Source organism: Rhodoferax sp. (assembly GCF_012927445.1).
In the GTDB taxonomy this organism is placed as follows: domain Bacteria; phylum Pseudomonadota; class Gammaproteobacteria; order Burkholderiales; family Burkholderiaceae_C; genus Rhodoferax.
The window spans coordinates 796214-1022865 of sequence record NZ_JABBPD010000004.1; the positions used below are offsets into that span (position 1 = coordinate 796214).

General features: G+C 59.0%; 220 protein-coding genes, 1 other RNA gene and 8 pseudogenes (2 of these 229 running past the window's edge). 79 read left to right on the forward strand and 150 right to left on the reverse strand.

Annotated features, from left to right (window positions below):
* Together HHJ17_RS09365 and HHJ17_RS09370 are read left to right on the forward strand one after the other, a co-directional pair.
* Positions 1–255: the 3' portion of a M90 family metallopeptidase gene (locus HHJ17_RS09365; protein ID WP_296505600.1), read on the forward strand. It extends 564 nt beyond the left edge of the window; only the last 255 of its 819 coding nucleotides appear in the window; its start codon lies off the left edge, out of view; its stop codon occupies positions 253–255.
* Positions 256–282: 27 nt separating this feature from the next.
* Complete coding sequence (locus HHJ17_RS09370; protein WP_296505601.1) at positions 283–1071, forward strand: RNA pseudouridine synthase; 789 nt, start codon at positions 283–285, stop codon at positions 1069–1071.
* Here the strand turns inward: HHJ17_RS09370 and nhaR are convergent.
* On the reverse strand, positions 1013–1996 hold the full coding sequence (nhaR, locus tag HHJ17_RS09375) for a transcriptional activator NhaR (RefSeq protein WP_296505602.1): 984 nt from the start codon (positions 1994–1996) through the stop codon (positions 1013–1015). The two genes, HHJ17_RS09370 and nhaR, sit on opposite strands and share 59 nt — an antisense overlap.
* A 139-nt stretch (positions 1997–2135) precedes the next feature.
* Between nhaR and HHJ17_RS09380 the strand changes: the two genes are divergently transcribed.
* On the forward strand, positions 2136–2684 hold the full coding sequence (locus tag HHJ17_RS09380; protein WP_296505603.1) for an Rrf2 family transcriptional regulator: 549 nt from the start codon (positions 2136–2138) through the stop codon (positions 2682–2684).
* A gap of 18 nt (positions 2685–2702) precedes the next feature.
* Here HHJ17_RS09380 and rnpB read toward each other — a convergent pair.
* An RNA gene (gene rnpB / locus HHJ17_RS09385) (RNase P RNA component class A) lies at positions 2703–3092 on the reverse strand.
* A gap of 110 nt (positions 3093–3202) precedes the next feature.
* Here rnpB and cysK point away from each other — a divergent pair.
* Entirely contained in the window at positions 3203–4120 is a 918-nt protein-coding gene (cysK, locus tag HHJ17_RS09390) for a cysteine synthase A (protein ID WP_296505604.1), read from the forward strand.
* Here the strand turns inward: cysK and HHJ17_RS09395 are convergent.
* Positions 4109–6433 (reverse strand): GGDEF domain-containing phosphodiesterase, encoded by a 2325-nt coding sequence (locus tag HHJ17_RS09395; protein WP_296505605.1) that lies wholly within the window; start codon positions 6431–6433, stop codon positions 4109–4111. The genes cysK and HHJ17_RS09395 overlap by 12 nt on opposite strands.
* Positions 6434–6559: 126 nt before the next feature.
* On the opposite strand from HHJ17_RS09395, the gene HHJ17_RS09400 reads away from it, so the two are divergent.
* On the forward strand, positions 6560–8272 hold the full coding sequence (locus HHJ17_RS09400) for an NAD(P)/FAD-dependent oxidoreductase (RefSeq protein ID WP_296500994.1): 1713 nt from the start codon (positions 6560–6562) through the stop codon (positions 8270–8272).
* Here the strand turns inward: HHJ17_RS09400 and HHJ17_RS09405 are convergent.
* Entirely contained in the window at positions 8256–8885 is a 630-nt protein-coding gene (locus HHJ17_RS09405; protein WP_296500993.1) for a LysE family transporter, read from the reverse strand. The two genes, HHJ17_RS09400 and HHJ17_RS09405, sit on opposite strands and share 17 nt — an antisense overlap.
* Before the next feature lie 201 nt (positions 8886–9086).
* On the opposite strand from HHJ17_RS09405, the gene HHJ17_RS09410 reads away from it, so the two are divergent.
* On the forward strand, positions 9087–9497 hold the full coding sequence (locus HHJ17_RS09410) for a hemerythrin domain-containing protein (protein WP_296500990.1): 411 nt from the start codon (positions 9087–9089) through the stop codon (positions 9495–9497).
* Between the two features lie 27 nt (positions 9498–9524).
* On the opposite strand, the gene htpX is transcribed toward HHJ17_RS09410, so the two are convergent.
* From htpX to HHJ17_RS09435, 5 genes are all read right to left on the reverse strand, one after another.
* Positions 9525–10400 (reverse strand): protease HtpX, encoded by an 876-nt coding sequence (gene htpX / locus HHJ17_RS09415; protein ID WP_296500987.1) that lies wholly within the window; start codon positions 10398–10400, stop codon positions 9525–9527.
* A gap of 121 nt (positions 10401–10521) precedes the next feature.
* A complete protein-coding gene (locus tag HHJ17_RS09420; protein ID WP_296500984.1) occupies positions 10522–11301 on the reverse strand; it encodes a DUF3025 domain-containing protein in 780 nt (259 codons plus the stop codon).
* The gene (locus tag HHJ17_RS09425) at positions 11298–12200 is read right to left on the reverse strand and encodes an NYN domain-containing protein (RefSeq protein WP_296500980.1); all 903 of its coding nucleotides are present in this window, start codon (positions 12198–12200) and stop codon (positions 11298–11300) included. The genes HHJ17_RS09420 and HHJ17_RS09425 overlap by 4 nt, the downstream gene beginning before the upstream one ends.
* 46 nt (positions 12201–12246) lie before the next feature.
* Positions 12247–13281 carry a dihydroorotase gene (gene pyrC / locus HHJ17_RS09430; RefSeq protein WP_296500979.1) on the reverse strand — a complete coding sequence of 345 codons (1035 nt, stop codon included), beginning with the start codon at positions 13279–13281 and terminating at the stop codon, positions 12247–12249.
* Between the two features lie 40 nt (positions 13282–13321).
* Positions 13322–14296, reverse strand: a complete 975-nt coding sequence (locus HHJ17_RS09435) for a LysR substrate-binding domain-containing protein (protein ID WP_296505606.1) — start codon at positions 14294–14296, stop codon at positions 13322–13324.
* Positions 14297–14417: 121 nt separating this feature from the next.
* Here HHJ17_RS09435 and HHJ17_RS09440 point away from each other — a divergent pair, with 121 nt between their 5' ends.
* The gene (locus HHJ17_RS09440) at positions 14418–16679 is read left to right on the forward strand and encodes a penicillin-binding protein 1A (protein WP_296500974.1); all 2262 of its coding nucleotides are present in this window, start codon (positions 14418–14420) and stop codon (positions 16677–16679) included.
* Positions 16680–16788: 109 nt separating this feature from the next.
* Here the strand turns inward: HHJ17_RS09440 and HHJ17_RS09445 are convergent, their stop codons facing one another.
* Positions 16789–19194, reverse strand: coding sequence for a diguanylate cyclase (locus tag HHJ17_RS09445; protein WP_296500973.1), 2406 nt, complete (start codon positions 19192–19194; stop codon positions 16789–16791).
* A 422-nt stretch (positions 19195–19616) separates the two neighbouring features.
* Here HHJ17_RS09445 and HHJ17_RS09450 point away from each other — a divergent pair, with 422 nt between their 5' ends.
* Positions 19617–20429, forward strand: coding sequence for a 5'-3' exonuclease H3TH domain-containing protein (locus HHJ17_RS09450; RefSeq protein ID WP_296500971.1), 813 nt, complete (start codon positions 19617–19619; stop codon positions 20427–20429).
* Positions 20426–21226, forward strand: a complete 801-nt coding sequence (locus HHJ17_RS09455) for a hypothetical protein (protein ID WP_296500969.1) — start codon at positions 20426–20428, stop codon at positions 21224–21226. Before HHJ17_RS09450 ends, HHJ17_RS09455 begins: the two co-directional genes overlap by 4 nt.
* A 310-nt stretch (positions 21227–21536) precedes the next feature.
* On the opposite strand, the gene HHJ17_RS09460 is transcribed toward HHJ17_RS09455, so the two are convergent.
* The gene (locus HHJ17_RS09460) at positions 21537–21944 is read right to left on the reverse strand and encodes a RidA family protein (protein WP_296500966.1); all 408 of its coding nucleotides are present in this window, start codon (positions 21942–21944) and stop codon (positions 21537–21539) included.
* A 69-nt stretch (positions 21945–22013) separates the two neighbouring features.
* Between HHJ17_RS09460 and HHJ17_RS09465 the strand changes: the two genes are divergently transcribed.
* On the forward strand, positions 22014–22586 hold the full coding sequence (locus HHJ17_RS09465; RefSeq protein ID WP_296500964.1) for a TetR family transcriptional regulator: 573 nt from the start codon (positions 22014–22016) through the stop codon (positions 22584–22586).
* Between the two features lie 232 nt (positions 22587–22818).
* Here the strand turns inward: HHJ17_RS09465 and HHJ17_RS09470 are convergent, their stop codons facing one another.
* A complete protein-coding gene (locus HHJ17_RS09470; RefSeq protein WP_296505607.1) occupies positions 22819–24633 on the reverse strand; it encodes an ABC transporter ATP-binding protein/permease in 1815 nt (604 codons plus the stop codon).
* 40 nt (positions 24634–24673) lie between these two features.
* Here HHJ17_RS09470 and HHJ17_RS09475 point away from each other — a divergent pair, with 40 nt between their 5' ends.
* Complete coding sequence (locus HHJ17_RS09475) at positions 24674–25114, forward strand: acyl-CoA thioesterase (RefSeq protein WP_296500960.1); 441 nt, start codon at positions 24674–24676, stop codon at positions 25112–25114.
* 350 nt (positions 25115–25464) lie between these two features.
* Positions 25465–25821, forward strand: a pseudogene (locus HHJ17_RS09480) (acyloxyacyl hydrolase); the annotation flags it as partial.
* 70 nt (positions 25822–25891) lie between these two features.
* Here the strand turns inward: HHJ17_RS09480 and HHJ17_RS09485 are convergent.
* The 5 genes from HHJ17_RS09485 to HHJ17_RS09505 form a co-directional block, all read right to left on the reverse strand.
* Positions 25892–26380, reverse strand: coding sequence for a thioesterase family protein (locus HHJ17_RS09485; protein ID WP_296505608.1), 489 nt, complete (start codon positions 26378–26380; stop codon positions 25892–25894).
* A complete protein-coding gene (locus HHJ17_RS09490) occupies positions 26380–27084 on the reverse strand; it encodes a TetR/AcrR family transcriptional regulator (RefSeq protein ID WP_296505609.1) in 705 nt (234 codons plus the stop codon). The genes HHJ17_RS09485 and HHJ17_RS09490 overlap by 1 nt, the downstream gene beginning before the upstream one ends.
* 98 nt (positions 27085–27182) lie before the next feature.
* Positions 27183–27734, reverse strand: coding sequence for a DedA family protein (locus HHJ17_RS09495; protein WP_296500949.1), 552 nt, complete (start codon positions 27732–27734; stop codon positions 27183–27185).
* Positions 27735–27803: 69 nt separating this feature from the next.
* Positions 27804–28994, reverse strand: coding sequence for a PQQ-binding-like beta-propeller repeat protein (locus tag HHJ17_RS09500; RefSeq protein ID WP_296500946.1), 1191 nt, complete (start codon positions 28992–28994; stop codon positions 27804–27806).
* 137 nt (positions 28995–29131) lie between these two features.
* A complete protein-coding gene (locus HHJ17_RS09505) occupies positions 29132–29794 on the reverse strand; it encodes a carbonic anhydrase (RefSeq protein WP_296500943.1) in 663 nt (220 codons plus the stop codon).
* Between the two features lie 278 nt (positions 29795–30072).
* Here HHJ17_RS09505 and HHJ17_RS09510 point away from each other — a divergent pair.
* Together HHJ17_RS09510 and HHJ17_RS09515 are read left to right on the forward strand one after the other, a co-directional pair.
* Positions 30073–30156 (forward strand): annotated as a pseudogene (locus tag HHJ17_RS09510) (CDP-diacylglycerol--serine O-phosphatidyltransferase); the annotation flags it as partial.
* Positions 30157–30423: 267 nt separating this feature from the next.
* On the forward strand, positions 30424–30711 hold the full coding sequence (locus HHJ17_RS09515) for a ferritin-like domain-containing protein (protein ID WP_296500940.1): 288 nt from the start codon (positions 30424–30426) through the stop codon (positions 30709–30711).
* A gap of 101 nt (positions 30712–30812) precedes the next feature.
* Here HHJ17_RS09515 and HHJ17_RS09520 read toward each other — a convergent pair whose 3' ends face one another.
* The 12 genes from HHJ17_RS09520 to HHJ17_RS09575 form a co-directional block, all read right to left on the reverse strand.
* A complete protein-coding gene (locus HHJ17_RS09520; RefSeq protein WP_296500936.1) occupies positions 30813–31577 on the reverse strand; it encodes an enoyl-CoA hydratase in 765 nt (254 codons plus the stop codon).
* Between the two features lie 29 nt (positions 31578–31606).
* Positions 31607–32803 carry an acetyl-CoA C-acyltransferase gene (locus HHJ17_RS09525; RefSeq protein ID WP_296505610.1) on the reverse strand — a complete coding sequence of 399 codons (1197 nt, stop codon included), beginning with the start codon at positions 32801–32803 and terminating at the stop codon, positions 31607–31609.
* Between the two features lie 13 nt (positions 32804–32816).
* Entirely contained in the window at positions 32817–35228 is a 2412-nt protein-coding gene (locus HHJ17_RS09530) for a 3-hydroxyacyl-CoA dehydrogenase/enoyl-CoA hydratase family protein (protein ID WP_296505611.1), read from the reverse strand.
* Between the two features lie 79 nt (positions 35229–35307).
* Positions 35308–35739 (reverse strand): DUF2147 domain-containing protein, encoded by a 432-nt coding sequence (locus HHJ17_RS09535; RefSeq protein ID WP_296505612.1) that lies wholly within the window; start codon positions 35737–35739, stop codon positions 35308–35310.
* 49 nt (positions 35740–35788) lie between these two features.
* Complete coding sequence (locus tag HHJ17_RS09540) at positions 35789–37585, reverse strand: acyl-CoA dehydrogenase C-terminal domain-containing protein (protein WP_296505613.1); 1797 nt, start codon at positions 37583–37585, stop codon at positions 35789–35791.
* 2 nt (positions 37586–37587) lie between these two features.
* On the reverse strand, positions 37588–38304 hold the full coding sequence (locus HHJ17_RS09545; RefSeq protein WP_296505614.1) for a TetR/AcrR family transcriptional regulator: 717 nt from the start codon (positions 38302–38304) through the stop codon (positions 37588–37590).
* A 169-nt stretch (positions 38305–38473) separates the two neighbouring features.
* Entirely contained in the window at positions 38474–39121 is a 648-nt protein-coding gene (slmA, locus tag HHJ17_RS09550; protein ID WP_296505615.1) for a nucleoid occlusion factor SlmA, read from the reverse strand.
* A gap of 10 nt (positions 39122–39131) precedes the next feature.
* Positions 39132–40022, reverse strand: coding sequence for an acetylglutamate kinase (gene argB, locus HHJ17_RS09555; RefSeq protein WP_296505616.1), 891 nt, complete (start codon positions 40020–40022; stop codon positions 39132–39134).
* 65 nt (positions 40023–40087) lie between these two features.
* A complete protein-coding gene (locus HHJ17_RS09560) occupies positions 40088–41953 on the reverse strand; it encodes a nucleoside-diphosphate sugar epimerase/dehydratase (protein WP_296505617.1) in 1866 nt (621 codons plus the stop codon).
* Positions 41954–42062: 109 nt separating this feature from the next.
* On the reverse strand, positions 42063–42545 hold the full coding sequence (locus tag HHJ17_RS09565) for a GNAT family N-acetyltransferase (RefSeq protein ID WP_296500908.1): 483 nt from the start codon (positions 42543–42545) through the stop codon (positions 42063–42065).
* Positions 42538–42807, reverse strand: coding sequence for a DUF1778 domain-containing protein (locus HHJ17_RS09570; protein WP_296500905.1), 270 nt, complete (start codon positions 42805–42807; stop codon positions 42538–42540). Before HHJ17_RS09570 ends, HHJ17_RS09565 begins: the two co-directional genes overlap by 8 nt.
* A 90-nt stretch (positions 42808–42897) precedes the next feature.
* Entirely contained in the window at positions 42898–43212 is a 315-nt protein-coding gene (locus HHJ17_RS09575) for an H-NS histone family protein (protein ID WP_296505618.1), read from the reverse strand.
* 224 nt (positions 43213–43436) lie between these two features.
* On the opposite strand from HHJ17_RS09575, the gene HHJ17_RS09580 reads away from it, so the two are divergent.
* Entirely contained in the window at positions 43437–44444 is a 1008-nt protein-coding gene (locus HHJ17_RS09580; RefSeq protein WP_296505619.1) for an adenosine kinase, read from the forward strand.
* On the opposite strand, the gene HHJ17_RS09585 is transcribed toward HHJ17_RS09580, so the two are convergent.
* From HHJ17_RS09585 to HHJ17_RS09790, 42 genes and pseudogenes are all read right to left on the reverse strand, one after another.
* The gene (locus tag HHJ17_RS09585; RefSeq protein WP_296505620.1) at positions 44441–45001 is read right to left on the reverse strand and encodes a sugar transferase; all 561 of its coding nucleotides are present in this window, start codon (positions 44999–45001) and stop codon (positions 44441–44443) included. The genes HHJ17_RS09580 and HHJ17_RS09585 overlap by 4 nt on opposite strands.
* Positions 45002–45232: 231 nt before the next feature.
* On the reverse strand, positions 45233–45307 hold the full coding sequence (locus HHJ17_RS09590) for a hypothetical protein (RefSeq protein WP_296505766.1): 75 nt from the start codon (positions 45305–45307) through the stop codon (positions 45233–45235).
* 83 nt (positions 45308–45390) lie between these two features.
* Positions 45391–45525: pseudogene (locus HHJ17_RS09595) on the reverse strand (stability determinant); the annotation flags it as partial.
* Positions 45526–45586: 61 nt separating this feature from the next.
* Positions 45587–45942, reverse strand: a pseudogene (locus HHJ17_RS09600) (sugar transferase); the annotation flags it as partial.
* Positions 45942–46127, reverse strand: coding sequence for a hypothetical protein (locus tag HHJ17_RS09605; RefSeq protein ID WP_296505621.1), 186 nt, complete (start codon positions 46125–46127; stop codon positions 45942–45944). The pseudogene HHJ17_RS09600 and the gene HHJ17_RS09605, both read right to left, overlap by 1 nt.
* A 131-nt stretch (positions 46128–46258) precedes the next feature.
* A complete protein-coding gene (locus tag HHJ17_RS09610) occupies positions 46259–46447 on the reverse strand; it encodes a type II toxin-antitoxin system HicA family toxin (protein ID WP_296505622.1) in 189 nt (62 codons plus the stop codon).
* Positions 46444–46746, reverse strand: coding sequence for a DUF1902 domain-containing protein (locus HHJ17_RS09615; RefSeq protein ID WP_296505623.1), 303 nt, complete (start codon positions 46744–46746; stop codon positions 46444–46446). Before HHJ17_RS09615 ends, HHJ17_RS09610 begins: the two co-directional genes overlap by 4 nt.
* Before the next feature lie 141 nt (positions 46747–46887).
* Positions 46888–47025 (reverse strand): annotated as a pseudogene (locus tag HHJ17_RS09620) (sugar transferase); the annotation flags it as partial.
* A 199-nt stretch (positions 47026–47224) separates the two neighbouring features.
* Positions 47225–47545, reverse strand: coding sequence for a transcriptional regulator (locus tag HHJ17_RS09625; protein WP_296505624.1), 321 nt, complete (start codon positions 47543–47545; stop codon positions 47225–47227).
* Between the two features lie 12 nt (positions 47546–47557).
* On the reverse strand, positions 47558–47767 hold the full coding sequence (locus HHJ17_RS09630; protein ID WP_296505625.1) for a hypothetical protein: 210 nt from the start codon (positions 47765–47767) through the stop codon (positions 47558–47560).
* 31 nt (positions 47768–47798) lie between these two features.
* Positions 47799–48113 (reverse strand): annotated as a pseudogene (locus HHJ17_RS09635) (sugar transferase); the annotation flags it as partial.
* On the reverse strand, positions 48097–49086 hold the full coding sequence (locus tag HHJ17_RS09640; RefSeq protein ID WP_296505626.1) for an SDR family oxidoreductase: 990 nt from the start codon (positions 49084–49086) through the stop codon (positions 48097–48099). The gene HHJ17_RS09640 and the pseudogene HHJ17_RS09635, both read right to left, overlap by 17 nt.
* Entirely contained in the window at positions 49086–50216 is a 1131-nt protein-coding gene (gene wecB / locus HHJ17_RS09645) for a UDP-N-acetylglucosamine 2-epimerase (non-hydrolyzing) (RefSeq protein ID WP_296505627.1), read from the reverse strand. The genes HHJ17_RS09640 and wecB overlap by 1 nt, the downstream gene beginning before the upstream one ends.
* On the reverse strand, positions 50209–51219 hold the full coding sequence (locus HHJ17_RS09650) for a polysaccharide biosynthesis protein (protein WP_296505628.1): 1011 nt from the start codon (positions 51217–51219) through the stop codon (positions 50209–50211). Before HHJ17_RS09650 ends, wecB begins: the two co-directional genes overlap by 8 nt.
* A gap of 25 nt (positions 51220–51244) precedes the next feature.
* A complete protein-coding gene (locus HHJ17_RS09655; protein WP_296505629.1) occupies positions 51245–52135 on the reverse strand; it encodes an SDR family oxidoreductase in 891 nt (296 codons plus the stop codon).
* The gene (locus HHJ17_RS09660) at positions 52132–53376 is read right to left on the reverse strand and encodes a glycosyltransferase family 4 protein (RefSeq protein WP_296505630.1); all 1245 of its coding nucleotides are present in this window, start codon (positions 53374–53376) and stop codon (positions 52132–52134) included. The genes HHJ17_RS09655 and HHJ17_RS09660 overlap by 4 nt, the downstream gene beginning before the upstream one ends.
* 8 nt (positions 53377–53384) lie before the next feature.
* Entirely contained in the window at positions 53385–54518 is a 1134-nt protein-coding gene (locus HHJ17_RS09665) for a glycosyltransferase (protein WP_296505631.1), read from the reverse strand.
* A complete protein-coding gene (locus tag HHJ17_RS09670) occupies positions 54518–55489 on the reverse strand; it encodes an NAD(P)-dependent oxidoreductase (RefSeq protein ID WP_296505632.1) in 972 nt (323 codons plus the stop codon). The genes HHJ17_RS09665 and HHJ17_RS09670 overlap by 1 nt, the downstream gene beginning before the upstream one ends.
* A gap of 51 nt (positions 55490–55540) precedes the next feature.
* Positions 55541–56578, reverse strand: coding sequence for an EpsG family protein (locus HHJ17_RS09675; RefSeq protein ID WP_296505633.1), 1038 nt, complete (start codon positions 56576–56578; stop codon positions 55541–55543).
* Positions 56575–57669 (reverse strand): glycoside hydrolase family 99-like domain-containing protein, encoded by a 1095-nt coding sequence (locus tag HHJ17_RS09680; protein ID WP_296505634.1) that lies wholly within the window; start codon positions 57667–57669, stop codon positions 56575–56577. The genes HHJ17_RS09675 and HHJ17_RS09680 overlap by 4 nt, the downstream gene beginning before the upstream one ends.
* Positions 57654–58322, reverse strand: coding sequence for a DapH/DapD/GlmU-related protein (locus HHJ17_RS09685; RefSeq protein WP_296505635.1), 669 nt, complete (start codon positions 58320–58322; stop codon positions 57654–57656). Before HHJ17_RS09685 ends, HHJ17_RS09680 begins: the two co-directional genes overlap by 16 nt.
* A 66-nt stretch (positions 58323–58388) precedes the next feature.
* A complete protein-coding gene (locus HHJ17_RS09690) occupies positions 58389–59363 on the reverse strand; it encodes a glycosyltransferase (protein WP_296505636.1) in 975 nt (324 codons plus the stop codon).
* Positions 59363–60715, reverse strand: a complete 1353-nt coding sequence (locus HHJ17_RS09695) for a hypothetical protein (protein ID WP_296505637.1) — start codon at positions 60713–60715, stop codon at positions 59363–59365. The genes HHJ17_RS09690 and HHJ17_RS09695 overlap by 1 nt, the downstream gene beginning before the upstream one ends.
* Before the next feature lie 24 nt (positions 60716–60739).
* Positions 60740–61816 (reverse strand): NAD-dependent epimerase/dehydratase family protein, encoded by a 1077-nt coding sequence (locus tag HHJ17_RS09700; protein WP_296505638.1) that lies wholly within the window; start codon positions 61814–61816, stop codon positions 60740–60742.
* Between the two features lie 70 nt (positions 61817–61886).
* Positions 61887–62939, reverse strand: a complete 1053-nt coding sequence (locus HHJ17_RS09705; protein ID WP_296505639.1) for an NAD(P)-dependent oxidoreductase — start codon at positions 62937–62939, stop codon at positions 61887–61889.
* Positions 62940–62942: 3 nt separating this feature from the next.
* Entirely contained in the window at positions 62943–63965 is a 1023-nt protein-coding gene (dmpG, locus tag HHJ17_RS09710) for a 4-hydroxy-2-oxovalerate aldolase (RefSeq protein ID WP_296505640.1), read from the reverse strand.
* Positions 63962–64861, reverse strand: a complete 900-nt coding sequence (locus tag HHJ17_RS09715) for an acetaldehyde dehydrogenase (acetylating) (protein WP_296505641.1) — start codon at positions 64859–64861, stop codon at positions 63962–63964. Before HHJ17_RS09715 ends, dmpG begins: the two co-directional genes overlap by 4 nt.
* A gap of 13 nt (positions 64862–64874) precedes the next feature.
* A complete protein-coding gene (locus HHJ17_RS09720; RefSeq protein ID WP_296505642.1) occupies positions 64875–66701 on the reverse strand; it encodes a thiamine pyrophosphate-binding protein in 1827 nt (608 codons plus the stop codon).
* 168 nt (positions 66702–66869) lie between these two features.
* Positions 66870–67382, reverse strand: a complete 513-nt coding sequence (locus HHJ17_RS09725; RefSeq protein WP_296505643.1) for a hypothetical protein — start codon at positions 67380–67382, stop codon at positions 66870–66872.
* Positions 67379–67678, reverse strand: a complete 300-nt coding sequence (locus HHJ17_RS09730) for a nucleotidyltransferase domain-containing protein (RefSeq protein ID WP_296505644.1) — start codon at positions 67676–67678, stop codon at positions 67379–67381. Before HHJ17_RS09730 ends, HHJ17_RS09725 begins: the two co-directional genes overlap by 4 nt.
* A 101-nt stretch (positions 67679–67779) precedes the next feature.
* Positions 67780–68598 (reverse strand): KilA-N domain-containing protein, encoded by an 819-nt coding sequence (locus tag HHJ17_RS09735; RefSeq protein WP_296505645.1) that lies wholly within the window; start codon positions 68596–68598, stop codon positions 67780–67782.
* A gap of 68 nt (positions 68599–68666) precedes the next feature.
* Positions 68667–69989, reverse strand: coding sequence for a lipopolysaccharide biosynthesis protein RfbH (gene rfbH, locus HHJ17_RS09740; protein ID WP_296505646.1), 1323 nt, complete (start codon positions 69987–69989; stop codon positions 68667–68669).
* A gap of 48 nt (positions 69990–70037) precedes the next feature.
* Positions 70038–70544, reverse strand: a complete 507-nt coding sequence (locus HHJ17_RS09745; protein WP_296505647.1) for a hypothetical protein — start codon at positions 70542–70544, stop codon at positions 70038–70040.
* A 2-nt stretch (positions 70545–70546) separates the two neighbouring features.
* Positions 70547–71668: an AAA family ATPase gene (locus HHJ17_RS09750; RefSeq protein WP_296505648.1), complete on the reverse strand. Its 1122-nt coding sequence runs from the start codon at positions 71666–71668 to the stop codon at positions 70547–70549.
* On the reverse strand, positions 71596–72654 hold the full coding sequence (gene rfbG, locus HHJ17_RS09755) for a CDP-glucose 4,6-dehydratase (RefSeq protein WP_296505649.1): 1059 nt from the start codon (positions 72652–72654) through the stop codon (positions 71596–71598). Before rfbG ends, HHJ17_RS09750 begins: the two co-directional genes overlap by 73 nt.
* Positions 72651–73424 (reverse strand): glucose-1-phosphate cytidylyltransferase, encoded by a 774-nt coding sequence (gene rfbF, locus HHJ17_RS09760; RefSeq protein WP_296505650.1) that lies wholly within the window; start codon positions 73422–73424, stop codon positions 72651–72653. Before rfbF ends, rfbG begins: the two co-directional genes overlap by 4 nt.
* 70 nt (positions 73425–73494) lie before the next feature.
* Positions 73495–74934 carry an ATP-binding protein gene (locus tag HHJ17_RS09765; RefSeq protein WP_296505651.1) on the reverse strand — a complete coding sequence of 480 codons (1440 nt, stop codon included), beginning with the start codon at positions 74932–74934 and terminating at the stop codon, positions 73495–73497.
* A gap of 62 nt (positions 74935–74996) precedes the next feature.
* Entirely contained in the window at positions 74997–76106 is a 1110-nt protein-coding gene (gene gmd / locus HHJ17_RS09770) for a GDP-mannose 4,6-dehydratase (RefSeq protein WP_296505652.1), read from the reverse strand.
* Entirely contained in the window at positions 76103–77086 is a 984-nt protein-coding gene (locus HHJ17_RS09775; RefSeq protein ID WP_296505653.1) for a GDP-L-fucose synthase, read from the reverse strand. Before HHJ17_RS09775 ends, gmd begins: the two co-directional genes overlap by 4 nt.
* Entirely contained in the window at positions 77083–77484 is a 402-nt protein-coding gene (locus tag HHJ17_RS09780) for a MarR family EPS-associated transcriptional regulator (protein ID WP_296505654.1), read from the reverse strand. The genes HHJ17_RS09775 and HHJ17_RS09780 overlap by 4 nt, the downstream gene beginning before the upstream one ends.
* 23 nt (positions 77485–77507) lie before the next feature.
* Positions 77508–78398, reverse strand: a complete 891-nt coding sequence (locus HHJ17_RS09785; protein ID WP_296505655.1) for a Wzz/FepE/Etk N-terminal domain-containing protein — start codon at positions 78396–78398, stop codon at positions 77508–77510.
* A gap of 41 nt (positions 78399–78439) precedes the next feature.
* Positions 78440–80437, reverse strand: a complete 1998-nt coding sequence (locus tag HHJ17_RS09790) for an SDR family oxidoreductase (RefSeq protein ID WP_296505656.1) — start codon at positions 80435–80437, stop codon at positions 78440–78442.
* A gap of 150 nt (positions 80438–80587) precedes the next feature.
* On the opposite strand from HHJ17_RS09790, the gene HHJ17_RS09795 reads away from it, so the two are divergent.
* From HHJ17_RS09795 to HHJ17_RS09810, 4 genes are all read left to right on the forward strand, one after another.
* On the forward strand, positions 80588–81214 hold the full coding sequence (locus tag HHJ17_RS09795) for a phasin family protein (protein ID WP_296505657.1): 627 nt from the start codon (positions 80588–80590) through the stop codon (positions 81212–81214).
* Positions 81215–81287: 73 nt separating this feature from the next.
* Positions 81288–82541 (forward strand): patatin-like phospholipase family protein, encoded by a 1254-nt coding sequence (locus HHJ17_RS09800; RefSeq protein ID WP_296505658.1) that lies wholly within the window; start codon positions 81288–81290, stop codon positions 82539–82541.
* The gene (locus HHJ17_RS09805; RefSeq protein WP_296505659.1) at positions 82535–83197 is read left to right on the forward strand and encodes a TetR/AcrR family transcriptional regulator; all 663 of its coding nucleotides are present in this window, start codon (positions 82535–82537) and stop codon (positions 83195–83197) included. The genes HHJ17_RS09800 and HHJ17_RS09805 overlap by 7 nt, the downstream gene beginning before the upstream one ends.
* Positions 83198–83220: 23 nt before the next feature.
* Positions 83221–83994, forward strand: coding sequence for a hypothetical protein (locus HHJ17_RS09810; protein ID WP_296505660.1), 774 nt, complete (start codon positions 83221–83223; stop codon positions 83992–83994).
* A 4-nt stretch (positions 83995–83998) separates the two neighbouring features.
* On the opposite strand, the gene HHJ17_RS09815 is transcribed toward HHJ17_RS09810, so the two are convergent.
* Positions 83999–85537, reverse strand: a complete 1539-nt coding sequence (locus tag HHJ17_RS09815) for a wax ester/triacylglycerol synthase family O-acyltransferase (protein ID WP_296505661.1) — start codon at positions 85535–85537, stop codon at positions 83999–84001.
* A 138-nt stretch (positions 85538–85675) separates the two neighbouring features.
* Here HHJ17_RS09815 and HHJ17_RS09820 point away from each other — a divergent pair, with 138 nt between their 5' ends.
* Entirely contained in the window at positions 85676–85930 is a 255-nt protein-coding gene (locus tag HHJ17_RS09820) for an acyl-CoA-binding protein (protein WP_296500832.1), read from the forward strand.
* Position 85931: 1 nt separating this feature from the next.
* Here the strand turns inward: HHJ17_RS09820 and HHJ17_RS09825 are convergent, their stop codons facing one another.
* Both HHJ17_RS09825 and HHJ17_RS09830 read right to left on the reverse strand, forming a co-directional pair.
* Complete coding sequence (locus HHJ17_RS09825; RefSeq protein ID WP_296505662.1) at positions 85932–86234, reverse strand: polyhydroxyalkanoic acid system family protein; 303 nt, start codon at positions 86232–86234, stop codon at positions 85932–85934.
* Positions 86227–87309, reverse strand: coding sequence for an aminopeptidase (locus HHJ17_RS09830; RefSeq protein ID WP_296505663.1), 1083 nt, complete (start codon positions 87307–87309; stop codon positions 86227–86229). Before HHJ17_RS09830 ends, HHJ17_RS09825 begins: the two co-directional genes overlap by 8 nt.
* Before the next feature lie 26 nt (positions 87310–87335).
* Here HHJ17_RS09830 and HHJ17_RS09835 point away from each other — a divergent pair, with 26 nt between their 5' ends.
* On the forward strand, positions 87336–87662 hold the full coding sequence (locus HHJ17_RS09835) for a DUF1840 domain-containing protein (protein WP_296505664.1): 327 nt from the start codon (positions 87336–87338) through the stop codon (positions 87660–87662).
* Here the strand turns inward: HHJ17_RS09835 and HHJ17_RS09840 are convergent, their stop codons facing one another.
* The 8 genes from HHJ17_RS09840 to HHJ17_RS09875 form a co-directional block, all read right to left on the reverse strand.
* Positions 87663–88646 carry a tripartite tricarboxylate transporter substrate-binding protein gene (locus HHJ17_RS09840; protein WP_296505665.1) on the reverse strand — a complete coding sequence of 328 codons (984 nt, stop codon included), beginning with the start codon at positions 88644–88646 and terminating at the stop codon, positions 87663–87665.
* 39 nt (positions 88647–88685) lie between these two features.
* Positions 88686–89942 carry an AMP-binding protein gene (locus HHJ17_RS09845; protein WP_296505666.1) on the reverse strand — a complete coding sequence of 419 codons (1257 nt, stop codon included), beginning with the start codon at positions 89940–89942 and terminating at the stop codon, positions 88686–88688.
* A 55-nt stretch (positions 89943–89997) separates the two neighbouring features.
* The gene (locus HHJ17_RS09850) at positions 89998–90807 is read right to left on the reverse strand and encodes an ABC transporter ATP-binding protein (RefSeq protein ID WP_296500819.1); all 810 of its coding nucleotides are present in this window, start codon (positions 90805–90807) and stop codon (positions 89998–90000) included.
* Positions 90808–90896: 89 nt separating this feature from the next.
* Positions 90897–92228, reverse strand: coding sequence for an ABC transporter substrate-binding protein (locus HHJ17_RS09855; protein WP_296500817.1), 1332 nt, complete (start codon positions 92226–92228; stop codon positions 90897–90899).
* A 71-nt stretch (positions 92229–92299) separates the two neighbouring features.
* Positions 92300–93376: a branched-chain amino acid ABC transporter permease gene (locus HHJ17_RS09860; RefSeq protein ID WP_296500816.1), complete on the reverse strand. Its 1077-nt coding sequence runs from the start codon at positions 93374–93376 to the stop codon at positions 92300–92302.
* A gap of 9 nt (positions 93377–93385) precedes the next feature.
* Positions 93386–94315 carry a branched-chain amino acid ABC transporter permease gene (locus HHJ17_RS09865; protein WP_296500815.1) on the reverse strand — a complete coding sequence of 310 codons (930 nt, stop codon included), beginning with the start codon at positions 94313–94315 and terminating at the stop codon, positions 93386–93388.
* 20 nt (positions 94316–94335) lie between these two features.
* Complete coding sequence (locus HHJ17_RS09870; RefSeq protein WP_296500813.1) at positions 94336–95118, reverse strand: ABC transporter ATP-binding protein; 783 nt, start codon at positions 95116–95118, stop codon at positions 94336–94338.
* Positions 95115–97061: an AMP-binding protein gene (locus HHJ17_RS09875; RefSeq protein ID WP_296500811.1), complete on the reverse strand. Its 1947-nt coding sequence runs from the start codon at positions 97059–97061 to the stop codon at positions 95115–95117. Before HHJ17_RS09875 ends, HHJ17_RS09870 begins: the two co-directional genes overlap by 4 nt.
* 184 nt (positions 97062–97245) lie before the next feature.
* Here HHJ17_RS09875 and HHJ17_RS09880 point away from each other — a divergent pair, with 184 nt between their 5' ends.
* Both HHJ17_RS09880 and HHJ17_RS09885 read left to right on the forward strand, forming a co-directional pair.
* A complete protein-coding gene (locus HHJ17_RS09880; protein WP_296500808.1) occupies positions 97246–97956 on the forward strand; it encodes a Crp/Fnr family transcriptional regulator in 711 nt (236 codons plus the stop codon).
* Positions 97957–98014: 58 nt separating this feature from the next.
* Entirely contained in the window at positions 98015–98917 is a 903-nt protein-coding gene (locus HHJ17_RS09885; protein ID WP_296500807.1) for a pseudouridine synthase, read from the forward strand.
* A gap of 1 nt (position 98918) precedes the next feature.
* Here the strand turns inward: HHJ17_RS09885 and HHJ17_RS09890 are convergent, their stop codons facing one another.
* On the reverse strand, positions 98919–100955 hold the full coding sequence (locus HHJ17_RS09890) for a hypothetical protein (RefSeq protein ID WP_296505667.1): 2037 nt from the start codon (positions 100953–100955) through the stop codon (positions 98919–98921).
* Positions 100956–101469: 514 nt separating this feature from the next.
* On the opposite strand from HHJ17_RS09890, the gene HHJ17_RS09895 reads away from it, so the two are divergent.
* From HHJ17_RS09895 to HHJ17_RS09925, 7 genes are all read left to right on the forward strand, one after another.
* Positions 101470–102777: an alpha/beta hydrolase gene (locus HHJ17_RS09895; protein WP_296505668.1), complete on the forward strand. Its 1308-nt coding sequence runs from the start codon at positions 101470–101472 to the stop codon at positions 102775–102777.
* Positions 102778–102973: 196 nt separating this feature from the next.
* Positions 102974–103108, forward strand: a complete 135-nt coding sequence (gene rpmH, locus HHJ17_RS09900; RefSeq protein WP_066096666.1) for a 50S ribosomal protein L34 — start codon at positions 102974–102976, stop codon at positions 103106–103108.
* 54 nt (positions 103109–103162) lie between these two features.
* Positions 103163–103609 (forward strand): ribonuclease P protein component, encoded by a 447-nt coding sequence (locus HHJ17_RS09905; protein WP_296501187.1) that lies wholly within the window; start codon positions 103163–103165, stop codon positions 103607–103609.
* Positions 103606–103878, forward strand: coding sequence for a membrane protein insertion efficiency factor YidD (yidD, locus tag HHJ17_RS09910; protein WP_296500801.1), 273 nt, complete (start codon positions 103606–103608; stop codon positions 103876–103878). The genes HHJ17_RS09905 and yidD overlap by 4 nt, the downstream gene beginning before the upstream one ends.
* A complete protein-coding gene (yidC, locus tag HHJ17_RS09915) occupies positions 103875–105590 on the forward strand; it encodes a membrane protein insertase YidC (protein WP_296500799.1) in 1716 nt (571 codons plus the stop codon). Before yidD ends, yidC begins: the two co-directional genes overlap by 4 nt.
* 85 nt (positions 105591–105675) lie before the next feature.
* Positions 105676–107091 (forward strand): tRNA uridine-5-carboxymethylaminomethyl(34) synthesis GTPase MnmE, encoded by a 1416-nt coding sequence (gene mnmE / locus HHJ17_RS09920; RefSeq protein ID WP_296500797.1) that lies wholly within the window; start codon positions 105676–105678, stop codon positions 107089–107091.
* A 206-nt stretch (positions 107092–107297) separates the two neighbouring features.
* Positions 107298–107960 (forward strand): hypothetical protein, encoded by a 663-nt coding sequence (locus HHJ17_RS09925; protein ID WP_296500794.1) that lies wholly within the window; start codon positions 107298–107300, stop codon positions 107958–107960.
* A 15-nt stretch (positions 107961–107975) separates the two neighbouring features.
* Here HHJ17_RS09925 and HHJ17_RS09930 read toward each other — a convergent pair whose 3' ends face one another.
* The gene (locus HHJ17_RS09930) at positions 107976–108530 is read right to left on the reverse strand and encodes an adenine phosphoribosyltransferase (protein ID WP_296500792.1); all 555 of its coding nucleotides are present in this window, start codon (positions 108528–108530) and stop codon (positions 107976–107978) included.
* A gap of 67 nt (positions 108531–108597) precedes the next feature.
* Positions 108598–110583, reverse strand: coding sequence for a monovalent cation:proton antiporter family protein (locus HHJ17_RS09935; protein WP_296505669.1), 1986 nt, complete (start codon positions 110581–110583; stop codon positions 108598–108600).
* 44 nt (positions 110584–110627) lie between these two features.
* On the opposite strand from HHJ17_RS09935, the gene HHJ17_RS09940 reads away from it, so the two are divergent.
* Genes HHJ17_RS09940 through HHJ17_RS09955 form a run of 4 tightly spaced genes read left to right on the forward strand, consistent with a single transcriptional unit; the run spans position 110628 to position 113587 of the window.
* Entirely contained in the window at positions 110628–111629 is a 1002-nt protein-coding gene (locus HHJ17_RS09940; protein WP_296505670.1) for a KpsF/GutQ family sugar-phosphate isomerase, read from the forward strand.
* Positions 111629–112177, forward strand: coding sequence for an HAD hydrolase family protein (locus HHJ17_RS09945; protein ID WP_296505671.1), 549 nt, complete (start codon positions 111629–111631; stop codon positions 112175–112177). The genes HHJ17_RS09940 and HHJ17_RS09945 overlap by 1 nt, the downstream gene beginning before the upstream one ends.
* Positions 112174–112791, forward strand: a complete 618-nt coding sequence (gene lptC, locus HHJ17_RS09950; RefSeq protein WP_296505672.1) for an LPS export ABC transporter periplasmic protein LptC — start codon at positions 112174–112176, stop codon at positions 112789–112791. The genes HHJ17_RS09945 and lptC overlap by 4 nt, the downstream gene beginning before the upstream one ends.
* 19 nt (positions 112792–112810) lie before the next feature.
* Positions 112811–113587 (forward strand): SDR family oxidoreductase, encoded by a 777-nt coding sequence (locus HHJ17_RS09955; RefSeq protein WP_296500780.1) that lies wholly within the window; start codon positions 112811–112813, stop codon positions 113585–113587.
* 103 nt (positions 113588–113690) lie between these two features.
* On the opposite strand, the gene HHJ17_RS09960 is transcribed toward HHJ17_RS09955, so the two are convergent.
* The 3 genes from HHJ17_RS09960 to HHJ17_RS09970 all read right to left on the reverse strand — a co-directional run bounded on the left by HHJ17_RS09960 (position 113691) and on the right by HHJ17_RS09970 (position 116852).
* Positions 113691–114122 carry an RNA-binding protein gene (locus tag HHJ17_RS09960; protein ID WP_296500779.1) on the reverse strand — a complete coding sequence of 144 codons (432 nt, stop codon included), beginning with the start codon at positions 114120–114122 and terminating at the stop codon, positions 113691–113693.
* Between the two features lie 476 nt (positions 114123–114598).
* A complete protein-coding gene (locus tag HHJ17_RS09965; protein WP_296505673.1) occupies positions 114599–115801 on the reverse strand; it encodes an ammonium transporter in 1203 nt (400 codons plus the stop codon).
* Between the two features lie 181 nt (positions 115802–115982).
* Positions 115983–116852 carry a formate/nitrite transporter family protein gene (locus HHJ17_RS09970; RefSeq protein ID WP_296505674.1) on the reverse strand — a complete coding sequence of 290 codons (870 nt, stop codon included), beginning with the start codon at positions 116850–116852 and terminating at the stop codon, positions 115983–115985.
* A gap of 230 nt (positions 116853–117082) precedes the next feature.
* Here HHJ17_RS09970 and HHJ17_RS09975 point away from each other — a divergent pair, with 230 nt between their 5' ends.
* The 13 genes from HHJ17_RS09975 (at position 117083) to ubiD (ending at position 129337) form a co-directional block, all read left to right on the forward strand.
* Positions 117083–118303 carry a homoserine O-acetyltransferase gene (locus HHJ17_RS09975; RefSeq protein WP_296505675.1) on the forward strand — a complete coding sequence of 407 codons (1221 nt, stop codon included), beginning with the start codon at positions 117083–117085 and terminating at the stop codon, positions 118301–118303.
* On the forward strand, positions 118300–118881 hold the full coding sequence (metW, locus tag HHJ17_RS09980; RefSeq protein ID WP_296500771.1) for a methionine biosynthesis protein MetW: 582 nt from the start codon (positions 118300–118302) through the stop codon (positions 118879–118881). The genes HHJ17_RS09975 and metW overlap by 4 nt, the downstream gene beginning before the upstream one ends.
* Positions 118882–118922: 41 nt before the next feature.
* Positions 118923–120332: a chromate efflux transporter gene (chrA, locus tag HHJ17_RS09985; protein WP_296500770.1), complete on the forward strand. Its 1410-nt coding sequence runs from the start codon at positions 118923–118925 to the stop codon at positions 120330–120332.
* A gap of 117 nt (positions 120333–120449) precedes the next feature.
* Entirely contained in the window at positions 120450–121247 is a 798-nt protein-coding gene (gene otnI, locus HHJ17_RS09990) for a 2-oxo-tetronate isomerase (protein ID WP_296500767.1), read from the forward strand.
* 48 nt (positions 121248–121295) lie between these two features.
* On the forward strand, positions 121296–122783 hold the full coding sequence (locus HHJ17_RS09995; RefSeq protein WP_296505676.1) for a M20 family metallopeptidase: 1488 nt from the start codon (positions 121296–121298) through the stop codon (positions 122781–122783).
* Positions 122784–122807: 24 nt separating this feature from the next.
* Positions 122808–123644: an alpha/beta hydrolase gene (locus HHJ17_RS10000; RefSeq protein ID WP_296500763.1), complete on the forward strand. Its 837-nt coding sequence runs from the start codon at positions 122808–122810 to the stop codon at positions 123642–123644.
* A gap of 149 nt (positions 123645–123793) precedes the next feature.
* Positions 123794–124087, forward strand: a complete 294-nt coding sequence (locus HHJ17_RS10005) for a DUF2249 domain-containing protein (protein WP_296500761.1) — start codon at positions 123794–123796, stop codon at positions 124085–124087.
* 156 nt (positions 124088–124243) lie between these two features.
* On the forward strand, positions 124244–125302 hold the full coding sequence (locus tag HHJ17_RS10010) for a peptidase U32 family protein (protein WP_296500758.1): 1059 nt from the start codon (positions 124244–124246) through the stop codon (positions 125300–125302).
* 2 nt (positions 125303–125304) lie between these two features.
* Complete coding sequence (locus HHJ17_RS10015; protein ID WP_296500755.1) at positions 125305–126210, forward strand: U32 family peptidase; 906 nt, start codon at positions 125305–125307, stop codon at positions 126208–126210.
* A gap of 18 nt (positions 126211–126228) precedes the next feature.
* Positions 126229–126702, forward strand: a complete 474-nt coding sequence (locus HHJ17_RS10020) for an SCP2 sterol-binding domain-containing protein (RefSeq protein WP_296500753.1) — start codon at positions 126229–126231, stop codon at positions 126700–126702.
* Between the two features lie 18 nt (positions 126703–126720).
* Positions 126721–127191, forward strand: a complete 471-nt coding sequence (locus HHJ17_RS10025; protein WP_296500751.1) for a putative zinc-binding protein — start codon at positions 126721–126723, stop codon at positions 127189–127191.
* On the forward strand, positions 127188–127781 hold the full coding sequence (locus HHJ17_RS10030) for a UbiX family flavin prenyltransferase (protein ID WP_296500749.1): 594 nt from the start codon (positions 127188–127190) through the stop codon (positions 127779–127781). Before HHJ17_RS10025 ends, HHJ17_RS10030 begins: the two co-directional genes overlap by 4 nt.
* 71 nt (positions 127782–127852) lie before the next feature.
* The gene (gene ubiD / locus HHJ17_RS10035) at positions 127853–129337 is read left to right on the forward strand and encodes a 4-hydroxy-3-polyprenylbenzoate decarboxylase (protein WP_296500747.1); all 1485 of its coding nucleotides are present in this window, start codon (positions 127853–127855) and stop codon (positions 129335–129337) included.
* A gap of 26 nt (positions 129338–129363) precedes the next feature.
* On the opposite strand, the gene HHJ17_RS10040 is transcribed toward ubiD, so the two are convergent.
* From HHJ17_RS10040 to HHJ17_RS10055, 4 genes are all read right to left on the reverse strand, one after another.
* Positions 129364–130368 (reverse strand): alpha/beta fold hydrolase, encoded by a 1005-nt coding sequence (locus HHJ17_RS10040; protein ID WP_296500744.1) that lies wholly within the window; start codon positions 130366–130368, stop codon positions 129364–129366.
* Positions 130369–130526: 158 nt separating this feature from the next.
* Positions 130527–132272 carry a diguanylate cyclase gene (locus HHJ17_RS10045; RefSeq protein ID WP_296500742.1) on the reverse strand — a complete coding sequence of 582 codons (1746 nt, stop codon included), beginning with the start codon at positions 132270–132272 and terminating at the stop codon, positions 130527–130529.
* Between the two features lie 300 nt (positions 132273–132572).
* The gene (locus HHJ17_RS10050) at positions 132573–133331 is read right to left on the reverse strand and encodes a 16S rRNA (uracil(1498)-N(3))-methyltransferase (RefSeq protein WP_296500741.1); all 759 of its coding nucleotides are present in this window, start codon (positions 133329–133331) and stop codon (positions 132573–132575) included.
* 68 nt (positions 133332–133399) lie between these two features.
* Entirely contained in the window at positions 133400–134473 is a 1074-nt protein-coding gene (locus HHJ17_RS10055) for a phosphotransferase (RefSeq protein ID WP_296505677.1), read from the reverse strand.
* Between the two features lie 90 nt (positions 134474–134563).
* On the opposite strand from HHJ17_RS10055, the gene HHJ17_RS10060 reads away from it, so the two are divergent.
* The 3 genes from HHJ17_RS10060 to rsmA all read left to right on the forward strand — a co-directional run bounded on the left by HHJ17_RS10060 (position 134564) and on the right by rsmA (position 139217).
* Positions 134564–136972, forward strand: coding sequence for an LPS-assembly protein LptD (locus tag HHJ17_RS10060; protein WP_296500739.1), 2409 nt, complete (start codon positions 134564–134566; stop codon positions 136970–136972).
* A 7-nt stretch (positions 136973–136979) separates the two neighbouring features.
* The gene (locus HHJ17_RS10065) at positions 136980–138335 is read left to right on the forward strand and encodes a peptidylprolyl isomerase (RefSeq protein ID WP_296500737.1); all 1356 of its coding nucleotides are present in this window, start codon (positions 136980–136982) and stop codon (positions 138333–138335) included.
* A gap of 108 nt (positions 138336–138443) precedes the next feature.
* Positions 138444–139217, forward strand: a complete 774-nt coding sequence (rsmA, locus tag HHJ17_RS10070; RefSeq protein WP_296500735.1) for a 16S rRNA (adenine(1518)-N(6)/adenine(1519)-N(6))-dimethyltransferase RsmA — start codon at positions 138444–138446, stop codon at positions 139215–139217.
* Positions 139218–139325: 108 nt separating this feature from the next.
* Here rsmA and HHJ17_RS10075 read toward each other — a convergent pair whose 3' ends face one another.
* The 4 genes from HHJ17_RS10075 to HHJ17_RS10090 form a co-directional block, all read right to left on the reverse strand.
* Entirely contained in the window at positions 139326–139547 is a 222-nt protein-coding gene (locus tag HHJ17_RS10075; RefSeq protein ID WP_296500734.1) for a hypothetical protein, read from the reverse strand.
* Complete coding sequence (locus tag HHJ17_RS10080; RefSeq protein ID WP_296500732.1) at positions 139526–139969, reverse strand: barstar family protein; 444 nt, start codon at positions 139967–139969, stop codon at positions 139526–139528. Before HHJ17_RS10080 ends, HHJ17_RS10075 begins: the two co-directional genes overlap by 22 nt.
* 41 nt (positions 139970–140010) lie before the next feature.
* Complete coding sequence (locus tag HHJ17_RS10085) at positions 140011–140403, reverse strand: ribonuclease (protein WP_296500731.1); 393 nt, start codon at positions 140401–140403, stop codon at positions 140011–140013.
* A 156-nt stretch (positions 140404–140559) separates the two neighbouring features.
* Complete coding sequence (locus HHJ17_RS10090; RefSeq protein WP_296500729.1) at positions 140560–142869, reverse strand: NADP-dependent malic enzyme; 2310 nt, start codon at positions 142867–142869, stop codon at positions 140560–140562.
* Positions 142870–143297: 428 nt separating this feature from the next.
* On the opposite strand from HHJ17_RS10090, the gene HHJ17_RS10095 reads away from it, so the two are divergent.
* The 3 genes from HHJ17_RS10095 to HHJ17_RS10105 are packed head-to-tail and all read left to right on the forward strand — an operon-like array spanning position 143298 to position 146885.
* Positions 143298–144569, forward strand: coding sequence for a 3-methyl-2-oxobutanoate dehydrogenase (2-methylpropanoyl-transferring) subunit alpha (locus tag HHJ17_RS10095; RefSeq protein ID WP_296500727.1), 1272 nt, complete (start codon positions 143298–143300; stop codon positions 144567–144569).
* Between the two features lie 2 nt (positions 144570–144571).
* A complete protein-coding gene (locus HHJ17_RS10100) occupies positions 144572–145582 on the forward strand; it encodes an alpha-ketoacid dehydrogenase subunit beta (RefSeq protein ID WP_296500726.1) in 1011 nt (336 codons plus the stop codon).
* Between the two features lies 1 nt (position 145583).
* Positions 145584–146885, forward strand: a complete 1302-nt coding sequence (locus tag HHJ17_RS10105) for a dihydrolipoamide acetyltransferase family protein (protein WP_296500724.1) — start codon at positions 145584–145586, stop codon at positions 146883–146885.
* A 129-nt stretch (positions 146886–147014) separates the two neighbouring features.
* On the opposite strand, the gene HHJ17_RS10110 is transcribed toward HHJ17_RS10105, so the two are convergent.
* Positions 147015–149879, reverse strand: coding sequence for an aconitate hydratase (locus HHJ17_RS10110; protein ID WP_296500722.1), 2865 nt, complete (start codon positions 149877–149879; stop codon positions 147015–147017).
* Between the two features lie 162 nt (positions 149880–150041).
* On the opposite strand from HHJ17_RS10110, the gene fumC reads away from it, so the two are divergent.
* Complete coding sequence (gene fumC, locus HHJ17_RS10115; protein WP_296505678.1) at positions 150042–151466, forward strand: class II fumarate hydratase; 1425 nt, start codon at positions 150042–150044, stop codon at positions 151464–151466.
* A 33-nt stretch (positions 151467–151499) separates the two neighbouring features.
* On the opposite strand, the gene HHJ17_RS10120 is transcribed toward fumC, so the two are convergent.
* The 3 genes from HHJ17_RS10120 to HHJ17_RS10130 all read right to left on the reverse strand — a co-directional run bounded on the left by HHJ17_RS10120 (position 151500) and on the right by HHJ17_RS10130 (position 153527).
* The gene (locus tag HHJ17_RS10120; protein WP_296505679.1) at positions 151500–152741 is read right to left on the reverse strand and encodes an FAD-dependent oxidoreductase; all 1242 of its coding nucleotides are present in this window, start codon (positions 152739–152741) and stop codon (positions 151500–151502) included.
* Between the two features lie 27 nt (positions 152742–152768).
* A complete protein-coding gene (locus HHJ17_RS10125) occupies positions 152769–152933 on the reverse strand; it encodes a rubredoxin (protein WP_296505680.1) in 165 nt (54 codons plus the stop codon).
* Positions 152934–153032: 99 nt separating this feature from the next.
* Positions 153033–153527: a rubrerythrin family protein gene (locus HHJ17_RS10130; RefSeq protein ID WP_296500713.1), complete on the reverse strand. Its 495-nt coding sequence runs from the start codon at positions 153525–153527 to the stop codon at positions 153033–153035.
* Between the two features lie 226 nt (positions 153528–153753).
* Between HHJ17_RS10130 and pip the strand changes: the two genes are divergently transcribed.
* Entirely contained in the window at positions 153754–154719 is a 966-nt protein-coding gene (gene pip / locus HHJ17_RS10135; RefSeq protein WP_296505681.1) for a prolyl aminopeptidase, read from the forward strand.
* Here the strand turns inward: pip and HHJ17_RS10140 are convergent.
* Genes HHJ17_RS10140 through HHJ17_RS10150 form a run of 3 tightly spaced genes read right to left on the reverse strand, consistent with a single transcriptional unit; the run spans position 154700 to position 157245 of the window.
* Positions 154700–154981 carry a VF530 family protein gene (locus HHJ17_RS10140; RefSeq protein WP_296505682.1) on the reverse strand — a complete coding sequence of 94 codons (282 nt, stop codon included), beginning with the start codon at positions 154979–154981 and terminating at the stop codon, positions 154700–154702. The genes pip and HHJ17_RS10140 overlap by 20 nt on opposite strands.
* A 15-nt stretch (positions 154982–154996) precedes the next feature.
* Complete coding sequence (locus HHJ17_RS10145) at positions 154997–156394, reverse strand: aminopeptidase P N-terminal domain-containing protein (RefSeq protein ID WP_296500709.1); 1398 nt, start codon at positions 156392–156394, stop codon at positions 154997–154999.
* Between the two features lie 47 nt (positions 156395–156441).
* On the reverse strand, positions 156442–157245 hold the full coding sequence (locus HHJ17_RS10150; protein WP_296501185.1) for a nucleotidyltransferase family protein: 804 nt from the start codon (positions 157243–157245) through the stop codon (positions 156442–156444).
* A gap of 305 nt (positions 157246–157550) precedes the next feature.
* On the opposite strand from HHJ17_RS10150, the gene tkt reads away from it, so the two are divergent.
* The 5 genes from tkt to HHJ17_RS10175 all read left to right on the forward strand — a co-directional run bounded on the left by tkt (position 157551) and on the right by HHJ17_RS10175 (position 163732).
* Positions 157551–159548: a transketolase gene (gene tkt / locus HHJ17_RS10155; RefSeq protein ID WP_296501183.1), complete on the forward strand. Its 1998-nt coding sequence runs from the start codon at positions 157551–157553 to the stop codon at positions 159546–159548.
* Between the two features lie 33 nt (positions 159549–159581).
* The gene (gap, locus tag HHJ17_RS10160) at positions 159582–160580 is read left to right on the forward strand and encodes a type I glyceraldehyde-3-phosphate dehydrogenase (RefSeq protein WP_296505683.1); all 999 of its coding nucleotides are present in this window, start codon (positions 159582–159584) and stop codon (positions 160578–160580) included.
* Between the two features lie 340 nt (positions 160581–160920).
* On the forward strand, positions 160921–161463 hold the full coding sequence (locus HHJ17_RS10165; protein ID WP_296505684.1) for a hypothetical protein: 543 nt from the start codon (positions 160921–160923) through the stop codon (positions 161461–161463).
* A 31-nt stretch (positions 161464–161494) separates the two neighbouring features.
* Entirely contained in the window at positions 161495–163288 is a 1794-nt protein-coding gene (locus tag HHJ17_RS10170; protein WP_296505685.1) for a restriction endonuclease, read from the forward strand.
* 54 nt (positions 163289–163342) lie between these two features.
* On the forward strand, positions 163343–163732 hold the full coding sequence (locus HHJ17_RS10175; RefSeq protein ID WP_296505686.1) for a helix-turn-helix transcriptional regulator: 390 nt from the start codon (positions 163343–163345) through the stop codon (positions 163730–163732).
* A gap of 276 nt (positions 163733–164008) precedes the next feature.
* On the opposite strand, the gene HHJ17_RS10180 is transcribed toward HHJ17_RS10175, so the two are convergent.
* Together HHJ17_RS10180 and HHJ17_RS10185 are read right to left on the reverse strand one after the other, a co-directional pair.
* The gene (locus HHJ17_RS10180) at positions 164009–165325 is read right to left on the reverse strand and encodes a hypothetical protein (protein ID WP_296505687.1); all 1317 of its coding nucleotides are present in this window, start codon (positions 165323–165325) and stop codon (positions 164009–164011) included.
* 92 nt (positions 165326–165417) lie between these two features.
* Positions 165418–165663: a hypothetical protein gene (locus tag HHJ17_RS10185; RefSeq protein ID WP_296505688.1), complete on the reverse strand. Its 246-nt coding sequence runs from the start codon at positions 165661–165663 to the stop codon at positions 165418–165420.
* Here HHJ17_RS10185 and HHJ17_RS10190 point away from each other — a divergent pair.
* The 8 genes and pseudogenes from HHJ17_RS10190 to HHJ17_RS10225 all read left to right on the forward strand — a co-directional run bounded on the left by HHJ17_RS10190 (position 165654) and on the right by HHJ17_RS10225 (position 174357).
* Positions 165654–165848: a hypothetical protein gene (locus HHJ17_RS10190; RefSeq protein ID WP_296505689.1), complete on the forward strand. Its 195-nt coding sequence runs from the start codon at positions 165654–165656 to the stop codon at positions 165846–165848. The two genes, HHJ17_RS10185 and HHJ17_RS10190, sit on opposite strands and share 10 nt — an antisense overlap.
* A gap of 22 nt (positions 165849–165870) precedes the next feature.
* Positions 165871–167706: a dihydroxy-acid dehydratase gene (ilvD, locus tag HHJ17_RS10195; protein ID WP_296505690.1), complete on the forward strand. Its 1836-nt coding sequence runs from the start codon at positions 165871–165873 to the stop codon at positions 167704–167706.
* Positions 167707–167736: 30 nt separating this feature from the next.
* Entirely contained in the window at positions 167737–168882 is a 1146-nt protein-coding gene (locus HHJ17_RS10200; protein ID WP_296505691.1) for a cupin domain-containing protein, read from the forward strand.
* 134 nt (positions 168883–169016) lie between these two features.
* The gene (locus HHJ17_RS10205; protein ID WP_296505692.1) at positions 169017–169622 is read left to right on the forward strand and encodes a phosphatase PAP2 family protein; all 606 of its coding nucleotides are present in this window, start codon (positions 169017–169019) and stop codon (positions 169620–169622) included.
* 46 nt (positions 169623–169668) lie between these two features.
* A complete protein-coding gene (locus HHJ17_RS10210) occupies positions 169669–171078 on the forward strand; it encodes a bifunctional DedA family/phosphatase PAP2 family protein (RefSeq protein WP_296505693.1) in 1410 nt (469 codons plus the stop codon).
* A 94-nt stretch (positions 171079–171172) separates the two neighbouring features.
* On the forward strand, positions 171173–171514 hold the full coding sequence (locus tag HHJ17_RS10215; protein ID WP_296505694.1) for a J domain-containing protein: 342 nt from the start codon (positions 171173–171175) through the stop codon (positions 171512–171514).
* Positions 171515–171601: 87 nt separating this feature from the next.
* Positions 171602–171888, forward strand: a pseudogene (locus HHJ17_RS10220) (hypothetical protein); the annotation flags it as partial.
* A gap of 87 nt (positions 171889–171975) precedes the next feature.
* The gene (locus HHJ17_RS10225) at positions 171976–174357 is read left to right on the forward strand and encodes a transglycosylase domain-containing protein (RefSeq protein ID WP_296505695.1); all 2382 of its coding nucleotides are present in this window, start codon (positions 171976–171978) and stop codon (positions 174355–174357) included.
* Here HHJ17_RS10225 and HHJ17_RS10230 read toward each other — a convergent pair.
* Together HHJ17_RS10230 and HHJ17_RS10235 are read right to left on the reverse strand one after the other, a co-directional pair.
* The gene (locus tag HHJ17_RS10230; RefSeq protein WP_296501739.1) at positions 174354–174773 is read right to left on the reverse strand and encodes a VOC family protein; all 420 of its coding nucleotides are present in this window, start codon (positions 174771–174773) and stop codon (positions 174354–174356) included. The two genes, HHJ17_RS10225 and HHJ17_RS10230, sit on opposite strands and share 4 nt — an antisense overlap.
* A gap of 116 nt (positions 174774–174889) precedes the next feature.
* Positions 174890–175462 (reverse strand): DUF1439 domain-containing protein, encoded by a 573-nt coding sequence (locus HHJ17_RS10235; protein ID WP_296501740.1) that lies wholly within the window; start codon positions 175460–175462, stop codon positions 174890–174892.
* Between the two features lie 265 nt (positions 175463–175727).
* Here HHJ17_RS10235 and HHJ17_RS10240 point away from each other — a divergent pair, with 265 nt between their 5' ends.
* Positions 175728–176669: a GSU2403 family nucleotidyltransferase fold protein gene (locus HHJ17_RS10240; protein WP_296501741.1), complete on the forward strand. Its 942-nt coding sequence runs from the start codon at positions 175728–175730 to the stop codon at positions 176667–176669.
* Positions 176670–176726: 57 nt separating this feature from the next.
* Here HHJ17_RS10240 and HHJ17_RS10245 read toward each other — a convergent pair whose 3' ends face one another.
* From HHJ17_RS10245 to HHJ17_RS10255, 3 genes are all read right to left on the reverse strand, one after another.
* Positions 176727–177431 carry a glutathione S-transferase N-terminal domain-containing protein gene (locus tag HHJ17_RS10245; protein WP_296501742.1) on the reverse strand — a complete coding sequence of 235 codons (705 nt, stop codon included), beginning with the start codon at positions 177429–177431 and terminating at the stop codon, positions 176727–176729.
* Positions 177432–177459: 28 nt separating this feature from the next.
* The gene (locus tag HHJ17_RS10250) at positions 177460–177711 is read right to left on the reverse strand and encodes a hypothetical protein (protein WP_296501743.1); all 252 of its coding nucleotides are present in this window, start codon (positions 177709–177711) and stop codon (positions 177460–177462) included.
* Between the two features lie 182 nt (positions 177712–177893).
* Positions 177894–178340: an SRPBCC family protein gene (locus HHJ17_RS10255; protein ID WP_296501744.1), complete on the reverse strand. Its 447-nt coding sequence runs from the start codon at positions 178338–178340 to the stop codon at positions 177894–177896.
* Between the two features lie 159 nt (positions 178341–178499).
* On the opposite strand from HHJ17_RS10255, the gene alkB reads away from it, so the two are divergent.
* Complete coding sequence (gene alkB, locus HHJ17_RS10260) at positions 178500–179144, forward strand: DNA oxidative demethylase AlkB (RefSeq protein WP_296501745.1); 645 nt, start codon at positions 178500–178502, stop codon at positions 179142–179144.
* Between the two features lie 90 nt (positions 179145–179234).
* On the opposite strand, the gene HHJ17_RS10265 is transcribed toward alkB, so the two are convergent.
* The 7 genes and pseudogenes from HHJ17_RS10265 to HHJ17_RS10295 form a co-directional block, all read right to left on the reverse strand.
* Positions 179235–180422, reverse strand: a complete 1188-nt coding sequence (locus HHJ17_RS10265) for a Fic family protein (protein WP_296501746.1) — start codon at positions 180420–180422, stop codon at positions 179235–179237.
* 157 nt (positions 180423–180579) lie between these two features.
* Positions 180580–180855 carry a hypothetical protein gene (locus HHJ17_RS10270; RefSeq protein ID WP_296501747.1) on the reverse strand — a complete coding sequence of 92 codons (276 nt, stop codon included), beginning with the start codon at positions 180853–180855 and terminating at the stop codon, positions 180580–180582.
* A gap of 10 nt (positions 180856–180865) precedes the next feature.
* Positions 180866–181120 carry a hypothetical protein gene (locus tag HHJ17_RS10275; protein WP_296501748.1) on the reverse strand — a complete coding sequence of 85 codons (255 nt, stop codon included), beginning with the start codon at positions 181118–181120 and terminating at the stop codon, positions 180866–180868.
* A gap of 206 nt (positions 181121–181326) precedes the next feature.
* Positions 181327–181707, reverse strand: coding sequence for a VOC family protein (locus tag HHJ17_RS10280; protein WP_296501749.1), 381 nt, complete (start codon positions 181705–181707; stop codon positions 181327–181329).
* Positions 181708–181933: 226 nt separating this feature from the next.
* Positions 181934–182185 (reverse strand): hypothetical protein, encoded by a 252-nt coding sequence (locus HHJ17_RS10285; protein WP_296501750.1) that lies wholly within the window; start codon positions 182183–182185, stop codon positions 181934–181936.
* Positions 182186–182218: 33 nt separating this feature from the next.
* Positions 182219–185251: an RNA-directed DNA polymerase gene (locus HHJ17_RS10290; protein WP_296505696.1), complete on the reverse strand. Its 3033-nt coding sequence runs from the start codon at positions 185249–185251 to the stop codon at positions 182219–182221.
* Positions 185252–185341: 90 nt separating this feature from the next.
* Positions 185342–185551 (reverse strand): annotated as a pseudogene (locus HHJ17_RS10295) (NERD domain-containing protein); the annotation flags it as partial.
* 261 nt (positions 185552–185812) lie between these two features.
* Here HHJ17_RS10295 and HHJ17_RS10300 point away from each other — a divergent pair.
* The gene (locus HHJ17_RS10300) at positions 185813–187546 is read left to right on the forward strand and encodes a diguanylate cyclase (protein WP_296497766.1); all 1734 of its coding nucleotides are present in this window, start codon (positions 185813–185815) and stop codon (positions 187544–187546) included.
* Positions 187547–187660: 114 nt separating this feature from the next.
* Positions 187661–188491 (forward strand): class II glutamine amidotransferase, encoded by an 831-nt coding sequence (locus tag HHJ17_RS10305; RefSeq protein WP_296497768.1) that lies wholly within the window; start codon positions 187661–187663, stop codon positions 188489–188491.
* On the opposite strand, the gene gshB is transcribed toward HHJ17_RS10305, so the two are convergent.
* The 13 genes from gshB to HHJ17_RS10370 all read right to left on the reverse strand — a co-directional run bounded on the left by gshB (position 188481) and on the right by HHJ17_RS10370 (position 202473).
* A complete protein-coding gene (gshB, locus tag HHJ17_RS10310) occupies positions 188481–189428 on the reverse strand; it encodes a glutathione synthase (protein WP_296497769.1) in 948 nt (315 codons plus the stop codon). The two genes, HHJ17_RS10305 and gshB, sit on opposite strands and share 11 nt — an antisense overlap.
* Before the next feature lie 64 nt (positions 189429–189492).
* Complete coding sequence (locus HHJ17_RS10315; protein WP_296497771.1) at positions 189493–191361, reverse strand: potassium transporter Kup; 1869 nt, start codon at positions 191359–191361, stop codon at positions 189493–189495.
* A gap of 167 nt (positions 191362–191528) precedes the next feature.
* The gene (gshA, locus tag HHJ17_RS10320) at positions 191529–192824 is read right to left on the reverse strand and encodes a glutamate--cysteine ligase (protein ID WP_296497773.1); all 1296 of its coding nucleotides are present in this window, start codon (positions 192822–192824) and stop codon (positions 191529–191531) included.
* 109 nt (positions 192825–192933) lie between these two features.
* Complete coding sequence (locus HHJ17_RS10325) at positions 192934–193959, reverse strand: DUF6352 family protein (protein WP_296497776.1); 1026 nt, start codon at positions 193957–193959, stop codon at positions 192934–192936.
* A gap of 1 nt (position 193960) precedes the next feature.
* Positions 193961–194290: a c-type cytochrome gene (locus HHJ17_RS10330; RefSeq protein WP_296497777.1), complete on the reverse strand. Its 330-nt coding sequence runs from the start codon at positions 194288–194290 to the stop codon at positions 193961–193963.
* Positions 194287–195621, reverse strand: coding sequence for a glutamate-5-semialdehyde dehydrogenase (locus tag HHJ17_RS10335; protein WP_296497780.1), 1335 nt, complete (start codon positions 195619–195621; stop codon positions 194287–194289). The genes HHJ17_RS10330 and HHJ17_RS10335 overlap by 4 nt, the downstream gene beginning before the upstream one ends.
* Before the next feature lie 28 nt (positions 195622–195649).
* A complete protein-coding gene (gene holA, locus HHJ17_RS10340; protein WP_296497782.1) occupies positions 195650–196723 on the reverse strand; it encodes a DNA polymerase III subunit delta in 1074 nt (357 codons plus the stop codon).
* On the reverse strand, positions 196695–197225 hold the full coding sequence (gene lptE, locus HHJ17_RS10345; protein ID WP_296505697.1) for an LPS assembly lipoprotein LptE: 531 nt from the start codon (positions 197223–197225) through the stop codon (positions 196695–196697). Before lptE ends, holA begins: the two co-directional genes overlap by 29 nt.
* Before the next feature lie 12 nt (positions 197226–197237).
* Complete coding sequence (gene leuS, locus HHJ17_RS10350; protein ID WP_296505698.1) at positions 197238–199934, reverse strand: leucine--tRNA ligase; 2697 nt, start codon at positions 199932–199934, stop codon at positions 197238–197240.
* Between the two features lie 43 nt (positions 199935–199977).
* Positions 199978–200430: a biopolymer transporter ExbD gene (locus tag HHJ17_RS10355; protein ID WP_296505699.1), complete on the reverse strand. Its 453-nt coding sequence runs from the start codon at positions 200428–200430 to the stop codon at positions 199978–199980.
* A gap of 17 nt (positions 200431–200447) precedes the next feature.
* Complete coding sequence (locus HHJ17_RS10360) at positions 200448–201101, reverse strand: MotA/TolQ/ExbB proton channel family protein (RefSeq protein ID WP_296505700.1); 654 nt, start codon at positions 201099–201101, stop codon at positions 200448–200450.
* A complete protein-coding gene (gene dapB / locus HHJ17_RS10365; protein ID WP_296497798.1) occupies positions 201098–201913 on the reverse strand; it encodes a 4-hydroxy-tetrahydrodipicolinate reductase in 816 nt (271 codons plus the stop codon). The genes HHJ17_RS10360 and dapB overlap by 4 nt, the downstream gene beginning before the upstream one ends.
* 17 nt (positions 201914–201930) lie before the next feature.
* A complete protein-coding gene (locus HHJ17_RS10370) occupies positions 201931–202473 on the reverse strand; it encodes an outer membrane protein assembly factor BamE (RefSeq protein WP_296497801.1) in 543 nt (180 codons plus the stop codon).
* Between the two features lie 83 nt (positions 202474–202556).
* Here HHJ17_RS10370 and fur point away from each other — a divergent pair, with 83 nt between their 5' ends.
* Positions 202557–203048 (forward strand): ferric iron uptake transcriptional regulator, encoded by a 492-nt coding sequence (gene fur, locus HHJ17_RS10375; protein ID WP_296497804.1) that lies wholly within the window; start codon positions 202557–202559, stop codon positions 203046–203048.
* Between the two features lie 3 nt (positions 203049–203051).
* On the opposite strand, the gene hprK is transcribed toward fur, so the two are convergent.
* From hprK to raiA, 3 genes are all read right to left on the reverse strand, one after another.
* Positions 203052–204002: an HPr(Ser) kinase/phosphatase gene (hprK, locus tag HHJ17_RS10380; protein ID WP_296505701.1), complete on the reverse strand. Its 951-nt coding sequence runs from the start codon at positions 204000–204002 to the stop codon at positions 203052–203054.
* Between the two features lie 39 nt (positions 204003–204041).
* Positions 204042–204509, reverse strand: a complete 468-nt coding sequence (locus HHJ17_RS10385; RefSeq protein WP_296505702.1) for a PTS sugar transporter subunit IIA — start codon at positions 204507–204509, stop codon at positions 204042–204044.
* 92 nt (positions 204510–204601) lie between these two features.
* A complete protein-coding gene (gene raiA / locus HHJ17_RS10390; protein WP_296497813.1) occupies positions 204602–204931 on the reverse strand; it encodes a ribosome-associated translation inhibitor RaiA in 330 nt (109 codons plus the stop codon).
* A 421-nt stretch (positions 204932–205352) separates the two neighbouring features.
* On the opposite strand from raiA, the gene HHJ17_RS10395 reads away from it, so the two are divergent.
* Positions 205353–206342 (forward strand): magnesium and cobalt transport protein CorA, encoded by a 990-nt coding sequence (locus tag HHJ17_RS10395; protein ID WP_296497816.1) that lies wholly within the window; start codon positions 205353–205355, stop codon positions 206340–206342.
* Between the two features lie 37 nt (positions 206343–206379).
* Here HHJ17_RS10395 and HHJ17_RS10400 read toward each other — a convergent pair whose 3' ends face one another.
* The 5 genes from HHJ17_RS10400 to HHJ17_RS10420 form a co-directional block, all read right to left on the reverse strand.
* A complete protein-coding gene (locus tag HHJ17_RS10400; protein ID WP_296497818.1) occupies positions 206380–207141 on the reverse strand; it encodes a 5'-methylthioadenosine/adenosylhomocysteine nucleosidase in 762 nt (253 codons plus the stop codon).
* The gene (locus HHJ17_RS10405) at positions 207142–208815 is read right to left on the reverse strand and encodes a long-chain-fatty-acid--CoA ligase (RefSeq protein WP_296505703.1); all 1674 of its coding nucleotides are present in this window, start codon (positions 208813–208815) and stop codon (positions 207142–207144) included.
* Between the two features lie 101 nt (positions 208816–208916).
* Entirely contained in the window at positions 208917–210353 is a 1437-nt protein-coding gene (locus HHJ17_RS10410; protein ID WP_296505704.1) for an NAD(P)(+) transhydrogenase (Re/Si-specific) subunit beta, read from the reverse strand.
* Complete coding sequence (locus tag HHJ17_RS10415) at positions 210350–210670, reverse strand: NAD(P) transhydrogenase subunit alpha (protein WP_114969385.1); 321 nt, start codon at positions 210668–210670, stop codon at positions 210350–210352. Before HHJ17_RS10415 ends, HHJ17_RS10410 begins: the two co-directional genes overlap by 4 nt.
* Before the next feature lie 65 nt (positions 210671–210735).
* Complete coding sequence (locus HHJ17_RS10420) at positions 210736–211863, reverse strand: Re/Si-specific NAD(P)(+) transhydrogenase subunit alpha (RefSeq protein WP_296505705.1); 1128 nt, start codon at positions 211861–211863, stop codon at positions 210736–210738.
* 137 nt (positions 211864–212000) lie between these two features.
* Here HHJ17_RS10420 and HHJ17_RS10425 point away from each other — a divergent pair, with 137 nt between their 5' ends.
* Together HHJ17_RS10425 and mnmA are read left to right on the forward strand one after the other, a co-directional pair.
* Positions 212001–212510, forward strand: a complete 510-nt coding sequence (locus HHJ17_RS10425) for an NUDIX hydrolase (protein WP_296505706.1) — start codon at positions 212001–212003, stop codon at positions 212508–212510.
* Positions 212511–212520: 10 nt separating this feature from the next.
* A complete protein-coding gene (mnmA, locus tag HHJ17_RS10430) occupies positions 212521–213636 on the forward strand; it encodes a tRNA 2-thiouridine(34) synthase MnmA (protein ID WP_296505707.1) in 1116 nt (371 codons plus the stop codon).
* A 70-nt stretch (positions 213637–213706) separates the two neighbouring features.
* Here mnmA and HHJ17_RS10435 read toward each other — a convergent pair whose 3' ends face one another.
* From HHJ17_RS10435 to HHJ17_RS10470, 8 genes are all read right to left on the reverse strand, one after another.
* Positions 213707–213997 carry a metal-sensing transcriptional repressor gene (locus tag HHJ17_RS10435; RefSeq protein ID WP_296497833.1) on the reverse strand — a complete coding sequence of 97 codons (291 nt, stop codon included), beginning with the start codon at positions 213995–213997 and terminating at the stop codon, positions 213707–213709.
* A complete protein-coding gene (locus tag HHJ17_RS10440) occupies positions 213994–215148 on the reverse strand; it encodes an FAD-dependent oxidoreductase (RefSeq protein WP_296505708.1) in 1155 nt (384 codons plus the stop codon). Before HHJ17_RS10440 ends, HHJ17_RS10435 begins: the two co-directional genes overlap by 4 nt.
* A gap of 20 nt (positions 215149–215168) precedes the next feature.
* The gene (locus tag HHJ17_RS10445) at positions 215169–215615 is read right to left on the reverse strand and encodes an OsmC family protein (protein WP_296505709.1); all 447 of its coding nucleotides are present in this window, start codon (positions 215613–215615) and stop codon (positions 215169–215171) included.
* 45 nt (positions 215616–215660) lie between these two features.
* Entirely contained in the window at positions 215661–215885 is a 225-nt protein-coding gene (locus HHJ17_RS10450; RefSeq protein ID WP_296497841.1) for a DUF2892 domain-containing protein, read from the reverse strand.
* A 40-nt stretch (positions 215886–215925) separates the two neighbouring features.
* Positions 215926–217224 carry an FAD/NAD(P)-binding oxidoreductase gene (locus HHJ17_RS10455; RefSeq protein ID WP_296505710.1) on the reverse strand — a complete coding sequence of 433 codons (1299 nt, stop codon included), beginning with the start codon at positions 217222–217224 and terminating at the stop codon, positions 215926–215928.
* A 27-nt stretch (positions 217225–217251) separates the two neighbouring features.
* Positions 217252–220545, reverse strand: a complete 3294-nt coding sequence (locus tag HHJ17_RS10460; protein ID WP_296505711.1) for an efflux RND transporter permease subunit — start codon at positions 220543–220545, stop codon at positions 217252–217254.
* Complete coding sequence (locus HHJ17_RS10465; RefSeq protein ID WP_296505712.1) at positions 220545–221651, reverse strand: efflux RND transporter periplasmic adaptor subunit; 1107 nt, start codon at positions 221649–221651, stop codon at positions 220545–220547. The genes HHJ17_RS10460 and HHJ17_RS10465 overlap by 1 nt, the downstream gene beginning before the upstream one ends.
* A 95-nt stretch (positions 221652–221746) precedes the next feature.
* Positions 221747–222028, reverse strand: a complete 282-nt coding sequence (locus HHJ17_RS10470) for a transposase (RefSeq protein WP_296497851.1) — start codon at positions 222026–222028, stop codon at positions 221747–221749.
* A gap of 130 nt (positions 222029–222158) precedes the next feature.
* Here HHJ17_RS10470 and HHJ17_RS10475 point away from each other — a divergent pair, with 130 nt between their 5' ends.
* Positions 222159–222419, forward strand: a complete 261-nt coding sequence (locus HHJ17_RS10475) for a transposase (protein WP_366557532.1) — start codon at positions 222159–222161, stop codon at positions 222417–222419.
* Between the two features lie 175 nt (positions 222420–222594).
* Here HHJ17_RS10475 and HHJ17_RS10480 read toward each other — a convergent pair whose 3' ends face one another.
* Genes HHJ17_RS10480 through HHJ17_RS10490 form a run of 3 tightly spaced genes read right to left on the reverse strand, consistent with a single transcriptional unit; the run spans position 222595 to position 225134 of the window.
* Positions 222595–222792: a hypothetical protein gene (locus HHJ17_RS10480; RefSeq protein ID WP_296505713.1), complete on the reverse strand. Its 198-nt coding sequence runs from the start codon at positions 222790–222792 to the stop codon at positions 222595–222597.
* Positions 222793–222819: 27 nt separating this feature from the next.
* Positions 222820–224577, reverse strand: coding sequence for a methyl-accepting chemotaxis protein (locus HHJ17_RS10485; RefSeq protein WP_296505714.1), 1758 nt, complete (start codon positions 224575–224577; stop codon positions 222820–222822).
* A gap of 32 nt (positions 224578–224609) precedes the next feature.
* Complete coding sequence (locus HHJ17_RS10490) at positions 224610–225134, reverse strand: chemotaxis protein CheW (protein ID WP_296505715.1); 525 nt, start codon at positions 225132–225134, stop codon at positions 224610–224612.
* Positions 225135–225503: 369 nt separating this feature from the next.
* On the opposite strand from HHJ17_RS10490, the gene HHJ17_RS10495 reads away from it, so the two are divergent.
* Together HHJ17_RS10495 and HHJ17_RS10500 are read left to right on the forward strand one after the other, a co-directional pair.
* The gene (locus HHJ17_RS10495; RefSeq protein WP_296499407.1) at positions 225504–225875 is read left to right on the forward strand and encodes a helix-turn-helix transcriptional regulator; all 372 of its coding nucleotides are present in this window, start codon (positions 225504–225506) and stop codon (positions 225873–225875) included.
* 341 nt (positions 225876–226216) lie between these two features.
* The gene (locus tag HHJ17_RS10500; RefSeq protein ID WP_296499404.1) at positions 226217–226441 is read left to right on the forward strand and encodes a hypothetical protein; all 225 of its coding nucleotides are present in this window, start codon (positions 226217–226219) and stop codon (positions 226439–226441) included.
* Positions 226442–226519: 78 nt separating this feature from the next.
* Here the strand turns inward: HHJ17_RS10500 and ssb are convergent, their stop codons facing one another.
* A protein-coding gene (gene ssb, locus HHJ17_RS10505) for a single-stranded DNA-binding protein (RefSeq protein ID WP_296499403.1) crosses the window boundary here: on the reverse strand, positions 226520–226652 show its final stretch. 365 nt of this gene lie beyond the right edge of the window; 133 of the gene's 498 nt are visible here — the last part of the coding sequence; the start codon falls outside the window, past its right edge; it ends in the stop codon at positions 226520–226522.

Consider the following 226652-nt stretch of genomic DNA (forward strand, 5'->3'; position numbering starts at 1 on the left):
GCCCCGGTGCTGGCACGGCGCGACCAATACGCCCGCTGGTCGCAGGTGCTCGGAGCCGAGTTTGCGCAACTGCAGGCGCGCAGCGCGCACCGCCAAACCTCCTTGTTCAGCGACTACGGCGCCACCGACCCGGCTGAATTTTTCGCCGTCATCTCCGAAGTCTTCTTTGAGCAACCGCAACGCATGGCCGCCGAGCACCCGGCGCTCTACCGCGAACTCGCCCTGCTGTACCGCCTCGATCCGCTGAGTTGGTAAAGCGCCGGCACGGTTAACATCCAGCCAATGATTCCGAATAAAAAACCTGCCCCCCAAGGACCCCGCACCGACGAACGCCTGGCCAAACGCGTCGCTGAAATGGTGCCTTGCTCGCGCCGCGAAGCCGAGCAGTACATTGAAGGCGGTTGGGTCAGCGTCAACGGGCAAGTGGTTGAGGAACCGATGTTTCGGGTGTCGACCCAAAAAGTGGCGATTGACCGCGACGCCAGCCTGATGGAGCTCGTGGACGTGACCTTGCTGCTGCACAAGCCGCCAGGCTTTGATGCCATGGCGGAGCTAGGCGATGCGAACAAAAAAATCAAACCGGCACAGCAATTACTGAGCGCCGCCACCCACGCCGCCGATGACGCGTCGGGCATCCGCCTGCTCAAGCGCCACTTTGCCAACCTCACGGCCGCGGTGCCGCTGGAAACCGGCGCCAGCGGTCTGGTGGTGTTCACCCAAGACTGGCGCGTGCTGCGCAAGCTGGACGAAGACGCCGGCGTGATTGAGCAGGAAATTATTGTGGAGGTCGCCGGTGAAGTGGCTCAAAGTATTCTGAATCGCCTCAACCACGGGCTGGCCTCCGACGGCTATCCGCTGCCACCGGTCAAAGTCAGCCTCAACAGCGCAAGCGACACCGCGTCCAAACTGCGTTTTGCCATCAAAGGCTCATACCAGGGTCTGATTGCCTACCTGTGTGAACGCGTCGGACTGGAAATTATGGGCATGAAGCGCATTCGCGTGGGGCGGGTGTCTATGACCCAGCTTCAACCGGGACAATGGCGCTACCTGCAGGCGCACGAGCGGTTTTAAGACCGGCCTCGGTGACCGGCCGGGCCATCCGGACGCTGAACAACTGCTTGCGCGCCGCCTCCGTAATAGCCACGACGCAAGGGTGCGTGATGCGTCGCTCCACCGACACGGCAAAAAACTCTTCCACCAGTTCACGCGTGCGACCGATCACCTCCACGCCAAACTGCGTCACCGTTTCGGCTTCCAGCACGGTGGGGGCCATGAAAATACCTTTCCCCTCCCGGCCAAAGGCCTTCATCAAGGCAACATCATCAAATTCCCCGATCACCCGGGGCTGAATGTGCTGGCGGGCCAGCCAACTTTCCAGCGAGTGCCGGACCGACGCAGCAGCCCCTGGAATCAGCATCGGCATGTCGTTCAGACATTGTGGAAAGCTCCCTTGCAGCCTGCTTTTTAGCCCCGGCGTACAGAAAAAACTCATCGTGGTACTGCCCAGCGGGTGGTTGAACGCCTTGACGCTGACGCGCCGGGACATCGGCTCATCCGCAATCACCAAGTCAAGCCGGTGCAGGGCCAACTGCGCCAGCAGATCGGTGAACTTGCCTTCACTGCAAATCAGGCGCACCGGCTCGTCCACCGACAAGGCCGGCTCCAGCAAACGGTAGACCACCGACTTGGCCACGGAATCGGCCACGCCGACCCGGAAGTTCAGCACGCGCGGTCCGCCACGCGCCTGACGCACGGCCGCTTCCAGTTCGGCACCCAGCGTGAAGATCTGATCGGCATAACCCAGCGCCAGCCGGCCGTCTTCGGTCAGCTCCAGCTGGCGGCCATTTTTGCGAAACAGCTTGCGGCCGAGCCAGTCTTCCAGCAGCTTGATCTGGCCGGACAGGGTTTGCGGCGTGGTGTGCAACTGCTCGCCGGCACGCATCACGCCGCCGGCTTTGGCCGTCACCCAAAAGTAGTGCAGATGCTTGAAATTCATGAGTAACCTCCAAAGTACAGGCCTCTATTATTCGTATTTTTCGAAGTTTAATTGTAAAAAAAACGAATTTACACGAAGTGAAGGGTTATTTATAGTTCATTACTTCACACCCCTTGTGACACTGACAGGAGCTAAAAATATGAGATTAAGTACCAAAGGCCGATTTGCTGTTACCGCGATGATCGACGTTGCGCTGCGCGAAAGTTTGGGGCCCGTCCCGCTGTCCGATATTGCGGTGCGTCACAAAATCTCGCTCTCTTACTTGGAACAAATGTTCAGCAAACTGCGACAGCACGGTCTGGTGGAAAGCACCCGCGGTCCGGGCGGCGGCTACACGCTGGGTCAGCGTTCCGACAGCATCACGGTTGCGGACATCATTGGTGCCGTTGATGGTCGCGCGGAACCGCTGGGCTTGGGCGCAGAGCGGACGGGTGAAGCCATGGTGCCGGGCATGCCGCAGGACATCACCCAAGACTTGTGGGACTCCCTGAATTCAAAAATGGTGGACTATATGCAGTCCATCAGCCTGCGCACCTTGACCACCGAGCAACGCAGCAAGGGGTTTCGTGTCGATGACCGGAAAACAGCCAACCGCGGCGTTTTCAAGAAGCCCAAACAGGAGCCCGTGAGGGCCAGCACGCCCAATTCCGTCTTTGCACTCGGAAAATCGCTGCTAGCCCGAGGCTAGGCCGGTTGCCATAAAAAAGTGTGAAGCCCGCCGATAAGCCGGATTCTGTGCATGGGGTAAGACCTTGCGATCTTTCTCCATGTGACTGCCATTAATCTGGGCTATTGGTCGCCCAATAGCTCATGCTACCTACCCGCACACTCCGGGGGCCCCGTCAACGTGTGCCTACTTGGTATTGCTGCGCGTAGAGATTGCCCGTTTCACCCGCACCAGGTTGCCCCGCTGCGACTCGTCTCTGTTGCTCTAATCCTCACCTTATACCGCTCACTTGCATGAGCGGCTTTCAGTGGACAGCCGTTAGCTGCTACGCTGCCCTGTGCAGTCCGGACGTTCCTCCAATGCGGTGTTTCCACCCGACGCCGAAGCGTCGTCCTTGCGGCTTGCACCAGCGACAGTCTGGCAGGCTTCACCCCCTCATTATCGCGGCTATCCATATCGATATATCAAATTATGTTGATGAAGTCGTAGAGAATGATGTGGAGATCAGCCAGCCACACCACCCCAACAAGGAGCCGCACATGAAAGCCGACAACATCCTGCAAACCATTGGCAACACGCCTCACGTCCGCATCAACCGCCTGTTTGGCCCGGGCCACAACGTGTGGATCAAGTCCGAGCGCAGCAATCCTGGCGGCTCTATCAAAGACCGTATTGCCTTGGCCATGGTCGAAGCGGCGGAGCAAAGCGGCGAACTCAAACCCGGCGCCACCATCATTGAGCCGACTTCCGGCAACACCGGCGTCGGCCTGGCCATGGTGGCGGCCGTCAAAGGCTACAAACTGATTCTGGTCATGCCCGACAGCATGTCGGTGGAACGTCGCCGCCTGATGCTGGCCTATGGCGCCAGCTTTGATTTGACGCCGCGTGAAAAAGGCATGAAAGGCTCGATTGCCCGCGCCATGGAGTTGGTGGCGGCCACGCCCAACGCCTGGATGCCCCAGCAGTTTGAAAACCCCGCCAACATTGACGCCCACGCGCGCACCACGGCGCTGGAGATTCTGGCGGACTTCCCCGATGGCGTCGATGCGCTGATCACCGGCGTCGGCACCGGCGGTCACCTGACAGGCTGTGCCCAGGTCCTCAAAGCCCAATGGCCCCAGCTGAAGGTGTACGCGGTTGAGCCCACCGGTTCTCCCGTTATTTCAGGCGGCACGCCTGCGCCGCATCCGATTCAGGGCATTGGCGCCGGCTTTATCCCCAAAAATCTGAACATGGCCTTGCTCGATGGCGTCATTCTGGTCGATGCCGAACCAGCGCGGGAGATGGCGCGGCGCTGTGCCCGCGAAGAAGGCATTCTGGTGGGCATCTCCAGTGGCGCCACCCTGGCCGCCATTGCGCAAAAACTGCCTGACCTGCCCGCTGGTGCCACCGTGCTGGGCTTCAACTACGACACCGGTGAGCGTTACCTGTCGATCGAAGGTTTTTTACCGGCCTAAAACCGGCGTCAAGCCCGCCTGCTCGCGCGCCAGCAGGAGCGCGAACTCATGCGCGGGCACCGGTTTGCTGTAGAGATACCCCTGTATTTCATCGCACTGGTGTGTCCGTAAAAAGTCGAGTTGCGCCTGGGTTTCCACACCCTCCGCAATGGTCCGGAACCCCAGCCCCTTGGCCAAACCGATGATGGCGGTGACGATGGCGGCGTCATCCGGATCGGAACGGAGATCGCGGATGAACGACTGGTCGATCTTGAGCTTGTCGATTTTGAATCGTTTCAAATAACTGAGCGAAGAATAGCCAGTGCCAAAATCATCGATGGACAGCCCGATGCCCAACGAATGCAAGCGCGCCACCATGTCGATGGTGAAAGAGGAATCGTCCATGGCAATGCTTTCCGTGAGCTCCAGCTCAACCATGGACGGATCGAGTCCGCTCACGCGCATCGCATCAATGACGGAATCGCACAGGGACGCATTCTTGAATTGCACCACGGACAGATTGATGGCCACCGGCACAATGGGCAAGCCGGCGGCTTGCCAGTCCGCATTCTGCTGCACGGCGGTATACAAAACCCAGGTGCCGATGTCCCGAATCTGGCCACTTTCTTCGGCCACGGGAATGAACCGCGCCGGCGACACAAGGCCCCACTCCGGATGCTGCCAACGCACCAGCGCTTCCACACCCACAATTTTCAAACTGCGGGCATCCACTTGTGCCTGGTAATAAAGCAGCAACTCCTTATTTTCGAGGGCACGGCGCAAATCATTCTCGATGCGCAAGACCTCGTTCGCCCGTTCATGCATCTGCTGCTCAAAAAACTGAAAGTTGCTGCGGCCATTCTGCTTGGCCCGGAACAGCGCCGCGTCCGCGCACTGTGACAACCGGGCCAAGTCGCGGCCATTGTCCGGAAACAGGGCGATTCCGATGCTGGCGGTCAGGCTCAAGCGCTGACCATCGATCACAAAAGGCTCGGCAATGGTGGCCAGCGTCCTTTGCGCCACGTGGGCCGCGCCCTGGTAGTCGGTGTTGGGCAGCAAGAGAATGAACTCGTCCCCGCCCGGACGGCAAATGGTGTCATCCGGGTGCAGGTGCGTGGTGAAACGCGTGGCAAGCTCCTGCAGTAGGCGGTCGCCAACCGCGTGGCCCAATGAGTCGTTGATGTTTTTGAAGCGATCCAGATCGACATACATCAAGGCCACCGTGGCATGCGCCCGCTGCGCCGCCGCCAGCGCCACCCGAGCCCGATCGTGCAGCAAGATGCGGTTGGGCAGCTGGGTCAGCGCGTCGTAATTGGACAAAAAACGGATTTTCTCTTCCGCATCCTTGCGACTGGAGAGGTCCGTCAGGATGCCAATGTGTTGTGTGATCTGCCCCGCCGGATTGCGGATCGCACTGATGGACAGCCACTCCGGGTAAATATCCCCATTCTTGCGGCGATTCCAGACTTCGCCCTGCCAGTGGCCCTCCGATTGAAGGGTGCGCCACATCACCTCATAAAAAGCCTTGTCTTGTCGCCCGGAGGCGAGCAGACGTGGATTACGCCCCAGGACCTCGTCCTTGGTGTAACCGGTGACTTCCGTGAAAGCCCGATTGACCGACAGCAGATGGTTGTCGGCATCCGTGATAACGATGCCTTCCTGGCTTGATTCAAACACCTGGGCATTCAACCGCAACTGCTCCTCCGCCTGCTTGCGGTCCGTGACATCCAGCCAGGCGCCCACAGCGCCGGTAACGAGACCGGACTGATTGTGGGTAAGCACCAGTTGGTCATAAATCCAGCGATAGGCGCCATCCGCATGCAAAAACCGGTATTCATGCTGCAGCGCACCAGCATCGTGCAAATTCTGCTGGGCTTGCATGACCGTCAGCCGATCATCCGGGTGCACCCGCTCGAGCCACAGGCCGGGGGAGGCCAGCCACTGCGCGGGCGTGTAACCGGTGGTTTGCGCCACATTGGAACTGGCAAAGTCCACGACAAACCCGCCTTTTGCCTGCGGGTCGGCCGCCAATGAATAAATCACCGCCGGATTGACCGCCAGGATGTGCGCCAGGCGCTCGGCCTCCTGTTTGATCTTGGCGGTCAGGTTACCGCGCGCCATCGCATCGCGTCGGATCAAGAAGTACAGCGCCACGGACGTGACGAGAACAAAAAAGCTGCCCTTGGTCGATTGGAGCCAGCTCATTCTTTCGGGCGACTGGAAAAGACCTGCCAGGACGCGATCAGAGAGCCATATCCAGGCGCTGGCAAAGATGGCGTACAGCAGGCTGATGCGCAGCGCGGCGTTGGGGCTGGACCATTGAGGAAGGCTCATGAAAGTCATTCTCAAAAAACGTATTAAAAAATTACAGTCATTCCGGGATGTTTGACACAAAGGGCTGGACAAAGGTCACCGCGTATCATAGTAGCCCTCTGCTTGATCAACACAAGCCACACTGACATGATCCGCCTGACCGAACTCAAACTACCCCTGGAACACGCGGCCACCGCCCTGCCCGCGCTGATTGCAAAGACACTGGGCGTGATGCCTGATGACCTGCGCGAATTCACCATTTTCAAACGCAGCTTTGATGCGCGCAAAGCCGAGCTAATGCAGGTCTACATCGTGGATGTCGAGATCGACTCCACGCTGGAAGCCGCCTTGCTGGCCAGGTTTGTGGACCACTTGCACATCTTTGCCACACCCGACATGCGCTACCAGCCGGTTGGGCAAGCCCCGGCCGACTTGCCACTGCGTCCGGTGGTGGTGGGCTTTGGTCCGTGTGGCATTTTTGCCGCGCTGGTGCTGGCGCAAATGGGCTTCAAACCGATCGTGCTGGAGCGCGGCAAAAAAGTACGCGAACGCACGCAGGACACCTGGGGCCTGTGGCGCAAGCATGTGCTCAACCCCGAGTCCAATGTGCAGTTTGGCGAAGGCGGCGCCGGCACGTTCTCGGACGGCAAGCTCTACAGCCAGATCAAGGACCCGCGCTTTCTCGGCCGCAAGGTCATGGACGAGTTCGTCAAAGCCGGTGCACCACCGGAGATTCTGGTCGACGCCCACCCGCATATCGGCACCTTCAAGCTGGTGAAAGTGGTGGAGAACCTGCGCGAACAGATCATCGCGCTGGGCGGTGAAATCCGCTTTCAGCAGCGCGTCACCGATGTACTGATTGAAGGCAAGTCGGATGAACGGCAAGTGCGCGGCCTGACCGTGCTGGACCAAGCCGGCGGCCAATCCTACGAACTGGAATGCAACCAGGTGGTGCTGGCGCTCGGCCACAGTTCACGCGACACCTGCACCATGCTGTACCAGCGCGGCGTGGCCATGGAAGCCAAGCCGTTCGCCATCGGATTTCGCATCGAGCACCCGCAAAGCGTGATTGACCGCGCCCGCTGGGGCCGCCATGCCGGCCATCCGAGTCTCGGCGCCGCCGACTACAAACTGGTGCACCACGCCAACAACGGCCGCTCGGTCTACAGCTTTTGCATGTGCCCCGGCGGCACCGTGGTGGCCGCCACCTCGGAGCCCGGTCGCGTGGTGACCAATGGCATGAGCCAGTACTCGCGCAACGAGCGCAATGCCAATGCGGGCATCGTGGTCGGCATTGACCCGAGCGATTACCCGACTGACGAAGCGGCTTTCCATGCCACCCTGGGCGAGCATGTACAGGCGCAACCGGCACCGGGGACCGCGCACCATCCGCTGGCCGGTATCGTGCTGCAACGCCAGCTGGAATCGAATGCCTATGTCATGGGTGGCTCCGACTACAACGCCCCCGGGCAACTGGTCGGCGACTTCGTGACGGGCAAGGCCTCGACCCAACTCGGTGGCGTGGAGCCGTCCTACAAACCCGGCGTCACGCTGGGCAACTTGCACACGGCCCTGCCCACCTACGCCATTGAAGCCATCCGCGAAGCGCTGCCCGCCTTTGCCCGCAAGATCAAGGGCTTTGACATGCCGGACGCGGTATTGACCGGGGTGGAAACCCGCACTTCATCGCCTTTGAAAATCCCGCGCGGTGACGATTTTCAGAGCATCAACACCAAGGGCGTCTACCCCGCTGGTGAGGGCGCCAGCTACGCCGGGGGCATTTTGTCGGCCGGGGTCGATGGCATCAAGGTCGCGGAGGCGGTGGCGCGGCGCTTGTTGGGATTCAGTCCGCGCGCTTGAACAGGGCGAGCAGTGAACCGGCCACCACAAAAAGTCCGCCAAAGGTGCGGTTCATGGCGCGGATATGGGCGGGCGATTTCAACGTTCCCAGCACCCGCGCGGCCAACACGGTATAGCCGGCCATCACCACCAGGTCGGTGAAACCCAACGTGGCGGCAATGATCAGGTACTGCGGCAGCAGCGGCTGCGCCAGGTTCATGAACTGGGGCACCACCGCCAGCAAAAACACAGTGCCTTTCGGGTTGACGGCATTGATCATCACGGCCCGCAGCACCATCGAGCGGCGGGTGACGAGCGCGCCCTCATCGGTCTTGGTCACCATCGGCGTAGCAGGTGCGCGCCATTGCGCAATGCCCAGCCACACCAGATAGGCCACCCCCAGCCATTTGACGACCAAAAAAGCCGTACTGGAAGTGGCCACCAGCGCCCCCAGCCCCAAGCTGACCACAATCACCTGCAGCCAGATGCCCAGAATCAAACCGAAGGTCGTGAAGTAGCCGCGCCGAAAACCGTGATTCAACCCGGCACTCATGGCCGCCACCGCACCGGCGCCCGGCGAAATGCTGATCGCCCAGGAGGCGGCAAAAAAGGCGAGCCAGGTCGAAAGTTCCATGATGAATACCGGTTGCGGAGAATCTGCGGTTTTAACACAGCCAGCGCGCCGGCCAGATGAGAACACACAGGCACAACAAGCCTCAAATAAACATGCATTTAATTTACATGTTTTAATGGCGCCTTATCAAACAACGCTTTAAATCAACCGCCAGTCATGCTGGTTTTGATCTCCCACCGCTCCACTTCGAAAGGATTTTCCATGAACATCGATAAATTCAAAAACCAGCACGTTGACATCATCGAATGCATTGCGGCACTGAGAAAATCTGCCAAAGACGGAATCAGCAGCAATGCAGCAGAGATTGCCAGACTCATTGTGTCAATGAGTTCGACCATCAAATTGCACTTGGCCGTGGAGGATCAAGTCCTGTACCCCGCGCTGCGCAGCGGGAGCAACACCACCCTGGCAACGATGGGCAAGAAATTTCAAGAGGAGATGGATGCCATTGCGGCCGCATACATGGTGTTTGCGGGCCGCTGGAACCATGCGACCAAGGTCGCGAACGATCCCGAAGGATTCCGGTCAGACGCCAACACGGTGCTCAAAATATTGCATGCACGGATGCAGCAAGAAAACACCGTTTTTTATCCGGCGATTGAAGCGCTGTAAAGCCACTCTCACAAGATGATCTAGACCTCAGACCTGCGCGTTTTGCAGCGCGGCAATGCGCTCTTCAATCGGGGGGTGCGTGGAAAACAGCTGACCAATGCCACCCGCAATGCCAAACGCCGCCACACTCTTGGGCAGTTCACCGGAGTGCATGCCACCCAGGCGCGCCAAGGCGTTGATCATGGGTTGTTTGCGGCCCAGCAACTGGGCCGAGCCCGCATCGGCGCGGAATTCACGGTGGCGGGAGAACCACGCCACCACGATGGCGGCGGCAAAACCCAGCACGATGTCCAGCACGAATGTCGTGATCATGTAGCCAATGCCGGGGCCGCTGGAACGCTCGTCGCCTTTGCGCAAGAAGCTGTCAATGGCGTAGCCAATGACGCGGCTCAGGAACACGACAAAAGTGTTCATCACGCCCTGAATCAGGGTCATGGTGACCATGTCGCCATTGGCGACGTGGGCGATTTCGTGGCCGATGACGGCCTCGATCTCGTCATGCGTCATGCCCTGCAGCAAACCGGTGGAGACCGCCACCAATGCTGAATTTTTGAAGGCACCGGTGGCAAAGGCGTTCGGGTCGCCTTCAAAAATACCGACCTCGGGCATGCCGATGCCGGCTTTTTCAGACAGCTTGCGCACCGTCTCCACAATCCAGGCCTCGTCGGCGTTTTGCGGCTGGTTGATGATGCGCACGCCCGCGGTCCACTTGGCCATCGGTTTGCTGATCAGCAGCGAGATGATGGCGCCGCCAAATCCCATGATCAAAGCAAAGCCCAGCAACGAGCCCAGATCAAGGCCATTTGGGGTCAGGTACCGGTTCACGCCCAGCAAGCTGGCCACAATGCCGAGCACCGCCACCACCATCACGTTGGTCAGGACAAACAAAATAATGCGTTTCATGATTTCCTTCAAATACGGTTCAAATCAGCGAACCATTGACACGGATGTTAGGGGCGTGCGGTCCAAATACAAGGCCACAGGCCTCAAATGCCCACCGAGTTTACGGGCATTGCCCGGTCTGTCAGCCAGTGGCGGCGCCACCAGCTTTGGGCAAGCGAAACACACTGGCGTCGGCATAAAACGCCGCCTCTTCATTCGCGGCCCACCAGCCGGGCACGCCCAGCACCGGCAAGTGGGCAAACGGTTTGGCGGCCAGCTTTTCAGCACTCAGATCCGCCGCCACCCAGGCGTCCAAAATTGCTATTGAATTAATAGCACACTGCGCACGATAGACGTGGGCTGTGATCTGTTTTCTTGGGTAAACCAGCTTCTCCAGCAAAGCGTGACCGAACAGCAGCAAATGGGCCTCGCGCCACAGCGGGCGCAGCTCCACAAACAAGCGCTGCCAGTCTTTCGCCACCAAGGCGTCCCACAGTGCGTCCGGTGCTTGCAGGAAGGCGGAATTTTCGTCAAACACGGTCAAGCCGTCGCGCGCCGGACCCCGCACCGGCTGGATACCGGTTTCGGCAATTTGGGCGACGTGCAGCTGGTTCAAGCGCCGCTTGGTCAGGGGGAACTGCAGCCACGCCACGCCATTGAAAAAGTCGTGTAAGCCCTCGCGGGTCGGGCAGCAGTTGCTATCAAAAATATAGCTCTCATAAGCCTGGCCCGGTGGCAGGTCACTTTGCGGCACAAAACGCACCGGGCTGGCCAGGGGCGCCAGCGCCGCATTCAGGGCGCCCGCGCTGGAAACCCCCGCCGCGACCGCCGTCGCCACGCCCTGCCCGATTTGGGCATAAGGCGCCAGCCAGGGCGCGGCCCAGTCAATGGCGGCCAGATCGCTCGCAGCAGGCGGGCTCAAGCGAGGTCCTGCGGCGGGGTATAGGTCACCGTTCTGGGTTTTTCAGGCGGCAGCAGCGCAAAGTGCTGCGGAAATTTCTTGAGCACCTTGGTTGAGGTCAGGTTTTTGCCCCGCAGTTTGGCGTCCAGCAGCGCTTTGGCAACAACAGCCAGGGGCTGTGGCTGCCCGGACTGCAAGGCGGGCACGGCCTGCAAAATGGCCGCCACATCGACGGTGTGCGACGGGTTCGCCGCGCCGTCGGCCGTGACCGTTGCAGGCGCGTTCTCATTCGCCACCGTTTTGCGGACAGGCGTTTTTTTAACCGTTGGCGTTCTGGTCACCACTTTTTTAGCGACGACCTTTTTGACCGGCGTTTTAGCCGCCGGGGCTTTGACCGCAGGGACCTTTTTCGCCGCTGTTTTCCGGGCCACGCCACGCCGCCCCACGGGCGCCTCCAGCACGGGCGCAAGAGGCGTACCGGCCAACTGGGCTTCATGCAGCGCCTGCTCCGGCCCGACCAGGATCACGCGGTCATAGGCGGAAACGGCTTCGCGGCCCATCTTGCCGCGCTCCGACACGCACACCATGCGGATGCCGCGTTCACGCAGCCGCACCACCAACGGCACGAAGTCGGCGTCGCCCGAGCCAATGACCACCAGCTTGGGCGCCGGGGTTTGGCACGCAAACTCCATCGCATCCACGGCCAGGGCAATGTCGGTGGTGTTTTTTGTCAAGGAGAGGTTGACGAACGGGCGCACCGCCCACACCCGCAGCACGTCGGCCAAGCCCTTCAGGTTTTCGGCACTGCCGTAAGCCCGCCGCACCGGCATGACGCCTTCCGACTCTTCCAGCACGCGAAATGCTTCGTCGACCCAGGCGCTGGCGCTCAAGTTATCGGCATCGATCAAAAAGACGTTCATTTCAACTCCTTGTTGGCGTGCCACGCGGTAGGCGGACGGCTGGCTTTCAGCGAATCAATTTCCACGGCAGGGCTTCCCCCGAACGCAGGGGTTTCAGCGTCGCTTCGCCGAAGGCAAAGCTCTCCGGTGGCGTCCAGGCTTCGCGCTTCAGGGTGATGGTGCCGGTGTTGCGCGGCAGGCCATAAAAATCAGCGCCGTGGAAACTGGCAAAACCTTCCAGCTGGTCCAGCGCCCCCACCGCGTCAAAGGCTTCGGCGTACATCTCGATGGCGGCATGCGCGGTGTAGCAGCCGGCGCAACCGCTGGCATGCTCCTTGAGATGGGCCGGGTGCGGCGCGCTGTCGGTGCCGAGAAAGAACTTGCTGGAGCCGCTGGTGGCCGCGGCCACCAGCGCCAGGCGATGGGTCTCGCGCTTCAACACCGGCAAGCAGTAGTAATGCGGCCGGATACCGCCGGTGAAGATGGCATTGCGGTTGAACAGCAGATGGTGTGCGGTCAAAGTGGCGGCGGTGAAGCGGTCGGCCTCCTGCACATACTGCGCCGCCTCCCGGGTGGTGATGTGCTCAAACACAATTTTCAGTTCGGGGAAATCACGGCGCAACGGGATCAGCTGGGTGTCGATGAACACCGCCTCCCGGTCAAACAGGTCAATCTCCGGCGATGTCACCTCGCCATGCACCAGCAGCGGCATCCCAGCGCGCTGCATCGCTTCCAGCGTGGCGTAGGTCTTGCGCAGATCGGTGACACCGGCATCGCTGTTGGTGGTGGCGCCGGCTGGGTAGAGCTTGACGGCAACGATGCCGACGTCGCGGGCGCGCTGGATTTCATCGGCCGGCAACTTGTCGGTCAGGTAAAGCGTCATCAGCGGCTCAAACGCCACGCCTTCGGGCACGGCCGCCTGGATGCGCGCCTTGTACGCCAGCGCGGCCTCGGTCGTGGTGACGGGCGGGCGCAGGTTGGGCATGATGATGGCACGGCCAAACTGGGCGGCGGTGTGCGGCACCACCACGCGCAGCGCCTCGCCATCGCGCACATGCAAATGCCAGTCGTCGGGTTGGGTCAGTTGAATAGTTTGTGTCATGGCTGTATTGTCCCAAATGCTGTTTAATAGCGCCCCCGGCCTACAACACGGCCGACTGGGTCGCCAGATAATCCCACAGCGCCTGCGCGTTGCGCTTGGGCGCTGGCCCGGCGCTGCGGTTGGTGTGAATGCCTGTTTTGCCCGCTTCTTTGATGGAGGGCCGCTCCCGGTACGCCCGCACGTCCATGGTGATCTGCAGACCTTTCATTTCCGGCGGCAAGGCGCTCACCAGTTTTTTGGCGCGCAAATCCTTTTTGACGGCGCTGAAAGGCAAAAAGGCGATGCCATGCCCTTCCAGCGCCATTGCCTTCAGGCCTTCGGCCATGTCCGTTTCATACACGCGGTCAAAGTGGATGGCGGCGTCTGATTGTTTCAGGATCAACTCCACCATCTGCCCCAGATAGGCGCCGGGCGCGTAGCCGAGGTACGGCAGGGGATGACCGGCGCGCCCCGGCAGTTGAAACAGGGGCTTGCCATCGGCATCGGGCTTGACATAAGGCGCCATGACCTCTTCTCCCAGACTGACCATCTCGTAACGATCGGCATCCAGCTGGTAGGGCTGCGAGGGGTGGTGGTAGGCGATCAACAGATCGCAACTGCCCTCCACCAGCCGCATGACGGCATCGTGCACATTGAGCGCAATCAGGCGGCTTTTGATAGGGCCGAATTTTTCGCGCAGGGCCGAGACCCAGGCCGGAAAAAACGTGAATGCCAGCGTGTGCGGCACCGCAAACTCGATCACATCCTGCCCGGCGGCGGTGTGCCCGCGCAGCATGGCCCGCGTGCTTTGCAGCGCTTGCAACACCTCCAGCGACTGGGAATAAAGCGTCTCCCCGGCGGGCGTCAGCCGCGTCGGGTAGCTGCTGCGGTCCACCAGGTCGGTGCCGGCCCACGCCTCCAGCGACTGGATGCGCCGCGAGAACGCGGGCTGGGTGACGTGGCGCAACTGGGCCGAGCGGCTGAAACTGCGGGTTTCAGCGAGGGAGACAAAGTCTTCAAGCCATTTGGTTTCCATGGGCCGGAATTATGCGCGGATTGCATGAAAGACAGCGTTGATTGTGGTGAAGCGCTGGCGTGCGCGGGCATAAACGCCACAACGGTTAGAGTCGTGTTTTGAATTTGCTGGGCAAAACACAATGAAATGGATCCTTGGCCTCCTGGCCATGCTTGCTTTGGCCTGTGGCGTGGTACTCGCCTACGCTTTGTTCGTACTGGCGCCCGGTCTGCCCGCGCTGGATGCGGTGACCGACTACCAGCCCAAGATTCCGTTGCGCATCTACACCGCCGACAACGTCTTGATCGGTGAATTCGGCAAGGAGCGCCGGGACTTTGTTTCCATCCAGGAAACGCCCGCGCTCATGAAGAATGCCTTGTTATCAATTGAAGACTCGCGCTTTTACAGCCACGGCGGCGTGGACTTCATTGGGGTGACGCGGGCTGTCCTGTCGGACCTGACCGGCGGCGTGAACCAAGGGGCCTCCACCATCACGATGCAGGTGGCCCGGAACTTCTTTCTCACCCAGGAGCGCACGCTCTCGCGCAAGCTGAAAGAGGCCATGCTGGCCTACCGCATCGAATCGGCCTTGAGCAAGGACCAGATTCTGGAGCTGTACATGAACCAGATTTACCTGGGCCAACGCAGCTACGGTTTCTCCAGCGCCGCACGCAGCTATTTTGGCAAGTCGCTTCAAGACCTCAGCCTGGCCGAGGCGGCGATGCTGGCCGGTTTGCCGCAAAACCCGTCCCGACACAATCCCGTCGTCAATCCACAGCGGGCCAAGCAACGTCAACTGCTGGTGCTGAAAAGCATGCTCCGACTGGGCTACATCACGGAGACGCAATTGGCACAGGCCAGCAGTGAGCCACTGCGTGTTGGCGCCAGTCCAGCGCTTGAATCGCATGCGGCCTATGCCGCCGAGATGGTGCGGCAAAGCATCTTTGCGCAATACCAGGAAGCCGCTTACACCATGGGGCTGAAAGTGGTCACCACCATCACGCAGGCCGAGCAGGAAGCCGCCTACCAATCGGTGCGGCGCAACGTCATGGCCTACGACCAGCGCCATGGCTACCGTGGCCCCGAGGCGTTCATCGAATTACCCACGGACGATGATGCGCGGGAGAATGCGATGGATGACTTGCTGCAGCAACACCCGGCCAGCGACAACTTGCTGCCGGCCGTCCTCACCAGCGTTTCGGCCAAATTAGTCAAAGCCGAGTTGAGCAGCGGAGAGTCCATCCAGATCATGGGGGAAGGCTTGCGTTTCGCCGCACCCGCCCTACAAGCCAACGCCAACCGTGCTTTGAAGCTGCGCCCCGGCGCGCTGATCCGGGTCCTGCAAGGCAGCAAGAAAGACTGGTTCATCACGCAGTTGCCCGAGGTGGATGCGGCCTATGTGGCACTCGATGCGCAAACCGGGGCCTACCGCGCCTTGGTTGGCGGCTTTGATTTCACGCGCAAAAACTTCAACCATGTCACCAGCGCCTGGCGCCAACCCGGCTCGTCGATCAAGCCGTTTATTTACTCGGCGGCGCTGGAAAAAGGCTTTGCACCGGCCACCCTGATTAATGATGCGCTGCTACCCGCCAGCGACGACACGCAGCAATGGACCCCACACAATGATGACGACAAGTACGACGGTCCGATCACCATGCAGACCGCTTTGGCGCAATCCAAGAATGTGGTGTCGGTTCGGATTTTGCAAGCCATTGGTGCCAGCTATGGGCGTGATTTTTTACCCAAGTTTGGTTTTGACGGCAGCAAGCATCCGGTCAATCTCACGCTGGCCTTGGGCACCGGCTCGGTCACGCCGCTGCAGTTGGCCGCTGCCTATGGCGTGTTTGCTAACGGCGGTTACCAAGTCAACCCGTGGCTCATCCAACGCATCACCGATGCCCGTGGCCAGCTCCTGTTTGAAGCCAACAAACCGGCCCAGCCGCCCGAAGACTCGCGCGTGCTGGACAGCCGTAATGCCTTTGTCATGGACAGCATGCTGCGCGAAGTCACGCGCTCGGGCACCGGCGCCATGGCGACGCAAAAACTCGGCCGCCGCGACCTGGCGGGCAAGACCGGCACCACCAACGATGCCGTTGATGGCTGGTTTGCCGGTTATGCCAACAACATGGTGTCGGTCGCCTGGATGGGCTTTGACGAGCCCAAATCCCTGGGCAACCGCGAGTTTGGGGCCACCCTGGCCTTGCCGATCTGGATCGACAGCATGCGCCAGGCCTTGTCCGGCAAGGCAGAAGTGACGCGCAGCGTGCCAGAGAATGTGGTCAACGTGGACGGCACCTGGCGCTATGCCGAATTTGGCAACGGGGCCGGCGTGCAAACCCTGGGCCTGGACGAACAGCCGGTGAATGTACCGCCCATCGGGAACCCTGCGGGCCAGGGATATTGAGCGGACTCAGCACGTCAGTGCCGCGCCATATTGACATTTCGCAACGGAGCTCGTCGGGTATCCGGCATGCTGGATCAGTAATATCGTCCCAGGCAAGCCAGAGAAACCCCTACACGGTCAGGCAAACAGTCGAATCGTAAAACCGCACCAGATTGCGCCCGGCTTCTTTGGCTTGGTACATGGCCGTGTCTGCCCATTTGAGGATGTCGTCCGGGCTCATTTCAGAATTGATGAACAAGACCACACCGATGCTGGCCGTACATTGATGCTCGACCACGACCTCTCTCATAGCTTCATTGCGGATGGTCAGCCGGTAGGGGGCAGACAAGCTGCTGCGAATTTTCTCGGCGATGCTGGCGGCTTGTGACGTCGATTCCGTTTTATCCGAACTCAAATTGCTCAGCATCACCACAAACTCATCGCCACCGAAGCGCGCCACGGTGTCCATTTCGCGCACACAACTGCTCAACCGCCGCGCCGCCTCGATCAACAGCATATCGCCCGCCAGGTGGCCATGCGTGTCATTGAGCGACTTGAAGTTGTCCAGATCAAGCACCATCAAGGCGCCATAACAGGCACTGCGTTTGCTGGTCGCCATGGACTGTCGCAAGCGGTCGTTGAGCAGGCGCCGGTTTGGCAGTCTGGTGAGCGGGTCATAAAACGCCAGTTGCCGCACCTTGTCTTCCATCTGCTTGCGCTCGGTGATGTCAGAGAACAAGGCCACGTACTGCCGGACATGGCCCTGCTCATCGCGCACGGCGCTGATGGTTTGCATCTCGGCATACACCTCGCCCGTCTTGCGGCGGTTCCAGATTTCGCCGTACCAGTGACTTTTGTCGAGCAGCCCGGCCCACATCGCGGCGTAATACTCTTTATCCTGACGGCCCGAGCTCAAGATGCGTGGGTTGCGGCCCAGGACGTCGTCACGGCTGTAGCCGGTAATGCGACTGAAGGCCTCGTTGACATCAATGATGCTGCCGTCAGCGCTGGTGATCATGATGCCCTCGTGGGCATGGGTGAACACGCTGGCGTCGAGATTGAGTTTTTCTGCGGCTACTCGGCTCTCGGTGATGTCCGCAATCACGCCGATGAGGCCGCGCTCCTCCCCGTTGGCATCGTAGAAACGCTTGCCCGTCAGATGCCCCCAGAACTGGGTCTGGTCGGGGCGCCAATACATTCGATCCACATCCACCGAAGTGACTGAGCCATCCAGCAAGGCATGCATATTCTGGCGTCCACTCTCACGCTCGGCAGGCGGCAGCAAGGCAATGTAGTCACTCCCCTGCAAGGTGTCCAGAGAACATTGAAACAGGTCCGCCATACGCTTGTTGGCTTGCGTGATGCAGCCCGTCATATCAACCAAAAAAATGCCCACGCTGGACGTGTCCAGAATCTGCTTGAGCAAGGCCTCGCGCTGATTGAGCGTATTCAGCACCCGATTGAAGCCGCCGATCAGCTCGCCAATTTCATCTTGACTGGCGACCGGCAAAGGCTGCGCCGGCTGATTGGTTTCTGACAGGGTGGTCAGCGTTCTGGCGGCCGCCAGCATGGGGGAAAGTTGGCGTCGCAACATCCACGAGATCAACCACCAGGTCAGCCCTCCCGCCAGCACGCTCAGGAAAAGTGTGGCCAGCAGCATGCGTTGCTGCATGTCGCGAACCGGGGCAAAGACTTCTGCGGCATGCTGCACAAGCCCCATCGACCAGCCCGCCACCGGAATGCCTTTGACGGCCGTAAGTTCTTCAATGCCGCGGGAGCTGACGGAAACACCGTAGCCCTCATAACCCTGCATATAACGGTCCAACAAGGGATTCACGCCGGGCTCGGGGGTCGGTTGCATGTTGCGGCTCTTGTCGGTGGCCGTCACAAACAGCTTTTGCCGCGGCGCGATCAGGAGATAGCCGCCGGTCTTGCCGTAGCGACTGGCCATAATTTTGTCGAGGAAATTGGGTTTGGCCAGGTTGATCACGCCAAACAGGGCGCCGATCACCTGGCCCTGCGCATCGCGAATGGGTGCCGCCATGGCAAAAATCGGCGTCTGCAGCGTCTTGCCGATGACAACCCGACCGATGGTCGACTTACCGTCCTTGAGCGCGCCGACCAAGTAATCCCGGTCCAGATAATTGATGCCGATCCGGCCGAGCGAACGTGGCATATCGGCAATCACGGTGCCCTCGGTGCCGACGACGCTGATGCCACCGTTGAACAGCCCTTGAGAAATCAGGCGGGGTTCCAGGTGGGCTTGCAGGGCCGCCACATGACCCAGCAGGGCCGGGGTAATTTCTTCCGCAATCACTTCCAGCGCCCTGAGTCGTTCGTCCAATTCGGTGTTGACCTGCTCGGAGGCCAAAGAAACCGTCGAGAACTGCTGCTCGCCTAACAAGCGCTCCATATCCTGACGCAACATCCGGCTGGCATAGAACGACAGCGACCAGATGCCAATCAGGAAAACAACCAGTGTTAGAAGAGTTACCCGGGTCTTGAGCGACCGCCAGTTAAAGAAGTTGAAACGCATGCCAATCCAAACGCAATCGATGATTTTTATTTTTGCATCCGGGATGCTTTATTGACCCTTCGCGGACCCAGGTTGCAGTCTGTTAAAGATGGACTTTGGGAGCCCGCAATCGGCCTGAATTAACTCTACCACTTTCAGCGTTAAGCGCCAGACGGCGGCAGAAATAAACACCCCAAAAATCACGCCAAACGCTGCTGCAGCGCCCACATTGATGCATAGCACCCATTGGCCGCCAGCAGTTCGGACTGGATGGCGCGCTCGTTGACGAAATCGAGCGCCGAGATGATTTCGTCGAAGTTCAGAAACGGCGGGGTTTAGGCATGATGTCAATGGCTTACGATGGCCGCTGACGCCCCTGCGCGGAATGAGCAACGGGATAATCCACGTCTCTATGGGAAATTTCAAACAGCCGTGATCACAAAATGTCTCTCCTAATTATTGATGCGCTGAACATCATCAGGCGTATTCACGAAGCCATTCCCGAGCCCGACAGCGAGGAGAAGGTAGCGGACACCATCAAATCAAGCCTGAGCTCGTTCAAGCGCGCACTCAAAACCCACAGGCCGACCCACGCGGTTGCGGTTTTTGACCATGGGGGTCGCACCTGGAAACATGAGCTCTATGAAGCCTATCAAGCCCACCGCAAGCCCATGCCGCAACCCTTGCGAGCTGGCCTGCTGACCCTCAAGCATGAATTGCAAGGTATGGGCTTGCCCTGGATTTCAATTGAGGGCATCGAAGCGGACGATGCCATCGCCGCGCTGGTCGAAAAATGGTGCATCACCAGGTCGGAGCGCGCCATTATTTTGTCGACCGACAAGGACTTTTTGCAGTTGCTCAATGACCAGGTCTGTATTTACGACCACTTCAAAGACGTTTGGCGCGACGCCGCTTATGTGCAGGAAAAATTTGGTGTCACGCCATCGCAGATGGGCGATCTGCTGGCCCTCATGGGCGATGCGGTGGATGGCGTCCCCGGTGTGGACAAGATCGGCTGCAAAACTGCCGCCATGCTGCTGCGAATCAATGGCAATCTTGACCGACTGATCTCCAACGCCGACAAGGTCGCGGGCCAGGTTGGCGTGAATTTGCGCAAGGGCATTGATATCGCCCGGCTGTCCAGAGAACTGGTTTCATTCAAGACTGACAGGCCGCTGGGGCTGACCTGGAAGATGCTGGTGCAGGCTCAAGTACCCCCACTTCCTACTCACACCCTGACCGAGACTTTGCCATGAGCACACTGCCAGCGGAGTTGGACCGCCTCTATCTTGCTCACGAGCCAAACCTCCAAACCCCACCCGGTACCGAGCCCAGCCTGATGGCGCCCGATGGGAGCGTACGCGCCCTGGTGCTGGAACTGGCCCGACCCGCCGACTGGACCCTGCTGTCGACTATTTGGCGCGGGGTGCAGACGGATCTGGAGCTGCCCGCGCCGGCAATCGCCGTCTCTGGCAATGACGCTTACCAACTGTGGTTTTCACTCGCAGAGCCCGCCTCCGTCGCGCAAGCGAGGGCATTTCTTGAATTTTTACGTTTGCGCTATTTGAGCGGGGTGGCACCCAACCGCCTTGTGCTGCGGCCTGCTGCTGACGCGGCCAGCCCCGGCGAAATCCAGCACGCCCGGTTGGTGCCCGCCCTGCAACCCGCCACGGGCCAATGGTCCGCGTTTGTGACGCCGGACCTGGCCGCCATCTTTGCGGAAGAACCCTGGCTCGACCTGCCCCCCAACCCCGATGCGCAGGCGAACGTCCTGGCGCGCCTTGAATCCATCAAGCCCGCTGTTTTTCAGGCCATCCTGAAACGGCTGAGCCCCGTGGTCAGGATGGAGACCTCGCCCATGAATGCCGTGGCTGACGAGACGCAGGGCCGCCATGCCCATCAGGAAGCCCAAGCATCCGCATCACCGGGGAACAGTCGCGACCCCAAAGGCTTTTTGCTCGGCGTGATGAACGACCCGACGATTGACCTTCTTCTGCGGATCGAGGCGGCGAAAGCACTTTTGCCTTATTTCGAGGGGCGGGTCGACAGCTGAGCGGGCTGAAGTTCGGCAGTTCATCTAATTGATTCCTTGCAGACTATGGCTGTCTATCTCAGCCGATCGACATGGTGTTGAAGACGATTACCGGCTTGAGATCCAAAGCGGCTGTACAGCTTTCCAATCTATTCGCTCCAAAGCCGCCATTCAGTTAGGGTTAGGCCACTGATATGCAGCAACGTGGCGTCGATTCCGCGAATCAACGTACTCGTCATAGAACATGAGCAGACGTTGGCTCGAACCTTGATCACCTACCCAACAGCAGGCCTTGCCGCGCACAGGCGAGGCAGCCGACCACTCGCGGGGACTAACCCGGCAGGCGGACTGTCAGCTCCAGCTCCACTTGCAGCTCAGGCGCAGCCAATGCTGCGACGCCCACACCGGTAATGCAGGGCTGTGCACCATTGAACATCTCCAGCAAGGGCGGAAAGATCTGGTCCAGTCTGGCGGGCGTCAAATCGGTCATGAAGCAACGTGCAATGACGATGTCCTCGGGGCTTGCGCCTAGGGCACCCAGAGCGGCCTTTGCATTGGTGACCACGATCTTCATTTGCGCAACCAGATCGGCGGGCACGGGTTCGCCGTTAGGTCGCCAGGCCACTTGTCCGGAGATATAAGCCATGCGGCCCGGTTCGACGATGGATATTTGCGAGTACCCCATCTCTGCGGCATTGGGCAAAGTGGAAGGATTCATGCGAACGATGGCTTGTGTCATAGATAATCCTAAGAAAGTTGTGGAAAATAATTTAAGTGAAGTGCATAACTCTACATATGAAGAGAAAAGATGTCAACAAACAAAGCTGATCGAAGGGAAACCATCCTTGGGGGGGTGATTGAGCTGCTCGCCACACGCGGTATGGAAGGCGTGACGCACCGTGCGGTCGATGAGCTTGTGGGTCTGCCGCAGGGTTCAACGACTTACTACTTTCCCAAAAAGACATCGCTCCTTGTTGCCGCGTCGCAGTACCTCGCAGCGCTGCTGGAAAGGGAGTGTGATGAACTGCAGGTGGGCTTTGCGGACAAGGCGGCAACACAGGGGTTGGAGGCCGCCATTGCTTACGTGGCCGATGAGCTGGTGGCCTATGCGGACGACGAAAGACATCTGTTTCTTGCGCGGGTGGAGCTGACCTTGGCATCTGCCCGCCGCGAGGACCTGGCAGGCGTGGGTGAACAATTGACCTCTGCCGCGCGCCGGCCAATCGAGTTCTTCGTCAAGCTGATCTCCAACGGACAGGCCAACGTACCGATCGAAACCTGTGCCGGTTTGATTGATGGCATTACTTTGATGTACGCCACCGGCCAGGCCCCCAAGCCAACGACCGATCAAGTATCTGCCGTACTACGAGCCATTCTGTGAGTACAGGTCGTACGTTTGGCTATACGTCCGCCATGGGCACGTTGCCGCACGCAACGAACTGCCCCTGACAGGAGACGGACTGGACAACCGGAAAGGTGCCTGTCGCGAACATCTCTTTACGCTGCAAACCCGACCATCACGGGGATGGAAATCCTCACTCCCAATCCACTATCATTTAAATAGCTGCTTACGCATACTGCACGAGGGCTACAGCCAAAAAACACCAAAAAGCCTACTCAGCCGTCGACTGCTGCAGCGCCCACATCGATGCATAGCGCCCATTGGCCGCCAGCAACTCCGCATGGGTGCCGCGCTCCAGAATGCGCCCGGCGTCCATCACCAGAATCTCATGCGCATCGACCACGGTCGATAAACGGTGCGCAATCACCAACGTCGTCTTGTTCTGCGCCACGCTTTGCAGCTCAGCCTGAATCGCACGTTCGTTGGCGGAGTCCAGCGCCGAGGTGGCTTCATCAAAGATCAGGATCGGCGGGTTTTTCAGCAGGGTGCGGGCAATCGCCACGCGCTGCTTTTCGCCACCCGACAGTTTGAGGCCACGCTCGCCGACCATGGTGTCGTAGCCTTTGGGCGTGGCGCTGATGAAGTTGTGAATGTGGGCCGAGCGCGCGGCCTCCTCTACCTCGGCGCGCGTGGCGCCGGGTTTGCCGTAGGCGATGTTGTATTCCACCGTGTCGTTGAACAGCACGGTGTCTTGCGGCACGATGCCGATCGCCTGCCGCACACTGGCCTGCGTGACCTGCTTGATGTCCTGCCCGGCAATCAAAATCTGGCCGCTCTGCACGTCGTAGAAGCGAAACAGCAGCCGCGCCAGCGTCGACTTGCCCGAGCCCGAGGGACCGACCACCGCCACGGTTTTGCCGGCCGGTATTTCGAAGCTGATGTCATGCAGGATCGGCCGCGCCGGATCGTAGGCAAAGTTGACGTGGCTGAAGGTGACGTTGGCGCCGTCCACCTTGAGCGGCTGCGCGCCCGGCACATCGGCAATTTCGCGCTCGCGCTCCATCAGGGTGAACATCTTGTCCAGGTCGGTCAGGCTTTGCTTGATCTCGCGGTACAGCACGCCCAGAAAGCCGAGCGGAATGTAGAGCTGGATCATGAAGGCATTCACCATCACCAGGTCGCCCAGCGTCATGCGGCCATCGACCACGCCTTGTGTGGCGCGCCACAGCATGGCGATCAGGCCGGTAGCGATGATCAGTTGCTGGCCGGTGTTGAGCAAGCTCAGGGTGCGCTGACTCTTGAGCGCGGCCTTGCGGTAACGCTCCAGGTTTTCGTCGTAGCGGTGCGCCTCAAACTCTTCGTTGTTGAAGTACTTGACGGTTTCGTAATTGAGCAGCGAATCGATGGCGCGGCTGTGCGCCTTTGAATCGAGTTCGTTCATGACCTTGCGAAACTCGGTGCGCCACTCGGTCACCATCACGGTAAAGCTGATGTAGAACACCAGCGCAATGAGGGTGATCCAGGCAAACCAGGCGTCAAACTTGACCGCCAGCAGCGTGAGCACCATGGCCACTTCAATCAGCGTGGGAATGATGCTGTACAGCGAGTACGAGATCAATGAATTGACGGCCCGCGTGCCGCGCTCGATGTCGCGCGTCATGCCGCCGGTCTGGCGCTCCAGGTGAAAACGCAGGCTCAAAGCGTGCAAATGGCGGAACACCTGCAACGAGATGCTGCGCGAGGCGCCTTCGGTGGCCTTGGCAAAAATGAGTTCGCGCAATTCGGCAAACAAGGTAGTGGACAGGCGCAGCAGCCCATAAGCAAACAGCAGCGCCACCGGCACCACCAACAAAGCGCTGGCGTCGATGCCGCCTTTCGGGTTCATGGTGTCAATGAGCTGCTTGAGCAACAAGGGCACGCTGACGTTGGCGGTTTTGGCGCCGACCATGAAGGCCAGCGCCGCCATCACGCGGTACTTGTACTCCCACAAATACGGAAACAGGCGGCGCAAGGTGGCCCAGTCGGAGCGGGGAGAAGGGGTGGTGGACGCCGAGGCGACTTCGTGGTGAGAGCCAGAGCGGCGCATGGGGGACAATCGATTAGCTTAAACAACCTTGATTGTGCCCATGTCTGCAAACCCTAGCCCGAACCCCGCTGCCAAGAGCCACTCGACCGGCGTGACATTGCCGACCGACCAGGAGCTGGTGCTCAAGGTCATTCCCATGCCCGGCGACTGCAACGCCAATGGCGACATTTTTGGCGGCTGGGTGATGGCCCAAGTGGACCTGGCGGGCGCTGTCGTGCCGGCACGCTATGTGAAGGGGCGCATGGTCACGGTGGCGGTGAATGAATTTGTGTTCAAGCATCCGGTGCGGGTGGGCGATATTCTGTCGTTTTTCGCCAAGCTGACCCGCATCGGCCGCACCTCGATCACGGTCAAGATTGAGGTCTTTGCCGAACGTTTTGGCTCGGAAAACGAATACACCAAGGTAACGGAAGCATCGCTCACCTATGTGGCGATTGACGAGCACGGCCAGCCGCGCGAAGTGCCGCAAAAGCTGATTTGAGTTTGCTACTTTATTTATAGCTACCTGCGCATACAGGACGGCGGCTAGCGGTAAATTTCATCATTATTTTTTGAAGACGGCCGTGAACACCGCGGCCCTCCCCGCCGCCAGCAGCGGGGGACAAAGTGTGGCGACCCTTGATTTTTATCTATGGCACGCGAATTTGCCTAACGACACGCCCGCTGTTTTGTGTTCGACTCCTTCATCCAACTTCATCTTCGTGGAAATAAATGATGCGATTTATGCACTGGAACCACCTTCTCGCCTACCTCGCCTTGACTGCTGCGCATGGCGCGGCGCAGGCGCTGGATGCCACCTCCCTCGAACTGGCGGTTGGCGAAAAAGTGCAGATGGTCCGTTTGGGGGCGCAATGGGACTGGGAACGCCGCTGGTTTCAATCCAATGGCACCCACATTGGCGGCTACTGGGATTTGTCGTTGGCGCAATGGCGCGGCACGCACTACCAGAACATCGAAGGACAAACCCAAAACATCACCAGCATCGGTCTGACGCCGGTCTTGCGCTTCCAGCAGGAAAGTAAAAAAGGCTTTTACGCGGAAGCAGGGATCGGCATCCATCTGCTGTCCGAGCTTTACGACAATGACAACAACCACCTCTCAACCCATTTCCAGTTTGGTGACGAAGTAGGGGTCGGCTATGTTTTCAACAACAAGCTGGACATGGGGTTAAAGCTGCAGCATTTTTCGAATGGCGGCATCAAGAAACCCAATGACGGCATTGATTTCACCTCCATCCGCGTCCGCTACATTTTTTATGTCAGGACACGATATAGGCCGCCGAGCCGGTCGACAGCAGCTTGCCGTCCGCCCCCAGAAACTCCATGCGGGTGGAGGCCACGCGCGAGCCCAGACGCATCACCTCGGCACGCAATTCAAAATAGTCGCCAATGCCGGGACGCAGGTAGTCGATGCGCAAATCAATGGTGCCGAGTTTGCTGAACCTGTGCAGGCGCTGCATGGGCGTCTCGTCCATGTGGCGCGCGCCAATGGCGGCCATCACCGCCAGGCCCCCCATGGCGTCCAGACCGGCGCTGATGACACCCCCGTGGAGCCGGTTGTAACTGAAGTGGCCAATCAAATCGCGCTTCATGTCGATACGGGCCCGGACCTGGGTCGATTTGAGGGAGGTGATCTTCAGACCCAGCACCTGGTTGAACACAATCATTTCCTCAAAGACTTGGGGCAGTCCGGCAACAAACTCTTCTTCAAATTCAATTTCGGCCGGGACGGCGAGGTGTTGGGTCATCAAGATTCCTTAAAAAACAAAGCGAGTGCGGCATCGGTCAATTCGTCCAGCGACGCCTCCTTTTGGGAGTCAAACCACTGCACCGACCAGTTCAACGCGCCCAGTATCAGCAGCCGCGACAGCTTGACTGGCGCGTGTAAGCGGCCACTCGCGTGCAGGGCTTCCAGCACCGGCGTCCAGGCCGATTCGTAGTCCACTTGCAGCTGGGCCAGCGACGCTCGTTGCGCGGGATTCAGGGAGCGACGTTCGTAAAGCATCACGGGAACAAAGTCGTTGCCCGGCCCCAGCAAGGTGCCAAAGTGGGCGCGGATCAGTCGCCGGAGGTGCATCAAGGGCGCCTCGGCTGCGGGCACCGTGCCGGCGTCCACTGATTCCAGCTCAGTACCCAGCAGGGCTCGGGCTTGCCGTGCGATGGCCGCGTGCATGCCCTCCTCCATCACAGCGTAGAGCAGCGCGTCCTTGCTTTTAAAGTGATAAAACGGCGAGCCACTGTGCATGCCGACGGCTGCCGCGATGTCACGCGTGCTGGTGGCGTCAAAACCCTGGTCGCGAAACAAGCGGGCGGCCGCGGTGATCAATTCATGCCGGCGGTTGCCGTCGTCGCGCTCTTCTTCGGTCTTGCGTGGCCGGCCGCGCGAGCGCTTGGGCGACGGGTCAGGCGGCGACTTGGCAGACAAATGGAGGGACGGAACGGGAGCAGTCATTGCGCCGAAGCATACCCAGATTGTTTATTTTTAGCAAGCAAATGCTTTGTGAAATAAAGCGGCAAAACCTTGTGCGTTTTCGCGCTAGTCCGTCGGGGTCAGTGCGGGCGGCTATTTCTGATCCACCAGATGATCATGCCCACGGCTGCCAAACTGAGCAGGAGCCACATTTCAAGATGCCGGATGTCGCCCAAGGCGGCTTCAGCGGCTCGACCAAACACCCAGCCGATACCCGCAACCAGACCCGCCCAGAGCACTGCGCCCAGCGCGTTGAGCAGACCAAAGCGCACCCTTGATATCGGCGACATGCCCAGCAGCACCGGCCCGGCGATGCGCAATCCGTAGGCAAAGCGTATGCCGATGATCACGGCCGTGTGATAGCGGTCAATCAGACGCCGGAGCCGATCAGTCTGTCGTGCCACCGATGGCCAGCGGGCCAGAACGGCGGGGCCATGCCGGCGCCCGAGACAAAAATAGAACTGGTCACCCAAAAATCCGGCCGTTGACGCAATACCGATCACCGCCAAAGGGTTGAGGTAGCCCCGGTGCGCGGCGAAGCCGGCCAGCACCAGAACCGTTTCACCTTCCAGCAGACAGCCAATTGCCAGCACCCAATAGCCATGCGTTTCAATCAATGCGCCCAAAGTCATAAGGCTCTCCTGTGCTGCATAGATGTCCTTGTATCTTGGGGATGACAGCGCACCGGGGCGCCGTTGGCCTTATTTGCGCCTGGCGGTTTTCCAGTCGCGAAACACGTCAATGTCAAAGCCGTCGGGGTAATTCAGCAAGCCGGGGGTGTGGCCCTTTTTACCTTTTTCACCGTACTGCCAGATGATTTCCTTGGTCTTGCGGTCGATCACCATGACGCGGTCGTTCAAATCGTCCACAACCAGAATGTCGCCGGTATCGGGCAGTTCGCGGGCAATGGAGGAATGGTCGAGCGCCTTGTCGCCGTCCTTGACGAAGTATTCCCAGCTGACTTTGCGCGTCAGGGGATCGAAGATCACCACGCGGCCGGGCTTCCAAAAGTCGGCCACGATGATTTGCTTGCCGTCCACGGTGGGAAAGGCATCCGACGGGTAGTGCATGTTGGGCGCCTTGACGCTCCACAGCACCTTGCCTTCACGCGTGATGCGCGAGATCCAGGCGTCGGTGATTTCGGTCACCAAAATGTCGCCGTTGGCCAGCGGTGTTGCACCATTGGCATGGGCCAGTTCATGCGGCGGGTTGTGCCGGCACTTGCCCGGCGTGCCCCATTGGGTGACGATCTTGTTGTCTTTCGGGTCGATGATGACGACACGGCAGTTGCGGATGTCGGCGGTGATGAACTTGCCGTCGGCCAGCAGGTGCGCGTCGTCCGGGTAATTCAACAGGTTCGGGCCGCTGCCGCGGGTGTCGGGCGTGCCGTAGGTCCAGGTCAGGGCGCGCTTTTCATAGTCCACGATATGCACGTCGAAGTTGTCTTCTTCGCTCACGGCCAACTGCTTCCCGTCCATCGAAAAGTTGACGTCTTCGTTGCCGCGGTAGACCTTCAGGCTGGGCGAGGGAAATTCCCACACGATGCTTTTGTCCGGCGCGATTTCTATCAGCCGGTTGTTGCGCCGGTCGGCGATGACGATCGGGTATGGCAGGGGCTTGCCCCAGGACGCCACCGGATTGGTGCGGTTGCCCGTCACCGGCGGAATAGGGGGGAGCGTGACACCGCTGGAGACCATGCCGGCGCCGGTCATCTCGGGCGTGACCTTGACTTCGATCCCGGCTGATTTGGCGGCTTTCTCCGCGGGAGGCGCGACGGGTGTGGCAACTGCTCCGGTAGCGGCCAAAACAGGCAGGGCCAGCGTGAAAGCGGCCAGGCCAGCGCACACGGCGCGCAGCGGGGCCTTGCGGCGTAAAGGGGGTTGCGGATGCATGCGGATTCCTTGGGTAGCGATGACAATAACAATCTGCCAGCGAGGGCAAAGGCGGCATTATTCAGCAGCTGTGCCCGACCGACCTTGACCTGCGGCAAGGGAGCGCAGTTCAGCGCGCCGAAACGGTGCGCTACGGGCTAAAGACTTTCCAGCACCGCGCGCTGGTGCAGCGGCTGCACCGCCCGGGCGTTGTCGGCAAAGCGTTTGCGGTAGCGCGCCAGCTGCGCGGCCGAGAGTTGCAGCGGCTGTTTCATGACGATCCAATCGACGCCCTCGGTGCAGGGCGGCGCGGTCACCGAGCCTGGGTAGCGGTAGTAGCCATGACTGGCCGGCAGCAGAGCGCGGGCATCCACGGTTTTGCCGGGCAGCGTGTGGGCACCGTCCGCACGGGCGGGAATCAGCGGCAGCAGCGCTTCGAGCAGCGGGTTTTCGGCACCGACGCGAAACAGCACCACCAGCGCCAGCAACTGCCCGGATTGACTCTTGTGCAGCAGGTGTGCCGCCATCGGGAAATTCTCACCGGCAATGCGGTCGCCACCCGGGGTGTGGAAGTGGAACTGCTGCAGCGTGTAGCGCTGGGGGCCAATGTGCAACTGGCTGCCGTTGGCAAAGCGCACGCGCACCGTGTGGCCATCATCAGCCAGCTTGAGCGGTGCCGCCCGGTAGTCAAAGCTCAGGTCCGGCAGCGGTTGGCGCGTGGTGCTGGTGATGTCAATCGGCGACTGGCGCAGCCCACTGTCGCAGGTGGAAGCAAGGGCGGTGGCGGCAGAGAGCAACAGGGGCAAGAGGAGAAGCTTCATGCGCTGAGCATAGCGCCAATCATGCTATATAAATAGTAGCTGCCTGCGCTTATGGGACGGGGGCTAGAGGTTAATTCGACCTGATCAGACACCTGCCTCAGACAGACTTTATTTTTAGACTGGTCCTCATATATTGCTTTTACACACAGCTTTGTGAGGTGGTAGGCCATGGCAAGGAATCGAATCCAGTTCCAGGCAGGTTGATCAATGCGAGACTCAAAGTCAATATGGCAGCGAGGAACAGTGCGAAAGCGCATTATTTACCTCCTGGATTTACTGGTTTCACATTGCACCCACTTGTATTGGGGTTCACACTCTCTGGCTCATTGATGGTCAGTCGCCTCAAGCGCCCCAAGCTCTAAACGGCCTAGTCCCTTGCGGCCCATGCAAGTCGGCTTTAAGTAGAGGCCGGACTAGCGAGAGAGACCCTCCGAGGACAGTCAGCAGAGCCAGTTCGGTGGACCCTTCTGCCCGAACAAGTGATGACGTGACGTCCTTGCGATTTCGCAAGAAAGGGCTTAACGTTTTCGCATACGCTTATCTGAAGGCTGTAAAAGTGTTGAAAAGCCTGAAGAAAATTGTTTTTTGCGCGCCTTTGCGCAATCCTGGTCCATCAAAAGGAGACAGAAATGTCCAGTATCGGTTATCACGAGCCCATCGAGGAACTGTCCGAAGGAACGCGCGACATGCACAGGGCCGTTGTTTCCCTGATGGAAGAACTAGAGGCAATTGATTGGTATAACCAACGCGTGGATGTCTGCAAAGACGTTGAACTCAAGGCAATTCTTCAACACAATCGAGACGAGGAGAAAGAGCACGCGGCCATGCTGTTGGAGTGGATTCGGCGCAGAGACCCCAAGTTGTCTGGCGAATTGAAAGACTACTTGTTCACCGAAAAGCCGATTACGGAACGGTGACGCGGCCCCTGACCCTTGGGAACGAATTGCTTATAGCAGTACGCGAACCACGGGTAGAAATCAATCCACCCTTATTGGGCAGCGGCAAAAAACCTAATTGCTTAAACCTTGGAGAAATCCGGCTTGCGCTTCTCCATGAAGGCCGTGAACGCTTCGCGTGCGGCGGGTTCGCGCAACATGCGGCCAAAGCTGCGACCCTCCTCCACCATGCGTTCAGCCACGATGCTGGCCTGGCCTTTGCGCATCAGGCGCTTGGTCTCGATCAGCGAGGCCATCGGTTTGGTCGCCAGCTTTTGTGCCTGGCGCTGGGCCAGTGCCGCCGCTTCGGCGGGTGGCACGATGCGGCTGATGAGCCCCATCTCCAGCGCCGCCTCGGCCAGAAACGGCTCACCCAGCAGCAGCGCCTCGGCCGCCCGGCCGTAGCCCATCAATTGCGGTGCCAGGTAGCTCGACGCCGCTTCCGGGCACAAACCGAGGTTGACAAAGGGCATGGAAAACGCCGCGTTGTCACCCGCATAAACCAAATCGCAATGAAACAGCATGGTGGTACCAATGCCGACCGCCGGGCCACACACCGCCGCCAGCACGGGCTTGGTGAAGGTGCTGATGCCGCGCAAAAAGCGAAACACCGGCGCATCCAGCGTGTCGGGCGGCGCACCGAGAAAGTCCGCAATGTCGTTCCCGGCGCTGAAAATGGTCTCGTGCCCCTGGAACACCACCACACGCACCGCGTCATCGGCCTGCGCCAACGCAAGGGCGTCCGCCAGGGCGGTGTACATCGCACCGGTGAGTGAGTTCTTTTTGTCCACGCGGTTCAGGGTGAGGGTCATCACGCTGGCACTGGTGTCGATCAATATATCGGTCATGCTGTTCTTTCGTTTGTCAGGAGGCCTGCTTACACCCGCTCAAAAATTCCGGCCGCGCCCTGTCCCATGCCGACGCACATGGAGACCATGCTGTACTTGAGATGGTTGCGGTGCAGCGCGTGGATGGCGGTGGCGGAACGGATAGCCCCGGTGGCGCCCAGCGGGTGACCGAGTGCAATGGCGCCGCCCATCGGGTTGACCTTGGCCGGGTCCAGCCCCAGCGTGTTGATGACTGCCAGCGACTGCGCGGCAAACGCCTCGTTCAACTCAATCCAGTCGATGTCGTCCTGCTTCAGGCCGGCGTAACGCAGTGCCGCCGGAATGGCTTCAATCGGACCAATGCCCATGATGTGCGGTGGCACGCCTTTGGCGGCAAAACTGACGAAACGCGCCAGCGGTTTCAGGCCAAATTGCTTGACCGCTTTTTCGCTGGCCAAGATCAGGGCACCGGCACCGTCCGAGGTTTGCGAACTGTTGCCAGCCGTCACCGAGCCGCGGGCGGCAAACGGTGTTTTCAGCTTGATCAGGCCTTCCATTGAGGTATCAAAGCGCGCGCCTTCGTCCAGGCTGACCAGCCGTTTTTTCTCGATGACTTCACCGGTCGCCAGATTGGGGGAACGGTCAATCACTTCCACCGGCGTCATTTCATCGGCGAAGTGACCGGCTTCCATGGCCGCCAGCGCCCGTTTATGGGACTCCACGGCGAACGCGTCCTGCGCTTCGCGGCTGATTTTCCACTGCGTTGCCACCTTCTCGGCGGTCAGGCCCATGCCGTAGGCAATGCCGATGTTTTCGTCGTTGTTGAACATGGCGGGCGACAGCGACGGCGTGTTGCCCATCATCGGCACCATGCTCATGCTCTCCACGCCGGCGGCAATCATCACATCGGCTTCACCGACGCGAATACGGTCAGCCGCCATTTGCAGCGCGCTCAAGCCCGAGGCGCAAAAGCGGTTGACGGTGATGCCGCCGACGCTGGTCGGCAAGCCGGCCAGCACCGCACCAATGCGCGCAATGTTCAGACCCTGCGGCCCTTCGGGAATGGCACAGCCGCAAATCAGGTCTTCGATCATGGTCGGATCGAGCGAGGGCACTTGCGCCAGCGCCGCATGCAGCGCCTTGACCAGCAGGTCGTCCGGGCGGGTGTTGCGGAAAAATCCACGGTGCGAACGGCCAATGGGCGTGCGCGTGGCGGCAACGATATAGGCTTCTTGAATTTGTTTCATGGTCTTCTCTTGATCAGTTGCGAACCGGCTTGCCGGTGGACATCATGCCCATGATGCGTTCCTGCGTTTTGGGGTGAACCAGCAGTTCACAGAACGCGCGGCGCTCCAGCGTCATCAGGTACTCTTCATCCACCAAACTGCCGGCATCGATATCGCCGCCGCACACCACGTTGGCGATCAGGCTGGCGATATGGAAGTCGTGCGCGCTGATGAAACCACCGTCGCGCATGTTGACCAGTGAGCCCTTGATGGTGGCAACACCGCTGCGCCCAGCGACCGCGAACAGGCGCTTGTGCGGTGCGCGGTAGCCGCCGGCAAACAGGGCCTTGGCCTCGTTGATGGCGACAAACAGCAACTCGTCCTTGTGCGGCACGATGACATCGCTCTCCAGCAGGAAACCGAGCTTGCGCGACTCCAGCGCGCTCGTTCCCACCTTGGCCATGGCGGCAGCAGTGAAGCCTTCGGTCAAGAACGGCAGTAAATCCTTGCCGGTCGAGGTTGCGGCATTCTCCGCCGCACGCCGTGCAATGTAGGTCAGACCACCGGCACCGGGCACCAGACCCACGCCGACTTCGACCAGGCCGATATAGCTCTCCATGGCGACCACGCGCCGGGCCGAGTACACCGCCAGTTCACAGCCGCCGCCCAGCGCCAGACCGCGCACGGCCGACACGACCGGCACGTTGGCGTAGCGCAGTTTGAGCATGGCCTGCTGCATCTCGGCCTCGGCGCCGTCAATGGCCGACACGCCCGCGGCGGCGAAGCCCATCAGCACGGACTGCAGGTCGGCACCGGCGGAGAACAAGTCGTCCGGCGACCAGATCACCAGGCCCTTGAAGTCGGCCTCGGCCAGCGCCAAGCCTTGCATCAGGCCTTCGACTACGGCGGGGCTGATGGCATGCATCTTGGTTTTGATGCTGGCAATCAGCACCTCGCTGTCCTCATCGCCCGGCAGCGTCCACAGGCGAATCGCTTCGTCCTCAAACAGTGTCTTGCCGGCGGTTTCAGCCTTCGGCGTATGGGCCCCCAGCACACTCTCGGGAAAGTGCTGCCGGGCATAGACGGGCAGACTGCGCGGTTGCACAAATTGTTGGGTGGTCGGATTCCAAGACCCTTGCGCGGTGTGCACGCCACCGGCCTCGGCGACCGGGCCGTTAAAGACCCAGTCCGGCAACGGTGCGTTGCACAGCGCCTTGCCGGCGTCGATGTCTTCCTTGACCATGTTGGCCACCGCGCGCCAACCGGCTTCTTGCCACAGCTCAAACGGGCCCTGCTTCATGCCAAAACCCCAGCGCATGCAGAAGTCGACGTCACGCGCGTTGTCGGCAATCGAGGCCAGATGGACGGCGGCGTAGTGGAAGCTGTTGCGCAGAATGGCCCACAAAAACTGGCCCTGGGCGCCTTCGCTGTTGCGCAACAAGGTTAGGCGTTCGGCGGCCGGCTTTTTCAGCATGCGGCCATAAACCTCGTCACCCTTTTGACCGCCCGGCACATACTCTTTGGTTTCAAGGTCAAAACGCAAAATATCGCGACCTTGCTTCTTGAAAAAACCGGCCTTGGCCTTCTGGCCGAGACTGCCCATCTCCAGCAAAGTCTTGAGCACGTCGGGCGTGGCAAAGCTCTCGTAAAACGGATCGCTCTCCAGGCTCAAAGTGTCCTGCAGCGTCTTGATCACATGCGCCATGGTGTCCAGCCCCACCACGTCGGCGGTGCGGAAGGTGCCGGAACTGGCGCGACCCAGCTTTTTGCCGGTGAGATCATCCACCACGTCGTAGGTCAGGCCAAAATTCTGCACCTCTTTCATGGTCGCCAGCATGCCGGCAATGCCGACGCGGTTGGCGATGAAGTTGGGGGAATCTTTGGCCCGTACCACGCCTTTGCCCAGGGTGCTGGTGACAAACGCTTCCAGGTCATCCAAAATTTGCGGCTGGGTGGTGGGCGTGTTGATCAGCTCCACCAGCATCATGTAGCGTGGTGGGTTGAAGAAGTGAATGCCGCAAAAGTTCGGCTTGATTTCCTGCGGCAATGCTTCACTCAGCTTGGTGATCGACAGGCCCGAGGTGTTGGAGGCGATGATGGCGTGCGGCGCCAAAAAGGGCGCGATCTTTTTGTACAGATCAAGCTTCCAGTCCATGCGCTCGGCAATGGCTTCAATCACCAGGTCACAGTCCTTGAGCAACTCCAGGTGCTCTTCGTAGTTGGCCTGCTGGATGAGACCGGCGTCTTCCGCCACGCCCAGCGGCGCGGGCTTGAGCTTTTTCAGGCCGTCAATGGCCCGGGTCACGATGCCGTTCTTCGGCCCCTCTTTGGCGGGCAGGTCAAACAGAATGACCGGTACTTTGACATTGACCAGATGGGCCGCAATTTGCGCCCCCATCACGCCGGCACCTAGCACGGCGACTTTTTTAACTTGAAAGCGGGACATGGTTGTTCCTGAAAATTAAATGGAAGACCTTTGCGGGACAGACCGCAGCCGCGTAGCGACAAGCTCTGTCCTCAACGGCTTAAGGGATGCGAATCCAGGTTTGGTTTCGAAAGAAGAAGGCGATGTAGCCCCGGACTTCGAGCTTTTTGCCGTCCTCGATCGGGGTCAAGCGCAAGGTGTATTCCTTGCCGTTGTCCGGGTCCAGAATCTTGCCGCCCTCCCAGACCTCTTTGCCCTCGGCTTTTTTGGCGCCGCGGATGATCTCCATCCCGAGCTTGGGCTTGCCCTTGCGATCGTCGGCGCACAGGTCGCAGTTAGGCTCGGCACTGGGCTTCAGCGCTTTTTCGACCACCCCGGTAAGCACGCCGCCGGCGTCCGCACTGATGCGAATCTCGGCCTTGGGCTGCCCCGTCTTGTCGTCAATGCTGCGCCACACCCCAACGGGCGTCATTTGCGCCAGCACGGGGAATGTCAGCGCTCCTAAAACAATAGCTATCAATGACCTGTACATAAGGGCTCCTTGGCTAAAAGACTAAAACTCCGGGGACCGGGGGCTGCACTCAGGCCAATGCGGCGTCAGTGTCCATCAACACCTTGCTGCCAGCGCGGGCCGTGCGCATCAGCGTGGCGGTTTCCGGGAACAGCTTGGCAAAGTAAAAACGGGCTGTTTGCAGCTTGGCCAGATAGAACTGGTCGGTGTTGCCCGCGGCGATCTCCCGCAGCGCCACTTGGGCCATGCGGGCCCAGAAGTAGCCAAACACCAGGTGCCCGGCCACGCGCAGATAGTCCACGGCCGCAGCGCCCACTTCGTCGGGATTCTGGAAGCCCTTGAAGCCGATTTCGGTGGTGAACTTGGTCATCTGGTCGCCCAGAATGGCAATCGGCGTGATGAACTCGGACATCTTCTCGTTGACGCCTTCCTCATTCACCAGTTGGCTAATGAGCTTGCCAAACTTCTTGAGCGTGGCTCCGTTGTTGCCCAGGATCTTGCGACCCAGCAAATCCAGCGACTGGATGGTGTTGGTGCCCTCATAGATCATGTTGATGCGGTTATCGCGCACAAACTGCTCCATGCCCCATTCCTTGATAAAGCCATGGCCGCCGAACACCTGCATGCAGGCATTGGTGGAGATGTGGCCGTTGTCGGTGATGAAGGCCTTGACGATCGGCGTCAGCATGGCCAGCATTTCGCCGGCGTCTTTGCGCACTTTCTCGTCCGGATGGTTGTGCTCTTTTTCCAGCAGCATCGAGCTGTAGCACATCAGGGCGCGGCCGCCTTCGGCATAGGCTTTGGCGGTGAGCAGCATCTTGCGCACATCGGGGTGCACGATGATCGGATCCGCCGGCTTGTCCTTGGCCTTGGTGCCGGACAACGAACGCATCTGGATGCGGTCTTTGGCATACGCCAGCGCGTTTTGATACGCCACCTCGGTCAGCCCGAGCGACTGGTTGCCCACGCCCAGACGCGCCGCATTCATCATCACAAACATGGCGTTCATGCCCTTGTTGGGCAGGCCCACCATCGTGCCGACCGCGCCGTCGAGCACGATCTGCGCGGTGGCGTTGCCGTGGATGCCCATCTTGTGCTCCAGGCCACCGCAGTAAATGCCGTTGCGCGCACCCAGCGTGCCGTCCTGATTCACCAGCACCTTGGGCACGATGAACAGGCTGACGCCCTTGATGCCGACCGGCGCATCGGGCAGACGGGCCAGCACCAGATGAATGATGTTGTCCGCCATATCGTGTTCACCGGCACTGATGAAAATCTTGTTGCCGGTGAGCTTGTAGGTGCCGTCGGCTTGCGGCTCGGCCTTGGTGCGCATCAGGCCCAGGTCGGTCCCGCAATGCGGTTCGGTCAGACACATGGAGCCGGTCCACTCGCCGCTGGTCATCTTGTGCAGGTAGGTCTGCTTTTGCTCTTCGGTGCCGTGGGCATGCAGCGCAGCGTAGGCGCCGTGCGTCAAACCCGGGTACATGGTCCAGGCCTGGTTGGCGCTGTTGAGCATCTCGTAAAACATCTGGTTCACCACCAGTGGCAAGCCCTGGCCGCCAAAGGCGGGGTCGCAACCCAGCGCGGCCCAGCCGCCTTCGATGTATTTGGCGTAGGCTTCCTTGAAGCCCTTGGGCGTGGTGACGGCATGGGTGGCCTGGTCGATGCTGCACCCTTCGGTGTCTCCGCTGATGTTCAGCGGGAAGGCCACATCAACGGCAAATTTGCCGCCTTCTTCCAGCACGGCATTGATGGTGTCAACATCCAGGTCCGCGTGCTGCGGCATGGTCTTGAAATCGGCGACGACGTTGAGCACTTCGTGCATCAAAAATTGCATGTCGCGCAGGGGTGGGGTGTAGGTAGGCATGCTTACTTCTCCTTGAGGGCGGGGTTTGATTTGATGGGAGGTGTTGATGCGGCAACAGCAGACTTGCCATAGCGCGCGAGAATGTTTTCGAAGCCTTTGTTGGCGCGCTCGGTCGACACCGGGTTTTGCAAAAAGCGGGCTTCGTAATGCAGGGCCAGAATGAGGCCGTGAATCTCAAAAGCCATTTGTTCTTCGTCGGCATCTTCATTCAGGTGGCCCGCCTCTTTGGCCTGCACCACGGCGCGGTACAGCGCCGCCAGCCAGGTCTTGACCGAGCTGGCCAGCGCGTCACGCACCGGCCCCGGCCGGTCGTCAAACTCAACGGCACCGCTGATGAAGATACAACCGGACTGGAGTTCGACTGCCACGCGTTTCATCCAGTTGTCAAACAGTGCCCGCACACGGGGCAAGCCACGGGCTTCATCCATGGCCGGAGAAAAAACCTCGTCGGCAAAACGGGCGTAATACTCGCGAATAACGGAAATCTGCAGCTCTTCGCGCGACCCAAAGTGGGCAAAGACCCCGGATTTACTCATCTGGGTCACTTCGGCCAAGGCGCCGATACTCAGGCCTTCCAGCCCGATCTGCGCGGCCAGTCCCAAGGCGGCATCAATAATCGCCTGCTTGGTTTGTTGCCCTTTTTGCAAGGCACGCCCGCCGCGCGAGCTTGGGCGCTGGCTGGAGCGAATGGGTTTAACGGATGAATCAGAAATAGACATAAGGCACGAAAAAGAACGATCGTGCTATTTTGCCGTATTTTTCTCTGATCACGGCGCACCGCGGCCAATTTTTAGAGAGATTTTTCTAGAGGTCACAAGGGTTTACCCGATGACATCCGTGTTTAACCAGCGCGCTATTAGCGTTATTCCCTATTGAATATCGCTTTTTTTAAAGCATCAGTGCCAGGCTGGCTTCGAGATGTTCCGAGGGCAGACGCTTGAAGCCCGAACGCGCAAAGCGCTGCAGACGTCCCACCAAAAAAGCGGTCAACACGGACGCCTGCACCTGCGTGTCCACGGTGGGCGTGGCCGAACCACTCACCTCGGCCGCACTGCGCAGGCTTTGCTTGAGGCTGGACTCGATCTTGTCAAAAAACTGGTTCATGCGTTGCTGCAGGCGTTCGTTTTCAAATACCAGCGCATCGCCCACCATGACGCGCGTCATGCCGGGATTTTTCTCGGCGAACTGCATCAACATGGCCACCACTTTGCCCGCCTGGCGCGGGCCTGCGGCGTCGCCCTCCCGGTTGGCGATCTGGTTGATCAGCAAAAACACTGTCTGTTCAATGAAGTCAATCAAGCCCTCAAACATCTGGGCCTTGCTGGCAAAGTGACGGTACAGCGCGGCCTCGCTCACTTCCAGGTGCGCCGCCAGTGAGGCGGTGGTGACGCGCTCGGCACCGGGCTGCTCCAGCATGGTCGCCAGCGCCTGCAAAATCTGCACCCGGCGCTCGCCCGGTTTCGGGCGCTTGCGGACCGGAGGGGTGATCTCAAGGCCGGATGCGGGTTGAAAAGAGGAAGACTCGACGTCAGACATGGTGCGGCGCTCAGTGCGAACGAATCATCGTGCCGAAAGCCTGGTCGGTGAGGATTTCAAGCAACAACACGTGCGGCACCCGGCCATCAATGATGTGCACCGAATTCACGCCGCTTTTGGCGGCGTCCAGCGCGCCACTGATCTTGGGCAGCATGCCACCACTGATGGTGCCGTCGGCAAACAACTCATCAATCTGGCGCGCACTGAGGTTGGTGAGCAACTTGCCCTGCTTGTCGAGCACGCCACTGATGTTGGTCAGCATCATCAGTTTTTCTGCCTTCAATACCGTGGCCAGTTTGGCCGCGACGACGTCGGCGTTGATGTTGTAGCTCTCGTTGTTTTCGCCAAAGCCGATCGGGCTGATGACAGGTATGAAGGCATCGTCCTGCAGCGCCTTGACCACGCTGGGGTCGATGCTGACGATATCGCCGACCTGGCCCACGTCATGCTCTTTGCTGGGGTCCTGGGTGTCCAGCAGCTTGAGCTTTTGGGCCCGGATCATGCCGCCATCGCGCCCGGTCAGGCCCACCGCCTTGCCGCCCGCCTGGTTGATCAGGCCGACAATGTCCTGCTGCACTTCGCCCGCCAGCACCCACTCCACCACTTCCATGGTTTCGGCGTCGGTCACGCGCATGCCCTGGATGAACTCACCCTTTTTACCCAGTCGCTTGAGCGCCGTTTCAATCTGCGGGCCGCCGCCGTGCACCACCACCGGGTTGATGCCGACCAGCTTGAGCAGCACCACATCTTCCGCAAAGTCAGCCTGCAAGGCCGGATCGGTCATGGCGTTGCCACCGTATTTGATGACCATGGTCTTGCCATGAAACTTGCGGATATAGGGCAGCGCCTGCGCCAGTATTTCGGCCTTGTCGCGCGGGGGAATCTTGGAAACGTCGGTCATGGGGTCTTGCTCATAGCGTGAGAAATATCAATGGGCAAATTGTGCCCCATGTTAGAGCGTCATCGTCATTGCGGCGCATCCCCATATCCATGCACACAAATCTGCAGCACCGCCTTGATGGCGGCATCATCATTGTCGTCAGCGCCTTGGCGTAGCGTCTGCAGATGCAACGCCAGATCCGACCAGGTTAAGCAGTCCTCGTGCGCTTTCATGATGCGGGGGTGCGCCGTGCGCTCGGGGTTGTCGCCAATCAACAATTCTTCGTACAGCTTTTCACCCGGGCGCAGACCGGTAATTTCAATGTCAATGTCGCCACTGGGCCGGTGCTCATCCCGCACGGTCAGGCCGCTGAGCTGCACCATGCGCCGCGCCAGATCCATGATCTTTACCGGCTCGCCCATGTCCAGCACAAACACGTCGCCCCCCGCGGCCATGGCCCCCGCCTGCAGCACCAACTGCGCCGCCTCAGGAATCGTCATGAAATAGCGGGTGACGTCGACGTGCGTGACGGTGAGCGGGCCGCCTGCGGCGAGTTGCCGGCGAAACAGCGGCACCACACTGCCACTCGAATCCAGCACGTTGCCAAAACGCACCATCGTGAAGCAGGTTGGCGAGTCTTCTGCGGCCAGCGCCTGCAGCACCAACTCGGCCATGCGCTTGGTGGCGCCCATCACGTTGGTGGGCCGCACCGCCTTGTCGGTGGACACCAATACAAAGCGTTTGACACCACTGGTCTGCGCCGCACGGGCCATGTTCAGCGTGCCAAACACATTGTTGGCCACACCTTCACCCGCGTTGTCCTCGACCATGGGCACATGTTTATAAGCGGCGGCATGGTAGACCGTGGCCGGGTGGTACATGGCGCACACCGAGAGCAGGCGCGCATAGTTGGCCACACTGCCGAGCAGCGGCACCAACTCGACGGCCAAGCCACTGGCGGCACAGAGGCCCTGCAACTCCTGGTGAATGCTGTACAGACCAAACTCATTGTGGTCCAGCAGCAGCAGCTGGCGCGGCTGTTGCAGCACAATTTGCCGTGTCAACTCACCACCAATGCTGCCACCGGCCCCGGTCACCAGCACCACCTGGCCCGCCAGGTCGCGCGCGATCAGCTCGGCATTCGGCGGCACCGGGTCGCGGCCCAGCAGATCTTCAACATCCAGCTCACGAAAATCCTGTACCGTGACGCGGCCACTGGCCAAATCCGCCAACGCCGGCAGCGTTCGAATATGCACCGGTAGCTCGCGCAAACTGTCAATGATGCTTTTGCGGCGATCTCTTGACACACTGGGTAGCGCCAGCAGAATGTCCGTCACCCCTTGCTGAGTCACCACACCCGGGACTTCTGACGGCGCAAAAACCGGAATACCGTTAATGCTGCGGCCGACTTTGGTCGGATCGTCATCCACAAAACCGAGTAGCGCAAACTGCCTTGAGACGCGCAAGGCAGTGGCTGTTTGCACGCCTGAAGTGCCCGCACCGAAGATCAACAAGCGTCCTTCGTCCTTGGCCGAGGCATTACCCAGATCAGCCAACCAGAACCGGGCAACGGCCCGGCTACCCCCCACCAAAAACAAAAACACCAAGGGCTGCAGCACGCCCAAGGTCCGAGGCACACCAGGCCACTGCCGCCATAACAGGATGCCCAGCAAAAGCATGCCGTACACCAACACGGCCTGACCCGTCGCCTGCAATGCCGCCTGCCCGGTGTATCTGAAAATCGCCCGATACAAACCAAACTTGACAAATATGGGTACGGCCAAAACCGGCGCTAGCCCATACACCCACCATTGCGCGCCCTCTGGCCAATGCGGCGTATCCAGCCGGAGCGTGAAAGCGATCCAGGTAGCCACCAATGCCAAGACGACATCAAGCGCCACCACAACCAAACGCTTTACGGCACGCGGCCAACCCAAAACCCTGCTTTGCATTTAATACCCTTGATTTAGTTCAGCTCTTGGTGGTGAATTTTTCTTTGGATTATCCTTGAGCCACCCATCCCGTCGGCCAACGCGGCATCGGCCCACAACCATTCCTCAGTCAAACCAGCGGCAAGTAAAGCGTCATCGGCGAATCCGTGCAGGGCGTGAACCCGTAGTGCTCGTAAAAAGTCTTTGCCTGAACATGCTTGGCATCAACGATTAACGCGAATGCTGCCACTTGCTTGCGGGCCTGCAGGCAGCGATCGACGGCGCATCCCACCAACAACTTACCCAAGCCCTGGCCTCGCTGGTCGACGCGACAGGCCAGCCGCCCCATCCGAAAACACGGAATTGGGTAGCGCGGCAGCTTCTTTCGGTCCACATCACTGAGTTGCAGCACATCAACCTGAGCCGCACTGAGTGTGTAGTAGCCAAGGATCAGACTGGGGCGGCCCGCGTCCACCAACACATGGACCGTGCTCACACCCTTTCGGCTGTGCTGCACCGCGAAGCGGTGAAGGTAATCATCCAGCGCCGGCATGCCACAGGTAAAGCCAACGCGGTCATGAAGCGATGGATCCAGCGCATGCTCTTCAAGCACGCTTGACCTTGGCAGCCGCAGTCAATGCGCCTTTGAGGGCTGCGTTGGGGGTGAACGCGCTGTTGAGTGCTGCGGTAAAGGCGGCAAAATCGCGCTGAGACAGCGTGATTCGCGATTCGCGGTCCAGCAAGGTCTGCGCCTTCTCTTTGGCAGCAGCACGGACGAAACCAGCCATCGTCGTACCCATCAGGGTTGCAGCGCGGGAAACGATATCCTTGTCTGCGGCATCCATCTTCAGATCAAAACGGGCGGTTGCGGTCATGGTAGTTTCTGCTTTAAATATGAATACGGCATTTTACCGTATTCATTCCAGTGCAAAGCTTTGCTCTGCATTTAGCCCGCTTGATTCACATCAGCTCTTGATTGCGAACTCTTCTTTGGTTTTGCCTTGCGCTACCAGCGCCGCCAGCCAACGCGGCATCAGACCCCGACCACTCCAGGTTTCGCCGTTGGGACCCCGAAATTTGGCAGCCGCCGGCTTGGTGGCGGGCGAAGCCGCCTTGCGAACGCGCCCTTTGACAGCTTCCAAGTCTTTCAGGGTGATGCCAAAAGCGGTCATTTTGACCAGTATTTCTTGCACCGTTTTATCAAACTCCTGCGCCCTGATTTCATTCGCCTGCTTTTGCAGTTTTTCTATCTGATTTTGAATCTCGATTAAATTATTCATGACAAATACCTTGCTATTTAAATTTAAAAATCCCTGAATAGACTAACTTCTACTATTTTTAATAAATCACATTATCTCTTCACAAAACATTCAAAACCGAGAGGAATATGTTTTATACAAATTATTCTTTGCAAGTATTTCAATATCGCGCATCAACCGCCAGCCGATACACTTCAAGCCTTCGGCGAGACTCGGCACTTTTGCCAAATCAAAAACAATTAACCATGAAAACCTACGACCTTTACGCCATCGGCAACGCGCTGGTGGACTCTGAATACGAAGTGTCTGACAGCCAACTCCAAGCCATGGGCGTGGACAAGCGGCACATGACCTTGATCGACTCCGCGCGACGTTCTGAATTGCTGGGCCACCTGCAAGCCAGCACCTCGCGGCGCACCGGCGGCGGCTCGGCGGGCAATACCGTGGTGGCGCTGGCGCAACTGGGTGGCAAGGCGTTTTACTCTTGCCGCGTGGCGGATGATGAACTGGGCGCGTTTTACACCCAGGACTTGATCGCTAACGGCGTGGCGACCAACCTTACCCACACCCCCCCCGCACCGGGCCAGACCGGCAGCTGCATGGTCATGGTGACGCCCGATGCTGAGCGCAGCATGAGTACTTTTCTGGGTGCAACCGCCGACTTGGACCATACCGCCCTGCACGAACAAGACATTGTCAGCGCCAAGATCTATTACATGGAAGGCTACCTTGCTGCCTCGCCCACCGGGCTGCAGGCGGCGCTGCAGGGCCGTCAAATCGCCCACGATGCGGGCGTTGCGCTGGCCACCACCTTGAGCGATGTGAGCATGATCAACTTTTGCCGACCGGGCCTGGACGCCATCATCGGCCAAGGACTGGACTACTTATTCTGCAACGAGGAAGAAGCCCAAGTCTGGTGTGGCTCGCAAGACCTGCAACTGATCTGCCAGCAAATCAGCCAACTGGCCCGCACCGTCTGCCTGACACGCGGCCCCTTGGGTTGCGTGTTGCTGGAGGGCGCACAACAAACCACGGTGCCCGCCGCCCCTGTCAAAGCGCTCGATACCAACGGTGCCGGCGACATGTTTGCCGGGGCGTTTTTGTACGCCGTCACGCACGGCCACAGTCACGCCCAAGCCGCCTGGCTGGCGAATCAGGCTGCCGGGCAGGTCGTCAGCCAATACGGCAACCGGCTCACACGGGAGACCATGGGCAGCATCAAAACCCGCTTTGGGGCGCATGTAGCCGGTTAATGCGACACCCCGTCGCGGCGTAGCACCTTCACAAAAGTGAGCCACAAGATGCGAATGTCAAACCACAGCGACTGCCGGTGCAAATACTCCACATCGAGCTTGACCTTGTCCGGGATTGGCAGCTCATCGCGTCCATTCACCTGCGCCCAGCCGGTCAGGCCGGGCATCAGCGCCTGCACGCCTTGTCGGGTGCGCAACTCAATCAAATCGTGCTGATTAAACAGGGCGGGGCGCGGCCCCACAAAACTCATGTCACCCACCAGAATGCTCCACAGCTGCGGCAACTCGTCCAAGCTGCTCTTGCGCAAGAAGCTGCCGATGGGCGTCAAGTAGGCATCCGGGTTGTTTAGCAAATGCGTCGCCACCGCAGGGGTGCCGATCTGCATGCTGCGGAACTTGGGCATTTTGAAAATGGTGTTGTTGCGCCCCACCCGGTCAGACCAATACAGGGCTGGCCCTTTTGAAGTCAGGCGCACCGCCAAGGCGACGAGAGCAATCGGCAGCAACAAGACCAGCCCAGCGCAAGCGCCTGCGAGCAGATCAAACAGTCTTTTCATTACGATGCATCGTCATTGCGAGGAGCGTAGCGACGCGGCAATCCATATTCGTCATGTCCCACCATTGTCTGCTGCAACCCTTCATCGATTAAGAGCGGCGGGACACAGCCCAACGGCTGCCTAATGTTTGTGTCTTCCAATGGGAAACTTCTGAACATTTGCGCCATACGCTTCAAAAAGAATAGCTGCTCACGCATACAAGACGATGGCTGCAGCCATAAACGTTAGAAATCAAGTTGGGTACTGCTGGCGTGCGTGCAAAACGCGTAGTACATCGATAACGTCCCGCTCAACGCGATAGACCACGATGTAGTTGGGATGGGTGCGCAAGTAATGGGCCTATGACTCGCCTCTATTTCGTCTATGAGGGCGTCCATTTCCGCCATGACTTGATCATGAGGAATGCTTGGCCTTGGGTCGTCTATCGCTTCCTTCACTTTGGCACAAAACCATTGATCGTAGCTGGCTGCCTCTTCTTCGCTCGCAAATTCAAAAATCCGCGGGTCAAGGGTTGCGGTGTTCATGCGTTCTCCAGATCGGGTTGTCGTGTTGGAATATCAACACTAAGCAATTGTGCATCGATTTTCCTGGCACCAACGCATGCACACCTTGCCGGGTACGCAATTCAATCAAATCGTGCTGATTGAACAGGGCTGGGCGCGGCCCGACAAAACTCATGTCGCCCGCCAGAATGCTCCACAACTGCGGCAGCTCGTCCAGGCTGCTCTTGCGCAAGAAGCTGCCGATGGGCGTCAAGTAAGCATCCGGGTTGCTCAGCAAATGCGTCGCCACCGCAGGGGAGGTGTTGCGCCCACCCGGTCAGACCAATATAGCGCCGGGCCTTTTGAAGTCAAGCGCACCGCCAAGGCCACCAGCACAATCGGCAACAACAAGACAAGGCCAGCGCACCCGCCTGCGATCAGATCAAATAGTCTTTTCATTACGTTACATCGTCATAGCGAGCGAGCGTGTCGTCATTGCGAGGAGCGCAGCGACGTGGCAATCCATGAACCCCATCCCCCACCGCCCGCCGCAGTCCCCCGTCCACCGACATCGGCGGCAGCCAGCCCAACAGGCTGCGCGCTTTGGAAATATCGACCTGCAAATTACCGCATAGGCGCTGCATCGCATCGCAATACTATTCAAAAACAATAGCTGCTCACGCAGTGTTGACGGGGGCTACAGCCCTGAAAGCTATAAATTAATTGGAAGCTGACCCCAATTGCATCCTTACTTTTTCAATTAATCACATCGGATCTAAAACTTATGATCAATACCGGCTTGCTTCATGATGCCGTTGGCTGTGTGCCGCGATTCACAATTTGTAGAAACAGTCTGATTGCGCACGCCATTGCTCCAAATTTGGTGCGATGTGCCGTTTTGTCTGATGATTTTGTAACCATGCAGGCGCAGTATCTCAGCCACCTGTTTGTAAAAACCATTCATGCTGCATGAGGTAGCTCTGAGCTAAGCCTGAAGTCGGCGCGTGCCAGAGGCTTCGGTTGATGCAGCGCTAGCTCAAGCAAGCTAGATGCCGCCAATAGGGCTTCATTTTTCAAATCTTCAAGGGTACGCCCCTCGACGATAAGACCATCCAAATCCGGGCTTTGAGCAATATAGACATTGGCTTCCGGATCATGCGATATATCAACACGCAAGCGCACAGGCAGACCCATGCGGGCCAACACCTTCCAAAACGGAAAACCAACTCTGTACATCTTTATTCCCTTTGTAAACCAATCCATTTGATGACAAACTCTATCACGAATACCTTGAATACCTTCGCGGCTGGGGAGCAGCTACAACATACCAACCCCCTGCAGGAGCGGCGCCCTCGCCGCGGTTGACTTCAAACCCCATCGGCCCGAGGCGGGCCACCTACAAAGACCATTCACCTGCGCCCAGCCGGTCAGGCCGGGTACCAGTGCATGGACACCTTGCTGGGTGCGCAATTCAATCAAATCGTGTTGATTAAACAGCGCATGGCGCGGCCCCACAAAACTCATGTCACCCACCAGAATGCTCCCGTCCGCTGGCACCACCGGCACCCAGCCCGGCAACTGCCGCGCGTTCGCGATATCCACCTGCAAATTGCCGCACAAGCGCTGCATCGCATCGCCATACTATTCAAAAACAATAGCTGCTCACGCAGTGTTGACGGGGGCTACAGCCCTAAAAGCTATAAATTAATTGGAATCTAACCCCAATTACCGACTCCGAAAGTCAGGCCATGACCACGGTTGTGCGAATTTCCACCTGGAGTGAGCGCTTGATGGCGGCAAAAATTGCCGAGATATTGCTCATCGTGGGATTGCCTGACTTCGACAGCATCCGGTGCAGGCTCTTGGCTGGTTTGTGAATGTCTTGCGCCAAAGACTCGAAGCCTACAGTGGCATTCACCAAATCGCGCAGGATCAATTTGGCGGTATCGGGTTCGCCATCAAAAAATAGTGTTACAGCTTCATCCAGCATTGCCTGCGCAAAAGCCGGATCGTTTTGCACACGAGCAACAACGGTATCCTTGAAATCCCGGGTCAGTGCCATATCACATTCCTTTCAGTATTTGAGCCTTGCGCCGCTTGTAGTCCAATCGATTTTGTATTCACCAATGCCACGGAACCACTCCACGTTGGAAAGATTACCCTGCTCCATTCGCGCCGCGGCCACGCTGACCTTGGCAGCGACCATCGCATCCAGTGTGCCAAACCAGTCGGCGTAGGGGCTTTTGCCGTCCGACAGCAGCAGTTCTTTGACGTGGTAAGTCATAAGGCAAATAGTAACATATATGTTTCTACAAAATCAAGTCGTGCTGATTAGACAGCGCCGGGCGCGGTCCGACAAAACTCATGTCACCCACCAGAATGCTCCACAGCTGAGGCAACTCGTCCAGGCTGCTTTTGCGCAAGAAGCTGCCGATGGGCGTCAAATACGCATCCGGGTCGCTCAGCAAATGAGTCGCCACCGCAGGGGAGGTGTTGCGCCCCACCCGGTCGGACCAATACAAGGCTGGCCCTTTTGAAGTCAGGCGCACCGCCAAGGCGACCAACACAATCGGCAACATCAAGACAAGCCCAGCGCAAGCGCCTGCGACCAGATCAAATAGTCTTTTCATGCAACGCACCCCCCACCGCCCGCCGCAGCCCCTCGGCCATAGACACCGGTGGCACCCAGCCCAGCAACTGCCGAGCTTTGGAAATATCCACCTGCAAATTGCCACACAGGCGCTGCACCGCGTCGCCCTTGCCTAGCAGGGTCGCCCCCGCCTGCAAGGCCCACACCGGCACTGGCAGCAAACGTGCGGGCACTCCGGCAGCGCGCGCCATGCCACGCACCAGCTCGGTGGTGGAAAGGTCTTGCCCATCACTCACCAAAAAAGTCTGGTTGGCCGCTTGGGGGTGAGAGATACAGGTGACGATGAAATCCACCAGATTGCTAAGGGCCACCAGGCTGCGCTGGTTATGCACCGCGCCTAAAGGCAAGGGCCAGCCGCGCTGCACGGCGCGCATGAGGGCTGCAAAGTTGGCCTTGACACCGGGTCCATAAACAAGCGGCGGGCGGATGATGACCATCTCCATGCTGGTGTCTGCAGCCAGCTGGCGCAAGCCCTGCTCAGCCTCGTGCTTGCTCAGGCCGTAGGCATCTTGTGGGTCGGGCCCGTCCGCTTCAGTAAACGCTCGCCCGGGCAGCGTACTCTCGCCATTGACCTTAACCGAGCTGATAAACACAAACCGCTTGACCCCTGCCGCTGCAGCTTGGCGGGCCAGGTTCAAAGTGCCTTGCACGTTGACGGCGCGAAAAGCCGTTAGCGGGTCGGCCTCGGTGTCGTGCATGACGTGGACGCGGGCGGCGAGGTGGACGATCACTTCGACTCCCGCCAATGCATGACTCCAATTGACATCAGCGGTTAACTCACCCACATTTACAGTGCTCACGCCATCTGGTGTCGATGCTTCGTCGCGACGAACACAGGCGCGCGTTTCAATTCCTTCACGGACCAGTCTTGCCACCAGAGACGAGCCAACAAACCCAGTTGCACCCGTGACAAGAATCAGGCCATCCTGATTGACCGCAGTCTTGGGAGACATCACGACTTGCGCCAGACCTTCCTGTTCACAAAGTCCGTGTAGCTCAGAATAATGCGCAGCACCTTGTCTGAAACATTCGTGGCTTCGTAGTCCTTTACCAGCGCAAGCGTACGGTTAGCACCGCGTGACTGGGTTTCAAGCACCTCCAGTGCCTGTAGCACGCGATCCACATCAAGGCCCACAAACATCACTGCGGCCTCTTCAAAGCCTTCTGGCCGTTCATGAACCTCGCGCAAATTCAGCGCGGGGAAGTTCAGAATCGATGACTCTTCGGTAATAGTGCCGCTGTCTGACAGCACAGCCCGCGCCGAAGTTTGCAAACGAACGTAGTCCAAGAACCCAAAAGGTTTGTGGAACTGCACTAGCGGATGCGCGACCAACGCCATGGCATCCATGCGCTTGCGAGTTCGGGGATGGGTAGAAACGATGACCGGCAGTCCAAAGCGCTCAGCCACAGCATTCATAACACTGAACAAGCGTTGCAAATTTTCAGGCGAATCGACATTTTCTTCGCGGTGCGAACTCACCACAAAATAAGCTTGCTCACCCAAACCCAGTCGATTTAGCACCGTAGAGGCATCCACCCCCTCACGGTAATACTCAATCACCTCGCGCATCGGACTGCCGGTTTTGATGACTTGGTCCGGCGGCAATCCTTCACGTAGCAAATACTCGCGGGCAATCTCGCTATACGTCAGATTAATGTCTGAGGTGTGGTCAACAATGCGCCGGTTGATTTCTTCGGGCACCCGGAAATCAAAACAACGGTTACCCGCCTCCATATGAAAAATTGGAATTTTTCGACGTTTGGCCGCAATGGCAGCCAGGCTGCTGTTAGTGTCCCCCAGCAACAGCAAGGCTTCGGGTTGGTATTGTTCCATTGCCTTGTCTGCGGACATGATGACCTGCCCGATAGTCTCGGCTGCCGTTGCACCCGCAGCCTCCAGAAAAACATCTGGCTTACGAATACCGAGGTCACTGAAAAAAACCTCATTGAGCTCGTAGTCGTAGTTTTGTCCGGTATGCACCAGCACATGCTCGCAATGCTGGTCCAGTTTGGGAATCACTCGCGACAGACGAATGATCTCGGGCCGGGTGCCCACAATGGTCATAACCTTGAGCTTACGCATGCACGGCCTCCCGAATCATGTCGAGTTTCATCAGGGTATCTTTAACCTGCGAGATATTTAACCGATGGGTGTTGTGTGACGTGTAGTCTTCAATTTCAGATATTTTCGTCTCCCCTTCAACAAAATACTTGTCGTAATTCAAGTCACGCGAGTCTGCAGGTATGCGGTAATAGCCCCCCAAATCCTCGGCACGCGCCATTTCCTCGCGGGAGACCAAGGATTCGTAAAGCTTCTCACCATGACGCGTGCCAATGATCTTGATGTCGCTGGCGGCGCGCAAGAGCTCTTTCATGGCTTGCGCCAAATCACCCACCGTTGACGCCGGGGCCTTTTGCACAAAAATATCGCCGGGGCGGGCGTGCTCAAACGCGTACAAAACCAAATCTACTGACTCAGCCAGAGACATGAGAAAACGTGTCATGTTCGGATCAGTGATCGTCAATGGTTTACCCGCCTGCAACTGACCAAGAAACAGCGGAATTACCGAACCACGCGAGGCCATGACGTTGCCATAGCGAGTAGCGGACAACACCGTTTTACCCGGATCACAGAGGCGCGACTTGGCCACCATCACCTTCTCCATCATGGCCTTGGAGATGCCCATGGCGTTGATGGGATACACGGCCTTGTCTGTGCTTAGCACCACGCATCGCTTTACTTCATTGGCTATCGCCGCACGCATCACATTTTCGGCACCTTGCACATTGGTGCGCAGGGCCTCCATTGGGTAAAACTCGCATGACGGCACCTGCTTCAAAGCTGCAGCGTGAAACACATAGTCCACACCGCGTAGCGCGTCATGCACACTGTCGTACTGCCGAACATCACCAATATAGAACTTGACCTTGTCGCTATTGAGTGCAATGCGCATGTCTTCCTGCTTCTTTTCGTCGCGACTAAAAATACGAATTTCGGCCAAATCTGAATGCAAAAATCGGCTCAGCACCGCGTTACCAAAGGAGCCAGTGCCCCCCGTAATAAGTAATACCTTGTCCTTGAACATATTTTCCCTTTGCAATTAATTTTGATTAAGAAAACTCGCGCATCCGGTGCACCAACTCTGGCCATGCTTGCGGCTGGTAACCAGTGGCTTGCCGGAATCGGGATGAATCGAGTGAACGGTTAATCGCAAGGCTTTCATCCGGCGCAATGTCAATCGTTTTACCGTATGCCTTGGCAATTAAGTTGAGTAAATCAAACTTGTTGATTGGCTCCGCAGACACGTGATAAACACCATGCAACTCAGGATGTGGCACCACAAAATCCCGAATCACCCGCGCCAACTCCACGGTGGGTAAACCGGAAAAAATAGCACGCGTAAACCCTTTAACACTACCCTGCTGCGCCAAAAACCACCCCACCAAACTGTGCGCACCACTCAACTCATGACCGATGATGGATGTGCGCAACGTAATGGCGTGCGGATAATCCACTTCGCCAAGAAATTTGCTACGCCCGTACAAGTCTTTTGCATCAGACACATCGGCTTCGGCATACATACCCTTGGCACCAGAAAAAATACAGTCCGTGCTCATGTGTATCAGCCGGGCGCCCGTCAAACCACAAAGCCGGGCGAGCCGGTGCGGCAGCAATGCATTAATGGGAATGGCCGCCAAGGGGTCATCAGCCTCCGCGAGCTGCTTAACCAAACCAATGCAGTTGATTACCACATCAGGCCGCGCCTTGGTAAACAAGCTGATCAAGCTGTCCATGTTTTCCACATCCACACCGCAGATCACGCGATCAGACAGATCCGCAGGCAATAAGCGAAGTGCGCCTGCTGACCGGGCCGACCCAACGGCCTCATATCCAGCACTCTGCGCAAAAAAACGCAATACCGCATTGCCCAGCATGCCTGTAGCGCCAAGCACCAATACTTTGGTTTTCTTATCAATCATCGTTTGCAGTATTTCAGTCATTTATTAATATCGGTAATGGCAGGCAGGTCACCACGCACCACGTTGGAAAGAATCTGAGCCAGTCGCTTGGCAAGTAAGGCTGGTTCAAAATGCTGCGCGTAATACATAAGGCCGCGCTGCGCCATTTGTTGCAGTTCTTCTGGCAATGCATCACGTAGTCGAATCACCGCATCGGCCAATGCTTGTGCATCTTCCGCTGGGCATGCAACGCCAGCACCTGCGGCCATCACTACGCGTGCACCTTCGCCGTCCAGTGACGCAATGATCGGCTTACCCGCAGCCAAATAAGCTTGCACCTTGCTGGGCACCGTTTGGCTGATGATGGGGTCTTTAACCAAACTAACTAAAACAGCCGAAGCTTGGGCCAAAATACCCGGCATATCCGACGGAGAGAAGCGGCCGGGCAGATTCACGTTATCCAAGCCAAGACGATCTACCTCGCGGTGAAGCCATTCACTGCGGCTACCACTCCCTACCAATACAAAGCGCACATCTTGCTCATCGCGCAATAACTGTGCGGCTGCCAGAATGGTATCAAGCGCCTGCACAGTGCCCAGGTTGCCCGCAAAAACAATATTAAAACCAGGCTTAAGTTGTAGCGGTGATACCTGCCCGGTATCCGGTGTCGAAAAAGCAAGTTCACCCGGATTAGGGTGGTACACCACTGGCGTGTTGTCGGCCATCTTTAAAACCGGCTCGACGAAAGCCTGCGACTGCACTAACAACAAATCGTTTTTACGATAGATCCAGCGCACAACGGCGGCCACAGCAATCAGTATTTTTTGATTGTGAACAAAGCCAGTTGCACTCAAACTCTCAGGCCAGAGGTCCTGCACCCAAGTAACCAACTTGATATTTTTGAGCCAGGCCAGCCATACCGCCGGAATAGCCTGCAGGATCGGTGAGGGCGCATAAACGAGTATCACGTCGAAGCGCTGCCCACGCAATAGCCAAGAGCCAAACACGACACCCGACACGATGAAAGACAGGTAGTTGAGTACCAGGCGAAGTGCTGAACTACGGCCGCGTGGAACCAGAGGCACACGGTAGATCGTCAGACCATCGTGGATTTGTGTGCACAGCGACGCTGCCGAATAACCACTATGAACCAAGCCATCAGGGTAGTTCGGCTGACCAGTCAGCACAGAGACTTCACAGCCTGTATCGCGTAGCGACTGCACGACCTCTGTAATCCGAAACGTCTCCGGCCAGAAATATTGCGTAATGACTAGTACATTCACTGGCGTACTTACTTTGCCAGAATCTTCTGGTACAGCTTAATGTAGTTGGGTGCGATGACATCCCAGGTGTAGTGCTGCGAGACAAATCGTTTCCAGATTGGCGCGATCTGTGCAAGGACGCCTGGGTCTGTCAGAAGTTGGACTAGGCCATCGGCAATCGCAGCAGCATTCGCTGCCACTTCAAGTCGGGGGTCTACCGATCTGACATCGCTGAAACCACATTGATCAGTGAGCAGCACGGCGGTCCCGCAGATGCCGGCTTCCAGCGCGACGATGGACATGGCCTCTTGCCTAGATGAGACAACCAGCAATGCGGCATGTCGATACAACATAGCCTTGCCCTCACCCTCCACATGCCCAAGAAAATGAACACGTTCGCCCAAACCATGCATTTGCACAGATGCTTGAAGGGTCGACAGCATGCCTCCATCCGGCCCCGCAAACACAAGTTGGTGCCCTGGCAACTGTGCGCAGACGCTGATGAATGCGTCAAGCAACAGATCAGGGCCCTTTATCAGATTGAGGCGTCCCATGAATAATATGATTGGGTCCTCGGCCAAGCCATATCTCTCAGACAGACTCTGCTCATTCGTGACCGCAAAATCATCTTCGCACACACCGTTTGGAATAACAGTGACCTGTGACGCAGACACGCCGTAGTCTTGGAACTGAGGTAACTCTCCCTCGGTCACGGCAATCCAGGCCGATGCATTTCGAATTATCGACTGCCCTACCAACAGGTTATACAGGCGCTTGAGCCATGCAGAACGCCCGAACATAGGCAAAGCGCCTGCAGGACAAACGACATAGGGCCGACCCTTGGAACGGAGAACAAAGTAGATCATTGCATTGAGCAAACTCCAATGCCCCATCAGGTGGACTACATCGGCCTCGCTCACCAAGCGACGAATAGCGCTCCATTTAAATGCGGGAACATAAAACCGAGGCCAAATACAAGGCAAGGCAACCAACCTGGCGGGAAACAGTGCTGCCACACGTGCAGTATCCAGCCCCATATCAAGCGTGAGGACAGTACAACGCGCATCGAGTCTACTAATGAACCGACTCATCTGAAAAGTTCTTTCAGCTGTTCCGCCGCCGCTTTTCAGATCAAGGGTTGAATTGACATTGAGTACTCGCATTACGAATCAACCTTTCCTGGAGACTTCAGACAAGCAGAACGATACCAGGCAATATAACTAGACAAACTTTCATCAAATGACATTGGGCCTCTAAAGCCAAGAAAACGTAATTTTCCAGAGTCGTAACGACAAAGTGGATTGACATTATTTTTCATTAGCAAGCGAAGCATCAGCGAAAGCAACCATGTTGGGAAAAAAATATGTGGCCAGCTTATGTCGCGGATCCCAAACCCATTTATCAGAGCCAGTCTCACACTAAAAAAATTATTAGCGGAGGCGTCGTCGTCAGAGACGATAAACACTTCTCCATCAAAAGCACTAATGTCATCAATCAAAAAAATAAGTGCAGCGACCACATTATCTACGTGGATCAAGTTCATGCTACGGAACCCAAAAACCAAGGATTTAAGTTTATTAAATAAGCGAACGCCGTGAACAAGGTCTTGAGCAAGCTTCTTCAAATTTTGACCACCTGGCCCGAAGACTGCCGTTGGGCGCAATATCGCAACATCGAAGCAATCATGACCACTTGCGAGAATTACCGCCTCCAACTTCAGTTTAGTCATGGCATAGGCAGTGAAGGGACGACAAGGGCTTGACTCCATCACCCGTTGATCGGGAGTCCGCCCTGCCACATCGGCTGTACTGCAATGAATAAACCGAGCTATTCGCGCCGACTTACACGCGACAAGCAGGTTGTTGATGGCGGCAACATTTATGGAATCGTCTTCATCAACGAGATACGCCAAATTTATTAGCGTACACCCCGGCTCGAGAAAGCCATCCAGTGAAGCCAAATTCGTAATATCACCCACGACTATTTCGACCTCCGGCGGAAATGCATCGCGTGTCGAATCAATGTTTAACGACCTGGTAAGAATCTTTATTCGATTACCACCCGCAGCCAACAACGCACGCACCAAATGGACACCAATAAAACCGGAAGCACCCGTGATAGCCAGCGTCTTCATAACCAGTTATCTTCAATATGAAATGGCATAGCACTCATTAAAATTTAATAATTACGAAAACAATGAATTTATAGATGAAATGTTATTATTAAATCCATCCCCATACTCAATAATACAATAAATAAATAAAAATGACTTGAATGCAAAATAAATTACAGTTCCAATGACACCAAAATTTAAACCATTATTATTTTTCAAACCATAATACAAAAAAATGAAGTAAGCCATCATATTAATACGATCAGACCCCACAAAAAAAACAGCCAATATAACGGGAATAAATACAAAAATAGACTGAATTTTACTCTTTGCGTACCAAAAAGAAAGAATGGCTAAAACACTGACCACAAACAAATCAGCCAAATTTTTCTGTGCAGCAATATCATAGTAATATTCATATTTTGAATACATATGATCACCCAAAAATAAAAACAACAACAAAGACAGCAGCAACAAAAAAACCAGGGAAAAAATATCAATAAAAACCACATTAAAAGCTTTATAAAATTTCAATAAACTAGAGCCAATGCGAATGAAAAACATTGAAACATAAATTAATAAAACTTGAACATGCGAAAGCACTGCCAAAACTGCAGATAGAAGAAATAATTTTTTATTGTTTTTAACCAACAAAGAAATAAACAAGAAAATAAATCCAAACTTCAATCTTTCAGCAGCAAAGTACAGAACAAAGTAATAAAAATTTGAACTAGTTATCACTGAAGCAACAAAAACAGATACCTTTAATTTCTCAAAAAACTTCATTGATAAATATGCAAGCAACGAATTAGACATCGCCATGATTAGATCTTTATCAAAACCTGCCCCACTAGCGAGCCAAGTGATAAAGTAATGTACTAACTCTTGACTCCCAAGATTAGAATTATAAAAATAAAACCCTTCCAATAAACTTAAATTTGATATTCCATCATAAGTATTTTTGTAAGAATTTTGATCTCCGTAAATGTAATAAGGCGAAATCAATAATGACAATAAAAAAACAAAGACACAAACGGATAGCGTTGCAATTTCATACTTACCAAATGATCTATTTTTTAATACCGTTGCGTTAAAAATATTTCCATTCATCCAATCACCCGCTTAAGTGCTTGCAAATATTTCATACCCCATTTGGTGTCCGGCTCTAAATGATTCCCTTCTGCCCATTCATTCCATGATTTCACAAATATAATTTTGTGTTCATCCGTGCGATCACCCAATGCATGTACTGCGTTTCTTAAATGCTCTTCAAAAAGTGCAGGTGTTGAATTCGCAAGTACCAGGCCCTTACGCCCCTTGCGTGGCGTGTTATCCCAGTTCGGATAAACGCATGGATAAGCCTCGCAATCGAACTGATTGAGATCGGGCACCAGATGTTTAATCGCCTCGCTATAGTCAACAATGCGTGGGCCGCCCATACCTAACCGTCTTCTAATACCCCACACGATTCTTGCAGCTTCATTAAGAACAGGATTTGCTGTGTTTGTCACCGCTAACGTAGAAAGGGTAATTGCATCTAGTCCAAGTGCAGCCGCATCTTTAAAGTCAAGCATATTTATACCGATGATGTGCAAGCCCTTTAGTCCTGCCTTCAATGCTAATTCACGCCAAAGATCAAATCTTATTTTTGCATCTGGCATATCCGTAGGTTTAAATATTACTAATATAGGCTTTCCATCCACAGTCATATAACGGTGATCACGGAAAGCATTTAACAAATAATCAAAGTGTGCTCTATCATCGGCATCCCCTGGGTATGTCTGATCAATAAGCCTACGGTGCGGTTCATCTTTCCAAATTCCATTCCATGAGTGATTTGCCCAACCCAAGCAAAATGGAAAATCTGGTGAACCGGACTTAAGAACCTCATTAAATGGACGCTCCAACATTCTGCGACCGTCAAACCAATAATGCCAATAACAGAAACCAGCAACACCATTGTCTGCAGCCATTTCAGCCTGTGCAACGCGTGTTTCAGGCAACCTCAGATCATAAAAACCCAAGTCAGCGGGAATGACAGGTTGCTCATGCCCCTTATACAAAGATTTAGCACTAGCAACATTTGTCCACTCTGAAAAGCCATTACCCCACCATTGATTATTTTCAAGTGTCGGGTGAAATTGCGGCAAATAAAAAGCGATGATGCGTGCAGCCTTTTTACTCTTTAGTTCTTCGGACATGATTCCCATTTCTTATTTAAAAAATTAAATCTTTTTATTATTTTTGCAGGTATCCCACCAATAATTACATTATTGGGTACATCGCTTGTCACGATTGAATTAGCTCCAATAATTACCCCACTCCCAATCTGAACAGAGCCTATGATTGCGACGTTATCACCAATCCAAACATTGCAGCCAATTCGCACAGGGCCATGTGATGACAAACGGCGTAAAACAGGCGGTTCACACGGGTGACTTTGCACATCACCTTTATATGAGCCATGATTATGATCACTGATATATACCCCACTTCCAAATAAGCAATCATCGCCTATTTCAATTCTATTTATGGCTGAAATATGTAAATGCTCAGAAGCATAAAATCCACGACCGATGCTTATGACTGGATATACCTTACTATCAAAAGGATTAACTATTACTTCTATCCAGGCATGACGACCTATTGAAACTGATTCTGTTAAAACGATAAATCTCGTACCAATTACTCGCGAGCCCTTTCCAAGATATGAGTTTTTCCATCCAATACAAAAAGCAGCAAACTTACCTTCTAATATATAAAATATAAAGCTGATTATGCGAAACAAAGCAACACGCGGCTTCTCATTAGAGATAACACTGGAAATAGTCGAAATATGCTTTTTAAAATACATAACTAATTTATAAAGACGGATAACAAAATAGCACACCATGCTTAGCCAAGAAAAATACGAATAATATTATTTAAATAGCTTAAAATACATTCTAGAAAAAAATAAAACACATCTAGTTAGAAATTTTGGCAATAAAATTACCGGGAATAATATTAGCCAATATGAAATATAGCCTCTAAATGGAGCTACTGATTTTATTAAATTCTCCGACATAAATATGCCGCCTTCGCCGAAACGACTTATCCATATGAGGCCAGGCAAATAACTAAATATCAAATGCTTTTCAATCTGTTTAGTTACAGCTGAATTTTTCCCACATACAGAATGTAAGATGACAGGAAAATTACCTCCAAATGTTGTGACCAACTTGTAGCCACCAGTATTACCAGACGTAGCAAGAATGCAGCGCTGTTCAATAATTTTAAAATGACTGCCAGTCATTAAAAGTGGCAGTATCCAGCCAAGTTGCACGAGGCTAGTCCCGGTAAATCGACGGGTGCTGAGTCCAGAGTTCAGTTCATATAGCCGCTCTAGATTGACCACCATACCAGATATAAATGTGACCCATACATTAACTTGCTGCGCGAAATCTTCACGTGAAAGCACTATGGTCGCTAGTGTAGTAATGGGTTCTCCATCATCCGAACTAGTAATATGTGGCATCCATTCACTGCTCAGGTAAAGAATGTCTGTGTCTTCGCATTCCAATAAATTAACTATTTGGCGTAATGCACCTGATTTAGGAAGGTCGTCATCACCAATCATCCAAAAAAACCGGGTTTTAACTTGATCTATACATCTACAAAAATTTTCGTCAGGCCCAAGGTTTTCAGAATTATGCAATATCTGAGCATTGGGACATAACTTAAGAAAAGCCTCGATCACTATAGGCGTGTGGTCAGTTGATGCGTTGTTTCCAACAATCAATTCAACTTTGTCTTCAAGACCGCGCAATTCCAACGCCAACGTTGTTAATAGCAGGGATAGACACTCGGCCCGGTTATAGGTCGGGATAACTATTGTGAGTAAGGGACTAGACATTAATTAGTTCTTTTTAAATATCGATAAAACAACCATATCGTCCAAGGCAGAGAAACAAAAACACATATAGCCATATACAAAAGCATCATGGTGAGAATGCCATATATTGACCCCATATAAACAACGGAGGCAATCATTACACCAACAACAATAGACTGCGTCAACATGGGCTCCTCACGATGTGCACGCATGTAAATGGCCATGGCGAACACCATTGAATTGACTGTTGTAACTATTGCCAAAACAGCCAATACGTTTGGGGATGCAATGCGCAGCATCAGTGGCAGCCCTATCTGGGTTAAATACCAGGCAACGAATACGAAACCTGTTGACGTTAATGCGATGGCTACAGTTGAGCGGATAAACAAGGCTTTGAATAAACTATTCAATTCACGTCGCTCGCCACGGGCAATGTGCATTGTGAAATTCGGTGCCTTGGCATTAACCCAGCTCATGCCGATAGTTGATATGGCAGAGAACACCGTTAGCGCCATTCCAAGTCGACCCGCTTCGACAGCACCATGATGTGAAAAAACCATGGGTGTGAACAGATTAAATATAAGGTAACCACTGGCCCAGCTTAATGCGATGCGCCATTGCAATGGCAGTACATCTTTGCGCCAGTTCAACTGGTTTTTTATATCCACCGCTTGGCTGGACAGCCAGTGCAACATATTGCCATGCGCTTTTAGCCAGTAGCCCGTGCATAAGGCGCTGACGACGGGCATGACAGTTGCGGCCCACAAGCCGCCGCCCGATAGTAGCGTTGCCCAAAGAATGGCGTACCCCAGCACCGACTGCACCAGGCGCAGGCGTGCAACCTGCCCAACTTTGCCACAGCCTTCCATTACCGCAAGCCCAGGGCTTAGCCATAGGTTGACTGCGGTAGCACCAACCAACACAACCCATGCACCCAGCCAAACGGACACAGGTTCAGTTCCTTTTTGGCTAAAGAAGACGGCACCGGCAATGCCCCCTATGATCGCGAACAGCATGGCCGAAACACCATACCAACGGCGTATCAGCCGCGCCAGTGAACTGAGCCGACCCAGATGCGATTCTTTGCCAGTCAGCCGTCCGTCGGACGTTTCGGTCAAGTGAGCCACTTCATGACTGACAAGCTGCATGACGATCTGATTCAACCCCAACTCAAAGAAAACCTGAAGCGCAAGCACGCTTGCGAAGGTGAAGTAATAACCCTGCTCGGTAGGACTTAGCCAAAGCGGCAACAGGAATACTGTGGCCCCACCAGCCAAGATTCCCCACCCGCGAAATAGCAGCGTGACCAGCACATGAAAGTCCAAACCAGCAATAGCTCTAAAGCGGGAAATTTTCAGTTGAAGAACACTCATTAAATAAATTGCCAGGTTGCATATTCAAAGAAACGATTGAATAGTTCTGCGAAAACCATCCTGTACGGTAACAATGGGCGACCACCCCAAAGATTTAATCTTTTCGATTGAAGGACAAGAGCGAGTTATAGGGCTTTTTAGATATGCACTGCTTCTGACTGGTACATCAAACTGCGTGCCAATCCCACGCTCGGGGAAGAGCCCTGCAACTACCGTTGCCAAGTCTCTAATTGATATTTCGGCTTCTGGATTACCCACGTTATAAGCCTCTGCTTTGCCACCGGACAGGAGTACAGTCAAGAAGCCGATGGTGGCATCAGCGATGTAGCAGAACGGACGCAGGGCCAATCCGTCGCTTTTGAGAATAATGTTCCTTTTCGCAACGACATCAGCCACAAAGTCAGCAAATACGCGACCGTCGTCCAACGCCATACCTGGTCCGTAAGTATGGAATGGGCGCACGACAGTGGTGTGCAACCCGTATTGCTGCCTCCAAGCAGCACACATGGTCTCGCCAATCCGTTTGCTCTCTGCGTAGCACGAGCGCACATTCATTGGGTCGATGTAACCGTAATCCTGTTCTCCAACCAACTGATTCGAGTCAATGGGTACGCCGTAAACCTCACCGCTACTGAAGAACAGAAACTTCTCAGCTTGGCTTTTTACCGCATGCTCCAGCAGGTACATAGTGCCGGCCGAATTTGCAAGCAAGGTACCGACCGGGTCGACCCCATAGTATTTTGGGCTGGCTTGGCTTGCGCTATGAATGATGAAGTCAGCGCGCGGGAAATCACCCGGCAGCGGTTGTGATACGTCGTGCTGCACAACGAATAAATCTGGGGCGCCTAAGTATGCTGAAAGTCGAGCTTCGACGCTCCGAGTGCTTCTGGCGACACAGATTACTTTGATATTCAGTTTATTCAACCCTCCAACTGCCAGCAAAGACTTAACCAAATAGGCTGCTAAAAACCCGCCGCCGCCTGTAACTAATACAGTTTTGTCTCGCAGGTCTTCCCAAGGAAGCGTAGCTGAAGCGATGCGCTTTAAATCTTCCCGAATTACTGGGTTGGATTCTGATATTAATTGTTGTGATTCAATCATTGGATAAAAATAGCAGCTTCTGATCTGTAGCAATCTGGCTGGTGGCGCCTAGGATGGCTATGCGCATGGCTTAACGCTCTGCTGAGAACCAGCGCCATGTCTTGTTAACGGTCTGCTCCAACGAACACGTCTGAGTCACACCCAGGGCTTTCTGGGTGGTGGTGGTGTTCGGGTACAAATCGTCTTGCTGCCCCTGCTTCGAAGGCACGGTATTGAGCACCACGCGCGGCTTGGGTGAAATATGTTCTCCAATGAGTTTGACCAGCTCCAGATGGGTCACGGCAGTTGAACTGCCCACGTTGTAGGTTGCGCCATCGGCGCCATTGACCAGTGCAGCCAGCGTCCACCAGGCGGCGTCGCTGCCATACATATAGCTGCGGCGTGCAGTGCCGTCGCCATGAATGCGAATATCGCTGCCAGTAAGCACGTCACGCAGAAAGCTGTTCAGCGCCCAAGGGCGGTCTAACTCTTGGTAAGGTCCGGCGAAGGTGAACGGGCGGATGGTACTGATGGGCATGCGGAACTGACTACGATAAATCGCCGCCAGGTTTTCTGCCGCACGTTTGGCTTCCACGTAAACCGTGTGTAACTGTCCGCATGGAATAGGAAAATAGTCGGTTTCAGTCAGCGCGCCCGGGCGGTTCGGTGAGCCACTAACCAGGCAAGAACTGACGTTCAAAAACCGCGACAGGTTATCAAGTTGGGTTGCGGCGTCAAGGGCGTTGTTCAATCCCAGTAGGGTGGTTTGCTGCACGCGCAGCGGGTCAGATGAATGCACCCGGTTGTTAGGAATGCCGGCTGCATGCACCACAAAGTTGGTGTTGCGGGCAAATTCAAACGGTGAGCGCACATCTTGCGCCTTCAAATGGATATCGCTCCGCGCGGATAGGTGCGGATACTTCAGTGCCCAATCATTGACACTACGCGCATACAGATCGAGCGTGATGCCAAGGCGGTGCTCATCGTTGAGCGCTGCTACTGTCTCTGCGATCCAGGTACCCAAAAAACCAGTACCACCAGTCACTGCAATGTGTTGCAGGCCGAGCTTGGAGCGAATCTGAGGTTGCGAAGCACAGGCAAGCAAACAATCTTGACGGACTTCCAAAAAACGATCTATTGGCATGGATTAAGTTCTCAATGAGGTGTTTTGGGCTGCCAATTCTCTGGCAACTTCAAAGATCAGACTTTCTTGCCCAGCCACGGCATTACGCTTACCAAGACCGAAGAAGATGTCGCGTCCATCAACCTTGTATTCTTTAGCGGCTTGCGCAACGGGTTTGGCAAAGCCAGAGAAAACGCCAGACAAACCACTCACAATGGACATGGGTGAAATACTGGCAGCTACTGGGTTGAATTCTTTCTCGGCGACATCGGCAGCATCCAGAATCTTGTACAGGTCAATACCCGTCTCAAACCCTAGTCGATCAAACACAGCCACCAATACTTCAAGCTGGGTGTTACCGGCCCCAGCGCCAAAGCCGCGAATGGTTCCATCAATAATGGTGGCACCGGCATTGACGGCAGCTACAGAATTTATAACGGCCATTCCCAGATTATTGTGGCCATGAAAGCCTACGGGAATTGACAAACCATCTACCAGCGTTGAAATGCGTTCGGTGACATTTTCAGGGAAATAAGCCCCTGCTGAGTCCATGATGATGACGGCTTCAGCACCATAGGACTCCATCTTTTTGGCTTCTTCCAGCAAAATGGCGGGCGTTGCCATGTGGCTCATCATCAGCACGCCAAATGCCTCCTTGCCAACGTTGCGGATGTAGCCGATATGGCGGTCGGTGATGTCGGCCTCGGTGCAGTGTGAAGCAATGCGAAATACATCTACGCCAGCATCCACTGCTTTGGCCAAATCGGTCTTGATGGTTGCAAAGCCTGGTATCACATGGATGCCGAGGCGTGACTTAACCAGGTTGGTGCGCGATAGCATCAAGATGTCGTCGTCGCTCAGCAGGCACTCACCCACCAGCATGGACGATGCACCCAAACCATTGCCATGCCCAACTTCAACGATAGGCACACCGGCAGCTTCTGCCGCCTTGCAATAAGCAACGAAGCTCTCGCGACTAAGTTGATGGCGTACCGCATGATTGCCGTCGCGCAGAGTGGGGTCACTGATAAGGATTTTTTTGGTCATGTCGATGACTCCCGAAAGGATGCAGATTTCGCGATGAGTTCAGCCATGGCAATCGCTGCACAGTTAATGATGTCCAAGTTACCTGCATATTGCGGGAGGTAATCACCGGCGCCAACAACTTTAACTGTAACAACGATTTTGTTGTCTTGTATGGTCGGTGGCAAGATCAGTTTGTAGCCCGGTACATATTGCTTTATTTTTTCAACCATCGCATTTACCGCTGCTTGAATAGCAGGCAGGTCTGGATTGGCGATCTTGGCGTAGATCGTGGTTTGCATATCGATAGGCGGCATGGCCGGATTCAAGATCAGGATCGCTTTGGTGTGCTTTGCACCTGTTAGCGCCATGAGTGCGTCTTGGGTGGTTTCGATATATTCATCAAGATTTTGTCGGGTGGCGGGGCCAGCGCTTCTGGACGCGATGCTGGAGGCCACCTCGATGTACTCAATGTGGCTATGCACTTGCGAGATGGCATAGGCGATGGGGATAGAGGCCTGCCCACCACAGGTCACCATATTGACGTTTCTTGCCCCGGTGGCTACACATTCTTCAGCATTCAGGGCTGGCACACAAAGTTCACCCAACTTGGCCGGGGTCATGTCGATGACGGTCTTGCCAAGTTTGTCCAAAATGGGCCAGTGTTCCATGTGGGCGTTCGCCGAGGTGCAGTCAAAGACGACATCGCAAATTGCAGGGTTGTTGACGATGGCTTCAATGCCACGGTCGGAAATCGGCACGCCCAATGCATTGGCGCGCTTCATGCCCGTTGAATTGAAATTGCGACCCGCAAACAACGTGCAGGTCATACCCTGGGTGCGCATGACTTTAATCATCAAGTCAGTGCCGATGTTGCCAGTGCCGATGATGGCAATTTTGAGTTTGTGGGGGGATGTCATTTGGGCCTTTAGCTTAAAGCGACTTGGATTTTTCGTGTACGCCGATCAGCATGGCACGCTCTAGCACGTCACGGGGTACTAGCGGTGACAAATCTTCGAGTGGCGGCGAGACCAGCGTGCCGTCTTCCTTGGATACCAGTGAAAGCTTAGGGGTGAAGAGTTGCTCCGGATGCATGAACACTTCACAGATAACCGGGCCAGTGGCGGCTTGCACCTTGGCGAGCGTTTCATCGCACTCATCCCAGTTGTGTATCTGGTAAGCGGGCATATCAAATGCAGCAGCAATCTTGGCAAAGTCAGGACAAGATACACCAGAGGCTTTGTCGGTGCCAACGTAGCCGGTTTTGAATAAAGCATTTTGCGTATGCTTGATCATCAGGTAGCCGTCATTGTTAAAGATGAATAGTTTGATGGGCAGCTTGTGGTGAGCAATCGTTTGCATCTCTTGCAAATTAAGCATCATGCCGCCATCGCAATTGAGGCACATCACCTCTCCATGATTAAGTGCGAACGACGCACCTATGGCGGCAGGTAGGCCATAGCCCATTTCGCCCAGACCCGTTGAGGTCATTAACCGCTGACCGTCCGCAATGTGCAGGGCTTGATGGGCGCACAACAAAGCCGTGCCCATATCGGTGACAACGATCTGGTCTTTCTTGAAGAAGGTGTTTAGACGTTCCATGAAACGGTACGAGTTAATGAAGCCACCCTTGTCGTCGTGCTCTGGCCCGACCCAGGGAAACTGATCTTGGTACGCATTGCATCTTGCAAGCCAGTCAGTCTTGCGAGTAATGACCAATTGCTGCAGCCGCTCTGTCAGCGCGCTCATGAATACAGCGGCATCACACTCAATCATTTCCTGGGTACGTGTCTGATGTTTGGATGCTTCTTGTGGATCGATGTCAACCACGTCAATCCGCGCGCCGCGCGCCAGTTCTGATAAGTCGTAGCCAATTTGCGGAATCGCCAAGCGGGTGCCAATGGTCAGCAGGTAATCACAATTTTGCAAAATGAAGTTGGCGGCGCGTTGACCATACACGCCTGCGCGACCAAACACGAGGGGATGCTTTGAGTCGATCATGTCAATTCCGGCCCATGACACCAGCGCTGGGACGCCTAGCAAGTCAAGCAGGGGCTCAATCTTCTTTTCTGCACCGGCAAGGCGTATGCCATTGCCGAGCCAGAGTAACGGACGCTGCGCCGTAAGCAAGGCGCTCACAACGCTGTCAACCTGCACTGCCATTTGTGGAGTCAAATGATTTACCGAGGTTGGTGCCAAAAACTGAGCGGAGGTTGCTGGATCAATTCGGTTTGACTGGATGTCCATAGGGATTTCGATCCAGCACGGGCCGGGACGCTGATTGAGCGCAACATGTGCTGCTTTCTGAATCTCGTAGACCGCCTGCTCTGGCGAAGTTACGCGATGAGCATATTTGGTGACCTTGCGAACCATATCGACTGAGTCGTAGCCCTGCACGCCCCACATGCGGTGCGTATTCTCAACCTTGGTGAATTTGGAGTTTTCGTTACCGGCAATAACGATGCACGGGATCGAATCAGCCCATGCAGACACCACGCCTGTGACCCCGTTGGTCGAGCCTGCGCCGGTGGTTAGCAGAGCTGCCGACAACTTGCCGCAGGTGCGGTAATAGGTTTGCATCGCCATACAAGCTGCTTGCTCGTGGTGGACGCAGATGATCTCCGTGAAGCCGCGGCGAGAAATGGCCTCGTACAAATGCACGTTGCCTGCGCCAATGATGCCAAAAACATGTTCAATTCCCAAGTCTTCAAGAGCTTGAGCAATCAACTCGCTTACCTTTACTTTTTCCATAACCTGCATCGTGTTCATTTAATAAATAATCCCAAATAAATATTCGTTTTAATGTTGTTCACAACAGAATTATTTCTTTTAAAAAGTTAAAGCCCGATCCGCTTGCATCTTGGCGGCTTTGAGGGGTCTGGGCTTGCATTCGGTTATTGCTCTGTTTTCAATAGCTTCTTACGCTTGCTACACGGGGGCTAGAGGCTGATTAGCTTTTAAAATACCCACCGCAACGGCTTCAGCTTCGATCGCGGTAACTGCATCAAAAAGCATTTTTGCCGCTTCACGGGCGGTTAGCAGGGCTTGCAGAAAAAGCTCGGCGTCCGACATGTACTCATGCACCAACAGGTTGCGCAGCTTTCTGGCGCCAATAAAAATCTCGGCATTTTCAATCCATTGCATTTTTTCAGCGAAGGCGAGCACGTCCAACATGGATTTGGGTGACTCGCCCAACAAGGCAGCAAAGCGGGGAATCAACTTTTCGCCAAGGTGATCTTGCAATCGACCAAAGCGGCTGACAAAAGCATCGACTTTTTCGGCCAAATCGTCGCGGGAGTTGAGTTGCTTCACCCAGTCTGCGTCCATCGGCTGTGCAAATAGCGTGCGGTGGGTATAACGAAGATGCGTGGTCTCTTTACGGGCTAACTCAAGCGCCAGCAATGCGTGCTCGGCATGCTCCGGCAGGTAGCGCAGGCTCATAATAAAACTCCGGTTCGTTTGGCAATTTCAAAAACGGGGGCCGACGGGGTGTTAGCGTCTTTGAGTATGACGTCGATCTTGCGGTCACCCAGTGCGAGCGTCAAGGCGCCGTGCAGTTGGCAAAGCACTTGGGCACGGTTGGCAAACCGGGCATCGGTCTCAAAAAACAAATCTATATCGCCGCCCCTGCGGTCGTCCAGCGCCATGGATCCAAACACGCTAACTTGCGCGCCCACCCCCAGCACCCGCTGGGCGGTGTGGCGAATGGCTTGTACTTGGTCTGGGGTTAGGCGCATGGCGATAGGTTCACTTTTTATGCGGGAATTCTGCTATATTTTTAGTAGCTTCTTACGCATACTGGACGGGGGCTAGAGGGTGATTTCATAAACGCTACGCACTACTTTAATTTCTTAACTGCGGGGCTAGCTAGCAACGATCGCATCTGATAAATAGCGGTGGCATTTAATGTCTTCAGCCGCCCTACCTGCGCCACACCTTGCCGGATTAACTCGGCGTTGATGCTTTCAAGGTTAGATAGCACGACCAGTTGCTCGACAGTGGCGCAGTCGCGGATGTTGCCCTTGCTGTTTGGATTTTGTTCACGCCACTGCTTGGCTGTCATGCCAAACAAGGCTGCATTTAGCACGTCAGCTTCTGAAGCATAGATCAAACCTGTTTGCAGGGGTGTGATACTCGCGGGGATTAAAGTTTGTGCAATGGCATCGGTATGGATGCGGTAATTGATTTTGCTTAACGAACGCGTTAGGTTCCATTCAAGCGTTTTGGACTGTATCTCGTCATCTTTTAAACGCTGAAACTCTTTGATCAGGTAGAGCTTGAACTTGGGGCTGATCCAACTGGCAAACTCAAATGCAATGTCCTTGTGAGCGTAGGTGCCACCGTAGCGCCCTGCTTTGGCCATCACGCCTGTCGCATGGGTTCGGGTAATCCATTGCTTGACCGACATCGTGAAGCGGTTAAGTCCCGCGTCCTTTTTAATCTCCTCGAATTCGAGGGAATTAAAACCCGGGTTGTAAATCTCTTCCCATACAGATAAAAACTCAAGCGTATTTTTGTTGCGCAACCAGTTGTCGATGACCACAGAGCCACTTTCGCTTTGGCGCACCATGTCGGTTAGCGAGATGTAATCGGTCTCTGACTGCTCAATGATGGTGACAGGCACGCTTTGCACGAGCAGGATTTTATTTTTTGACATCGCTTATTTGCTCTGTTTCTAATAGCTGCTTACGCTTTTTTTATATGAGCTAGAGGGCGTTTTAACTATTAAAAGTTAACACCAAGGTAGGACTCGATCTTGGCTGCCGCAAACTCCAGCATCTCCCGGGTCAGCGCCGGTTGCACCCCAATCCAGAAGGTGTTGTTCATCACGTTGTCGGTATTGGTCAGGTCGCCGCTGATGCGGTAGTTGGCCCCGGCCATGTAGGGTTGGCGCGTCAGGTTGCCGGCAAACAGCAGGCGCGTGCCGACTTTGTTCTGGTCCAGGTAGGTCAGCAGGTCCAGCCGCGTCACCGGGCAGTTTTCTTTCAGGGTGATCGGGAAGCCGAACCACGAGGGATCGGAGTGCTCGGTGGGCTCGGGCAGGCTGACGAATTCTTCGCAGTCTTTCAGGCGCTCTTTCAGGAAGGCAAAGTTGTCTTTGCGGGCCTGGATGAATTGCGGGGCTTTCTCCAATTGGGCCAAACCGCAGGCAGCTTGCATGTCGGTGATTTTGAGGTTGTAGCCCAGGTGGCTGTAGGTGTATTTGTGGTCGTAGCCGTAAGGCAAGTCACCCAATTGCTGGCAAAAGCGTTTGCCACAGGTGTTGTCTTTGCCGGGCTGGCAATAACAATCGCGGCCCCAGTCGCGAAAGCTCTCGGCAATGGTTTTAAGCTCATCGTGCTTGGTAAACACCGCGCCGCCTTCACCCATGGTGATGTGGTGCGCCGGGTAAAAGCTGAGCGTGCCAATGTCGCCAAAGGTGCCGACCATCTGGCCACGGTAGGTGGTGCCCAGCGCGTCGCAACAGTCTTCTACCAGCCACAAGTTGTGCTTTTTGCACAGGGCGGTGACCACGTCCAGGTTAAAGGTGTTGCCCAGGCTGTGCGCCAGCATGATGGCTTTGGTTTTGGGGCTGATGGCGGCTTCGATCTTGCTGGCATCAATGTTGTGGGTGAGGCGGTCCACATCCACAAACACCGGCACCGCGCCAAATTGCAGGATGGGGTTGACGGTGGTGGGGAAGCCCGCCGCCACGCCAATGACTTCATCGCCTTTTTTGATGGCACGCTCGCCCAGCTTGGGGGATGTGAGGGTGCTGAACGCGACCAGGTTGGCGGACGAGCCGGAGTTGACGGTGATCAGGTGCTTGATGCCGATGAAGGCGGCAAGCTTTTTCTCAAATTCGGCGTTGAAGCGGCCTGTGGTTAGCCAGCCGTCCAGGCTGGCTTCAACCATGTTTTTGAGTTCTTCTGCGCCTATGACTTTGCCGGAGGGGGGGACGACCGATAGACCCGGGAGGAAGGGTTGCGGTGCCAGGGCGATAGCGGCGTACTCATCCACCAGTTTGGCAATCTGCTCGCGGAGGGCTTGGGTTTTGGCGTTTTGCATGTTTTGAGTCAGATGATAAGTTTTGAAAATATGAAACTGGGGTGCTGATTAGTTCACGCACCATTCAAGCGCACCCAAGTTTGCTTTGCTGACGACGAGTGGATGTGCATCAACAGGCTTGAGTAGCTGGCGGATTTTTTGCTTTACATCAGCGGGACTGATGGCGATGGGGCGTAGTTTTGAGTGTTTGGCGGGCTGCTCAAGATGCAGAACCACCCGCAGACTGCGCGCGAGGGTGACTGCACGGGCAATTTGTTTTTCGCCTGCGTCGTTGGCGCAGTTTTTAGCGGGGATTAACGCCGCCAGTGTGTCAAACACCTTGTGTGCCACTTCATCGCCCAGTTCGGAGGGCTTGGTGCGCTGCTGTTGACGGTAGTCTTTTACCTCGATGAGCCATGCTGTTTTGTTGGGGGCCACGGCCAGAAGGTCTAATGCTTTGATGCCGTTCCACATCCGCGACACTTGGTTCCGGTAAAACGACCAAACGTCATATTGACTGACTTGCCAGTTGTCAGAGAAGTCAAAGCTCAAGCCATCCACGTTGTAGCGCTGCATGCTTAGATGTCCTCGGCCAAAAAACGGTCGGATTGCGCTAGCTCTTCATCGAGTGCGGCAATGTCGCCCAGATCATCGGGGCTGTCGCCCTGCTGGATTTCAATGCCGTCGTCTTTGCGATGTAGCCCGAAGAACCTCGCCTTGATATTTTTATTGGCTTTGTTGGCGAGTAATATTTCGATCTCACGCAGTAGAAAAAGGCTGTGCGTGGCAATGAAGACCTGGATGCCTGCGCCAGACAGGTCAAGGATGCTTTTGGCAACCGATTTAATGAGCCTTGGGTTGAGGTTGGCTTCGGGTTCGTCCCAGAATAAATACCCCTTGTCGAGCAACGCGCCGGTGCTGATTAACCGCGACAGCATGCCCAGCTTGCGCAGGCCTTCCGCCACCAGCGGCATTTCCACACGACCGTCAGCACTGCGCAAATAGAAGCGGCCGTTTTTATCAAGCTCTATGGCACCGCCCATAGCGGCTTCTAGTGGGGCCAACAGTTCTCGCACACGCTTTTCTTTGGGGCCTTTTTGCATGGGCGCGCCAAGCAGCAGGCAAGTGTCGCGCCAGATTTCTTCAAATTCGAGATAGTGTCCTTCGTACACAGAAACAAAGTTGGGGAAGATGGTGAGCAATTCCCGGGTTGGCAAATAGGTTGCGGGTACATCCATCCAGGCTTTAGGCAGCTTGTCGATGCTGACTTCACTTTTGCTGTTGGTGGCAAAGCTAAATGAGGTGTCCCAGTCAGCGGACTCGAACATCAGACTGATGTCGCAGCGCTCGCGCCCTTGTTTTCGCCGTGCCAGGCGGCCCAGCGATTCGGGCCTGAAGACGTTAATCAATTTGTCAGCGTAACGTGTCTGTAGCGCTGATTTGGTTGGAAGTGGTGCATTGGGCTTGCGGCCTTCTTCTGCACTGACAGCCAAAACTGAATAAACCATCTTGAGCAAGTGCGTTTTGCCCGCACCGTTTTCTCCAACGATCACATTCAGGTTGTCTCCAAACTCAAGGCTGGCTTGAGGAAAAACTGTCAGATTGCTGATCGTCATGCGCTTAAGCATCAGAGCACCTTTGGTTGGTATTGGTTGATCTGGCCAAGAGTAACCGCCTGCATGTTCGCGCCAGCCAACCACTGTTGGTGCCAGTCAACAGAGGCTTGCAGTGCCGCCTGTAACGTCCAGCGCGGTTGCCAGCCCAGGCGAGCTTTGGCTTTGGAGATGTCTAGCTTGAGGTAGTTGGCTTCATGCGGGTGAACACCGCCGTCTTGTTGCCAGCTTGCACCGTTGCCCCAACTGCTCACCATGTGCTCAACAATCCATTGCACGGGTTGAGCATCGTCGTCTGTGGGGCCAAAGTTCCAGCCCTCGGCAAATGTTTGGCCGTCGGTGTAGAGCCGTTCTGCCAACGCCAAATAACCGCTGAGCGGCTCCAGCACATGCTGCCAGGGGCGGGTGGCGTGGGGGTTGCGGATGATGACGGGTTGGTTTTGCTCAAAGGCACGCAAGATGTCGGGGATCAAACGATCTGCCGCCCAGTCGCCACCGCCGATGACGTTGCCAGCGCGGGCAGATGCCATGGCAATGCTTTTTTCTTGAAAAAAGGAGCTACGGTAGGCGCTGGTGACCAGCTCAGCACAACCTTTGCTGTTGCTGTAGGGGTCGTGGCCGCCCATGGGTTCGTTTTCACGGTAGCCCCAGGCCCATTCTTTGTTTTCGTAGCATTTGTCAGTGGTGACATTGACCACGGCTTTGACGCCGGGGCTGTTGCGCACGGCTTCGAGCAAATGCACGGTGCCCATGACGTTGGTGGAGTAAGTCTCGACCGGATTTTGGTACGAGTAACGTACCAAAGGTTGCGCCGCCATGTGGATGACGATCTCAGGCTTGTGCTCGGCAAAGACGGCCTGCAATTTGACGAGGTCGCGGATGTCGCCAATGATGCTGGTCATGCCTTGGCTGACCTTGGCAACGTCAAACAAGCTCGGATTGGTGGGCGGCGCCAGGGCATAACCAACGACTTGCGCGCCCATGGATTGCAACCAGAGCGACAGCCAGCTGCCTTTGAAACCAGTGTGGCCGGTCAGCAGGACACGCTTGCCATGCCAGAAAGAGGGGTTCATGACCAAACCTTCCACGGGGCTTTGCCGGATTGCCACAACTCTTCAAGGTGGATTTTGTCGCGCAAGGTATCCATGGGTTGCCAAAAGCCGTGGTGCTGGAAGGCGGCCAAATTACCTTCTTGGGCCAAACGCTCCAAGGGTTCACGCTCCCAAGTCGTCTGGTCATCCGTGATGTAGTCAATAACCGCTGGTGACAGTACAAAGAAGCCGCCGTTGATCATGGCGCCATCACCTTTTGGTTTTTCCATGAAGCTGTTGACCTTGTCGCCTTTCAGGTCGAGTGCACCGAAACGACCGGGCGGAATCGTGCCTGTGAGGGTGGCTTTGACGTTTTTCGCTTTGTGGAAAGCGATCAGTGCGGTAATGTTGACGTCAGCCACGCCATCGCCATACGTAAAGCAAAAAGCTTCTTCGTCTTTGACGTAATCAGCCACGCGTCTCAAGCGGCCACCGGTCATGGTGTCTTCACCGGTGTCTACCAGGGTGACGCGCCAGGGTTCCGCGCTACGGTGGTGGACTTCCATGCTGTTTTTACTCATGTCGAAGGTGACATCGGACATGTGCAGGAAGTAGTTGGCAAAGTACTCTTTGATGACATAGCCCTTATAGCCGCAGCAAATGACGAAGTCGTTGATGCCGTGGTGGGAATAAGTCTTCAAAATGTGCCACAGGATGGGCTTGCCGCCGATTTCGATCATCGGTTTAGGACGCGTCGAGGTTTCTTCGGAAATGCGGGTGCCTAGGCCACCGGCGAGAATGACTGCTTTCATTTTTTGTTTATTCCAATGCAATTGTTTTGATAGCTGCTTGTGCATACTGGACGGGGGCTAGAGGCTGATTTCATTCAACAACCTCCCAGTAGCCGCCTTTGGCGGGGCCGATGCGGCGCAGTTTGCCTTCAGCACGCAGTTTGCGAACAGCCCGCTCAATGGCGCTGTCTGACTTGTCAAGATGCTGAGCTAGCTCAGGGATGGATGTGCTCGGCGCCGCTGCAAGCTGGCGAAGGATCAGATTTGGCGTTTTCCCCGGCGTTTTCCCCGGCGTTTTCCCCGGCGTTTGCTCCGAAGTGCCGTCGTTTTTTGAACGAGCCAAGGATGCGGGCAGAGCAAAAGTCATGCTCACGAAGTCGTCATTGACCCTCAAGGAGGGGGCCGCAAGACCCGCCTCTTGCATCAAGCCAACAATTTTGAGAGTGCCCCGACCCCAGGTTTCAATCAAACCACGACGGTAAAACACCTTGGCAATCCAGGGGTTCCATGGCTTGGATTCGTGAGGCAGATAGAGTTTTTCAGGGGTCAGCCCAAAATGCAGCTCACCGGGGGAGATGACCTCAAGCCGATCGTCGTACAAAGCCACTGACACCGAGCCTGCGGCACTGGCGTAGTCGCGGTGGATAAAGGCATTGGCCAGTGCTTCGCGTACGGCTTCTACGGGCAGCGCGGGTGTGTCGATGCGGGCCATTTGACCGGGCACAATTTTGCCGGCCACGGGCATCCAGTCAATCAGAAAGCGCTCGGCCCGGCGCATCAGGGCAAAGGCGTTGCCCGCGTATTGCCGGTTGTCCAGGAACTCGTCGCGCGTGGTGCCTTTGAAGCGGGCGACGCGCAGATTAAATTGAGGAAACTCAGGAATGGCGTGATCATCCCGACAAAACAGCGCGATGGCAGCGCGGCTGATTTGGTCGCCCTGTACCAGTAAACCCAAACCTCGCAGCAAGCCCATGGGGTCACGGGTGCCGGGGTCTTCCATGCGGCCGCGTCGTATGGCCTCTTCAATGGTGACCACAAGTTCACGCGGGTCCAATGTGTCGATGCCGCAGCCCACGGCTGCCTGCATTTCCCAGCGGTTAGTGGCGTGCATCGACTCGATGAGTAAGCGCTGATAAGTGGCACGCGGCATGACGCGGGTGGTGTTGAGTACGCGCTCATAAGGTACGCCGCGAAAGGAAATGGGAGTCTGTTCGGCACGCCCGACTTGAACCAGCAGCACTTCCAATCCAGCCTCACTCCCCTCTGCGACCGGGATGCGCTGAAGGTGCGGGAGCAGCGGCGGCTCAAAGCCTTGAAACTCCTGGGCCAACTCTTCCAACGTGCGGTCGGTCACTTTTTGCCCTACCACTTTGCCAGCGGGGGTGACGCCGAACACCACTTGCCCGCCTTGCCCATTGGCCAGCGCGCACAGACTGCGGCAGGCGCGGTCTTTCTCTGCCGTGGACTTTTTGAGTTCCAGCGTCAGGGATTCGCCTGCGGCGATCAGGGTTTGAAGGGCAACGAGCGTCATGAGTTAGTTGCTATTGTTTTAATAGCTATTTGCACATACTAGACGGGGGCTAGGGGCTGATTTCATTCAACGCTCACATTAACGCTGTAGCCGTGCTGCTTGAGCAGTGCATGCTGTTTGGCTTGGGCTAAGTCATTAGCCACCATCTCGGCGCACATTTCTTGCGCAGTAATCTCGGGCACCCAGCCCAGTTTTTGCTTGGCTTTGCTGGGGTCGCCGAGCAGGGTTTCGACTTCGGTGGGGCGGAAATAGCGGGGGTCGATGCGGACAATGGCGGTTTCTTGGGTGGTGCCAGCGATGACGGCATAGGCCACTTCATTGACACCGGTGCCTTCCCAGCGCAGTTGCAGGCCCAGCGCGGTAGCGGTCCACTCGATGAATTGGCGCACGCTGTATTGCACGCCGGTGGCGATGACGAAGTCTTCGGCCGTGTCTTGTTGCAGCATCATCCATTGCATGCGCACGTAGTCTTTGGCGTGGCCCCAGTCGCGCAGGGCATCGATGTTACCCATGTACAGGCAGCTCTCCAGCCCTTGGCTGATGTTGGCCATACCACGGGTGATTTTCCGAGTAACGAAGGTTTCGCCCCGACGCGGGCTTTCGTGGTTAAACAAGATGCCGTTGCAGGCATACATGCCATAGGCTTCGCGGTAGTTGACCGTGATCCAGTAGGCGTACATCTTGGCCACGGCGTAGGGGCTGCGCGGGTAAAACGGGGTGGTTTCGCGCTGCGGGGTTTCTTGCACCAGACCGAACAGTTCGCTGGTAGAGGCTTGGTAGAAGCGGGTTTTCTTCTCCAGTCCCAGGATGCGAATAGCTTCCAAAATGCGCAGGGTGCCCATGCCGTCCACATCGGCGGTGTATTCGGGGCTCTCAAAGCTGACGGCGACGTGGGACTGCGCCCCAAGGTTGTAGATCTCGTCGGGCTGCGTTTCCTGGATGATGCGCGTGAGGTTGCTGCTGTCGCTCAGGTCGCCGTAGTGCAGCTTGAAGCGGGCGTTGTCCACATGCGGGTCTTGGTAGATGTGGTCGACGCGCTGGGTGTTGAACGAGCTGGCACGGCGTTTGATGCCGTGCACGATGTAGCCTTTTTCCAGCAGAAATTCGGCTAGGTAAGAGCCGTCTTGGCCGGTGATGCCAGTGATGAGGGCGGTTTTTGGGGCAGTGGTCATGATGTGGGCAATGCCTGGTTGCTATTCAAAAAATCTTGGTAGGCGACCGGCAAGCCTTCTTGCAGGCTGACCTTGGCTTGCCAACCCAGCGCATTCAAGCGGCTGCTGTCCATCAGCTTGCGCGGGCTGCCGTCTGGTTTAGTCGGGTCAAAGTCAATTTTGCCTTGGTAGCCCACCGCCTGGCTGACGGCTTGGGCGAGCTGGGCGATGGTGATGTCTGAGCCATAGCCCACATTAATGTGGCTTTGCATCGGCTGGGTGTGGGCGCCGTAGGTGGCTGGGGCCAGATTCATCACATGCACGCTGGCGGCGGCCATGTCGTCAACGTACAAAAACTCTCGGCATGGTGTACCGGTGCCCCAGATGGTGACGATGGGGGAGTTGTTGACTTTAGCTTCATGAAAGCGACGTATCAGCGCGGGAATAACGTGGCTATTTTCCGGGTGGTAATTGTCACCGGGTCCATACAGATTAGTGGGCATGACGCTGCGGTAGTCCACGCCGTGGCTGGCGCCGTACTGACGGTTGTAACTCTCACACAGTTTGATACCAGCGATTTTGGCAATGGCGTAAGGCTCGTTGGTGGGCTCTAGCGTGCCGGTGAGCAAGGCAGCCTCCGTCATGGGCTGGGGGGCCAGCTTGGGATAGATGCAGCTGGAGCCTAAAAACAGAAGCTTCTGCACCCCGACGCGCCAGGCTTGATGGATGACGTTGGCCTCCATCATCAGGTTTTGGTAAATGAACTCGGCCGGATAGGTGTTGTTGGCATGAATACCGCCCACTTTGGCTGCGGCCAGATACACCTGGTCTGGTTTTTCGGCATCAAAAAAAGCGCTGACGGCGGCTTGGTTGGTGAGGTCCAACTCCGCATGGGTACGGGTGACGATGTGGGTCTGGCCTTGTTGTTGCAAGGTGCGAATGATGGCTGCGCCGACCATGCCGCGGTGGCCGGCTACATATATTTTGGACTGTGGGGTCATGTGGGATTTTGCGTTTGCGTTTGCGTTTGCGTTTGCGTTTGCGTTTCCGTGCCGTTTTCAGCGACTTCCTGCTGTAACGCTTCAATCTCGGCATTGAGCAGTGCGTATTCTTCTAACTTGCGAGCCAGAAATTGCCCGGTGAGCGCGGTCTTGGCAGCAATGCCGGCGGGCGTGAGCAGGTAGACGTAGGCGAGCTTGCGTTTGCTGCTTTGAAAGTTCTGCATCTTCAGCAAGCCCTTGTCGAGCAGCGCCCGCAGGCAAAAGTTGGTTTTACCGAGACTCACCCCCAAAGCTGCGGCCAAATCGCGTTGGTTGATCTGCGGGTTGGCCTCCAGCAGGCGCAGTACCTTCAGGTGCGTATCCTGGTGGAGCGCGGGCGATAACACATGTTCAATCATTGAACAAATGGTATCACGGACCACTAAACCCGCTGTTTAAATCCTATTGCAGCACGCAGCTTGGCTTGTTTTTCTGCCGTTTCCGGATCAAGCGCCGCATTCTTCCAAGCCTGGCGCATGAACACCCACAGCAGCAGCGCAAAGCCACTGCCCAGCGCAGCCAGAACGGCAATCCAACTCTTTTTCGGGGCAACTGGTTCAGTAGACAAGGTCGGCGGCTGCATGACAACATCGCGCGCCAAACCCTGCAATGATCGAGGAATACTCAGCACATCCGCCTGATAACGCGCCTGCAACTCACCCACAGCGACAATGCTGGTGTTTGCCCCGCCTAAGGTGAGAGGCTTATTGAGGACGGCTGAATCCTCTCCAGTCAGACGATCCAGAAGACGACGCACAGACTCCAGCGAAACTTTAGCCTGAATAAGGCGAACTTCCAGGTCGGCGCGATCTTTTTCTCCTGGTATCGTGCTTTTTAGCCAGTTGTCGATAACAGCATTGGCTATTTTCTGCGCTTCTAACGGCGTGTTGGCTGTAGTGTCAAGACGCAACAAACCGTCTTTACCGACTGTCGCCTTGATCTGACTGGCAAGCGTGGCGCGTGCGCGTTCAATTGTGTGTCCTGCAGACAAACTGAGCGACTGAATTACGGGATCCAGCACCAATGGCGAAACCATCATTGCAGCCGCCTGCGCAGGTGTTGGTGTTGGTGTTGGTGTTGGTGTTGGTGTTGGTGTTGGTGTTGACGTTGGCAGCGCCAAAATCGCCTGACTGGTAAAACTCTGTGGTAAGGCATAGCCTATTGCCAATGCCAGCAATCCAACCACAATAGGCCCCAAAATCAACAACTTGAGGTTTTCAGCGACTACAAGCAGCAGGTCCAGCAGGCTGACTTCGTTTTCTTCGATATCCATATTATTTAGTTATTCCCTTTGTTTTGATTCTAACAATCGGGTCAAAAATGAATCCCCCGCATCATCTGCTGCAGCGCAACCGCCTCCGGCGACAGCTGCTGCTTGACGGGCTTCTCCTCCGGCTTACCCCCTTTGGCCGCGCCCGAGTCCGGGAACATGCGAAAACTGGTATTCATGGCGATTTGCGCAAAACGCGGCAACACGGCGTGCAACAGTTGCCCGGCGGTACCCAGACGGGTGGCGATGCGCACCGGCTTGAAAATGCAGGCTTGGGCCACCAGATCGGCCGCTTCTTCGGGTGACAGTGTCGGCACGTTGTTGTACAGGCCAGTGGGCGCGATCATGGGGGTGCGCACCAGCGGCATGTTGATGGTGGTGAAGGACACGCCCTGATCGGCAAACTCGCTGGCGGCACAGCGTGTCCAAGCGTCCAGCGCGGCCTTGGAGGCGACATAGGCGCTGAAACGCGGCGCGTTGGTGAGAACGCCAATCGAGCTGATATTGACCACATGACCGTTTTTCTTGGCCGTCATGCTGGGCAGCAAGCCCATGGTGACCCGCAGGCTGCCAAAATAGTTCAGCTGCATGGTGCGCTCAAAATCATGAAAACGGTCATAGCTTGATTCGATGGCGCGGCGGATGGAGCGGCCGGCGTTGTTGATCAAGAAGTCCACACTGCCATGATCAACAAGGAGTTGCGTCAAAAAACGGTCGCAGTCCGCCATGTCGGCAATGTCCGCCGGGTAGGCGACAAAACTGTAGCCTTTGGCCCGGGCCTGCTTGCAGGCTTCTTCCAGCTTGTCCACATCGCGACCGCAAATGAGAACGGTGGCACCGGCCTCGGCAAACTTGTGCGCAGTCGCCAGGCCAATACCCGATGAGCCACCAGTCACCAACACCACTTTGCCCGCCACCGTGCCGCGCAACGAACGGTCGATGTGCAGATCGGGGTCAAGGTGACGCTCCCAGTAATCCCACAGGCGCCAGGCGTAATCTTTCAGATTGGGGCATGCCACCCCCGTGCCTTTCAGTGAGGCGAGGGCTTCGCGGCAATCAAACCGCGTGGGGTAGTTGACAAACGTGAGCATGTCGTCCGGCAGGCCCAGGTCTTTCATGATGGCGTTGCGCACCCGGCGCACCGGCGCCAGCGCCATCAGGCCCTTGGTTACGCTGCGCGGGATAAACCCGAACAAGGCCGCGTTGATGAACAGGTTCATCTTGGGCGCATGCGCCGCTTTGCTGAAAATATCGAGCACATCGCCCACGCGGTAGCCCACCGGATCCACCAGGTGAAAGCATTTTTTTGCGATCCCGTCCTGATGACTGATAACGTCCAGCGCAACCACCACAAAGTCCACCGGCACAATATTGATGCGCCCGCCCTCCAGGCCAATCGAGGGCAACCAGGGCGGCAGCAACTGGCGCATGCGCTGGATCAGCTTGAAGAAATAGTAGGGGCCATCCACCTTGTCCATTTCACCCGTGGTGCTGTCGCCCACCACCATGGCGGGGCGGTACACCGACCAGGGCACCTTGCATTCCTGGCGCACGATTTTTTCGCTTTCGTGCTTGGTCATGAAATAGGGGTGCTCGTAGTGTTCAGCCTCGTCAAACATGTCCTCGCGGAACACGCCCTCATACAGGCCGGCGGCGGCAATCGAACTGACGTGGTGAAAATGCCCGGCGTCGATGGCTTTGGCCAACTCCACCGCGTGGCGGGTACCGTCGATGTTGGCGGCAATCTGGCGGGCCTCGTCCGCGCCCAGGTCATAGACCGCCGCCAGATGATAAAAATGGTCAATCTGGCCCTTGAGCATTTTTATGCCGTCGGCCGACACTCCTAGTTTTTTGCTGGTGAGGTCGCCAAACACCGGCACCACCCGCGCCGCAATGGTGCCCCAGTAATGCCGCAAGGCCGCCACCTTGCCCTCACTCTCCCTGCGAATCAGAAAGTAGACCACCGAGTCTTCGCGCTCCAGCAGTTTTTTGACGAGCCGTTTGCCAATGAAGCCGGTGGCCCCGGTAACGAAATACTGCATGAAAATCTCCGGTTAGATGGCGCTAAAAATTAGGATACCCCACCTACACGGCGACGCAACCACCCCGTAAAGTACACCGCATGCACCGCGCTGCATTTGCTCCGCAGCAAATAACAGTGTGCAAATTACTCAATTTATCTGGAGTTCATCATGGTCAAAAAGTTGCGCAAAATCAATCCATCGAAAGAAGCCGACGCGCCGTTGACGGGCTCGGTGAAAGACTCGGCCCAGCAAATCTGGCAAGCCGGTCTGGGCGCGTTCAACAAGGCCCAGGCCGAGGGCTCCAAGGCATTTGAGGCCCTCGTCAAGGAGGGGGTGAGCCTGCAGCGCAAAACGCAATCCGCAGCCGAAGAGAAAATCTCGGAAGCCACCAGCAAAATGTCCAGCATGGCCAATGACATTTCCTCCAAGGCGTCTGGCCAGTGGGACAAGCTGGAAAGCATTTTTGAAGATCGGGTGGCCAAGGTGCTGAACAAGCTGGGCGTGCCCTCCGCCATGGACGTCAATGCCCTGATCGCCCGCATTGACGAGCTGAACAAGAGCGTTAAAAAACTGTCGGCCAAAGAGGCGGCACCGAAAGCCGCGGCCAAAACGGCGTCAAAAACCGCGACCAAGGTTGCCCCCAAAGCCCCGGCCAAAAAAACGGCTAAGACTGCGGTGAAGCCGGTGCTCAAGGCGGCGCCCAAAACAGCGCCCGCACCTGCAACAAAGCCAGCCGTCAAACGCGCACCCGCCCGTAAAACAGCAGCCGTGGCGCTGGAGGCCACGCCGGATTAATATCGCGCCACCGTGAGTGGCCTTGCTGCATCGCAACAACTTTTTTGGGGCATCCGCTCTACACTTTGCGCTTATGACGCGTCAACCCACACGCCGACCCAAAATTGCCTTGGCCTTGTCGGGTGGCGGTCCCTTGGGTGCCATTTACGAAGTGGGGGCGCTGTGCGCGCTGCAAGAGTCGCTGAACGGCATCGACTTCACCCAGTTGCAACACTATGTGGGCGTCTCCGCGGGCGGCTTCATTGCCGCGGGATTGGCCAATGGCATCACACCCCGGCAACTGTGTGCGTCCTTTATCGAAAACGACAACGAGCCCTCCGAGACCTTCGATCCCTCTTGGTTGCTGGCCCCGGCTTATGGTGAATTTGCGCGCCGGGCCATCCAGCTGCCGAGCTTGTTCGTCTCTGCCTTGTGGCATCTCTCGGCAGGGCGCCAGTCATTCGTTCACGCGCTGGAGCGCTTGGGCCCGGCCCTGCCCACTGGCCTGTTTTCCAACGAGCAGATTGATGTTGAGTTGGGCCGTTTGTTTTCGCAAGACGGGCGCACCAATGACTTCCGTCAGCTCAAGACCCAGTTGACGCTGGTGGCCACCAATCTGGACAGTGGCGAAGCCGTGCCCTTTGGCCGCCCCGGCTGGGACCATGTGCCGATCTCCAAAGCGGTACAAGCCAGTTCCGCCCTGCCCGGCCTGTTTCCACCGGTGGAAATTGAGGGCAGCTACTATGTCGATGGCGCCCTGAAGAAGACCATGCACGCCTCCGTCGCCCTGGACCAGGGCATGGACCTGATGCTGTGCCTGAACCCGCTGGTGCCGTTTGATGCCACGGTATCGGCAGCCCCCAAAGTCATGCAGCGCGGCCTGTCGGCCGAGCAACAGCACATTCCGCACATTGTGGATGGCGGTTTGCCAGCGGTGCTGAGTCAGACCTTCCGCTCCATGATTCATTCGCGCATGGTGCTCGGCATCAAGCAATACGAGCGCAACTATCCGAAGACCGACATCATCCTGATTGAGCCCGATCACCGCGACCCCGAGCTGTACCTGGCCAACACCTTCAGCTACGCGCAGCGCCGCCACTTGGCCGAACACGCCTACCAGCAAACGCGCCAGATGCTGCGCTCGCGCAAAACCGGTCTCTCGGCCAAATTGTGGCGCCATGGCATCACCTTGCACCATGATGCGTTAGACGACCCCACGCGCCACCTCTGTGCGCCCGCCAAGGCGCCCACCCAAGTCGGGCAAGCGATTGCCACGCTGCAGGAAATCATGGTTGATCTAGGCCACATCGTCAATTCAGCGGCGCACAAGGAAAAAAACACATGGTGAAAAAAGCGCCCCGGCGCACCGCCGAACGGATTCTGGAAGTCACCCTCGATCTGTTCAATCGCTTTGGCGAACCCAATGTCTCCACCACCTTGATCTCCGCCGAACTGGGCATCAGCCCGGGCAATCTTTACTACCACTACCCCGCCAAAGACGAACTCATCAACTCGCTGTTTGACCGCTACGAGCAGGCCCTGAATGAGCTGCTGAATGCCAGCGACGGCGTGCGCGACGTGGAGGACGCCTGGTTCTTTATGCACACGCTGTTTGAGTTGATCTGGCAGTACCGCTTTTTGTACCGCGACCTGAACGATCTGCTGAGCAAAAACCGGCGACTGGAAACCCATTTCCAGTCCGTCCTGAAAAACAAAACCCGTGCCGTGCGCGCCCTGCTGGACGGCATGAGCCGCACGGGCGCCGTGCGCATCGATTCGCGCGAGGTCGAGGCCACCGCCACCAGCATGGTGGTGGTGCTGACCTACTGGCTGAGTTTTGAATATGTGCGCGACCCGCGCCGCGCCCTGGAGCCGGAAAACGCACAAGCCGCCCTGCTGCGCGGTGCGCAACATGTCTTGAACCTGCTGGTGCCCTATCTGGAACAGGGCCAGCGCCTGCACCTGCTGAAGCTGGTGGGCGCCTACAATAATGTTAACAATTAAAAAGTCAGGCAGAGGAAACAACAATGGCCAAATGGACCGCTTTTCCCTATGTGGGCGACTATGTATTTGATGCGGCCAGTGTCAAAAACAACTGGGCGCGTCTGCATGCGGGCGACGCCGAGCCGCTGCCCCAAGACGGCAAAGTACTGCAAGCCTGGGCCCTGTTTCACAGCGGCGAATTCCAGAAAGCCGTCGACATGGGACTCCAGATTGGCGGCGCCGGTCTGACCGTGGCCAACAAGTCTTCCTGCATCTACGCCACATACCTTGAAAAGAAAGAACGCGCCCGCCTCGACCTGTACATGGAGGTCGCCCGCCGCGCCGAGCGCCAAACCCAGGACGACCCGGGCAACGTCAACGCCCATTACTGGCAAGCCTACGCCTTGGGCCGCTACAGCCAAGGCATCAGCGTTGCCAAGGCCTTGGCCCAGGGCCTGGGCACCAAGGTCAAGGAATCGCTGGAAACCGTGATCCAACTGGAGCCCAAACACGCCGATGCCCACATGGCGCTGGGCGCGTTTCACGCCGAGGTCATCGACAAGGTCGGCTCGCTGATTGGCGGCATGACCTACGGGGCCAAGAAAGACACCGGCCTGCGGCTGCTCCAGGAGGCCCTCCAACTGAACTTTCAGTCGGCCATTGGCATGATCGAATACGCCAATGCCATGGTGATGCTCGACGGCGAGAAGATGATGAAAGAGGCGACCCGGCTGTACCAGCTGGCGGCAGCCGCCAAGCCGATGGATGCGATGGAACGGCTGGATGTTGAAATGGCCAAGGTCGAACTGGAAGATTGATTCATCATTCACCCCACGGCAGCATCAGCGCCAGCAAAGTCAGCTTGGCGAATTCGGGTTCAAACTTCTCAATGATTTTTTGGGGATCGGGGCACAGCGTGGCATCGCTGATCACGCCAAACTGCACGCCTCCGCCGTAACTCAAAATGGAGACCCCCAGGCCCACGGTACCGGACTGGGGCACCCACACCAGATCTTGCTCCAGCGTGGCGCCACAAAACTTGAGCTTTTCGCGCGGGCCCGGCACATTGGTCATGACGGCGGTGGTTTTCCGGGAAAACAAACTGAGCATGGCGTCTTGCGCCGGCTTGACCAGCAGCCCGGCGACCGCCAGCAGGCCGAATGTCAGCAGCGGCTGCAGGCTGCCTTTCATCTCGCCCATGCGACGGCGCACTTCATACACCCGTTCCACCGGGTTCGCCAAGCCCAGCGGCAAGACCACGGGCGCCAGGCCAAACCGGTTGCCGAGTTGGTAAGCCTCTTCAATCGGGCGCAGGTTCACCGGCACCATGGCCCGGATTTCTTTGCCGGCGGTGTCATCGCCCAAAGCGTGGAGGTAGCCGCCAAGGGCGCCCGCCACGCAACTCAGCAACACATCGTTGATGGAGCAGTTCAAGGCCCGCCCAATGGCCTTCACTTCGTCCAGCGGAATCGGCTGGCACCACGCCACCCGCTTGGTCGTGCCGGGCATGCCTTTGAGCCGGGTCGGTGAGTCGTCGGCCATCAGGGCCAGTGCGCCCGCATCCCGCATCGCCTGGTACGCCACCCGGGCCAGTTCGGCAGAACCGGTCAGGCCTTTGCCGACCAGCTTCTCGATGCCTTTTTTCGGCGCGCGCAGCATCGCCAGGGCGCTGGCGGCCCCGTCCCCGGCGGCCTCAAGGGTAGTCACCGCCACAGTTGTGAACGGTTTGAGCAGCGTGTCCGTGAGCCAGGCCCCGACACCGTCCAGCCCCTCCTCCGGCGAGGCTTTGGGCGGCGGTGGCCCCTCTCCACCGTCCACCATCGACTGCGTGACGACGATCAAGGCGATGCCATCGGCAATGCAATGGTGAATACGCGCCATCAGCGCCGAGCCGCCCTGGTAATGCTCGACCAGATGAAACTGCCACAGCGGATGCTGCATGTCGAGCGGCTGCACGGCGAGCTCGCCCAAACGGGCCTGCAAGGCCTGTTGTTCGTGCCCTTTTGAGGTGGCCGGCAGCGTCTCACGCACCACATGGCGCTCGATGTTGAAGTCGGTGTCGGTGACCCAGGTGGCGCCGGTGGCGTCCAGCTCGACCCGCTGGCCGAAGCGCGGGTATTGCAGCAGGCGCTCTTCGATGCGCTGGCTCACCGCCGGGTAACTGACACCGGGCTTGATGATCCACACGCCCAGGATCATCATCAAATTCATCGGAGAATCCATGCGCAACCAGGCGGTATCGACCCGGCTCATGCGCTCGCGCGTCACCGCCGGCGTGCGGCTGGCCGCGTCGGTCTTCTGGCGCGCGGGCTGTTGGATGGGCTTTTGAGCGGCTTTTTTGGCCGGGATTCGGGTCACCATAGAGTCTCCAGAGCGACAAACAAGTGGCGCAAAGACAGTTCTTGAGGAAGTTTCCCTATTTTGGCGGCAAAACGGCCCGTAAGATACTGCGCAAATACCCCATGTGTGTGCGGTATCTCACCTTATCTGGAGAAAACCATGTCTGACCTGAAAACAAAATTTGAAGCTGCGGTGGCCGAGTCAAAAAACCTGAGCGAACGCCCCGACAACGCCACGCTGCTCAAAATTTATGCGCTGTACAAGCAGGCCAGCGTTGGCGACAACACCGACCCCAAACCCGGTTTCAGCGACATGGTGGGGCGCGCCAAATGGGAGGCCTGGAATGGACTCAAAGGAACAGCCAGCACCGACGCCATGCAGCAGTACATTGACCTGATTGAATCCCTGAGCTGAATCACCACGGCGAGGCGGGCTTGAGCAAGTCGTCCAGATTTTTCACGATTTCAGTCTCGATCCGGGCTTTGAACGCGCCCAGCAAAAAGCCGAGCTTGGCGTTGAGTTCGAACTTGTTCCTGGTGACCGACAAGGTGCCCTGAACACCGGAGCGTGTGAAACACACTTCATCCAACGCTTTGCCTTCCTCGTAGGTGCAGGTCATGCCAAATTCCTGTTCAGCCTGTTCGGCCCAGGAGAAGGCGATTTTTCGCGCCGCCGGCAGGCCGAGCGTGTGTTCACGCAGGATATGAAGATCAGCCACTTAAATTCTCCGTTGAAATTTGTTTCAGGGCCCGGGCCCGCTCCGCGGCCGGCAGGTGCGCCAGCCGCCTGACCGCATCATAAAACCGTCGCCAGTCTTGCCCTTCGCGGGCAAACAAGGCTTCGAAAGCGGGCACCCCTTCGTCATAGGCGGCCTGGGCGCCAAACGAGGCATTGTTGGCCCCGGCGACCCAGGCGTCATAACCACTGTAGCCACCCCAGCTGACTTTGAGCCGCGCATAGTCTTCACGGAAGTTGTTCATTGCTACTATTTTCATAGCTACTTGCGCAGGCAGATCGGGGGCTAGAGGCTCATTTTCCTTGTAAATTGCGGCCAACCGGGTGCGCGTGGCCTGCGTCAGCGCGCGAAACTGGCGCCGCCGGGCGTCGAACGTGGCGTACTCTTGTTGCGCCGCCGCCGAGCCCTGCGTGGCGAGCCAACGCTCGCCGCCCAGCCGCTCCACCGCCGTGGCAAAAGACTCGTTGAACACGGTGTCGTCTTTGACATACAGCACCTGATGCGCCAGCTCATGAAAAATCATGCGCGCCAACTCGCCTTCCGGGTAGTTGATGAAGGTATTGAGCAGCGGGTCACCACCCAGCCAATTCAGCCAGCCCAGCGTGGAATAGGCCGGCACGCCGTAGACGCTGACCTCCAGCCCCTCCTGCGCCAGCAGCTGCGCCTGTTCACGCGCGTCGGCCTCACGGAAATAGCCGCGGTAACCGACGCAGCCGGTCACCGGAAAACACCAGGTTTTGAGGGTGAGCGAAAACTCGGGCGCCGCCACCACATTCCAGACGACGGCGCGGCGCTGCAAATCGGCGTAGCGCTGGTAGCTGGCGTTATCGGGCAATTGGAGCTCGGTCACGGCAAAGCGGCGAATGCGCTGGGCCAACGCAAGGCGCTGCTTCAAGGCCGGAGCGACCTGCTCATCGGCCAGCCACTGCGCCACCGGCCGGGACGCTTGCATCATGTGCAAGTGACCGCCCGCGGATTGCAGGTAATAGCGGGTATCAGCGCACGCCGTGAGCAAGCAGAACAGGATCAGGCCGACAAAAATTTGGGCAGTGCGCATCGAGTTGCAGTTTACGATGTAGCCCTATGCTCTACAAATTCAAATCCAAATCCACCGGTGATGTCATCATGCTGCAGCCCAATGGACAGCGTGTGCTGGAGATCATCGGCAAAGACACCCAGACCGGCACGGGCATCATCCTGCCCGACCAGATGCCGGCGGCGATTGCGGCACTGGAAGCCGCCATTGCCCAAGAGGACGCCGATCGAGCGGCGGCCGTGGCAGAGGCGCAAGGCCGCAAGGAGCCCCCACCTCATTTTGAGGCTGTCTCACTGCGCCAGCGCGCCCTGCCCTTTATCGAGATGCTGCGCCGCTGCCAGAAAGACGGCCACGAGGTCGTCTGGGGGGTGTAATCAGTCGGCGAACTTGCCCGCCGCTTCGATCAGCGGCTTGAACTTGGCAATTTCAGCCGCGACGAAGGCCTTGTGGCCGGCCGGCTCCATGCGCGAGTCGGTCACGACGAGGGCGCCCAGCGCTTCCTGCTTCCGGATGAATTCCGGGTTTTTCAAGGCCCGCTTCAAGGCCTCATTGAGTTGCTTGAGCACCGGCGCCGGGGTGCCCTTGGGCGCATACAGGCCGTGCCAGATCGTCAGCGAGAAACCCTTCAGACCGACCTCCTGCAACGACGGGTAGTCCTTGAGCAAGGGCGGGCTGGCAAGCCGCCCGGCCGTGGTCACCGCAAAGGCCTTGACGCGGCCCGATTCAATCTGGGCCGTGGTGTTGGTGGTCTGGTCGCACAGCACATCGACCTGCCCCGCCACCAGGGCGGTCATGGCCGGCGCCGTGCCGCCAAACGGAATGGTGGTCATGGCCTCTTTGGCGTTGACGGCCGACTGCCACATGAGGCCGCACAGGTGCGAGGCCGAGCCCAGACCGGCGTGCGCAATATTGAGCTTGCCACCGTTGGCCCGGATGTAATTTTCAAAATCGCGGTAGTTCGTGGCCGGCAGCTGCGGCTTGCCGATCAAGGTCATCGGCACGTCGTTGACAATGCCCAGGTACTCAAAGTCGTCCAGTGGTTTGAATTGCAGCTTGCGGTACAGGCTCACCGTGGAGGCCATGCCGATGTGCCAGAGCAGCAGCGTGTGGCCATCCGGGTTGGCCTTGGCCACCTTGGTCGCGCCAATCGTGCCACCGGCACCGTTGACGTTTTCAATCACAAAGTGCCCGCCCGGCAGCGTCTTGCGCAAGGCCGCGGCCAGATCGCGCGCCACCCGGTCGGTTGGGCCACCGGCCGCATAGGGCACCACGATGGCAATCGGCTTGCTGCCGGGGTACCCCTGGGCATTGGCCCACAACCCAGTCACAGCGGCGGCCAGCACCAGTAAACGTTTCACGACAGCACTCCTATTGAATCCGTGCCGCGCGACTATAAATCACTTGTAACTGCGGGCGTCCTCAATCACCTTGCCATCATTGGGCAGGCTGCCGGGCAAGACCAGTTCCACCTGACCGCGCAACTTGGTGACGTCACGGATGGCATCGCCGATTTTGGCCGCCAGTGCATCGGGGCCACCACAGGCGGTCTCGACCTTGAGCGTCATGATGTCATTGGCCATCTCGCCGGTCACCACCAACCGGGCCCGCGCAACTTCGGGAAAGCGGCGGATGATGTCGGCGACCTGGCCGGGGTGCACAAACATGCCGCGGATTTTGGTGGTCTGGTCGGCGCGCCCCATCCAGCCCTTGATGCGGGAATTGGTGCGCCCGGTCGGGCAGGGCCCGCTCAGCAGCGCCGACAGATCGCCGGTGCCAAAACGAATCAAGGGATAGTCGGGGTTCAGCGTCGTCACCACGACCTCGCCCACTTCACCGGGGGCGACCGGGTCGCCGGTGCCGGGCCGCACGATCTCAACGATCACGCCTTCATCAATCACCAGGCCGTCGCGCGCCTGCGTCTCGTAGGCGATCGAGCCCAGGTCGGCCGTGGCATAGCACTGGTACCCCGTGATACCGCGCTCGGCAAACCAGTCGCGCAAGGACGGCGGAAAGGCTTCGCCGCCAAACATGGCTTTCTTCACGCTGGGCAAGGCCACCCCCATCTCGGCCGCCTTGTCCACAATGATTTTCAGAAAGCTCGGCGTGCCAATATAGCCCGCTGGCTGCAGTTCGGCCATGGTCTGCACCTGTTGCTCGGTCTGCCCGGTGCCACCCGGAAACACGGTGCAGCCCAGCGCGTGGGCGCCCGACTCCATCATCGAACCGGCGGGCACAAAGTGGTAGCTGAAGCAGTTGTGAATCAGCTCGCCGGGCCGAAAGCCGGCCGCGAACATGGCGCGGGACATGCGCCAATAATTTCTGGCGGCGCCCTCCGGCTCATAGATCGGGCCGGGACTGGAAAAAATGCGTGGCATGTGGGCACCCAGGCCCACCGCGCTGAAGCCGCCAAACACATCACCTCCGGCGCTGCGGGTGGCCTGCTGGCGTTCCAGCAGTTCATGCTTGCGGATCACCGGCAGTCCGGCCAGCGCCTGCCGACTGCTCACCGCCGCCGGATTAACGTCTTTCAATATTTCGGCAAAGGCCGCCGATGATTTTTTGGCATGGGCCACCTGGCCTGGCAAGGCCGCCATCAGCGCAGCTTCGCGCGCCGTGGTGTCGCGCGTTTCCAGCGCATCGTAATGTTCAGTCATGGTTTTTCCTGTGAGGCCCCAGGTCAGACAGGGCCGAAGCGGGTGTTGAATTTTTTTAGGCCAACCAGCGCTTGCGGCGCTTGTAACTCTTCACATCCTTGAAGCTCTTGCGTTCGCCGCCGCCCACGCCCAGGTAGAACTCCTTGACGTCTTCGTTGTTGGCGAGGTCACTGGCGGCACCGTCCATCACCACGCGACCGGACTCCATGATGTAACCGTAGTCGGCGTATTTCAGGGCCATGTTGGTGTTCTGCTCGGCCAGCAAAAAGGTGACTTTTTCCTTGTGGTTGAGGTCTTTCACAATCTCAAACACTTCTTCCACAATCTGCGGTGCCAGCCCCATGGACGGCTCGTCCAGCAGCACCATGCTGGGGTTGGCCATCAGGGCGCGGCCAATGGCGCACATCTGCTGCTCACCACCCGAGGTGTAGGCGGCCTGACTGGTGCGCCGGGTTTTGAGGCGCGGAAAATAGTTGTAGACCTTTTCCAGATTACGCGCAATCTCGCCTTTGTCCTTGCGGGTGTAGCCGCCGGTCAGCAGGTTTTCTTCGATCGTCAGGTGGGCAAAACAGTGGCGCCCCTCCATCACCTGCACCACGCCACGCTGCACCAGATCCGCCGGCGACAGGTTCTCAATGCGCTCGCCACGCAACTCAATCGAGCCCTTGGTCACCTCGCCACGCTCACCCTTGAGCAGGTTGGAGATGGCGCGCAAGGTGGTGGTCTTGCCCGCGCCGTTGCCGCCCAGAATGGCCACAATCTTGCCTTCCGGCACGCTGAGGGAAACGCCCTTCAGCACCAGGATGACGTGGTTGTAAATGACCTCGATGCCATTCACGTTGAGAACGATGTTTTTGGAGTCCATATAGCCTTGCCTTTACCAATCGGCAGCACTGCGCGCAATGCTGTCGATTGAACTGTCATTGCGGACTTGCGCCCGCAATGACACATCCATTAGGACTGGCAGTCCGCCGGGGCGCGCCGGCTCATCTTCTTGTCGGCCAGATATTTATCCGCGCCGGCCTTGACCATGGGCTTGAGAATCTGCTCGTCAGCCTGGTACCAATCGGCACCCACGTTCCACTTGCTGCCATCCCAGGTTTGCACACGCGCCCAGGTCGAACCCATGTGATCCTGGCAGGAGGTGCTGAGCGGCCGCATGACGCCGGCAAAGCCCAAGGCATCCAGCTTTTTCTGGTCCAGCGCCAGGTTCTCCAGGCCCCAGCGCACTTGCTCGCCGGTCATGACCTTGCCCTTGCCAAAACGCTCCTGCGCGCGGCGCACCGCCTCGACGCCAAGCATCTGGATGATGACGCCCCGGGTGTACAACACCGAACCGACTTCGTCTTTCGGCCCCGTGCCCTGGCCCTTGGCATGCACGGTCTTGAGGATGTCCTGGATCACCTTGGGTTGTTGACCCGACGTGTTCAGGGCCAGCGCGTGGTAACCCTTGGCGCCGTCACCCACGTCCTTCACGTCGGGCTCAGCACCGGCCCACCACACGCCATACATCTTGTCGCGGGGATAACCGGTGGCCTGTGCTTCTTTCAGCGCGGTGGAATTCATCACACCCCAGCCCCACAGCAGCACATAGTCAGGCTTGCTTTGGCGCACCTGCAGCCAAGTGGCTTTTTGCTCCACCCCTGGCGCCGTCACCGGCAGCAACTGCAGGTCAAAGCCGTGCATCTTGGCGCGCTCCTGCAGCGCGGGAATAGGCTCTTTGCCGAACGGGCTGTCGTGGTAGACCAGCGAGATCTTTTTACCCTTGAGCTTGTCGAGGCCACCCAGGCTCTTGCCGATGTGCTGAATCAGGATGTCAGCCCCGGTCCAGTAGCTGCCCATGAGGGGAAAGTTCCACTTGAACGCGGTGCCGTCCTGCGCCACCGACAGACCATAGCCGAGGGTAATCAGCGGGATTTTGTCAACGGGCGCTTTCTCGGTCAGCGCGAACGTGATGCCGGTGGCTTGCGGGTCGAACAAGGCGACACCGGGCTTGCTTTTCAGACGCTCGTAGCACTCGACGCCACGGTCGGTGGCGTAGCCGGTTTCACATTCCTCGAAGGTGAGCTTGACGCCGTTGACGCCACCATCGCGGGCATTGATCATCTTGATGTAATCCTGCTTGCCGTTGGCCCAAGGCACGCCATTGGGTGCGTATGGACCGGTGCGGTAGGACAGCAGCGGGAAGAACTGCTCCTTGGCTTGCGCGAAGGCGTTGCTTGTCACCAAGACAGAGGCGCTAGCAGCCACCAGGGCGCTGGCGAGTACGAGTTTACGAAGCTTCATTGGTCTCTCCTGTTATTGAATATGGAAGCACTGGGAACACGAAAAACAAAGCGAAAAATCAGGGCACTGGATCAATGCGGGAACGGCCACAGACGCAGTTTTTGTTTGGAGATTGCCCACAACTTGGCCAGACCATGCGGCTCCACAATCAGGAACCAGACAATCAGGCCGCCAAACACCATCAACTCCGCATGCGAGACGCCGGCGGTCGATATTTCAATCCCGACCACGCTGGCCAGAACCGGCAAGAACTGGCTCAGGAAAATAGGCAAGAGGACAATGAACGCGGCACCAAAGAAGCTGCCCATGATGGAGCCCATGCCGCCAATAATCACCATGAACAAGAGCTTGAACGACTGGTCGACCGAGAACGCGGCCGGCTCCCAGGCTCCCAGGTAAATGAAAGCCCACAAGGCCCCCGCGATACCCACGATGAAGGAGCTGACGGCAAAGGCGGTGAGCTTGGCGTACATGGGCCGGATGCCGATCACGGCAGCGGCGACGTCCATGTCGCGAATCGCCATCCACTCCCGCCCCACCGCGCCGCGCACCAGGTTTTTGGCCAGCAAGGCAATGATCGCCAGCAAGGAGAGGCAGAACAGGTATTTGGCCAGCGGGCTTTCCAGCGACAGACCGAACACTTGCAGGTTGGACACCGACACCGAGCCCGAGGACGAGTTGTTGGTGAACCATTGAATACGCAAGAACATCCAGTCGGAAAAGAACTGGGCCGCCAGCGTTGCCACCGCCAGGTACAAGCCTTTGACACGCAAGCTGGGCAGACCGAACAAGATGCCGAACAGCATGGCGCAGACCCCGCCCAGAATCAGCGCCACCAGCAAGGGCATGCCCTCGACGCGGACAAAAAAGTTGTAGGCGGCATACGCCCCCACCGCCATGAAAGCCCCGGAGCCCAATGAAATCTGGCCGCAGTAACCCACCAGAATATTGACGCCAATGGCCGCCAGCGAAAAGATCAAAAAGGGAATCAGGATGGCGCGAAAGGTGTAGTCGCTGGCCATGAGGGGCACCGCCAAAAATGCGATGGCCAGCAGCACGAACAGCGCCACGCGGTCTTGCGCAATCGGCAGGATCTGCTGATCCGCGCGGTAGCTTGTTTTGAATTGACCGTTTTCTCTGTAAAACATACTTTTCTTTCAGACGCGATCAATAATTTTTTCGCCAAACAAACCCTGGGGCCGAATCAGCAGGAAGCCCAGCGCCAGCACATAGGCAAACCAGATCTCGATACCGCCGCCGACATAAGGGCCGATGAATACCTCGGACAATTTCTCACCAACGCCAATGATCAGGCCGCCCACGATGGCGCCGGGAACCGAGGTCAAACCACCCAAAATAACCACCGGCAGAGCGCGCATGGCGACCGTGGTGAGCGAAAACTGCACCCCCAGCTTGCTGCCCCAGATCACACCCGCCACCAAAGCAACGACACCCGCGACGCACCACACGATGACCCAGATGCGGTTGAGCGGAATGCCAATACTTTGGGCCGCCTGGTGGTCATCGGCCACCGCACGCAAGGCACGGCCGGTCGCGGTTTTCTGGAAGAACACACTGAGCAGGCCCACCAAAGCGGCGGCAATCAGGGCGGCGTAAAAATCTTCCTTGTTGATCATGATGCCGCCTTCAAAGGCGCTCTCCAGAATCATGACCGGGTCTTTCGGCATGCCAATGTCGATCTTGTAAATGCTGCTGCCAAAGATGCTCTGCCCGAGACCTTCCATGAAGTAGGCAATGCCCAGGGTGGCCATCAGCAAGGTGGTGCCTTCCTGGTTGACCAGATGGCGCAGCACCAGGTTTTCAATGACCCAGGCCACGACAAACATCACCACCGCCGCCCCGACAAAGGCGATCATGTTGGCGGCGATCGGGTTGGTGATGCCGGTGTAGAGCGGCACCCACTCGGAAAAACGGGCCATCGCCAGCGCGGCGAACAACACCATGGCGCCCTGCGCAAAATTGAACACGCCAGAGGCCTTGTAGATCAGCACAAAGCCCAGCGCCACCAGCGAATACAGCATGCCGGCCATCAGGCCGCCCAGCAGTGTTTCAAGAAAAAATGCCATTTTTTTAATCTCCCGCTGCGTCAGTGACTCGTGCCGAGATAGGCGCTGATCACTTCTTCGTTGTTGCGTACTTCGTCCGGCGTGCCGTCGCCGATTTTTTTGCCGTAATCGAGCACCACCACGCGATCGGAAATATCCATCACCACGCCCATGTCATGCTCGATCAGCACCACGGTGGTGCCGAACTCCTGGTTCACGTCCAGCACGAAGCGGCACATGTCCTGCTTCTCTTCCACATTCATGCCGGCCATCGGTTCATCGAGCAACAGCACCTGCGGCTCCATGGCCAGTGCGCGCCCCAAGTCGACCCGCTTTTGCAGGCCATAGGGCAGCTGGCCGACCGGGGTTTTGCGGTAGGCCTGAATTTCCAGAAAGTCGATGATGTGCTCAACCTTTTCGCGGTGCAACTCTTCTTCGCGCTGGGCCGGCCCGATACGCAGCGCCTGCCACAGCAGATTGCTTTTGATCTTGAGATTGCGGCCAGTCATGATGTTGTCGATGACGCTCATGCCCTTGAACAGCGCCAGATTCTGGAAGGTGCGGCCGATGCCCATCACCGCCACTTGGTGGCTGTCCATGTGGCTAAAGGTTTTGCCGCGGAAGGTGATGGAGCCCTGCTGCGGCGTGTAGACGCCGTTGATGCAGTTCAGCATGGAACTCTTGCCGGCGCCATTCGGCCCGATGATGGCGCGCACTTCATGCTCGCGCACATTGAACGAGATGTCGGTCAGCGCCTTGACGCCACCGAAACTGAGCGAGATGTTTTTGACGTCAAGAATGACGTCGCCAATTTTTTTAGTCATGCTGCTGCCTTTACGGGGGCAAAGGTCTTTGCGTCGTCGATTCTGAGCGTGGCACTGACGCTGCCGGTGCGGCCATCCTCAAACTTGACCTGGGTTTCGATGAACTGCGAGGTGCGCCCTTCGTACAGGGCATCGACCAGCGCCCTGTATTTTTCCGCGATGAAACCGCGACGAACCTTGTTGGTGCGAGTCAACTCGCCATCGTCGGCATCCAGCTCCTTGTGCAGCACCAGGAAACGACTCACTTGCGAACCGGCCAGCAGCGTGTCCACACTCAGGTCGGCGTTCACTTGCTCGATGCACTCTTTGATGAGCTGGTAGACCTCGGGCTTTTGCGCCAGATCGGAGTAGCCGGCATACGGCAGGTTGCGCCGCTCGGCCCAGTTGCCGACCGCATCAAAATCGATGTTGACCATGACGCAGACTTGGGCGCGACCATCGCCATAGGCCACCACCTCCTTGATGTGCGGGAAGAACTTGAGCTTGTTCTCGACGTACTTGGGCGCAAACATGGAACCGTCATTGGCGCCACCCTTGATACGGCCCACGTCTTTGACGCGGTCGATGATCTTGAGATGACCGTGCGCATCCAGAAAGCCGGCATCGCTGGTGTGGTACCAGCCGTCGGCCGTCAGCACCTCGGCGGTGGCGGTCGGGTTTTTGTAGTATTCCTTGAACAAGCCGGGCGACTTGACCAGAATCTCGCCGTTGTCGGCCAGCTTGATTTCCACACCGGAACAAGGAACGCCCACGGTGTCAGCACGCGCCTCATGGTCCGGCTGCAGGCACACAAACACGGCGGTCTCGGTCGAGCCGTACAGCTGCTTGAGGTTGATGCCAATGGAGCGGTAAAAGGTGAACAGGTCGGGGCCGATGGCTTCACCGGCGGTGTAGGCCACCCGCACGCGGCTCATGCCCAGACTGTTACGCAGGGGACCGTACACCAGCACATTGCCCAGCGCATACAACAGGCCATCCATGAACGAGACCGATTGACCGTCCATCTTGATCGGGCCCACCCGCTTCGCCACGCGCATGAAGGTGTGGAACATGCGGCGCTTGATGGCACCGGCATCTTCCATGCGAATCATCACGCTGGTGAGCAGCCCTTCAAACACCCGGGGCGGCGCAAAGTAATAGGTCGGTCCGATTTCCTTCAGGTCGATGGTGACCGTCGCCGCCGATTCGGGGCAGTTCACCACGTAGCCACAGGCCAGCCATTGCGCATAGCTGAAGATATTTTGACCAATCCAGGCTGGCGGCAAGTAGGCCAGCACTTCTTCCTTGTGGGTCAGTTTGTCAAAGTCAGCGCCGGCCTTGGCCCGGTTCAGCAGCGAGTTGTGCGTGTGCACCACACCCTTGGGGTTGCCGGTGGTGCCGGAGGTGAAAAACATGGCGCCCACATCATCGGGCTTCACCTTGCTCACCTCGGCTTGGAAAAAGCCAGGGTGCAGGCCGGCAAAGACCTTGCCCGCGGCCACCAGTTCATCGACCGCCGCCAGACCCGGCTCGTCGTAATTGCGCAGGCCGCGTGGATCGTCAAAGTAGATATTGGAGAGCTGTGGGCACTTGTCGCGAATTTCCAGCAGCTTGTCGACCTGCTCCTGGTCTTCGGCAAAAGCAAACCGCACTTCGGCGTCATTGATGGGAAACACACACTCCAGCGCGGCGGCGTCCTGGTACAGGGGAATGGGCACCGCACCGAGCGACTGCGCCGCCAGCATGGTGGCATACAGGCGCGGGCGATTCGCCCCCACCACGATCATGTGCTCACCTCGGCGCAGGCCCGCCTGATGCAGGCCGCACGCCAACTGCGCCACCAGCGTGGCCAGATCGGCCCACGACAGCGCCTGCCAGATGCCATACTCTTTTTCGCGCATGGCGGGTTCTGTCGGCCGCTGGGCGGCGTGATCTAAAAGAAGTCGAGGGAAAGTGGTCTGCATCCCGGTACCTTGTCTTCAAATGGGAGCAACCTCGGCGCCTGCCGTCGGGTTGCTGGAATGAGTTGAATGATAGACACTCGTTTGACGTCAAGTTGTCATTTGGACGACAATTAGCGCTTATCTCGGTAGGTGTTTTCCCTTCACTTTCCGCCAACTTACGCCGCACCGCACGCCCAACCGCTTCATGAGCTCCGATGCTTCGCTCTTTCTACGCCGCCGCCCCTTGACCGAGGCGGAACTCGGCACCATTCCGTGGATGCACCTGCTGGCACCCACCGAGCGCCAGCGCGCCGTGGATGACCTGAAAATCACCGACGCCAACCCGGGCGAATATTTGTGCCGCACCGGTCGCCCCGTCACCTACTGGTTTGGCGTGGTGGACGGCCTGCTCAAGATGAGCGCCGACAATGCCGAGGGCCAGACCATGACCTTTACCGGCGTGCCGCCCGGCGGCTGGTTTGGCGAGGGCACGGCCCTGAAGCGCGAAACCTACCGCTACAACATCCAGGCCCTGCGCAAAAGCATGGTCGCCGGCCTGCACGTCGACACCTTCCACTGGCTGCTGGACCACTCGATTGGCTTCAACCGCTTTGTGATGAACCAGCTCAACGAACGATTGGGCCAGTTCATTGCCGCGCGCGAAATTGACCGCATGAACAACCCCGACTTGCGGGTGGCGCGCAGTTTGGCCTCGTTGTTCAACCCCGTGCTGTACCCCGGCGTGGGCGCCGTGCTGCGCATCACCCAGCAGGAACTGGCGTATTTGGTCGGCCTGTCGCGGCAACGCGTGAACGAGGCCTTGACGGCGCTGGCCGAGCAAGGCTGCATCCGGGTCGAATATGGCGGTCTGCGGGTGTTGAACCTGCAGGCCTTGCGCTCCCAGATATTTTTATAAGAAATCAGCCTCTAGCCCCCGTAAAATATGCGCAAGCAGCTACCAAATATATAGCAACATGACCGACTCTAAAACACCCCCCACATTTCGCCGCGCCGCCGCTCCGCTGGGCCGCGCACCCTCCGCTGCGTCGAGCACCCCTGTGCCCGGTGGCACCCTGCGCTTGAACAAGCGCATGGCCGAACTCGGGCTGGCCTCGCGCCGCGAAGCCGACGACTGGATTGGCCGCGGTTGGGTCAAGGTCAACGGCGAGGTCGCCACCATGGGCATGCAGGTGCTGCCGGATGTGCGCATTGAAATCAACAAGCAGGCGCAGGGCCAGCAGGCCAACCAGGTGACGATTTTGCTCAACAAGCCAATGGGCATCGTGAGCGGCCAGGCCGAGGACGGCCACCTGCCGGCCATCACCTTGATCCAGCCGCAAAACCGCTGGGTCGAAGACAACGCCCGTTTCTTCTTCCACCCCAAGCAGCTGCAGAGCCTGGTGCCGGCCGGCCGACTGGACATTGATTCGATCGGTCTGCTGGTGCTGACGCAGGACGGCCGGGTGGCGCGCCAACTGATCGGTGAAGAGTCGGTGATGGAGAAAGAATACCTGGTGCGGGTGAGCTACATCGGCTTTGCCGAGCCCGATGGCCAACCGGACCGGTTGTTGCAGATCAACGAGGGCGACCCCGTGACCACCAACGTGCAGGCGATGTTCCCACCCGCCGGCCTGGCGAAGTTGCGCCACGGTCTGAGCCTGGACGGCCAGGCGCTGAAACCGGCCAAGGTGGCGTGGCAAAACCCGGAACAGCTGCGCATCGTGCTGACCGAAGGCAAGAAGCGCCAGATTCGCCGCATGTGCGAACTGGTCGGGCTGAAAGTGGTGGGCCTGAAGCGGGTGCGCATCGGCAACGTGATGCTGGGCAACCTACCGGTGGGCCAGTGGCGCTACTTGGCGCCACACGAGCGGTTCTAGCCTAAGCGCCGGACTTGGGGTCGGCCGGCTTGGGCGGCGTCGGCAACTCAGGCAAATCAAAATGAATTTCGGTGTCACTGCCCACCGATCGCCGGGCACCCGCACCTGACACGGCTGCCGGGTGCTCCTCGAAGATCAACAGGGGAATGTCGACCTCCACCGTCGACAGTGAAGCCGCCGCTGGATTCTCAGCCGCTGAATCCGACAAGTCCAGATCCAGATCTAGATCCAGTTCATGCGACTGCGGGTTCGCCAGCGCGGACAAGTCAGCAAAGTTAACGGCGGCACTGGCTTGGGCCGCACCACTGGCGGCAGCGTCAGCCTTGGGCTGCGCGCCCGCCAGCGGGTGAAGCAGCAGACCGCTCTGCGCTACGCCGTGCAGCAACAACAGATCACGAAATGCAGCCAAATCAAAAGACGACGGCCGGACCGCCTGCGGATCGTGAAAAATACAGCTTTCAATGACTTCCAGCACCGTGGGCGTTGCCCACAGGGCGGTGATGCGGGACATGACGTCGGGGTAGGCGTCCAGACCCTTGCCTTCGTTCTTGAAGAAGGCGAATTCCGGCACTTGCCCGTTAAACAACAGGTTGAAATCCGCACGCACTTGCTGAAATTCAGTTTTCATACTGAGTGAATGGAAGATGCTGAGCAAATCCAGGTAAACGAAGGGATTCGGCTCGTCACTTTCCTCAATTTGCTTCTTGAGAATTCGCACCGCCCGTTCGGTTTGTCCGAGCGAAACAAAAAACTCCGCCTGCTGCCGGATGTCCAGCAGTGCCTCGGAACCAAGGTTGCACAGGGGCTTGGTTTGTGCCGCCGGCGCTGGCGGCGCCAGTGACGGCCGCGGGCGATTCTCGCTGGCCTCCGCATCGGATTGCATCAGGTTGTCAAAAATCGAATCGCTCATTTCCATCAGGTTGACACCCGGCTCATATTCTGGACCGTCGTCATTGAGTGAGGCGACCAAGGCCGGTGGCGAGGTCTTTTGGGATACCGATTCTTCGTCCTTGTGGGGAGGCAAGGGTTCTGGCGAAGGCTCGGTTGGCACCGATGCGGGCGTCGCGGTGGCGCTGTTCCACCACGCATCGTCATCGGCCGGAACACGGCGCTGGCGATGCCAGAGAAAAGCCACGGCAGCCAGGCAGGCCAGCACCAGAGCGATCAAGCCGTAAAGCCATCCGCTGGGGAATCGCTCCGACTCCGCCTTTTGCAGGCGGGCTTTCAAGTCGGCGAGACTGGCTTCATTCTTTGCGGCCAAGGCCAGCCCCGCTTTGACGGCCACTTCCAGCGACTGGATTTTTTGCGTGTTACGCAAAGCGTCTTCCGGCGCGTCGAACGTCATGAAAGAGTCAAGATTGGCGACCCGGTCAGAGAGCAGTTCCAGAGGGTCCAGCTTCAATCGGGACTGACCGGTCGGGGTTTTGACCTCGGTCGGCGCCCGCTTGGGCGCGACAACCGCGGTCTTCCCCTCAACTCGTTTGGTGACGGTTTCCGGGCGCGTCGCTGGCCGGGGCTCCCGCACTGTTTTTGCTTTAGCGGTCGGCTCAGCCTGGGGCGCGCCGGCCGATGCACCGGCAAAAGAAGAAGTGGCGGGAATCGAGCCCGCGCGCGTCGGCGGCAGCGCCGTCAGGGGTGTCAGACGTGCCGCGGGTGCAGCGACCTCGCTTGGCAAATCGGCCAGCAGGACGTAGCGGCGAGTTGTTTTCTGTCCGCACCCAGTCCGCAAATAAACGGTGACCATCGGCTCGTCAACGACGGCGGAAGACATGATCCGCACATTGGTCGTCTGGGGCTGTCCCGTTGCTTCGACGACCACCCGCACCCGACTGGTGTCCTGGCGCGTATCCGCATGAAACACTTCGGCATCGAAACACAGGGATGCGGCATCTTCGCCCGCGTCCAGCTGAACCGGCACCACCATGTCCAGGGGCTTACCAATCAGAGCGGCACCCCGAATGCGACCCAGCGTCAGCGCCTCACTACTGAAAGCAACGCAAAGCAACGCAACCCCAACAATATTGACTCTATGTTCCAAAACGGACTTCCTGAGTAATCATTTTTATTTCACGCCGAATTGGCAACTTGCGGGTAAAAAAACAGTGTCCACAGACAACGATCCAGCGCTTAACAGCTGAACAATCCATGGCGCACCCCGTACGGGCAGACGCGCCATGCACAACAGCATGGCCCTAGATCTGATGGAAGATAGGCGCACCGTTCCCCCTGCATACTGAGCGAGTCTACCTATTGTCAGTAACCGTTTGCGACAAACATACTTGAGGGCGCTGGTGATGCAGCCGCTTCACCGCCCCAAAAGCTGCTATCGACCCTGCGGGCCCGCGTCAGCGAGGCCCTTTGTGTGAGCCTGCGCTGAGGGGAAGTAGCCGGGGAGGAAGTCGGTGGCAGCCTGCGAATAAGCGATCAGGTTTATGCGATGTTGATTAGCACAAACAGGGTAAAAATGCACGGCTTCCGACTCTACCGCGGCAACCGATTGCGACCCACAATGAACCGTGTGTTGGAATTTTTCCTCCAGCGCACGCGCTTTCATGACCAAACCAGTATCCAAAGGCACACTCAAACATCTGCGCGCCTCCGACCTTCGGGGGCTTGCCCTGCTGGCGACGCAGGCGACGGCGGGCGTGACCCGAATCGCCGAAGGTGTGCACCAATCGGTGTGGCGCACCCTGGGTGCGCCCGATGGTGGAACGCCAGGACAAACGCGCGGCCTCACCGGTCTGGTTTACACCAGTGTCCGTGGCGTGACGCAGTTGCTGGGCAAGGGGCTTGACACCGTACTGACCAAGCTGCAACCCCTGCTTGAATCGGCGGAAGACGCCGCACCCGGAACGCCGCAGCGCGAAGCAGTGCTTGCCGCACTCAACGGCGTGATGGGGGACCGCCTGGCCGCCAGTCACAATCCGCTCGCAACCCCCATGACCCTGCGCTATCAGGGCGTCGCGCTGAACTGGCAGGCCCTGCCAGCCATGCCCGAAGCCACGGGCAAGGTCTTGCTGCTGATTCATGGCTTATGCATGAACGACCTGCAGTGGCACGCGCAGCGCAACAGTCCGAAAGGCAAAAAAGGACGCGTGCTGGACCACGGCGAGTCACTCGCCACCGCCCTGGGCTACACCCCGGTCTATCTGCGCTACAACTCCGGCCTGCACACCTCGCAAAATGGGCACGAACTCTCCGCGCTGCTGGAACAACTGGCCACCCACTGGCCAAGACCGATTGAAGAACTCACCGTCGTGGCCCACAGCATGGGGGGCTTGCTGATCCGCAGTGCCGCGTATTACGCCCAACAAGAAGCCCTGCACTGGCCGCAACACCTGAAAAACATCGTGTTTCTGGGCACCCCACACCATGGCGCCCCACTGGAGCGGGCCGGCAACTGGGTCGACGTCGTTCTGGGCAGCTCGCACTACACCGCACCGTTTGCCAGAATCGGCCACCTGCGCAGCGCGGGCATCACAGACCTGCGCTACGGTCATGTGCTGGATACCGACTGGCAGGGCCATGATCGCTTTCACCGTAAACCCGATAACCGCCAACCGGTGCCCTTGCCTGAAGGCGTGGCCTGTTACACCGTGGCTGCGACCAGAGCGTCCCAACGCAGCACCCTGATTGACCGCCAGTTGGAGGATATTGTGGGAGATGGCCTGGTACCGCTGCACAGCGCACTGGGCCAGCACGACGACCCACGGCGAAACTTGGCATTCGAAAAAACATCGCAATGGATTGTCTATCGAACGAATCACCTGGCGTTGCTGAGCAATCCCGCGGTAACACGGCAGATGCTGCGGTGGTTGTCGCCAGGGCGGGACGGGGGCGGCAGCACGTTGGCGCCTTGACGTCACAAACCACACAAAGTGCAAAATAAACGTGTCATTTACGGCTTGCGGTCGATGAACGCCCGACTAAATTTGCCGAGGTTCAGAAAGTTTGCGATAATCGCAGATTCCCCCGATTGTGTCGTGGGAGATATGACAGCGGCTTACGCACTTATATCGGTGGCAGGCCGTCACTGAGCCCTTTAGGATTTCCAAAATGAAACGCACTTACCAACCCTCCAAGATCAAACGCGCCCGCACTCACGGTTTTCTGGTTCGCATGAAAACCCGCGGCGGCCGTGCTGTGATCAACGCTCGTCGCGCCAAGGGCCGCAAGCGTCTGGCCGTTTAATTCTGGCTGCCCGCTTAGCGCGCAGCTGACTTGCAATTCTGGCACCGCCTCAAATTGCAACGACTGAAAACGCGAAGCCAGTTTCAGGCTGTTCTGGCTGGCGGCACCGTCGCACGTACAGCCCATTTTGCTTTGCACTGCGCAGCGCTTGATGCCCCTGTGGTCGAACAGAAAACATCGAAGCCTTCGAGGGCGCCTTCACTGGCGCTCTTTGTTGTGCAGGATGTGTGGATGGGCGCCATGGTGCCCAAACGCTGGGCAAAACGGGCGGTCACACGCAATGCCATCAAACACCAGATTTACAGTGTGAGCACCGATTTCGAGTCAGTGCTTCTTGTGGCTGCCCATGTGGTGCGTTTGCGCGCTGGTTTTGACCGTAAACAATTTATCAGCGCCACATCCGAGGTGCTGAAAGCCGCCGTTCGTCAAGAATTGCAGCAACTGTTCGCTCGTGCGGTAGCGCGTCTGCCTGCGCCGTCCATACAGGTCGGAGCGCCATGATCAAGACTTTATTGATCAGCTTGGTCAAGGGCTACCGTTTGCTGCTCAGTCCATGGCTGGGCTCAGCCTGCCGGTTCGAACCGACGTGCTCCGCGTATTCGCTGCAGGCGCTGCAGAGGCATGGCGCGGCAGCAGGCAGTTACCTGACACTGGCGCGTCTTGCACGTTGCCATCCTTGGTGCGCGGGCGGGGAAGACCCTGTTCCAGCCCAAAAACCCCGGCTCTTTACCCAGCTGCTCCCCTCTTCCACTGAAAAGAAGTCTTCATGAACGATATTCGCCGCACCATTTTGTGGGTGATTTTTGGCTTTTCCATGGTTTTGCTGTGGGACCAGTGGCAGGTTTATAACGGCCACAAAGCCACCTTTTTCCCCGGCCAGACCAAAGCGACGGCAACAGCAAATCCACCGCTTGCAACGTCCAGTGTTCCCACCGGGGCTCCTGCTACCAATACAACAGCAGGAAACACCCCAACGACGGGGGCTACCGCGTCAATTTCCTCCAATACCAACGCGCCGGCAGCCCCCCATGAGCGGGTGGTGGTATCGACTGATGTCCTCAAACTGACGTTTGACACCGAAGGCGGTTCGCTGGTGCAGACCGAATTCCTCAAGCACGTCGACATGGCCGACAAGACGAAAAATTTTGTCCTGCTGAACGACAACAAAGAGCGCATCTATTTGGCGCAAACCGGCTTGATCGCCGGCGCAGCAGGCGGGGCTTTCCCCACGCACAAGACGGTGATGACCTTAACGCCGGGCGATCGCACCCTCAAGGAGGACAGCAAAGAGCTGGTCATCCGTTTTGAGTCACCCGAACTGGGCGGCGTCAAACTGGTGAAAACCTTCACCTTGACCCGTGGCGCCTACGCCGTGGCCGTCAAGCATGAAGTGATCAATGCCGGCGCTGTGACGGTGTCGCCGCAGTTGTACCTGCAGTTGGTCCGCGACGGCAACAAGCCACTGGGTGAATCCTCTTTCTACTCCACGTTCACGGGCCCGGCGATTTATACCGAAGCCAAGAAATACCAAAAAGTGGAATTCAAGGATATCGAAAACAACAAAGTCGATATTGAAAAGACCGCCGAAAACGGCTACGTGGCCATGGTGCAGCATTACTTCGCCAGTGCATGGCTGCTGGGCGACGGTATCAAACGCGATCTGTTCATGCGCAAGGTCGACACCAATCTGTACGCCGTGGGCATGATCACCGCCCTGGACAATATTGCACCCGGCACCAGCAAGACGGTAGAGGCGAAATTCTTTGCCGGTCCGCAGGAAGAAAAAGTGCTTGCTTCGCTGACCCCCGGACTGGAACTGGTCAAAGACTACGGCTGGCTCACCATTCTGGCCAAGCCACTGTACTGGCTGCTCGACAAGATCGAAAGCTTCATTGGCAACTGGGGCTGGTCCATCATGGCGCTGGTGCTGCTGCTGAAAGCTGCTTTTTACTGGCTCAATGCCAAGGCTTACGCCAGCATGGCCAAAATGAAGGCCGTCAATCCGAAGATCACGGAAATGCGCGAACGGCTGAAGGACAACCCGCAGCAGATGCAGCAGGAGATGATGCGCATCTACCGCGAGGAAAAAGTCAACCCCATGGGCGGCTGCTTCCCGATCATGATCCAGATCCCGGTGTTCATTGCCTTGTACTGGGTGCTGCTGTCCAGCGTCGAGATGCGCAACGCCCCCTGGGTGTTGTGGATTCACGATCTCTCGTCGCCTGATCCTTTCTACATCTTGCCGCTGGTCATGACACTGACGACCGTGCTGCAGACCGCCCTCAATCCGGCGCCGCCAGACCCACTGCAGGCCAAGATGATGTGGTTCATGCCGCTGGCGTTCAGCGTGATGTTCTTCTTCTTCCCGGCTGGCCTGGTGCTGTACTGGATCACCAACAACGTGTTGTCGATTGCACAGCAGTGGGTGATCAACACCCGCATGGGTGTGCCACCGCAGTTCAACTTGCCCAAGTTCAAATAAGCATGACCCCCACGCTTGCCGCTGCAGGTGCTGCACGCCCCCCGTGGGGATGCTGCCTTGCCAGGGGCCGGCCGGCGGCGGCTGAATGACAGTGTCGCTGCCGCGTCATCAGGATCCCATTGCCGCCATTGCCACCGCCCCCGGCCGGGGTGCGGTTGGCATTGTCCGGGTCAGCGGAAGCAACATCGGGGCGCTGATTCAGGCCCTGTTTGCACGGCCGCTCAAGCCACGCGAGGCGACGTACACCGCATTTCTTGATCGTACCGGGCTGGCGATTGACCAGGGATTGGCCCTCTATTTTCCGGCGCCCCACTCGTTCACGGGCGAGGATGTGCTGGAATTGCAGGCCCACGGCGGACCGGTGGTGTTGCAACTGTTGCTGGCCCGCTGCCTTGAAGCAGCCGCAGAACTTGAGCCCCTTCGCCAGACGCCCCGGCTACCGGGACTGCGGGTTGCGTTACCGGGAGAGTTTTCTGAACGCGCGTTCCTCAACGACAAGATTGATCTGACCCAGGCTGAAGCGATTGCCGACCTGATTGATGCCAGCACCGAGGCGGCGGCCCGCAGCGCCAGCCGCTCGTTGTCGGGCGCCTTTTCCCAAGAAATCCATAGCCTGCGTGACGCGCTGATTCAGCTGCGCATGCTGGTGGAAGCGACGCTGGATTTCCCCGAAGAGGAAATCGACTTTCTGCGCAAGGCCGACGCGCATGGACAGCTGTCAAAACTGCAGCAATCGCTGCAAACCGTGTTGCAAAGAGCCCGCCAAGGTGCCCTGCTGCGCGAAGGCATCAAGGTGGTGATTGCGGGGCAGCCCAATGCGGGCAAGTCGTCGCTGCTCAATGCCCTGGCCGGGGCCGAGTTGGCCATCGTGACACCGGTTGCCGGCACCACGCGCGACAAGGTACAACAAACCATCCAGATTGAAGGCGTACCCGTGCATGTCATCGACACGGCCGGCCTACGCGACAGCGAGGATGAGATTGAAAAAATCGGCATTGCACGCGCCTGGGATGCCATTGAGACCGCTGATGCCGTTTTGTTTTTGCATGATCTGACGCGACGAGATGCTATTGATTACATAGTTGATGACGCAGTTATTGCGGAGGCTCTCGCCCAAAAACTGCCGCCAAGCGTGCCCATCATTGACCTCTGGAACAAGGCCGATGCCGTGGCCACCTTGAGCGTCGACGGAGGATTGACTCTGTCCGCCAAAACCGGAGCGGGCCTCGATGTCTTGCGGCACAAGCTGCTGGAGGTGGCAGGTTGGCAGTCCGCCCCCGAGGGGGTCTACATTGCCCGGGAACGGCATTTGCAGGCACTGCGCCAGGTCGATGGCCATTTGATGGAAGCGAGCGCGCATTTGGCCGCCAACGCGCAGTCGCTGGACCTGCTGGCGGAAGAGCTTCGCCTGGCCCAAAACGCCTTAAGTGAAATAACCGGTGAATTTACATCAGATGATCTTCTTGGGGTGATATTCTCCAAGTTTTGCATCGGCAAGTAATCGGCTTTCTCCCTCTAGCGGTGGGGATGCCTACTGCCAAAAATGGCATATTCCAATAAAACACCCGGGTGCACTCGAGAGGTCATGCTGACCGGAAAGAAATAATGTCATTATTCGATTGGTTTACCCGTACTAAAAAAGCCCCAAAAAAAACCGCTGTGCCACCGCGCACAGGTTTGGGGCATGTTGCGGCAACAGTGCCTTTAATGCCGTCTGAAAAAATGCGGGGCAAGATAGTCCCGGCATCCGCCGGCCATGATACCCATCACAAAACCGAACGTCTGGAACGCCGCGAGCAACTTTACCGCGTGGTGCGGGACTCGATGATCCGCGCCGGCGTGCTGGCGGCCAGCTACAAATTCAAGGTCTTGTCACTGGATGCGCACGGCCGCCAATACCTGATCATGATGGATTTGAGCAATCAGGTTGCGGGCGATTCGGCTCGTCTGACCGAGATCGAAAACATGATCACCCAAGCGGCCAAGGCGCGCCATGACATGACGGTCTCGGCCGTTTACTGGCGCGTGAACGCGCAGAACCCAGCCGCACTGCCGCCAACTCAGGGGGCCTCCGCGACGCTTCCACGGCCCAGGCAAGCCATTGAACAGCAGGCATCCCACCCACCCACCGCACCCAAGCTGCCGGCCAGCCAACACCCCACTTACGAACCGCTGCAAGCCGACGAAGTTGCGGCCTTCAAACGGGCACTGGCCAGTGTTACCCCGGCGACCCATGGGGCGTCGGGTCAAGTCATCACCTCAGGACGTCGTAACCCAGCGCCACCGGTCGAATTTGAAGACACCCAGATGGTGCCACCGGATGAGCACGCCTCGCCACTCAGTGTGACGCAGTACGGAGACTTGAACTGATCGTAAAACCTGGCTTCAGTGTCCGGAAAAATCAATCAACGTAAAAAGTGGCAGACCCGCCGCCCTGAGTTTGTCGGACCCGCCAAGCTCGGGCAGATCGACTATTGCGGCGCCTTCGATGACAGTCGCCCCCAGTTTCTCAAGTAATTTCATGCCGGCCATCATGGTGCCACCCGTGGCAATCAGGTCGTCGATCAGCAGCACACGATCACCCGTCTTGACGGCGTCCGTGTGCAATTCAACCGTGGCGCTGCCGTACTCCAGCTCATAGGTTTCTTCGACCGTGGTGAAGGGCAGCTTGCCCTTTTTACGGATCGGCACAAAACCAACATTAAGTTCGTACGCGATCACCGCGCCCAAAATAAAGCCCCGCGCATCCAGTCCGGCGACCACATCGGGGCGCATGGAGAGGCTCATGTAACGATGGACAAAAGCGTCGATCAAGATCCGGAACACCTTGGCATCCTGCAACAGCGGCGTGATATCACGAAACTGCACACCCGGTGCCGGCCAGTCCGGCACCGTGCGGATGTGGTCTCTGAGGTACTGGTTGACGCTGAGGTTTTGCATGGATCATCAAGTAGGGGGTTGGAGCTGTATTGTGCCTCGTGCCTGATTCTTGTCCCCGGTTGCGGACTTACCCCTTGAGCAATTTCTGTTCGGCCATGGCGAGCATTTCAGCCTTGCCCGAGAGCACCAAGGTGTCGCCCTCTTCTATCAGCGGATCCTGTGCAACGGCCTTGACCTTGCCACCGCTGCGCCGCAGGCTGACAACCCGCACGTCAAACGTGTGCAGGGCCAGATGGCTGAGTGGTTTGCCAATCGACTTGGCGCCCAGCGGCAACGTCAGCGATGACAGGCGCTCCTGGTGCAGTTCATCGACCGCATCGTCGTCCGCCCCGTAGAAGTAGCCGCGCAGCAGGCTGTAGCGGGCATCACGCTGCTCCTGCACGATGCGAATCACACGCCGCATGGGCACACCCACCAGCGCCAGGGCATGACTGGCCAGCATGAGCGAGCCCTCAATCGCCTCGGGCACCACCTCGGTGGCGCCTGCTTGCCGCAGCGCCGCTAAATCATGATCATCCTGGGTGCGGACAATGACGGGAACCTGGGGTGCGTGGGCCCGGATGTGGGCCAGCACCTTCATGGCACCCGGTACTTCCAGGTAAGTGACGACCACGGCACTGGCACGCGCAAGCCCTGACGCCATCAGGGCCTGAAGCCGGGCGGCATCCCCAAAGACGACGGAGTCACCGGCGGCGGCGGCCTGACGCACCCGGTCGGGATCCAGGTCCAGCGCCATGTACGGTATACCTTCGAGTTCCAGCATGCGTGCCAGATTCTGGCCGCAGCGGCCATAGCCGCAAATGATCACATGCTTGTTGACGTTGATCGATTTGCGGGCAATGGTGGTCATTTGCAGTGATTGCTGCAACCACTCACTACTGGCCAACCGCAACACAATCTGGTTGCTGTACAGAATGATGAAGGGCGTGGCCAGCATGGAGAGGACCATGCTGGCCAGTATCGGATTCAGTAATGACGGAGGCACCAGGGCGCTGGATTGCGCCAGTGTCAGCAGCACAAAGCCAAATTCACCGGCTTGCGCGAGGTACAGGCCGGTACGCAGCGAAACACCGGCAGTAGCACCCAGCCCGCGTGCCAGCAAGGCCACCAGCGCCGCCTTGAACAACACCGGCACCGTCACCAACAAGAGCACCAGCGGCCACCGTTCAAGCACCAGCCGCCAGTCGAGCATCATCCCGATGCTGATGAAAAACAAACCCAGCAAAACGTCGTGAAAGGGCCGGATATCGGTCTCCACCTGCTGCTTGAACTGCGTCTCGGAGATCAGCATGCCGGCGATAAAGGCCCCCAGCGCCAGACTCAAGCCCGCCAGTTCCGTCAGCCAGGCCAGCCCCAGGGTGATGAGCAGCAGATTCAGCACAAACAGCTCTTCGCTTTTGCGCCGGGCCACCAGGGTCAGCCACCACCGCATGACGCGCGGGCCCCCCACCAGCAGCAAGGTAATCAAGACGGCGGCTTTGAGCGTCGCAACGCCCAGTGTTTCAAAAAGCTGTTCACCGGAAGCCCCCAGCGCCGGAATCAGGACTAACAGAGGGACAACGGCCAGATCCTGAAACAGCAGTATGCCCATGACCCGTTTGCCATGTTCCGACTCCATCTCGATCCGCTCGGTCATCAGCTTGACCACGATGGCGGTGCTGCTCATGGCCAGCGCACTGGACAGGGCCAACGCCGTTTGCCAACTCATGCCCCACGAGGACGGCGCGATAAATGCCAGGCCCAAGGCGGCGGCGCTGGCGATGACCATGGTCAGCAGCACCTGAAAAAAACCCAGTCCAAACACATGATTGCGCATGGCCCGCAGCTTGGGCAAATTGAACTCCAGCCCAATGACAAACATCAGGAAAACAACGCCGTACTCGCCCAAGTGGCGCACGCCATCGGCGTTCTGCGCCACGGCGAAGGCATTGGGTCCGGTGAGCACACCCACGGCCAGATAACCCAGCATGGGTGGCAGCTTCAAGGACCGGCAGGCGACCACGCCCAGCACCGCGGCAAGCAGGAAGGCGAGAGTAAGTTCAAGCGGGCTCATGCTGACATACTAACAAGCGCTGCGCCGACCGATAAAATGTTGCAATGAATAGTCAACCAACTCAGCTTCCAGCATTTAATGCGGCCCAGGCGATTCGTCTGGCACAGGAAACCCTGGACATCGAAGCCGCCGCGGTGCTGGGTTTGAAGCAGAACCTGGGGCCAGCATTTGCCAGCGCCGTGCAGATGATGCTGCTGGTCAGGGGCCGCGTGGTGGTGATGGGCATGGGCAAAAGCGGGCACATTGGACGCAAAATTACCGCCACCTTGGCCTCGACAGGCACACCCGCCATGTTCGTCCATCCCGCCGAGGCCAGCCATGGCGACCTCGGCATGATCAAATCGGTCGATCTGGTGCTGGCCATCTCAAACAGCGGCGAGTCAGAAGAGTTGACGGCGATCCTGCCAATGCTCAAGCGCATGGGCGCACCCCTGATTGCCATGACCGCCAAGTCTGACTCGACACTGGCCCGCCATGCGGATGTGTTTCTGGATTGCGGCGTCGAAAAAGAGGCCTGCCCCTTGAACCTGGCACCGACGGCCAGCACGACGGCGCAACTGGCATTGGGCGATGCGCTGGCAGTAGCCCTGCTGGATGCACGCGGCTTCAAGGCGGAAGATTTTGCCCGTTCCCATCCGGGGGGTGCGCTGGGTCGCAAGCTGCTGACTCACGTCAGTGATGTGATGCGCTCGGGCGATGACGTTCCCAAGGTCGGGCCACAGGCCAGTTTCAGCGAGTTGATGCGCGAGATGAGCGTCAAGGGTCTGGGGGCAACCGCCATTGTGGATGAGCATTTGACCGTGCTCGGGATCTTCACCGATGGCGACTTACGCCGCCTGGTGGAGAAAGGCATCGATTTACGCACCACTACCGCACAACAGGTCATGCACCCCAAGCCCAGCACCATTGCCCGGGACGCCTTGGCCGTGGAAGCCGCTGAACTGATGGAACACAACTGTATTACCAGCGTTCTGGTACTCGATGCTGCTGGCCACTTGTGCGGCGCACTGAATAGCAACGACTTGATGCGGGCGAAGGTGATTTGATGGCGGCCGCTGCACTCAATTTCCCGCCAGAGTTGCTACTCAAGGCACAAGGTATTCGCGTGGTTTTCTTCGATGTGGATGGCGTCCTGACCGACGGCGGTTTGCTCTTCACGGAAGCGGGCGAAACGATTAAACGTTTTTGCACCTTGGATGGCCACGGCCTCAAGCTGTTGCAACGTGCGGGCATTACACCGGCCGTGATTACCGGACGGGACTCCAAGCCGCTGCGTTTGCGCCTCGCCGCCTTGGGGATTGAACATGTGCACTATGGTACCGAGGACAAACGCCCCGCCGCGGAACTAACCCTCGCCGCCCTGGGTCTGGACTGGCGCCAGGCCGCCGCCATGGGGGACGACTGGCCAGACTTGGCCGTCATGCGACGCTGTGCGCTGGCCTGCGCGCCGCACAACGCCCATATCGAGGTCAAGGCCATCTCACACTACGTCACGGAGGCCAGCGGCGGCGATGGAGCCGTCAGAGAACTGTGTGACTTACTGCTGGTTGCCAGCGGCCAGTATGCCAATCTGCTGGAGGAATGGGCGCAGTGATCACGCTACTGCGCACGGCATGGGAACGACTGTCGCTCTACCTGCCCGTGGTACTCATGGGGCTGCTGGCGCTGGGAACCTACTGGCTGGTCCGTAGCACACCACTGCTGATGCCGGCCGAGCAAGAAGCACCCGCACGGCATGAGCCTGACTATTTGATGCGCAAGTTTTCAGTCAAAACGTTTGATGGCGCAGGACGTCTCAAAAGCGAAGTGTTGGGTTCCAATGCCCGCCACTACCCGGACACGGATACGATGGAAATTGACCTGGTGCACATCCGCTCGTTTAACGAAGAGGGACGCCTGACCACGGCCACCGCCAGCCGCGCGCTGACCAACGGCGACGCCTCGGAAGTTCAGTTGATCGGCAATGCGCGCGTGGTGCGCGAGCCAGTGGTGGACAAGGCGGGGCAGCCGCAACCACGCATGGAATACCGCAGCGAATTTTTGCATGCATTCATGAATACGGAGCGCGTCATCTCGCACAAACCGGTGGAACTGATACGCGGAAGTGATCACTTCACGGCGGACACGATGGATTTTGACAATCTTGATGGCGTGATGCAACTCAAAGGGCGCGTCAAGGGCATTCTGGTGCCAGCTGCGGCCAAATAGATACCCAGGAGGACGGCATATGTCCAGACTCGTTTTTATCACCGGTGCATCCAGTGGCATTGGTCAGTCTTTGGCGTGGCGCTATTACCAGGCCGGCTATTCACTTGCGTTGGTGGCGCGCCGCACCCAAGAGATCGAATTATGGGCGAGCAGCCGTCAAATAAGCAGATCACGCTACAAAATATATAGCGCAGATGTATCGATTCCAGACAGTATTGTGATGGCAGGACAGGCCTGCCTGACACAGCAAGGCATTCCTGATGTGGTGATTGCCAACGCGGGCATCAGCATCGGAATGGATACGGCTCATCGCGAAGACCTGGCGATCATGGCGCGTACTTTTGCCACCAACAACATTGGAATGGCCGCCACGTTTCAGCCCTTCATTGCAGCCATGGCGAGACGCGGTTCAGGAACGCTGGTCGGTATTGGCAGCGTCGCAGGCATACGGGGCTTGCCCGGTCATGGCGCCTATTGTTCCAGCAAAGCGGCCGTCATCAGCTACGGCGAGAGCTTACGCGGCGAACTGCGCGGCAGTGGCGTAAAAGTCGTCACCCTGTGCCCGGGCTATATCGACACGCCCTTGACACGGAAAAATACCTACTCCATGCCCTTCTTGATGCACCCGGATGACTTTGCCGCAAAGGCGTTCAAGACAATTACGGCCGGCGTCAGTTATCGCGTGATTCCCTGGCAAATGGGGGTGGTCGCCAAAATGTTGCGGCTGTTGCCCAACTGGCTGTTTGACAAGGCTTTTGCCGGACGGCCCCGAAAACCACGGAGCACCAACACCTGATTAACGGCAGGGTTTGGTTTTTTGTAAAAAGCTTTGACGCAATAAATAAAAAAGGGCCACAAGGGCCCTTTCATTTTTGATTGGCGTAAAGCCAGTCAAGTGCTTAGTAGCTGCTACGGCCACCGCCAGCGCCGCCGCCGTAACCGCCGCCACCGCTACGGCCACCGCCAGCGCCGCCGCCGTAACCGCCGCCACCGCTACGGCCGCCGCCAGCGCCGCCGCCGTAACCGCCGCCACCGCCAGCACCACCACCGAAGCCGCCGCCGCCAGTGCGGGGAGGACGAGCTTCCATTGGACGGGCTTCGTTAACCACGAGACCACGGCCACCGTACTGTTGACCATTCATGCCGTTGATAGCAGCTTGTGCCTCAGCGTCGCTGCCCATTTCCACAAAGCCGAAGCCTTTAGAGCGGCCGGTGTCACGTTCCATCATGACTTTGGCGCTAGTGACGGTACCGTGTGCGGCAAATGCTTGCTGCAGGTCTTCGTCACGGAAAGTGTAGGGCAGGTTGCCCACGTAAAGTTTGTTGCCCATGAAAGGACTCCTCAAAATAACTCAAAACGCGATGGAGTCCAAAACCGCTAATCACCTGCAATCCACAAAAAAATGAAGACCCGAAGCAGACGCGAAACTGACTAAACACCGCAAACTTGTACAACCGATTTTCGACAATACAACTGCATTATGCGTCATGTTGAATGTTTTCACAATCTTTTTGAAGAAAGATGAAGGCCGGGATTGCGCAACCTGTTCGGGATTACCCAAAAGGGGGCAAGACAAGTACTGAAAGCAATGCGCTGATTATTCAAATAACCGGTGCTTCAGATGACCTGCTGTGGCGTTGGCTGCAAACGGTGTGTGCCCTCCCCACCGCTGATGCAGCAGGCAGGCCTCGAACGGACACCGTCACACCGGCGATGAAGCAAACGAGATAGCGATGAACACCTCACAGCCGATTGTGCCGACGAGACCTCTAGCGCCCGGCGCGCCAGCGAAATGAGGGGAGAAACCTACCAGTTCGCCTCCCGCTCCGGCGTGGCGCTGATCTTGTGAATCGACAAGTCAGCCCCGTCGTATTCTTCTTCCTGACTCAGACGCAAGCCCATCGTGATCTTGAGCACGCCGTACACCAGCACCCCACCAGCGGCAGCCCAGACGATGCCCATGGCGGTACCGATGAGTTGGCCACCCAACGTCACACCACCCAGGCCGCCAAAGGCTTTGGTGCCAAAAATGCCAGCGGCAATGCCACCCCACGTGCCGCACAACCCGTGCAGCGGCCAAACGCCCAGCACGTCATCAATCTTCCATTTGTTTTGCGTCAGCGTGAACATGAAGACAAAGATGCCACCCGCCACCGCGCCCACCACCAATGCGCCCAATGGGTGCATCAGGTCCGAGCCCGCGCAGACCGCCACCAAGCCGGCCAGCGGGCCGTTGTGGACAAAGCCAGGGTCGTTCTTGCCTACCAGCAGTGCAGCCAGCGTGCCGCCGACCATGGCCATCAGCGAGTTCACGGCCACCAGGCCCGAGATTTTGTCCAGGGTTTGTGCGCTCATCACATTGAAGCCGAACCACCCCACCGTGAGAACCCACGCACCCAGCGCCAGAAAAGGGATGCTCGAAGGCGGGTGCGCCGAGATGCCGCCATCTTTGCGATAGCGGTTGGCACGAGCCCCCAGCAAAATAACCGCAGGCAGCGCAATCCAGCCGCCCAGGGCATGAACCACCACACTGCCGGCGAAGTCATGGAACTCTTCGCCCGTCAGACCCTTGATCCAGCCCTGCACGCCAAAGTGGTGATTCCACATCACACCTTCAAAGAAGGGGTAAATGAGACCCACGATCACAGCGGTAGCAATCAGCTGCGGCCAGAATTTGGCGCGCTCGGCAATGCCACCCGAGATGATGGCCGGAATGGCCGCCGCAAAGGTCAGTAAAAAGAAGAACTTGACCAGCTCATAGCCATTCTTGGCCGCCAGCTGCTCCGCACCCACAAAGAAACTGGTGCCGTAGGCAACCCCGTAACCAATGACAAAATACACAACCGTGGAGACCGAAAAATCCACCAAAATCTTGACCAGCGCATTGACCTGGTTCTTGCGACGCACGGTGCCGAGCTCCAAAAATGCAAAACCCGCGTGCATGGCCAGCACCATGACTGCGCCGAGAAGGATGAACAGGGTGTCTGCGCCCTGTTTTAGTGCTTCCATGAGAACCTCTTTGGATGAAATGAATTGAATTGGTGCATTTCTGTTGTTGAAATTTCAAATGCACCAAAGTAAAGCAAAAAGCAGGCCAAGACCAAGCCGATCGACCCATAACCGTGCAAAACAAGCCGATTATCGGGAAGCGATCTCGATGCGGGGCGGAAACAACGCCCGACGGTCGCCCTTATTGATCCGGAATGGATACCGGGGACTCATTTGCGGGCGGCACACCCGGACTGGGCGCACCCCGCCGGTAAATCACATGGTAAGCCAGCCCGACCAGCACGCTGCCGCCCACCAGATTACCGGCGATGACGGGTAGCAGGTTACCCACCATGCCCGTCCAGGTCACCGTCCCTGTGGCAGCAGTCAGCGGACCAAAGTGCTGAATCAGCATCGCCAGCGGCATGAGGTACATATTGGCAATGCTGTGCTCAAAGCCGGCCGCCACAAAGGCGGTGACCGGCAGCACGATGGCCACCATCTTGTCCGTGACGCTGCGCCCGGCCATCGCCATCCACACCGCCATGCAGACCAGTACATTGCACAACACGCCTCGGAAAAAAGCCTGCCCCAACGACAGGTTCTGCTTGGCCAGAGCCATTTTCACAACCTGCTGACCAATGGCGCCGCCATTCAGCTCGGTGTGACCACTGGCAAACACCAGCAGCGCCAAACCGGCCGCGCCGACAAAATTGGCCAGACACACCAGCACCCAGTTGCGCAGCACTGCCACACTGCTGATCTTGCCGTCAGCCCAGGCCATGGCCAGCAGGTTGTTGCCGGTAAACAGTTCGGCCCCGGCAACGACCACCAGCATCAAACCGAGTGAGAACACCAGGCCACCCAGGACCGAACTGGCCGCAAAGCCGAGTGTCGGATCCGACTTGACGAGCGTAAAAAACAGGGTGCCCAACCCGATGAACGCGCCAGCCAGCACCCCCAGCATCAGCAGCGGCAACGTAGCCAGCCGCGCTTTGGCGACACCGACCGTTTCAACGCGCTGCGCGACCTCCCCCGGCGCGTAGGCATCGGACCCGTACAACATGGACATATAGCCCCCTGGTTCGATGAACTTGAACTTGGATTTATACTAACCTTTTGCGCCGATTTGATCCAGGATTGCGGGCGCCGAAGCCAATGAGCTTCGAAATTCAGCTAAACACGGCCACCGTCACTCCACCAGTAACCCGGCCCCGCATCTAGCGCTGCCGGGTTTATTTTTTTGAAACATTGCGGGACAGACCGCCGCCTGCGCAGCAGGCAAGCGCTGTCCTCCACCTTATGAACGTCACGCCACAGTCCATGCACTTTGCCACCGTCTTGCCTTTGCAAAGCGGCGCGTCACTGCGCGACTATTCATTGAGTTTCGAGACCTACGGCACGCTCAACGCCGACCAATCCAACGCGGTGCTGATCTGCCACGCCCTGAACGCCTCGCACCATGTGGCAGGCGTCTACGAGGGGCAGGACAAGTCCGAGGGCTGGTGGGACAACATGATTGGGCCGGGCAAGCCGCTCGACACCAACAAGTTCTTTGTCATCGGCGTCAATAACCTCGGTTCCTGCTTTGGTTCCACCGGCCCCATGCACACCAACCCGGACACCGGTCGGGTCTATGGCGCTGACTTCCCCGTGGTCACGGTCGAGGACTGGGTTGATGCCCAGGCCCGCTTGCTCGATGCGCTCGGCATCCAGACGCTGGCCGCCGTGATGGGCGGCTCGCTGGGCGGCATGCAGGCCCTGAGCTGGACGCTGCAATACCCGGACCGGGTGCGCCATGCCGTGGTGGTCGCCAGCGCCCCGAATCTGACGGCCGAGAACATTGCCTTCAACGAAGTGGCGCGCCGTGCCATCGTGACCGACCCGGATTTTCATGGCGGGCATTTTTACGAGCACGGCACCGTGCCGAAACGGGGCTTGCGCATTGCCCGCATGATTGGCCACATCACCTACCTCAGCGATGACGTGATGAACGAGAAGTTTGGCCGCCAGCTGCGCTCGGTAGTGAGCAAGGAGGCTGCCGCCGCGCCTGGCCGCCCCAAGCAAGGCACGACCCCCTCGGGGGGCAGCGCAGCACACGAAGTGGCCAGCGTGGGGGCCTATCTCTACAGCACGCAAGACGTCGAGTTTCAGATTGAGAGCTACCTGCGGTATCAAGGCGACAAGTTTGCCGAGTACTTTGACGCCAACACCTATTTGCTGATCACCCGGGCGCTCGACTACTTCGACCCGGCCCGCACCTACGGCGGCGACCTGAGCCACGCGCTGGCGCGGGCCAGCTGCAAATTCCTGCTGGTGAGTTTCACCACCGACTGGCGCTTTGCCCCCAAACGCAGCCGCGAGATCGTCAAGGCCTTGCTCGACAACCGACGCGACGTGAGCTACGCCGAGATTGACGCCCCCCACGGCCATGATGCCTTTTTGCTCGATGACCCCCGTTACATGGGCGTAGTAAGCTCTTATTTTGATAGCATAGCCAAAGAAGTGGGAGCCAGATCATGACGGATGCCACGACCATGGACGCGATTGCCCGGCTGGTGCCGGAAGGTTCGCGCGTGCTGGACCTGGGCTGCGGCGACGGCGCCATGCTGGCGCACCTGCAGCAGACGCGCGGCTGCACCGGCTACGGCATCGAGATTGATGACGCCAACGTGCTGGCCTGCGTCCAGCGCGGCGTCAACGTCATTCAGCTCAATCTGGACGAAGGGCTGGACCTGTTTGCCGATGCCTCGTTCGACGTCGTGCTGCAAATCGACACCCTGCAACACCTGCGCAACGCCGAGGTGATGCTGCGCGAAACGGTGCGCGTCGGTCGCGTCGGCATCGTCGCCTTTCCCAACTTCGCCCACTGGCCGAACCGGCTGAGCGTGCTGCGCGGCCGCATGCCGGTGACGCGCCGCCTGCCCTACCAGTGGTATGACACGCCCAACATCCGGGTCGGCACCCACGCCGACCTGGCGCTGCTAGCGCTGCGCAGCGGCCTGAAGGTACTCGACAGCTTTGGCATGCAGGATGGCCGCAGCATGCGCTTCTGCCCCAACTTATTGGCGGGCACCTCGGTCTATACCTTGTCGCGCTAACGCACGGTATGGCGACCTCAAGCCGCCCTGGAGACACGTTGATGAACTCGCCTCTTTCCCGTGACGCCGCAGCGGGCCGTCCCGGCCAGCCGTCGGCCCCTGCCGTGTCATTTTTTGACGCCCTCAAGTTCTGGCTCCGACTCGGCTTCATCAGCTTCGGTGGCCCGGCCGGTCAGATTGCCATCATGCACCGCGAGCTGGTGGAAGAAAAACGCTGGATCTCCGAGGGGCGCTTCCTGCATGCGCTCAACTACTGCATGCTGTTGCCCGGCCCGGAGGCGCAACAACTGGCCACCTACATCGGCTGGCTGATGCACCGCAGCTGGGGCGGCTTGGTGGCGGGCGGCTTGTTTGTGCTGCCCTCGCTGTTCATCCTGATCGGCCTGAGCTGGGTCTATGTGGCCTTTGGCAGCGTGCCGTGGGTCGCGGGGCTGCTGTACGGCATCAAACCGGCGGTGGCGGCGATTGTGTTGCAAGCGGTGCACCGCATTGGCTCAAAAACATTGAAGAAACCGACTGTAGCCCCCGTATTATGGACGGTAGCAGCTCTTAGTTTCATAGCAATTGCCTTTCTGAATGTGCCTTTCCCGTGGGTCGTGCTGGCGGCGGCGCTGACCGGCTGGCTGGGTCAGCGCTGGGTGCCCCGGCAATTTGCGGCCGGTGGCGGCCATGGCGCGTCCCAGGCGCACGGTGCAACGCCCCGCCCAGCCCTGCTCGACGATGACACCCCCACACCGCCGCACGCCCGCTTCAAAAGATCCCGGCTGGCGACGGTGCTGGCGGTCGGCGCGGTGCTCTGGTTGTTGCCCATGGGAGCGCTCATCGCCTGGCAGGGCTGGACCGGCGCCCTCACGCAAATGGGCTGGTTCTTCACCAAGGCGGCGCTGCTGACCTTTGGCGGCGCTTATGCCGTGCTGCCCTATGTCTACCAGGGCGGGGTGGAGCAGTTTGCCTGGCTGACCGGGCCGCAGATGATGGACGGCCTCGCCTTGGGCGAAACCACGCCCGGCCCACTGATCATGGTGGTGGCGTTTGTCGGCTTTCTGGGTGGCTGGCGCCAACAGGTGCTGGGGCCGGAGACGCTGTTTCTGGGGGCCGCGCTGGCCGCGTTGGTGGTGACCTGGTTTACCTTTTTGCCGTCCTTTGTCTTCATTCTGGCGGGTGGCCCGCTGGTGGAATCGACCCACGGCAAGCTGCAGTTCACCGCGCCGCTCACGGCCATCACGGCGGCGGTGGTCGGGGTGATTGCCAGTCTTGCTCTGTTTTTTATAGTGCACATTGCATACAAGACGGGGGCTACGGGCCTATTTGGTTTAAACATCGACGGGATGGCGTTGCTTCTGGTGGCGTTGGCGGCGCTGGCACTGCTGCGGTACAAACAAGGCGTGATTCCGGTGATTACCGGCTGCGCTTTGGCCGGACTGGCCCTGCGGCTGGCCGGTTGGGCCTGACCTCAACCGGGCGGTGTTCGCGCGTATTTTTCCTTGCTTATCATGGCCCACTGAACCCATCACAACCACCGACATCGACAACCTGCGCCCACTCGTTGGCGCCCGCTGCTGAACCCTATGCCTCAATTTGCTGCCAATTTGACCCTGCTGTACCCCGAGCTGGATTTTCTGGACCGTTTTGCCGCCGCCGCCCACGACGGCTTCACGGCAGTCGAGTACCTGTTTCCTTATGCCTATGCACCGCGCGAACTGCGCAGTCGCCTCCAGGCCCACGGCTTGCAACAGGTGCTGTTCAATGCCCCGCCCGGCGACTGGGCGGGCGGCGAGCGCGGGCTGGCCTGTCTGCCCGGACGGGAAGCCGAGTTCCGCGCCAGCATCGGCCAGGCGCTCGACTACGCGGCCCAACTGGACTGCCCGCGCATTCATGTGATGGCCGGCTTGCTGCCGGCGGGCGACGAGCGCGAGGCGCTTTACCCCACGTACCGCGACAACCTGCGCTGGGCGGCGCGCGAGGCTGAGCAACAGGGCATTGAACTGCTGATCGAACCCATCAACACGCGCGACATCCCGCGCTTTTTCCTGAACCGCCAGGACCACGCGCACGACATCATCCAGGACGTGGGCGCGCCCAACCTCAAGGTGCTGATGGACCTGTACCACTGCCAGGTGGTGGAAGGCGATGTGGCGATGAAACTGCGCCACTACCTGCCGACCGGCCGGGTCGGCCATATTCAGATTGCCGGCGTGCCCGAACGGCACGAGCCGGATGTGGGCGAGTTGTATTACCCCTATCTGTTCTCCGTGCTGGACGCGCTGGGCTACGCCGGCTGGGTGGGTTGTGAATACCGACCGTCACGCGGCCTGCAAGCCGGCGGCACTTCCGCCGGACTGGGCTGGCGCCCGTCTTCTCGCTGACGTGGCATGATCTTGCGAAAATTGGATGAACTGCCCCAGGAGTTTTGCATGAATGACCGAATCCCCGCCGCCACATTGAATGCGGCACAAGCCCTGGACGAGGTCAGCCGCGCCTGGGATGACGATATCGTCCACCGGCTGGAAGACTACATCCGGATTCCGGCCAAGTCGCCCGCGTTTGACGCCGATTGGGCGAAAAACGGCTTTATCGACACCGCGCTGTGGGACGCGGCGACCTGGGTCATGGCGCAGAAGGTGGACGGCCTGACACTGGAGATCGTCCGGCTGGAAGGCCGCACGCCGGTGCTGTTTTTTGAAGTCGCGGCCTGCAGCGGCGCCACCGCGGCGGCGCCGGAAAAAGTCGCGTCCCAGCAAACCGTGCTGATGTACGGCCACCTCGACAAGCAACCCGAATTCACCGGCTGGCGCAGCGACCTCGGGCCCTGGACCCCCAAGTACGAAGACGGCAAACTGTACGGCCGCGGCGGCGCCGATGACGGCTACGCGGTCTATGCCAGCATTGCCGCGATTCAGGCGCTGAAAAGCCAACACCTGGCGCACCCGCGCATCGTCGGCCTGATCGAGACCTGTGAAGAAAGCGGCTCCTACGACTTGCTGCCCTACATCGAGGCCCTGCGGCCCCGCCTGGGCGAGGTGGCGCTGGTCATCTGCCTGGACTCCGGCGCCGGCAACTACGACCAGCTCTGGCTCACCAGCAGCCTGCGCGGCATGGCCAGCGGCGTGCTGAAGGTCGAAATCCTGACCGAAGGCGTGCATTCGGGCGATGCCAGCGGCCTGGTGCCGTCCAGTTTTCGCATCATGCGTCAGGTGCTGGACCGGCTGGAAGACAGCGCCACCGGCCGTCTGCTGCCCAGTTCGTTTCATTGCGAGGTGCCGGCCGACCGGCTGCTGCAGGCCAAGGCGACCGCGGCGATCCTGGGTGATGAACTCTACAAGCGCTTTCCATGGGCGCACTACGACTGTGGCGGCGCCACCGCCTTTGCCCTGCCCACCACCACCGACCCCTTGCAGGCCCTGCTCAACCGTACCTGGAAACCAACGCTCAGCGTGACCGGCGCCGAGGGCTTGCCCGACTTCAAAAATGCCGGCAACGTGCTGCGGCCTTACACCGCGTTCAAGCTCAGCCTGCGCTTGCCGCCGTTGATTGACGCCGCGGTGGCGGTGCAGCAACTCAAGGTCTTACTGGAAGACAACGCGCCGTACCAGGCCCGCGTCACCTTTGAAGGCGAAGGCAGCGCCACCGGCTGGAACGCGCCCAGCACCGCGCCCTGGTTCGAGCAGGCGCTGAATACCGCATCGCAAGCCTACTTTGGCGCACCCTGCGGCTACATCGGCCAAGGCGGCACCATCCCGCTGATGAGCATGCTGTCCAAAGGCTTTCCGAACGCGCAAATGATGGTCTGCGGCGTGCTTGGCCCCAAGAGCAACGCGCACGGACCGAACGAGTTTTTGCATGTGCCGTACGCCAAGAAACTGACCGCAGCGGTGGCCCAGGTGATTGCCCAAATTCCTTGAAATCGCCCGCGCGTTGAGACCCGGATGGACAGCACGCTCACCACGTTTATCGCCCTGGATGGCGACAACCTGGCGCTCCAGGACTGGCCGCTGGAGCCGGGCGTCCCCTTGCGGGGCGTCGTCTTGCTGGTGCACGGTCTGGGTGAACATGCCGGCCGTTATGACCACGTTGCCCGTCGACTCAACGACTGGGGTTTTGCGGTGCGGGGCTATGACCAGCATGGCCATGGCGAGTCGGACGGGCGGCGCGGCGGCCTGCCCAGCGACACCCGCTTGCTGGACGACCTGGCCGATATCGTCGACAGCACCCGCGCTCGCATGGCGCCCAGCACTCCGTTGATTTTGCTGGGGCACAGCCTGGGCGGACTGGTCGCGGCGCGCTTTGTGTCGCTGGCCTTGCGCCCGGTGCAAGCGCTGGTGCTGTCCTCACCGGCGTTCGACCCGGGGCTCAATGCCGTGCAAAGGTTATTGCTGGCGGTGTTGCCGAAAATCGCGCCCAATTTGCGGGTCGGAAACGGACTGGACCCGTCGCTCCTGTCCCATGACCCGGCCGTCGTGGCCGCTTACCGTGCGGACCGACTGGTGCATGACCGCATTTCCGGCCGCCTCGCCCGCTTCATGGCAAACAGCGGGCCGGCCACACTGGCGCTGGCCCCCACCTGGACCGTGCCGACCCTGCTGCTGTACGCCGGCGCCGATCAACTGGTCAACCCGGCCGGCAGCCGCGCCTTTGCGGCAGCGGCCCCGAAAGCGGTGGTGAGTTCACGCTGCTTTGAGGCGCTGTACCACGAGCTCTTTAACGAACTCCAAGCCGCACCCGTTTTTGCCGAACTCAAGCAGTGGCTTGACGCCCGGTTTTAAGGTTTCTGCGCGCAGCTGACCGGGCGCCCCGCCCTCCGCGCTGTGTAACGCCACACCGCTGCCGCTAAAGATTTATTCAGCATATTGCTTTTACTGGCGCGAGCGGTTACAGTAAACAGGCATTATTTATACATCTTTAAAGGCACCCCATGTCCGACTCCATGACCAGCACCATTGATCTGCGCCAGATTGCGCCGCCCGCGCGGCATGCCTTGATCTTCAGCCGCTTCGAAGCCCTGCTGCCGGGCCAGGCACTGGAACTGATTAACGACCACGATCCCCAGCCCCTCAATGCGCAATTCCAGTTGCGTTCGCCCGGACTTTTTAGCTGGTCTTACCTGGAACAAGGTCCGCAGGTATGGCGTGTCGCGATCGGCAAAAGTGCCAAGGCCGCGAGCGTGTCTTCCGGCAGTTGCTGCTCCGGCGGCGCTTGTTGCGGCTGATGCCCGCATAGTCCGCTTGAGGTCATTTAACGACGATGCTTGACCTACATCAGCGGACTGGCCGGTGAGGTCTGATACCTTCGCCGCATGAAAGTTTGTCGGCATCGTGGCCGGCAACGACACACCTGCTACAGGTGGCACATTCCCAAGCCCAAGATGAATACTCTCGCCGATAGTTCGCTCGCGCCCCCGCTGGCTGCCGCAGTTACTCCGTCCATGGAACTGGTCTGCCCGGCCGGCAGCCTGCCCGCCCTCAAAGCCGCGGTTGACCATGGTGCCGACTGCGTGTATCTGGGCTTTCGCGATGCCACCAATGCCCGCAACTTTGCCGGCCTCAATTTTGATGAAGCGGCGATCAACACCGGAATTCGCTACGCGCACGACCGCGGCCGCAAAGTGCTGGTGGCCCTCAACACCTACCCACAGGCGGCCAGTCCGCAGGTATGGCGCAGTGCCATCGACCGCGCCGCCGACAGCGGTGTCGACGCGGTGATTCTGGCGGACCCCGGCTTGATGGCCTATGCCGTCAAGCATCACCCGAATTTGCGCTTGCATTTGTCGGTGCAGGGTTCCGCCACCAATTACGAGGCCATCAACTTCTACCATCAACACTTTGGCGTGGCCCGTGCCGTGCTGCCGCGCGTGCTGTCGATGACCCAGGTGGAGCAGGTACTGGAAAAAACGCCGGTAGAAATTGAAGTCTTTGGCTTTGGCAGCCTGTGCGTCATGGTCGAGGGGCGCTGTGCCCTCTCAAGCTACGTCACCGGCGAAGCCCCCAACACCAACGGCGTGTGTTCACCACCCAAAGCCGTGCGCTGGGTGGAGACGCCCCAGGGGCGCGAGTCGCGCCTGAACGGCGTGCTGATCGACCGCTACGCCGCAGGCGAAAACGCCGGGTATCCGACACTGTGCAAAGGGCGCTTTGATGTCGGCGATGAAAAAAACTACTACGCCATTGAAGAGCCCACCAGCCTCAACACGCTCTCCTTGCTGCCGCAACTGATGGCCATGGGCGTGCGCGCCATCAAGATTGAGGGGCGCCAGCGCAGCCCGGCCTATGTGGCGCAAGTCACCAAGGTATGGCGCGAAGCCATCGACAACTGCCGCGACAACCCGCACCGCTACTCCGCCAAGCCGACCTGGATGAGCGATCTGGACAAGGTCGCCGAAGGACAACAACACACGCTCGGCGCCTATCACCGGCCATGGAAATAAAAATGAAACTTGCTTTAGGACCGCTGCTGTATTACTGGCAACGCGATGCCGTGTTCCGCTTTTACGAAGCCATCGCTGCCACACCGGTGGACATTGTTTATCTTGGCGAGACCGTGTGCTCACGCCGCCACGAGTTGCGCCTGGCCGACTGGCTCAACATTGCCGGGCAGCTGCGCGCGGCGGGCAAAGAGGTGGTGCTGTCAACGCAGGTGCTGATCGAATCGGGGGCCGATGTGACGGTGCTGCACAAAATTGCGGCCAATGGCGAGTTCATGGTCGAGGCCAATGACATGGGCGCGGTGCATTGCCTGGAGGGCAAGGTGCCTTTTGTCGCCGGGCCGCACCTCAATATCTACAACGTGCCCACGCTGGCGTGGCTCTCGGGGCTGGGCATCGCACGCTGGGTGATGCCGCTGGAAATGGGGCGTGACGATCTGGCACTGATGCAGCAGGGTCGCCCGCCAGGGGTAGCGACGGAAGTCTTTGCTTATGGCCGCATGCCGCTGGCGTTTTCAGCGCGCTGCTTTACCGCGCGCCACCGCAATCTGCCCAAGGATGACTGCCAGTTCAGCTGCTTGGACCATGCCGACGGCCTGATGATGCGCACGCGCGAAAACGAAGGTTTTCTGGTGCTCAACGGCACACAAACCCAGTCCGCCAAGGTCTATAACTTGCTGCCGGAACTGGACGCCATGCAGGCCATGGGCGTCGATGTGGTGCGCATCAGCCCGCAGTCGCAGCACACCGCCGAAATCATCAACTTGTTCCATGGCGTGCTAACCCAACAAACCACCGTTGTGGATGCCATGCAAGCCATGGCGGGACTGATGCCGGATCAAGCCTGCAACGGTTACTGGTACGGCAAACCCGGGCTGGAGCAGCTGCTGCCGCAGCCTGCGCACGCCTGACAACTCAAGGATTTACCCATGCAAGCAACGCCTTATATGCTGCCCCAACCCGTGGGCAGCCTCTTGTCCCGCCTGCCCGCTTATCCGGGTTCGCTGTTGTTTGTGGCTGGTTTGAATCTGGCGCTGGCCCGGATGCTAGCGCCCGATGTCACCCACCTGCTGCTGGGCAAAAAGCTGCGCCTGCGCGTGACCGATGCGCAGTGGGCTTTTGACTTTGAATGGATCAACGGCCGCTTTGCCGCCTGCCAGAACAAGGGTACGGCCGACCTGACGATCAGCGCCAGTGCTTATGACTTTGTCTTGCTGGCACGGCGCCAGGAAGACCCGGACACGCTGTTCTTCAGCCGCCGCCTGTCCATGGAGGGCGACACCGAACTGGGTTTGCTGGTCAAAAATACGCTGGATGCAATCGAGCTGCCGGTACTCAATCTTGAGCAGTTCAAACCGGCGCAAGTGCTGGCGCGGCTGAAGGCCAGGCTGGCGCCCCGTTGAAGTAACCCGCGTTATTTCGTGCGCCCTGACAAACACAATTTGCCGCTGGTGTATTCCTGCTCGGGGTGCTCCAGCGCCGCACAGCTGGCCAATCATGTGGCCCTGCAGTTGGACCGGCTCGGCGTGGCGGAAATGTCATGCATTGCCGGGGTCGGCGGTGACGTGCCTTACCTGTTGAAGATCGCCCATTCCGGGCGGCCGATTGTGGCGCTGGACGGCTGTCCGTTGGCCTGCGTCAAGAGCTGCCTGTCGCGCCACGGCATTGAGGCCGATCGCCATTACCAGTTGAACCAGTATGGCGTGAAGAAGCGGTACCACGCCGACTTTGACTTAGACGAGGCCGAGGCCGTGATCAGCCAGGTCATGAGCGATCTGAAGACGCCGTGGCCGCTCCGGGCAGACAAGACCCCAGGCCAGCCCACGAAGCTACCAGCTCGTCCGCCCGTGAGCGGTGCCCTTTCGGTGGACCCGGCGTCCCTGTGCAAATGACGCACGCCGCTCCGCCAAAGCGGATCATTGTTGCCATCTCTGGCGCCAGTGGGGCGGTGTACGGCGTTCGCCTGCTGCAAGTCTTGCGTGACCTGGGCCAGGTGCAAACTCACGTAACGATTTCCGATGCCGGCCTGTTGAATCTGCAGCAGGAGCTCGACATGAGCCGCGCCCAGGTCGAGGCTTTGGCCGATGTCGCGTACCCGGTGCGCGAAGTCGGTGCCGCGATTGCCAGCGGCTCCTTTCAGTGTGACGGCATGGTGGTGGCGCCGTGCTCCATGCGCATGCTGGCGGCGGTGGCGCATGGTTTGTCCGACAACCTGATGGCGCGCGCCGCCGATGTGATGCTGAAAGAACGGCGCCGCCTGATTTTGATGGTGCGCGAGACGCCCTTGAACCTGGCGCACTTGCGCAACATGACCAGCGTGACCGAAATGGGCGGCCTCATTTTCCCGCCGGTGCCGAGTTTTTATCACCGGCCGCAAACCCTGGCCGACATGGTCGACCACACCGTGAGTCGGGTCGTCGATTTGTTAGGGCTACCGCAACCCCAGGCACCGCGCTGGCATGGTCTGCCGGCCGCAGACTAAACGTAGGAAATGCATGCACGCGCTGGTCATTTCCATTCTCATTGCACGATCAAATTTACAGAAGGTTCCACATGGCCTACCGTGACCTGCGGGACTTCATTGCCCAGTTGGAGCAATTGGGTGAACTCAAGCGCGTCAGCGCCGAGGTCTCACCGCATCTGGAGATGACCGCCTTGTGCGACCGCACCCTGCGCGCCGGTGGCCCGGCCTTGCTGTTCGAGAACCCCACCGGCCATCGCATGCCGGTGTTGGGCAATCTGTTTGGTACCACGCGCCGCGTCGCGCTCGGCATGGGCGTGAATGATGTCAGTGAGTTGCGCCAGTTTGGCCACGTGCTGGCCATGCTCAAGGAACCCGAAGCGCCCAAAGGCTTCAAGGACTTGATGGGCTTGGGCGCGATGGTGAAAACATTGTGGAACATGGCCCCCAAAGAACTGCGCAGCGCTGCCTGTCAGGAGGTGGTGTGGGAAGGTGCGGACGTCGACCTGGCCCGCCTGCCGGTTCAGCATTGCTGGCCCGGTGATGTGGCGCCGCTTATCACCTGGGGTCTGGTGATTACCCAAGGCCCGCACAAGGCGCGGCAAAACCTGGGCATTTACCGCCAGCAGGTGCTGGCGCGCAACAAGGTCATCATGCGCTGGCTGCCGCAGCGTGGTGGCGCACTGGATTTTCGGGAACACGGCGCACTGCACCCCGGCCAGCCGTATCCGGTGTGCGTCGCGCTGGGTGCTGACCCAGCCACCATTCTGGGCGCAGTAACGCCGGTGCCCGACAGTCTGTCGGAATACCAGTTCGCCGGGCTGCTGCGCGGCAGCCGCACCGAGCTGGTCAAGGCCTTGGGCAGCGAGTTGCGGGTGCCCGCCTCGGCGGAGATCGTGCTGGAGGGGCACATCTACCCCGATGCCGCACACAGCAGCGGCTTCGAGCATGCGCTGGAAGGTCCGTACGGCGATCACACCGGTTATTACAACGAACAGGCTGCGTTTCCGGTGTTCACCATCGACCGCATCACATCGAGGCGCGAGCCGATCTACCACTCCACCTACACCGGCAAGCCGCCGGACGAGCCGGCCATGTTGGGGCTGGCCCTGAATGAGTTGTTTGTGCCGCTGCTGCAACGCCAGTACCCCGAGATCACCGACTTTTACCTGCCGCCCGAGGGCTGCAGTTACCGCATGGCGGTGGTCAGCATCAAGAAGTCCTACCCCGGCCACGCCCGGCGCGTCATGTTTGGCATCTGGAGTTATCTGCGCCAGTTCATGTACACCAAGTTCATCGTGGTGGTGGATGACGACATCAACATTCACGACTGGCCCGATGTGATCTGGGCCATCACCACCCGGATGGACCCGACGCGCGACACCCTGCTGGTGGACAACACCCCCATCGACTACCTCGACTTCGCCTCGCCCGTCAGCGGGCTGGGCAGTAAGATGGGCATGGACGCCACCAACAAATGGCCGGGCGAGACCAGCCGCGAGTGGGGCCGCCCGATGAAAATGAGCCCCGATGTCACCGCCAAAGTGGAGCAGGTCTGGCAGACGCTGGGGCTGTGACGGGGCTGGCCTGAAAACCCAGGCAGTCAGCGCCTCGTGAAGGCACCCGTATTCAGGAACGCGTCATCCTGGTAGACCCGGGCCAGCAGCAGGCTGAAAGCGGCAAGGCGGTCCGGCGCGGTCGCGTGCAGCACCCCCTGATTCTGCAGGATCGTGATCAGTTTGATCGGCGACACGTGCTTGTCACCCACGATCTCGACATGACCAGCACGTTCCTCTACCCGGTGTGTTCGGGCATCGGTTTCCACCAGCAGACTGCGCTGCTCGGCCAGCGAAAACACATCATCCGCTTGCAGGCAACGGCCGTCTTTCTCGCGGCGGCAACTGCCCCGCTCGTCGGTGTCGATCTTCAGGTAGCGGCTGACTTGCGGCACCAGTGCGCCAGGCTCGCGGATGAAGCGCGAAGAGTCGGTGATATCCGCCCACTTGGCCCCTGTCGCCAGGTAGCAACTGGCCGGCAGCAAGCCCAACGTGAGCGGGTACAGCCAGGTCTTGCCGCAGGTTTGAGCCGCCGCAATGCCCGCAAAGGGGCCCGAGATGGTCACCAAGCGCAGATCGGTCTGGCCAGCCGGTGGCGGCGGCGTGAGCGCGAGTTCGGTGAGTGACTTGCGGGCGACCAGCGCACCCTGGCTGTGTCCGATCACGGTGATTTGCGGTGCGCGGGTTTGCGCGGCGAGTAGATCGACGGCGCGCCGCAAATCAGTCGCGCTGCGCGTGAGTTCGGCGCGGTCGTCATAGGTGAAGCAGGCACTCTGCTGGCCATTGAACGCCAGCACCTGGGCCAACCCCCGGAATTGACCGGCAGAGCCGAAGCAACCATGTACCAGCACGTTCACCGGTTGACTGGAATCCAGACGCAGACTGCGGTCCGGATTGTCGGTGCAGGGCCCGAGGCCGGGAATGTTGAGGGTGACGTCGACGGCGGGCAGACGTCCAGGCTCAATCTCGAAATAGGCGGCGTCCAGCGGTTCTCGCGTGGCACAGCCGCCGAGCAGAACGAGAACAGTGATCAACGCGGCCATTCGCCTCATGACAGACCTTGTAACGGAAAAGTAAATTGACAATTTGAAGGCATGACGGTGAATGAGCAGTGAAGGGATGCCGAAGGACTGAGAACTGTTTTCGATGATATAGCGATCGAAGCAGATGCGCCATGAACTGGACTTGGCGCGGGTGCCTTGAAGAGGCTCTACGCGTCGGCGTCTTGGCGCGGCAGCGCCTGCTCTTTCATCGCGGCGATGAAAAACTGGAAATTGTTGCGCCCAACTTTCTTGGCCAGGTACATCGCGGTGTCGGCGTACTTGATCAGGTCATCGGACTGTTCGCTGTCGGCCGGATAAAGACTGATACCGACACTGACGGTAACGGTGATTTCGTGCCCATCGAGCAGCATCGGCCGGGACAGGGAGTCGATGATTTTTTGCGCGACATAGGGGACATCGTCGGTATTGGCGATGGATTCGAGGATGACGGTAAATTCGTCGCCTCCCAGGCGCGCCACCGTGTCGTCCTCGCGCACGCAGGTGGTGAGGCGCTGCGCCACCACCTGCAATAACTGGTCGCCAACGTGATGTCCCAGTGTGTCGTTGATCTGCTTGAACTTATCGAGGTCGAGGAACATCACAGCCACCTTTTCCCGGTTGCGGTGGGCGTGGGCGATGGCGTGGCGCAACCGTTCGACAAACAGCGCGCGGTTGGGCAAGCCGGTGAGCCCGTCGTGGTTAGCGAGGAAAATCATCTCCTCTTCCGTTGCCTTGCGTTTGGTGATGTCGGAGAAGACGCCGACATAATGGGTGACGTTGCCGTCATCATTCCTGACGGTATTGATGGTGAGCCATTCTGGGTAAATTTCCCCGTTGCGGCGCCGGTTCCAGATTTCTCCCCGCCAGTGGCCGGCGACACCAAGATCTTCTCGCATCTTGCGATAAAAACCTTCATCGTGCTTGCCGGAAGACAGAATGGCCGGGGTCTTGCCGATCACCTCGTGCGCCAGGAAGCCGGTAATCTGCGTAAAAGCCGGGTTGACCGATTCGATGACGTTGTCGGCGTTGGTGATCATGATGCCCTCGAACGTGCTCTCGAACACTTTGGCAGCCAAGCGCTGGTGCTGCTGGGAAATCGCCAGGCTGTGCTCGCGCTCCTTGAGCGTTTCGCGCAACTGCTGGACGTAGTCGTGCTCAATGCTCGCCAACAGGTCGGCGAAAGTAACCAGCCCCAGCAGTTTGCCGTCGCTGCCGCTGACGCCGAGGTGGCGAATGTGTTTCTCCAGAAACAGATTTCGCGCGTGATACAGGCTGGCATCACTGGGAACGCAAATGAGCGGCCGACTGGCCAGATCGCCGACGCTGGCGAGCGGCTTGTCACCGCTGATCAGGCGCACAACGTCGCGCTCGGTGAGAATGCCGTACGAACCATCCGAGTATTCCGTGATGATCGCATCGAGCTGGCCGGTGCGCATGTTTTTCACCGCTTCGCCCAACGGGGCTGTGTCCGGGATGATCGGGTACCGGCGATTCAGCACCGATGTCACTTCACGCAAGGAAATGTAATATTCGATTCCCTGGCTGATCACAACATCGGTCTGGGTGACGATGCCTTTATGCACGCCGTTATCGTCGACCGCGAGGAAATGGCGAACCTTTTCCTCGCGAAAGCGCAGCGCCGCCTCGCCAACGCCTGTTTTGACATGGATGGTTTTGACCGGCGAGGTCATGTGCTGCGCGATGGGGGAATGGAAGGTCTGCGGGCTGGACATGTCCAGCGCCAGCGCATCCTGTTCGGTCCAGATGCCGACGATGGCGCCATCCTTGGCCACCAGAATCGAACTACAGCGGGCCTCCATCATGCGCTGCGCCGCCTCGGACAACAGGGTTTCCGGGGCGCAAGTAAGAACATGGGGGTGAATGATTCGTTCGATAGTGATGTCGGCGGGCATGGGCTAGTCTCCGACAGTACCGGTTGTGTTCTTGTATCTCATCATGGCTCTTTAATTTTTTTCAAGGATACACCTTCGCCAGCGGTCAAAACATGGCTGTCGCGCACGATGGCAACGCGGAAATTTGCACCCTGCTGAAACCGTATTCGAAGGTGCGATCGCACGCAAACGCGCCACGCTTTTGGCCGGTACCGGGCCGACTCTGCCAACATGCAGGAATGGAGTGCCGAGTCGCACCTGGAAATTGATCAGGCCCGGCTGAGATGCCTCTGCACAGGGAGCCCGCGACGGGTGCAGCCGCTACACCAGCAACGCCGCCAAGGCGCACAAGGCGGCGGTTTCAGCGCGCAGCACGCGCGGCCCCAGCGTGACCGGCGCAAAGCCGCTGGCCAGGGCCATCTCTTCTTCCGCGTTGCTCAAGCCGCCCTCGGGGCCTGACAGGAAGGTGATGGCGGCGTCCTTGTCCCCGGCACTCTGGTCGACGCCGCTGACGGTGGCCCGCAAGCCCTGGGTGCCCGGCCGCAGGGACAAGAGGAAAGCCGGGCCGGTGGTGGCGGCGGTCTGCGCTTTGGTCCAGGCGGCAAAACCCATCACCTCATGAATCACCGGCACCCGGTTGCCGCCACATTGCTCGCAGGCGGCCACGGCCACGCTTTGCCAGTGCGCCACTTTTTTCTCGGCGCGCTCGCCACTGAGGCGCAGCACGCTGCGTTCCGTCATCAAGGGCTGAATGCTGGCCACGCCGAGTTCGGTGGCTTTTTCCACCAGCCAGTCCATGCGGTCGTTGGCCGGCATGCCCACGGCCAGATGCACGGCACGGGCGGCTTCGCGCTCGACCGGGTGGTGACTGCCGACCTGCACCTGCACGTCGCTGCGCCCCATGCGCGTCACGGTGGCATCGAACTCGCCCGCACGGCCCGCCTGGCCGGACCCGCCATTGAACAGCGTGATGCTGTCGCCGGGTTGCAGCCGCAGCACCTGCACGTGGCGGGCGGCGCCGGCCGGCAACTCCAGCAGCGCACCGGGGACGAGAGGTGTAGGACAGTAAAAACGGGGCATACGGAGTTATTGCTATTAAAGTAATAGCTGCTTACGCAGATAGTACGGAGGCTAGAGCCCGATTTATCTTAAATTTTACCAAAAGAATAGCCGTTGGCGACCTCGATGCCTTCGACCCGCTCAATCAAGCGCAACAGCGGCTTGAGTTCACGGTAACGCTCGCAGGTGGCGCGGATGTAACGGATGAAACGCGGCGTATCGGCCAGATACTGCGGCTTGCCGTCGCGCAGCGTGAGCCGGGCAAAAATGCCGGCCACTTTCAAGTGGCGCTGCAGGCCCATCCATTCGACGCCCTTGTAAAACTCGCCAAAGTCGTCGCCCACCGGCAGACCGGCCTTGCGCGCCTTGTCCCAGTAACGGATGGTGATGTCGAGGCAAAAGTCCTCGTCCCAGCTCAAGAAGGCGTCGCGCATCAGGCTGGCAATGTCGTAGGTGATGGGGCCGTACACCGCGTCCTGGAAGTCCAGCACCCCCAACGGAGGGCCGACCATCAAGTTGCGCGGCATGAAGTCGCGATGCACATAAACGCTGGGCCAGGCCAGGTTGTGTTCAATGATGTGCTTGAAAGCGTCATCCAGCGTGCGGCGTACGTCGCCTTCAACCGCCACGCCCTTGTGGCGCGCCAGATACCAGTCGGGAAACAGTGCCAGCTCACGCCGCAGCAGCGCTTCATCGTAGGGCGGCAAGACCCCCGGGGTGGAGGCGGTTTGCCAGGCAATCAGCGCATCCACCGCCTGCAGGTACAGGCCTTGGTTCGCCGAGGCGTTGTCTCGGTCGATCGCTTGCATCATGGTCTGGGCGCCGAGGTCTGTCAGCAGCATGAAGCCTTTGCCCTCATCCCACGCCAGCACCTGCGGCCCATGCACCTGGGCCGCAGCCATCAACTGGGCGACTTTGGCAAAGGGGCGGCAGTCTTCCTGGTCAGGCGGCGCGTCCATGATGATGCGACTGCCCTGTGCCGAATCGACCCGGAAGTAACGCCGGAAACTGGCGTCGGCCGAGGCGCTGCGCACGGTGTCAATGAATAAACCGTGGGTGGGCACCTGCTGGGTTAACCAGGCGTTGAAATCCGCCGCGCGCTGCGCGTCAGTCCAGACGGGGGCTGTGAATAATGTGGGTTCGGGGGCGTTGGCTTGGCTCATGGATAATCTATTCTACAAACCCGAAAGCTCCGGCTTTCGTTTTCAACCTGATCCCTCGTCCGAGACTGCCCCTTCCCGATGCGCTTTTTGATGCACAACCTGAAACACAGGGCGTCCCTTCTTCGTCTGATTCGAAGCCCAGTCGCCCTGGTGGCCTGGGCTTTGCTGCACGGGACGTCGCTTTATGCCCAAGTGGCGCCGGCCGGACCTGTGTTGCCGTTGACACCAGAAGAGAGCCCGATCCCGCTCCAAAGCAGCCCGTTGCTGCAAGATCAGATTCCCAACACGTCGCGCAGCGCCTTGCCCACCTTCATTTACAGCGACAGCCTGACGGGACGCCCAGACCTGGAAACCGTGCTGGAAGGCAATGCCGTGCTGCGCCGTGGCGACATGGTGATCAAGGCTGACCGACTGGAGTACGACCAGCCGACGGACCTGGCCAAAGCCACAGGCCAGGTGCGCATCAACCGGGCCGGCAATGTGTATGAGGGGCCGCTGCTGGAGCTCAAACTCGACTCCTTCGAAGGGTTTTTCAATGAGCCGCGCTACTACTTTCTCAAGAACGATTCGCATGGCGACGCCGACCGGGTCGACTTCATTGATGACCAACGGGCCGTTATCCATAACGCCACGCTGACGACCTGCCGCCGTTTGCCGGGCCCGGACTGGCTGCCGGACTGGATTCTGCGCGCCAACACCATTCGCATGGACAACGAGGAAGACGTGGGGACGGCAGAAGGGGCGGTGCTGAGCTTCAAACGGGTGCCCGTGTTGCCGATCCCCTACATCACGTTCCCATTGAGCGACAAGCGCAAATCCGGCTTGATGCCGCCAACGCTGGGCGTGGACAACGTCAACGGCGTGGAGGTGTCCATGCCCTACTACTGGAATATCGCCCCGAACCGGGACGCCACCTTCACCCCGACCGTCATGAGCAAGCGTGGCGTGAGTCTGGGCAGCGAGTTTCGTTACCTGGAAGCGGACTATGCCGGCCAGTTGCGGCTGGATCTGATGCCAGTCGACCAGTTGCGCGACAGCAATCGCTGGGCCATGGGCTACCAGCATCAGACAACGCTCCGAAACAGTCTGATCAGTCAGCTCACCGATAACGGCATGGCCCTCAACCTCAACCTGAACCGGGTGAGTGATGACAATTACTGGAAGGACTTCAGCCGCAGTTCGACCTCCCTGACTCAGCGCTTATTGGCCAATGACGCCACATTGTCCTGGACCAATGGCTATTTTTCGAGCAGTGTGCGCACGCTCAAGTGGCAGACCATCCAGGATGTCACGGCCCCCATCATTCCGCCTTATGACCGCTTGCCCCAACTGGCCACGCGCTACGCCCGCATCGACGACAACGGGTTTGACTACTCGGTGGACGCCGATTACACCCAGTTTCAGGCGGACAGCATGCTCACGCGGCAGCCCAATGCGCAACGGGCTTTTTCCTTGATGCAGGTGAGTCGCCCCTTTATTGGACCCGCCGGATTTATCACACCGAAGCTGCAGCTGCATGCCGCCAGCTACCAATTTGACACGCCGTTGACGAACGGGAACAACTCAGCCAGCCGCGTGGTGCCGACCCTCAGTCTGGACAGTGGCCTGGTGTTTGAGCGTGATGCCAGTTATTTTGGCAAGGATTTTCGCCAAACGCTCGAGCCCCGGGCTTTTTACGTCAACACGCCGTACCGCGACCAGCGCCTGCTGCCGATTTACGACTCCGGTGCCAGCGACTTCAATTTCGCCACCATCTACACCGAAAATGCCTTCGTCGGCAATGACCGCATTTCTGACAGCAATTTGCTGACGCTCGGGGTCACCACGCGTCTGCTGAATCCGGATACCGGCGCCGAGGCGGCACGTTTTGGCATTGCGCAGCGACTGCGCTTCGCCGACCAGAATGTCACCATGCCGGGAGGCGCGCCGGTGACCGACCGGATCAGCGATATCTTGCTGGGCGCATCGGTCAACTGGGACCCCAAATGGGCCTTTGACTCCACCGTGCAGTTCAACCCGACCACGGAGAAGTCGGTGCGCTCCTCCGTCGGGGCCCGCTACAACCCGGGCAACTACCGGGTGGTGACGGCGGCCTACCGCTACCAGCGCGATCTCAGTGAACAGGTTGACGTGGGCTGGCAGTGGCCGCTCAATGACCTGTGGGGTGACCGGGGGCAAAACCTGGGCGCGGGACGGGGCCAGGGCGAAGGGCGCTGGTACAGCGTGGGTCGTCTCAATTACAGCCTGCAAGAGCGCAAGCTGGTCAACTCGGTGATCGGCTTTGAGTACGATGCAGGTTGTTGGCTCGGTCGTGCGGTCCTGGAGCGGCTCCAGACCAGCACCTCGACAGCCAGTCAGCGCATCATGTTCCAACTTGAGTTTGTCGGGTTTACCCGCTTGGGCGTCAACCCCTTGCAGACATTGAAAGACAATATTCCAAATTACCAATTCCTGCGAGAGCAAACCAGCCCTCCCAGCCGTTTCAGCAATTACGAATAATTCCATCATGAACAAACGCCTTCTGGCCCTGAGCGTGGCCATTCTCGCCACCCTGACTTCGCAGGCCCAGAGCTTGCGACCTTCTGCGGGTGCCAGTGTTGTCCCGCCACTCACGCGCACCCAGCCCGAGGCGCCCCATCAGGCCGACTTCATCGTGGCCGTGGTCAATTCCGAACCGATCACCAACAACGAAGTCCGCCTCGAACTGCAGCGTGTGTTGCAACAACTGGCGCAGCAGCGCCGGCCCCAGCCCGACAGCAAAGAACTGGCGCGTCAGGTGCTGGAACGACTCATCAACGAAAAAGCCCAACTGCAGTTGGCCCGCGAATCGGGGATTCGCGTGGACGATGCGGCCGTTGACCAGGCCGAGCAGAACATCGCGCGTCAAAACCAGATGGATGTCGCCGAATTGCACCGTCGCGTGGTGAAGGATGGGGTGGTGCTCAGCCAGTTCCGCGCCCAGTTGCGGGATCAGCTCATGCTGACGCGACTGCGTGAACGCGACGTGGAACCCCGCGTGCGGGTCTCGGATCTGGAAGTGGACCAATACCTGCGGGATCAAAAGAACAGCGATCCCGCAACGCTGCAAGTCAATCTGGCCCAGATCCTGGTGGCCGTGCCGGATGCAGCCAGCCCGGTGCAGATTGCGGCCTTGAAAGCCAAAGCACAACGCGCACTGGACCGTGCCCGCGCCGGCGAAGATTTTGTCACCCTGGTGCGTGAATTCTCCGATGCGGCTGACAGCGCCACCGGCGGCCAGTTGGGCTTGCGCACAACCGACCGCTACCCACCACTGTTCATTGAGGCGACGCAAAACCTCGGCGCTGGCGCGGTTTCGCAACTGGTGCGCTCGGGCGCTGGTTTTCACATCCTCAAAGTGCTGGAGAAAAGTCGTTCCGGGATGCCCGCCATGACCGTGACGCAAAGCCGGGCACGCCATATCTTGTTGCGCGTCAGCCCCCAATTGAGCGAAGCCGCTGCCCGCAGCAAACTCAGCGAATTCAAGAAGCGCCTGGTGGCGGGACAAGCTGACTTTGCGACCTTGGCCCGCGACAACTCGCAGGACGGAAGTGCCGCACAGGGCGGCGACTTGGGCTGGGCCAATCCGGGCATGTTTGTGCCCGAGTTTGAGGAAGTCATGAACCGGCTGACACCAGGCCAGATCAGCGATCCGCTGGTATCACGCTTTGGCGTGCATTTGATCCAGTTGACCGAGCGCCGCAACGCCACCTTAAGCCCGCGCGAGCAGCGCGAGACCGTGCGCGCCCTGTTGCGCGAGAAGAAGCTGGATGAAACTTATGCCACTTGGGCGCAGGACCTGCGTGGTCGCGCCTATGTGGAAATGCGTGCTCCCCCCCAATAAAAATATATCACCCCCACGCTTGCCACTTCGTGTGCCGCGCTGCCCCCCCGAGGGGGCCGTGCCTTGCTTGGGGCGGCCCGGCGCGGCGGCAGCTCTTACATTCATCCAATGAAACATATTCCCCGCAAGCGCTTCGGCCAGCATTTTCTGGCTGATCGCCTCATTATTGAAGCCATCGTTGACGCAATTGCACCCCTGCCAGGGCAGGCGATGGTCGAGATCGGCCCCGGCCTGGCGGCGCTGACACAGCCCCTGGTGGAGCGACTGGGCCACCTCACGGTGATTGAACTGGACCGCGACCTGGCAGTTCGCCTGCGAGAGCATCCGCAACTCACCGTCATTGAATCTGATGTGCTGAAGGTAGATTTCGGCCAAGTGGCTCAATCTCAAGCCGCTACTAAGTTGCGTGTGGTGGGCAACCTGCCCTACAACATCTCGACACCGATCCTGTTTCACTTGCTGGATTTCGTGGATGTCATTGAAGACCAGCACTTCATGCTGCAAAAGGAAGTGATTGACCGGATGGTGGCCAGCCCCTGCACCTCGGATTACGGCCGTTTGAGTGTCATGCTGCAATGGCGTTACGCCATGGAAAACGTACTGTTTGTGCCACCGGAGAGTTTTGTACCGCCGCCACGGGTGAACAGCGCGGTGGTCCGCATGGTACCGCGCGAAAATCCGGCCGCAGTGGACGTGAGGCTGTTGAGTGAAATTGTGCAGGTAGCCTTCAGCCAGCGCCGCAAGTTGATGCGCCATACGCTGGGCCAGTGGCTGGAAGCGAAAGCTTTTTCAGGCCAGTTCGATGTGAAACGCCGCGCTGAAGAAGTGCCAGTGACCGAATATCTGGCATTGGCCGAGCAGATCAAAAGCGCCCATCCGTAGGCACTGAACAGCAAGGGATCGACGCTCAACAAGCGTTGAGCACCCCCCAAAAAAGGAAAAGGCCCAATCTTTCGATTGGGCCTTTTTTATGCGTGGACTGGGGTGCGATCAGGCGGCCGTCAGCCAATACCCGGCATTGAAAGGGCTGCTCATGCGCAGCGCCAGTGGCGAAATATCCAACAATTTGTCGGTGGGCATCTTTTCACCGGATTCGGTGGTGAGATCAATGCCGGGCACAGCGTGGTTGCCCGCCTCTGTGCTTTTTGCCTCGTTCGCCCGTTCTGCTTGGCTGGTGTGTGCAGAACGGGCTACAGAAAAGAATAGAAGCATCGGAAGGGTATTTTTCGATCCCCCCAGTAGTCCGCCGCATCCCGGAAGATGTCGAGCAACTGCTCGCGTGCTTCCTTGTCGAATTTGGTATTGGCCGGGATGTGTTCCAGCACGGCAATAAAGCCAGGCTGGGGGCCGGACTTGTGCAGCGGGTCGGTCATGCTGTCATACAGCGCGTCAAAGTTCTTGCCGACATGCGCCGACAGCTTGAATTGCTGACCGATCAGGTCCAGCACGTCCTGCTTGGTCTGGGCGTTGGCCAGATTGGCATACAGAAAATGCTGCCCCAGCGTGACGGCCGCTTCTTGCAACTCAGGCACCCGAAAAGCTCGGATGGACTGAACAATGTTGGGCCGAATACCGCGGAGCGGCACTTCCGTTGCGGCACGCGGAGGTGCTGATGTTTCTTGACTCAGTGACATATTTATTCCTGCTTCACTTTACAAAATGAAAAAACCAAAAATTACGGCACGATCTTGCGGAAGCTCGCATAGTGATCGGCGGTGTAATAACAAGTGTCCGGCGTTCTGGGCTGACCTCCGCACACAATGCGCCGGACGCCCCGGCTACGTGAACCGGATGTGGCGACGGTGTATTCGCGGTAGTAACCACGTTTCTGGATCGGCAGCAAACGCTCACGATTTCCAAAAACGACCCCGTCTTTTTCATATGCAAACGGACCACCCTGACGGATCAGGTCATAGACTTGCGCGCCTTGCCTGGGCAATTCGGCCACGGCTATCGTGGCATTGGGGTCTACAGCAACAGGGCCTTTGGCCTGCACCAAACCGGAGGCTAAAACCGCCGTGAGCAAAAAGCCAGTGATTACTAACTTTAGGCTGGAAAAACGCGACATGAAAAAAACTTCCCGTAACACTCCGGGTTTACCCGGAAATTTCAAGGTTCGTAGTGTCGCGTATTTACGGGGGAAATGCAAGCGACTGCCCAAAAAATGGGCAGTCGAGAAGAGGCGTCAAGGCTAGTAAGTTAGTACTAGCTTGAGCTGTATCAATTAGCGGGTGGCGTTTGCGTCGGCCACGGTGAGCGCCGTCATATTGACAATTCGGCGCACGGTCGTGCTAGCGGTCAGAATATGCACCGGTTTGGCCGCCCCGAGCAGCACCGGGCCAATGGCAATATTGCCACCTGCCGCTGTTTTCAGCAGGTTGTAGGCAATATTAGCCGCATCAATATTGGGCAGCACCAGCAGATTGGCGTCACCCGACAGGGTGCTGTTGGGCATCAGGGCGGCGCGGGCTTTCCCGTCCAGTGCAACGTCACCGTGCATTTCGCCGTCCACTTCCAGCCAGGGCGCCTGGGCGCGCAGCAATTCCAGCGTCTGGCGCATCTTGATGGCGCTGGGCTGGCTGCTGCTGCCGAAGTTGGAATGACTCAACAACGCAACTTTGGGCTTGATGCCAAAGCGCAGCATTTCCTCGGCCGCCATGATCGTGATCTCGGTCAACTGCTCGGCGGTGGGGTCGTAATTGATGTGCGTATCCACCAAAAATAACTGGCGTTCAGGCAAGATCAGGCCATTCATGCAGGCGTAGGTATTCACCCCCGCGCGCTTGCCGATCACCTGGTCCATGTACTGCAGGTGCAGCGCCGTGCTGCCCCAGGTGCCACAAATCAGGCCATCCACGTCGCCTTTGTGCAGCAACATGGCGCCAATCAGGCTCAAACGGCGGCGCATTTCAATTTTGGCCATTTGGGCAGTGATGCCTTTGCGCTCGGTCATGCGATGGTAGGTTTGCCAGAAATCGCGATACCGATGGTCTTGCTCCACATTCACCACGTTGTAATCGGTCCCTTCCCGCAAGCGCAGGCCAAACTTGCCGATCCGCTCGGCGATGACCAGCGGGCGGCCAATCAGGGTGGGCAAGGCCAAGCCTTCGTCCACCACAATTTGACAAGCCCGCAACACGCGTTCGTCTTCCCCTTCGGAATAGGCGACGCGTTTCTTCAGCCCCAGTTTGGCGGCGGTAAAGATCGGCTTCATCACCGTGCCGGAAGCGTACACAAAGCTTTGCAGCTTCTCGCGGTAAGCGTCCATGTCCTGGATCGGGCGCAAGGCGACGCCGCTGTCGGCCGCCGCCTGGGCCACCGCTGGCGCGATTTTCATCATCAGGCGCGGATCAAACGGCTTCGGAATCAGGTATTCCGGGCCAAAGGCCAGTTGCTCACCGGCATAGGCCGCGGCAACCACCTCGCTTTGTTCGGCTTGCGCCAGCTCGGCAATGGCGTGCACGGCGGCAATTTCCATCTCCAGCGTGATGGTTGATGCGCCGGCATCCAGCGTTCCCCGAAAAATATAGGGGAAGCACAGGACGTTATTGACCTGATTGGGGTAGTCCGAGCGGCCGGTGGCAATGATGGCGTCACTGCGCACTGCTTTCACTTCTTCCGGCAGGATTTCGGGCGTCGGGTTGGCCAGCGCAAAAACGAGCGGCTTGGCCGCCATTTTCCGCACCATTTCCGGCTTCAGCACGCCGCCCGCCGACAAGCCGAGGAACACGTCGGCGCCTTCAATGATGTCGCCCAGGGTCCGGGCGGAGGTTTTCTGGGCATAAACGATCTTGTCTTCGTCCATCAACTCAGTACGGCCTTCATAGACCACCCCGGCCAGATCGGTCACAAAGATGTTTTCGCGTGGAATGCCCAGCTTGACCAGCAAGCCCAGACAAGCCAGCGCGGCCGCGCCGGCACCGGACGTGACCAGTTTGATCTTTTTCGGGTCCTTGCCGGCGACCTTCAGGCCATTGAGGATGGCGGCGCCGACGGTGATCGCCGTGCCATGCTGGTCATCATGGAACACCGGAATCTTCATGCGCTCGCGCAGCTTGCGTTCGACATAAAAGCAGTCGGGCGCCTTGATGTCTTCCAGGTTGATGCCGCCAAACGTCGGCTCCAGCGAGGCGATGATGTCCACCAGTTTGTCGAGGTCGTGCTTTTCGTTAATCTCGATGTCAAACACGTCAATGCCCGCGAACTTCTTGAACAGCACGGCCTTGCCCTCCATCACCGGCTTGGCCGCCAGCGGACCAATGTCGCCCAGCCCGAGCACGGCGGTGCCGTTGGTGATCACCGCCACCAGATTGCCGCGGCTGGTGTACTTGAAGGCAGCGTTGGGGTCTTTGACGATTTCTTCGCAGGGTGCGGCGACACCGGGTGAATAGGCCAGTCCGAGATCATGCTGGTTGACCAGTTGCTTGGTGGCGGCAATGCCAATTTTTCCTGGAATCGGGAACTCGTGGTACTCGAGGGCGGCACGGCGCAACTCGGCGCGGATTTCTTCGGCATTGGCCGTTGTATGAGGCATTATTCTCTCCTGCTGCAATCAGTATGACCGAAAGGCCAGCCCGTCAGCTTCTTTTGGGAACTGAAATTGTAGACTCTGAAAAAGTCAAACCCTAGTAAGTGAATATGCGTATATGGGTGTTTAGGCTTTTACTTTTTTGCAGGAATGTCGTGCGCACGGTGTTTTCTGCACCCCCTGTTGGCGCCAACAGACCGCGCAGCAGACATGCCAGAGGCCGGAGCGCCATCCGGACTATCAATAAGATAGCTGCTTGCGCATATTCCGTAAGGGCTAGAGCCTGATCCTCCTCGTAAATCCATTTAAATCCCAACTTCATACGTGGACACCCAGGACGATTACTGCACCGGCCCGTCCCTGCCAGCCACCGCGTTATGGTCGTTTGCGTCTTGCGCCGCGCAGGATTACGATAGCCGCACGAGGGGGCCTTGATGAACGAGAACAAGAACCAAGCGCTGCGTCTGCATGTGCCGGAACCCTCGGGGCGGCCCGGGCAGGCAACTGACTTTTCCTACCTGCACCTGTCACCGGCCGGCGCGGTGCGCCGCCCCCCGGTCGAGGCGTCGCCAGCCGACACCAGCGACCTGGCCTACAGCCTGGTGCGAGTGCTCGACGACGAGGGCCGCGCGCTCGGGCCCTGGGACCCCAAAGTAGCGCCAGAGCGGCTGCGCACCGGGCTGCGGGCCATGATGAAAACGCGCATCTATGACGCCCGCATGCTGATCGCGCAGCGGCAAAAAAAGATTTCGTTCTACATCGGCTGCCTGGGCGAGGAAGCCATCGCCGTCGCGCAGGCGCAGGCGCTGCAGCCCGGCGACATGTGCTTTCCCACCTACCGCCAACCCGGGTTGCTGCTGGCGCGCGATGACATCGACCTGGTGGAAATGATCTGCCAGCTGATGTCCAACGAGCGCGATCCGCTCAAGGGCCGGCAGTTGCCGGTCTTGTACTCCTACAAGCGGGCCGGCTTCTTCACCATCTCCGGCAACCTGGCCACGCAGTTCATCCAGGCGGTGGGCTGGGCCATGGCCTCGGCGATCAAGGGCGACACCAAAATCGCCTCGGCCTGGATCGGCGACGGCGCCACCGCCGAGTCCGACTTTCACACCGCGCTGACCTTCGCCCATGTCTACCGCGCGCCGGTGATCCTGAACGTGGTCAACAACCAGTGGGCGATCTCCACCTTCCAGGCCATTGCCGGCGGCGAGGCCACCACCTTCGCGGCGCGCGGCGTCGGCTGCGGCATTGCCTCCTTGCGCGTCGACGGCAACGACTTCCTCGCCGTTCATGCCGCCTCGCTCTGGGCGGCCGAGCGCGCGCGCAGCAACCTGGGGCCGACCCTGATCGAGTGGGTGACCTACCGCGGCGGCGCGCATTCGACCTCGGACGATCCGTCGCGCTACCGCCCGGCCGACGACTGGGCCCACTTTCCGCTGGGGGATCCGATCGTGCGACTCAAGGCTCACCTGATGCAACTTGGCGTCTGGTCCGAAGCGGAGCACGAGGCGGTCCGGCAGGAACTGGAGGCCCAGGTGAGCGCCGCGCTGAAGGAGGCCGAACGTTATGGCTCGCTAGCCGCCGGTCACATGGCCGGCGCCGCGGCCATGTTCGACGACGTCTACAAGGACATGCCGGAACACCTGCGCCAGCAGCGCGAACAAATGCTGCGCGGTGAGATGGACCGGCAGCGGCGGGAGGCCTGAGCATGCAAATGACCATGATTCAGGCCCTGCGCTCGGCGATGGACGTGATGCTGGCGCGTGACCCCAATGTCGTGGTGTTCGGCCAGGACGTTGGTTATTTCGGCGGCGTGTTCCGCTGCACCGAGGGCCTGCAGGCCAAGTACGGGCGCTCGCGCGTGTTCGACGCCCCGATCTCGGAGGGCGGCATCGTCGGCACGGCCATCGGCATGGCGGCCTATGGCTTGCGCCCGGTGGTGGAAGTCCAGTTTGCCGACTATTTCTACCCAGCCTCGGACCAGATCGTGTCGGAAGCGGCGCGCCTGCGCTACCGCTCGGCCGGCGACTTCACGGCGCCGATGACGATCCGCATGCCCTGCGGCGGCGGCATCTTCGGCGGCCAGACGCACAGCCAGAGCCCGGAGGCGCTGTTCACCCATGTCTGCGGACTGCGCACGGTGATGCCGTCCAACCCCTATGACGCCAAGGGGCTGCTGATCAGCAGCATCGAGAACGACGACCCGGTCATTTTTCTGGAGCCGAAACGCCTGTACAACGGCCCGTTCGACGGCCACCACGAGAAGCCGGCGGTGCCCTGGGCCGGCCACCCGTCGGCGGAGGTGCCGGAGGGTTATTACACCGTGCCGCTGGAATCGGCCGCGGTGTTTCGCCCCGGCGTCGACCTGACGATTTTGACCTACGGCACCATGGTCTTTGTGGCGGAGGCGGCCGCGCGCGAAACCGGTATCGACGCCGAGATCATCGACCTGCGCAGCCTGTGGCCGCTGGACCTGCCCACCATCGTCGCTTCGGTAAAGAAGACCGGGCGCTGCGTGGTGGTGCACGAAGCCACGCGCACCAGCGGCTTTGGCGCGGAGCTGACGGCACTGGTGCAGGAGCACTGCTTCTACCACCTGGAGGCGCCGATTGAACGCGTGACCGGCTGGGACACGCCCTATCCGCACGCGCAGGAGTGGGCCTACTTTCCGGGGCCGGCGCGCGTGGGCGCGGCGCTCCAGCGGGCGATGGAGAAATGACATGAATACACCGGACGGAATTCACGTCATCAAGATGCCGGACCTCGGCGAGGGCATTACCGAGGTCGAACTGGTGGCCTGGCGTGTGTCTCCCGGCGAGCGCGTAGCGGAAGATCAAATACTGGCCGACGTGATGACCGACAAGGCCACGGTCGAGATTCCGTCACCGGTGGTCGGCACCGTGCTGTCACTGGGCGGCGCGGTCGGCCAGGTGCTGGCAGTGGGGGCGGAGTTGATCCGCATTGAACTGACGGGGGCAGAAGGCGCGAGTGAAGCGCCCGCCACTGCTTCGAAGGTGGCGCCAGCCATGCCGCCGGAGACAGCGCCGACATCACCCCTCGACGCTGCCGTTGCAGCAAGTCCAGACAAAACGAATCCCGTTCGCCCGGCGCCCGTCGAAGGGCCAACTGGCGCCGACAAGCCGATCGCCTCGCCCGCCGTGCGCCGGCGCGCCTGGGAACTGGGTATCGACCTGGCGCAGGTGGCGGCCAGCGGTGCTGGTGGCCGCATCCTGCAGGCCGATCTGGATGCCCATGTCGTCGCGCCTGGCGCCGGCACGCCAGCCGCCACCGGCACGATGGCCGGTGCGGGCGTCACACCGCGCCACGACGAGGAGCGCATACCGGTGGTCGGCCTGCGCCGGCGCATCGCCCAGCGCATGCAGGACGCCAAGCGCCGCATCCCGCACTTCACCTATGTGGAAGAGGTCGATGTCACCGAGCTGGAGGCGCTGCGCGCGCAGCTGAACGCCCAATGGGCGGCGCAGCGCGGGCACCTGACGCTGCTGCCCCTGCTGCTGCGCGCCGTGGTGCTGGCGGTACGCGAGTTCCCGCAAATCAATGCGCGTTTTGACGACGAGGTCGGCGTGCTCACGCGCCATGGCGCGGTGCACATTGGCATCGCCACCCAGACCGGGGCCGGCCTGATGGTGCCGGTGCTGCGCCATGCCGAGGCGCATGACCTGTGGTCCAGTGCGACCGAGCTGGCGCGCCTGGCGGCCATCGCCCGCACCGGCAAGGCCACACGCGACGAACTGACCGGCTCGACCATCACGATCAGCAGCCTCGGGCCGCTGGGCGGCATCGTCTCGACGCCAGTGATCAATTCGCCCGAAGTGGCCATCGTCGGCGTCAACCGCATGGTGCTGCGGCCGGTCATGCGCGACGGGGCGGTGCTGGCGCGGCAGATGATGAACCTGTCGTCCTCGTTCGACCACCGCGTGGTCGATGGCGTGGACGCAGCCGGTTTTGTGCAGGCGGTTCGGCGCACGCTCGAATCCCCGGCTTTGCTGTTCGTGAGCTAGCCTTGCGTCACCCTGAATTTATATAAACAGACCTCTAGCCCACTCAGCATAAGCGCAAGTAACTATTATAAATATAGCGAATTGACAGACTGGCGCGACGCTGAGGACGCCGACCCTGTCTTTGAAACCTCAGGCGGCGACCGTGTCCGTCAACAGCTCACTCAGCACATAAGGCAGGATGCCGCCGTGGCGCAGATAGTCCACCTCGATCGGCGTATCCACCCGCAGCTGCAGCGTCACCTCGCGCCGTGAGCCGTCGGGCCGGCGGATCGTCAGTAGCACATCCTGACCGGGCCGCAGATGGGCATCCAGGTCCAGCAAGTCGAATTCCTCGTCGCCCACAATGCCCAACGAGTCGACGCTGTCGGCGCCCTTGAACTGCAGCGGCAGCACGCCCATGCCGACCAGATTCGAGCGGTGGATGCGCTCGAAGCCTTTCGCCACCACGGCACGCACACCGAGCAGGCGCGGCCCCTTGGCTGCCCAGTCGCGGCTGGAGCCGGTGCCATATTCCTCACCCGCAAACACCAGCGTCGGCGTGCCGCGCGCCTGGTAAGTCACCGCAGCCGCGTGAATCGACATGAGGTCGCCACCCGGCTGCAAGCAGGTGACCCCGCCCTCGACCCGCGCGCCGTCCGCTTTGGCCGGCAGCATCAGGTTGCGGATGCGCACATTGGCAAAGGTGCCGCGCATCATCACCTCGTGGTTGCCGCGGCGTGAGCCATAACTGTTGAAGTCGGGCACCGAGACGCCGTGCGCGAGCAGGTATTCGCCAGCCGGTGAGCCCGGCTTGATGGAGCCGGCCGGACTGATGTGATCGGTGGTAACGGAATCGCCGAAGATGGCCAGCGCCCGGGCGGCGCGGATGTCCGCCACGGCGCCCGGCGTCAAGGTGAACCCTTCAAAGAAGGGTGGCTCGGCGATATAGGTTGAGGGCTCCCAGGCATAGACCTGACCGGTGTGGGTCGAGATTTCATTCCACAGCGGATTGCCGCGCGCAAAGTCCTGGTACAGCGTGCGGTAGGTCGCCGGATCGGTGGCATGGCTCATGGCCGCTGCAATCTCCTGCGCGCTCGGCCAGATGTCTTTCAGCATCACCGGCTGGCCGTCGCGACCGACGCCCAGCGGCTCGCTCGTCAGGTCGATACCGACGCGCCCGGCGATGGCGAAGGCCACCACCAGCGGCGGGCTCATCAGGAAGTTGGCCTTGATGCTGCTGTGAATGCGGGCCTCGAAATTGCGGTTGCCCGACAGCACGGCGGCACACACCAGATCTTGCTCGTTCAGCACGTCCTCCAGCCGGCTGTCGAGCGGGCCGGAGTTGCCGATGCAGGTGGTGCAGCCGTAGGCCACCACGCGAAAACCCAGTCGTTCGAGCGCCGGCAGCAACCCGGCCCGACTCAGGTATTCGGTCACCACGCGCGAGCCGGGAGCAAGAGAAGTCTTGGTGCGCGGGTGCACCGTCAGCCCCCTCGCCACAGCCTTTTGCGCCAGCAAGCCAGCCGCCAGCATCACCCCCGGATTGGAGGTGTTGGTGCAGGAAGTGATGGCGGCGATCAGCACATCGCCGTGGCCGATGTCGCCGACCGGCTGCTTGAGGCCTTCCACGTGTTCTTCCGGGTCGGGGCAGCTCGGGCCATCGGCGGGCCGGTTGTCCAGCATTTCGACCTCGTTGCGGGCCATGGCTTGGCCCTTGCCGGCGGCCTCCACCGGCGGCAAACAATCCAGTGGCAGGTAGATCGGCAGAGCATGGCGTTCGCCCAAGGTCACGGCTGATTTGCCGTAACCATTGATAGCGGCGGGCTGGCTGAACAACTCGGTGAATTTGGTCTTGAGCGCGGGCAAGGGAATCCGGTCCTGCGGCCGCTTCGGCCCGGCCACGCTCGGCACGACCGAGGCCAGGTCCAGTTCCAGCACCGCGCTGTAATCGATCTCTCCCGGCTGCGGCATGCCGAACAGGCCCTGCGCCTGGAAGTAGGCGCGAAACGCATCCACCTCTTCCGCGCTGCGCCCGGTGGCCGTCAGGTAGTTGGCGGTTTCCTCATCCGGCGGGAAAAAGCCCAGGGTGGCGCCGTATTCCGGCGCCATATTCGCCAGCGTCGCGCGGTCCGGCAAGGTGAGCGAAGCGGCACCGCTGCCGAAAAACTCGACGAACTTGCCCACCACCTTGGCGCGGCGCAGCATCTCGGTAACCACCAGCACCAGGTCGGTGGCGGTGACGCCTTCGCGCAACTGGCCAGCCAGATGCACACCCACCACGTCGGGGGTCAGGAAATAGATCGGCTGGCCCAGCATGCCGGCTTCGGCCTCAATGCCGCCGACGCCCCAGCCGACCACACCCAGGCCATTGATCATGGTGGTGTGGGAGTCGGTGCCAACCAGCGTGTCGGGGTAGTAGACACCGTCTTTTTGCCAGACGCCGCGCGCCAGGTACTCCAGGTTCACCTGGTGCACGATGCCGATGCCGGGCGGCACCACGCGGAAGGTGTCGAAGGCCTGCATGCCCCATTTGATGAAGCGGTAACGCTCGGCGTTGCGCTGGAATTCCAGCCGCATATTGAGGTCAAGCGCATTGGCGACGTTGTAGTGATCGACCTGCACCGAATGGTCCACCACCAGATCGACCGGCACCAGCGGTTCAATGATCTTCGGGTCCTTGCCGAAGCGCTGCGCCACGCCGCGCATGGCCGCCAGATCGCACAACAAGGGCACGCCGGTGAAGTCCTGCAACAGGATGCGCGCGACGACAAAGGGCACTTCGCTGCTGCGCGGCGCATTCGGCTGCCAGCCCGCCAGTTGGCGCACATGTTCTTGCGTGACCTTGCGGCCATCGCAATGGCGCAGCAGGGACTCGAGCACGATGCGCAGGGACACCGGCAGCCTGGACACCGGGCCGAGCCCGGCCGCTTCGAGTGCAGACAGCGCGTAGTAGCGCGCCTGGGTCCCGGAGGCGAGCCGGAAATTCTGCAAGGCGCCGAACGGATCATGAATCATGGTGGCCTCCCCAACGGTTTTTGCACCGAGCGCGACAAAAAAATCAGTATAAAGAATGCGCACGCGCGATACAAGCAACACTCGCTTACCAAGCGATCACAGACAAGCAGCGCGATTCGTCCTATGATAAAAATGCCCACCCGACCTGACAGAAGGACAGCCATGGCCACTTGTGCAACGCGAACCGAACGCGACTCCTTCGGCGCCATCGAAGTACCGGCCGACCGGCTCTGGGGGGCGCAGACGCAGCGCTCACTGGAACACTTTGACATTTCCACCGAGCAGATGCCGGAGGACCTCATCCTCGCCCTCGCCACCATCAAGTCGGCCTGCGCCCGCGTCAATAGCGAACTCGGATTGCTGCCCCAGGACAAGGCGCAAGCCATCGTCGCGGCGGCGGACGAAGTGCTGTTTGGCACGCACGAGCAGGAGTTCCCGTTGTCGGTGTGGCAGACCGGCTCCGGCACCCAAAGCAACATGAACATGAATGAGGTGCTGGCCAACCGCGCCTCGGAACTGCTCGGCGGCGAGCGGGGCCAGCAGCGCTGCGTGCATCCCAATGACGACGTCAATCTGGGGCAGTCCTCCAACGACATCTTTCCCACCGCCATGCACCTGGCGGCGGCCATCGGCATCGCCCGCGCCGTGCTGCCATCACTGACGCAATTGCGCGCGACACTGGCGGAAAAGTCGGCCGCCTTCGCCGACATCGTCAAGATCGGCCGCACCCATTTGCAGGATGCCACGCCGCTGACACTGGGCCAGGAATTCTCCGGTTACGTCGCCCAGCTCGACCATGCCGAGGCGGTCATCACCGCTTCGCTGATCTCGCTCTACCCGCTCGCCGTCGGCGGCACGGCGGTCGGCACCGGCCTCAACACCCATCCGGAATTCGGCGAGCGCGTGGCGGCGGAACTGGCGCGCAGCAGTGACCTGCCCTTTTGCAGCGCCAGCAACAAGTTCGCGGCGCTGGCCGCCCATGACGGCCTCGTCGCCGCCCATGGCGGCCTCAAGACGCTGGCGGTGGCGCTGATGAAAATCGCCAACGACATCCGCTGGCTGGCCTCCGGGCCGCGCTCCGGCCTGGGCGAGATCTCGATCCCGGAGAACGAACCCGGCAGCTCCATCATGCCGGGCAAGGTCAACCCGACCCAGTGCGAAGCGCTGACCATGCTGTGCGCCCAGGTCATGGGCAACGACGTCGCCATCGGCCTGGGCGGCGCCTCCGGCAACTTTGAACTCAATGTTTTCAAACCGCTGATCGCCCACAATTTCTTGCAAAGCGTGCGCCTGCTGGCCGACGGCATGAGCAGTTTTGAGAAACATTGCGTGCAGGGCATCGAAGCCAATCGGGCCCGTATTGCCGACCTGCTGGAACGCTCACTGATGCTGGTGACGGCACTGGCACCGCACATCGGCTACGACCGCGCCGCCGAGATTGCCAAGCGCGCGCACCACGATGGCACGACGCTGCGCGAAGCCGCACTGGCGCTGGGCCATGTCACAGCGGAGCAGTTCGACCAGTGGGTGAAACCGGCCGCGATGGTGGGCGCTAGCGACCGCCGGCAAGGCCAGCTTTTCAAGTGAGCCGCGCTGCGCCAGGCGCTTGCTCTACCCTGCTCAGGCGATGACCCGCTTGGCCTGCTCCGCGCGCCGGGGCGTTTGTTGGCCGGTCAGCGTGAAGCCGCGCGCTTGTTCCTGTGCATCGATGAACTGCCACAGTCCCGGCTCTTCACTGTGCCAGCCCCCGGCGGTACCGGGCGTGGGGGCGGCCACCACAATCGGCAGCGCCGGCGTCTTGATGGCCACCGGCATCAGCGGGAAAACCACTTCAGTGGGCGTGCCCGCCAGAGTCGCGGCCAGTGCCCGGGCGGCGCTCATGATCGGCATCACGTAAGGCAGAATGCGGCCACCCGAAACGGACGGCGTGCTGGCGTTGGACGCGTTGCCGTCATCGCCCCAGAAACCCTTGGCATACTGCGCGCCATCGCCCAAGGCATAGATGTGCGCAGCGCTGGTTTGCAAGGTAACGTCCACCACGATGCCACGCTCACAGGCCAGCCCGGCGGCTTGTGCCAGCGCGGTATCCGCTCTCAAACCAATAGCACTCAGCACGGTATCGGCGGCGGCCAAATGCCCATTGGACAACTCAACCTGCAGGGCCGGCTGGCCCGCCACCTGGTTCACCGACTTCACCGTGGCGCCAAAGTGCCAGGTCACGCCCAACGCCGCCAGCGCCTCGCGCAACTGCTCATTGGCCTCCAGTGGCAACAGCGCGGCCATCGGCCCCGTGGCGGGATCGACCACGGTCACCGGATAACCCGCCGCCACCAGATCATTGGCAAACTCGCAGCCAATCAGGCCCGCGCCCATGATCAGGACGTGTTTCTTGTGCGGCATGGCCTGCGGTTCATTGCTGCTTCCATCGCTGCCAGCCCCCATCAACCGGGCGTGAAACGCCGAAAAGTCATCCAGGGAATTAATCGATTGCACCTGCTCCGCCGCATCGCCCGCGACCGGAATCCGAATCGGCTGCGCACCCGTGGCCAGCACCAGTTGGTGGTAGCTGAACTCGCCTTGCGACGTGGTGAGCGTTCGGGTTTGCGGGTTGATCGCCTCCACGCGGGTGTTGGCCAGCAAGGTGACTTGCAATGTCTCCACCATCTTGACCGCCAGCGTGCTGACCAGTTGCGCCGGTGCGCGCCCCTGGGCCAACGCGTTGGACAGCGACGGCTTGGCATAAAAGTCGCCGCTGTTGGCCGTGATCAGCAGCACCGGCGTGGTGCTGTCGAGTTTGCGGAACTCGCGTGCGGTGGTCCAGCCCGCCAGGCCGGCGCCAATGATGATGATCGGTTGCGTCATGGTGATGTTTTCTTGGTTTGCAGTGCTTTAAATCTCGACGGCCTCAAAGTCGGCCTTGGCGACGCCGCAGTCCGGGCATTCCCAGCTCTCAGGCACATCGGCCCATGGGGTGCCGGGCGCAATGCCGTCTTCCGGACGGCCGGTGGCCTCGTCGTAGACAAAACCGCAAACGATGCAAAGATAAGTTTTCATGGGGTGTTCCAATAAATATAAGAGTAAAATCGGGCGCTAGCCCTCATCGATAGTGCGCAAGCTGCTATTAAACAAATAGCATTCTGGCGCGACTGGCGTTTACGCCGCTGCGTTGGCCGTGACCTTGGCCAGCTGGGCTTTGTAGTGGTTGGCGTGGCGCTCTTCCACCTTGGCCAGGGCGGCGAAGCGCTTCTGCGCTTTTTCCAGCATGGCGGTGAATTGCGCAGCGTGCACTTTGCTCTCTTCAATCTGCTCGTTCATTTCGGCCACGGCGGCAGCATGGCCCTCGGCTTCAGCGGTCTTGCGAAAGCCGGGGTACATCTCGGTGTACTCGTAGGTTTCGCCGTCAATGGCGATTTGCAGCGCTTTGGCCGGTGTCATGCTGGCCTTGGGGTAGAGCAAATCCAGGTGGCCAAAGGCGTGCATCACTTCCTGGTCTGCCGTGGCTTCAAAGGTGCGGGCGGTTTCCTCGTCTCCCATCTCGCGTGCCAGTTTGGCGAAATAACGGTATTTGATGTGGGCCATCGACTCGCCGGCAAAGGCGGCTTCTAAATTGGCGATGGTCTTGATCTCGGGGCGTTGGCTTGCAGTCATGGTGAACTCCTGGGTTTGAATGATCAACTGATGATTGGTTTTTATCGGCACAGGACGAATGATACGGCGATGCAATTAACAAGGCCAATTGGTTTTGGCTAAATGATTGATAGAGACTATCGAGATAACCCTCATGAGAAATGCGAGGCACACGGACACAGGCGCCTAATGGCCACTCCCGTGCCAACGCCGCGCCCTGTCCGGCCCCCGAAAGAAACACCCGCCCATGCCTGAATCAACACCCCCCAGCCCCGTCTATCCGCCTATCGAACCGTACCGCAGCGGCCGGCTGCCGGTCGACGATTTGCACACCCTGTATTGGGAAGAATGCGGCAATCCGGCCGGGGTGCCGGTGCTGTTTTTGCATGGCGGCCCCGGTGCCGGTCTGTCGCCCCGGCATCGGCAATTCTTTGACCCGGCCTACTACCGCATCGTGCTGTTTGACCAGCGCGGGGCCGGCCAATCAACGCCGCTGGGCGAAACCCGCCACAACACCACGCAGCTGCTGATGGAAGACATCGAGCGCCTGCGCCAGCTGCTGGGTATTGCGCAATGGCTGGTGTTTGGCGGCTCCTGGGGGTCAACGCTGGCGCTGGCCTATGGCGAGGCCCACCCGCAGTGCTGCACCGGCTTTATCTTGCGCGGCATTTTTCTGGGTACCCCGCCCGAGATTGACTGGTTTCTAAATGGCATGAAGTGGTTTTTCCCGCAGGAGCATGAACGCTTTGTGGCCGCGATTCCAGAGCCCGAGCGCGATGACCTGCTGCAAGCCTATGAGCAGCGTTTGTTCAGCGACAACGCCGCGGAAAATCTGCAGGCGGCCCGCAACTGGAGCCGGTACGAGGGCCGTTGCCTGCACCTGTTGCCGCAGCCGGAGACCGCCGAGGCGCTGGACTCGGAGACCGTCGCCCTGGGCATCGGCCGGCTGGAGGCGCACTACTTTCGCCATGCCGCCTATCTGACGGACGACCAGCTGATCCGCAACGTGGACCGCATCCGGCATTTGCCCGCCGTCATCATTCAAGGGCGCTACGACGTGGTGTGTCCGCCGCAGTCAGCGTGGCGCCTGCACCGGGCGTGGCCGGAGGCCCGCTTTCAGATCATTGAAGGCGCCGGTCACGCCGCTTTCGAGCCCGGCATTGCCAGCGCGCTGGTGGCCGCCACCGAACAGTTCAAGCGTTCGGGCGGTTGACGCCGGCGCGGCGGGTCTCGCGCAACATGAAGAGGTAGAGCCCCTCCACTTTTTCGCGGGCCCATGGCGTCTTGCGCAAAAACTTCAGGCTGGATGGGATGCTGGGGTCGAGGGTGAAGCAGCGCACCGGGATGCGCTCACCCAAACCGGCCCAGCCGTAGTGCGCCACCAGCGCGGTGACGATAGCTTCCAGCGTCAGGCCGTGCAGGGGGTTATGGGCCTGGGTCGGCGGCTGAATGGGGGGTGAAGAAGGAGCTTGCATGCTGCGATTTTGGCACTAGCCCCGCATCAGCGCCTCAATCTCGTCCACCGCCACCGGCACGCCACGGCTGATCAGCTCACAGCCGGCCGCCGTCACGATGGCGTCGTCTTCAATCCGGATGCCGATGTTGTGGAATTGCACCGGCACCCCGTCGGCCGGCCGCACATAGAGGCCGGGCTCAACCGTCAGCACCATGCCGGCTTGCAGGATGCGGCTCGGGCGGTCCTTGACGGTGTCGCCGCTCAGCGGGTCCTTGCGCTCGGTAAAGCGGCCCGCTTCGGCCGGCTCGACATAGCTGCCGCAGTCGTGCACGTCCATGCCCAGCCAGTGGCCGGTGCGGTGCATGTAGAAGGTGGAATAAGCGCGCTTCTCGATCACATCGGCCAGCGTGCCGACCTTGTTTTTGTCCAGCAGCCCCAAGTCCAGCAGGCCTTGCGCCAGCACCTTGACGGTGGCGTCGTGCGGGTCGGTAAAGCGGGCGCCGGCGTGGGTGGCGGCGATCGCGGCCTCCTGCGAGGCCAGCACCAGTTCGTACAGCGCACGCTGCGGCCCGCTGAACTTGCCGTTGGCCGGAAAGGTGCGCGTGATGTCGGACGCATAACCGTCGAGTTCACAACCGGCGTCGATCAGCACCAGCTCGCCATCCGCTACCCGCCCGGCATCGGCGCGGTAGTGCAGCACGCAGGCGTTGGCGCCGGCGGCCACGATGGAACCATAGGCCGGGTACTGCGAACCCTGGCGACGAAATTCGTGCAGCAGTTCGGCGTCCAGGTGGTACTCGCGCACCTCTTGGCCATCGCGCAACATCCGGGCGCTCAATTGCATGGCGCGGATGTGGGCGCCGGCGCTGATCTGCGCGGCGCGGCGCATGGTGGCTTGTTCGTGCCCGTCTTTGACCAGTCGCATCTCGTCCAGCGGCCCGCACAGGTCGCGCAGCTGATCCGGGCACAGCGCCCCCAAACGCACGCGGCCACGCACGCTGCCCAACCAGCCGTCGACTTGCGTCTCCAGCCCTTTGTGGGTGGCAAACGGGTACCAGACGGCATCGCGGCCATCCAGCAGGCCGGGCATCTGGGCGGCCAGTTCGGTGATCGAATACGCCGCATCGACGCCCAACTGCGCGGGCGCGGCATCCGGCCCGAGCCGGTAGCCATCCCAGATTTCACGCTCCATGTCCTTCGGCGCACAAAACAGAGTTGTTTTGCCGTCGCCGGTGATCACCAACCAGGCCTTCGGCTCGGTAAAGCCGCTCAGGTAATAAAAGTAACTGTCGTGCCGGTACAAAAAATCGCCATCGCGGTTGCGCTGCTGTTCGGGCGCGGTCGGGAGGATGGCAATGCCCTTGGGCCCGAGTTGGGCGGCCAGGCGGGCGCGGCGTTCGGCGTAAAGAGACGGGGTGGCAGAAAGGTTCAAGGCTTAGCTCCAGTTGGCACGAAGGCGGACCAGGTTGGTCAAGGTAATTAATCTGAATCGGTCAGCTGGTTCAGCGACTGCAGGCGCTCCGGCGTGCCCACGTCGGTCCAGGCCCCGTGGTACAGCTCCGCGCTGACCTGCCCATTGTCCATGGCGGCGCGCAACAGCGGCGCCAGTGGGGCTTTGAGGCCCTGGGCATTGCCAGCCGGAATGTCGCAATACGGAGGCGCAAACAAGGCGCGGTGGTAGAGGCCGATGGTGGAATAGGTGTAACGCGGTTGCGGGTCATCGGCGGGCAAATTCAGCGCCAGACCAACGGCGTCACCGGGCCTCAGCGTCAAGCCAAAGTCGCCGTGCGGGTTGTGCGCCGGGTTGCGCACCAGCCACAAATGCGCCAGCTTGCCGCTGGCCACAAAACGGTCCACCGCCGCTTGTAAAAACACAAAGTCGGGCGCAAAAACGTCGCCGGCCAGCACCCAAAACACTGTGGCACGCGCCCCGCTGGCGTCCGCCGGGCAGAGCAGCGGCAAGGCCCGCACAATGCCGCCGGCCGTCTCCAGGGCGCCGCCAAAGTCTTGCCCTTCATGCGAGTAAGCGATCTCGATAGACTCCTGATTTAATAGCGGCTTGCGCATATCCGACGGGGGCTGCAGCCTGAAAACGCTTGTGAATTTATCAGCAATCTGCGCCCCGAGCCAGGCCGTATTGACCACCACGCGCTGAAAGCCGCTGCGCGCCAGCGCCTCCAGCGGCCACTGCATCAGCGGCTTGCCGCGCACCAGCAACAGCGGTTTCGGCGTGCGGTCGGTCAGCGGGCGCATCCGCTCGCCGCGCCCGGCGGCGAGCAGCATGGCGTGGATCGGATCGGTGGTTGGCGTCGATGTTGGCGTTGGCTTCATGCGGCAATTTCTCCAGTGGCGTTCAGGTGCGGTCTTGGCATGCTTGCGACTATACGCAGTGCCGGCGCTGCATCCGGTTACACGGCGTATAAATCGGGCGCTTGGCGGTGGCCGGTAAAATGTCGGGTTTCCCCCTCCACCGTAGAACTATTTCAAAGTTGGCACAGATGTCTGATACAGAACAAGTTGAGCAAGTAGAACAAGAAGTCACGCAAGCGGTCGCAGCCGTCCCCGCCATCGGCGCCAGCCGCACGGACATGGCCAATGCCATCCGCGCCCTGGCGATGGACGCCGTGCAAGCCGCCAATTCGGGTCACCCCGGCGCGCCCATGGGCATGGCCGACATGGCCGTGGCGTTGTGGGGATCGCACCTCAAGCACAACCCGACCAACCCCCACTGGCTGGACCGCGACCGCTTCGTCCTCAGCAACGGCCATGCTTCCATGCTGCTGTACTCGGTGCTGCACCTGACCGGCTACAAGCTGCCGATGGCCGAACTGAAGAAATTCCGCCAGCTGCACAGCAAAACGCCCGGCCACCCGGAAGTGCACGTCACCCCCGGCGTGGAAACCACCACCGGCCCGCTCGGCCAGGGCCTGACCAACGCGGTCGGCATGGCACTGGCAGAAAAACTGCTGGCCCAAGAATTCAACCGTGACGGCCATGACGTCGTCAACCACAACACCTTCACCTTCATGGGCGACGGTTGCCTGATGGAAGGCATCAGCCACGAAGCCGCCGCCCTGGCAGGCGCCTGGAAGCTGAACAAGCTGATTGCCCTGTACGACGACAACGGCATCTCGATTGACGGCCAGGTCGCACCCTGGTTCATCGACAACACCGCGCTGCGTTTTGTGGCCTACGGCTGGAACGTGCTGGGCCCGATCGATGGCCACAATGCCGAGCTGGTCGCCAGCACCATCGCTGAAGCCAAAACCGGCGCCGACAAGCCGACCCTGATCATCTGCAAAACCGCCATTGGTCAAGGCAGCCCGAACCGCGCCAACACCGCCAAAGCGCACGGCGAACCGCTGGGCAATGAAGAAATCGCCCTCACCCGCGACGCGCTGGGCTGGCCGCACAAGCCATTCAGCGTGCCCAAAGAGGTGCTCGCCGCGTGGGACGCCAAAGCCGCTGGCGTTGCCGCCGAGGCCGTCTGGAACGACAAGTTTGCCGCCTACAAAGCCGCTTTCCCCGAGCTGGCCAAAGAGCTGCTGCGCCGCATGAAGGGCGACTTGCCGAAGAACTTCAACCAGGTCGCCGTCGACACCGCCGTGGCGGCCCACACCAAAGCCGACACCGTGGCCTCGCGCAAAGCGTCGCAACTGGCGCTCGAATCGTTCACCGCTGCCCTGCCCGAAATGCTCGGCGGCTCGGCCGACCTGACCGGCTCGAATCTGACCAACACCAAGTGCACCCCGAATCTGCGTTTTGACGCGGTGACCGGCGAAAGCAATGGCGGCCGCCACATCAATTACGGTGTGCGTGAGTTCGGTATGGCGGCCATCATGAATGGCGTGGCGCTGCACGGCGGCTACATTCCGTTTGGCGGCACCTTTTTGACCTTCAGCGACTACAGCCGCAACGCCATCCGCATGGCGGCGCTGATGAAGCTGCGCGTGGTGCATGTGTTCACCCACGACTCGATCGGTCTGGGCGAAGACGGCCCGACCCACCAGTCGATCGAGCACGCCGCCTCGCTGCGTTTGATCCCGAATCTGGACGTGTGGCGTCCGGGTGACACGGCTGAAACCGCGGTCGCCTGGGCCGTCGCCCTGCAGAACAAGAACAAGCCAACCGCCCTGCTCTTGAGCCGCCAGAACATCAACTACGCGCCGAAATCCGGTTTGGGTGACATCAGCAAGGGTGCTTACGTGTTGGCCGAGCCCAGCGAAGTCGGCATGAAGAAAAAGACCCAGGCGGTCATCATCGCCACCGGTTCCGAAGTGCAGTTGGCGCTCAAGGCGCAAGAGATTCTGGCCACCCGCAAGATCGCGGTGCGCGTGGTCTCCATGCCGAGCACCACCACCTTTGACAAGCAAAGCGTCGAGTACAAGAGCAGCGTGCTGCCCGCCGGTGTGCCCCGCATTGCGGTCGAAATGGGTGTCACCGCCGGCTGGTGGAAATACGGCTGCGCGGCGGTTGTCGGCATCGACACCTACGGCGAGTCGGCCCCAGCGCCGGTCCTGTTCAAACTCTTCGGTTTCACGCCAGAAAATGTGGCGGACACCGTAGAACAAGCTTTGCGTAAGTAATCCGTTTTCAAGTTTTAACCATTGGAGAAAATTATGACGATCAAGATTGGTATCAACGGCTTCGGCCGCATCGGGCGCATGGTGTTTCGTGCCGCCGTTCAAAACTTCAAGGACATTGAAGTCGTCGGCATCAACGACCTGCTGGAGCCAGAGTACCTGGCCTACATGCTGCAATTTGACTCGGTGCATGGCCGCTTCAAGGGCGACTTCGCCGTTGAAGGCAACAACCTGATCGTCAACGGCAAAAAAATCCGCCTGACACAGGAGCGTGACCCCGCCAACCTGAAATGGTCGGACGTTGGCGCCGACCTCGTGATCGAAGCCACCGGCTTGTTCCTGACCAAGGAAACCGCCCAGAAGCACATCACCGCTGGTGCCAAAAAAGTCATCATGTCGGCGCCCAGCAAAGACGACACCCCGATGTTTGTCTACGGTGTGAACGACAGCACTTACGCCGGCCAGGCCATCATCTCCAACGCCAGCTGCACCACCAACTGCCTGGCCCCGGTGGCCAAGGTACTGAACGACAACTGGGGCATCAAGCGTGGCCTGATGACCACCGTGCACGCCGCGACCGCGACGCAAAAAACCGTGGACAGCCCGTCCAACAAAGACTGGCGCGGCGGCCGTGGCATTCTGGAAAATATCATCCCAAGCAGCACTGGCGCCGCCAAGGCGGTTGGTGTGGTGATTCCGGAGCTGAACAAAAAGCTTACCGGCATGTCGTTCCGCGTGCCCACTTCCGACGTGTCGGTGGTGGACTTGACCGTGGAGCTGAACAAGCCCGCCACCTACGCTGAAATTTGTGCCGCCATGAAGGCCGCATCCGTTGGCGCCATGAAGGGCGTGCTCGGCTATACCGAAGAGAAAGTGGTGTCCACCGACTTCCGCGGTGAGAGCTGCACCTCGGTGTTCGACGCCGATGCCGGCATGGCACTGGACAGCACGTTCGTGAAGGTCGTCAGCTGGTACGACAACGAATGGGGTTACTCGAGCAAAGTGCTGGAAATGGCACGCGTCATCTCCAAGTAAGCGCTTTCTTGCTCACCTGAAAAACGCGCCTTCGGGCGCGTTTTTTTGTGGATGAGGGCTTCTTTAAATCCAATGCTGGCGTGGCTTCGGATCATTTTCAAATGCCCGTTTTAGACTGACAGGCAACATTCAGCGTTCCGAACTGCATCCACCAAACCCGACATTGGCTTTATTGGTGCGTTCTCAGAAAATGTCACAATCAATTCGACTGAAACCCCACATGTATATCCGTAACATCTGTCGCACTTCCGACTTTGCAGAGTTGCAGTTATTCATGTGGACCGCGCCACTGGCTATAGTTGCCCGACAACTCAATCGTTTGGACATTCGCTAATCATTTATGGACGCTCCACAATTCATCGCCCGTCAACGTTTGCTGGCCGGGCTTGAAGAAAGCGATTCCCGACGACGAATAGGGCGGGCGGACAGGATAGAGTGGCTAGCACTGCATGAGATCAGTACGTCGGCTGTTATTGGGAGAATCGAAGCCATGCAGTTACTCCGCGAAGCACGCGAAGTTTTCGTGGATGGACATTACGTCGCTACGCTTCTGGTCGCTGTCGGATTCATCGAGCACACAGTAGTGGAAGAACTTCAACTACTCGGGCATGTAAATGGCAGCCCAACATTCAGTCAAGCAATCCTCATCGCGGCAGAAAAGAAGGTCTTCCCTTCTGACTGGCTTGCGCGCGCTAAGAAGTTGAACCTTCGCCGTAATCCGTTTGTACACATCAAGGATGCCAAACATCAACATGCGCTTGGCGTGCGAATCCGAATGGAGGATCGACATCCAACCGCAATTCTTGAGTCTGACGCGAAGGACGTCATCGATCTCATGTACAACTTTTTCGTGGCAACGCTACGTGAAACACGCGTGCCTTAATAACTAGAAAGCAAGTCAATCAGGGGGATGAATGGGAAACTTTCAGGCCAAATTTGAAGTCACAACGCACGATTCTGGCAAGAAGACGTATGTCGGCGAGATGCGCCACGAGGGACTAGGCAAGCATCGAATCATTCGAGACACCAGCGAAAACGAAGAGTTTGTTCGACTATTGACCAAACTTCAATGGGCCGATTGGGAGCAGCGATTTGAGATTATTGAGCGAAAGAAGCTAGAGATTGATCGAAGGACTCCCCAAAAATGGATGGCCTTTGACGAGGGGCAGCGCGATAAGGCCGACGCGATGACGCAGGACATTCAGAGTGATATCAAGCAGCTTGAAACTTTACTTGTCTCAGCTTTAGACGAGCCAACCATGATGGATTGGGAGGCGCTAAAGGCCAGGTATTTACCGTTCAGTGAAGATCCGCCAAAGCTCCCCGTACTTCCAACGGAGCCAATGGCCCCCTCTTTGCCAGCGAAGCCAAGCCAAGACTCTTGGGAGTTTCAGCCATCCATTTCAATACTTGATAAGCTGATCTCATCTCGCCGTGATCAAAAGATTGCAGAGTCAACGGTCAGATTCCAGGAGGCAGTTGCCCGATGGAAATCGGATGTAGATCGAATAACCGAAGCGCATGATGGCGCTCACTTGGCGTACAGGACGACTGTTCTGCGGATAAATAGCATTCATGCCGAATCGATCACAGAGTGGGAAGCCAGAAAAGCCGAATTTGAAAATAAGGAGCGGCTTCGCAACGCGGCGATTGATGCCAAGCAGGCGGCATATCTCGCATTGGAGCCGGCTGCCATAGTCGATCACTGTGATTTGGTACTGTATCAGTCGCGATATCCAGACTTGTGTCCGAAAGAGTGGGAACTGGATTACGACCCGTCATCAAAACAATTGATCGTTGATTACTTGTTACCAGCCCCAGACGACTTTCCGAGAAGCAAGGGAGTCAAATGGGTTGCCGCTCGCAACGTCCTTGAGGAGCAAAAGCTGACTGAGACGGCCAGGACAAAACTCTACGACGAAGTGGTGTACCAGATAATTCTGCGCACGGCACACGAAATTGTTAGCTCTGATGCTGCTGGTGCAATTCATGCGGTCGTGGTGAATGGAATTGTGAATTCTATTGATCGAGGTACAGGGAAGGACGTGACAGCTTGCATTTTGTCTATGCGCGTGAATGCTGCCGAATTTAAAGAGATCAACCTTACCAAGGTTGATCCAAAGACATGTTTCAAGTCACTCAAGGGTGTCGGAAGCTCCAAGTTGCATGGTCTTTCACCGGTACCGCCGATCATGACTATTAGTAAGGATGATGCGCGATTTATTGCTGCCTATGGAGTTGCTGGTTCGCTAGACAGCGGAGTAAATTTAGCGGCGATGGGATGGGAGGATTTTGAACACTTGATCCGTGAGCTTTTTGAAAAAGAGTTCTCTTCAACGGGCGGTGAAGTTCGGGTGACTCAAGCCAGTCGGGACGGTGGTGTTGATGCCATCGCGTTTGATCCTGATCCGATTCGCGGGGGCAAGATCGTCATTCAAGCCAAACGATACACAAATACAGTCGGCGTCAGCGCCGTTCGTGATCTGTACGGAACAGTGATGAATGAAGGTGCAACAAAAGGAGTATTGGTAACTACCTCAGACTATGGACCAGACTCATACAGCTTTGCACAAGGTAAACCACTGGTCTTGTTGAATGGTGCAAACCTCTTGCACATGCTCGAAAAACACGGGCACAGCGCACGAATTGACATTGGAGAAGCCAAGAAAATTAACGCTTATCAAGCATCGTTTGCTGCGAGCCTTTGATGGTGTAGCTAGTAGCTTCTACGCAAAAGTTAATTATTAAAGGACATGATAAAGATGGATGCTGAAAATTTGCCTACGGTAACCTTTGGCTATGCCTTAAATGCGGAGCGCAAGCGCTTAGGCATTACGCAAGGTCAACTGGCAGAGCGGACCAACACAACTCAACAAAATGTGGCAGGGCTAGAGTCAGATAAATCGTTGCCGCGCCCTGAGTTATTTAGCAAGATAATCGAAGTTTTTGGCAGAGACTCAATCCTTGCCACATTGCCCTCCACACGTCGCATATTGATGATTGCGCCTGAAATCAATCACGTTAAATCGTCACAGGAATTACAGTTGAGACCTATTCAGCAGGCCGCACTCGATGCTTTGGCTACGGCTTTGACCGATGGTCGCGTGAGTGACGCTGAGTGCGTGAAACTGCTTTCGCAATTTGTTGTTTAAGAGACCGTTGATCTACGAATAACAGCAATGGAGCGTCGGTGGGGATGACTGGACTGGGGAAATCGATTTATATTCCGGAAGCATGGCGGCCGACAGCTTCCGTTGCACTACAGACAGTTATTCTTAGCGCGGGAATCTTGGATATTCTTGGAAACACAAGGTTAGACGTTTCATCTTTTAGGCCACCAGCGTAGTAAAACCCGCTGATAACGGGCACTGACCATGATGTGGCCACCGAAAGAAGCCGACCCTGCAGCAGGCCTTGATATTTCGGTCTCAGGCGTGGAGCTGTTTCAGTTGCCGGGCAATGATGTCATGGTTGAGCCATAACACCGGACCAGCCGGGGCAGAAGACTCGCGGAACATCAGGGGCCCGGTGGCTTCGATCACGAAGCTGCTCAGCAGATCGGTGATCAGGGCTTTGCTGTCCTTGTGCATCTTCAGAATTTCATCGGATGTGCCGATGGTCAAGCCCGCTTGGGCCGGGCTGTTGGGCATGGGCCAGGCGGCAAAATCACGGAAGTCCTGCATCACTTCACTGACCTGGAAATCGTGGACCTTCTGTAAAACATCTTCCAGTGTGATCCCGTCTGCCAGGATTTCACGGCAGGCCTGCCACTGCGCTTCGACCCAGGCACCACCCGCTTCCTTCTTCAGCGCGGTGAGGAGCAAGATCAGTGGCAGTTCGACGCCCGCGAAGATATCGGATGAGTTGGTTCGGATTTCCGGGCAGTTGTAGACCGTGGCCTTGATGTTATTGCGCCATGCCGCCTCAGCAATGCGCTCAAGTCGCATCTTGGCCAGACCCTGGGTGTAGTTGGTGTAGGTTTGCCACTGGTACTGATCGTCAACGAGGACTTCCGTCCCGTGGTAACCATAGGCCGAGTAGCGAACCTGGCCGCCCGAAGCTTCTACCCGCGTGCGGATAGCCGCACTTGCGTCAATGAGGTGCTGGAAGGTGTTAGCTGACACTTCATCGAAGTTCTGCAGAATCAGCTTGCCCAGATCGCTCTCCAGCAGGACCTGGGACGACATGAAGCGGTCCCCGCGTCCTTTGTAGACACGGTTGGCAATGGCCAGGAACACCTTGGCCTTGGGAATGCCACCCGCCATCGTGTGGGCAAAAAAGATATTGCGACCCTCAGGGACCATGCCAGTCAGATGTGCCATCACTTCGGCCACCGAATCCTTGAAGCGCTGGATGCCGACTTCCCGGCATTTTTCGATATGCGCCCAGTCGAGCTTGTCGTCCATCCAGGTCTTGAGCGTCATGCTGCCGAGCAAATCGGTCGGTGTAGGCTCGCCCGCCGGTGCATCCAGATCAAAACCGGCCATCAGAGGCACGTTGATGATCTTTCCGCCCAGCCCAGCTTCCGCGACCGCCAGCTCCTCGTCGTTCAGAGGGCGCAACTTGTTGTTTTCGTCGCGCCGCCCCACCGTGATGCCGACGATCTGCATGCCCGCCTTGCGCGCTTCATTGACCAGACCGTTGGCGTAACCACGTCCAAAAAGTTCACCGAACAGCACGAACACATCGCCCTTGCGAAAGATATTTTGCTGAGGAAGTTGATGCAAAGAAGTACGATTTTTCATGTGGCCATTATCTCTTCAGAGATTGACCGGCTCTTCAACCGCTTTGCGCAGGCATGAATTAACGTCGGTCAGCCGCCGGCGGAAGACCCAGGCTAGGTAATTTTGAAGACCGTCCGAATTGTTTTTGAGCCGGACTTTTCTTCGTAAACCGCCCATTGCTTGATGCCTTTGACAAGAACAAAGGTACTGATGTCTTTCACCGAAGTTTTGGCCTTCAGCTTGGCCGTGACCCAGTCCTGAACGTGCGCAAAGGTGCGGCCTTGCTGGCCGGTTGGAACCAGCAATTCTTTCTCCCCCACTTTGCCCAAAGAGGTGACGACGAGTTCGGTTGCTGGCATTTTTTACTCTCGGTGGTGTTGGATGTGTTGCAAACGCGCTGTGGGGATCAACAGCGGATGCTGGATTATCCCTGTTGATCACCATGGCCAACCCTTTTGCCAAGCATGACGGTGGGACGATAATTGATGGTTCAGCGCAGCCCTTTGCCGCTGCGCAGACCGTGAATTTCATCTACCGCATTTAGCATCTACCAAGAGGGTTTATCCGTGCCTGTCTACCGCTCCAAAACCTCCACCGCCGGCCGCAACATGGCCGGTGCCCGCTCACTCTGGCGTGCCACCGGCATGCAGGACGGCGACTTCGACAAGCCGATCATTGCCGTGGTCAACTCCTTCACGCAGTTTGTGCCCGGTCACGTCCACCTGAAGGACCTGGGCCAGTTGGTGGCGCGCGAAATTGAGTTGGCGGGCGGCGTGGCCAAGGAATTCAACACCATTGCCGTGGACGACGGCATCGCCATGGGCCACGACGGCATGCTGTACTCGCTGCCGAGCCGCGACATCATTGCCGACTCGGTCGAGTACATGGTCAACGCCCATTGCGCCGACGCCATGGTCTGCATCTCCAACTGCGACAAGATCACTCCCGGCATGTTGATGGCCGCCATGCGCCTGAACATCCCGGTGGTGTTTGTCTCCGGCGGCCCGATGGAAGCCGGCAAAACCAAACTCGGCGTCATCAAGCTCGATTTGATCGACGCCATGGTGATGGCGGCCGACGACAAGGTGTCCGACGAGGAACTGGCCGAGGTCGAGCGCTCCGCCTGCCCGACCTGCGGCTCCTGCTCCGGCATGTTCACCGCCAACTCGATGAACTGCCTGACCGAAGCGCTGGGCTTGTCCCTGCCCGGCAACGGCACCGTGGTGGCCACCCACGCCGACCGCGAGCAGCTGTTCAAGCGCGCCGGCAGCCTGGCGGTGGAGCTGTGCAAGCGTTACTACGAACAGGACGACGAAACCGTGCTGCCGCGTTCCATCGGCTTCAAGGCCTTTGAGAACGCCATCACGCTCGACATCGCCATGGGCGGCTCCACCAACACCATCCTGCACATCCTGGCGATTGCGCAAGAGGCCGAGATCGACTTCACCCTGGCCGACATCGACCGCCTGTCACGCGTGGTGCCGCAGCTGTGCAAGGTCGCCCCCAACACGCCCAAATACCACGTGGAAGACGTGCACCGCGCCGGTGGCATCATGGCCATCCTGGGTGAACTGGACCGCGCGGGCAAGCTGCACACCGATGTGCCCACCGTGCATGCGCCGACCCTGAAGGATGCGTTGGACCAGTGGGACATCATGCGCAACCCGTCGCCCGAGGTGCAAAAGTTCTACAAAGCCGGCCCGGCGGGCAAGCCCAGCCAGGTCGCTTTCAGCCAGGCCACGCGCTGGCCCAGCCTGGACACCGACCGCGCTGAAGGTTGCATCCGCTCCGGTGAGCACGCGTTCTCGCAAGAGGGTGGCCTGGCGGTGCTGGTGGGCAACATCGCGCTCAACGGCTGCGTGGTGAAAACCGCTGGCGTCGATGACGCGCTGATGGTGTTCGAAGGCCCGGCCCATGTGACCGAGTCGCAGGACGAAGCCGTCGCCAACATTCTGGAAGACAAGGTCAAGGCCGGTGATGTGGTGATCGTGCGTTACGAAGGCCCCAAGGGCGGCCCCGGCATGCAAGAGATGCTGTACCCGACGTCGTATATCAAGTCCAAGGGCTTGGGCAAGGCCTGCGCCCTGCTGACCGATGGTCGCTTCTCGGGCGGCACCTCCGGCCTGTCCATGGGCCACGTGTCGCCCGAAGCCGCAGCCGGTGGTGCGATTGGTCTGGTGCGCAACGGTGATCGCATCCGCATCGACATCCCCAACCGCAGCATCAACGTGCTGGTGTCGGATGAAGAGTTGGCCCGCCGCCGTGCCGAGCAAGACGCCAAGGGCTGGAAGCCTGCCGTGCCGCGCAAACGCAAGGTATCTGCCGCGCTCAAGGCCTATGCCATGCTGGTGATGTCGGCCGACAAGGGCGCCGTGCGCGACCTGTCGCTACTGCCAGACTGATCCTTCGTTTTATTTTTTCACTGGCGCCCCATGCTCAAACTCAACCTGGCTGACTTCACCCTCGAACACTTCATGGCGCACTACTGGCAACAAAAGCCGGTCGTGATCCGCCAGGGGTTTGAGCACTTTGCGGACCTGATCAGCCCCAATGATCTGGCAGGGCTGGCCTGCGAAGAAGAAGTGGAGTCCCGCCTCGTTTACAAAAAAGACGACCAATGGCAGGCCGAGGTCGGCCCGTTTGAGTCCTACCAGCGTTTCGGCAAAGAGGGCTGGACGCTGGTCGTGCAGGCGGTGAACCACTGGTCGCCCGAGGTGGCCGAGCTGGTGAAGCCGTTTGCGTTTATTCCAAAGTGGCGACTGGATGATGTGATGATCAGTTACGCCACGCCCGGCGGCGGCGTCGGGCCGCACATCGACCTGTACGACGTCTTTATCTGCCAGGGTTCCGGCCGGCGTCACTGGCGGGTTGGCGACCTGGGCGAGCACAAGCAATTTGCGGCGCATGCGGCGCTCTTGCACACCGAGCCGTTCGAGGCCATCATTGATGTCGAACTATCGCCCGGCGATATTTTGTACATCCCGCCGGGCTTCCCGCATGAAGGCGTGGCGCTGGAAGAGTCGATGAGTTTCTCGGTCGGCTTTCGGGCCAAATCGGCCTGCGACCTGCTCAGCGGTCTCGCTGATTACGTGATCGACAAGGAGCTGGGCAAGACGCTGCTGAGCGACCCCAAGCGGCCGATTTGTCAGCATCAGGGCCAGATCAACGCCAGCGATTTCACCATCATCAAAGCGCATCTGCAGACCGTGCTGGACAACAACACGCTGATGGCGGATTTTGCCGGCAGCTACCTGTCCAAGACCAAATGCGCGCTCGATCTGCAAGCGCTGGACGAGCCGCTGGAGACTGCCGACTTGGTCAACGCATTGAGGGAACAGCCGCTGGTCCGCACCGGCGGCTTGCGTTGCCTGTATGTCGACGAAACGGTGGCCCAAGGGGTTTGCTACATCGAAGGCGAACGCTTTGACTTTGGTCCGGCCAGCCAGCAGGCGGTCGTGGCGCTGTGTGACAACGACGAGCTGAACCACGCCCTGTTAGAGAGCGGGCTGCAAAACCCCGAATTTGTGCGCCAGTTAACCGAGTGGGTGAATGCCGGGTATTGGTATTTTCAGGATTGAGCCTGATTGGCTTGACTGCTTTTGCCGCCCATAAAAACCGTGCCTTCGCCAAGCACATGCCGCTCGCCGAACTCAACCGCCGGTTACACAAAATTCGGGGCATCCGCCCAACTTCCCTATAAGCTGACCGCTCAATGAACCATCTGGAAGCACTCAATCAAGCCTTTTTTCTGTCTATCAATGCCAGTTTGGCCTCGCCTGCCTGGGAAATCAGCTTAGCGGCCGTTATGGCTGATTATTTAATCTATCTGATACCTGTGGCCCTTGTTGGCCTGTGGTGTTGGCGTGATGAAACTCAACGCAATCTGGCACTCAAGGCCTGTCTTGTGGCCTTCGTCGCATTGGGCGTCAATCAAATTATTATTCAGGTGTGGCCCCATCCAAGGCCTTTCATGATCGGACTCGGCCATATGTTTATTCCACATGCGCCGGATTCGTCTTTCCCCAGCGACCATGCCACCATTTTCTTTGCGGTCGGCCTGACGTTGATCTTGGGCTATCTTCGCTCCGTGACAGGTTGGGCTATCCTTGTGCTGGGCGCCTTAGTCGCCTGGGCGCGTATTTTTCTGGGCGTCCATTTCCCATTGGATATGCTGGGCGCTTTGGGTGTCGTCTGCGTCGTGTGGATGGGCATTACGATGGGTTGGGCTCGCATCGGCACGATGGTCACGCGACAGATGGAACGCTTTTACCGGGTAATTTTTGCCCGCCCCATTGCACTTGGGCTGATTCGCCCATAACCAACGACGAAAGCACACAACATGTGCTTCAAATGAAACGCCTATGTTGCAGTACCTGATCAACCTCGTCGAGCAACTGGGACAGTGGGGCTATCTAGTTATCTTCCTGGGTGCGATGCTGGAATCGGCCGCTTTTTTCGGACTGGTTATTCCGGGCGAAAGCCTGGTACTGGTGGCTGGCTTTCTGGCGGCGCAAGGACTGCTTGATCTTGACGTGCTGATTGCGGTCGTTGCCATTGGGGCGGCCGTGGGGGACAGCATCGGTTACGAAATGGGGCGCGGCATGGGGCGCCCGGCGCTGGTTAAGTACGGTAGTCGATTCGGTCTGACTGACGAGCGTATTAACAAGGCAGAGACATTTTTCGCGCGGCACGGAAGCAAAGCGGTTTTCTTGGGGCGATTTGTCGGCTTTGCCCGAGCGTTAATACCCTTTCTGGCCGGCTCGTCCCGAATGGCCTACCGGAAATTCCTGCCCTACAACGTATTGGGTGCCGTTCTTTGGGCATCTGCCGTCACCTTGCTCGGGTACTTCCTGGGCGCCAGCTGGCAAACAGCCGAACGCTGGATTGGACGCGCCAGCGCCATCATCGGCGCCATCCTGGTGTTTGCGTTGTTACTGGTCTGGCTCTGGCGCTGGGCGGTCCGGCATGAGTCCTTCATCAGACACGGCTGGGGCCGCTTTCTTCAGCGACCGCGCATCCATGCGTTACGCGTTCGCTTCAGGCCACAAATTGCGTTTGTCCAGGCCCGGCTGTCGCCTCAGAGCTATCTTGGCTTGCAGCTCACGACAGGGGCACTGATCTTGATTGGCGCCAGCTGGTTATTTGGCGGAATCGCCGAAGATGTCGTCAGCGGTGACCCACTCACGCTTGTTGATCTGCGCGTGGCCCAGTGGTTTCACGAGCATGCCACACCGCTGTTGACCCAGACCATGCGGGTGGTCACGAACATCCACAGCACCCTCCCCATGACGACGGCTGTGGTGCTGATCGCCGCCTATTTGGCTTGGAAGAAAAACTGGTATTGGTTGATTTGCGTAACCATTACGGTCCCGTTCGGGATGCTGCTCAATGTCTTGATGAAGTATGCGTTTCATCGTGCGCGCCCAAATTTTGATGTCCCGATCCTTGAACTGGCGACTTACAGCTTCCCCAGCGGGCATGTGGCAGGCTCAACCTTGTTTTATGGCGTATTGGCTGGAATGCTGGTTACGCAGATAGTGGCGTGGCGCTGGCGCGTGATGATCGTGCTCGTAGCACTCGCCATGGTGGTGCTGGTGGCCATTACGCGCATGTACCTTGGCGTTCATTATCTGAGCGATGTGCTGGCCGCTGTTGCGGAGGGGGTTGCATGGCTAGCCCTGTGTCTAACGGGTGTCCATACCTACTGGAATCATCGCGTCGAAACCGGATTTTCTGGCAAAGAAATGAGCCGCCCCCGCCGGGATCCATCTTGAACATGCCGCAGCAACGTTTTTGACAACGCGCAAACACCCGGCCCGAACAAGTGGGACGATGCATCATCTCCATGCCTGCCCTACCTATCAAGTCATGAGTTCCGATAAAACGGAAGTCACCCTGTACGACGCCTTGGAAGTCAGCCCCCGTGCGAGCGCCTTGGTGATCAAGGCTGCCTATCGTTGCCTGGCCCAAGTCAATCATCCCGATAAAAATTCGGGTTCCGCTGCCGCCAGTGAGAGGTTGGCGCAGATCAATCACGCCTATTCCGTTCTGTCTGATCCAGATAAGCGCCGACGCTATGACCAGACGATTGAGCGTCACGATCACCTCGTTGATCGTCGCGGTAAAGGCATGCATACGGGTGGCAGGCCAAGGCCTGTCGTTGACGAGCCTCTTGTGTCGCGAGCGTTCGTGTTTCGGCCGCTCACCTGATGGTCCGTGTTCCGGTCTGAGGGCAGGCACAGACGCTGGCGGCGGCTGACACAAGCCATCATCGCGCTGCAGCGGCCTCACAAGAGCCGCTGCAAAACACTGACGTTTGACAACGGAAACGAGTTTGCGGATCACGAATTCATCGCCCAATGCCTGCGGGCCAAGGTGTACTTTGCGCCCCCTACTGCTCCTGGGAGTCTGGGCTCAACGAGAACACCAACTTGCGGAAAATCGGACAGAACCAGGTCAATGAGGCGGTGTAGCCGTTCAACCACAGGCCTCGAAAATGTTTGGGCTATCGCACTCCGCACGAGGTTTTTTATGGGTTGAGGATGAGCCCGATTAAACTACCAACGGATGCACTTTGTACTTGAATCCATGAGCCATATCAGCCTCTAGCCCTCGTGCAGCATGCGCAAACAGCTATAAAAATAATAGCAACTTTACCCTCTGATTCCTGCATGATCAATCTTTCCCAGCTCAAACCCCTTGTTGCAGACCGGCTGCGTCGCTTGCGCCGCCCCACCCGGCGCGAGTTGGCGTGGGCGCTGGCCGCCGTGCCGGCGCTATTTTTGCTCTACGTGCTGGCGCTGATTCCGTTCACGCCCGGCATCAGCGACATCCGCAAGGCCAAGCTGGAGCAGCCGGCGCAGGTGCTGTCGGCGGACGGCAAGCTGCTGACCGAGTTCAAGTGGGCCAATCGTTCCTGGGTGCCGCTGGACCAGATCGCACCGTCGGTGGTGGCGGCCCTGATTGCCACCGAAGATCACCGCTTTTATCAGCACCACGGCCTCGACTGGCGGCGCACGGCCGCCGCCGCGTTGAGCACGTTTTCGGGTGAGTTGCAAGGTGGATCGACGCTGACGCAGCAACTGGCACGCAACCTGTATCCGGAGGAAATCGGCCGTGCCGCCACGCTCAACCGCAAGCTGAAAGAAGCCATCACCGCGCTCAAGATCGAGGCCCTCTACACCAAGCCGGAAATCCTCGAGACCTACCTCAACACCGTGCCTTTTCTGTACAACGCGGTCGGCATCGAGATGGCGGCGCGCACCTATTTCGACAAATCGGCCGCGCAGCTCGACCTGCTGGAGAGCGCCACGCTGGTCGGCATGCTCAAGGGCACCAGTTACTACAACCCGGTCCTCAATCCCGAGCGCGCCGAGCAGCGCCGCAACACCGTGCTGGCGCAAATGGTCAAGCGCGACAAGCTCGATGCCGCCAAGTTTGAGTCGCTGAAAAAACGACCGCTGCGCGTTGAATTTGAGCGCCAGCTCGAACCGATGGGCCCGGCACCGCACTTTGCCCAGCAACTGCGCAAATGGCTGATCGACTGGGCCGACCGCAACGACTACAACATCTACACCGACGGCCTGGTGGTGCACACCACCCTCGACGCGCGCCTGCAGCAGGTGGCCAACCAGGTTGTGGCGCGCCAGGGCCGCCAACTGCAAGGCGTGGCCGACGCCGCCTGGCGCCCGCGCACGGTCTGGGGTGAGCGCAACGAGTTGGTGCAAGCCTTTGTGCGCGAAACGCCCGAGTACCGTCGCGCCATGACCAGCGGGCTCACGGCCAAAGAGGCCCTGAAAAAACTGATGGCGGACACCACCTTCATGCGCACCCTGCGCGAGCAAAAAACCCGGGTGCAGGCCGGCTTTATGGCGCTGGACCCGAGAAGCGGCCAGATCCGCGCCTGGGTCGGCAGCCGCGACTTCGAACAAGATCCGTTTGACCATGTGCAGCAGGCAAGGCGCCAGCCCGGCTCCACCTTCAAGCCCTTTGTTTACGGCGCCGCGTTTGAAAAAGGCGCCAGCCCCGACGACACCTTCATCGACCAGGCGGTGGAAATCCCACTGCAGGGCGGCGAAGTGTGGCGCCCCGCCGACGACGCCCCGCCCAGCGGCCGGCCCTTAAGCCTGCGCGACGGCTTGGCCTATTCCAAAAACACCATCACCGCCCAGCTCATGCAAACCGTCGGCCCCGACCGGGTCGCCAAACTGGCACGCGCCATGGGCGTGCGGCAAAGCAAGCTCGACCTGGTGCCGTCGCTCGCGTTGGGCACCAGCCCGGTCACCTTGCGCGAGATGGTCAGCGCCTACGCCACCATCGCCAACGGCGGCGGCTACCTGGAGCCGGTGCTGGTCACCCGCATTGAAAACCGCCAGGGCAAAGTGCTGGCCGAGTTCCAGCCCGCCACCGCCGAGCCCGCGCTGTCCGCCCAGGCCAACTACACGCTGCTGGACGCGCTGCGCGGCGTGATCGACCGGGGCACCGGCGCCGCCATCCGCAACCGCTACGGCATCCGCGCCGACCTCGCCGGAAAAACCGGCACCACGCAAGACAACACTGACGGCTGGTTCATTCTGATGCACCCGCAGCTGGTGGCGGGCGCCTGGGTCGGCTTTAACGACGGCCGCGTCACGCTGCGCAGCGACTACTGGGGCCAGGGCGCGCACAGTGCGCTGCCGATCGTGGGCGATTTCACCTCGCAAGCGCTGCGCGCCCGCCTCATTGACCCGCGCGTCCGTTTTCTGGAACCGAAAGACACCAGCCTGCTCGGCCCGTTGATGGGCGGCCTGGGCGGTTGGGTCAGGAGCTTGTTTGGCTCGACGCCTGTACCGGTGAAACCACCGGAGCCCAGGCCGGCGCCCCTGCCCATCCCGGAGCCCATCCCCGAGCCGCCCCTCATGCCGACATCAGCGCCCGAGGTGCCGCTGGAGCCGCTGCCGGAAGAAATCATTTTGCCGTCAGAGCGCCTCGATCCGGTGAATGTGGTGCCGCCGGCATCCTCCACCAGTTTGCCCGCAGCACCAGCCACGCCAGCGTCTGCACCCAGCTTCTAAACGTCTTGCGGGCCGACCTCGGTCGCGGTGGGTGCCATGCTGATCAACTCCCACAGGTGCCCATCCAGGTCCTGATAACCATGGCCGTACATAAAGCCCTGGTCCACCGCCGGCCTGGGCGTGGTGGCACCGGCGGCCACGGCTTTCAACACCAACTCGTCCACCTGATCCCGGCTCTCGCAGGAGAGACAGATCAGCACTTCGGTGCTTTGAGTGGCATCACAAATCGGTTTTGGGGTGAAGGTCTTGAAGAAGGGCTCTACCAGCAGCATGACGTAAATATCGTCGCTGACGATCATGCAGGCGGCGTTCTCGTTGGTGAACTGGGGGTTGAATTTGTAGTCCAGCTGGCGAAAGAACTCAACCGACTTGGCCAGGTTTTTGACCGGCAGGTTCACATAGATTTGGGTAGCCATACGTTCTCCTTTAACGACAAAATTTACAAAAATAGCAGAGGCGATTCACAGCGTCTAGCGGCAGAGAACACTATGGCGACCGGAGCAAAAATATTCAAACAGCGGGCAACCAGTTGTCACAGCGGCTTGAGTACAAAGCCAATCACCAGACCCTTGTCCGTCACCGTGATGCTGCCCGGCTGCATCCCCAAGCCATCGGCCACCGCCAGGTCTTGCGGGCGCAATTGGTGCAACACCACCTCCTGCAAGGACTGCTGCGCCAATTCAGGCCCGTAGAGGTTGAGCAGCTCCGACGCTGCCGGTTGCAGGTCCGCAAAGTGCAGACGCTTAAAGCGCAATTGGTAGGCGCGCAGGGTGCGGTCACTGGCCTCGTAGCGCAGGGCAAAGTCCACATCGAAGGTGCCCGAGAGGCTGCGCTGCAGTGCCGGGCCGGCGGCCTCGACCGCCATCTCGGCGCTCACGCGGTTCTGCGCCGGCAGCAGACGCAGGCGCGGCGCCTGCAACGCCAGATCCATCAGGCCCGCCACCGGATACCGCAGCGGAAAACGCTGCGCCACCGCCTGCTGCAATTGCCCGGCAGACACGGTGTAGCTGGGCTGCGGCTGGGACTGCTCGTCCGGCAACGCCGACTGGGCCAGCCCACTGAGCGCCAGGCAAGGGACGGCAGTCAAAAAGAATCTGCGATGCATTCATGTCCTCCAGAGCAGTCTTGATTGTGCGCCGCAGACCAGAATCGCCCAAGCTATGCGGTTATTACCCAATGCGCCACCGGCCCCGCGCACCACCGCCGGCCGCGCCACAGATGCCGCCAGCATCCGGGTCACGCTCGGGAAATTCTGCCTGCTCACCCGAAACATCACCACTAGATTCAATTTATCGAATATAAATATACCGTAACTTATTGTTTTATATAAATATTCGGCAGACAACTTTAAATAGCATTAATATGCCGAAATGCTAGAAACCAGTGCAACCATTTCGCGCCAATACATCGATGCCGTCTCGGTCTTCGAAGCCCTGGAAGAGGCCTTGGAAGAGGCGACCCAGGTTCGTGGCGGCATGTACTGGCATGCAGGTCCGCCCACATCACCCGACTCCAAGTACCTGGTGCGAACCACGCCGGCTGGTGCAGAGACCAGCCTGGGGGCGCGCACGCCAGAGCTTGATGCCATCTACGCCCGATTCACGCAACGAAAGCGTGAAAGCGCCGAGCGCGTGTCTGGCCTGCAAGCGGCACTCGTACAACAACAGCGGCTCAATCGCGCCCTGCGCGTGGGCCGGGTGGACCCGCTGGTCGTGGCGTTACTGAACCGTTTGGCAAGCACCAAGCTGAGTGACTACTTTCGGGTGGTGGGCACCCACGCGCTGTATGCCTACGAGGCCGCCGCCGGGGTGCGCCTGGACGCAGAGGCATTGGCTACGCGTGACATCGACCTGCTGTGGGACACGCGTAAACGCATCATCTTTTCCACGCAGTTGGCGCGCGTGGACAGCTCCATGCTCGGTGTCTTGAAAAAAGTGGACAGCACATTTCGGATCCGCAAAAGTCAAAAATACACCGCCGTCAACAAAGACGGTTTTGAAGTGGACATCATCCGCCGGGAGCGCGCTGGTGACGACCCGCACCCCATCAAACTCAGCGATGAGGACGAAGACTTCTGGGTCGTCCAAGCGCAACGTGCCAACGTGCTGCTGGATTCACCCAGCTTCTCGGCGGTGATCGTGGCCAGCAATGGCACCATGGCGCGCATGAACACCGTCCACCCCGCCACGTTTGTGGCCTTTAAACGATGGATGTCCACCCAACCCGGGCGCGAAGCCATGAAACGCCGCCGCGACGTCCTGCAGGCGGACACCGTCCAAAAGATGCTTGAAGAATACTTGCCTCACCTTTGATTTTTTGAATCAAATCAAGCACCAGCCCCCGTCACATCTTCGCAAGCCGCTATCAAATCAGGACCGCTTAGGAATCTCCAGCCCGCGCACCACCGCTGGCCGCGCCACAAAGGCCGCCAGCACCCGGGTCACGTTCGGGAAATCTGGCATGCCGACCAGCTCACCGGCCTCGTAGAAGCCGATCAGGTTGCGCACCCAGGGGAAGGTGGCGATGTCGGCGATGGTGTAGGTGTCGCCCATGATCCAGGCGCGGTTGGCGAGCCGCTGCTCCAGCACGGCGAGCAGGCGTTTGGACTCGGCCACATAGCGGTCACGCGGGCGTTTGTCTTCATAGTCTTTGCCGGCGAACTTGTGGAAGAAACCGAGTTGGCCAAACATCGGGCCGATGCCGCCCATCTGGAACATCAGCCACTGGATCGTCTCATAGCGCTGCGCCGCCTCCGGCGGGAGGCAGTGGCCGGTCTTTTCGGCCAGGTACAGCAGGATCGCACCGGACTCGAACAACGCCAGCGGCTTGCCGCCGGGCCCGTTGGGGTCGAGGATGGCCGGAATCTTGTTGTTGGGATTGAGCGAAAGAAACTCCGGCGACAGCTGGTCTTGCGTCTCAAAGCTGACCAGATGCGGCTCGTACGCCAGGCCGCTCTCCTCCAGCATGATCGACACCTTGACGCCGTTGGGCGTGGGCAGCGAGTAGAGTTGCAGCCGCTCAGGATGCTGGGCGGGCCACTTGTGGGTGACGGGGAAGGCGGAGAGATCGGTCATGGCGGTTCCTTGAAAGGGAAACGGGCGGTTAGTGGCCCACCACCGACCAACCGGCGTGCAGGTTGACCTTGTCGTTTTCGTACTCCCACTGGGTGCCGCAGCGTTCACAGCGGTACTTGGTGATGGTGACCTGACCGTGGCCGCGCGCTTCTTTGCGGTTGACGCCTTGCATCAGTTCAGGATGGCCGGGGGCGCCGCGCCAGTTGCGCTGGACGCCAGCGCACGACTCGCAAAGCTCCGGCTTGTTTACTTCGGTCTGTGGATTCAAATCTTGGGGCATGTTGCTACTCTTAAATAAAGTTGGTGATGGGTGGCCGCTTGGCCGGTCATCCGTGGATGGTCGATTGTCGCCCCTCGGCGGCCAAGGCTGAGCCACAAACGCCGCCGGCATCATCAACGGCACTAGCAACTACATCCTCTCGGAAAAGTGGTGGGGTGAATGGCTGGCGGGGGTTACCGGGCTTAGTCCGGAATTTGTGGCTCAACCAGTGTGGCGAGTTGTGCGAGGGATTCTTGCCAGCCCAAGTAGCACATCTCCACGGGGATGACCTCGGGCACGCCTATCTGCACGATGCTCAGTTCGGTACCGCAGACCACGGGCTTGAAGGTGACGGTGGTCTTCATGGTGCCGGGCAGGTTGGGGTCGTCAAACTTGTCCGAGTAGCAAATCTTGGCCGCCGTCACCAACTCCAGGTACTCACCACCAAAGCTGTGGCCGTGGCCGGTGCCGAAATTGGTGAACGACATTCTGAAGGTGCCGCCAACCTGGGCTTCCATGTGGTGGACCTTGCAGGTAAACCCATAGGGCGGTAGCCACTTGGCCAGGGCATCGGCCTCCAAAAAGGCCCGGTAGATGCGCTCGGGTTGGGCGCGAATGACGCGGTGAAGCTGAACGGTGTTGGTAGGCATGGTCTGTTTCCTTTCAGTTTGAAGTGCCGCGACGCCTTGCTTTAAGCGTTCACGACGGGGCGTGAAATCAATTGTGTACAGCGGGCACGAAAAAATAGCACGAATAAAGGACAGTGTCCACATTGCCATCCATGCCTATTTGTTTAAAGTAAACCCCCAATGGCCCTGTTTGACGACCTGCCCCCCGAGACCGCGCTGACGCAGATCGCGCCCGGCGCGGTGCTGCTGCACGGCTTTGCCAAGGACGGCGATGCCGCCCTGCTGCAGGCCATCGAGACCGTCCTCCAGCAAGCCCCGTTACGCCACTGGCAAACCCCCGGCGGCTACACCATGTCGGTGGCCATGAGCAATTGCGGCCCGCTCGGCTGGGTGTCCAGCGCCAGCGGCTACCGCTACGCTGCGGTGGACCCGCTCACGGACCAACCCTGGCCCGCCCTGCCCGCTTGCCTGCTGGACCTGGCCCAACGCGCCGCTGCGCAGGCCGGTTACGCCAACTTTTCGCCCGATGCCTGCCTGATCAACCAATACGTGCCCGGCGCCAAACTCTCGCTGCACCAGGACAAGGACGAACTCGACCTGCGCGCGCCCATCGTCTCGCTGTCGCTGGGTTTGCCGGCGGTGTTTCTGTTCGGCACCCCCAGCCGCCAAGACCGCCCGCAACGCTGGCGGCTGGTGCATGGCGACGTGGTGGTGTGGGGCGGCCCATCGCGGCTGGCCTACCACGGTGTGGCCGCACTGGCCGATGGCGAGCACGCGCTACTGGGGCGGCGCAGGTTGAACTTGACATTTCGGTGTGTGCGCTAGTGATATATACCAAATAGGCCTCTAGCCCCCGTCCCACCTGCGCAAGCCGCTATTAAATAAGGAGCGATATCGCCTCGCTGTCTTGGCAACTCAACTCGTGGTGGGCTGATGCCAGCCTTCGACGTTGACGGCATAGCGGGTGGCCTTGCCGACGCCCTCCACTTTGAGCAAACCATGGCGCAACAGCTCTGACAGGTCGCGGGTGGCAGTGGCTTTGGAGGTGCCGGTAATCTGGCTGTATTTTTCCGCCGTCATGCCGCCAAGAAAGCCGCCGCCCAATTCACTGCTTCCCGCTTCCAGCAAACGATTCAACACCTTGCTTTGCCGCTCATTGACCGCGAGGCTGGTCGCGCGCTGCCTGAAGCGGGCCTTGTCCAGCGCCTGCTTCACCACCGCCTGCGACTGGATGCAGCCCTGCGTGAAAGCCTGCACAAACCATTGCACCCAGGGCGTCACGTCCAGCCCGCCGGACTGCGCCCGGTTCAAGGCGTCGTAATACGCGGCCCTAACCGCCAGCAGTTGCCGCGACATGCCCAACAGGCGTGCGGGTGCGCCCACCGCCTGCGCCAGCGCCAGGTCCACAATGGCGCGCCCCAGACGGCCATTGCCGTCTTCAAAGGGGTGAATCGATTCAAACCACAAATGCGCCAGTGCGGCGCGGGCCAAGCCGTTGAGGTCGGGGGCGGCATTGCTGGTGGGGCGCGTGGCCTCAAACCAGGCCAGAAACTTCACCATGTCAGCCGCCACCTTGTCTGACGCAGGCGCGGTGTAATGCACCACCTCGTGCCCTTGCCGCCCGCTGACGATTTGCATCGGGTCAGTATGGTCACGGTAACGCCCGACGGCAATCCGATGCAGACCCGACGTGCCGCCCGGAAACAGGGCGGACTGCCAGCGACACAAACGGTCGCTGTCCAACACCGCTTGGTAGCCGCTGGTGGCGTCCTGCATCACCGCCACCAAACCATCCACATGGCGGTCGCGGGTGGAGGCATCGGCCAGCCCCAAGCGATGCGCCACCGACGACCGAACGGCCGTCAGATCGAGTTGTTCACCCTCAATCGCCGCCGTGGCGATGGCCTCTTGTACCCATAACTCACGGGCAATTTCCTGCGCGTCGGTCAAGCCAATGGCGTCCAGCAAACCCAATACCCGACCCATCTGCAAATGGGCCACAGTCAGGTCGTGCGCCACGGCCCCGGCATCAAACACGAGCGTCGGCCAGCCGGGGTGTTGCCAGATGTAAGTGGGCTGTGCGGTTTGCGATGGGGTGGTCATGAGCCGCATTTTAGTCAATACGGCTCAATTTGCGAGCCGTATTTTTGTTGAATCGGCTCAGGCGACGTGGCCTGACAGGTAAAACTTTATGAGGAATCAGGCTCTAGCCCGCATTAAATAATGCGTGAGAAGCTCTCAAATCAGGAGTTTTGATCAATCAATAAACCGCGTCATGGTCGCCCACGTTCACCGGGATGATCTGCTGGTCTTGAATCAACAGCTCCAGCGTGATGCGGTACGACAAGTTGATGGACACCGAATGCAGGCCGTCGAACTTGCCGCGCAAGGCATGCAAACGCAACGAAGGGTGAGCGGGGTTGGCCTCCAGCAACTGGAGCGTCTTGAGGTAGGTGCTGCGCAACTCCGGGTGCTGCTTCAAAAACTTGGCAGCCCGGCGGTTGTATTGCTCGGTAAAGAGCAGGGCAAACGGCATGGCGACGCGCTCACAGCGCGGCCAGCCGCGCCAAATGGGCCTCGGGCGACTCTTGCACCGTGCGGCCGGCAGCCAGGTCGGTGCGGGTTTCGGCCAGCGCGGCGTCCAGCTCACATTCGCGCAGGTAGTGGTAATGCGCCATGTCCATCACCACAAACCGGTCTTTGCCCCGCACCGAAACAATGGCCTCGGGCGCCGTGCTGAGCGCGAACTCGATGGCGGCAATACCTTTGGTCTTGAGATCGTTGGCGCTGATGTGAGTCATTGGGACCTCCAGAATGTGGTTAATAGTGCGATTGATGGTACGCCATATGCCACGATTAGGCAAACAGCTTGCGGGTTTGGAGGGCATGAATTTATAAGAAATCAGGCTCTAGCTCCCGTACTACATTCGTGAGAAGCTATTAAATAAGGAGCGAACGCTAATCGGATAAGCGCATCAAGTGACCCGCCTGCGCGCTGCGGTCTGACTTAATTGGCGGGCCGATGTACCGCGCAGATCTTGTTGCCGTCCGGGTCACGCACATACGCCAGGTAGATCTGGCCCATCGAGAGCTCACGAAACCCCGGCGGGTCTTCGCAAGAGGTGCCACCGTTGGCGACGCCCGCCGCATGGAAAGCGTTTGCTTGCTCGGGTGACTGCATGGCAAACCCGATGGTGCTGCCATTGCCGTGCGTAGCGGGCTCGCCGTTGATGGGCGTTGAGATGCCAAAGGTGCCGGTGGGGCTGCTGTAGAAATACCGGTTCTTGTTGGCAACCCCTGGGCCGATGCCAAGTGTTCCCAAAAGCGCGTCGTAAAACTTCTTTGAGGCCTCAAGATCATTCACACCCAGCATCACATGATTGAACATAGCTTTCTCCGTTGGAGCCCTTGATTGGGCGAAAGTGGACCGGGTGGATGGTAGGCGATCCGCGCCAGCGCCGCAGCTGACGAGGTACACCGCGCCCACTTGGCGGGATCAGCAGGTGCTGCACCTGCAAATTTATTGCTCGAATCAGGCTCTAGCCACCGTATTACCTGAGTGAGCAGCTATTAATTAATTAAATAGCAACTAGAAATCCAAGGCACCTCGGACATTAGAAAAAACTGGCGCGGCGTATTTTGAGATTGCCGTTGAGTCGTCCGTTCAGGTCGATACGGCGCCCCATGCGCTGATTGCCCGTGCGGTAAAACGCCAGCGGCTCAATACCTTCCTGCGAATGGGGATCATGACGGCATGCCTCGGCAAACCCGGTGATCGTCAGGGGTGCCGCATCGTTCACGCCATTGGCCGGTGCCGGGATAAACCAGCGAACCGCGCCGGTCGCCGGAAAGGGGGGGGTTGGCATGCCCGGTTAAATTTAGCGTTTTTTAGCTCATCTTTAGCCTGCCAAAGGTAAGACCTTCCTGTCGTGATTGATCTCGAACCCATCCGGCACCGGCTTGAACGGGCCCCTCGGTGAGCGATAGCTGGACTGGAACTGCCGTAGGGCATGAATATCGATCTCGCCAGTGACGCAATAGTCTTCAATGCCGCCCTTGACGCGCAGCACATCCCGTCGCCAGTTGTCCTGGTGGGGCATCCGAATGCGGCTGTCGCCAAATTGGCGGTCATTACATTGGATGATGTAGGCGTGAATGTCCAGGGCAGCGGATTCCACCAGTGCATTGAAAGTCTCTGTGTCTTGGTTCCATTCCGGAATAAACAAGGCGTCCACCTGGCCGCGTAGGGCCGTACGGTACGCGATGTTTGTGAGCTCACTGCATACCAATATGGCGAAGCGGAAATGGCCATGTTGCAGCACCGGCGGGGATGGAGACTTCCATGGTTTGTCGGGCTTCAACTCCACTCCTGCAAGGCGTTGTAACTCCTGCTCCTCATGCAGGGCTGGCCGTTGCTTGTCCTGCCGGTAGATCATCGTTGACGGAAATCCCAAGCCATCGTGCGACAACGCAGCCCACACCTGATTCCGCACACGGCCTTTGCTGGCATGCAGGTACTCGATGCCGGCGATGAGAGAAATACCGCGTCCTTGCAGTTTCAGCGCGATACGCATGAACCAATGCGCGGGCAAGGCCAGCTCGGGCAGGATTAAATAGCGGGCACCCTTGGGCTGCGAAATCACGCTGTTCACCAGTCGGTTCAGGCGCGCATAGCGGTCCAGATAATCGGGATCTGCCGTGCGTGTGACCGAGGCGACCCAACTGTTAAGGCGGGTCTTCCAGCTCGACACGGCAATGGTTTGTTTGGGTTGTGTCTCACCATCGGGGATCTGCAAAACGCCTCTGCCGTCGAAACAGGGCATTTTTTCACTCAGCGAGAAGCCTCGCAAGGCGAGCACTACTGCCTGTATGTCCTTTTGGCTGCTCTCGGCAAATGGCTCATTGACCAGTACGAACAGTTCAGCCAGATTGAATGGCCGTGTAGGAAACAGCAGGCCACGGGGAAGGTCTTTGTTGAATTTGATCCAGCGAGCAAGCGTCGTGACACCATCCACGATGTTCGACGGCAAAAGCTGCGAAACGTCATTGAGAACCGTCACAGCCTTCCTATGCGGAACACCGCGTTGGGCGATCATTTCCTTCGGCAGACCGATAAAACGGAAAGGCATGTGGGCCAGATCGAGCGAGAACAGCCGCGCCTGATCCAACTGAATTCCTTTGATCGTTGGCGCAAATTGGTCATCGAAATCAGCAATGGGCCAAAGATCAGTCCAAGTCTCCTCCTTCTCCATTTCGTTCAGCCAGGACACTTTGCCTGCTTTGGAAAGACGTGGCGGGAACGCTGCGATAACACTTTCGCGCACCGACTTTAAGAGCTGGCGCCTCCAACGCTCGATAACGGCTGCATCTTCTTGTGGCGACTCTTCAGGGCAGGATTTGATGCTGGCGGAGCAGTATTTCTCAACACTTCGGCACATGTGCTCCAGCGCCCGGATGATTTTGCGCAGCTTCTCAAAATCCTCGCAAGCGGTTGCCAGCCGCACCACGCGCGGCAGATAAGTAGCCAGCTCGAAGAAGTGTGGCAGTGTTATCACATGTTGAATGAAGGCACAAAAAAAGGCGTGGCGATGCGCTTGCCAAGCTTCTGGCGGAAGATCCCGTTCGTAGGCCTCAAAGTCGCGCAGCTTGATGGCAAAACCAGCGCGGCGCATTGTGAGTGCATCGGCCTTGCGCAGGTTGTCTGCCGCCACACCATCGCTTTGCGTTGCGGCCACCAAGTCCGTACCAACATCGCTGGCGGAGCGTGGTAGATTGGGCAAGGCCCGCCATTCACTGGCTCGTTCATGAATCTGGTGGGCTATGGAGTCCACCAAGGTCTTGCCAGTTTCGCCTGCGAGCAAAAAAACCTTATTTTTACTATTGGTAAAGCGGATCTGACTGCCATCCAGATAGTCGGGATTAAACTGAATCGCCGTCTTTCCACCGTCAGTCCAGCCCAGCTTCTCATCTGAACGCTTGAACAGCCATTCCCAGAGTTGAATTGTGGATTGAAATTCCGCACCGTTTTCCATCACCAGAAGAATGTCGTCCACATAGCGTCCGTAATACAGCGGGGCCACCTGTTGCTCGAGCAGCCGATCAAGATCGATAAGGGCGACGTTGGCCACCAAGGCAGAAGCAGGCAGCCCAACGGGCAACCCTTTTTTTAGCGGTGTTGTCTCAGCCCAAGCTTTTAGTGCCTTGATAAACAGGTTATGGAGTTTTTGCTGCTCTAGCGAAAGTTTCAATTCCATCTTTTGGTTGAAGCGATCATCGAGCATAAAGTCCGGATTCAGCTCATGGTAAAAGGCGGTGACATCTGCAGTGAGGGCGACGACTTTCTTTTTGGCGGCCAGAGCGGTACGCATGGCCGCAATGCCTTCATCGCGCCAAGTGCGAAAGGGTCTTAGGTACGGCTCGAAGGAGCCTATAGAGAGTGGATTAATGCCTTTGTCCAGCTTTCTGCGCATGCGATTGCCGTAGGCGCAGCCTGTGAGATTGGCATCGTACTGGTGACCCACTTCGAGCATCCATAGAGTGGACAACACATGAAAATCTAGACTAACTTGAGCCATCAGGCGGAATTCGGCCTCCGGCTTTTTGTACTCTGTAGTTTTTGCGAGTAACTCGCAGGTGTGTTTCCACTCGTCCTCGGGCGACGAGAAAATTAGTCCGTTGCCATGTTTCTCATGAAATTTTTTTCGGTCAGCCCAGGAAATAGACTTTGCGGCCAACGTCCAGCCGCCAAGAAAGGCGTTTTCGGTGATCCAGTTCTCATCAACCCCGTTGAGCCTGTCCAGCAAAGACAGCAGGTTCTCGGGGAGCTTTTCCTCATACTTGGCTATCGAAAGTAAAGGTGCATCTGTTGAATAATATAAATCTACCTTGGCCTTGCGGTAGGCCATGCCAAGTTTTTCCAGAGTAAAGCTCATTTGATAGTCCGCCGTTTGACGTTGTTGCACTTGTGAATATTTGAATGAACACATTCACATTCCAAAAAAGGAATAGAAGTTGCCTTAGGGTGTGTTCAAGCGCCAGTCTTTCACCATCAGAATCCCGCGCCGGGGGTGCATCACGCAGAAGTCGGGGTGCAAATTGCGCGGCCCCATCGGCACGTCGTACCAGAGCAGGTAATCGTCGTCGAGCTTGTGTTCCAGCCGCTCAGCCAGTCGGCGCTCGCCTGCGGTCATGCGCGACACGCAGGCGCCAAGCGCCGGTATCAAGGTAGCCATTGTTCTTATCCCGTCCCTGAGAATGTTTGCGAGTCATTATGGACTCACGCTCTTTTTTTGTAACAGTTTGCTAGAAGTGTTAACGCAGCAGGCTCGCCCTGGCTGGCGCGCAGTGCCCTGTTCACGCTGCAGCGGGGTCGGCGCTGCACGGCTGTGCGCGGCACCGCACCGAGAAACGCCCCGTACAAATGCACAGTTCAAAGCTGTTCTACTGGGCGTCAAGAGGTCGGCCATAGACCTCAACCCACCCTGGAATCGCCCATGTCACTCGCAAGCCCCGATCAAAACAAAAGCTATTGGAGTTTGACGTCGGCCATCTGGCTGCTGCTGATCGCGGCCATGTTCGCCACGGCGGTGCTGACGCAGCGCAGCCTGGCGCGCCTGGGGGATTCGCGCGAGGTGAAGACCCATTCGCTGCTCGTCAACAAGGCGCTGAATGACCTGATGAACCAGCTGCTGGACGCAGAGACCGGGCAGCGCGGTTTTCTGCTCAGTGGCCGCGCGCCCTATCTGCAGCCTTACTACACCGCGCTGACCCAAATGCGGGCGTCACGTGCCGCACTCGGTGTGGCGCTGAGCCAGGACCCGTCCGCCGTTGCGCCGCTTGGCGTGCTGGACAAGGCCATCGCTGCCAAGTTGCAAGACCTTGACCGTATCGTGAAGCTGAAGAGTGAAGGACGTTCCAATGAAGCAGTGGAATTGATACTGACCGACACGGACAACCAGACCATGAACGCGGTGCGCGCGGCGTGGCGTGGCTTGGGTACTGATCAGGCTCACCGCACGAGCCAATTGGAGGCCGAAATTGAGCAGGAAATCAAAAAATACTATCTGACACTGGGGGTGTCAATTTTGGTCAACCTGCTGTTGCTGGCCGGCCTGGTTCAGCGCTTTCGCAACGCGGCGATCCAGAAGGACGCCGCCCAGCAGGAGATGGATCAGCGCAATGTCGAGTTGTCGCGGCTGCTGGCGGCGGCGGCCACCCGCAATGAGCAGGTGCACGGCTTGTCCGAGCTGAGCCGCTTTTTGCAGTCTTGCGCGGACCTGGAGGAAGCGGCGGGCTTGCTCAAGCAGCACCTGCCGCCCTTGATGCGTGCGGCCAGTGGTGCGCTGTATTTGGCGGCGGCCGGGCACGACCCCTTGCGCCAAGCCTTCACCTGGGGTGACAAATCATTTGTCGAATCGTTCGAGCCCAGCGAGTGCTGGGCCGCGCGGCTGCGGCAGCCGTTTCGGCAACCGTTTGAGACCGGTTCGGCCTCGTGTGCGCATCTGCAATCCGAGTACGCGAGCGCGCACAACAACAACAATATCCAGTGCCTGCCGCTGATGGCCTACGGTGAACTGCTGGGCGTGGTGGTGCTGGAGGCGGATGCGGCAAGCGACGCGCAAGAGAGTCTGGAAAGCGAGGGCAGCCGGCGCTTTGCACTGGAGCAGGTCGGCTTCTCCATTGGCAACCTGAAGCTGCGTGAATCCTTGCGCCAGGCCGCCATCCGCGACGTGTTGACGGGCCTGTACAACCGTCGTTTCTTCGATGAATCATCACAGCGCGAAATGATGCGCGCCGTGCGCCAGCAGACCAAGGGCGATTACGCGGGCCTGGCGCTGATGATGATTGACATCGACCACTTCAAGCGCTTCAACGATACGCACGGGCATGAGGTCGGCGACCAAGTGCTGCGCGAGGTGGCGCAGGTGCTGCAAAGCCAGACGCGCGGCAGCGACGTGGCGGCGCGCTACGGCGGCGAGGAGTTCACCATCGTGCTGGCGGACATCACGGACCAGCTGGCGTTTGAACGCGCGGAACTGGTGCGCCAGAAGGTTGAGCAGCTGGTGCTGCATGCGTCCGGCAAGGACGTGATGACGGTCACGATTTCCATCGGCCTGGCGCAGTTTCCGACCCACGGCACGACGGTGGACGCCTTGCTGCTGGCGGCTGACAAGGCGCTTTACGAAGCCAAGAGCGCCGGGCGCAACCGGGTGGTGGTGGCGAGCTGAACCCGGGGTTGAAGGTGTAGCCGGCCCGGAAAAACATGACAAGCCTGTCAACTATTGCCGTGTTACGCACAGTTACCGGCTTTCTGTGCGCGCAGTGCGCAGTAAACTCGCAGCATGTGCCAATTGCTCGGAATGAACAGCCACCTACCCGCCAGTCTGACCTTGAGTTTTACTGGGTTTTCACAACGTGGCGGTCTGACCGACCACCATGCCGATGGCTGGGGCATCGCCTTCTTTGAGAGCGAGGCGGCCACGCCGGACCAGCCGGGCAAAGGGGTGCGCTACTTCGTCGACAAGGAAGGGGCGTCCACCTCGCCCATCGCCAAGATGCTGCGCAACTACCCGATCAAAAGCCACAACGTCGTGGCCCATGTGCGCAAGGCCACGGTGGGTTCTGTCTCGCTGGAAAACTGCCACCCGTTTGTGCGTGAACTGTGGGGCCGCAATTGGGTATTCGCCCATAACGGCGACTTGAAAAACTACGCGCCGGCACTGCACGGCAGTTTCCGGCCGGTGGGCAGCACCGACAGCGAACTGGCGTTTTGCTGGCTGCTGCAAGAGTTGGCCAAGTCACATGTGGGGGTGCCCACGGTTGAAGAGTTGACCCTGACCTTGACGGAGTTGGTGCCGCAAATTGCCAAATACGGCACCTTCAATTTTTTGCTGAGCAACGGTCAGGCTTTGTGGGCGCATGCCAGCACCAAACTGCATTACGTGCTGCGTCAGCACCCGTTCACGCAAGTGCACCTGAAGGATGACGACATCAATGTCGATCTGGCCATTTTCAACAGCCCGCAAGACCGCTTGGCGATCGTGGTGACCGAGCCGCTGACCACCAACGAAAACTGGGTGGCGATGGTGCCGGGCGAACTGCAGGTGTTTGTGGACGGCGTGATCGCGGGCTGTAGCAGCTCAACGCGCACGCCGGAGCTGGTCAGCCTTTAAGGGCCAGTTCCAGCGCATCGATAAACATGGCGGCGACGTCAAAGCCGGTCTGATCAAAAATCTCCTGGAAGCAGGTCGGGCTGGTGACATTGATCTCGGTCAGGCTGCTGCCAATCACGTCCAGCCCCACCAGCAGCAAACCGCGGCGGTGCAGGATCGGGCCCAATGACTCGGCAATAAAGCGGTCGCGCTCGCTCAAGGGTTGCGCCACGCCTTTGCCACCGGCTGCCAGATTGCCACGCACTTCACCACCCTGCGGAATCCGCGCCAGGCTGAAGGGCACCGGCTTGCCGCCAATGACGAGCACGCGCTTGTCGCCGTCCACGATCTCGGGCAGAAATTTTTGCACCATCAGGCTTTGTGCGCCATGGCGGTTGAGCGTCTCGGTGATGGAGCCCAAGTTCAGGCCGTCCGGCCCGACGCGGAAGATGCCCATGCCGCCCATGCCGTCGAGCGGCTTGAGGATGATGTCCTGGTGCTCGGCGTGGAAACGTTTGATGTCGGCCTCGTCCCGCGTCACCAGCGTGGGACCGATGAACTGCGGGAACTCCATGATGGCGAGCTTTTCCGGGTGGTCGCGCAATGCGGCCGGCTTGTTGAAGACGCGGGCGCCTTCGCGCTCGGCCTGCTCCAGCAGGTGCGTGGCGTAGAAAAACTCGGAATCAAAGGGCGGGTCTTTGCGCATCAGGATGGCGTCAAAATCTTTCAACGCCACGGCACGCGACTGGCTGACCTCAAACCATGCATCCGGCTGCCCGGTGAGCGCGATATCGCGCACATGGGCCATGACCAAGCCCCCGCTCTGCCACATCAAATCCTGCGGCTCGCAGGCGGCGACGCGGTGGCCGCGCTTTTGCGCCTCGCGCATCATGGCGAAGGTGGTGTCCTTGTAGATTTTGAAGGACTCAAGCGGATCGGAGATGAAAAGCAGGTTCATGAAAAACTACCCAGGTAATGGCAAACAACGACCATCCACGCTTGGGATGGGGTTGAAAAATTGATTAAATTTCGATCTTCGAGCCCAGCTCCACCACTGAATTATTGGGCAGGTTCAGGAACTCGGCCGCCGCACTGGCATTGTGGTGCATCTGCGCAAACAGCTTCTCGCGCCACGGCGCCATGCCACTGCCGATCGTCGGGACAACGATGTCGCGCGAGAGGAAATAGCTGGTGGTCATCGGGTCGAGTTCAAAGCCGCGGCCCTTGATTTGCTGCAGCGCCTTGGGCAGGTCGGGGTCATTCTTGAAGCCGTAGTTGACCAGCACCTGCCAGCAATCGTGGCCCAGGGTTTCAACCTCCAGGCGCTTGGCCATGCCAATCCAGGGTACCTCGTGGTTACGCACCGTGACAAACAGGTTGTTCTCATGCAGCACCTTGTTGTGCTTGAGGTTGTGCAGCAAGGCATTGGGCACGGTGCCCGGCTCGGCCGTGAGGAACACCGCCGTCCCTTCCACCCGCACCGGCGGACTGATAAACACGGCTTCCAGAAAGCTGTTCAGGTCGATCGCGTCGGCCCGCAGCTTGACGTTCAGCAGGCGCCGGCCGTCTTTCCAGGTCAGCATCAGCACAAAGACGCCGCCACCGATCATGAGCGGGAACCAGCCGCCATCAAACAGCTTCATCATGTTGGAGCTGAAGAAGGCCAAGTCCACCACAAAGAAAAACCCGGTTGCACCGAGGCATAAAGACAGCGGGTATTTCCAGTTGTAGCGGAGCACGAAGAAGGTCAGGATGGTGGTGATCAGCATGTCCAGCGTGACCGCGATGCCATAAGCGGACGCCAGGTTGCTGGAGGAGCGGAACATCACCACGGCCAGCACGATGGCGACAAACAGGCCCCAGTTGACAAATGGCAGATAGACCTGCCCGGCATCTTTCACGCTGGTGTGCAACACCTGCAGGCGCGGCAGGTAGCCGAGCTGAATCACCTGCTTGGTGACCGAGAACGCGCCCGAGATCAAGGCCTGCGACGCAATCACCGTGGCCATGGTGGCCAGACCGACCAGCGGGATCAGGGCCCAGTCCGGGGCCATCATGTAAAACGGATTCTTGACGGCGGCAGGGTTGTTCAACAACAAGGCACCCTGGCCAAAGTAATTGAGGGTGAGGCACGGCATGACGACGGAAAACCAGGCCAGCCGGATCGGCTTCTTGCCGAAGTGGCCCATGTCGGCGTAGAGCGCCTCGCCCCCGGTCACGCACAACACCACCGCGCCCAAAATGATGAAGGTGATGCCCGGGTTGTCCCACATGAAGCTGAGCGCGTAATAGGGGTTGAGGGCCCACAAAATGGTGGGGTGGGTCACAATTTGCGCCACACCCAGCGCCGCGATGCAGAGAAACCAGACCACGGTGATCGGTCCAAAGAACTTGCCAATGCCGGCGGTGCCGCGCTTTTGCACGGCGAACAGGCCAAACAGGATGACCAGCGTGAGGGGAATCACAAACTTCTTGAAGGCCGGCGAGATAACCTCCAGCCCCTCCACGGCGGACAGCACGGAGATGGCGGGTGTGATGACGCCGTCACCATAAAACAGGCAGGTGCCAAAAATGCCGACCAGCAGCAGCACGCGCCGCAACTGGGGCTTGTCCTTGACGGACTGCGAGGCCAGCGCCAGCATGGCCACCAGGCCGCCCTCGCCGTTATTGTCCGCACGCAACACCAGCGTGACGTACTTGAGCGAAATGATGACCGTCAAGGTCCAGAAAAAGATCGACAGAATGCCGTAAACGTTGTCCGGGGTGAACGGAACATGGCCGGAGCCAAACACTTCTTTGACCGCGTACAGAACGCTGGTGCCGATGTCGCCATAGACAACGCCGATGGCACCCAGCGTGAGCGCTGTGAGGGACGATTTGGATGCTGACACAAGTACGCCCCGTCTCGGTACTGCGGGGTTCCATTTGGATTTGGGATGGCCATTTTGCGCCCGCCAGACGGACATGCAATTGGACGACACGGTCTAAATTTGACTAGCTCCAGGAATGTTGCAGCGCAACAACTACCGGCCGCAAAGTTTGTTTACTTTGTCTGAGATTACTCGTACACCTCGGCGTCCGGGTCGGTGGCTTCCAGCTCGTAGCTGGCGGCCAGCATGGCCAGACGGCCCACCACCCCGTACATATAAAAGCGATTGGGGGCACTGGCGCCGGGCCGGATACCCGGCTGCGGCAAGTTGGCACTGGGCTCAAAAGCCAGTGGCACGAAGCTGGAGCCCGGTGCATTGAGGTTTTCATCAGCGCCGCGCCCGGCATGAATCCGGTAAAAGCCGCCAACCACGTAGCGGTCCATCATGTAAACCACCGGCTCGGCCACCGCGTCATTCATGCGCTCCTTGGTCAGCACGCCTTCTTGCACCAGAATATCGTGGGCTGGCGGACCTTCCCGCGTGCCGCTCATTTGGCTTTGCGCTTTGAGGCTGAGTGCTTCCAGGTCTTTGACATCGCGCACCGTCACGATGCCCAGGCCATGACTGCCGTTGTCGGTCTTGACCACCACGAACGGCTTTTCCTTGATGCCGTATTCCTTGTACTTGCGGCGAATTTTGCCGAGCAGGGCATCGACATGGGTACTCAGGCATTCCATGCCGACGCCCTCCGCCAGGTTGACTTCACCGCATTTCTCGAACATCGGATTGATCAGCCAGGGGTCCACACCGAGCAACTTGCCAAGGCGCTTGGCCACTTCTTCGTAGCACTTGAAATGCTTGCTCTTGCGCCGGGTGGTCCAACCCGCATGCAGCGGCGGCAACAGGTATTGCTCGTGAATGTCTTCCAGAATGCCGGGGATGCCGGCACTCAGGTCGTTGTTCAGCAGGATGGTGCAGGGGTCAAAGTCTTTGACACCCAGACGACGCTTGTTGCGGATGACGGGCTCCAGCGTGATGCTGTCACCGTTGGGCAGTTCAATCGTGGTGGTTTTTTTGATCGCCGGATCGATCGAGCCGATGCGCACGTTCAGGCCCGCCATGTGGAAGATGCGCCGCAGTTGCACCAGGCTGGACAGGTAAAACGTGTTGCTCGCGTTGTTTTCGGGGATCAACAGCAGGTTGCGGGCCTCGGGGCAGATCTTCTCAATCGAGGCCATGGCGGCTTGCACGGCGAGCGGCAGCATGGCGGGGGTGAGGTTGTTCCAGCCGGCCGGAAACAAATTGGTATCAACCGGCGCCAGCTTGAAGCCGGCATTGCGCACGTCGACCGAGCTGTAAAACGGCGGCGTGTGCTCCATCCATTCCAGGCGAAACCAGCGTTCAATGGCCGGCATGGAGTCCAGCACGCGCTGCTCAAGTTCATTGATGGGGCCAGTTAGCGCGGTGACGAGATGTGGAACCATGCGGCCCTCTTTAGAGAAATGATCGAAATATTTTACGAGGTGGGGCTGCTATTGAGCCATTCAAGCCCCACCCCGTCAAGGCCCGGGCCGGCACCTCGGCGTTCCCCAATTATGAGCGGCGCGCCAGGGGCAGGTTCAACAATAAGTTCTGCGGCTTGAGCTTGAGCCGGTTTTGTTCGTCCATCGCCATGGCGAGGTACACCGGCCGCCCCGCCACCTCGGCCAGCATGTCGGCCGGGTTGACAAATTCCAGGCGGAACAGGCACATCAGGCGGCGCATGCGGTCCTCCGCCACCTCGACGCCGGTGTACAGGTCGTTCAGCAGGCTGCTGGCCTGCGCATCAAGCCCCACATGCCAGACCCAGTGCTCGTCCACGATCTCGCGATCGGTCTGGATGCGCACCTCGACGCGCAGAAAATGCGCAATCCAGCGCTCCAGCACGCGGCACAGGGCATCCAGCGCTGGCTGGCCATGATTCAGGCTGACCACCAGGTCCAGGTGTTCACTGCGCGGCCAATAGGCCTCGGCATTCTCGGTGACCAGCACGTCCAGGTCCACGCTGCGCAGCGGCACGCCGCCTTGTTTGAGCAATTCGCCCAGGCTGCCAAAGCCACCGGAAAGGGCATGGCGCTCCACGGTTTCGTCATCGGCGGCCATGACGGCACCGTCTTCCAGAATGGAGATTTTTTGCGGGCGAAACAGCATTTCGGCGGCACGGGCCTCCAGGGCGGAGGCTTCTGCACCCAGGATATGGCGCAGCAAAATCTGGGTCAGTTGCTGCACCATGACCGGCGGCACATCCACCCCTTCGCCCTGGAACAAGGCCAGGTAACTGGCCTCCAGCGTCGGCCAGGCGAGCAAACGGGTCCGAAACCGCAGCCAGACCGCGTAGTTGTCCGCGGCGTCGCGGTCCTGCAGCGCGGCCAGCGCCGCGGGCGCAATCTCACTGCGCGGCGTTTGCAGCAGTTGTTCAAACAGCGCCAGCTCCGCCGCACAGGATGCCGGCACGGGCGCGAGCTCCGGGCGCTGCAGCAGACTGCGCAAAAAGTCATCGCTGACGCCCAGATGGCCGGCGGCGGTGTGGGTTAGCAGGTCGTAGCCGCAGGTCGGCCAGAAATCATGCGCGTGTGCCAAGTTACTTACCTCCTTCAACCAGCCAATGAATCAGCGCCGTGGCCGATTCAGGGGTCAGTTGTTCATGGGCGTCGATATGCTGGAACATTTCGCCAGTGAGAAATTTGGTGACAAGTTTTTGCTCGCCGTCCGGGTCGCCCTGATAGCGGGCGAGTTTGCTGGCCAGGCGCTCAAAACTGGGCGCTTCGCCGCTCAAAGCGGTGCCGTGGCAGTTGTAGCAACCTTTGTCGCTGGCCAGTTGGGAACTGGCCTGCCCGGCCAACGGCCAAGTCAGCGCGGCCAGCAACATGGCGGCGAGGGTGATTCGATGGGGCAGGGCGTGGCGCATCATGTCCGCACTTCGCCGTCGCCCAGCACCACGTACTTGAGCGAGGTCAGGCCTTCAATGCCGACCGGGCCACGGGCGTGGAACTTGTCGGTGCTGATGCCGATTTCGGCGCCCAGACCAAACTCAAAACCATCGGCAAAGCGGGTGCTGGTGTTGACCATGACACTGGCGGAATCGACCTCGCGCAGAAACTGCTGCGCGTGCATGTGGTCGCGCGTGAGGATGGCATCGGTGTGGTGCGATGAATACTGGTTGATGTGGGCAATCGCCTGGTCCACGCCGTCCACCAGTTTGATGCTGATGATGGGTGCCAGGTATTCCTCGTACCAGTCGCTCTCCTGCGCCAGTACCAGACTGGGCGCCGAAGTTGCTCCTGAATTAATAGCTGCCAGCGCATGTACCACGGGGGCCAGAGGCATATTTGACTGCAAAATAGCCAGCGACTCGGCATCGCAGCGCATCTCGACCCCTTTGTCGGCGTAAATCCGGCCGATCAAGGGCAAGAATTCAGCCGCCACGCCGCGCGCCACCAGCAAGCCCTCGGTCGCGTTGCACGGGCTGTATTTGCTGGTTTTGGCGTTGTCGGCCACTCTGACCGCCATCGCGATGTCGCACGGATCATCGACATAGACATGGCAATTGCCGTCCAGATGCTTGATGACCGGCACTTTGGCGTCGCGGCTGATGCGCTCGATCAAGCCCTTGCCGCCGCGCGGAATGATCACGTCCACGTACTGCGGCATGGTGATGAGCTGGCCCACCACCTCGCGGTCGGTGGTTTGCACCAGCTGCACCGCATCGACCGGCAAACCGCTGTCGGCCAAGGCCTGTTGCACCAGCAGCGCCAGTGCCTTGTTGGACTCAATCGCCTCCGAGCCGCCGCGCAAGATGCAGGCATTGCCGCTCTTGATCGACAGGCTGGCCGCTTCAATCGTCACGTTCGGCCGGCTCTCGAAAATCATGCCGAAGACGCCAATCGGCACCCGCATTTGGCCGACCCGAATACCGCTGGGTTGCTGCTTCATGCCGATGATCTCGCCAATCACGTCCGCCATGGCGGCCAGCTGTTCACAGCCCTGGGCGCAGGTTTCCAGCACCTGGGGCGTGAGCTTGAGCCGGTCCACCATCGGCGCCGCCAAGCCCGCTGCCACCGCGCGCTCAATGTCTTTGGCGTTGTCGATTTGCAGTGGCGCCACGTTGGCGCGCAGCAGTTCGGCCAGCTTGCGCAACGCTCTGTTTTTGGTAGCAGCTTGCGCTTTAGCCATCAGGGCTGAGGCCTGTTTTGCCTTGGAACCCAGGGCCTGGGTGTAATCGACGATGTTGAGGACGTTCATGGTTAATTCTCTCACGGAGGTGCGCCTGTTAGCGCCCGCGCGGTGCCGGCGTCTGCACGGCACAGGGCTGGCACAGCAGCATCGCCAGGCGGTGCAAGGCTTGCCAGTTATCGGTGGGCCAGTCGGGCTGCTTCAGGCCTTTCACAATACCATCCACCTGGTGCGCCGCCTGCAGCAACTGCGCCAGCATGGCGTCGCTCAGGCGCGGCAGCACGCGTTCAAACAAACGTTCTTTCACGCCCCAGACCCGCTGCTCGCGCAGCGCCATCGGCATCGGGCGGCCCTGCGCCATGGCGTCCTTGACCCGTTTGAGGGCACGAATATCCTCGGCCAGCGTGTAGTGCACCAGCACTTCGGCCTCGCCTTCGGCCTGCAGCCCGTCCAGCATGCGCTGCACGCGGGCGGTCTGGCCCGCCAGCACGGCTTCCGACAGTTTGAACACGTCGTAGCGCGCCACGTTCAGCACGGCGCTCTCAATCTGGTCAAACGTCAGCTCGCCGGGCGCAAACAAGAGCGCGAGTTTCTGGATTTCCTGATGCGCCGCCAGCAAATTACCTTCCACCCGATCGGCAAAAAACTGCAGGGTGCGCTGCCCGTCTTCGCCAGCGGCCACCCGCTGGCCTTGGCTGGCGAGCCGTTGCGCAATCCAGGAGGGCAAGGTGCCGCGCTCCACCGGTTCGACCGCAATCGTGATGCCAAAACTCTCCAGCGCACCAAACCAGGCGCCGCTTTTGGTCAGCTTGTCCAGCCGCGGCAGCATGATGAGGGTGAGCGTCGAATCGTTGTCGCGGGATTGCTCGGCCAGCTGTTGAATCGCAGCACTGCCTTCCTTGCCCGGTTTGCCGGAAGGAATGCGCAGCTCGACGATCTGCTTGTCGGCAAACAGGCTCAGGGAGCCACCCGCCGCCAGCACCTCGCTCCAGTCAAAGTGCGCGCCGGCCACGGTGTGCGAGGTGCGCTCGGTGAAGCCCTGGCTGCGGGCAAACGTGCGAATGGCGTCGGCCGCTTCCTGGATCAGCAGCGGCTCGTCGCCATGCAGGGTGTACAGGCTTTTCAGGCCTTTCTGCAACTGGTTAGCGAGTTGATTCGGGGCTAGCTGCATTGTTGAGATTGACTTTTGCCAGACGCCGCATGAGCTGCTGCACGATGTCGCTTTGCATGTCGCGGTACAACAGGCCCTCCTCGGCTTCCTTGGCCAGCACGGCCGATTCGTTGAAACTGATGTCGCGCTGTTGCAGAATTTCGGTGTCCGGCGTCAGTTCCGCGCCTTGCGGCGTGCGAACCCGGAACCTCACCCGGATGCGCAGCTGGAACTCACGCACCTGCCCCGATGAGTTGGTACTCACCACCGTTTTTTCCCGCAGTTCCTGCAGGATATCGAGCACCACCTGCGCGTTGGCCAGCGGCTCATTAAGCGGCAGCACCCGCACCGTGTTGCCAAAAGACCGGCGCAACTCAACGGCCAGCGGTCCGCCCGGATTGGGCATGATCGCAATCGTCTGGAAGGTATAGTTTTGCGGGCCGCGCAGCTTGAAGCCACAGCCTCCCAGCAGACCGGCCAGGCCGACCTGGCCCATAAGTGTGACGACGGAACGACGTTGCATATTGTTTTTGGTTTACACCACCAGATTGACCAGACGCCCCGGCACCACAATGATCTTCTTGGGGCTCGCCCCTTCGGCCAGCTTCAGAAAAATCTCGCTGCTCGTCGCCGCCAGTTCGATCTCGGCCTTGGACGCGCCCGCCGGCACCACGATGGCGCCGCGCAGCTTGCCGTTGATCTGCAGCATCAGTTCAATTTCATCCTGCACCAGGGCCGCTTCATCCGCCACCGGCCAGGGCGCATCCAGCAAATCGCCGTACTGGGCCGCGTAGCCCAACTCGTCCCACAGCGCGTGCGTCAGGTGCGGCGTCGCCGGGTAAATACTGCGCAGCAGCATGCCCAAGCCTTCCCGCACCGCCGCCCGGCTGCCCTTGGAACTGTCGTCGTTGAAGTTTTCCAGCGCATTGAGCATCTTCATCGCGCCCGACACCACCGTGTTGTACTGCATGCGCTGGTAGTCGTAATCGATCTGTTTGAAGATGGTGTGGATTTCCAGCCGCAGGGCTTTGGCTTCCTTGCTGAAATTTATATCTTTCAGGCCTGTAGCCCCCGTCCCGCCTGCGCGACCAGCTCCTGTATCGATAGCAGACTGCTTGACGCCAAAATTCCAGACGCGGCGCAGAAAACGGTACGAACCCTCCACCCCGGCGTCGTTCCACTCCAGCGTGGCCTCGGGCGGTGCGGTGAACATGGTGTACAGGCGCGCCGTGTCGGCGCCGTATTTCTCGATCAGATCCTGCGGGTCGACGCCGTTGTTTTTGCTCTTGCTCATGGTGCCGACACCTTCGTAGGTGATGAGCGTGCCGGCCGGCAGATCGCCCTTGGCCTGGCGGAGTTTGGCGCCGATGACCTTGCCGGCTGCGTCCTGGATGTCTTCCACCTCGTGCGGCCAAAAGTACTCCATGCCGCCCTTGTCGGCTTTGCGTGAGTAGATGTGGTTCAGCACCATGCCCTGCGTCAGCAGCTTGGTGAAAGGCTCATCGACCTTGACCAGACCGAGGTCGCGCATGACCTTGGTCCAGAAACGGGCGTACAGCAAATGCAGGATGGCGTGTTCGATGCCGCCGATGTACTGGTCCATCGGCATCCAGTAGTCCGCGCCGGCGCCGACCATGGCCTGGTCGTTCTGCGGGTCGCAGTAGCGCATGTAGTACCAGCTGGAATCGACGAAGGTGTCCATGGTGTCGGTTTCGCGCCGTGCGGCCACGCCGCAGATCGGGCAGACGACGCCGGCGTGGAAGCCTTCATGCTTGTGCAGCGGGTTGCCCGAGCCGTCCGGCACGCAGTCCTGCGGCAACACGACCGGCAAATCTTTCTCGGGCACCGGCACGGCGCCATGCTCCGGGCAATGAATGATCGGGATCGGTGTGCCCCAATAGCGCTGGCGGCTGACACCCCAGTCGCGCAGGCGCCAGGTGGTTTTTTTCTCGCCCAGGCCTTTCAGCAGCAGGGCATGGCTCACGGCGTTAACTGCATCCTTGAAGGCCAAGCCGCTGAAGCTGTCGGAGTTGATGGTGACGCCGCGCTGCTTGTCGCCATACCAGTCCTGCCACTGGTCGTAGTCGTATTCCAGGCCATCGACCAGCACCACTTCCACGATGTCAATGCCGTATTTCTTGGCAAAGGCAAAGTCGCGCTCGTCATGCGCCGGCACGCCCATGACGGCGCCGTCGCCGTAGCTCATCAGCACGTAATTACCAACCCAGACTTCGACCTGATGGCCGGTCAGGGGATGGGTCACGAACAGGCCGGTCGGCATGCCTTCTTTTTCCCGCACCGCCAGTTCCGCCTCGGTGGTGCCGCCTTTTTTGCACTCTTCGATGAAGGCGGCCAGTTTTGGGTTGGTCTGGGCGGCATGCGTGGCCAGCGGATGCTCGGGCGCCACCGCGCAAAAGGTCACGCCCATGATGGTGTCAGCCCGCGTGGTGAAGACGTACAGGCGGCCATCGTCAATCAACTTGCCAGTGGCATTTTTGATGTCGTGCAGGAAGGCGAAGCGCACGCCCTCGCTCTTGCCGATCCAGTTTTCCTGCATCAGCTTGACGCGCTCGGGCCAGCCCGGCAGGCCGGTCTTGACGTGCTCCAGCAGCTCGTCGGCGTAGTCGGTGATCTTGAGGTAGTAGCCCGGAATCTCGCGTTTTTCCACCACGGCGCCGGTGCGCCAGCCCTTGCCGTCGATCACCTGTTCGTTGGCCAGCACGGTCATGTCGACCGGGTCCCAGTTGACGACCTGGGTCTTGCGGTAGGCAATGCCTTTTTCCAGCATCTTCAGGAACAGCCACTGGTTCCATTTGTAGTATTGCGGATCGCAGGTGGTGACCTCGCGACTCCAGTCCACCGCCAGCCCCATCGCCTGCATCTGCTTCTTCATGTAAGCGATGTTCTCGTAGGTCCACTGGGCTGGTGGCACGCCGTTCTTCAACGCGGCGTTCTCGGCCGGCAGGCCAAAGGCGTCCCAGCCCATCGGCATCAGCACGTTGTACCCATTCATGCGCAGGTAGCGCGAGAGCATGTCGTTGATGGTGTAGTTGCGCACATGGCCCATGTGCAGCTTGCCGCTCGGGTACGGCAGCATGGAGCAGGCGTAAAACTTCTTTTTCTGCTTGCCCTGCGCGTCACGCGCGTCTTCCAGCACGCGGTAGGCATCCACCGCCGTCCATTGGGCGTGGGCCGCTTTTTCGACGTCGATATGGTTGTATTTTTCTTGCATTTGGATTCACTCTCAGGCGATCAAAAGATCGCGGTCAACGATTTTAGGGTTTGCGGAGGGCCGCCGCAGCGGGTGCCACGGGCGCCGTCGGGTCGGCCACAAAACCGATTCGGTTCAAGCCCGCTTTTTGCGCTGCACCCATGACTTCCACGATGCGGCCGTAGGGCACGGCGGCATCGGCCCGCAACTGCACTTCGGTGTCGGGATTCACCTTGGCCGTTTGCAGCAACTTGGCGGTCAACTCAGGCTGCGCCACCGGCTGGTCGTTGAGAAAAGCCTGTCCGGCACGGTCCACCACCACCGTCACGAATTTCGGGGCATCCCCGGGCTGGGCGGCTTCAGTTTTGGGCAGGTCCAGCTTGATGGAACTCGCCAGCAGCGGCGCCGTGATGATGAATATCGCCACCAGCACCAGCATCACATCGACCAGTGGCGTCATGTTGATCTCGCTCATCGGCTGCGGGCCTTGGGAGCGTTCGAGACGGCCAAAAGACATGTCGTGTCCCGGTCAGCTTAAGCCGGACGCGCGGACTGGCTGCTCGCCAACTCCCGCAGGTCACGGGCGAACCCTTCCAGCTCGGCCTCAATCCGTCCGATGGCGCGGCCCAGCACGTTGTAGGCCAGCACGGCCGGAATGGCGACCGCCAGACCGGCGGCGGTCATGATGAGCGCCTCGCCTACCGGGCCGGAAATTTTGTCGATCGTCACCTGGCCGGCATTGGCAATGCCGGTGAGGGCGTGATAGATGCCCCACACCGTGCCCAACAAGCCGACAAACGGCGCGGTGGACCCGACTGTGGCCAGCAGCACCTGGCCATGCTGCAGTTTGGTCAAGGCCGCGTGCAGGGCGTCGCGCAGCACCCGGGTCAGCTGCTGGGACTTGTCACCAGCGGCCGCCAGCGTGCCAGGCGCTTCAATTTTTGTAGCAAGAACCATAGGAACGACAAGGGCTTCACGGTCAAAAGCTTTGAGCTTTTGCAGCGCCTCGGCCACCGTGGCCGACTGCCAGAACGCCGCCACGCAGCGCACCACATCGCCACTGGCACGGTGCAGCAACCACGACTTCCACAGGATCACGACCCAGCTGCCGACCGACATGGCCAGCAGCAGCAGCGCCACTGACCGGGTCACCGCATCGCCCTGCAAAAATAGCTGGACCGCGTTCATTTCAGGTTGAGGACGTCAAACATATCGAACAAACCGGTGGTTTGCCGTCCGAGAAAACGCACCGCGCGCAGACTGCCCTGGGCATAGGTGGCGCGGCTGGATGACTTGTGGGAAATCTCAATGCGCTCACCAATCCCGGCAAACAACACGGTGTGGTCGCCCACAATGTCGCCGCCCCGAATGGTGGCAAAACCAATGGACGACGGATCGCGTTCGCCAGTGACGCCTTCGCGGGCATAGACCGCACAGTCCTTCAGGTCACGCCCCAACGCGTCGGCAATTACTTCGCCCATTTTCAAGGCGGTGCCTGACGGCGCGTCGACCTTGTGGCGGTGATGTGCCTCGATGATTTCAATGTCATAGCCGGTGGCCAGGGCCTTGGCCGCCATCTCCAGCAGCTTGAGGGTGACATTCACCCCGACACTCATGTTGGGCGCCATCACAATGGCGATGTCGCGGGCTACCGCTGCAATCTCGGCCTTTTGCGAATCGTTGAAGCCGGTGGTGCCAATCACCACGTTGACACCCAGTTCGCGGCACACCCGCAAATGGGCCAGCGTCCCTTCAGGGCGGGTGAAATCGATCAGGGTGGTGGCATTTTTCAGTCCTGCCGCCAAGTCAGCCGTGATCGACACGCCACTCATCAGTCCGAGAAAGGCCATCGCATCGGCGCCAATGGCCGGACTGGTTGCGACGTCCAGCGCCCCGGCCAGGGTGCAATCATCGGCGGCCCGGATGGCTTCGATCAGCATCTGCCCCATGCGGCCAGAGGCGCCCGCGACAGTGATTCGATGGGTCTTGAGTTCAGTCATTGTGGAAGCGGCACCCATTAACGGCCAGCGGGCTCTAGCGGCGGGTAGCTCTCAGGCAACGGCGGCAGCGGCTTCGGCTCCTCCATTTTGGCCGGCACCGGCAATTGCTTCAAACTTTCTTCCGTCATCTCCAGCACCGGCACCTTGCCTGATTTGCGGCCGGAATCCAGCGAGGCGACGAACTCGGCTTCCGTGGGCAAGGGATCGGCTTCAATCCGCTCCAGCACATCACCCTGGAAAAACACAGTGACTCTGCGCTCCTGCGGCGCCAGGTTCTGGCGCTTGAAGGTAAAAACATAGTCCCAGCGGTCGGCATGGAAAACACTGGTCAGCAAAGGCGTGCCCAGAATATCGCGCACCTGCATGCGGCTCATGCCCGGCTGGATGGCTGCCGCTTGTTCTTTGGACACAAAATTGCCTTGGACAATGTCAATTTTGTAGGGCGTCACCCAACCGGCAATATTGTTACTTGCGGAATTCATGCTGCCACAAGCCACCAGACTTGCGCTCGCGGCAAAGAGCAGGATCAAACTGGCACTACGATGTTGAAAATCAGACATGGGATGAGGTGTGGCGATATGATCAGTTCATTGTACTGGCTGTCCCCGCAAGGGTAGCCTGCTGCTGGCACGAGAGAAACCCCATGACCAATATCGACGAACTCAAAAGCACCGGACTCAAGGCCACCTTGCCGCGGCTGAAAATACTGGAAATATTCCAGAAAGGCACCCAGCGCCACATGACGGCCGAGGATGTTTTTCGCATTTTATTGCAGGATCGCGCCGATGTCGGTTTGGCCACGGTTTACCGTGTTCTAGCCCAGTTTGAGCAGGCAGACATTCTGAGCCGCAGCCATTTTGAGAGTGGCAAGGCCGTGTACGAACTGAATGAAGGGCAGCACCACGACCATCTGGTGTGCCTGGATTGCGGCAAAGTGGAGGAGTTTTATGACGCCGAAATTGAACGGCGGCAGCACGCGGTCGCCAAGACCAAAGGCTTTGCCATCGCCGACCATGCGTTAAGCCTGTACGCCCACTGCACCACAGAAAACTGCCCGAACCGGCCGGCAACCCCCGGCAGCCCAGATGAAAAAAGTCCCACGAAGCGCCACTTGACACCAGCAGGACTAAAGTAAGTTTCAGTCCGCCGGGTCCATGGCTTTGCGGTGGCGCTCGACAAACTCCTGGTACGTGTCGATCCCGCGCAGCTGGAGAATGGTGTTGCGCACCGCGGCTTCCACCAGCACGGCAATGTTGCGGCCCGCCACCACCTGAATCACCACTTTGCGCACCGGCACGCCCAGCACATCCTGGGTCAGCGGCTCATAGGGAATGCGCTCATACTCGCGCTCCATCGTTTCGCGCCGCACCAGATGCACGATGAGCTTGAGCCGCATCCGGCGCCGCACGGCGGTTTCACCAAAGATGCAGCGGATATCGAGCAGGCCGATCCCCCGCACTTCCAGCAGGTTCATCAGTAATTCAGGGCAACGACCCTCGATGGTGTCCTGATTAATGCGAAACAGATCGACCGCATCGTCAGCCACCAAGCCGTTGCCACGCGAGATCAGCTCCAGGCCCAACTCGCTTTTGCCCAGCCCGGACTCGCCCGTGATCAGCACGCCCAGACCAAGAATATCCATGAACACGCCATGCATCAGGGCGCGGTCGGCAAAGTGCTTGGACAGGTAAGCCCGCAGCACATCAATCACGAACGCCGAGGAACTCTGCGTGGCGAACATGGGAATCTGGGCCCGCTCGCACATTGACAGCAGCGCCTCCGGCGCAACCTGGCTATCCGCCAGAATCAGCACGGGCGGCTCCAGTGTGACGATGCGGGAAATTCGGCGCGCACAGTCTTCCGGCGTGGCGTTGGTGAGGTAGGCAATCTCGCGCTCACCCAGGATCTGGACGCGATAGGGATGGATGTAATTGAGGTGACCGACCAGATCGGCGCCGGAGCGGGCCGCCCGTACCGCGCCCTCGTCAAAGCGGCGCTCTGACGCGCCCAGTCCGGCCAGCCACTCCCATTTCAGGGTGCCACGAAATTCCTCGAACAACACATCAGCGCTGACAACGGTAGGTTTCACATTCAGTCCAGTCGCAGCAAGCAGGAAGAGAAAACGCGATCAGGCCATTTGCGCCGATTGCCAGTTGGCAATGAGGCCATGCAAATCAGCCGCACTGGCACTGGCGGCCAGTTTTTCACGTAAATTTGAATCACTGAGCATTTCAGCAATTTCGGACAGGATTTCGAGGTGTTTTTGCGTTGCGGCCTCAGGCACCAGCAAAAAAATCAACAAATTAACAGCTTGCTCGTCCGGTGCATCAAAGCCGATCGGGCGCTCCAGCAAGAGGACCGCTGCCATCGGTGCCTTGAGGCCCTTGATACGGCCATGCGGAATCGCAACGCCATGCCCCAGGCCGGTGGACCCCAGCCGCTCGCGAGAAAACAGGCTATCCGTCACCAGCGAACGACTGAGGCCGTGAAGGTTTTCAAACAGCAAGCCAGCCTCTTCAAAAGCTCTTTTTTTGCTGGTGGCATCAACATGCACGAGCACTTGTTGAGCAGACAGGATGGACGCTAGTCGATTCATAATTCGGTAGGCGATTATGCACTCAAGCCATTTGGGATATAAAAAAGCCGCGCGGGTGAGCGTGCGGCTTTGTCGGGGTTCAGGCGGGGGCCTCACATCAATCGTTTCGGCGCCTCATGATGATGGCTCTGCAAACGGTCTTTGTGTCGAACGACCTGGCGATCAAGTTTGTCCACCAACTCATCCACAGCAGCGTACAAATCAGCGTGGGAACTTTCGGCAAACATGTCATTGCCCTTGACATGAATATTGCACTCGGCACGTTGCCGTCGCTCTTTTTCCTTTTGCTTCTCCACGGTAAGCAGCACTTTGACATCCACAACCTGGTCAAAATGCCGAACGATTCGATCAAGCTTGCTTGTAACGTAACTACGCAGGGCCGGGGTGACCTCAAGGTGATGACCGCTGATCGTCAAGTTCATAAATAGCCTCCTGTTGCTCTCGGGGTTGAAAAAGCCATCTACGAAATGCAGACAGCACACAAACCAAAATTCAATAAAACACTGTTCACAAATTAACTATGCGGCTGGTAAACCGAAAATGCAATACTTTTCGTTGACGCATTGCAACAAAACCGGCATTAACACCCCCTTCATTTGCGCGATTTTTTGTCTTTTTGGGCTTGCCATCCCGCATTTTTATTCAGGAAAGGCCCCTCTTTTGTAGTTTATTGCGGTTGGGTACTGGCGCTGCAATGCGATAATTTCGACATCTTGACTCTCGGAGAAAACTCCTTGGAAACCTGCCCTAGTTGGTAGCTTTCAACTCCCTTAGCTGCATCGGGGTTGAAAGCGATACCCCTCGATCTCTGCCAGATGCAATCAATTACAAGGGAGTGAGCCCATGCTCAACATCTTTACGCTCGCCAATGGTCGACTCTTCCAGGAAGAGATCGAGTCACTGGAAGAACTGTCAAATTTCCAGCCGATCTGGGTCGATCTGGAATCACCGACCCTCGAAGAAAAACGCTGGGTCAAGCAGTATTACGGCCTGTCCATCCCGGAAGATGCGATGGACGAGGACATTGAAGAGTCGGCACGCTTTTACAAAGAAGACAACGGCGAGCTGCATATTCGCAGCGACTTTTTGGTCGCCGACGACACCGAGCCCCACACGGTGCGGGTCGCCTTCATCCTGAACCTGGTGAATGACGAGCTCAAGAGCAAGGGCGTACTCTTTTCCATTCACGATGAAGACGTCCCCGTGTTCCGCTTGCTGCGGATGCGGGCACGCCGCGCCCCCGGTCTGATTGAAGACGCGAAGGAAGTGCTGCTCAAGCTGTTCGACGCCGACGCCGAATACTCGGCCGACACGCTGGAAGGCATTTACGATGAACTTGAAATCGTCAGTAACAAAGTGCTGTCCGGCAACATGACAGATGCCTTGGCCGGCGAGGTGCTGGGCGCCATTGCCCGCCATGAAGACATGAGCGGGCGCATTCGCCGCAATGTAATGGACACCCGCCGGGCCGTGAGTTTCATGATGCGCAGCAAGATGCTCAATGGCGAGCAGTTTGAAGAAGCGCGCCAAATTTTGCGCGACATGGATTCGCTGGACTCGCACACGGCATTCCTGTTCGACAAGATCAACTTTTTGATGGATGCCACCGTGGGTTTCATCAACATCAACCAGAACAAGATCATCAAGATTTTCTCGGTGGCCAGCGTGGCGCTGCTGCCGCCGACCTTGATTGCCAGTGTCTATGGCATGAACTTGAAGTTTCCGGAGCTGGAGTTTCTCGGGGCTTTGAGTTACCCGTACACGGTGGCCCTGATGGTGGCCAGCGCGCTGGTGCCCATGTGGTATTTCCGCAAACGTGGCTGGCTTAAGTAAAAAAGGCTTGCAGCCCTTGCACCACCTGCACAAGTCGCTACTTTTTTGGTAGCAGCTGCAAGAACTGCCCGATGATGGCCTGGGCGTAATGGCGGGCGACCTCGGTCACGAACTGGGGGAAATCCACATGCGCCTGGTCATCGGCACGGTCCGAGATGGTGCGCATCGCCGCAAACGGTACCCCGTAGTCAAAACACACCTGCGCGACGGCGGCGCCCTCCATTTCCACGGCCAGCGGGATAAAACCGCCCGCCTGCAAGGCCTCTTGCAAAACACGTGATTCGGAGGCGCCGGAAACAAAGCGATCCCCGCTGGCAATCAGCCCGGAATGGACCGAGGCACTTGCATGCCACTTATTTTGCTCAAAATGGCTTCCAGCCCCCGTCAATCCTGCGTGAACAGCTTCCAAAAGGATAGCACTCAGGGCCTCATCGCAGGCAAAGCGGGAGCGGTCATAGAGCGGAATCTGGTAGCGCGGGAAAATCGGCGAGGCATCCATGTCGTGCTGCACGAACTCCGTGGCCACCACCACATCGCCCACCTGAACCCCCGGCCCGACACCGCCCGCCACCCCGGTGAAAACAATCCGGTTAACGCCAAACGCCTCGATCAGGGTCGTGGCGGTGGTCGCCGCCGCCACCTTGCCCACTCTGGACAGGCCCAGCACGACGCGGTGGCCGTGCAGTTCCCCGCGCCAAAAGTCGCGTCCGGCCCGTGTGAGTTGGACCGGGTTCGTCAGTTGCTCAAGCAGGCCCTGCTGTTCTTCGAGCAGGGCACTGAGAATGGCGGTCGTGGTCAATTATTTAACGCGCAGTTCCCGGCGCAGAATTTTGCCGACCGGGGTTTTTGGCAATTCCGTGCGGAACTCGATGATCTTGGGCTGCTTGTAGCCGGTGAGGTTTTCTTTGCAGTAGGCACGAATCTCGGCCTCGGTCAGGTCCTGGTTTTTCTTGACGATCACCAGCTTGACGGCCTCCCCGGTTTTTTCATCCGGCACCCCGACGCAGGCGCACTCCAGCACCCCTGCCAGCTGGGCCACCACATCTTCCAGCTCGGTCGGGAAGACATTGAAGCCGCTGACCAGAATCATGTCTTTCTTGCGATCCACGATTTTGAAGAAACCGCGTTCATCCATCACGCCGATGTCGCCCGATTTAAAGAAACCATCCGCCGTCATGACCTTGGCGGTTTCATCCGGGCGCTGCCAGTAACCGGCCATCACCTGCGGCCCTTTGATGGCAATCTCGCCCGACTGGCCGACCGCGACCTCATGGCCGTCATCGTCCAGCAACTTCATGAAGGTGCTGGGCAGCGGCACGCCAATGGTGCCGGTGTATTCCTTGGACGTTACCGGGTTGCAGCTGGCGGACGGCGAGGTCTCGGACAGGCCATAGCCCTCGCAAATCGGACAGCCGGTTTTTTCAAACCACAGCTTGGCAACACTGCTTTGAACCGCCGACCCGCCGCCCACCGAAACCTTGAGGTGACTCCAATCCACCGTCTTGAAATCCGGATGGTTGGCCAGCCCGTTGAAGAGCGTATTGACGGCCGGCAGGCTGTGAATGGTGTGCTTGGACAGCTCTTTGAGCACCGCCGGCAAATCACGCGGATTGGGAATCAAAATCAGCTTGCCGCCGGTGCGCATGGACAACATCATGCCCACGGTAAAGGCAAAGATATGGTACAGCGGCAAGGCGCAGACGCTGGTGGGCTGCTCGGTAGCGGGCACCAGTTGCATGACGGGCTGATTCCAGGCTTCCGACTGGAGCACATTCGCCACGACATTGCGATGCAGGAGCACCGCCCCTTTGGAGATTCCGGTGGTGCCGCCGGTGTATTGCAGCACCGCGACATCGTCGGGCTTGATGTTGACTTTTTTAAGCGAACTCCGGGCGCCCAGTGCCACCGCTTCATTGAAGCGCACGGCGCCGGCCAAATTGAAATCAGGCACCATCCGTTTGACATGGCGTACCACGTAGTTGACCAGCGCCCCCTTCAGGAAGCCCAACTGATCACCCATGGCACACAGCACCACGTGCTTGACCGGCGTGGCGACAATGCACTTGTCCAGCGTGGCGGCGAAATTCTCGATGATGACAATGGCTTTGGCGCCAGCGTCCTTCAGTTGGTGCTCCAACTCACGCGGCGTGTACAAGGGGTTGATGTTCACCACCACATAACCGGCGCGCAGAATGGCAGCCACGGCCACCGGGTATTGGGGCACATTGGGCATCATGATGGCCACGCGATCGCCCTTGACCAAGCCAAGGCTCTGCAAGTAAGCGGCAAAGGCCTGGCTGAGGCTGTCGGTTTGCCCGTACGTCACATCCCGGCCCATGAAACTGTAGGCGGTGCGATTGGCGTACTTTGTGAAGCTCTCCTCCATCAGGGCCACCAGCGAAGGGTACTGCGCGGTATCCAAATCGGCAGGAACACCTGGCGGATAGCTCTTGAGCCAAATACGGTCTGTCATTGTCATGTCTCCAAATCTTGAATGCGCGGCGAATTGTTGCCGCGGGCACCGCTCTTGACGGCGGTGTTCGCCCTGAAATTACAGGGCGTTGCGTCGCTCGCCTATTCGATCGCCTTGCCCATGTCCTCAACCACTTTTTTGGCATCGCCAAACACCATCATGGTCTTGTCCATGTAGAACAATTCGTTGTCCAGGCCGGCATAACCGGCGGCCATGCTGCGCTTGTTCACAATAATGGTTTTGGCCTTGTAGGCTTCCAGAATCGGCATGCCGTAAATCGGGCTGCCCTTCACGTGCGCCGCCGGGTTCACCACGTCATTGGCGCCGAGAATAATGGCGACATCGACCTGGCCAAATTCGCCGTTGATGTCTTCCATCTCGAACACCTGGTCGTACGGCACTTCGGCCTCGGCCAGCAACACATTCATGTGACCCGGCATGCGCCCCGCCACCGGGTGAATGGCGTACTTGACCGTGATCCCTTTGTCGGTGAGTTTTTGCGCCAGTTCCTTGACCGCATGCTGGGCCCGGGCCACTGCCAGGCCGTAGCCGGGGACGATCACCACTGTTTCGGCATTGCTCAAGACAAAGGCGGCGTCGTCGGCACTGCCACTCTTGACGGGACGTTGTACTGCGGCACCAGCGACGGCAGTCGCCGTCTCGCCGCCAAAGCCGCCCAAAATCACGTTGAAGAACGAGCGATTCATCGCCTTGCACATGATGTAGCTCAGAATCGCGCCCGAACTCCCCACCAGTGAACCGGCGACGATCAGCATGGCGTTGTTCAAGCTGAAACCAATACCGGCGGCGGCCCAGCCGGAATAGCTGTTCAGCATGGACACCACCACCGGCATATCGGCCCCGCCAATCGGGATGATGATGAGCACGCCCATCACAAAGGCCAGCGCCAGCATGGCAAAGAAGGCCGACCAACTCCCGGTGAAGGTGAACACCAGCCCGAAGGCGAGCATCGCCAGCCCCAGCACCAGATTAAGCTTGTGCTGACCGGGAAACTGCACTGGTGCGCCGCGGAACAAACGGAACTTGTACTTGCCCGACAGCTTGCCAAACGCAATCACCGAGCCGCTGAACGTGATGGCGCCGATCGCGGCGCCCAGGAACAACTCCAACCGGTTACCCGTCGGAATGGCCAGCCCCTTGGCGGTGATGCTGAAGGCCCAGGGCTCGGCCACCGCCGCCACCGCAATGAACACGGCGGCCAGGCCAATCATGCTGTGCATGAACGCCACCAGCTCCGGCATCTTGGTCATCTCGACGCGTTTCGCCATCACGGTGCCGGCGGTGCCGCCCACCAGCAGCGCGCCCAGCACCCAGGACATGCCGGCGGCGCCGTTTTGGCCCATCTGCCCGGCCAGCTTGTAGATCAAGGCGGCGGTGGTGACGATTGCCACCCCCATGCCGATCATGCCGAACAGGTTGCCGCGGATCGAGGTGGTGGGATGGCTCAAGCCTTTAAGCGCCTGAATGAAACAGACGCTGGCAAAGAGGTACAGCAGGGTAACGAGGTTCAGGCTCATTGGGCACCTTCCTTGACAGCCACTTTTTTATCTTTCTTCTTGAACATTTCCAGCATGCGTCGGGTCACCATGAAGCCACCGAACACATTGACAGCCGCCAGCGCCACCGCCAGCACGCCCATGCTTTTACCGAGCGTGGTTTCCGTCAGGGCGGCGGCCAGCATGGCGCCAACAATCACAATGGCCGAAATGGCATTGGTCACGGCCATCAACGGGGTGTGCAGCGCCGGCGTGACGGTCCAGACGACGTGGTAGCCCACATAAATGGCCAGCACAAAGATGATCAGGTTAGTGATCGTGGGGGACAGAATATCCATACTTATCTTCTCCAGTTGGGGACAGCGCTTGCCGCCATGCGGCTACGGCTTGTCCCACAAGGTCATTACTTGCGTTTGACTTCGCCCGCCTGAGTCATCAGGCAGGCCGCGACGATGTCATCATTCAGGTCAATGTTCAGCGCGCCCTCTTTGCTGATGATCAGCTTGAGAAAGTCGAGCACATTGCGGGCATACAGCGACGACGCATCGGCCGCCACCAAGGCCGGCAGATTGGTCTCGCCCACCAGGGTGACGCCATACTTCACCACCGTTTTGTCAGCCTCGGACAGCGGGCAGTTGCCGCCGCCATTGGGGCCCTTGCCAGCGGCGATGTCGATGATCACCGAACCCGGCTTCATGCTTTTGACCATCTCTTCGGTGATCAGCGTCGGGGCCGGTCGACCCGGGATGAGCGCAGTGCTGATCACGATGTCGGCCATGGCAACGCGCTTGGCGACTTCCGTTTTTTGCCGGTCCAGCCAGCTTTGCGGCATCGGCTTGGCATAACCACCGACGCCGACCGCCGCTTCTTTTTCTTCCGGCGTGTCATACGACACATCGATGAACTTGCCGCCGAGCGATTCGACCTGTTCTTTCACGCTGGGGCGCACATCCGACGCCTCGATCACGGCGCCGAGCCGCTTGGCGGTGGCAATGGCCTGCAAGCCCGCCACCCCGACCCCCAGAATGACGACGCGGGCCGCTTTCACGGTGCCGGCAGCGGTCATCAGCATGGGGAAAAAGCGCTGGTATTGGTTGGCGGCAATGATCACGGCTTTGTAGCCAGCAATATTGGCCTGACTCGACAGCACGTCCATGCTTTGGGCGCGCGAGGTGCGGGGCGCTGCCTCCAGCGCAAAGCCGGTTAAGCCGGCCTGCGCCAGCTGCTGCAAGCCGGTGGCATCAAACGGGTTGAGCATGCCCACCACGCAGGTACCGGGCTTCATCAGCGTCGCTTCCGTCTCCGACGGACTGCGCACTTTGAGGACCAGCTCACAACTGAAAGCGCCTGCGGCATCGGTAATTTCTGCACCGGCGGCGGTGTAGGCGTCATCCGGCACGCTGGCCGACACGCCCGCACCGGACTGGATGCGAATCGTGTGACCTTGCGCTTTGAGTTTTTTCGCCGTCTCGGGGGTGACGGCAACACGGGTTTCTCCCACTGTAGTTTCAGTGGGTACACCAATCAGCATGGGGTGACTCCTCTTTTAGTTGATTTTTAGCTTGCCGCAAGCTTACATCAGTTTTATTGGCTTTTTGAGGCGGGTTAGCCCGGCCTGTCGCCTGCTTGCCGGTCACATTTTCGTGTGGAAGTTGCGCATAATCCGGCATGAACACAAGATGGAAACCCAGCGTCACGGTGGCCGCGATCATTGAGCAGAACGGCAAATTCCTGCTGGTGGAAGAACACACCCCCGAGGGCCTCAAGCTCAACAACCCGGCCGGGCACCTCGATCCCGGCGAAAGCCTCATCGAGGGCTGCGCCCGCGAGGCCCTGGAGGAGACCACACAGCCCTTCCGCCCCACCGCGCTGGTGGGCGTTTATATGTCCCGGTTCCAGCGCCTCGCCAGTGGCGAAGCCGATGCCGAGGACATCACCTATTTGCGCTTCGCTTTTTGCGGCGTCGTGGGCGAAGTGCAAGCCGGCCGGTCCCTCGATACGGGCATCGTGCGAACGCTCTGGATGACGCCGGATGAAATTCGTGCCAGCGCGGCACGGCACCGCAGCACCTCCGTCGTGCGCTGTATGGACGACTATCTGGCGGGGCAGCGTTACCCCCTGAATTTTTTGTACACCGATCCGACGGTGGCGGATCAACAGGGGCTGCGACTGGGATAATCCCATCCCTATGGACAAGCAACACATTGGACAACGGGTGGTAGTGGGTTTGAGCGGAGGCGTCGACTCGGCGGTGACCGCCTGGCTGCTGAAGCAACAAGGCTATGAGGTCATCGGCATCTTCATGAAGAACTGGGAAGATGACGACGACTCGGAGTTCTGCTCTTCCAACATCGATTTTGTCGACGCGGCCGCCGTGGCCGACGTCATTGGCATTGAGATTGAGCACGTCAACTTTGCAGCGGAGTACAAAGACCGAGTATTCACCGAGTTCTTGCGCGAATACCAGGCCGGGCGCACGCCGAACCCGGATATTTTGTGCAATGCCGAGATCAAGTTCAAGGCGTTTCTGGACCACGCGCTGCGCCTTGGTGCGGAAAAAATTGCCACCGGCCATTACGCCCGGGTCCGCCTGAACGACGCCACCGGCAAGCATGAGCTGCTCAAGGGCCTGGACCCGTCCAAGGACCAAAGCTACTTTCTGCACCGGCTGAACCAGGCGCAGCTGTCCAAAACGCTGTTCCCGGTGGGCGAACTGCTCAAAACCGAGGTGCGTCGCCTGGCCCTGGAGATTGGTCTGCCGAACGCCAAAAAGAAGGATTCCACCGGCATCTGCTTCATTGGCGAGCGGCCGTTCCGCGACTTCCTGAACCGCTACATCGCCAAGGAACCCGGCCCCATCAAGGATGACAAGGGTCGCACCATTGGCCAGCATGTCGGCTTGAGCTTTTACACGCTGGGCCAGCGCCAGGGTCTGGGCATCGGCGGCATCAAAGCCAAAGGCGCACAAAAAGGCGGTGGCGAGCACGCCCCCTGGTTTGTCGCGCGCAAGGACATGGAAAAAAACACGCTGTGGGTGGTGCAGGGGCACGAGCATCCGTGGCTGCAGTCCTTCACGTTGACGGCGCAAGATGCCAGCTGGGTTGCCGGCACGGCGCCGGTCGCCGGTCAGTTGTCGGCCAAAACCCGCTATCGCCAGGCCGATGCCACATGCACACTGGCCGCGGGCGCCGGTGACACATTCAACCTGACGTTTCCCGACCCGCAGTGGGCCGTGACGCCCGGCCAGTCGGCGGTGCTGTACGACGGAGAAGTGTGCCTGGGCGGCGGCGTGATTAGCGCTTGATACGCTATTAATTTAATAGCTACTTGCGCACAATTGACGGGGGCTAGCGCCCAATTTCCTATAAATCCGCTTAACCCATGCGGGCCAGCAGGGCTTCCATGTCTTTCAGCATGTGGTCCAGCGCGGGTTTCTGGGCCTCATCGGGCTGCATGCAGGTTTCAAGCTCCTGCTCCATGAAGCACATCGTCATCCGCAGGTAGGTGCTGTCCAGCGCTTTGCGCACAGCCGAGAATTGTTGCCCGATCTTGAGACAACTTTCGCCCTCTTCGATCATGCGTTGCACGCCCCGAATCTGCCCCTCGGCGCGGCGCAGACGATTGAGGATGTCGGTCCGGGCGGTGGCGTCCGTCAGTTTAGTCATTGGTATTTCCTCAAATACAGCCACTCAAATCCGCGCTTGGCCCAATGAAACAAACGGGATGGGGGCAAGATGATGTTGCGCTGGGGCGTACGCCATACCAGCGTGCCATGGTCAAGGGCGTCGATGATACAGATCAGCTCCACCTTGAAAGTTGCATTGGCGGCCTGCCCCTGCAAGCCGGCCAGCAGGTTCGCGGCCGCCGCGGCAGCCTGCAAGTCCGCCATGTGGGCTTGTTTCGGCATCCAGTCCGGGCCGGGGAAACTGCCCGAATCCCCCACCACATAGACATGCTCAGCCCCCTCCACACGGCAGTGCGCATCGGCCTTCAGCAACCCACCGGGTGAACGCGCCAGCTCCGTCTGGTCAAACCACAGGTTGCCGGTCATGCCCGGCATGAACAGAATCATGTCGGCTTTGAATTCGCCACCTTCGGTGACGATCTTGTCGGCTTCAAACGCTTTCAGTTTGTGGCCCAGATGCGTGTGGATGTCCCGCCGCGCCATTTCATCCAGCAAATGGCGTACCGCCTTGGCGCCCAGACGGTTACCCGGCTCGGTCGACGGATTGAAGAACACCAGCTCAAACTTGTCACGCCGCCCTTCGCGTTTGAGTTGCGCGTCAAGGCCAAACAAAAATTCAAATATGGGCCCGCCGCGCACCGCACTGGGTTCGTTCGGGTTGCCGGCAAAGCCGCAGGCAATGGTGCCGCCCTGCATTTGTTGCAGTTGGTCGCGGATGCGCTCCGCCGACGCAATGCCTTCACACGGCGTGATGGCGTGCTCGATGCCCGGCAGCTTCTTGAGGAAGCGCCCACCCGAGGCGATCACCAGCGCGTCATTGCGCACTTCGCTCGCGACGCCATTGGTGATGAGGTCCACGATGCGCCCACCGGCACGCAGGCCGGTGACGTCGCCCGCCACATGCTGGACACGCATGCGGCGAAAGAAATTATCCAGCGGCACCACCAGTTGCTCACGCGTGCGCAAGCCACTGGGAATCCAGATGATGCCGGGCAAATAGTGCAACTCGGCGCGCGGTGCAATCAAGGTGATGTCAACGCAGGCATCCCGCCGGCGCAACTCCCGCACGACCGACAGCGCGCCAAAGCCCGCCCCAATCACGGTCACGCGGGAGGGGCCGGCAGCATTCATCGATAGATTCCCGGTTGAACTCATTTCAGCCGCACGCCCAGCGCATCGACCACCTCGATACTGACCGGAATACCTTGCCCCACGCTCTGCGTCACCGTGCAGTAGGCTTCAAACTGTTCGAGCACACGGTCCAGGTGCGCTAACGCGGCGGCGGGCACCCCCAGCGTCAGTACCGCCTTGATGCCCAGCACCCGGATTCGCCCCTCGGGATTGCGGCCGACATCGGCTTCCACTTCGCACCGAATCGGTTCGGGGGCCTGCTTGAATTTACGCAACGCAAACAGCAAGGAATCCGACAGGCAGCAGCCAACCGCCGACGCCAGCAACTGCACCGGCGACGGGCCTTGCCCACTTCCCAGCGGCGCGGGTTCATCACCTAACAGCGACGGAATCGCATTCCCGAAATGAATGTCAAACTGGTAGTCCTGCTTTTGCTGGAGCTGAACGTGGATGCTGGTCTCACTCATGGCGTTTCCTGAAAAAATGTGAAGCGATATCGCTGACTTGCGATCTCAGTTGGCGCAGCCGATTTTCGACTCAGGCACACCGAGTTTTTTCAGGATGATGCCCAGCGGACAAAAATTGGTAAAGCCCGACTGGAACAGATTGGCGCCGACAAATGCCGTGAAGGCAAGCGCCCATTTACTGACGAAGAAGGGGCTGCCCTCCACCCCCAGCGCCAGTGAAATCATGATGAAAAGGCCGGCAATGACAACGATGTAGCGTTGAACGGTCATGGTGAAACTCCTATAAACAATTTAAACAAAAGGGTGAAATTTACGACTTGGTTTTGTCCGCCAAGCGCACGATGCCCAACAGTTTGAGCACATACTTTTCGTAGATCGGCTCTGAGTTGCCGGTTTTGATCTTGCGCATGAAATATTTCTCAAATCCGATCTTGGCCAGGTGAACCCACTTGCCCTTCTTGAACCAGTTCACGTTGCGCGGCGGGATCTGCGGCAAGGCTACAAAGGCGGCCCCGGTATCGCCCATGTCGGCCAGGCAGATGGCATTCCAGGTGCCTTTGGCTTCGGCCGGTTTACCCGCCAGCTCGTCCGCGATGTTGTGCACGATGGCGCCCACCATGCTCTCGATCATGTAGCCGGTTTTGGGGGTTCCGGTGGGCACGGGCGTCACTTCCACCGGGGGAATTGCGACGCACACACCGGCTGAAAAAATGTTGCGATAGGCCTTGCTGCGCTGGAACTCGTCAATCAGTACCATGCCGCGCGGATTGCACAGGTTCGGGACAGCGGCCACCGCATCGACGCCCTTGAAGGCGGGCAGCATCATCGACAGCTTGAAGCCGAGTTCATGCTCTTTGTAAACGTTGCCCAGATCATCCAGTTGGGTGACAAACATCTTGCCGTCCTCAACCCGGGTGGTCTTGGCATTGGTGATCCACTTCATGTCCCGGTTGCGCATTTCGGACTCCAGCATGGATTTGCTGTCACCCACGCCGCCCAGCCCCAAATGCCCGATGTAGGGCTCACTGCTCACGTACGTCATGGGCACTTTATGGCGCAATTTGCGCCGGCGCAGGTCGGTATCAAGAATGAAGGCAAACTCGTAAGCCGGGCCGAAGCAGCTGGCACCAGGCATCGCGCCAATCACCAGTGGACCGGGGTTTTCGAGAAATTTCTGATAGTCGGCAAAAAACTCTTGCGCATGGTCGACGCTGCACACCGAGTGGGTGAAGCCACCACCGCCCGACGTGAGGGGGCCGGCCCCCGGCACCTCGTTGAAAGCCAGCTTGGGGCCGGTCGTGATCACCAGGTAGTCATAGTCCAGCGTATCGCCACCGTCCAGCGTCAAGCGATTGGCCGGCGCATCAATCTGGGTCACCGCTTTGGCAATGAAGGCAATGCCTTTGCGCTCCAGATACGGCCCAATCGGCAGCGTGATCTGCTCGCGCTCGCGCCAGCCCACGGCAAGCCAGGGATTGCTCGGAACAAACTGGAAATAGTCAGTCGTATTGACGACGGTGATGCGGTGCTCTTGGGCCAGCAACTCGCGAAGTTCGTAAGCGGCGGGCACGCCGCCGATGCCAGCACCCATGATGACGATGTGAGCCATGATTTGTCTCCTGCAGATGTAGTTGATTTAAGTAGGATGAACCTTAGGAGCATTCGCGTCTGCGCGCGATTCCATACGCCGTCTGAACAACGCGTAATAGAGGACAGGAATGACCACCAGCGTGAGCAGGGTCGACACCAGAATACCAAAAATCAGGGTGATGGCGAGCCCGTTAAAGATCGGGTCATCGAGAATAAAAAAGGCGCCGATCATGGCGGCCAGGCCGGTCAATGCGATCGGTTGCGCCCGTACCGCAGCCGACTGCACCACGGCGTCTTTGAACGGCATACCCTGTCTGACTTGCAGCTCGATAAAATCCACCAGCAAAATCGAGTTGCGCACAATGATGCCGGCCAGTGCAATCATGCCAATCATGGAGGTGGCTGTGAACTGCGACCCCAGCAGGGCGTGCCCGGGCATCACACCGATGAGGGTGAGCGGAATGGGGGCCATGATGACCAGCGGCGTCAGGTAACTGCGAAACTGCGCCACCACCAGCAGGTAAATCAGAATCAGGCCCACACCATAGGCAGCCCCCATGTCACGGAAAGTTTCATAGGTAATCTGCCATTCGCCATCCCACTTGATCGCGTACTCACGGTACGGATCGGCAGGCTGGTGAATCCAGTACTCGCCCAGCTTGCCGGTCCCCGGCAAGGCCGCAGCGGCCAGTTTGTCGCGGATGGAAAAAAGACCATACAACGGTGAATCCAGCTTGCCTGCCATGTCGCCGAACACATAGCTCAACCCCTGCAGGTCCTTGGTGAACAACGGTTTGTCAATCACGCCACGCTCGATCTGCACCAGTTCGGACAAGGGCACCATCTGGCCGTTGGCGGCACGCAGTGGAATGGCCAACAAGGCATCCAGACCGATCTGGGAAGTCTGCGGCAGTTGCAAGCGCACCGGCACCGGGTATTTGGACTGCCCATCGTGCAGGTAAGCCGCATCCGTTCCCGACAGGGCCATCGCCGCACTCCGCGCAATCACCGAAACAGGAATGCCCAATGATTCGGCCTGCTGGCGGCGCACCCGCAAGAAGGCCCTCGGTGCATTTTCTTTCAGCGAAGTGTCAATGCCGACGATGTCGGGCGTATCGGCAAAAGCCTTCGCCACGCGGCTGGCCACTTGCTGGCGCCCCGCTTCGTCCGGACCATAGACTTCGGCCATCAAGGGCGACATCACCGGCGGGCCAGGCGGCACCTCGACCACTTTGATGCGGGCGTTGTGTCGCAGGCCAATTTTTTCCAGATCGGGGCGCAGCCGCTGTGCAATCACATGGCTCTTTTCGCTGCGATGGTGCTTGTCCACCAGGTTCACCTGCAGGTCACCCTGCTCCGCATCGGCTCGCAAATAATACTGCCGCACCAACCCATTGAAGGTGATCGGCGACGCGGTTCCCGCATAGGCTTGCAAGTTCAAAACATCGGGCTGTTTTGCCAAAAAAGCGCCCAACTCATGCAGCGTGGCCGCTGTGTTTTCCAGCGGTGTGCCGGCCGGCATTTCCACTACCACCTGGAACTCGCTTTTGTTGTCAAACGGCAGCATCTTCATCACGACCCATTCAACCAGCGTCAGGCCCACGGACAGCAGGAGGGCCACCAGAATGCCCGCCAACAGCAACCAACGCTTGCGGGCGCTGTCCAGCAGCGGGGTCAGTACCCGCGTGAACAGGGTTTGGAGTTTCGGACCCAACCCTTTGGCACTACCGGGGTCAGCCGGTGCATGCCCTTGCGGCTTCATCAGCTTGAGCGCGAGCCAGGGCGTGACCGTGAACGCGATCGCCAGGGAGATCGCCATGCCCAGACTGGAGTTGATCGGGATCGGACTCATGTAGGGGCCCATCAGGCCGGACACAAAGGCCATCGGCAGCAAAGCTGCAATCACGGTCAGGGTGGCAAGGATGGTGGGGCCGCCGACCTCATCCACCGCGCGGGGAATGATGTCCTTGAGGGTGGCATCCGGCGTCAGTTTCTGGTGACGATGAATGTTTTCGACCACCACAATCGCGTCATCCACCAAAATACCAATCGAAAAAATCAGTGCAAACAGCGACACGCGGTTGAGCGTAAAACCCCAGGCCCAGGAGGCAAAGAGCGTGGCAGTCAGCGTGAGAATGACCGCTGCGCCCACAATCACCGCTTCGCGCCGACCCAAGGCAAAGCCAACCAGCAAGATGACCGAGCCGGTGGCAAAGGCCAGCTTCTGGATCAGCTTGTTGGCCTTTTCAGCCGCCGTCTCCCCGTAATCACGGGTGATGGTGGTTTCCATGTTGGCGGGAATCACGGTGTTGCTCAGGGCCTTGATGCGCTCACGGACGGCCTGCGCGACATCAACCGCATTTTCTCCCGGCTTTTTGGTGACGGTCAGCGTCACCGCCGGGTACACACTGCCGGCCACCTTGTCCGTCGTCGATGCCACGGGCTGTGCAGCGGCGTCGCCGGGGGTAAACCAGACATAACGCTGTGGTATTTGAGCACCGGACTCAACCCGTGCCACCTCACGCAAATAGACCGGCAGCCCCTTGCTCACGCCGACGACGAGGTCACCCACGTCCTGCGCCGAACGCAAAAATTCACCCGCCTCAATACTGAGCATCTGGCCCGATGGCGTCGTCGCATCCAGCACTGACCCGGAGGGCATGCCAAAGTTGGCCGCCGCCAGCGTCTGCTTGAGACTCATGATATCGATGCCCCGATCACGCAGTCGTGCCGGATCCAACCATACATGCACCGCCCGACCCGGCCCGCCAATGGTCTGCACCTCGCGCGTACCGGGCACGCGCTTGAGCTCGATCTCCACCGCATGGGCGACCCGCTCCAGTTCGTAGGCAGGCAAGGCCTCGCGGCTCCACAAGGTCACCCCGAGCACCGGCACATCATCAATACCTTTGGGTTTCACTATGGGGCTTAGCGTGCCCAGATCGCGCGGCAGCCAGTCCTGATTGGCATTGAGCACGTCATACAAACGCACCAAAGCTTCCGTGCGCGGCACACCCACTTTGAATTGCACGGTCAGCACGGCCAAACCGGGCCGCGCCACGGAATAGGTGTGCTCGATGCCGGCGATCTGACTCAGTACCTGCTCGGCCGGTCGCGCCACCATGTTCTGCACATCCACACTGCTGGCGCCTGGGAAAGGAATCAGCACGTCGGCCATCGTCACATTGATTTGCGGCTCTTCTTCACGCGGCGTGACCAACACCGCGAACAGGCCCAACAGCAAAGCGACCAGCGCCAGCAAGGGCGTGAGTGCATTGGTCTGGAATGCCGCCGCAATCCGGCCGGAAATGCCCATGGATGGCTTGTCTTTCATGTCCATCACTTGACCTCAGCCGGCTGGGCGGCGGCTTGCGACATCGCTTGTGCACCCGCCAGACCGGCTTTCACCGGGTCCAGCGCCACGCGGTCACCCGTCATCAGACCGGCCACCACCTCAACACCCTCGGCCCCGTGGTCAACCCCCAAACGGACTGCCTTGAGTACAAAGCCCTTGCCCGACACCACATAAACGGCGGTCAACTCACCTCGCCGCAACACCGCGGCGCCAGGGACCAGCGTGCGATTAGCCTGCCCGCCGGTAAAACGCACCCGCACCTGCTGGCCTGGCAACAAGGTCTTTGCCGCCTCCGATGGCAATTCAAGACGCCATTCAATGGTTTGCGACACCGGATCCGCCGTGGGCACGGTGCTGCGCGACACGGGTCGAATCCATTGGGTTCCCCCTTCACTGTTTTGCATCAACACATCCACGGCACCCGACGCACGCACCTGGCTCGCGCGCGAGACAGGCACCTGGACAACCGCCCGAATAGGCAACGGCGCATAGAGGGTGAGAAGCGGTTTTCCCGGGACCGCCAGATCGCCTGCTTCGACCTGCGTCTGCAGCACCCAGCCCTCAAAAGGAGCGGTCACGCGGGTAAAGCCCTGCGCCAAGGCCGACTGCCTGGCGCCCGCACCGGCCTGGTCTCGCCCGGCCAATGCCCCCTTGAGTTGGGATTCGGCCGTGTCCAGTGCCGCGGCACTGACAAAGCCCCTGGTCTGCAAATCACGTGTGCGATCAAAATTGGACTGCGCATTGCGGAGCTCGGCTTGCGCCTGCGCCACCTGCGCCTGGCTACGCTGAACCCCGGTTTGGGTCTCGCGGTCATCAATGATGGCCAGCAACTGACCCGCCCGCACTTTGTCGCCAGCCTTGACGGCCAGCGTGGCAATGCGCCCGCTCGTCTGCGCCGAAATCGTGCTCTGCTTGACCGGCTGAATCACCCCATCCAACTCAAATACAGTCCCCACCGCCTTGGCCTGCACCTGCACGGTTGGCACTTGAATCACGCCCTGCGCCGCAGCGAAAGACATGACAACGGCACCCAACCACGGCATGGCGTGACGGGCAGAACGGAAAAAGACGGGGAATGCAAGTGAACTCATGAGGCACCTTAAGATACTGAGCGGAGTATATATCCATACCCCCCACAGTACAAGATTCGACAAGTGTCTGTGGTGGTCTAATTTAAAAACTGATGTTACGCAACCGCTCGGAACAGCTGAAGCTGGGCATAGGCAGTGCGAGATGCGTTGATAAGTAGCTTGCGACAAAGCGCAAAGGGGTTGAGCTTGTTTGTAATGCTCAAGCATTCCAGCTTGAACGTGGCGTAAATGGCCATGAAGACGTGGTTGCTTTGGGTTCGCAGCGTCCGCGTGGGGGACTTGGCCAGGTTGGCATTGGACTTCAATGATTTGTGAAATACCTCCACTTGCCAGCGTTTTTTGTAGGTCGTGGTGATGGCGCCATAGTCGCAAGTCAAGTCACTGCAAGGTGCTCAACAAATAGTCCGTGTACAAATCCAGGTCAGGTTTTTTCATCCATGAAGCCTATCAGGGGTGGCTGCGTAACATCAGTTAAAAAGATACAACGATAGGTTTTTTCAAACCTAAATGGCGACAGAAGTGAATAAACCAAAACCCCGAAGAACCTTTGACGCCAGCTTCAAGCTCCAGGTGGCTCAAATGGTAAAAACCCAAGGCTTGAGCATCAGCCAAGTCTGTAAAGACATGAAACTTGGCGAAAGTGCCGTCAGGCGCTGGGTCAGCCAATTTGAAGCGGAGCAGCAAGGCCAAAACGGTGCAGGCAATCCCGCTGCCGGTCTCCCACTCATTGCAGGACCCAACAAGGAACGGCCACGAGTGCTCAGATAATCACTCCTACTACCAACTGAACCTATCCCAGCCGTGCGTGGCATCCCTCACGATCAGCATCAGCCCTTCGCTGCTGCCACCTTCTGCGTATCGCAAAGATGTGAACTTTATAGGTCCTTTGACCCGCCCAGCATCGCAACCCAGACTCGGCATGTAGCGACCATTGCGGCCCCAGTCAGCCCGGAGCTTTGACTCTTTCCATCAACTCGTTTGAATGCTCAATCGCCGCACTTCGCATCACTGAATCAAGTTCAAACTGGAGGTCTTGCAGCATCAGCGAGGCATTAATCAACGTGTCTCGCAGTTCATTCAAGGCAACAACGAGATCAGAAACAGTTGCCTCAGTGCTCTCGTGTGAGTTGGAATTTGTCATGGTTGCGGCACCAGTCGATGATTTCGGTTAGAAACTTTCCCAATCGTCGCCGCCCGTTTTCGCGGCCCTGTCATGCGCAACCTTGGGCGTTGCTGCGGGCGCACCCAATGCCACTGGCTTGGAGGCGGCCTTGAACTTGGGCGCAGCCTTCCTGACTGGGGCAAACTGCTTCGGCGCGCTGTGGCTTAGCGGCGTGACTGCATGATGGCTGCCAGGTGCGAAGCCACCCTCTCCTTGCGCCAGCTTGAATACTGCCACCGTGCCGACCAAATCCTGCGCCTGCGATTTGAGGCTGCTTGCTGCTGCTGCCATCTCTTCCACCAGCGCTGCATTTTGCTGCGTCACCTGATCCATCTGTTGCACCGCCTCGCCGATCTGCGCCACGCCCTGGCTCTGCTCGGTGCTGGCCGCGCTGATCTCGCCCATGAGGTCGGTGACCCGGCGGATTGAGCCCACCACCTCGGTCATGGTGGCACCCGCCTGATCAACCAGAACCGTGCCTTGTTCGACCCGCTCCACGCTGGCGTTAATCAAGCTCTTGATTTCTTTCGCGGCATCCGCCGAGCGCCCGGCCAGACTCCGCACTTCAGTGGCCACCACGGCAAAGCCGCGGCCCTGCTCACCGGCCCGCGCCGCTTCCACGGCGGCGTTTAATGCCAGAATATTGGTCTGGAAGGCAATGCCGTCGATCACGCTGATGATGTCGGCAATTTTCTTGGACGAATCGTTGATGCCCTTCATGGTGTCCACGACCTGGGCGACGACTTCGCCGCCCTTGACGGCGACGGTGCTGGCGCTTTGGGCCAACTGGTTGGCCTGTTTGGCGCTGTCGGCGTTTTGCTTCACTGTGGCGCTGAGCTGCTCCATCGAGGCTGCTGTTTCTTCCAGTGCGCTGGCCTGCTCCTCGGTACGCTGGCTCAGGTCGTTGTTGCCCTGGGCGATTTGTGCACTGGCCGTGGCCACGCCCTCGGAGCCCTCACGCACGGTGCTCACCACCTTGGCAAGGCTGGTCTGCATCGCCTTGATCGCGATCAGCAGTTGTGCAGTTTCGTCCTTGCCTTCGGCGTTCAGCTCCACCGTCAGGTCGCCGACGGCAATGCGCTCGGCGGCGTTGACGGCTTGCGCTATCGGGCGGGTGATCAGCCGCGTGATCCACACCGCCAGCAGCGCCGCGATGACAATGGCGCTGCCCAACATGCCGATGACCCAGGCACGCGCTTGCGAGTAGGTGGCCTGTGCGGACTTGTAGGCCACGTCAGAGCCCTTATTGTTGATCTCGATGAGGATCTCTATGTCCTCGTCCATCGCGGCGAATGCGTTGCGCGATTCGCCGCGGTAGTAGGCTTTGGCTTGCTCTAGCGTCTTGTCGCCGCCGCGTGACAGCGGCAGCAGCTTGAGGTGGGTGGCAAAGAAGGCATCGCGATGCTGCTTGTACTGCTCGTAGGTCTTCTTCTCCTCGCCGGCGGTGATCATCGGTTCATAGGCGGTCTGCTGTTCGGCGAGCTTCTTCTTGAGCTCTTCGAATCGCTTCTCGACGGTGTCCATCTCCTTGTCATCGACGGTCATGATATGGATAGCCTGGGCACGGCGGAATTGGTTCGTCGTGCTCTGTATCTGTCCCAGCACCTTGATGCTGGGCAGCCAGCTGGTGGCGAGGTCTGCGGTGCTGTCGTTGATTTTGGCGAGCTGGGTGACGGCGAAGCCACCGAGGCTGGCGGTCAGCAAGATCACGACAAAAAAGGCTGCACCGAGCTTGGCGCCGATTTTGAAGTCAGAGAATTTCATGATGTTGTCCTTTGATGTCTGAGGTGAGAGGCTTACTGCAAGGTTGGCGCGACCAGCCCCATCTCGGCGCTGGTCATGAGTTTTTCGATATCGAGCAGAATCAGCATGCGGTTTTCCAGCGAGCCGATGGCCAGCAGGTGGTCGCTGCCAATAGCTGAGGAGAACTCGGGCACCGGGCGCATCTGCTCCGGCGTCAAGGTGATTACGTCGGAAACACCATCGACCACCATGCCCACCACCTGCTTGCCGATGTTGAGCACGATCACCACCGTGAAGGTGTCGTAGTTCACCTGCGCCAGGTTGAACTTGATGCGCATGTCGATGATGGGCACGATCACGCCACGCAGGTTGACCACGCCCAGGATGTAAGCCGGGGCGTTGGCCATGCGGGTGGGGCGCTCAAAGGAGCGGATTTCCTGCACGCGCAGGATGTCCATGCCGTATTCTTCATCTCCGAGTTTGAAGGCGAGGAACTCGCGAATCGTGAGTTCCGGTGAGCCCGATTTCGGGTTCGAATTTGCTATCGCGTTGCTTACCGCAACATCTGTTTGATCCATCTCAACACCGTCCCTATTTTAAAATGCCAGGGGGTCATTGTTATTCAGTTACCCCCCCCCCCCCCCGGGTTTACCCTTATATTGTTGACATGCATTCGAAATGTGACCATTGCGAGCGCGGGTGGCGAACCTGAACAGGTGTCCAACCCGCAACGCTTGAATCCAGGCGACAACCGTTGACTACGGCTTGTCCGGTCCCGGAAACCATGAAGTAGTCAATCCACCCCCATACCTGCTCCTTGTTTTCGCCATGGCTCGATTCGCGCCAATCCGCAACGCGTAGACATCATAAACGGTTGATAGGCAACATTGTATGTCCTTCATATTTTTCAGTTGGGAGACGACCATCCATGTTGTTTGAGAATGCCCATGACCCCCCAACAACAAAAACGAATCGCCAAAGCCGTTGGCGCGCTCATCGCCCGCGCGCGAGCTCAGACTCAAATGACCCAAGAGGATGTAGCCGAAGCGTTGGAAGTGGGCGCCGAGACGGTTTCGCGGATCGAGCGAGGCATGGTGCCGCCGACCCTGGCCCGTCTATTTGAGTTCGCGGAGCTCTTCGGCTGCCGCGTGGACGAGCTGCTGCTCGAAGCCAGCAATCGGAGCGCGGACCAAGCCGCTGCCATTGCTAGCCAACTCGCGGAGCTGAATCCTGACGACCGTGCGATGGTCGCCAACATCGTTAATCAAATGGCGACGCACCTGCGCGCCAAAAAGCTCCAGACCAAACGCCAGCACTAAGCCGCGAGGCTTGATGGCGTGAGTTGCTTCGCGTCCAAGTGGTCCCAAAACTCGACGACATCGTCGTCGTAACCGATCGCAAGGTAAGCCTCAACAAGCGATTGCCGTATCTCTGTCGATGAAAATTTCAGCACCCGCATGCGGCCATCAAGAACCATCTTGATCCATGTCGATGACTTGGACAAAGCGGTCAAGGAATGCCTGAAATGAAATTTTCTCTGCAGGCTGTCGACTGGATGGACGCCCGGGCTGAGTGAAGGGCGGCGGCAGACCCCTCCTGCCGCCCTTGCAGGATGCCTGGCTTGCACACACTCCAACTCAGTTGGGCTAGGATGAACAAAATGAAACTCACCAAATTCAATGACCTCGTCTACCGTGTCCTGACGGACCAGGGTGAACATGTAGGCAACCTGAAGCTGATCAACGGGACATGGAAGTTCAAGGCCATTGGTTACGAGCAGAATGGCGACGTCATTCCCGGTGGCGGCCCGCTGACCGACCGGCATAACACCACCTTCGACTCGCTCGACGAGGCGCTGATTAGCGCCAAGCTTGGCCCGACTTGAGTTACTGGCGACTCACCCCGTCAAGAAAAAAGGCCCGTAGCGTTGATGCCACGGGCCTTTTTTACAAAAACGTGCTGATCAAAATGGAATGTCGTCGTCCATATCGTCAAACCCACTCGCAGGCTTGGCTTGTGCCGGGGCCTGACGTGGCGCAGACGCCGGAGCCTGGGGACGTGAGGCGGGTGCCGGGCGGGAATAACCGCCGCCAGAG

Excerpts from the sequence above, each read along its gene's own strand:
- HHJ17_RS10110 (WP_296500722.1), bottom strand. The coding sequence starts at position 149,879 with ATGATTCATGATCCGTTCGGCGCCTTGCAGAATTTCCGGCTCGCCTCC.
- fur (WP_296497804.1), top strand. The coding sequence starts at position 202,557 with ATGACCAATATCGACGAACTCAAAAGCACCGGACTCAAGGCCACCTTG.
- HHJ17_RS09855 (WP_296500817.1), bottom strand. The coding sequence starts at position 92,228 with ATGAAGCTTCGTAAACTCGTACTCGCCAGCGCCCTGGTGGCTGCTAGC.
- HHJ17_RS09835 (WP_296505664.1), top strand. The coding sequence starts at position 87,336 with ATGCTCTACAAATTCAAATCCAAATCCACCGGTGATGTCATCATGCTG.
- fumC (WP_296505678.1), top strand. The coding sequence starts at position 150,042 with ATGGCCACTTGTGCAACGCGAACCGAACGCGACTCCTTCGGCGCCATC.
- metW (WP_296500771.1), top strand. The coding sequence starts at position 118,300 with ATGACGGATGCCACGACCATGGACGCGATTGCCCGGCTGGTGCCGGAA.
- HHJ17_RS10355 (WP_296505699.1), bottom strand. The coding sequence starts at position 200,430 with ATGTCTTTTGGCCGTCTCGAACGCTCCCAAGGCCCGCAGCCGATGAGC.
- HHJ17_RS09685 (WP_296505635.1), bottom strand. The coding sequence starts at position 58,322 with ATGTATTTTAAAAAGCATATTTCGACTATTTCCAGTGTTATCTCTAAT.
- HHJ17_RS10205 (WP_296505692.1), top strand. The coding sequence starts at position 169,017 with ATGAACCATCTGGAAGCACTCAATCAAGCCTTTTTTCTGTCTATCAAT.
- HHJ17_RS09860 (WP_296500816.1), bottom strand. The coding sequence starts at position 93,376 with ATGTTTTACAGAGAAAACGGTCAATTCAAAACAAGCTACCGCGCGGAT.
- HHJ17_RS09940 (WP_296505670.1), top strand. The coding sequence starts at position 110,628 with ATGAATAGTCAACCAACTCAGCTTCCAGCATTTAATGCGGCCCAGGCG.
- HHJ17_RS09400 (WP_296500994.1), top strand. The coding sequence starts at position 6,560 with ATGATCCGCCTGACCGAACTCAAACTACCCCTGGAACACGCGGCCACC.
- rfbG (WP_296505649.1), bottom strand. The coding sequence starts at position 72,654 with ATGAACCCCTCTTTCTGGCATGGCAAGCGTGTCCTGCTGACCGGCCAC.
- yidC (WP_296500799.1), top strand. The coding sequence starts at position 103,875 with ATGAACGATATTCGCCGCACCATTTTGTGGGTGATTTTTGGCTTTTCC.
- HHJ17_RS10490 (WP_296505715.1), bottom strand. The coding sequence starts at position 225,134 with ATGGATCAAACAGATGTTGCGGTAAGCAACGCGATAGCAAATTCGAAC.
- HHJ17_RS09705 (WP_296505639.1), bottom strand. The coding sequence starts at position 62,939 with ATGCCAATAGATCGTTTTTTGGAAGTCCGTCAAGATTGTTTGCTTGCC.
- HHJ17_RS09520 (WP_296500936.1), bottom strand. The coding sequence starts at position 31,577 with ATGACCGATATATTGATCGACACCAGTGCCAGCGTGATGACCCTCACC.
- HHJ17_RS10280 (WP_296501749.1), bottom strand. The coding sequence starts at position 181,707 with ATGTTCAATCATGTGATGCTGGGTGTGAATGATCTTGAGGCCTCAAAG.
- HHJ17_RS10245 (WP_296501742.1), bottom strand. The coding sequence starts at position 177,431 with ATGACCGATCTCTCCGCCTTCCCCGTCACCCACAAGTGGCCCGCCCAG.
- HHJ17_RS10170 (WP_296505685.1), top strand. The coding sequence starts at position 161,495 with ATGGGAAACTTTCAGGCCAAATTTGAAGTCACAACGCACGATTCTGGC.
- lptE (WP_296505697.1), bottom strand. The coding sequence starts at position 197,225 with ATGCAACGTCGTTCCGTCGTCACACTTATGGGCCAGGTCGGCCTGGCC.
- HHJ17_RS10235 (WP_296501740.1), bottom strand. The coding sequence starts at position 175,462 with ATGCATCGCAGATTCTTTTTGACTGCCGTCCCTTGCCTGGCGCTCAGT.
- ubiD (WP_296500747.1), top strand. The coding sequence starts at position 127,853 with ATGGCCTACCGTGACCTGCGGGACTTCATTGCCCAGTTGGAGCAATTG.
- HHJ17_RS10080 (WP_296500732.1), bottom strand. The coding sequence starts at position 139,969 with ATGTCACTGAGTCAAGAAACATCAGCACCTCCGCGTGCCGCAACGGAA.
- HHJ17_RS09585 (WP_296505620.1), bottom strand. The coding sequence starts at position 45,001 with ATGAAAAGACTGTTTGATCTGCTCGCAGGCGCTTGCGCTGGGCTGGTC.
- HHJ17_RS09450 (WP_296500971.1), top strand. The coding sequence starts at position 19,617 with ATGTCTCTCCTAATTATTGATGCGCTGAACATCATCAGGCGTATTCAC.
- gshB (WP_296497769.1), bottom strand. The coding sequence starts at position 189,428 with ATGAACCTGCTTTTCATCTCCGATCCGCTTGAGTCCTTCAAAATCTAC.
- gmd (WP_296505652.1), bottom strand. The coding sequence starts at position 76,106 with ATGACCACTGCCCCAAAAACCGCCCTCATCACTGGCATCACCGGCCAA.
- HHJ17_RS10090 (WP_296500729.1), bottom strand. The coding sequence starts at position 142,869 with ATGCCTCATACAACGGCCAATGCCGAAGAAATCCGCGCCGAGTTGCGC.
- HHJ17_RS10010 (WP_296500758.1), top strand. The coding sequence starts at position 124,244 with ATGAATACTCTCGCCGATAGTTCGCTCGCGCCCCCGCTGGCTGCCGCA.
- HHJ17_RS10215 (WP_296505694.1), top strand. The coding sequence starts at position 171,173 with ATGAGTTCCGATAAAACGGAAGTCACCCTGTACGACGCCTTGGAAGTC.
- HHJ17_RS09960 (WP_296500779.1), bottom strand. The coding sequence starts at position 114,122 with ATGGGCAACAAACTTTACGTGGGCAACCTGCCCTACACTTTCCGTGAC.
- HHJ17_RS10360 (WP_296505700.1), bottom strand. The coding sequence starts at position 201,101 with ATGAACGCGGTCCAGCTATTTTTGCAGGGCGATGCGGTGACCCGGTCA.
- HHJ17_RS09700 (WP_296505638.1), bottom strand. The coding sequence starts at position 61,816 with ATGATTGAATCACAACAATTAATATCAGAATCCAACCCAGTAATTCGG.
- HHJ17_RS10335 (WP_296497780.1), bottom strand. The coding sequence starts at position 195,621 with ATGAACGTCCTCAACATCGTCGATTACACCCAGGCCCTGGGTTCCAAG.
- HHJ17_RS09465 (WP_296500964.1), top strand. The coding sequence starts at position 22,014 with ATGTCAACAAACAAAGCTGATCGAAGGGAAACCATCCTTGGGGGGGTG.
- HHJ17_RS09530 (WP_296505611.1), bottom strand. The coding sequence starts at position 35,228 with ATGTCCCGCTTTCAAGTTAAAAAAGTCGCCGTGCTAGGTGCCGGCGTG.
- leuS (WP_296505698.1), bottom strand. The coding sequence starts at position 199,934 with ATGCAAGAAAAATACAACCATATCGACGTCGAAAAAGCGGCCCACGCC.
- HHJ17_RS10100 (WP_296500726.1), top strand. The coding sequence starts at position 144,572 with ATGCAAATGACCATGATTCAGGCCCTGCGCTCGGCGATGGACGTGATG.
- HHJ17_RS09610 (WP_296505622.1), bottom strand. The coding sequence starts at position 46,447 with ATGAATGGTTTTTACAAACAGGTGGCTGAGATACTGCGCCTGCATGGT.
- HHJ17_RS09690 (WP_296505636.1), bottom strand. The coding sequence starts at position 59,363 with ATGTCTAGTCCCTTACTCACAATAGTTATCCCGACCTATAACCGGGCC.
- HHJ17_RS09820 (WP_296500832.1), top strand. The coding sequence starts at position 85,676 with ATGTCTGACCTGAAAACAAAATTTGAAGCTGCGGTGGCCGAGTCAAAA.
- HHJ17_RS10500 (WP_296499404.1), top strand. The coding sequence starts at position 226,217 with ATGAAACTCACCAAATTCAATGACCTCGTCTACCGTGTCCTGACGGAC.
- HHJ17_RS09540 (WP_296505613.1), bottom strand. The coding sequence starts at position 37,585 with ATGCCTACCTACACCCCACCCCTGCGCGACATGCAATTTTTGATGCAC.
- HHJ17_RS10120 (WP_296505679.1), bottom strand. The coding sequence starts at position 152,741 with ATGACGCAACCGATCATCATCATTGGCGCCGGCCTGGCGGGCTGGACC.
- HHJ17_RS10125 (WP_296505680.1), bottom strand. The coding sequence starts at position 152,933 with ATGAAAACTTATCTTTGCATCGTTTGCGGTTTTGTCTACGACGAGGCC.
- HHJ17_RS10435 (WP_296497833.1), bottom strand. The coding sequence starts at position 213,997 with ATGACTAAACTGACGGACGCCACCGCCCGGACCGACATCCTCAATCGT.
- HHJ17_RS09735 (WP_296505645.1), bottom strand. The coding sequence starts at position 68,598 with ATGTCAAAAAATAAAATCCTGCTCGTGCAAAGCGTGCCTGTCACCATC.
- HHJ17_RS09470 (WP_296505607.1), bottom strand. The coding sequence starts at position 24,633 with ATGCGCCGCTCTGGCTCTCACCACGAAGTCGCCTCGGCGTCCACCACC.
- HHJ17_RS09650 (WP_296505628.1), bottom strand. The coding sequence starts at position 51,219 with ATGTTCAAGGACAAGGTATTACTTATTACGGGGGGCACTGGCTCCTTT.
- HHJ17_RS10175 (WP_296505686.1), top strand. The coding sequence starts at position 163,343 with ATGGATGCTGAAAATTTGCCTACGGTAACCTTTGGCTATGCCTTAAAT.
- HHJ17_RS09850 (WP_296500819.1), bottom strand. The coding sequence starts at position 90,807 with ATGGACTCCAAAAACATCGTTCTCAACGTGAATGGCATCGAGGTCATT.
- HHJ17_RS09445 (WP_296500973.1), bottom strand. The coding sequence starts at position 19,194 with ATGCGTTTCAACTTCTTTAACTGGCGGTCGCTCAAGACCCGGGTAACT.
- HHJ17_RS10030 (WP_296500749.1), top strand. The coding sequence starts at position 127,188 with ATGACGCACGCCGCTCCGCCAAAGCGGATCATTGTTGCCATCTCTGGC.
- HHJ17_RS10060 (WP_296500739.1), top strand. The coding sequence starts at position 134,564 with ATGCACAACCTGAAACACAGGGCGTCCCTTCTTCGTCTGATTCGAAGC.
- HHJ17_RS09395 (WP_296505605.1), bottom strand. The coding sequence starts at position 6,433 with ATGAGCCTTCCTCAATGGTCCAGCCCCAACGCCGCGCTGCGCATCAGC.
- HHJ17_RS09875 (WP_296500811.1), bottom strand. The coding sequence starts at position 97,061 with ATGCAGACCACTTTCCCTCGACTTCTTTTAGATCACGCCGCCCAGCGG.
- HHJ17_RS09815 (WP_296505661.1), bottom strand. The coding sequence starts at position 85,537 with ATGGTGACCCGAATCCCGGCCAAAAAAGCCGCTCAAAAGCCCATCCAA.
- HHJ17_RS09765 (WP_296505651.1), bottom strand. The coding sequence starts at position 74,934 with ATGACGCTCGTTGCCCTTCAAACCCTGATCGCCGCAGGCGAATCCCTG.
- HHJ17_RS09895 (WP_296505668.1), top strand. The coding sequence starts at position 101,470 with ATGACCAAACCAGTATCCAAAGGCACACTCAAACATCTGCGCGCCTCC.
- HHJ17_RS10105 (WP_296500724.1), top strand. The coding sequence starts at position 145,584 with ATGAATACACCGGACGGAATTCACGTCATCAAGATGCCGGACCTCGGC.
- HHJ17_RS10465 (WP_296505712.1), bottom strand. The coding sequence starts at position 221,651 with ATGAGTTCACTTGCATTCCCCGTCTTTTTCCGTTCTGCCCGTCACGCC.
- HHJ17_RS09880 (WP_296500808.1), top strand. The coding sequence starts at position 97,246 with ATGAGCTCCGATGCTTCGCTCTTTCTACGCCGCCGCCCCTTGACCGAG.
- HHJ17_RS10410 (WP_296505704.1), bottom strand. The coding sequence starts at position 210,353 with ATGAGCCTGAACCTCGTTACCCTGCTGTACCTCTTTGCCAGCGTCTGT.
- HHJ17_RS10495 (WP_296499407.1), top strand. The coding sequence starts at position 225,504 with ATGACCCCCCAACAACAAAAACGAATCGCCAAAGCCGTTGGCGCGCTC.
- HHJ17_RS09795 (WP_296505657.1), top strand. The coding sequence starts at position 80,588 with ATGGTCAAAAAGTTGCGCAAAATCAATCCATCGAAAGAAGCCGACGCG.
- HHJ17_RS10300 (WP_296497766.1), top strand. The coding sequence starts at position 185,813 with ATGTCACTCGCAAGCCCCGATCAAAACAAAAGCTATTGGAGTTTGACG.
- HHJ17_RS09720 (WP_296505642.1), bottom strand. The coding sequence starts at position 66,701 with ATGCAGGTTATGGAAAAAGTAAAGGTAAGCGAGTTGATTGCTCAAGCT.
- HHJ17_RS10095 (WP_296500727.1), top strand. The coding sequence starts at position 143,298 with ATGAACGAGAACAAGAACCAAGCGCTGCGTCTGCATGTGCCGGAACCC.
- HHJ17_RS10230 (WP_296501739.1), bottom strand. The coding sequence starts at position 174,773 with ATGGCTACCCAAATCTATGTGAACCTGCCGGTCAAAAACCTGGCCAAG.
- HHJ17_RS10050 (WP_296500741.1), bottom strand. The coding sequence starts at position 133,331 with ATGCCCCGTTTTTACTGTCCTACACCTCTCGTCCCCGGTGCGCTGCTG.
- HHJ17_RS09805 (WP_296505659.1), top strand. The coding sequence starts at position 82,535 with ATGGTGAAAAAAGCGCCCCGGCGCACCGCCGAACGGATTCTGGAAGTC.
- rfbH (WP_296505646.1), bottom strand. The coding sequence starts at position 69,989 with ATGCAAAACGCCAAAACCCAAGCCCTCCGCGAGCAGATTGCCAAACTG.
- rfbF (WP_296505650.1), bottom strand. The coding sequence starts at position 73,424 with ATGAAAGCAGTCATTCTCGCCGGTGGCCTAGGCACCCGCATTTCCGAA.
- HHJ17_RS10055 (WP_296505677.1), bottom strand. The coding sequence starts at position 134,473 with ATGAGCCAAGCCAACGCCCCCGAACCCACATTATTCACAGCCCCCGTC.
- HHJ17_RS10445 (WP_296505709.1), bottom strand. The coding sequence starts at position 215,615 with ATGAGTGAGACCAGCATCCACGTTCAGCTCCAGCAAAAGCAGGACTAC.
- HHJ17_RS09865 (WP_296500815.1), bottom strand. The coding sequence starts at position 94,315 with ATGGCATTTTTTCTTGAAACACTGCTGGGCGGCCTGATGGCCGGCATG.
- dapB (WP_296497798.1), bottom strand. The coding sequence starts at position 201,913 with ATGACTGAACTCAAGACCCATCGAATCACTGTCGCGGGCGCCTCTGGC.
- cysK (WP_296505604.1), top strand. The coding sequence starts at position 3,203 with ATGAAAGCCGACAACATCCTGCAAACCATTGGCAACACGCCTCACGTC.
- HHJ17_RS09870 (WP_296500813.1), bottom strand. The coding sequence starts at position 95,118 with ATGACTAAAAAAATTGGCGACGTCATTCTTGACGTCAAAAACATCTCG.
- HHJ17_RS10480 (WP_296505713.1), bottom strand. The coding sequence starts at position 222,792 with ATGACAAATTCCAACTCACACGAGAGCACTGAGGCAACTGTTTCTGAT.
- HHJ17_RS09475 (WP_296500960.1), top strand. The coding sequence starts at position 24,674 with ATGTCTGCAAACCCTAGCCCGAACCCCGCTGCCAAGAGCCACTCGACC.
- HHJ17_RS10065 (WP_296500737.1), top strand. The coding sequence starts at position 136,980 with ATGAACAAACGCCTTCTGGCCCTGAGCGTGGCCATTCTCGCCACCCTG.
- HHJ17_RS09810 (WP_296505660.1), top strand. The coding sequence starts at position 83,221 with ATGGCCAAATGGACCGCTTTTCCCTATGTGGGCGACTATGTATTTGAT.
- HHJ17_RS09745 (WP_296505647.1), bottom strand. The coding sequence starts at position 70,544 with ATGCAGCGCTACAACGTGGATGGCTTGAGCTTTGACTTCTCTGACAAC.
- rsmA (WP_296500735.1), top strand. The coding sequence starts at position 138,444 with ATGAAACATATTCCCCGCAAGCGCTTCGGCCAGCATTTTCTGGCTGAT.
- HHJ17_RS10265 (WP_296501746.1), bottom strand. The coding sequence starts at position 180,422 with ATGACCACCCCATCGCAAACCGCACAGCCCACTTACATCTGGCAACAC.
- HHJ17_RS10130 (WP_296500713.1), bottom strand. The coding sequence starts at position 153,527 with ATGACTGCAAGCCAACGCCCCGAGATCAAGACCATCGCCAATTTAGAA.
- tkt (WP_296501183.1), top strand. The coding sequence starts at position 157,551 with ATGGCCAATGCCATCCGCGCCCTGGCGATGGACGCCGTGCAAGCCGCC.
- rpmH (WP_066096666.1), top strand. The coding sequence starts at position 102,974 with ATGAAACGCACTTACCAACCCTCCAAGATCAAACGCGCCCGCACTCAC.
- HHJ17_RS10425 (WP_296505706.1), top strand. The coding sequence starts at position 212,001 with ATGAACACAAGATGGAAACCCAGCGTCACGGTGGCCGCGATCATTGAG.
- HHJ17_RS10330 (WP_296497777.1), bottom strand. The coding sequence starts at position 194,290 with ATGATGCGCCACGCCCTGCCCCATCGAATCACCCTCGCCGCCATGTTG.
- HHJ17_RS09495 (WP_296500949.1), bottom strand. The coding sequence starts at position 27,734 with ATGACTTTGGGCGCATTGATTGAAACGCATGGCTATTGGGTGCTGGCA.
- HHJ17_RS09455 (WP_296500969.1), top strand. The coding sequence starts at position 20,426 with ATGAGCACACTGCCAGCGGAGTTGGACCGCCTCTATCTTGCTCACGAG.
- pyrC (WP_296500979.1), bottom strand. The coding sequence starts at position 13,281 with ATGACACAAACTATTCAACTGACCCAACCCGACGACTGGCATTTGCAT.
- htpX (WP_296500987.1), bottom strand. The coding sequence starts at position 10,400 with ATGAAACGCATTATTTTGTTTGTCCTGACCAACGTGATGGTGGTGGCG.
- HHJ17_RS10275 (WP_296501748.1), bottom strand. The coding sequence starts at position 181,120 with ATGACTCACATCAGCGCCAACGATCTCAAGACCAAAGGTATTGCCGCC.
- HHJ17_RS10270 (WP_296501747.1), bottom strand. The coding sequence starts at position 180,855 with ATGCCGTTTGCCCTGCTCTTTACCGAGCAATACAACCGCCGGGCTGCC.
- HHJ17_RS09630 (WP_296505625.1), bottom strand. The coding sequence starts at position 47,767 with ATGACTTACCACGTCAAAGAACTGCTGCTGTCGGACGGCAAAAGCCCC.
- HHJ17_RS10085 (WP_296500731.1), bottom strand. The coding sequence starts at position 140,403 with ATGTCGCGTTTTTCCAGCCTAAAGTTAGTAATCACTGGCTTTTTGCTC.
- wecB (WP_296505627.1), bottom strand. The coding sequence starts at position 50,216 with ATGCGTAAGCTCAAGGTTATGACCATTGTGGGCACCCGGCCCGAGATC.
- HHJ17_RS10460 (WP_296505711.1), bottom strand. The coding sequence starts at position 220,545 with ATGGACATGAAAGACAAGCCATCCATGGGCATTTCCGGCCGGATTGCG.
- HHJ17_RS09725 (WP_296505643.1), bottom strand. The coding sequence starts at position 67,382 with ATGAGCCTGCGCTACCTGCCGGAGCATGCCGAGCACGCATTGCTGGCG.
- HHJ17_RS10005 (WP_296500761.1), top strand. The coding sequence starts at position 123,794 with ATGTCCGACTCCATGACCAGCACCATTGATCTGCGCCAGATTGCGCCG.
- HHJ17_RS09830 (WP_296505663.1), bottom strand. The coding sequence starts at position 87,309 with ATGCGCACTGCCCAAATTTTTGTCGGCCTGATCCTGTTCTGCTTGCTC.
- HHJ17_RS10250 (WP_296501743.1), bottom strand. The coding sequence starts at position 177,711 with ATGCCCCAAGATTTGAATCCACAGACCGAAGTAAACAAGCCGGAGCTT.
- HHJ17_RS09535 (WP_296505612.1), bottom strand. The coding sequence starts at position 35,739 with ATGTACAGGTCATTGATAGCTATTGTTTTAGGAGCGCTGACATTCCCC.
- pip (WP_296505681.1), top strand. The coding sequence starts at position 153,754 with ATGCCTGAATCAACACCCCCCAGCCCCGTCTATCCGCCTATCGAACCG.
- HHJ17_RS09775 (WP_296505653.1), bottom strand. The coding sequence starts at position 77,086 with ATGACCCCACAGTCCAAAATATATGTAGCCGGCCACCGCGGCATGGTC.
- HHJ17_RS09490 (WP_296505609.1), bottom strand. The coding sequence starts at position 27,084 with ATGACTGCTCCCGTTCCGTCCCTCCATTTGTCTGCCAAGTCGCCGCCT.
- raiA (WP_296497813.1), bottom strand. The coding sequence starts at position 204,931 with ATGAACTTGACGATCAGCGGTCATCACCTTGAGGTCACCCCGGCCCTG.
- HHJ17_RS09370 (WP_296505601.1), top strand. The coding sequence starts at position 283 with ATGATTCCGAATAAAAAACCTGCCCCCCAAGGACCCCGCACCGACGAA.
- HHJ17_RS10455 (WP_296505710.1), bottom strand. The coding sequence starts at position 217,224 with ATGGCTCACATCGTCATCATGGGTGCTGGCATCGGCGGCGTGCCCGCC.
- gap (WP_296505683.1), top strand. The coding sequence starts at position 159,582 with ATGACGATCAAGATTGGTATCAACGGCTTCGGCCGCATCGGGCGCATG.
- HHJ17_RS09695 (WP_296505637.1), bottom strand. The coding sequence starts at position 60,715 with ATGAGTGTTCTTCAACTGAAAATTTCCCGCTTTAGAGCTATTGCTGGT.
- HHJ17_RS10305 (WP_296497768.1), top strand. The coding sequence starts at position 187,661 with ATGTGCCAATTGCTCGGAATGAACAGCCACCTACCCGCCAGTCTGACC.
- HHJ17_RS09715 (WP_296505641.1), bottom strand. The coding sequence starts at position 64,861 with ATGACATCCCCCCACAAACTCAAAATTGCCATCATCGGCACTGGCAAC.
- HHJ17_RS09605 (WP_296505621.1), bottom strand. The coding sequence starts at position 46,127 with ATGCAGCGCCTATGCGGTAATTTGCAGGTCGATATTTCCAAAGCGCGC.
- HHJ17_RS10420 (WP_296505705.1), bottom strand. The coding sequence starts at position 211,863 with ATGCTGATTGGTGTACCCACTGAAACTACAGTGGGAGAAACCCGTGTT.
- HHJ17_RS09380 (WP_296505603.1), top strand. The coding sequence starts at position 2,136 with ATGAGATTAAGTACCAAAGGCCGATTTGCTGTTACCGCGATGATCGAC.
- HHJ17_RS09640 (WP_296505626.1), bottom strand. The coding sequence starts at position 49,086 with ATGTCTCCCAAGACTGCGGTCAATCAGGATGGCCTGATTCTTGTCACG.
- HHJ17_RS09525 (WP_296505610.1), bottom strand. The coding sequence starts at position 32,803 with ATGAAACAAATTCAAGAAGCCTATATCGTTGCCGCCACGCGCACGCCC.
- HHJ17_RS09780 (WP_296505654.1), bottom strand. The coding sequence starts at position 77,484 with ATGATTGAACATGTGTTATCGCCCGCGCTCCACCAGGATACGCACCTG.
- HHJ17_RS10225 (WP_296505695.1), top strand. The coding sequence starts at position 171,976 with ATGATCAATCTTTCCCAGCTCAAACCCCTTGTTGCAGACCGGCTGCGT.
- HHJ17_RS10075 (WP_296500734.1), bottom strand. The coding sequence starts at position 139,547 with ATGCTTCTATTCTTTTCTGTAGCCCGTTCTGCACACACCAGCCAAGCA.
- HHJ17_RS09995 (WP_296505676.1), top strand. The coding sequence starts at position 121,296 with ATGAATGACCGAATCCCCGCCGCCACATTGAATGCGGCACAAGCCCTG.
- HHJ17_RS10020 (WP_296500753.1), top strand. The coding sequence starts at position 126,229 with ATGCAAGCAACGCCTTATATGCTGCCCCAACCCGTGGGCAGCCTCTTG.
- HHJ17_RS09970 (WP_296505674.1), bottom strand. The coding sequence starts at position 116,852 with ATGTCCATGTTGTACGGGTCCGATGCCTACGCGCCGGGGGAGGTCGCG.
- HHJ17_RS09575 (WP_296505618.1), bottom strand. The coding sequence starts at position 43,212 with ATGAATAATTTAATCGAGATTCAAAATCAGATAGAAAAACTGCAAAAG.
- HHJ17_RS10240 (WP_296501741.1), top strand. The coding sequence starts at position 175,728 with ATGCTAGAAACCAGTGCAACCATTTCGCGCCAATACATCGATGCCGTC.
- HHJ17_RS09845 (WP_296505666.1), bottom strand. The coding sequence starts at position 89,942 with ATGACTGAACATTACGATGCGCTGGAAACGCGCGACACCACGGCGCGC.
- holA (WP_296497782.1), bottom strand. The coding sequence starts at position 196,723 with ATGCAGCTAGCCCCGAATCAACTCGCTAACCAGTTGCAGAAAGGCCTG.
- HHJ17_RS09405 (WP_296500993.1), bottom strand. The coding sequence starts at position 8,885 with ATGGAACTTTCGACCTGGCTCGCCTTTTTTGCCGCCTCCTGGGCGATC.
- HHJ17_RS10185 (WP_296505688.1), bottom strand. The coding sequence starts at position 165,663 with ATGCCAGCAACCGAACTCGTCGTCACCTCTTTGGGCAAAGTGGGGGAG.
- HHJ17_RS10415 (WP_114969385.1), bottom strand. The coding sequence starts at position 210,670 with ATGGATATTCTGTCCCCCACGATCACTAACCTGATCATCTTTGTGCTG.
- HHJ17_RS10405 (WP_296505703.1), bottom strand. The coding sequence starts at position 208,815 with ATGACAGACCGTATTTGGCTCAAGAGCTATCCGCCAGGTGTTCCTGCC.
- chrA (WP_296500770.1), top strand. The coding sequence starts at position 118,923 with ATGAACTCGCCTCTTTCCCGTGACGCCGCAGCGGGCCGTCCCGGCCAG.
- HHJ17_RS10290 (WP_296505696.1), bottom strand. The coding sequence starts at position 185,251 with ATGAGCTTTACTCTGGAAAAACTTGGCATGGCCTACCGCAAGGCCAAG.
- alkB (WP_296501745.1), top strand. The coding sequence starts at position 178,500 with ATGGCCCTGTTTGACGACCTGCCCCCCGAGACCGCGCTGACGCAGATC.
- HHJ17_RS10450 (WP_296497841.1), bottom strand. The coding sequence starts at position 215,885 with ATGACCGTTCAACGCTACATCGTTGTCATTGCCGGCCTTTTCATCATG.
- HHJ17_RS09580 (WP_296505619.1), top strand. The coding sequence starts at position 43,437 with ATGAAAACCTACGACCTTTACGCCATCGGCAACGCGCTGGTGGACTCT.
- HHJ17_RS09410 (WP_296500990.1), top strand. The coding sequence starts at position 9,087 with ATGAACATCGATAAATTCAAAAACCAGCACGTTGACATCATCGAATGC.
- HHJ17_RS09955 (WP_296500780.1), top strand. The coding sequence starts at position 112,811 with ATGTCCAGACTCGTTTTTATCACCGGTGCATCCAGTGGCATTGGTCAG.
- HHJ17_RS09500 (WP_296500946.1), bottom strand. The coding sequence starts at position 28,994 with ATGCATCCGCAACCCCCTTTACGCCGCAAGGCCCCGCTGCGCGCCGTG.
- HHJ17_RS10045 (WP_296500742.1), bottom strand. The coding sequence starts at position 132,272 with ATGCCCGCCGACATCACTATCGAACGAATCATTCACCCCCATGTTCTT.
- HHJ17_RS09515 (WP_296500940.1), top strand. The coding sequence starts at position 30,424 with ATGTCCAGTATCGGTTATCACGAGCCCATCGAGGAACTGTCCGAAGGA.
- HHJ17_RS10165 (WP_296505684.1), top strand. The coding sequence starts at position 160,921 with ATGGACGCTCCACAATTCATCGCCCGTCAACGTTTGCTGGCCGGGCTT.
- HHJ17_RS10385 (WP_296505702.1), bottom strand. The coding sequence starts at position 204,509 with ATGAATCGACTAGCGTCCATCCTGTCTGCTCAACAAGTGCTCGTGCAT.
- HHJ17_RS09440 (WP_296500974.1), top strand. The coding sequence starts at position 14,418 with ATGAAATGGATCCTTGGCCTCCTGGCCATGCTTGCTTTGGCCTGTGGC.
- HHJ17_RS09930 (WP_296500792.1), bottom strand. The coding sequence starts at position 108,530 with ATGCAAAACCTCAGCGTCAACCAGTACCTCAGAGACCACATCCGCACG.
- HHJ17_RS09730 (WP_296505644.1), bottom strand. The coding sequence starts at position 67,678 with ATGCGCCTAACCCCAGACCAAGTACAAGCCATTCGCCACACCGCCCAG.
- yidD (WP_296500801.1), top strand. The coding sequence starts at position 103,606 with ATGATCAAGACTTTATTGATCAGCTTGGTCAAGGGCTACCGTTTGCTG.
- HHJ17_RS09785 (WP_296505655.1), bottom strand. The coding sequence starts at position 78,398 with ATGGATATCGAAGAAAACGAAGTCAGCCTGCTGGACCTGCTGCTTGTA.
- HHJ17_RS09545 (WP_296505614.1), bottom strand. The coding sequence starts at position 38,304 with ATGTCTATTTCTGATTCATCCGTTAAACCCATTCGCTCCAGCCAGCGC.
- HHJ17_RS09975 (WP_296505675.1), top strand. The coding sequence starts at position 117,083 with ATGAACGTCACGCCACAGTCCATGCACTTTGCCACCGTCTTGCCTTTG.
- HHJ17_RS09965 (WP_296505673.1), bottom strand. The coding sequence starts at position 115,801 with ATGGAAGCACTAAAACAGGGCGCAGACACCCTGTTCATCCTTCTCGGC.
- HHJ17_RS10040 (WP_296500744.1), bottom strand. The coding sequence starts at position 130,368 with ATGAGGCGAATGGCCGCGTTGATCACTGTTCTCGTTCTGCTCGGCGGC.
- HHJ17_RS09615 (WP_296505623.1), bottom strand. The coding sequence starts at position 46,746 with ATGGATTGGTTTACAAAGGGAATAAAGATGTACAGAGTTGGTTTTCCG.
- HHJ17_RS09680 (WP_296505634.1), bottom strand. The coding sequence starts at position 57,669 with ATGTCCGAAGAACTAAAGAGTAAAAAGGCTGCACGCATCATCGCTTTT.
- HHJ17_RS10150 (WP_296501185.1), bottom strand. The coding sequence starts at position 157,245 with ATGCTGCTCGCCGCCGGGCGCGGCGAGCGGATGCGCCCGCTGACCGAC.
- HHJ17_RS09570 (WP_296500905.1), bottom strand. The coding sequence starts at position 42,807 with ATGACCGCAACCGCCCGTTTTGATCTGAAGATGGATGCCGCAGACAAG.
- HHJ17_RS09800 (WP_296505658.1), top strand. The coding sequence starts at position 81,288 with ATGACGCGTCAACCCACACGCCGACCCAAAATTGCCTTGGCCTTGTCG.
- HHJ17_RS10475 (WP_366557532.1), top strand. The coding sequence starts at position 222,159 with ATGGCGACAGAAGTGAATAAACCAAAACCCCGAAGAACCTTTGACGCC.
- HHJ17_RS10000 (WP_296500763.1), top strand. The coding sequence starts at position 122,808 with ATGGACAGCACGCTCACCACGTTTATCGCCCTGGATGGCGACAACCTG.
- HHJ17_RS09425 (WP_296500980.1), bottom strand. The coding sequence starts at position 12,200 with ATGAACGTCTTTTTGATCGATGCCGATAACTTGAGCGCCAGCGCCTGG.
- HHJ17_RS09885 (WP_296500807.1), top strand. The coding sequence starts at position 98,015 with ATGACCGACTCTAAAACACCCCCCACATTTCGCCGCGCCGCCGCTCCG.
- HHJ17_RS09560 (WP_296505617.1), bottom strand. The coding sequence starts at position 41,953 with ATGCAAAGCAGGGTTTTGGGTTGGCCGCGTGCCGTAAAGCGTTTGGTT.
- HHJ17_RS10440 (WP_296505708.1), bottom strand. The coding sequence starts at position 215,148 with ATGAATGCTGCCGGCCCCTCCCGCGTGACCGTGATTGGGGCGGGCTTT.
- HHJ17_RS10180 (WP_296505687.1), bottom strand. The coding sequence starts at position 165,325 with ATGAAAAATCGTACTTCTTTGCATCAACTTCCTCAGCAAAATATCTTT.
- HHJ17_RS09655 (WP_296505629.1), bottom strand. The coding sequence starts at position 52,135 with ATGACTGAAATACTGCAAACGATGATTGATAAGAAAACCAAAGTATTG.
- HHJ17_RS10015 (WP_296500755.1), top strand. The coding sequence starts at position 125,305 with ATGAAACTTGCTTTAGGACCGCTGCTGTATTACTGGCAACGCGATGCC.
- mnmE (WP_296500797.1), top strand. The coding sequence starts at position 105,676 with ATGACAGTGTCGCTGCCGCGTCATCAGGATCCCATTGCCGCCATTGCC.
- HHJ17_RS09625 (WP_296505624.1), bottom strand. The coding sequence starts at position 47,545 with ATGGCACTGACCCGGGATTTCAAGGATACCGTTGTTGCTCGTGTGCAA.
- HHJ17_RS09460 (WP_296500966.1), bottom strand. The coding sequence starts at position 21,944 with ATGACACAAGCCATCGTTCGCATGAATCCTTCCACTTTGCCCAATGCC.
- HHJ17_RS10255 (WP_296501744.1), bottom strand. The coding sequence starts at position 178,340 with ATGCCTACCAACACCGTTCAGCTTCACCGCGTCATTCGCGCCCAACCC.
- slmA (WP_296505615.1), bottom strand. The coding sequence starts at position 39,121 with ATGTCTGACGTCGAGTCTTCCTCTTTTCAACCCGCATCCGGCCTTGAG.
- HHJ17_RS09665 (WP_296505631.1), bottom strand. The coding sequence starts at position 54,518 with ATGCGAGTACTCAATGTCAATTCAACCCTTGATCTGAAAAGCGGCGGC.
- HHJ17_RS09675 (WP_296505633.1), bottom strand. The coding sequence starts at position 56,578 with ATGAATGGAAATATTTTTAACGCAACGGTATTAAAAAATAGATCATTT.
- mnmA (WP_296505707.1), top strand. The coding sequence starts at position 212,521 with ATGGACAAGCAACACATTGGACAACGGGTGGTAGTGGGTTTGAGCGGA.
- HHJ17_RS09945 (WP_296505671.1), top strand. The coding sequence starts at position 111,629 with ATGGCGGCCGCTGCACTCAATTTCCCGCCAGAGTTGCTACTCAAGGCA.
- HHJ17_RS10200 (WP_296505691.1), top strand. The coding sequence starts at position 167,737 with ATGCTCAAACTCAACCTGGCTGACTTCACCCTCGAACACTTCATGGCG.
- gshA (WP_296497773.1), bottom strand. The coding sequence starts at position 192,824 with ATGGTTCCACATCTCGTCACCGCGCTAACTGGCCCCATCAATGAACTT.
- nhaR (WP_296505602.1), bottom strand. The coding sequence starts at position 1,996 with ATGAATTTCAAGCATCTGCACTACTTTTGGGTGACGGCCAAAGCCGGC.
- argB (WP_296505616.1), bottom strand. The coding sequence starts at position 40,022 with ATGACCGACGTTTCCAAGATTCCCCCGCGCGACAAGGCCGAAATACTG.
- HHJ17_RS09505 (WP_296500943.1), bottom strand. The coding sequence starts at position 29,794 with ATGAAGCTTCTCCTCTTGCCCCTGTTGCTCTCTGCCGCCACCGCCCTT.
- HHJ17_RS10395 (WP_296497816.1), top strand. The coding sequence starts at position 205,353 with ATGCTCAACATCTTTACGCTCGCCAATGGTCGACTCTTCCAGGAAGAG.
- HHJ17_RS09485 (WP_296505608.1), bottom strand. The coding sequence starts at position 26,380 with ATGACCCAACACCTCGCCGTCCCGGCCGAAATTGAATTTGAAGAAGAG.
- HHJ17_RS09925 (WP_296500794.1), top strand. The coding sequence starts at position 107,298 with ATGCCGTCTGAAAAAATGCGGGGCAAGATAGTCCCGGCATCCGCCGGC.
- HHJ17_RS10285 (WP_296501750.1), bottom strand. The coding sequence starts at position 182,185 with ATGCCAACCCCCCCCTTTCCGGCGACCGGCGCGGTTCGCTGGTTTATC.
- HHJ17_RS09670 (WP_296505632.1), bottom strand. The coding sequence starts at position 55,489 with ATGAAGACGCTGGCTATCACGGGTGCTTCCGGTTTTATTGGTGTCCAT.
- HHJ17_RS09935 (WP_296505669.1), bottom strand. The coding sequence starts at position 110,583 with ATGAGCCCGCTTGAACTTACTCTCGCCTTCCTGCTTGCCGCGGTGCTG.
- dmpG (WP_296505640.1), bottom strand. The coding sequence starts at position 63,965 with ATGACCAAAAAAATCCTTATCAGTGACCCCACTCTGCGCGACGGCAAT.
- HHJ17_RS10485 (WP_296505714.1), bottom strand. The coding sequence starts at position 224,577 with ATGAAATTCTCTGACTTCAAAATCGGCGCCAAGCTCGGTGCAGCCTTT.
- HHJ17_RS10370 (WP_296497801.1), bottom strand. The coding sequence starts at position 202,473 with ATGTCTGATTTTCAACATCGTAGTGCCAGTTTGATCCTGCTCTTTGCC.
- HHJ17_RS09790 (WP_296505656.1), bottom strand. The coding sequence starts at position 80,437 with ATGCAGTATTTCGTTACCGGGGCCACCGGCTTCATTGGCAAACGGCTC.
- HHJ17_RS10140 (WP_296505682.1), bottom strand. The coding sequence starts at position 154,981 with ATGCAAGCTCCTTCTTCACCCCCCATTCAGCCGCCGACCCAGGCCCAT.
- HHJ17_RS09435 (WP_296505606.1), bottom strand. The coding sequence starts at position 14,296 with ATGGAAACCAAATGGCTTGAAGACTTTGTCTCCCTCGCTGAAACCCGC.
- otnI (WP_296500767.1), top strand. The coding sequence starts at position 120,450 with ATGCCTCAATTTGCTGCCAATTTGACCCTGCTGTACCCCGAGCTGGAT.